Genomic DNA, 228,121 nt, shown 5'->3' on the forward strand with positions numbered 1-228,121 from the left:
CCTTGCGAAGGCCTGTCTGATAGGTGAGTAGTCCGATTGCAGCCACGATACCCAGAACGACGAAGGCTGCGCCATAGCCGAAATGTTGCGCGACCCAACCGGCAAGTGCGTGGCTCATGGCCGCGCCTATCCCCTGGATCGTCATCACTGCACCAAGCCCTGCATTGACGTGCCCAGTGCCGCGCAGGATGCAAGCGACAAGCCCAGGCAAGGCGACCCCCAGTAGACCCGCCCCGATGCCGTCAAGGGCCTGTACCGGAATCAGTGCCCACGGCGACTCCCAGAAACCGGCGATCAGCCCTCGCAAGGGCAAGGCCAACAGGGCGGTAATGATCAGTGCCCGATACCCGTGCCGAGAGGCATACCTCCCGGCCCAAAGTGCCACAGGAATCATCACCAGCTGCGCCACGATGACGGTCGATGCCGTGAAGACGCTGGGGTCGGCCAGCCCACGCGTGACGACCGACTGCGCCAGCAAGGGCAGCATCGCGGCATTGCCCAGGTGGAACAGCAGCATGGTGATCGCGAGCAGGCACAGCTCGCGCGAGTCCGTCAAAACCCGCACCAGGGAAGGCGAGGGGCTGCTACCTTGCGCAGGCAGGTTGCCGGTGAGGCCACCACCGCGGGCCCGCTCATGGTTGATGTCCTGTGGGTTGATCTTGCGCAAGCATGCAAGGGCTGCGCATGCCATCAGGGTCATCAGCACGAAGACGGCTGACAGCCCCCAGCGGTAGCCTGCCAGCCCGGCCAATGCAGCCGCGACCACGTTGCCGGCATGGTTCCAGGCCTCGTTGATGCCGAGCTGCCGAGACAAGTCTCTCTGATCAACGATGCCCAAGGTGATGCCCATGATGCCGGCGCCCATCAATGCGCCCACAGCACCCGTCACCACCTGGGAGGCGATGACGACGCCGAACGATGGCGCCGTCCATAGCGCTGCCGTGGCGAGAATGAGTGCAAGGGTGCCGCTTGCCAGAACAAGTCGCTTGTGGCGCGAAGCGTCGATCCAGGCGCCCATCGGCGTGGTCGCCAGCATGCCTGCGATGCCGCCGGCGGCCATCACGTAGCCGATGTCATCGGCGCGCCAGCCCTGGCTGGCCAGAAACACGCCGAGGAAGGGGCCCAGGCCATCACGGACGTCGGCCAGGAAGAAGTTGAGGCCGGACAGCCAGCGCCGTGAGCTGGCATGCGTCGGGGGTATGGAAGGTGTTGCCGGGTGCATAGCGGCATTCCCTTATGGCGCGCGGTCGTAGAGCGGCTGCAGGGTGGATAACGTGGTGCCCATGCTGACCGCTTCCAAAGCGGTGCCAAACGCATTGCGCGTGCCCAGCCCGGTGGCCGCGAACGGTGCGCCCGCCTGCACGGAAAGACGCAGGCTCTCTGGCGGAAAACGAACGATGCTGCCATCGCTCAGGATGACGCCGTTGGCCTCGCCCCGTGGGCCAGTGAGCACGGTGTCCACATGGCCTTCCACCTGCTGGGGCTGCAGACGCTGGGCGCGCAGGTGTGGCGGCAGCACTCGGCCTTCGCCAACTGGCGGCGGTTGGTCGTACACGGTGCGCCCGCTGTCGGCGTGGATGATGGCGTCGGCCCTGACCGTGCCTTGTGTCTCCGCCCGCCCGATGATGCGAACGGCGTCCCCCACCTTGACCGTGGCCGTGAGCGCATCGGCCATGTGCGGTGGAAACTTGGCAATGGTTCCGTCGCTCAGGCGCAGGCCGTCGACCTCACCGTAGGGATTGATGAGCATCCGCTGCACTTGGCCTTCCACAGTGGACTGGCCCATCAGGCCAGGGGCGTCCACTCCCTGATGCGGTGCCGGAGGGAGGTGGGGGGCGGCGGGCGGCATGGCATGTGCGCTGAGGCTACCCAGGCCGAATGCCAGCGCAACAGCCGTGGCGATGAAATACGTAGACATGGGAAAAGCTCCTTGGGTTGGGGAAACACCCAACCTGTAGGGCAAGCACCATGCCAAAAAATATTTACAATTAAATCAATTAGTTATGATCTTTCTGGCGGATGTGCCGTCCGATTCCGTGACGCCAGGGTGTCACGGAATCGGACACCGGTTTGCGTGCGAAGGGGTTAGTCCAGATTGAACTCGGCCAGCTTGCGGTAGAGCTGCTGGCGAGACAGCCCGAGGCGCCGCGCCGCCTCTGCGCGGTTGCCTGCCGTCGCAGCCAGGGCGCGGACGATCATTTCGCGCTCCAGGCGGGCAACGGCCTGTGCCATGGGGCCTTCCCAGTCGATGTCCAGGCCCGGGGTGAGCGCAGCCGCTGGCTGCAACCCGATGTGTTCGACATCGATGACCGGGCCGTGGCTGAGGATGGCCGCGCGCTCCATGGCGTTGCGCAGTTCGCGCACGTTGCCAGGCCAGGGATGGGCCAGCAGTAAGCGGGCTGCCGCCGCGCTCAAGCGCTTGGGCGAGTCGCCGCCCAGCAGGCGTAGAAAGTGTTCGGCCAGCAGCAACACGTCGCCCAGGCGCTCACGCAGCGGCGGCAGCCACAGGGGCACTACCTGCAGGCGGTACCACAGGTCTTCGCGGAAGCGCCCCTCTTTGACCGCGCTGGGCAGGTCTCGGTGGGTGGCCACGATGATGCGCACGTTCACCGGCTGGACGCGGTTGGCGCCCACGGGGGTGATCTCGCGTTCCTGCAGCACCCGCAGAATCTTCGCCTGCGTGGCCAGCGGCATATCGCCTATTTCGTCGAGGAACAGGGTGCCGCCATCGGCCTCACGAAAGCGCCCGGTGCGGTCATTGACGGCACCGGTGAACGCGCCTTTGACATGCCCGAACAGCTCGCTTTCCATCAGGTCGGCCGGGATCGCGGCGCAGTTCACTGCAACGAAGGGGCCGCTGGCTCTGCCGCTGTTGCGATGCAGGGCGCGCGCCACCAGTTCCTTGCCGGTGCCCGTCTCGCCGAGGATCAAGGCGGTGGCATCGGAGTTCGCGGCCAGCCCGATGCGCTTGAAGACCTGGCGCATGGCCTCGCTGCTGCTGACCAGTTCGGTTTCATCCACGGGTTCTCTTGCGGCAGCTGAGGCCCCGGCCGCCTGGGGCCTGTCCGGGGTGTGGGCTGCTCGCCGCAGGGCCCGTTCGAGCGTTTCGAGCAGGGCGGCCCTGGTCACGGGCTTGGTCAGGTGGTCAAACGCGCCCAGGCTCATCGCCTCGATGGTGTTGCCGCCACTCGCATAGGCGGTGAGCATGATGCAGGGCACCTGCGAGATGCGCGCCGCGCGGCGCAGGAACACCAGGCCATCCTCGCCCGGCAGGCGCAGATCGACGATGGCCGCATCCACGGCCTCGGTGCGCAGTCGGTGCAGGCCTGCATCGGTGGTTTCAGCCTGCAGCACCGCATGCCCCAGGTCTTGCAGCATTTCTGCAAGGCTGTCGCGGAACGCGGCGTCATCGTCGACGATCAGGATTCTGGCCACGGTAGCTCCATCTCTATACGCGTTCCCTTGGCCGACTCGGCGAGACCGACCCGCCCGCCGTGACCCTGCACGATCTCGCGCACCAGCGCCAGTCCCAGGCCGGTACCGCCTGCGCGGGTGGTGGAGAACGGTTCGAACAGTGTATCGCGCAAGTCGGCCGGAATGCCGCAGCCATCGTCCGCCACCCACAACAGCAATGCGCCACGGCGCGTGCGATGCGCACCAAGTTCGATTTCACCGCGTTCTTCCGTGTGCGCCAGCGCATTGAGCAGCAGGTTGTCAAAGACCCGCGCCATTTGTGCTGGGTCGAACAGCGCAACCTCCTTCGCGCTGGCGGTCAGCCCCGGTTCAACCGCCAGTGTGATTCGTACGCCTTTCTTTTGCGCCGCTTCGGCGTGGGCATTGCGCCGTTCCTCCAGCCATGCCTGCAGGTCAACCGCCTGGCGCTCGGCGTGGAACGGTTGGGTCAACGCCAACAGGCTCGACACCAGCGTCTCCAGGCGTGCCGTTTGCGACAGTACCGCCTCCAGGGCGCCAGCCACACGTGCTTCGCGCCGGTCGGCCGGGGCAGCCATCGCGTTCTCCACCTTCATGCGCATCGTGCCCAAAGGGTTGCGGATCTCGTGCGCGAGCCCGGCGGAAACACGCCCCAACGTGGCCAGGCGTTCGGACTGGGCCAGTTGCTTGCGCAGATGGGCGGACTGGCGCTGCCAACGCGAAATCATCCAGCCCAGCCATGCGCCGGAGACCACGACCAGCGCCAGCAGCAGGCTCACCGCGAGGATCAAGGTGTTGACTGTTTCTGTGGCCAAAAGCGGCACGCGCATCAGGGTCCAGGCGATCAGCTGCCGGTCAGCGCTCTCCACAGGGCATGCGGCGAAAGCCACGGCTTCGCGTAAACCTGGTCGCACGTCTGCCACGAGGCTTGCGGAATCCTGCGCGCGTTGGGCCGTGGAGGCAATGCGCTCCAACTCGGCACTCGGCGGATCGCGCTTGATTCCCGTGCCGTCGTAGGTTGGGAACGCGTAGGCCACCACGCCCGCATCCGCTCGCCAGAAGCCGCCCTCCATGCCCGGCTGGTCGCGCAGTGCCAAATCAAGCACCGCCTGTGCGGCAGCGGGGGGCATGAGGGAGGGTTGATCTTGCGCAGACGGAAGTTGCTGGCGAACGCGTGCTGCACCTGCCAGCAGCGCCTGGCAACTGGTCGAGGTAAGTTGGCGCGCCTGCGCAATCTGCGGGCCGGCGCCTTGGCGGCTGATGACCAGCAGCAGCCATCCCAGCACCAGCGCAACGGCGGCAATGGAAAGCCACAGAATCAGCAGATCACGTCGAACGGAGGGTTGCAGCGACAGGTCAGGTTTCCTTTGATGTGAGGCACCGCTGGTCAATCGGTGGGCGTTCTGATGGCAACCTTGCCAGATGGGAAATCGCCGTGCAAGGACACGATCAGTTGAATTAGCGGGGACTCTGTGGGAGCGGCTTTAGCCGCGAACACCGGCGCAGCCGGTGCCAGGCAACGCGTTGGATTCTTCGCGGCTAAAGCCGCTCCCACAGGGTACGCGTACCGCTTCCATTTGCCTTTGTGTGGCCTTTTCGCCTCAGCAGGCGATACTTCTGTGTATTGCAGGCGTGTTCCTGGTGGCGCGCGCCGCTGGGAGGTGTCACGTGAACAAACTGACAATCGTGGGTGCCGGCATGGTCGGCGAGGCGGCGGCGCAGATCATCGCTCGGGAAGAGTTGTGCCGTGAGCTGGTGTTGATGGATGTGCAGGGCGAGATGGCGCAAGGCAAGGCGCTGGACGTGTGGCAGGCGGCAGTCGAGTCGGGTTCCGATACCCGGGTTCACGGCGGGGCCAAGGCCGAAATGCTGCAGGGCTCCGAGCTGGTGGTCATCACCGCAGGGGTGCCGCGCAAGCCTGGGCAGTCGCGGCAGGATGTACTCAGTACCAACCTGCCCATCCTCGACGGCATCATGGCCGACATCAAACACCATGCGCCAACCGCGACGGTGCTGGTGGTGTCCAACCCGGTCGACGTGCTCACCTATCGCGCCTGGAGCCTGAGCGGGCAGGGGCGCAACAAGGTGTTCGGCCAGGCGGGTGTGCTGGATACCGCACGCATGAAGTGCTTCATCGCCGAGCAGACCGGGTTTTCCGCCCGGGATATCACGGCGCTGGTACTGGGCGGGCATGGCGACAGCATGGTGCCGCTGATGCGCTACTGCCAGATCGGTTCGGTGCCGCTGTCACACTTTCTGTCCGGTGAGCAGATCGAGCAGATCGTGGAGCGCACGCGCAAGGGCGGTGGCGAGATTCTGGGGTTGAAGAAGCTGGGCAGCGCCTGCGATGCGCCGGGCGTGGCGATTGCGCAGATGGTCGATGCGATCGCCAACGGGCGAAACCGCATCTTGCCGGCGGTGGCGATTCTGCAGGGCGAGTACGGGCGCACGGATATCGCCATGGGGGTGCCCTGCGTACTGGCAGAAGAGGGGCTGGCGCGGGTAATCGAGTTGCCGCTGGATGCGCAGGAGCAGGCGATGTTCGATCAATCGGCTGATCAGGTGGCGCGGGATATTGCTGAAATGAAGGCGCTGTAACGCTGTGGGAGCAGCTTTAGCCGCGAAGAATCCAGCGCGGTGCATGGCACCGGCTGCGCCGGTGTTCGCGGCTAAAGCCGCTCCCACAGTGTCACTGCCAACTCAGCCTGGCCCCTAGCGCTGATAAGCCTTGCCAAAATGCCGCTCCAGCCGCGCCTGCACCAGCTCCAGCAAGATCGACAGCACCCAGTAGATCACTGCCGCCGTGGTCAGCATCTCCAGGTACCGATAGCTCGACCGCCCGTACGACTGCGCCAGGAACATCACCTCCCACACCCCCATCACCGATATCAGCGATGAGTCCTTCAGCATCGAGATGAACTGGTTGGCGGTAGGCGGAATGATCACCCGCATGGCCTGGGGCAGGACGATATGCCAGAAAATCTGCGGCGTGCGCATGCCCAGCGCCAGCGCTGCTTCACGTTGCCCGCGCGCGACGCCAAGAATGCCGGCCCGGAAGATTTCGCTCAGGTAGGCCCCGTAGTTCAGCGACAGGGCAATGATACCGGCGCTGATGGCGCCCGGTACCAGGCCCAGCTGCGGTAGCCCCAGGTAGATCAGCAGAATCTGGATCAGCAGCGGCGTGCCACGGAAGAACGAGGTGTAGAAGCTGGCGACACCCACCAGCACCGCGCTGTTCGACAACCGCGCCAGCGCTGCGGCAAAGCCGAACAGCACCGACACCACCATCGAGCACAGGCACAGGAACAGGGTCAGCGCTGCGCCTTGCAGAAAGCCGTTGGGCCCCAGCTTGAAACCGGCGAGGTTGGGAAACTTCTCCAGGATGATCGAAAACTTCAGGTCGAAGCTGAGGAAAAACGCGACGAACAGGCCGAACAGCGCCAGCCAGGTCAGCAGCAGTCGGGTGCGAAAGCCGAACAGGCCGGCGCCCGTGGGCTTGACCACGGGCTTGGGGGATGGGGGAAAGGTGCTCATTTGCTGATATCGGCGCCAATCCATTTCTGCGACAGCTTGGCCAGGGTGCCATCGGCCTTCAACTCGGCAAACACCTGACGCACCTTGGCATCCCACTCGGGGTCGCCTTTCTCGATGGCTACCGAGTTCGGCTCTTCATACAGCGGGGCGCCGGCCAGCTTGAAGCGTTTGTCCTGGTTCAGGCGCGGCTGTGCGGTAACCAGGTTGGTGAGGATGGCATCCAGGCGTACACCGGCGCCCAGGCCCAGGTCCTGGAAGGCAACGTTGTCGGTGTCGTAAGGCGCGATCTGCACGAACTCGAAGGGGTATTCGAGCTTCTTGTCTTCGTTGCCTTCGATCACCAGGTTCTTGTTCAGGTAGCTCTCGTAGCTCGATGCACTGGTCAAACCCACCTTGCGGCCTTCCAGGTCCTTGGCGCCATGGATGCGCTCATCTTTGGCGTTGACCACGATCACCGCAGGCGATGCGTAGTACTCCACCGGGAAGTCGAACACTTCGGCGCGGGCCTTGCTCGGGGTCATCGAGCAGATGCAGATGTCGTAGCGGCCGCTCCAGCGGCCAGCGGCGATCACGTCCCACGAAGGGGTTTCCAGGCGCAGCTTGACGCCCAGCTTGTCCGCCACGGCCTTGGCCACATCCACGTCGAAACCGTCCAGCTGGTTCTGGTCATTGAGGAAGGAAAACGGCGGGTAGCTTTCCATCAGGACGTTGACCAGTTCCTTGCGCGATTCAACCCGCTCCAGCGTGGCACCGGCAAAGGCCTGGGAAGCAGTTGCGAGCAGCACAAGGCCCGCACCGAGCACAGTAGAAAATCGCATGGACATACCTGAAATGTTGGCCAATTATAGGAGGCTGTATTTAATAGTTATAAGTGTCACCCACATAGTGAATTTTATTCATAAGTACCTTTAGAGTAGTTATATGAAACAGCGAGCAATGGTAATTCTCGACGGTGGCATGGGCCGTGAACTGCAGCGCAGCGGGGCGCCGTTCCGTCAGCCCGAGTGGTCGGCGCTGGCGCTGAGCGAGGCACCGGAAGCGGTGGTTGGCGTGCATGCAGCGTTCATCGCTGCCGGTGCCCAGGTCATTACCAGCAACAGCTATGCGGTGGTGCCGTTCCACATCGGCGAAGAGCGTTTTGCCAAGGAAGGGCGACAACTGGCCAATATCGCCGGCCAGCTGGCGCGACATGCCGCCGATGCCGGTGCGCACCCGGTCAGGGTGGCAGGTTCGCTGCCGCCACTGTTCGGCTCGTATCGTCCGGACCTGTTCCAGCCCGAGCGTGTCGAGGAGGTGCTGACCCCCTTGCTGCAGGGCCTGGCCCCGCATGTTGACCTGTGGCTGGCGGAAACCCAGAGCTCGGTTGCCGAGGTGCGGGCCATTCACGGCCACTTGCCGGCAGACGGCAGGCCGTTCTGGGTGTCGTTCACCTTGCAGGATGAAGAGGTCGACGAGGTGCCACGCCTGCGTTCCGGCGAGCCGGTGGCCGATGCCATCGAAGCCGTAGTCGGCCTGGGGGTGGCGGCTGTGCTGTTCAACTGCAGCCAGCCCGAGGTCATTGGCGCTGCACTGGAGGTAGCGCGCTCGGTCATCGAGCGACACAACGCCGACATCGCCATCGGCGCCTATGCCAACGCCTTCCCGCCGCAACCGAAGGAAGCCACCGCCAACGACGGCCTGGATGAGCTGCGCGAAGACCTGGACCCGCCGGGGTACCTGGCATGGGCCAACGACTGGCGCGCGCGGGGTGCCAGCATGATCGGCGGCTGCTGTGGCATCGGCCCGGAGCATATTGCCGAGCTGAAACGCAACCTGGCGTGAAGCCGGCAGGGTGCCGGGCGGCTTCCGCGCCCGCTCGGCATCCTGCCATTAAAAAAAACGTTACTCAGACCCGGATTCCATCGTTTTTCAGTCCCCCCGCCATGCCCCTATAGTCCGCTGAAAGCCGATGCTGAATCGGTGTACACAACTCAGCGGTGCGGGAACCGGATATGAACAACAACGAAAAAATCGTGGGCAATGCAGCGGTCGGTATCGGTACACGAGTGGTGTGGAGCGGGGAGCAGGTCCAGCACCCGTACAACGCTACCCAGACCCCGATCGTGGTCAGTGCCGCCTACGGCTACAACGACATCGATGCCTGGTACGACGTGGCGCAGGGCAAGTTGCCGGGCTACATCTACAGCCGCATGAGCAACCCGACAGTCGCCACGCTGGAAGCGAAGCTGTGCGAGCTGGAGCAGTCCGAGTCGGCGGTGGCATTCAGCAGCGGCATGGCTGCCATCAGTGCCGTGCTGCACACGTTCCTCTCAAGCGGCAAGCGAGTGGTATCGACCCGCGACAGTTACGGCGGCACCAACAAGATTTTCGAAGAGTTCCTGCCGCGCATGGGCGTGCAGGTCTGCCTGTGTGACACCCTCGACACCGAGGCGCTGGAGCGCGAGATCGCCGCAGGTTGCGACCTGCTGTATCTGGAAACCCCAACCAACCCCACCCTGAAGGTACTGGATATCCAGCGCCTGAGCGCTGCCGCCCGGCAGGCCGGCGCCGTGGTAGTGGCCGACAACACCTTCGCTACCCCGCTGAACCAGAACCCGCTGGCCCTGGGCGTGGACGTGGTAGTGCACAGCGCGACCAAGTTCCTGTCCGGGCACGGTGACGTGCTGGGCGGGGTGGTGTGCGGTGCCGAGTCGTTGATGGCGCAGGTACGCCACTACCGCGAGATCAACGGTGCGGCGCTGGACCCGTTTTCTGCCTACCTGATTATCCGTGGTATCAAGACCCTGGCCCTGCGCGTGCGTCAGCAACAGGCCAGCGCCCAGGCCCTGGCGCATCACCTGACCACCGAACCGCTGGTTGAAGCGGTCAACTACCCCGGGTTGCCCCAGCACGCCGGCCATGCGATCGCCAAGGCGCAGATGCGTGGCTTCGGCGCCATCGTCAGCTTCGTGCTCAAGGGCGGCATGCCCACCGTAGCGCGGCTGCTGCCGCGCCTGAAGTACGCCCATCGGGCGGGCAACCTGGGCGCGGTAGAAACCATCTACGGCCCGGCGCGCACCACCAGCCATGTGGAAAACACCCTCGAAGAACGGCTGGCCCTGGGCATTTCCGAAGGGCTGGTGCGCATTTCGGTGGGCATCGAGGACACCGAGGACCTGCTGGCAGACCTGGCACAGGCGTGTGCATCGGTGCGTCAGGAGTTGGCCGCAGCAAAGGAGCTGCACGGTGACGAAGACGCCTGCCTGGCCGAAGCACAGGCCTGAGGCAGGCGTGTAGCACCCGCTCCTTGCGGTGGGTGCCACTTCATGAAGTCGAACAAAAACAATATGCAAGGCAATTCGCTTCGCTCTGCCAAGACGAGGTCGTTGCAACGTCCTTGCCCGCCAACTTTCATGAGTAAACCACAATGTCCCTGCAGACAACGACAACGAGAAATGCTTCGGCGCACAGCTTCAAGCAGGATATGCAAACCCGCCATATCGTCATGCTGGCGCTGGGTGGTGTCATCGGTACCGGCCTGTTCCTGACGTCGGGCTACACCGTCAACCAGGCGGGCCCGCTGGGGGCGGTCATCGCCTATATCCTCGGCGCGATCATGGTCTACCTGGTGATGATGTGCCTGGGCGAACTGGCAGTACACATGCCGGAAGTCGGCTCGTTCAGCAGTTACGCCACGCGCTACCTCGGGCCGGGTACAGGCTACATGGTGGCCTGGATGTACTGGCTGACCTGGACCGTGGCCATCGGCTCGGAATTCACCGCCGCCGGTATCCTGATGGTGCGCTGGTTCCCCGATACGCCGGTGTGGATATGGAGTGCGCTGTTCGGGTTTGCGGTGTTCATCAGCAATATCATTTCGGTGCGGTCGTTTGCCGAAACCGAATTCTGGCTGTCACTGATCAAGGTGCTGGCGGTGATTGCCTTCCTGGTGGTGGGCGGTGGCGCGATCCTGGGCGTTTTCGAAATTACCCAGGCGCACAGTGTCGGGCTGGGCAACTTCACCCGCGAAGGGCTGTTCCCTACGGGCTTCTGGTCGATCGCCATGACCCTGCTGGCGGTGGCCTTCGCGTTCTCGGGCACCGAGTTGATCGGCATCGCCGCTGGCGAAACCCGTGACCCGGAAAAGAACGTACCCAAGGCCATCCGCACCACGGTCCTGCGCCTGGCGCTGTTCTTCGTCGGCACCATCTTTGTATTGGCTACCTTGTTGCCGCGTGAACAGGCCGGTGTGGTTGAAAGCCCGTTCGTGATGGTCTTTGCCATGATCGGTATCCCCTATGCGGCGGACATCATGAACTTCGTCATCATCACTGCGCTGCTGTCGGCGGCCAACTCCGGGCTTTATGCTGCGGCGCGCATGCTGTGGACCCTCAGCGACCAAGGCAACATGCCCCGCCGGTATGCGGCACTGTCGCGTCGTGGCACGCCGTTCAATGCCATCGTCCTGAGCATGGCGGGTGGCATGGCTTCGCTGCTCAGCAGTGTGTTTGCCCCCGACACCATCTACCTGGCGCTGGTGTCCATTTCCGGGTTGGCGGTGGTGGTGGTGTGGATCAGCATCGCGGCCAGCCAGATGGCTTTCCGTCGCCATTACATCGCCAATGGCGGCAAGCTCGAAGACCTGAAGTTCCGGGTGCGCGGCTACCCGTTCGTGCCGCTGGCCGCCATCTTCTGCTGCGTACTGGCCTGCGTCGGCATTGCCTTCGACCCCGCCCAGCGCGTTGCCCTGTACTTCGGCTTGCCCTTCATTGCCTGGTGCTACCTGGCCTATTGGCTGACGTGCAAGTTCCGCCGCCGTCAAGCAGGCCCGCTGGAAGTCGTCGCGCCCGGTTCCGAGGCCGCCAGAGCAGGGTGATACTAGGCCACCGGAACGTTGCCACGAGAAACCGCCGATGACCCAGAAAACCCTGCCCCCCTTGAACTGGCTCAGAGCCTTCGAAGTGTCGGCGCGTTACCTGAACTTCACCCATGCAGCCGAGGAACTGCACCTCACCCAGGGGGCGGTGAGCCAGCAGATCCGCCACCTGGAGAGCCAGTTGGGGGTGGCGCTGTTCAAGCGCCTGCCCCGGGGGCTGGGGTTGACTGAAGAGGGCCAGTCCTACCTGCCGGTGGTGCAGGATGCGATAAGCCGCCTGGCGGTAGGCACCAATGAAATTTTCGGGCAACGCCAGCGTCGGCCCCTGAAAGTGCGCGGCAGCCTGTCGTTCCTGCACTTCTGGCTGGCACCCCGACTGGCCGATTTTCGCCGTTCGCACCCGCAGGTGGACATCCGCTACATCAGCAACCTGTGGGTCAAGGAACTGGATGCCGAGGATGACCTGGAAATCCGTTGGGGCAGCGGCCAGTGGGCGGGAGTGGAAGCGCAGCGCCTGACCCGCGACGTGCTGGTGCCGGTCTGCTCGCCTGCGCTGATTGCCGGCTCCCCGCTACGCGAGCCGCGCGACCTGGCCCGCGTCCCGTTGCTGCATGTGCTGGGTTACGAGGAGGGGTGGGGTTATTGGCTGGAGCGGGTTGGCGCCGATCAGGTCGACTCCTCCAGCGGCCTGCAGTTCGACACCCTGGTGGCGACCTTGCGCATGGCGGAACTGGGGCTTGGGGTGGCGCTGGCGCGCTCGTCGCTGGTCGAGGACTTGCTGCAGGAGGGGCGGCTGGTGGCGCCTTTTGCCCAGCGCATCGAGGCGAGCGAGTCGTTTTACCTGGTACGTGGCCTGGGTGAGGCGTTGTCCACGGATGCCCAAGCCTTCAGCCACTGGTTGGTGGCGATGGCCCACCGTTAATCAAATAGTTACCTGGAGCACCGATGCAGTACACATCCACGCGCGGCAACGAGATACGGGTTGATTTTCGCACGGCGCTGCTTTCCGGGCTGGCCGACGATGGCGGGCTATACGTGCCTGCCGCGGTGCCGACCTTCAGCCAGCAAGAGATTGCCAGCTGGTCGTGGTTGCCGTTCGACGAACTGGCCTGGCGGGTGATGGCACCGTTTGTCGGCGACACGCTCGACGAGCCGACCCTGAGGGCGCTGGTCAGCGACAGCTATCGCGGGTTCAAGCACCGTGGCATCGCGCCGTTGCAGCAGATTGGCCACAACGAATGGATCCTGCAGCTGTTTCACGGGCCCACCCGGTCCTCCAAGGATTTCGCCGCGCAGTTGCAGGCTCGGCTCATACGCCATTTCCTGGGGGCCGATTGCGAACGGGTCATGCTGGTCGGTGCCAGCAACGGCGATACGGCGGTGGCCGCTATCGAAGCCTTGCGGCATTGCCCTACGGCACGCTTGCTGGCGCTGTACCCCAGTGCAGGGACACCGGCCGACCGGGCGGCGGTGATGCGCAGTGCCGCTTCCGACAGCGTCAGCTGCGTGGCCGTGGACGGCAGCTTCGATGACTGCCAGTCGCTGGTGTCGGCGCTGCTGCGTGCATGGCCATGCCCCGGGCTGATTCCCGTGAGCTTCAACTCGACCAACTGGGTCGGCGTGCTGGCGCAGATCGTGTTCTATTTCCACGCGGCGCTTCAGCTGGGTGGGGGCAATCGGCCGGTGGGTTTCAGCATCCCCACGGCCAGTTTTGCCGAGATCTACGCAGGGTTCATTGCCCAGAAAATGGGCCTGCCGATCAACCAGATCATTGTCTCCACCAACCGCAACGATGCCTTGCACCGGTTCATCCACTGCAATCGCTACAGCCGTGGCTCAACCAGCCAGACCTTGTCGCCGGTCATGGACTTCTCGCTGTTCTCCAACCTGGAGCGCTTCGTCTGGGAGCTGTATGACCGCAATGGCGAAGCGACCCGGGCGCTGATGGAGCACTTCGAGGATTGTGGCGAGTTGAGCATCGGCAACCGCCAGTGGTTGCATGCGCGCATGCTGTTCGACTCCTATGCCGTGGATGACGCGCTGATCCGCGAAGAAATCGTCACGCTGTTCCACGAAACCGGCAGCGCAGTAGACCCCCACGCCGCCACCGGGGCATTCGCCGGGCGCCTGCACCGGCGCAACATTGGCGCGCCCATCGTCACGCTGGGGCAGTTTGCCCCGGAAAAGTCCGCCGGGTTGCTGGCGGAGTTGGGGGCCTGGCATGGCGAAGTACCGGCCAGTGTCGTGGATGCTGCAGGCGGCGGGCCGCTGCTGGCACCCGACGACCTGGCGGGGGTGCATGAATTACTGGCCCGGTTGCAGGCAGGACGATGAAGCGCATCCTCGACCCCCTGGACGAGCGTATCCTCGCCGAGCTCACCGCCAATGCACGCATTGCCCATGCCGAGCTGGGGCTGAAGGTGAACCTTTCGCGTAATGCGGTACGCCAGCGCATCGAGCGCCTGGAGCGTGACGGGGCGATCCAGGGCTACACCTTGCGCATCGGTGAGGGACGACGACCGACCTCGTTGATCAACGCGGTCATCTTCGTCTACCGCTATGACCGCATGCGCGGAGAAGCTGTGCTCGATGCGTTGCGCCAGATCCCCGAGGTTATCCAGTGTGAAGTGCTCAGCGGCGAATTCGACCTGCTGCTGCGCGTCGAGGCTTCCAGCCCGGAACGGGTGCACCATGTATGGAAGGAGATTGCCGCCATGCCGGGGGTCGAGAACACTGTGACATCGTTCGTTTTGGCCTCGGTGATCTGAGCCGCGCACTCGCGTTTGGTAGCCCTCGCCACAACAACGCCGCCCGGGCTTGCGCCCTGGCGGCGTTGTGCATTCTGGCGGCGCGCGGGCGTGCATCGGGCACTGGTCAGATTGGCCAGTAAATACAGCGGATTGCCATATTCAACTGGCATTGCCCGGCTCTTAGGCTTGTCCTCATCGACCAATCGCCTGGAAAGGACAGCAAACCATGACCGAATACAAGATCGCACTCGTTGGCTTTGGCGGCGTGAACCGTGCCCTGGCCCAACTGATCGCCGAACGCAATGCGCGCTGGCAGAAAGAGCTGGGCTTTGGCCTGAAGATCGTTGGCGTCACCGACCTGTTCCTGGGTTCGGCAATCGACCGCAACGGCCTGGACGCGGCCACGCTGGCTGCTCTGCCCGCTCAGAAGGGGGCGCTGGCGCAGATCCCCCAGGGTTCGGCAGAGGCGTTCAACGAGTCGGTGATCAAGCAGTCCGGTGCCGACATCATCGCCGAAGCCACCTTCACCAACCCCAAGGACGGTGAACCGGCGGCAACCTTCTGCCGCTGGGCGCTGGAAGCGGGCAAGCATGTGGTCACTACCAACAAGGGGCCGATCGCCTTGCATGCCCAGGCGCTGAAGGCCTTGGCCAAGGCCAATGGCGTGTCGTTCGAATACGAAGGCGCTGTGATGAGCGGTACACCGGTGCTGCGCATGGCGCGCCAGACATTGGCCGGCGCAGGCCTGGTGGGGTTCGAGGGCATCCTCAACGGCACTTCGAACTATGTGCTGACGCGTATGGAAGAAGGGCTTGGCTTTGCCGATGCGGTGGCCCAGGCGCAAGCACTTGGCTACGCCGAGGCAGACCCGAGCGCCGATGTGGAGGGGCATGACGTGCGCCTGAAAGTGGTGATTCTCGCCAACGAGCTGCTCGGTGCTTGCTTGCAGGTGAACGATGTCACCTGCAGCGGCATCAGCAGCCTCGACAGCGCGGCTATCCAGCAGGCGCAGGCGGCGGGCCAGCGTTGGAAACTGATCGGCAGTGCCAGCCGTGAAACCGATGGCTCGGTGCGTGCCAGCGTCGAAGCGCGCCTGCTGCCCGGCAACCACCCCCTGGCGGGTATTTCCGGTGCCACCAATGCGGTTGCATTCAACACCGAATTGCTGGGCGCTGTGACCGTGTCCGGCCCAGGTGCGGGACGTGTGGAAACGGCATTCGCCCTGCTGTCGGATATCGTCGCCATCCACAACGCTGGCCGCTCGGCCTGAGGAGCAACCTTCATGAGCCTGACTTCCGTGTCCCGGGTAGCCGCCCAGCAACCCGCCTTGATCGATGTGTACAGCCCCTTCGACGGTAGCCTGGTCGGCAGCGTCGCCAACCTTGCTGCCGATGCCGTGCCAGGTCTGCTTGTCCGTGCCCGCCAGGGCGTGCGCGAAAGTGCCGCGCTGCCCCGGCACCGTCGCGCCAGCATTCTGGAGCAGGCCGCCCGGCTGATCGAACGTGACGCAGCAGACTTTGCCGGCCTGATTGTCGACGAAGCGGGCAAGACCCTGCGTCAGGCCGAGAAGGAGGTGAAACGCTGCATCAACACGCTCAAGCTGTCTGCCGAGGAAGCGCGGCGCAACGCCGGCGAGGTGGTGCCTTTCGATGCCTATGAAGGCTCCGAGTCACGCCAGGGCTGGTTCACCCGCGAGCCGTTGGGGCTGATCCTGGCCATTACCCCGTACAACGACCCGCTCAACCTGGTGGCGCACAAGCTGGGGCCAGCGATTGCTGGAGGCAATGCGGTCATTCTGAAGCCTTCGGAGCTGGCCCCGCTTTCTGCCTTGAAGCTGGTGCAGTACCTGGTTGATGCAGGGCTGCCGGAGGCTGTCGTCACCGTGGCCACTGGCGGTGCCGAACTGGGCAAGGCCCTGGTGGCCGTGCGTGAAGTGCGGATGATTTCCTTCACGGGCGGCTTCGCCACGGGTGAACAGATTGCCCGCGGGGCGGGCCTGAAAAAACTTGCCATGGACCTGGGCGGTAACGCCCCGGTGCTGGTGCTGAAGGACTGCGACCTCGAGGCCACTGTCGAGTCTTGTGTGTCAGGCGCATTCTGGGCGGCCGGGCAGAACTGCATCGGCACCCAGCGCATCCTGGTGGACGCTTCGATCTATGAGGCGTTCCGCCAGCGCTTCGTTGCCTTGACCCAGGCGATGGTGGTGGGTGATCCTGGCCTGCGCGAAACCGACATGGGGCCGATGATCACCGAAGTCTCGGCACGGCAGATTGAAGAGCGCGTGAGCCAAGCCCTTCAGGGCGGCGCTCGCCTGCTTTGCGGCCACAAGCGGCAAGGGGCAACCTATGTGCCGACGGTGCTGGAAGGCGTTGACCATGGCAGCCGGCTGTGGCGTGAAGAGGTATTCGCACCGGTGGTGATGCTGGCGCCTTTCGAGGATATCGAGCAGGCGATTGCATTGGCCAACGCCCCGGAGTACAGCTTGCACGCTGGTGTGTTTACCCGCGATCTGTCCTTGGCGTTGAGCCTGGCGCGGCGTATCGAGGCGGGCGGCGTGATGATCAACGACTCCTCCGACTACCGCTTCGATGCCATGCCATTCGGTGGCTCCAAATATGGGAGCCTTGGGCGCGAGGGGGTGCGGTTCGCCTACGAGGACATGACCCAGCCCAAAGTCGTCTGCCTCAACCAGATGGGCTAAAAGGAGGAATCTTGATGATCGAACGGTATGGACAAGGCGAACGGATGTCGCTGGCGGTGAGCTACAGGGGCCTGTTCGAAACGGCAGGCGTGGTCGCGGACGACCTGCGGCAGGGTGTGCAGGGGCAGTTGCGCCAGGCGTTGAGTACGATCGATGGGCTGATGGCTGAGGCCAACGTCGGCAAGGAACATTTGACCCGGGTTCAGTTATGGATTGCCGACTACAGCCACTTCGACCTGGTCAATGAGGTGTACGACGCCTGGTTGCAGGGTTGTCCGAAACCAGTACGGGCTTGCGTAGGCGCAGACTTGGGAGAGGGTTACCTGGTCGAGGTACAGGTGTTTGCCGTGTGCCCTGAGCGCTCCTGACCGTAAGTGACCGATGCCCCGGGTCAGCGCACGACTCGGGGTACCGCCCTGATATAGACCAGTTCACTTACCAGCTCCACCAATGTCTGTGTAATCACAGCTGCCGCCGCCAATCCGCGCATGTCTTGCGGCAACGCCAGCGCCAGCGGCAGCACTACCAGCGAGTTGCGCGTGGCGGCGCTGAAGGTTACCGAGCGTGCTTCGGTGGCCGGCAAGCGCAGCAGCCTCGCCGATAATAAGCCCAGCGCGGGCGCCAGCAGCATGAAGCCGATGTACACCGGAATCACCGGCAGCAAGCGGTCGAAATCACGCAGCACCACGGCAATCTGCGAGGCGATCACTACCACCAGCACCAAGGCCATGGCCGGTACCGGCATCCACGCCCAGGCGTCGTTCCAGGTCGAGACCGTGCGCGAGCGACGGGCGCCGGCGCTGGTGAGCACGGCGAGGACCATCGGCAGCACGATCAGCAGCACGAAGGCTTCCACGAACGGGGTGACGGAGATGGCCACGTTGCTGCTGTCACCCAGCATCAGGGCCAGGTAAAGCGGCAGCAGCGCCAGTTGCACCAACAGCAGCACGGGGGTGGCGGCCAGGGTCAGGCGGGCGTTGCCTTTGCCGATGTGGGTGAACACCACCACGTAGTCGATGCACGGCGTCAGCAGCACCAGCAGCGCGCCGATGAGGATCGCCGGGTGTTCGAGCAGCCCGCGGGTGATGCCCCAAACCAGCAGCGGCACCAGGATGAAGTTGGCCAGCAGCAGGGCGGCGATGAAGCGGCGGTTGCCCAGGCCCTGGCGCAGGTCGAGGAAGGGGATTTGCAGAAACATCGCGTACATCAGCACGGCGATGGCGGGGGTGACCAGGGCTTCCAGGTGGCGTGCAGTATCGCTGGCCAGCAGGCCGAAGGTAACGGCGGCGAGCACGGCGGCGAAGTAGATCGGGATCTGGTGGGTTTCGAGTTGCTCTCTGGTCAAGGTGGGGCCTGTGCTTGAAGGGAGGAACGCAATCATAACCTGTGGGAGCGGGCGTGCCCGCGAACACCGGCGCAGCCGGTGCCATCCACCGTGTTGTCTTCTTCGCGGGCACGCCCGCTCCCACAGGATTCGCCACCTGAAAACGAAAAAGCCCGGCACGAGGCCGGGCTTTTTCCTGTCAGGCAATTGCCAATCAGTTGCCGTAAACCGGCAGCTTCTTGCAGATAGCCTTGACCTTCTCACGTACAGCGTCGATCACCGCTTCGTTGTTCAGGTCAGCCAGGATGTCGCAGATCCAGCCAGCCAGCTCGCGGCACTCGGCTTCCTTGAAACCACGGGTGGTAACGGCTGGGGTGCCGAAACGCAGGCCCGAGGTGACGAACGGGGAACGTGGGTCGTTCGGTACCGAGTTCTTGTTGACGGTGATGAAAGCTTTGCCCAGGGCGGCGTCAGCGTCCTTACCGGAGATTTCCTGCTTGATCAGCGACAGCAGGAACAGGTGGTTCTGGGTGCCACCGGAAACCACGTCGAAACCACGCTCGATGAACACGCTGGCCATGGCCTGGGCGTTCTTCACCACTTGCTGCTGGTAAGCCTTGAACTCAGGCTGCAGGGCTTCCTTGAAGCAGATGGCCTTGGCAGCGATGACGTGCTCCAGCGGGCCACCCTGGGCGCCCGGGAAGACGGCGGAGTTCAGCTTCTTCTCGATCTCTTCGTTCTTGCGAGCGAGGATCAGGCCACCGCGCGGGCCGCGCAGGGTCTTGTGGGTGGTGGTGGTGACCACGTCGGCGAACGGAACCGGGTTCGGGTACACGCCAGCGGCAACCAGGCCGGCAACGTGGGCCATGTCGACGAACAGGTAGGCACCGACCTTGTCGGCGATGGCGCGGAAGCGGGCGAAGTCCAGCACCTGCGAGTAGGCCGAGAAGCCGGCAACGATCATCTTCGGCTTGTGCTCGACAGCCAGGCGCTCGACTTCGTCGTAGTCGATCAGGCCGTTGCTGTCGATGCCGTACTGGATGGCGTTGTACAGCTTGCCCGAAGAGCTGACGGAAGCACCGTGGGTCAGGTGGCCACCGTGGGCCAGGCTCATGCCCAGGATGGTGTCACCGGCCGACAGCAGGGCCAGGTAGACGGCAGCGTTGGCCTGGGAGCCAGCGTGCGGCTGGACGTTGGCGTAGTCGGCGCCGAACAGCTCCTTGGCACGGTCGATGGCCAATTGCTCGACGACGTCGACGTACTCGCAACCACCGTAGTAGCGCTTGCCCGGGTAGCCTTCGGCGTACTTGTTGGTCAGGACCGAGCCCTGGGCCTCCATGACTGCCGGGCTGGTGTAGTTTTCCGAAGCGATCAGCTCGATATGCTCTTCCTGGCGCAGAGCTTCTTGCTGCATGGCTTCGAAGAGCTCGGCGTCGTACTTGGCAATGGTCAAATCACGGCTGAACATGGCGGTCCTCAAGGATCGGGGTGAATTGGGGGGGCATTCTAACCGATTGATTGGCGGCTGGCATATGAAGTGGCATCAAGTCGCGGACCAATGGGCCTCATGTTGTATCCCGCGCCGTGTCTGGGCTGGGCGGGGATCGGAGTTGACTCGCAGGTCCGTTTTTCTATCCGGCACTCAGCCGTAGCACCTTACCTGTGGGAGCACCGCTGGCCATCGGTCAATGGAACATGAACAAGGTCTCGTTGGCGAACTGCGCCTCGAACTGATTCGCCGGCATTGGCCGCCCGAACAGGTAGCCCTGCACTTCGTCGCAACCATGCTCGCGCAGGAACTCCAGCTGCTCGTGGGTCTCCACCCCTTCGGCGATCACCGCCAGGTTGAGGCTGTGGGCCATGGCGATGATCGCCCGGGCAATCTGTGCATCCTGCTCGCCTTCAGGCAGGCCGTCGACGAAGGTGCGGTCGATCTTCAGCACGTCGATGGGGAACTGCTTGAGGTAGTTCAGCGATGAGTAACCGGTGCCGAAGTCGTCCACCGCGATGCTCAGGCCGAGATTTTTCAGGCTGGCGAGAATCTGCATGGCTTCATCCACTTCGCGCATCAGGATGCTTTCGGTCAGCTCCAGCTCCAGGCACGCCGGTGGCAGGCCGGTTTCTTCCAGGATGGTGGCGATGCGCGTGCCCAACTGGCCGTCGGAGAACTGCCGCGCCGAGATGTTCACCGACACCTTGGGCACGCGCACCTTGGCCTTGTGCCAGGCCTTGAGCTGGCGGCTGGCCTCGCGCAGCACCCAGTCGCCCACGTCCACCACCAGGCCCAGCTCTTCGATCACCGGGATGAAGTCGCCCGGCGGCACCAGGCCGCGGGTCGGGTGGCGCCAGCGCAGCAGGGCTTCGGCACCGGTCAGGCGCTTGCCGTCGCCGCTGAACTGCGGCTGGTAGTAGAGGATGAACTCGTTCTGCTCCATGGCATGGCGCAGGTCGCTTTCCAGCTCAAGGCGTTCCAGGGCACTGGCGTTCATCTCCGCCTGGTAGAACTGGAAGTTGTTCTTGCCGCGTTCCTTGGCATGGTACATGGCGGTGTCGGCGTTTTTCATCAGCTGGCTCAGCTCGCTGCCATCCTGCGGGCTGAGGGCGATGCCGATACTGGCGGTGACGAAGAACTCGCGGTTTTCCAGCACGAACGGCCGCACCAGGCTGCCAAGGATGTTCTCGGCTACATGGATGGCGCGGTTGAGTGCCATCTCGCGGGTCGCGCGCGGTTGCAGCAGCAGGGTGAACTCGTCGCCGCCCATGCGCGCCACGGTGTCGTCGTCATCCACACAGGCCAGCAGGCGCTGGGCCATGTCCTTGAGCATGCGGTCGCCGGCGGCGTGGCCGAGGGAGTCGTTGATCGGCTTGAACCGGTCCAGGTCGAGGAACATCAGCACCACCCAGGCCTTTTGCCGCTCGGCCTGCTGCAGGGCGTTGTACAGTCGGTCCTGGAACAACGTGCGGTTGGGCAGGTGGGTGAGGGCGTCGTAGTAGGCCAGGCGGTGAATGCGCTGTTCGCTGGCCTTGCGCTCGCTGATGTCGGTGAAGAAGCACACGTAGCTGGCCAGGTCGCCTTCGTCGTCCAGCACCGCGGTAATGCCGACCCAGGCCGGGTAGTGGTCGCCGTCGCGGCGCTTGAGCCACACCTCACCCTCCCAGCTGCCGCGCTGGTGCAGCTGCTTGACCACGTAGCGCAGGTGGCCCTCCTGCTGTTCGTCGACGGTGAGCAGGCCCGGCAACTGGTCGAGCACTTCGCTGACGGCGTAACCACTGACGCGGCTGAACGCTTCGTTGGCCTGGACGATATAGCCGGCCGGGTCGGTGATGAGGATCGCCGAGGTGGAGTGCTCGAATACCGTCGCGGCCATGCGCAGGTCTTTTTCGGCACGCCGTTGCTGGCTGATGTCGCGGCCCACCCCGAGCACGCCTTCGAAGCGCTCCTCATCGTCCCACACCAGTACCAGGCGCAGTTCGATGGGGATCTTGCGGCCATCGGCGCGCAGGCAGTCGAACAGGAACAACTGGGTCGGCAGCTGGCTGCGCAGCTGGGCCAGTTGGGCCGGGTCGCCCATGGCCTTGCTGACGCGCTCCATCAGGCTGTAGATGCCGCTGAGCTGGGCCGGGTTGGCGACGATCGACTGCCAGCCGTTGGCGAAGATCCAGTCGGCCTGGTAGCCCAGCACGCCCTGCACCGAGGGGCTGACGTAGTTGAGCTTGAGCAGGCTGTCGGTGGAAAAGATCACGTCGCTGATGCTTTCGGCGAGCATGCGGTAGCGCTGTTCGCTGTCGCGCAGCGACTGGCTGGCCTCGATCTGCACCGTCACGTCCTTGCCCACGCCGATGATGCGCGTCACCAGGCCATCGGCGTCACGGGTCAGCACTTGTTCGCGGATGTCGTAGCAGCGCCAGCCGCCATCACGGTGGCGGAAGCGCAGCTGGCAGTGCAGCGGTTGGTCATGGCCGTTGTCGCGCTGTTGCTGGCGCAGTGCCTGGTAGTGCGCCGCGTCCTCGGGGTGCAGCAGCAGTTCCCAGAAGCGGTCGCCCATTTGCGCCAGCTCGGTACGGTCGTAGCCCAGGGTCTGGCCAAGGTGGCGGTTGCTGAAGATCATCCGCTGGTTGAGCACGTCCTGTACGTACAGCTGGTCGGGCACGGTGCGCACCACGTCCGACCAGAAGCTTTCGCGCTCCAGCAGCGACAGTTCCACCTGCTTGCGGCTGGTGATGTCGCTGATGCTGAGGATGACCGCCTGGTAATCACGGCGCTGCTGCGGCAGGCGGGCCATCAGCCACAGGTGCAGCTCGCCACCCAGCGGCGCCGGCAGGCGCACTTCCAGTTCCAGCAGCGGGCGTTGCTCGATCAGCGCGTCGATCAATTGCATGCCGACGCTGTCGCGGCCATCGCCAGTGCCGTCGATCAGGCGCTGCCAGGCACCTTCGTGGCAGTCGATGTTCAACAATTGGCGGGCTACCTGGTTGATCTCGGTGATCTTCAGCTCCAGCAGCAGCGAGCGGCGCAGGGTCGGGTCCAGGGCCAGGCTGTGCTTGAGCGCGGCAGGGTTGCGCAGGTGGTAGCGGTCGAGTTTGCCGGGCAGGCTGGACAGGTCGAGCACGCACAAGGCCACGCCGGTGCCTTCGAAGATTTCCTGGTAGCGCCGGCGGTCTTCCTGTAGCGCCCGTTGGCGGCGGCGCATGTTGATCAGGGCCAGCACCGGCAGCAGGGCGCAGAACAGCACCAGCAGGCATTTGCCGAGCAACGCCGGCAGCAGCTTCTGCTGGGCCCGCTTGGCGTCGAACAGGCCGCGCAGCTGCCAAGTACTGTTGTCGATGAAGGCCAGCATCACGCTTTGCAGCGGTTCGTTGCTGGTATCGGCCGGCGCATGGCTTTGCAGTACCTCGCCGTTGCGGCTGTTTTCCAGCAGCCACAGCGGGTGGCCGGCATCATTCAGGTGAAGGGTGAGGGTGCGGTAGTAGTCCGGCGATAGGCGTAGCAGCCAGTAGCCGCGGTCCTCTTCGGTGGCCTGACGTAGCAACAGGTAGAGGGTGCGGTTGTCGGCCGAATTGGTGAAGAAGTACGGGCGACCCTGGTTCAACCTGAGTAGTTCGTCAAGCAACTGGCGGTCGGGGCTGCCGGCCAGGCTGTCGACCTGCACCTGCCCGGTAGCGTCCAGCCAGGCCATGCTCTGCAGGTCCGGCAGGCGCTCGCGCAGGGTGCCCAGCAGGCTGGGCAGGGCCTTGGGCGTCGGTGCCTTGACGTAGGGCTGCATCACATTCATGGCCTGCTGTGCCTTGAACGCCATGTTCAGGCTCAGGTGGTCGGCCTGTTCGGCGGCGGCGTCCAGGCTCTGTTTGCGCAGGTCGGCCTGGGTATGGTTGAACTGGGCGAACAATTGCCACAGCAGCAGGCCCAGCAGGATCAGGGCCAGCAGCGCCAGCGCACCCTTGATCGACCCGCGCAGCGAAGCGACGGGCGCCTGTGGCGCGGAACGCAATGACGACGGATGTGTAAGATTGGTCAAGCGTTGATCCTGCGATTGGGCTGGCGATGGCAGGGATGGATCATGCACGGTATGCGCCGGTGTCTGGTTGCCAGACCGCGGTGGTGCACTATAAGGCCGGACACCTGAAACGGGCTAGCATGCCTAGGATTATGGCAAAGTGCCAGTCCGCTGGACCGGTGGTGCCTGCCCGGTGGTTCGGCAAGCCCCTGCAACCTGTGCGAGAATAGCGCCTGCTTCAAATGACAACGCATCGGAGATGTTCGGTTTTGGTTACTCACTTTTCCACCAACGGCCTCGATTCCGCCTGCGGGCGCAGCAGTCAGACCCTTGTCAGCACTGCCGTGACCGAGGACGTATCCTGCAAGTCTTGCCAGCGTTCGCTGAGCAAACCCGAGGCGGCAGTTGTCGCCAAGAGCAAGAGCCCATCGCTGGCTGAACTGCGCAAGACCGCCAAGGCGGCAGCAGAGCCGGCAGTTGCCGTGGCCGAGGTCAAGCCGGCGGCCAAGGTCGTCAGCAGCGTGCCTGCGGCCGCCAAACCGGCCAAAGCTGTCGAGCAGCAGCCTGCTCGTAGCGGTGGCTTCAGCGTGAAGTCCGCCTGGGCCGCGCGCCTGGCCGAGCAGGGCGACCGCTGCCGCTTGCCGCGTGGCAAGGCCAAGCAGCGTCACGTCTGAGCCATCTTTGGCTGCTGTGCCGGCCCTTTCGCGGCTGAAGCCGCTCCCACAGGGATTATCACTGCCTACGAGCGCTGTGCAGTACCTGTGGGAGCGGCTTCAGCCGCGAAGAGGCCGGTCCAGGCAATAGATTCCCCCCGATCCCATCCCCACCATCCGCCCCTCCTATGCAACGCCGCGCGTTGGCGTAGAATGGTCGACTTTGTTCAATGACACCCCGTAAATACATCACCCTGGCCAGCGCGCCGGGGCGATCGTCGATGTCTTTACCTATCTGATTAGAGGGCTTGGTTTTGGCTCAATACGTCTACACCATGCATCGGCTGAGCAAGGTCGTGCCGCCGAAGCGGGAAATTCTCAAGAACATTTCCCTGTCGTTCTTCCCGGGCGCCAAGATCGGCGTGCTCGGCCTGAACGGCGCTGGTAAATCGACCCTGCTGCGGATCATGGCGGGCGTCGACAAGGAATTCGACGGCGAAGCCCGTCCGATGCCCGACATCAACGTTGGCTACCTGCCGCAGGAACCGCAACTGGACCCGAACAAGTCGGTGCGCGAAGTGGTCGAGGAAGCGGTCAGCGTGATCAAGGACGCCCAGGCGCGCCTGGACGAGGTCTACGCGGCCTACGCCGAACCGGATGCCGACTTCGACAAGCTGGCCGCCGAGCAGGCCAAGCTGGAAGCCATCCTGCAGGCCGCCGACGGCCATAACCTGGAGCGCCAGCTGGACGTGGCCGCCGACGCCCTGCGCCTGCCGGCCTGGGACGCGCGCATCGAGCACCTGTCCGGTGGCGAGAAGCGCCGCGTGGCCCTGTGCCGCCTGCTGCTGTCGGCCCCCGACATGCTGCTGCTGGACGAACCGACCAACCACCTGGATGCCGACTCGGTAGCCTGGCTGGAGCGCTTCCTGCACGACTTCCCGGGCACCGTGGTAGCGATTACCCACGACCGTTACTTCCTCGACAACGTCGCCGGCTGGATCCTGGAACTGGACCGCGGCGCCGGCATCCCGTACGAAGGCAACTACTCGGGCTGGCTGGAAGCCAAGTCGGACCGTCTGGCGCAGGAATCCAAGCAGCAGAGCGCCCACGAGAAGGCCATGAAAGAGGAACTGGAGTGGGTGCGCAAAGGCGCCAAGGCCCGCCAGTCCAAGTCCAAGGCCCGTCTGCAGCGCTTTGAAGAAATGCAGTCGCAGGAATTCCAGAAGCGCAGCGAAACCAACGAGATCTACATCCCGGCCGGTCCGCGCCTGGGCGACAAGGTCATCGAGTTCAAGAACGTCACCAAGGGCTACGGCGACCGCGTGCTGATCGACAACCTGTCGTTCTCCATGCCTAAAGGCGCCATCGTCGGTGTGATCGGTGGTAACGGTGCCGGTAAGTCGACCCTGTTCCGCATGCTGATGGGCAAGGAGCAGCCGGACTCGGGCAGCATCGAGATCGGTGAAACCGTGCAGCTGGCCTGCGTCGACCAGAGCCGCGAGGACCTGGACGGTGGCAAGACCGTGTTCCAGCAGGTTTCCGACGGTTCCGACGTGATCCGCATCGGCAACTACGAGATCCCGTCGCGTACCTACGTGGGCCGCTTCAACTTCAAGGGTGGCGACCAGCAGAAGTTCGTCAAGGACCTGTCCGGTGGTGAGCGTGGCCGCCTGCACCTGGCCCTGACCCTGAAGGAGGGCGGTAACGTCCTGCTGCTCGACGAACCGTCCAACGACCTCGACGTCGAAACCCTGCGTTCGCTGGAAGAAGCCCTGCTGGACTTCCCGGGCGCGGCAATCGTGATCTCCCACGACCGTTGGTTCCTGGACCGTGTGGCTACCCACATCCTGGCGTACGAAGACGACTCGAACGTGGTGTTCTTCGAGGGTAACTACACCGAGTACGAAGCCGACCGCAAGAAGCGCCTGGGCGATGCTGCTGCCCAGCCGCACCGTGTACGGCACAAGAAGCTGGCCCAGTAAGCCGGTTTTCTGATGCACAAGAATGGGGCCCTATGCGGCCCCATTTTTGTGCCTGGCTGGAAAGTGGTGCTGGCTTCATTCGCGGGCATGCCCGCTCCCACAGGAACCCCTGGAACTTGAGGCCTGTGGTAAGCCTGTGGGAGCGGGCGAGCCCGCGAATGAAGCCAGAGTCGACCCATGTTTTGTATACAGTTATAGAATACGCACCAAATAATTTCAAAAAAACGACATCGCGCCCTGTTCTAGTGCGATTGCTTCTTGGTACATTCCTGAAAAAAACCAATAAGTCCAATCCTCTTGGTGAGATGTCTACCATGATCGAATCTGTCGACAATTTCCTCGCGCGCCTGAAGCAACGCGACCCGGGCCAACCTGAATTCCACCAGGCGGTGGAAGAAGTGCTGCGCAGCCTGTGGCCGTTCCTCGAGGCCAACCCGCATTACCTGCAGGCCGGCATTCTGGAGCGCATGGTCGAGCCCGAGCGTGCCGTACTGTTCCGTGTGTCCTGGGTCGATGACCAGGGCAAGGTGCAGGTCAACCGCGGCTACCGCATCCAGATGAGCAGCGCCATCGGCCCGTACAAGGGCGGCCTGCGCTTCCATCCGTCGGTCAACCTGGGCGTGCTCAAGTTCCTGGCCTTCGAGCAGGTGTTCAAGAACTCCCTCACCTCGCTGCCCATGGGCGGCGGCAAAGGCGGCTCGGACTTCGACCCCAAAGGCAAGAGCGATGCCGAAGTCATGCGCTTCTGCCAGGCTTTCATGAGCGAGCTGTACCGCCACATTGGCGCTGACCTGGACGTCCCGGCCGGTGACATCGGCGTGGGTGCCCGCGAAATCGGCTTCATGTTCGGCCAGTACAAGCGCCTGGCCAACCAGTTCACCTCGGTGCTGACCGGCAAGGGCATGACCTACGGCGGCAGCCTGATCCGCCCGGAGGCCACCGGCTACGGCTGCGTGTACTTCGCCGAAGAAATGCTCAAGCGCCAGGACAAGCGTATCGATGGCTGCCGCGTGGCGATTTCTGGTTCGGGTAACGTGGCCCAGTATGCCGCGCGCAAGGTCATGGACCTGGGTGGCAAGGTGATTTCGCTGTCCGACTCCGAAGGCACCCTGTACGCCGAAGCCGGCCTGACCGATGCCCAGTGGGATGCGGTGATGGCGCTGAAGAACGTCAAGCGTGGCCGCATCAGCGAACTGGCCGCGCAGTTCGGCCTGGAGTTCCGCAAGGGCCAGACCCCGTGGAGCCTGCCGTGCGACATCGCCCTGCCGTGTGCCACGCAGAACGAGCTAGGCGCCGAAGACGCCCGCACCTTGCTGCGTAATGGCTGCATCTGCGTGGCTGAAGGCGCCAACATGCCGACCACCCTGGAGGCTGTGGACATCTTCCTGGAAGCCGGCATCCTGTATGCCCCGGGCAAGGCCTCCAACGCCGGCGGCGTGGCCGTGTCGGGCCTGGAGATGTCGCAGAACGCCATGCGCCTGCTGTGGACTGCCGGTGAGGTGGACAGCAAGCTGCACAACATCATGCAGTCGATTCACCATGCTTGCGTGCATTACGGTGAAGAGGCGGATGGCAGCATCAACTACGTCAAAGGGGCGAACATCGCGGGCTTCGTGAAAGTGGCTGATGCGATGCTGGCTCAAGGCGTCGTTTGATCTGAGGCCGTTGGGGCCGCTTTGCGGCCCTTTCGCGACACAAGGCCGCTCCCACAGGGAATTGCGTACTCCTGTGGGAGCGGCCTTGTGTCGCGATGGGCTGCAAAGCAGCCCCCAGGTCCCTCAATCTTCACCAAAAACCTCAACCACTTCGATTACCTGCTCCCCCACCGGCCGCCGCCAGACCACCTCATCCCCAGGCCCCGCCCCGAGCAAAGCCCGCCCCAGCGGCGAACCCCAGTTGATCAACCCCCGCCCGGCATCTGCCTCATCCTCGCCCACCAGCCGCACCACATGTTCCTGCTCCTGCGCATCGACAAACCGCACCCGGCTACCAATCTGCACCTTGCTCCGCGACGTCGCTGCCGGCACCACCTGGGCGCTCTGCACCCGCGCGCTGAAGTAACGCAGGTCCCGTTCGGTATCCGCCAGCCGTTGCTTGTCGCCACGTTCGCCCTGTGCCTGCAGTTCGCCGCGCAGGGCATTCAGCTCGGCCACGCGTGCCTGCAGCTGGCGCAGGCCACTGGTGGTGACGTAGTTGGGTTGTTCGCTGACCCGTCGCTCAACCGGCTGATCAGCCTGGGCGGCGGCCTGGTCTTCGTTGACGAATGCTCGGCTCATGCGTGGCCTCCTTGTGCAGGAGACCATCATCGCAGGCCGCCAGTTTCAAGAGATGTCCGTTTACGACTCAGTTGTGGCGATAGGCGCGTGCGGCGTCGCGGTCCTTTTCCTGCTCCCAGTCGCGCTCGCGCTGGTCCCAGAAGCGCTCGTGGTACTGGCGCTGTTCTTCGCTGTTCTGCATGGCGTGGCACTGGCGAAAGCCGTCGTCCCAGCCGCTTTCGTACTGGCGCTCGTGCAGGTAGCGCGGCACGTCCTTGCGAAAGCCGCCGACCATCAGCCCGGCCGCCTGGCGGCCACTGCTGCAGCCGTCCTGGAAGCCATCGGCGTAGGCGGGGGGATAACCCTGGTTGACCATCTGCTCGTGGGTGGTTTCGCAACCCGACAGCAACAACGCCATGCACACGCCGAACCAGTACCGCGACATAACCACAAAACCCTCCGGTTGATAATGGAAAGTCTAGGTGGCGATTTGTCGGGGAGCCGTCAAAACAGTGTCAAAGAGTTGGTTGGTTCACATTGCTCTGCTGACCTCACTGGCCCATTCGCGGGCGCGCCCGCTCCCACAGGGTCACCACAGGATTCGAGGCCTGTGCAGTACCTGTGGGAGCGGGCATGCCCGCGAAAGGCCGCAAATCGGCCTCAGTAGTGGTACCACTTCAACTCCAGCATCACCTCGTTCTGCGCCGTAGCCAGGTGGCTGAATTCCCGCGAAGCACTCAGCCGCACTCCCAGGTTCTGGCTGATCTCCCACTGCTGGTTCAAGCTCACACTGCGCCGCACTTCGCCATTGGTGAAATAATCGCCCTTGGCCTCCAGTGTCATGTTGCCCAGCCCGTTGCGCCACAGCAGCCCGCCATTGAAGCCTGCCGCCGGGGCGATGAACTGGGCAAAATCATTGTGGTGCTCGACCCGCACCGTGCCCAGGGCAAAGCCCAGCAATCCGTCGGCCAGTTGCCAGGTGCCGCCGGCCCCGCCGTTCACATGGCTCACCAGCACTTCGTCATCATGCTTGCCCGGCACCCGCTCCAGCCCGCCGGCCACCTGCCACGACCAGGGCTTGAGCAGCTCGTTGCGCGGCGTCAGCGAGCGGATGGTGGCCAGGTCCAGGCGTTGTACCTGCCAGTCGTTACCCTCGTACTGGCGCAGCTTCAGCTGCAAGATCTCGATCTGCGCCCCCAGCGGGAAGCCATAGGCGTTGTCGTTCAGGTCGTGATAGGCCATGCGCAGGCCGTACTCGGCGTAGGCGCGGTCTTCGCGGGTGCCCACGCCCAGCTGCCAGGTGCGCGAGTCGTGGCCGTCCTCGGGCAGGCCCGGGCGCTCGATCTGCAGGGGCGGTGGCGGGTTGCTGTTGATCGCCCGCAGCAGTTCGAAGCTGCGCTTGGCCTGCCCAGGGTCGCGCGCCTGGCCATTGGCGCGGTAACGCTCCAGGCGGTACGCGGCATCCTGCACCAGCGCCTGGCGCTCGCGGGGGAGGGCCTTGAATTCTGGGCTCCGCAGTTGTGCGATGTCGGCGCTTACCGCCAGCACCTGGCGCTTTTCGCCGTGATCGAGTGGCTCGGCCCGGGCCAGCAGTTCACGTTCGCGCGAGGGGCGGTACGTCTCGCTGGCGACCATGCCGGACTGTTTCACGGCCTTCACCGTGTCGGTCGGGATGGCGGTCAGCGGGAACTGCGAGGTCAGGTCCAGGCTCGGCCGGGCCACCTGCAGCAGCTCCAGCAGGCGATACGAGCAGTTTTCGTCGAAGAAGAAGTAGTCGAACTGGATCTGTTTCAACTCCCACACATGCTCGACCATGCGCCCGGTTTCTTCCGGGGTCAGGTCCAGCTGGTACTCCCACAGGTCGCGGTTTTCCAGGCTGCGGTATTCGGACAGTTTTTCCTGGTAGGGCATCAGCGCGAACAGGCCCGGGTAGCCACCCATCAGGCCCTTCCAGGCGTACAGGATGCTGTTGTCGCTGCCTTCGATATAGGCGCCGAAGTTGATCGCGTAGCTCAGCAGCGTGGTGTCGTCGCTGCGGGTATTGGACTGGTCGATGCGCAGCAGGGTGTGGCCGAACATCGATGACGGGCTGTTCAGGTAGGCCGCCGGGAAGATCAGCGCCGCACTGTGCGGATCGATCGACTGGTACCAGGTGGCGAACTCCTGGCAGTCCGGTTGCGGCAAATCGCGCAGGTCGAGCTGTTCGCGCAGCCAGCGGGTGCGCGCCGGGAACACGCACTGGGCGTGCTTGTCGCCGAGGTTGGCCGGGGCGTACAGCGCTTCGACCGTGGCTTGCAGCTCCTGGTCGGGGTGGTGCGCGCCGTCCTTGGCGAGGAAGAACGCATCATCGTCCACATAGCTGCGCCAGCCGCCCAGCTTGGCGGTTTCGTAATGGCCCAGGGCAATCCAGTAAGGGGTGTTGGCCAGTTGCTGGACACGGCCTTGGTCCAGCGCGGGCGCGGCATGAACAGGGGCGCAGGCACACAGCGCCAGGGATATGAAGCGTTTGAGCATATCGGGCAACTACTTCTTGACGATGCCGAAAAAAAGGCGAAACCCGCCCCGGAGCCGGGGCGGGAGCAACCGCACTTAGGCCTCGGTAGCGTATTTGGCCAGGCGTGGGTCGTTCTTCAGAACGGCCAGGGTGTTGCTGTGGACCGTTTCGGCAGTGACGTCGGCACTGCTGAAGATCTGGTTGAAGTGCTGGTGGGTGACCGATGCGAAGTAGCCGCGGTCTTCCGGGGCCACGCCGAGGACCACGGCATAGGTGGTCAGTGCTTCGCCCTGGCCCATGGCCATGTCTTCGGACAGTTCATTCATCATGCCGTTCATGGCGAACCAGGACTTGCCGCCATAGGTCAGCGACGCCTTGGTCGAGCAGCCGTTGGTGCCGGAGGTCATGCCGAAGGTGGCGTTACCGGAGGTGCCGTTGGTGGTGGAAGCCAGGAAGTGTGCCGGCGTGCCGCGCTGGCCTTCGAACAGCATGTTGCCCCAGCCGCAGTTCGGGCCGCCTGGCGCTTCGGCCATGGCGTTGAGTGAGGCCACGGTGAACAGAGTACCCAGAAGAATCCGTTTCATAGCATTTGTTCTCTATTTGACTTAACCAAGGGTCAGGGTTTCTGGCAACTCGGTTGCCAGGTCGGGAAAGCGTTTCACCCACCCGCGCAGCTTGGAGTTTAGGCACGATCTAACGGTTGCGTTGTTGATTGCGAAAAATTTGCTGTTACATGTCCCGCTCCGGCTGCGACATAAAGTCTTGTGGAGCCTTGCAACGCGCGCGCGGGCAGCGCCAGAATGCTGCGTATCTGCCCCGCCGAAGTAAGGAAACCCAATGCCCGATCCTGTCGCTGCGCGCCTGCGTCTCGCGCCTGAAGCCCTGACCCGGCGTTTCTCCCCCGAGCAGTTTGCTTTTACCCATACCGACGATCTGGAGCCGTTTCGCGGAGTCCTGGGCCAGGAGCGTGCTGTCGAGGCCCTACAGTTTGGCGTGGCCATGCCGCGCCCCGGTTACAACGTGTACGTGATGGGCGAGCCTGGCACCGGCCGCTTCTCGTTCGTCAAGCGCTACCTCAAGGCCGAGGGCAAGCGCCAGCAAACCCCGGCCGACTGGCTCTACGTCAACCACTTCGATGACACCCGCGAACCCCGCGCACTGGAATTGCCGTCCGGCAGCGCCGGGGCCTTCATCGCCGACATGAACGGGCTGATCGACAACCTGTTGTCGACCTTCCCGGCGGTGTTCGAGCACCCGTCGTACCAGCAGAAGAAAGGCGCCATCGACCGCGCTTTCAACCAGCGTTACGACCGCGCCCTGGATGTGATCGAGCGCGCCTCGCTGGAAAAGGACGTGGCCCTGTACCGCGACGCCAGCAACGTCGCCTTCACCCCGATGGCCGACGGCAAGGCGCTGGATGAGGCCGAGTTCGCCCAGTTACCGGAAGAGGTGCGCGAGCAGTTCCACGAGGATATCGCCCTGCTCGAGGAGCGCCTGAACGAAGAGCTGGCCAGCCTGCCGCAATGGAAACGCGAGTCGAACAACCAGCTGCGCCAACTCAACGAAGAAACCATCACCCTGGCCCTGCAGCCTTTGCTGGCGCCGCTGTCGGAAAAGTACGCCGAGAACGCTGCGGTCTGTGCCTACCTGCAGTCGGTGCAGCTGAACCTGCTGCGTACCGTGGTCGAGCAACTGGTCGATGACAGCAAGACCGACGCGGCCGCGCGCAAGCTGCTGGAAGAGCAGTACGCTCCAAGCCTTGTGGTCGGCCACCACGCCGACGGTGGTGCGCCGGTGGTGTTCGAGCCGCACCCGACCTACGACAACCTGTTTGGCCGTATCGAATACAGCACCGACCAGGGCGCGCTGTACACCTCGTACCGCCAGCTGCGCCCGGGTGCGCTGCACCGGGCCAATGGCGGCTTCCTGATTCTGGAAGCCGAGAAGATGCTGGGCGAGCCGTTCGTCTGGGACGCGCTCAAGCGTGCGCTGCAGTCGCGCAAGTTGAAGATGGAATCGCCACTGGGCGAGCTGGGCCGGGTGGCCACCGTCAGCCTGACGCCGCAGATGATCCCGCTGAACATCAAGCTGGTCATCATCGGTTCGCGCCAGCTGTACTACGCGCTGCAGGACCACGACCCGGACTTCCAGGAGATGTTCCGGGTACTGGTGGACTTCGACGAAGACATGCCCATGGTCGACGAGAACCTGGAGCAGTTCGCCCAGCTGTTGCGCACCCGTACCAACGAAGAGGGCATGGCGCCACTGACCAGTGACGCGGTGGCGCGCCTGGCCACCTACAGCGCCCGTCTGGCAGAAAACCAGTCGCGCCTGTCGGCCCGTATCGGCGACCTGTTCCAACTGGTCAGCGAAGCCGATTTCATCCGCCAGCTGGCCAGTGACGAAATGACCGACGCCGGGCACATCGAGCGTGCGCTCAAGGCCAAGGCCACCCGCACCGGGCGTGTTTCGCAGCGGGTGCTGGACGACATGCTCGCCGGCATCATCCTGATCGACACCGAAGGCGCGGCCATCGGCAAGTGCAACGGCCTGACCGTGCTGGAAGTGGGGGATTCTGCGTTCGGCATGCCGGCGCGTATCTCCGCCACCGTGTACCCGGGCGGCAGCGGTATCGTCGACATCGAGCGTGAGGTCAACCTCGGCCAGCCGATCCACTCCAAGGGCGTGATGATCCTCACCGGTTACCTGGGCAGCCGCTATGCCCAGGAGTTCCCGCTGGCGATCTCGGCGAGCATCGCTCTGGAGCAATCCTACGGCTATGTGGATGGTGACAGCGCCTCGCTGGGCGAGGCCTGCACGCTGATCTCGGCCTTGTCGCGCACGCCGCTCAAGCAGTGCTTCGCCATTACCGGTTCGATCAACCAGTTTGGTGAAGTGCAGGCAGTGGGCGGGGTCAACGAGAAGATCGAGGGCTTCTTCCGTCTGTGCGAGGCGCGTGGCCTGACCGGTGAGCAGGGGGTGATCATCCCGCGTGCCAACGTTGCCACGCTGATGCTCGACGAGCGCGTGCTGCAGGCGGTGGAGAACGGCATGTTCCACGTGTATGCGGTCAGCCAGGCCGACGAGGCGTTGAGCCTGCTGGTGGGCGAGGAGGCCGGGGTGCTGGATGACAAGGGCCAGTTCACTGAAGGCAGCGTCAACGCTAGGGTGGTGGAGCGCCTGCGTGAGATCGCCGAGATGATCAGTGAGGAAGAAGTCGAGAAGGCGGAGAAGGAACGCCTGGAAGAGGTGATTGCCCAGGCCAAGCCGGCCTGAGTCAAGAAACCGGCGCTGGCGGCGATGTGCTACCGTTCAGCGCCGGTTTTCCATCTTTCGGTACTGTTCTTCTATGCTGGAACTTAAGGACGGTATTAGCGTTCAGGATGGAAACAGCCTGAGGTCCAGGCTGAACAAGGCTTATTGGAGGGGGCGCGGCCATGCGCAATCTCAGCCTCACACGCCAGTGCCTGGGCCTGGTGACCCGCATCGAATGCAGCATCCGTCCGCTGGCCGGGGACAACGGCATGTGGACGTTGCTGTTCGCCGCCGGCATGGCCGGTGAACAACCCTCCGCAATCAAGGCCCAAGGGCCGTTCCATGGGCCGCTGGTGGCCGAATCCGTGCTCAATGCGATTGTCGACAGCCTGACCTTGCATGGGTATCAGGTGGCCGAGGATCCGCAGATCTGGTGTTTGCATCTGCAGGCGCAGTTGCGGCGGATCAATGGCGAGCGGTGCCGGAACCTGGGGGATTACCAGTTTCATCCTGAGACCTGATTGATGCTGGGGGCCGCTTTGCGGCCCATTCGCAGCATACAGGTAACCGCGTCCCCTGTAGGAGCAGCCTTGTGCTGCGAATGGGCTGCATGGCAGCCCCGGGCTTTTGCTGTAACAGGTGGCTGGCTATACTCCGCGTCGCTTTTTTAGTCACCTGATGAGTCCCAATCCTCCATGGAACGTATCCTCGAAAACGCGATGTATGCCTCGCGCTGGCTGCTCGCACCTATCTACTTCGGCCTGTCCCTCGGCCTGCTGGCCCTGGCGCTGAAATTCTTCCAGGAAGTGGTCCACGTCCTGCCCAACGTCTTCGCCCTGAGCGAGGCCGACCTGATCCTGGTAATCCTGTCGCTGATCGACATGTCGCTGGTGGGTGGCCTGCTGGTGATGGTGATGATCTCGGGCTACGAGAACTTCGTCTCGCAACTGGACATCGACGAGAGCAAGGAAAAGCTCAACTGGCTGGGCAAGATGGACTCTTCGTCGCTGAAGATGAAGGTTGCAGCGTCGATCGTGGCCATTTCGTCCATCCACCTGCTGCGGGTGTTCATGGACGCGCAGAATATCTCCACCGATTACCTGATGTGGTACGTGATCATCCACATGACCTTCGTGGTCTCGGCATTCTGCATGGGCTACCTGGACAAGCTGACCAAGCACTGAGCCTTTCAGGCCTCTTCGCAATCCCCGTGGGAGCGGGCAAGCCCGCGAAGAGGCCGGCACGGTCCAACTGACGAGCGGCGTCAGTCATGCCTTGTGCATTCTCCCTTTCTGTACAAAAAATGAGCTCTCATGCGTGGTTCCCATCGCGAGGTGCTCTCATGAACCTGCATCAGCTCAACACCGAGGCCAGGGCTGGCCATGTCGACGAACTGAACCTGATCGCCATCGAAGGCGGTGACTACCTGCTCGAGGCCCGGGTAAAAGGCCACGCCCACCCCCTGTCCGACACCCGTGGTGAACGCTTGCGCGTGCATTCGGTGGAGGATGCGCGCAAGTTGCTGCAAACCATCCCCATGGTCTCGATGAACCTGGTGCACTGGTCGGTGCAGGACGAAATGTGCGGCATGGGCACGCACCCGGAAGAAGACTTGAAGGTGCCGATTTCCCAGCGCTCGGCCTGGTAGCTGCTCGCAGCGCCCCAGTGTGCTAGGCTGCTCGCCCTTTTCATCAAGGGCGCGGCTTCACTGCGCCCTGCAGTGGAGCACGACAATGTCCGAACTCAACCTGTCCACCGACGAAACTCGCGTCAGCTACGGCATCGGCCGTCAGCTGGGCGGCCAGCTGCGCGACAACCCGCCACCAGGTGTCAGCCTGGAAGCCATCCTGGCCGGCCTGACCGACGCCTTCAACGGCGCCGAAAGCCGCGTCAGCGAAGCCGACCTGTCGGCCAGCTTCAAGGTCATCCGCGACGTGATGCAAGCCGAAGCGGCTGCCAAGGCTGAAGCAGCAGCTGCTGCTGGCAAGGCATTCCTGGTCGAGAACGCCAAGCGTGATGGCATCACCACCCTGGCCTCGGGCCTGCAGTTCGAAGTGCTGACCGCCGGCGAAGGCGCCAAGCCGACCCGCGAAGACAACGTGCGCACGCACTACCACGGCACCCTGATCGACGGCACTGTGTTCGACAGCTCCTACGACCGTGGTCAGCCGGCTGAATTCCCGGTGGGCGGTGTGATCGCTGGCTGGACCGAAGCCCTGCAGCTGATGAACGCTGGCAGCAAATGGCGCCTGTACGTGCCGAGCGAGCTGGCCTACGGCGCCCAAGGCGTTGGCAGCATTCCGCCGCACAGCGTGCTGGTGTTCGACGTCGAGCTGCTCGACGTTCTGTAATACCGCTTGGGCCGCTTTGCGGCCCATTCGCGGGTGAACCCGCTCCCACAGGGACCTCACAATGCTTCAGCGCTGTGGGGCCCCTGTGGGAGCGGGTTCATCGTGGCGACGAACCGCCGCGAAGAGGCCGGCCCTGCCAGCCTCAGTTCCAGTCCGTTCCCCCGGGGCGCAACGCCCGCGCATAGCAGAACAGAAACAGATTCCGCACCAGCTCCTTGAGCACCCCCGGTTCACTCGAATTCAACCCGCTCATGTCCAGGTCACCCTGGTCACGCAGCTCGTCGAGCGCTTCTTCTTCAAGCACCGCGCACACTTCGCCGGTTTCCCGATGAAGGATGCGCAGGTAGGGGTGAGGGCGGTCCAGCCAGGCGTCGATCAGATAAGTCATGGCTATTCTCCTTGGATAGCGACTCCAATGAGAATAATTCTTATTAGCTAAATAGCAAGCGCCAATTGGCGTATTTCTGGAAAATCAGACCTTGCGTACGAACTCGGACTTCAGCTTCATGGCGCCGATGCCGTCGATCTTGCAGTCGATGTCGTGGTCGCCGTCGCACAGGCGGATGTTCTTGACCTTGGTGCCGACCTTGACCACCAGGGACGAGCCCTTGACCTTGAGGTCCTTGATCACGGTGACGGTGTCGCCGTCCTGCAGGATGTTGCCAACCGAGTCCTTCTTCACCACCTCGTCGCTGGCCGCTTCGGCATCGCCGCTGGCCGACCACTCGTGGGCGCATTCAGGGCAGATCAGCTGAGTGCCATCCTCATAGGTGTATTCGGAGTTGCATTTTGGGCAGGGTGGCAGAGTGCTCACTTCGGTTCCTCAAACAAACAGACGGGCGGTTAAAAACCCGAATTGTAAAAGGTATTTCTGCGAAAGTGATTATGTCCGGACAAAAGCATTCGCGGGCTTGCCCGCTCCCACAGGGATAGTGCCAGCCTCAAGGGCTGTGCTTGTCCTGTGGGAGCGGGCAAGCCCGCGAATGGAATTGATGCGATCTGTCAGTGAGTACGCGCGACAGCAAACTCGCTCAGCTCGACCAGTGCATCACGATATTCGCTGGCTGGCAGCACTTCCAGGCACTGGATGGCACGCTTCACATAGTCACGCGCAAGCTCCGCCGTGTAGTTCAGTGCACCCGACTCCTCAACCGCCACGCGAATCTGCTCCAGGTTCTCCAGGCCACCCTTCTGGATTGCCTGGCGCACCAGCGCAACCTGTTCGGCGGTGCCTTCGCGCATGGTGTAGATCAGCGGCAGGGTAGGCTTGCCTTCGGCCAGGTCGTCACCGACGTTCTTGCCCAGGGTCTGCGAGTCGCCTTTATAGTCCAGCAGGTCGTCGACCAGCTGGAACGCCACGCCCAGGTGGTCACCGAAGGTACGCAGGGCCTCGCGCTGTTCGTCGCTGGCTTCGGCCAGCGCGGCGGCGCTGTGGGTCGAGGCTTCGAACAGCATCGCGGTCTTGCCGCGGATGACCTCCATGTAGACTTCCTCGGTGGTGCTGGCGTCGCGTACCCGCGACAGCTGCAGCACTTCACCCTCGGCAATCACACGGGTGGCCTTGGACAGGATCTGCATGACCGGCATCGAGCCCAGTTCGACCATCATCTCGAACGAGCGCGAATAGAGGAAGTCGCCCACCAGCACGCTCGGCGCGTTGCCCCACAGGGCATTGGCGGTGGAGCGGCCACGGCGCATGCCGGACATGTCGACCACGTCGTCGTGCAGCAGGGTAGCGGTGTGCAGGAATTCGATGGTGGCAGCCAGCAGGCGCAGGTCGTCGCCTTCGCGGCCCAGGGCCTTGCCACACAGCAGCACCAGCAGGGGGCGCAGGCGCTTGCCACCGGCGGACGTGATATAGTCGCCGATCTTCGATACCAGCGGCACGCGCGAGGTCAGCTGCTTCTTGATGATCTCGTCGACGGCGCTGAAATCATCAGCCACCGCACGGTAGAAGGTTTGGGGTTGCATCGGCTGCTCCAGTGAGGTTGCGCGGCATGCTAGGTCGCGGGTCCCGGTGTGTCAAGGCGCGGTACCAGCGCACCGGGGGCGGCACTTGCAAGCAAAACCGCGGTTGCGTACAATCGCGCACCCTAACTTCCTGGGCAGCACCTGCCTTACGCAATTGCGCCGGGCCGTTCCAGCCCTGTGCAGCCATGCCAGCCAATACTCATCATATAAAGCGCTGGGTGAGCAGGATTATCGGAGAAATACCATGTCTTACGCAGTAATCGTTACCGGCGGCAAGCAGTACAAAGTCGCTGAAGGTGAATTCCTCAAGATCGAAAAACTGGAAGTCGCCACTGGCGAATCCGTGACCTTCGATCGCGTCCTGCTGGTCGCCAACGGTGAAGAAGTCACCATCGGTGCTCCAGTTGTTGCTGGCGCTAAAGTAGTGGCCGAAGTCGTTTCGCAAGGCCGCCACGACAAGGTTCGCATCATCAAGTTCCGTCGTCGTAAGCACCACATGAAGCGTATGGGCCACCGCCAGTGGTTCACCGAGATCAAAATCACCGGTATCCAGGCTTAATCCCCTAGATCCCCTGAATTTATTTGGAGAATTGAACCATGGCTCACAAGAAGGCTGGTGGTAGTACTCGTAACGGTCGCGACTCAGAATCGAAACGCCTTGGCGTGAAGATGTATGGCGGCCAGGCTATCAAGCCAGGCAACATCATCGTCCGTCAGCGCGGCACCGAATTCCACGCTGGCTACGGCGTTGGCATGGGCAAGGATCACACCTTGTTCGCCAAGATCGAAGGCGTGATCAAGTTCGAGAAAAAAGGCGAGTTCATGCGCCGTTACGTGAGCATCGTCGCCGCTTAATCGCGACGTCGCTCCAGAAGCCCCGTCATGCGACGGGGCTTTTTCGTTTGTGGTGAGCCTCTTGCAAAGCTGTTTGTATGGGCTGCCGGCGTGGGTTTCTACGGTCGTACGGGGCCGCCGCGCTCATTTTTGCAAGAGCCTCAGGTTTTTCAGGTATTCAACTCGCCAGCAGGCGAGAGGCGGTTTTGAATGAAGTTTGTTGACGAAGTATCCATTCGGGTCAAGGCCGGTGATGGTGGCAACGGTTGCATGAGCTTCCGTCGCGAGAAGTTCATCGAGAACGGTGGCCCTAACGGTGGTGACGGTGGCGATGGTGGCTCGGTGTACATGGTCGCCGACGAAAACCTCAACACCCTGGTCGACTATCGCTACACCCGTCACCACGAGGCCCAGCGTGGCGCCAACGGTGGCAGCACCGATTGCACCGGCAAGAAAGGCGACGACCTGTTCCTGCGCGTACCGGTCGGCACCACCGTGATCGACGCCTCCACCCAGGAAGTGATCGGTGACCTGGTCACCCCGGGCCAGAAGCTGATGGTCGCCCAAGGCGGCTGGCACGGTCTGGGCAACACCCGTTTCAAGTCCAGCACCAACCGTGCGCCACGCCAGACCACCCCTGGCAAGCCGGGTGAGCAGCGCGACCTGAAGATGGAAATGAAAGTGCTGGCCGACGTCGGCCTGCTGGGCTTGCCGAACGCCGGCAAGAGCACCTTCATTCGCTCGGTTTCGGCCGCCAAGCCGAAAGTGGCCGACTACCCGTTCACCACCCTGGTGCCGAACCTGGGCGTGGTCAGCGTCGACCGCTGGAAGAGCTTCGTCATCGCCGACATCCCTGGCCTGATCGAAGGTGCTTCCGAAGGTGCCGGCCTGGGTATCCGCTTCCTCAAGCACCTGGCGCGTACCCGCGTGCTGCTGCACCTGGTGGACATGGCGCCGCTGGACGAAAGCAGCCCGGCCGATGCCGCCGAAGTCATCGTCAATGAGCTGACCCGCTTCAGCCCGTCGCTGGCCGAGCGTGAGCGCTGGCTGGTGCTGAACAAGGCCGACATGGTCATGGAAGACGAGCGCGACGAGCGGGTCAAGGAAGTGGTTGAGCGCCTGCAGTGGGAGGGCCCGGTGTACGTGATCTCGGCCATCTCCAAACAGGGTACCGAAAAGCTCAGCCACGACCTGATGCGCTACCTCGAAGACCGCGCCGACCGCCTGGCCAACGACCCGGCCTATGCCGAAGAGCTGGCTGACCTCGACCAGCGCATCGAAGACGAAGCCCGTGCCCAGCTGCAGGCCCTGGACGACGCCCGTACCCTGCGTCGCACCGGCGTCAAGAGCGTGCACGACATCGGCGATGATGATGGTTGGGACGATGATTTCGAGGACGACGAAGACGGCCCGGAAATCATTTACGTGCGCGACTGACCGGTTGCAGTACACTAAACGCCGCTCCTTGGAGCGGCGTTTTTGTATCCACGGTATCTACAGATTCGACATAGGTTGGAAGAAGATGCGAAGCAAGGTGACGGGCGCCAAGCGCTGGGTCGTGAAGATTGGCAGTGCTCTGCTGACCGCCGATGGCAAAGGCCTCGACCGCGGTGCCATGGCCGTTTGGGTCGAGCAGATGGTCGCGCTGCGTGAGGCAGGCGTGGAGTTGGTACTGGTCTCCTCCGGGGCCGTGGCTGCCGGCATGAGCCAGCTTGGCTGGACCTCGCGACCGAGTGCGATGAACGAGCTGCAGGCCGCTGCCTCGATCGGCCAGATGCGCCTGGTGCAGGCCTGGGAGTCGAGCTTCGGCGAGCACGGCAAGCACACCGCGCAGATCCTGCTGACCCATGACGACCTGTCCGACCGCAAGCGTTACCTGAACGCCCGCAGCACCCTGCGCACGCTGGTCGACCTGGGCGTGGTGCCGGTGATCAACGAGAACGATACCGTGGTCACCGACGAGATCCGCTTCGGCGACAACGACACCCTGGCGGCGCTGGTGGCCAACCTGGTCGAGGCTGACTTGCTGGTGATCCTCACCGACCGCGATGGCATGTTCGATGCCGACCCGCGCAACAACCCCGACGCCCAGCTGATCTACGAGGCCCGCGCCGACGACCCGGCACTGGATGCCGTGGCCGGCGGTACCGGTGGCGCCCTGGGTCGTGGCGGCATGCAGACCAAGCTGCGCGCCGCGCGCCTGGCCGCCCGTTCCGGTGCCCACACCATCATCATCGGTGGCCGCATCGAGCGCGTGCTGGATCGCCTCAAGGCTGGCGAACGTCTGGGTACCTTGCTGTCGCCCGAGCGCGGCATGCTTGCCGCGCGCAAGCAGTGGCTGGCTGGCCACCTGCAGACCCGTGGCACCCTGGTGCTGGATGCCGGTGCCGTGCAGGCGCTGCGCCAGGCCAACAAGAGCCTGTTGCCGGTTGGCGTGAAGACCGTACAGGGCAGCTTCCGTCGTGGCGAGATGGTGGTGTGCGTCGGCCCGGACGGTGTTGAAGTGGCCCGCGGCCTGGCCAACTACAGCGCGCTGGAAGCGCAAAAGATCATCGGCCAACCATCCGATGTCATCGAAAGCGTGCTGGGCTATATCGCCGAGCCTGAGCTGGTGCACCGCGACAATCTGGTGTTGGTATGAGCCTGTTCAAGCGCGTGATCGGCGTGGCAGCGCTGGTGCTGCCAATGCTGGCCGGGGCTGAGGAAATCGGCCAGGTGTCCACCGTGTTCAAGTTCCTTGGGCCGAATGACCGTATTGTGGTCGAGGCGTTCGACGACCCCAAGGTCGAGGGCGTGACCTGCTACCTGTCGCGGGCCAAGACCGGCGGCGTGAAGGGTGGGTTGGGGCTGGCGGAGGACCGGGCGGAGGCATCGATTGCCTGTCGTCAGGTCGGGCCGATCAACTTCAAGGGTGAGCTGAAGGATGGCGAGGAAGTGTTCAAGGAGCGCACCTCGCTGGTGTTCAAGACCATGCAGGTGGTGCGCTTCCTCGACAAGAAACGCAATACGCTGGTGTACCTGGTGTACAGCGACCGCATGATCGAAGGCAGCCCGCAGAATGCGGTGACCGCTATTCCGATTCTGCCTTGGGCTCATTGATAGCCTGACAGATTGCCGGGAGGCCTTTGGCCTCCATTCGCAGCACAAGGCTGCTCCTACTTGATCGGCGTACGCCAGGCCTTTGTAGGAGCAGCCTTGTGCTGCGAAAGGGCCGCAACGCGGCCCCGATGCACCGATATCAGGCCAATTCCTCGGCCTGATGATCCTCACGCACAACCGCCTTCACCTCATCCCGACGGCTGATGAACTTCCAGTCCGCCTCGTCGATGTAGATGCCATTCGGCCCGCTACCACCTTCCAGGTCGATCGCCACCCGCGCCGACACCTGCGGCTTCACGCTCGCCAGGATCGGCACGAAGCCCAGCTGCAGGCTGGTTTCCAGCAGCGCAGCCTGGTTGCGTTCGTCGATGTCCGCCGCTTCGTCCAGGTAGTACGGCAGGCGGATGCGCCCGGCCAGGTCGCGGTCCATCAGGTGCAGCAACAGGTACATGTTGGTCAGCGCCTTGATGGTCATGGTGGTGCCGTTGGATGCCGCACCGTCGATGTCGGCATGGATCACCGGCTGGCCGTTGACCTTGGTGATCTCGAACGCCAGCTCGAACAGGTCCTTCAGGCCCAGCTGGTTGTGGTTGGCCGCCACCAGCCGTGCCAGGTATTCCTTGGCCTCTTCGTTCTTGTTGTCCTGCTCGGCGCTCTGGGTCAGGTCGAATACCGACAGGGTTTCGCCTTCTTCGTACTGGCCGGCGCTGTGGATGATCTGGTCGATATGCTTGAGCGCTTCCTTGTTCGGCGCCAGCACCACGCGGAAGCTCTCCAGGTTGGATACCTGGCGCCTGTTGATCTCGCGGTTGAACAGGGCCAGCTGGTGCTCGAGGCTGTCGTAGTCGCTGCGGATGTTGCGCAAGGTCCGGGCGATGTCGGTGACCGCGGCGCGGCGGGCCTTGGCCAAGGTCAGGGCTTCGTCGGTGCGGTGCGCGTAGGCGTTCACCAGCAGCTGCAGGCGGCGCTCCATGTCGTCTTCGCTGTCGAACTTGGCCACGCCTTTCAGGCGCACCTGGGCGTACAGCGCCTCGATCTGGTTGTCCACCCGCTGCAGGCTCTGCCAGCTGTCCTGGTAGTCGTTGAGCAGTGGCAGCAGGTTGTCCATCGAGTCGTCGATGGCTTCCATGTACGGTGTGCCGTAGGGCAGGTCGGCCGGCAGCAGCTGGCGACGGCGCAGGGCGTCCTCCAGTGTGCGCTGCTTGGCCTCGAGGTCGCCGATCTGCCGGCCGACCAGCTGCAGCTTGGCCGACAGTTGCTGGACGCGTTCAGTGAAGGCGTCGCTGGAGCGCTTGAGTTCGTCCTGGGCGGCTTCCAGCTGCGACAGCTGTTCCAGCTTCTCGGGCTCTTCGGCGGCCAGGGTTTCGCTGCGGCGGAAGTCTTCCAGCGCTTTCTGCGCGTCCAGTACTTCCTGGTACAGGGCTTCGGTCTGCGCCTTGGAGGCGGAGCGGTCGGCGGCCACGGCTTGCTGGGTCTTGAGCTGCTTCAGCTCTTTTTCCAGGCGCTCTTTCTGATCGCGCAGGGCGGCACGGTCGGCCAGTGCCTGCAGCGCCGGTGGGTCGATGTGCGACAGGTCGATGGACAGGCCTGGGGCTTCGAAGCGTTCGCCCTTGAAGCCGTCGAGCACCGCTTCCAGCGATTTTACCCACAGGTCGCTGTCGTCCAGTTCGATACCGCGGTCACCCAGCGGCAGGCTGAACAGCGCGCCGTTGAACAGGCGCATCAGGCGGTCGACGTCCTGCTGCGAGAACTCTTCGCGCAGGCGGGCGTAGCTGTTGTTGTCGGCGTGGTCGAGCTGCTGCTTGACCTGCTTCAGGCGCTTTTCCAGGTCGCGCACGCGTTCGTCCAGGTCTTCGGCGCTGAACTGCCGCGACTGGGCCAGGGCACCGGCCAGTTCGTCGTGGGCGTCCTTGGCCGCCAGCAGTTGCTGCTCCAGCACCTTGACGTCATCGACCAGGGCGAAGCGGTGCTTGAGCACCGACAGCTCGCCCAGCCAGCGCTGGATACCGGTGATTTCACGCTCCAGGCGCATCAGCTCCTGGGTGCCGCCGCGCTGGTCGTTCTGCAGGCGGTCCTGCTCGCCACGGTAGTGCTCGGCCTGGATCACCAGCTCTTCCTTGCGCGCCATGGCGTATTCCTGCCAGGTGCCCAGCAGGGTGTCGAGCACTGGCGAAATGCGGTGCAGCTTGCCGCGCAGGATGTCGCGCTGGGCCACGCCACCGGCCAGGGCCTCGACCAGCGGGCCGGCGGCGACCAGGGCGTTGTAGTCCTGCTCCATGCGGCGCACGTCGCGGAAGGCTTCCTCGCAGGCGGCGATGTAGTCGACGCTGCCGGAGCGCAGGCTGTGCTCGAAGGCATCGAGGAACAGTTGCTTGAGCTTGGCGGCGGTGATTTCGCGCATGTGCAGCAGGTTGATGAACAGTGCGCGGAAGGTTTTCAGGCTTTGCTCGCTGGTCGAGCGCAGCGGGATCATGGTCAGGTCCAGCGGCACCGAGGTGTGGCCACCGACCAGCAGACGACGCAGTTCATCCGGCTTCAGCTCGTAGGCCTTGATGCCGAGGCGCTCAAGGTTGGTGAACAGCTCTTTCTGGCGCAGGCAGGTGTCGTTCTTCTGGTAGTGGGCCAGGTCCAGTTCGCCCTTGTAGGCAAAGAACTGGTGGCCGAAACCGCCGCCCGGGCCGCGGCCAACCACGCCGATCACGTGCGGGCCGTGGGGCAGGCTCAGCTCGCAGAGAATGTACGAGGTGTCGCTGGCGAAGTAGAAGCGGCGCGACTGCTCGAGGCTGTACTTGCCGAAGCTCATGTCCGACATGCGCGCCAGGATAGGGAATTGCAGGGCGTTGATCGACGCCGATTTACCCAGGTTGTTGGCACCGTATACCGACAGCGGGTGTTCCAGCGGGAACAGGCCGAGGCTGTAGCCGGCGGTGTTGAGCAGTGCGAAGCGGCGGATGCCGTAGCGTTCCTGGCTCATGCGTCAATCTCCTGTTGCTCTTCGCGGATGGCCCGGGCCAGGGCTTGCTCTTCGCTTTCCTCGCCCTCGAACGGGCTGAGGTCGAGCGGGTCGTCGGTGCGGTTGAGTTCTTCGGGGCTTTCTTCCTCGACCAGTACCGGGGTCGGCAGCGGCAGGTCGCTGTGCAGGGTGGCCGCCAGGTCGCGGTCCTGCTGCACGGCCAGGCACACGTCGAGGAAGCGGTGCATCGGTGGCAGGAAGCGGTAGATGCCGCCTTCCTCGAAGGCGAAGCCGAGTTGGGTCATGCGGCGCAGGATTTTTTCTTCCAGCTCGTCCACGGTCTGCACTTCGGCCTGCAGGAACAGGTCGCGGTACTTGTCCAGCAGCGAGGGCAGTTCGTCACGGCCGATGCTGCCGCCATCGAGCACGGCCATCGGGTCGCGGCCCTGGTCGGCCAGGTGTTCGACCAGGATGAAGGTGAACAGCGACAGGCGCTGCGCGGTCTTGTTGACCTGCGCGGCGGTCATGTCCGGCACGAAGTAGTAGAAGCCACGGGTGTCGCACACCAGTTCGAAGCCCAAGGCCTTGAACAGGGTGCGGTACTGGTCCTGGAAGTTCGACAGCTGGGCGTACAGCTCGGGGTCGCGGCGGCTGACGTGGAAGCCTTTGAACAGCTCGCGGAAGATCGGCGCGAGCTGGGACAGTTCGGAAAGATCAAGATGCATGGGCTGGGCTCGCGTTGGATTCGGTAGGCGCGCTGGCGGCGTCTTCGCGGCTGGAAGTCAGGGCGAACGAGCGCAGGCTGACCAGGTGTTCCTGGGTGATGTACTCGCGGCGGTCGAGGCGTTCGCGCTTGAAGCGCTTTTCCCGCGACAGGCGCGAGAACCAGTACAGCAGCTCGTCGGTGGCGCCTTCGGGTTCCTGCTCCAGCAGCCAGACCATCAGGTCGGGCAGCGGCAGGGCCTGTTCGCAGCGTTCGGCCATTTCCTTGACCGTGCGCGGTGCACGGGGCAGGGCGCCGGACTGGGTCTTGTGGGCCTTGGGGAAGCGCGCCGGCTTGGGCTCGAAGCGGGCCAGGGCGTAGACATAGGCCTCGACCTGGCTGGCGCTGCCGAGGAAGGTGCTTTGCGGGCGGGTGAACATCGGCATGGCCGCTTGCGGCACGGCGTCGATGCCCTTGCGCCGGATCACCGACAGGGCCAGTGCGGCGCCACGGGTCACGGCGTTGTGCCGGCGGGCCTCTTCGCGCAGCGGCAGCAGCAGTTCGCGGGCGTGGCGCAGGGTCAGCTGAGCGCTGGTCTGCATTTCCAGGATGCGCGCGTGGGTGCGCAGCAGCATGTCGTCGTCGACCAGGTGGCCCAGGCGCGCCTGTTCACCCAGTAGCTTCAGCAATACGGTTTCGACCTTGCGTACGCCCTGTTCGAAGGCGCCGTCGGCGTTGACCAGCTGGATCATCGGTTCGACATACTCGTCCCAGGTCGCCAGTACTTCGGCATAGCGCTGGCGCAGCGGGATCTGGCGGTTGCTGGTCTTGGCCCGCTCGGCCACGGCCACCAGTGCCTGCTCGTCGTTGTCGAGTTTCTTCAGTACATCGCGCACGCGCATGTCGAGCAGGCGCAGCTGGCGCGCCAGGTCGTCGCTGTCGCGGTTGTCGAAGGCGTCCTGGATATGCCCGGCCAGGCGTTCCAGGTGGCGCAGGTAGGCTTCGATCTCCAGGCACAGGCCCAGCCGGTGTTCGCGGCGCAGGTAGGCGAGGAAGTCGTGGATTTGCGCGTTGAGCTCGAAACGGTTCGGGCTCTTGGCCACCGGGACCAGGATATCCAGACGGATCCACACGTCGAGCAGCTGGGTGATGTCCTGCGGGGTGCTTTCGACCTGCTGGCGGGCCACATGCTGACGCAATTCGACCAGGCTCAGGGTGCCCTGGTCGAAACGCTCGCACAGTGGCTCGATCAGGGCCCAGTGTTCGGCTAGGGCGCGCAGGACGCGCTTGGGTTCGATCATTGGCTTCGACTCGTTGCCAAGAAAAAGGGGGCGATTGTACTGCATCCGGGGGGGAGGTTTTCACCCCTTGGTCTGTAATGGGGGATAACCCTTGCTTTGATGAGGGTTTCACTGGCCCTTTCGCGGGCACGCCCGCTCCCACAGGTACTGCACACACTTCAGGCTGTGTGCAGTACCTGTGGGAGCGGGCGTGCCCGCGAAGTGGCCGGTACAGGCAATAAAAATCCGCCGACCAGTTGCGGCACTCGAATGCCAACGGCGTTAGAATGGCCAATTGTCTCCACCCCTCGGAAACCCGCCCCTTGCTCACCGAACCCCGTCGCCGCGCCTACCTTTCCGCCATGCAAGTGGTGCACTGGCTGCCGCGCGCCGAACTGCCGTTCGCTGCACCGTCGCGCCCCGAGCTGCTGCTGCCGGTGGCGCCGGTCGAGGACCTCGATTTCGACGTCAGGCCGGTACCGGCTGCCAACGAGGCGCCCGCCGCCCCTCAGGCCCGCTCCGGCGAGCGGCCGAAAATCGAGGTTCCGCGCCCGGGCAGTGTGCCCAAGCCGGCCGCCAAGCCCGCCAAGCCCGCCGAGGCCGAGGAGCAGGCCGCACCACCGCGCGCGGCCCCGGTGCCGCCCCCGCGCTTCTCACTGCAGTTGCTGCGCGCTGGCAGTTGCTTGCTGCTGGTAGAACTGGCCACCGGCCAGCCGTTCCAGAGCCGCGACCCGTCCTATCTGCTGCTCAAGGACATGCTGCGAGCCGCCGGCCTGCCCGATGCCCCGCAGATCATCGGCGAGCCGGTGCGCTGGCCGCTGCTGGTGCGCGGCAACATGGACCAGGGCCCGGAGGCTGCGCGCGATTTCGTCCAGGGCTTTGTCCAGGCGCGCCTGGAGGACACCCCGTGCACCTGCCTGTGGCTGATCGGCCTGCCGGCGCTGCGCTTTGCCGCCAATGCCGATGGCGATGCCTATTACCAAACCCTGAAGCTCGAGGGCCTGGGCGAAGCCTGGGCCTTGCCGGGCCTTGAACTGTTGATGGACGAGCCGCAGCGCAAGGCGGACGTCTGGAAAGCCATGCGCCAGCTGATGGCGCGCTGGAAGAGCGTTGAATGAGTGACTCGATCAGCTTCCGCCCGATGACCGAGGCGGATCTGGATGCCGTACTTAAGATCGAATATGCCGCGTTCAGTCATCCCTGGACCCGTGGGATCTTTCAGGATGCGCTCAAATCGTACGAAATCTGGCTGATGTTCGACGGCCAGCAGCAGGTGGGCCATGGCGTGATCAACGTGATCATCGACGAGGCGCACCTGCTCAATATCACCGTCAAGCCGGAAAACCAGGGCCGTGGCCTGGGCCTGCGCCTGCTCGAACACCTGATGGCTCGGGCCTACCAGCTCAATGGCCGCGAGTGCTTCCTGGAAGTGCGCGCCAGCAACCAGTCGGCCTATCGTTTGTACGAGCGCTACGGTTTCAACGAAATCGGCCGCCGCCGCGACTATTACCCGGTTGCCGGCGGCCGTGAGGATGCGCTGGTGATGGCCTGCACCCTGCTCGAAGACTGAGCAGGCCTGCACCGGCCTCTTCGCGGGCACGCCCGCTCCCACAGGTACTCTACAGGCCTCATGCCTTGCACATCACGGGTGGGAGCGGGCGTGCCCGCGAAGAAACGGTATGCCGGTCACAGGTCCTGCGGCTGAGCCTCTATCGGCTTGGCCAGGTCGCGCAGGCTTCTGGTCACGCTGCCGGTATTGCATTTGGCTGCCGCCTGCTCTGGCGTGTACTTGCGCACGGTGCGGAAGAACAGCTCGCAGGTCTGTTTCTTCTGCGTCACCTGCCACTTGGTCGAGCAGGCGTCCAGCGTCAGCTTGGCATCGGCCCGTTGATTGCGCCCCATCCCCGCCTGCCAGCATGCCGCGGTCAGGTCCTGCCCCATCATTTTCAAGCCGGCGGCATTGGCTGCATCCTCGTTGCCACCGTGGCTGTCCTTGTTCGCCGCATACCAGATGGCGCTGGGGTGGTTGGCGCCCAGCACCGGCACCTTGGCCCCTGGCTGCGGGCTGATGCTGACCAGGCCCAGCACATCCACCTGCGGCCCGTACTGTTGCTGGATCCAGCTGCGTACCGGCGCGCCGAAGGCCACCATCGGCAGGGGCCTGGCGGGGTTCTGCAGGGTCATCTCGCTGACCATGCGCACCTGGTAGTCCTTGAAGTAGCTGTAGGTGTCCTTGAGCGCTTCGCCCGCGCTGGCCGGTGCGGCGATGGGGGCGATATCGATGATGGTCTGGTAGGCCGGGGTCTGGCTGGCGTCGACGCCGTTGAATGTCAGCAGCTCGGCCCAGCGGTCGGTGGTGTTGGAGCGCAGGTAGTCCTGGGCCTGGGTCAGCGAGTAGTCCGGCGGGAAGTGCAGCAGTTCGATGCTGCGGCGGTTCTGCAGGGCCATGCCCAGTGGCAGGAACAGGTACCAGTCGTAGGACCATTTGCCGTCCTTGTTCAGCCGGGTGGCCCCCTGATAGGCCAGTTCACCGCTGTCGAGCAGCTTGCGCAGCGGCTTGGCATAGCTGGCGGGTACACCACTGATGGTTGCGTGCAGGCGGTCATTGTCGCGGCTTACATGCACCTGGGCGGCGGCATGGCCGTCGCGGCGTACGCTCTGGGTCAGGTAGTGTTCGACGGTTTGCTCCAGGGTCCAGTCGCGATAACAGATCACGTGGCAGTTGTTGGGGAAGGCGAAGAGGCGGGTAACGCGCTGGGCGTCGCCCAGGTCGATGCGCGCGTCGGCGGCGGCAAGGCCGCTGAAGGCCAGGGCGGCGAGGCTCGGTAAGGCAATCTTGTGCATGCTTAACTCCTTGTTGGGCGCTGCCGTGTTCGGCAGTGTTGCACATACTGTGGCAGGGGGAGCGGGGATGAAAAGGGCTGGATGGCTGGCGCTGACACTGGGCATGCTGTGTGCTGCAGCGCAGGCCGATGAGCGTGATCTGTGGTTGTTCGCGCAATGGGCCGGGGACCATCAGACCCGGCCGTTTCGCGAGATGCTGGTGGATGCGCGCCTGTATGGCGTGGTACCGATCCATCAGCTGCTGCGTTCGGCCTCGGACTGGAAGCTGTGCCGCGCGTCACCCTTCGCCGTGCCACCTGCCAGCAACTGGCCGGCAGTGCGCTCGACGCTCTCGCTGATCAAGGCGCTCGACGACCAAGGCATCCTGCGCCAGTTCGAGGTGGTTTCGGCCTACCGCGACCCACGCCTGAACGTCTGCGCCGGCGGGGCAGCCAATAGCGCCCACACCCGTGCCTTCGCCGTCGATATCCTGCTACCCGCCTGGGCGGACCCCAACCCGCTGTGCCGTTTCTGGCAGCAGTATGGCCAGGCCTGGAACATGGGCCTGGGGCGCTATCCGTCCGGGCGTATTCATGTAGATACCGCGGGTTACCGTACCTGGGGTGGTGATGGCCGTTCGGGTTCGTCGTTCTGTATCAAGCCCAGATGAGCCAGGCAGCCCCGGCATTCGCCCATCACCCATGCGGCGAAGCGCTGGCGCTTGCCGCCGTCTTCCAAGGGCTGCGGGCTGAGCAGGTGGTAGGCCGAGCCGTCGCGTACAAAGCCGAATGGCGCCTGCAACTGCCCGCTGTCGAGTTCGTCACGCACCATCAGGGCTGAGGCCATGGCCAGGCCCAGGCCGGCGCTGGCAGCCTGAATCGACAGGTAGAAATGCTCGAAGTCGCTGCGCTCGGTGTGCCGAGCCTGCTGGCCGCTCAGGCGCAGCCAGGTGGGCCAGGCCCCGGGGCGGGTGGCGCTGTGCAGCAGGCGTTGGCCTTCAAGCTGGATGGGGGAGGTGGGGTGACACACCGGGCCGATCCATTCGTCGCAGATTTTTTGGTGGTACAGCTGCTTGTCCCAGTGGAAGTCGTCGCGGCGTATTGCCAGGTCGACACCGCTGCGGGCGAAGTCCAGGGGCCCGCCTGCGGCGACCAGGTGCAACTGCAGGTCGGGGTGGGCGGCATGGAAGCGGGGCAGGCGGGGGATCAGCCAGCGCATGGCAATGGTCGGTTCGCACGACAGCACCAGCACGTTGTCGCGGGCCTGTTGCTGCAAACGCTGCACGGCGCCTTCGAGCTGCTCGAAGATCGCCTGGGTGGTGCCCTGCAAAGCGCGACCGGCAGGGGTGAGGAAAATGGCCCGGTTGCGGCGCTCGAACAGCTCCACGCCAAGGCTTTCTTCAAGCAGGCGCACCTGGCGGCTGACCGCGCCGTGGGTGACGTGCAGGTGCTCGGCGGCGCGCACGAAACTCTCGGTTTTGGCGGCGATGTCGAAGTAGCGGAAGGCGTTGAGTGGAGGCAGTTTCATGGCATCCCTGGTTGCCTGTACCGGCCTCTTCGCGGGTAAACCCGCTCCCACAGGAACTTCTCCGAACCTGAGGGCGGCGCATCACCTGTGGGAGCGGGTTTACCCGCGAAGAGGCCGGCACAGGTTCTATATAACTGTGAGGAAAGCTATCAGATTTGCTTCACTATAAATCGATTTTTCCCGGGCTATAAGCTCTCGATAATTGCATGGTCTGTGCATTTCCATCGCCTATCGAGAGCCACCAGCATGACCGAACTCATCGCCGTCGCCCTGTTCACCCTGCTCGCCGTCATCAGCCCTGGTGCCGACTTCGCCATGGTCACCCGCAGCAGTTATGCACAAGGCCGCAAGGCCGGGCTGGCTGCCGCCGTGGGCATTGCATTGGGGGTGCAGGTGCATGTCCTGTACACGGTGCTGGGCATCGCGGTGATCATCAGCCAGAGCCCGGCCTTGTTCCTGGGCATGAAAGTGCTAGGCGCGGGTTACCTGGTTTATCTGGGCTACCAGTCGCTCACCAACACCCGGCGCATCAGCCTCGACGGGGGCGCCGCATCCGCCGCCAGTGTGACGCAGGCCCTGCGCACGGGCTTTCTGACCAACGCCTTCAACCCCAAGACCATGCTGTTCGTCATCAGCGCCTTCACCCAGGTGGTGAAGCCCGGTAGCCCGCTGGTGCTGGATTTTGCCTACGGCGCTTTCATGTCCGTTGCTCACTGGCTGTGGTTCAGCCTGGTGGCGGTGTTCTTCTCCAGCACGGCATTGCGCAAGGCGATGATCGAGCGGCAGATGCTGGTGGATCGGGTGATCGGCCTGGCGCTGATAGGGCTTGGCCTGGCCGTGGCTGTTACCGGCATGCGTTGAGGCGGGAGAAGGAGGGCAGGCCTGTGGTATTTTTCGCAGGCAAAGAAAAAGGGCTTACCTTGCGGTAAGCCCTTCGTCTTGTTTGGTGGCTACACAGGGACTTGAACCCCGGACCCCAGCATTATGAATGCTATGCTCTAACCAACTGAGCTATGTAGCCGATGGCGCGCATTATTCTCTTGAACGGCCCCCCTGTCAACACTCATTTCAAAAAAAATTTGCACGCTTTCAAAAACTTAGCGGCCAGGCCCGGTTTCTGCGTGGCCCAACGGCATGTCGCTGGCTTTCAGGTGCCCGTTGCGCCAGCTGCCGACGGCCTTGAGGTCGGCTTTGCGCACCGGGCCGATACGCGAGCCATCGAAGGTTACCCGCTCGCCCGCCGACACCAGGCGCTGTTCGCCGCCCTGGATAACCATTGCCTGGCCACTGAGCACCACCAGTTCGTCATGGCCTGCATGGCGGGCGACCTGCAGGCGGGTACCGAACACCTGAATGCGCGCATCGCCCACTGTCACCTCCATGGCCCGGCCGTCGAGCATCACTTCCAGGTACACCTGGCCCTGCACCAGTTGTAGTTCGCGTGTACTGCCGCGCAGGTCGGCGTTCATCGCGCTGGCGCTATCCAGGTGCAGAGTGGTGCCATCGGCCAGGCGCAGGCTGCGAAGTTCACCTGCATCGGTGTGCAATTGGCTGCCCAGGCGCTGCATCAGCGGCCAATACAGGTAGGCGGCAGCGCCCAGCCCCAGCAAGAACAGCAGCGCCAGCCATTTGCCCAAGTGGCTGCGGCGCGCATTGATCTGTCGCGGGCGGGGGCGAGTGGTCGGCGGCTGCAATTGCCTGGCGGGCATCGGGCTCATGAATTCGGTCTGCTCGCGATAGGGGCCGTTTCGCCCAACGATGACAGGGGAATGGGCCGAGGATGCTAATTATATTGAGAACCATTTGCAAGTGCGCTGCGACAGATGAATAAAAAGGTAGCTAAGTATCTATTCGTTTCCCGATAATCGGATCCCAAACTACGGATGGAGAGTCAGGCACATGGCTATCAGTAGCGCCTCCACGGCGCCCACCAGTGCGGCGTCGAGCCAAGCCACGCCGCTGGTGATGCGCATCATCGGTTTCTGCGCCCTGGCGCACCTGATCAATGACCTGATCCAGTCGGTGCTGCCGGCGATCTACCCGATGCTCAAGGCCAACTACGACCTGAGTTTCGCCCAGATCGGCATGATCACCCTGACGTTCCAGATCACCGCCTCGCTGCTGCAGCCTTGGGTCGGCTTCTTCACCGATCGCCGACCGGCACCGAACCTGTTGCCGCTGGGTACCCTGTGCACCCTGGTGGGTATCGTGATGCTGGCCTTCGTTGGCAGCTTCCCGACGATTCTGCTGGCCTCGGCGCTGGTGGGGATCGGCTCGTCGACCTTCCACCCGGAGACCTCGCGTATCGCGCGCCTGGCCTCGGGCGGGCGCTTTGGCCTGGCCCAGTCGACCTTTCAGGTCGGCGGCAACACCGGCTCGGCCCTGGGCCCGCTGTTGGCGGCGGCCATTGTCATTCCGTTCGGCCAGACTCACGTGGCCTGGTTCGGCCTGGCTGCGCTGTTCTTCCTCGGCGTCACCCTGATGCTGCGTGGCTGGTACAAGGAGCACCTCAACCAGGCCAAGGCGCGCAAGGCAGTGCAGGCGACCCACGGCATTTCCCGCGGGCGGGTGATCGCAGCGCTGATCGTGCTGGGCCTGCTGGTGTTCTCCAAGTACTTCTACATGGCCAGCTTCACCAGCTACTTCACTTTCTACCTGATCGAGAAGTTCGATGTGTCGGTGGCCAGTTCGCAGCTGCATCTGTTCCTGTTCCTCGGTGCGGTGGCGGCGGGTACCTTCTTTGGCGGGCCGATCGGTGACCGTATCGGGCGCAAGGCGGTGATCTGGTTCTCGATCCTTGGCGTGACGCCGTTCACCCTGGTGTTGCCGTATGCCGACCTGTTCTGGACCACGGTGTTGAGCGTGGTGATCGGCTTTATCCTGGCCTCGGCGTTTTCCGCGATCGTGGTGTATGCGCAGGAGCTGGTGCCGGGCAGTGTGGGCATGATTGCCGGGATCTTCTTCGGGCTGATGTTCGGCTTTGGTGGCATTGGTGCGGCACTGCTGGGGTATGTGGCAGACCTGCGTGGCATCGAGTATGTGTACGAGGTGTGTTCGTTCCTGCCGTTGTTCGGGTTGTTGGCGGTGTTCTTGCCAAGTACCGGCAAGCACTGATGTTGCCGGGGCTGCAAAGCAGCCCCCGACGATTGACGGCCTGACACCCTTGGCCTAGAGTGCCGCCTCTTTTCCTGACCACCTGCGTAGTAGCCAAAGCAATGTGCCGTACCCAGTCCTTGCCAAACACCCGCCAGCCTGCCCTCCAGGCCCTGCGTCGTGCGTGGCCGAGCGACACGGTGCTCAAGCGTCGCCGCAGTGTGCTGTTTGCCTTCACCTTCTCGCCACACCTCGCCTGAACTGATCTGCGCTTTCGCGTCGCTCGCCGCCCTGGCGTGCGCGCCTGTGTCTGCACGTCTTTTCGGTTTGCAAGGAGTGGTACATGAACATGCGTTTGCTGGCGGGCTTGTTGTTCGCCGTTTCGGTTGTGGGTTTCAGTTTGGGGGCCAGCCTGCCGCTGGTGTCGTTGCGCCTGCATGAAGCCGGTGCAAGTACCCTGGAAATCGGCATCATCTCGGCCATACCCGCCGCGGGCATGATGCTCTCGGCGTTCATGGTCGACGCCTGCTGTCGCCACCTCACCCGGCGCACCATCTACCTGCTGTGCTTCAGCCTGTGCACGCTCAGCATTGCCTTGCTCGAGTCGGCGTTCGGCTCGCTGTGGCTGCTGGCGCTGCTGCGCCTGGGCCTGGGGCTGGGGATGGGGATCGCCATCATCCTCGGCGAGTCGTGGGTCAACGAGCTGTGCCCGGAGCACAACCGCGGCAAGATCATGGCCCTGTACGCCACCAGCTTCACTGGCTTCCAGGTGCTCGGCCCGGCCATGCTGGCGGTGCTGGGCGCCAACAGCCCATGGATCACCGCTGTGGTCACCGCCTGCTATGGCCTGGCGCTGCTGTGCATCGTGCTGACCGTGCCCAACGACCATGTGGAACATGAAGAGGGTGAAAAGAGCTTCGGCCTGGCCGGTTTCTTCCGCGTGGCGCCGGCGTTGTGCGTGGCGGTGCTGTTCTTCTCGTTCTTCGATGCCGTGGTGCTGTCGCTGCTGCCGGTATATGCCACCAGCCATGGTTTTGCCGTGGGTGTGGCGGCGCTGATGGTGACCGTGGTGTTTGCCGGCGACATGTTGTTCCAGTTGCCGCTCGGCTGGTTGGCCGACCGGGTGGAGCGCACCGGGTTGCACCTGGTGTGCGGGTTGCTGGCGATGGCGATCGGTATCGGCCTGCCCTGGCTGCTGAACATGACCTGGCTGCTGTGGCCGCTGCTGGTGCTGCTGGGCGCCGTGGCAGGGGGCATCTACACCCTGGCGCTGGTGCTGATCGGGCAGCGCTTCAAGGGCCAGGACCTGGTTACCGCCAATGCCAGCGTGGGTTTGCTGTGGGGCGTGGGTAGCCTGGTCGGGCCGCTGGTGAGCGGTGCGGCGATGGATGTGGCGCCGCATGGTCTGCCCATCGCACTGGCGCTGATGGCCGGGCTGTTCGTGTGCTTTGCCCGGCAGTCCTACCGGCGCGCGGGGCGCTTGCGGGTGATTGCCGACTGACGGTCAGGAATTGGTCGCGCAAGAACCGGCGTTTGCCCGATGAGCGGCTGCGCTAAGCTGGACCTGCAATCGACTTGATGGAGGTGCCATGATCCTGGCCGACCTTTCGCCTGACGCGTACCGCGAGGCCACCGAATACCTGGCGGCACTCGACCCGGACTGGTCGCGGCATATCGCGGCGACCGGGCCTTGCCTGCACCAGGCCACGCCGGGGCGTGAGCCTTATGAGGTGTTGGTGCGGGCGATTGCCTACCAGCAACTGCATGCCCGTGCCGCCGAGGCAATTCTTGGGCGGTTGCTGGCGCAGTTCCCGGAGGCTGCGTTCCCAAAGCCGGAGCAGTTGTTGGCGGTTACACCGGAAACCATGCGTGCCTGTGGTTTCTCCGCAAGCAAGATGGCGACGATCCAGGGCATTGCCCAAGGCCGTCTGGAGGGTGTGGTGCCGACCCGGGAAGAGGCACTGGCCATGCCTGACGAGGCGTTGATCGAACGGCTGGTGACATTGCGCGGGGTAGGGCGGTGGACGGTGGAGATGTTGCTGATCTATAGCCTGGCGCGTTCGGATGTTCTGCCGGCGGACGATTTTGGCGTGCGCGAGGGGTATCGGCGGATGAAGGGGCTGGACAAGGCACCGACGCCGGCGCAGATGCGTTCGCTGGGCGGCGGCTGGCGGCCGTACCGCACCGTGGCGGCCTGGTACCTGTGGCGGGCCTGAGGTTTTTGCATGGTCTGCACCGGCCCTTTCGCGGGCTTGCCCGCTCCCACAGGTACAGCGCAATTTTCAAGGCAGATGCGATCCCTGTGGGAGCGGGCTTGCCCGCGAAGAGGCCGGCACAGGCGACAACTTATCTGGAAGCTGACCAATGAACCCCTACACCACCCCCGACCAACGCTGGCAAGCCGTAGAATCCCGGGACACCGCGGCCACCGGCCACTTCGTCTACGCCGTGCGCACCACCGGCATCTACTGCCACCCCGGCTGCAAATCACGCCTGGCCAAGCGCAGCAACGTCACGTTCTACGACACCCCCGCCGCCGCCGAAGCCGCTGGTTACCGCGCCTGCAAACGTTGCACCGCCACTACCAACGCCAGCGCCAGCCGCCACAGCCAGTTGGTCACCCGCGCCTGCCGCCTGATCGAAGCCAGCGACCCCGCGCCCAGCCTCGACCAACTCAGCGCCCAGCTGGCCGTCAGCCCCTTCCACCTGCACCGCCTGTTCAAGGCCGAAACCGGCCTTACCCCCAAGGCCTACGCCACCGCCTTCCGCGCCAGGCGCCTGCGCGAGCACCTGGAAGATGGCCAGCGCTCGGTCACCGATGCCATTTACGACGCCGGCTACAACTCCAACAGCCGTTTCTACGAAAGCGCCGACCAGCGCCTGGGCATGCGCCCACGGCAGTACCGCGCCGGTGGCGCCGGGGCAACCATCCACTTCGCCCTCGGCCAGTGCTCTCTGGGCGCGATCCTGGTCGCCCAGAGCGAAAAGGGCATTTGCGCGATCTTGCTGGGCGACGACCCCGAGGCCCTGCTGCACGACTTGCAGGACCAGTTCCCCAAGGCACGGCTGATCGGCGGCGACAGCGCCTACGAACGGCTGGTTGCCGAAGTGGTGGGCTTCGTCGAAGCCCCGGCGCTGGGCCTGGCCCTGCCGCTGGACGTGCAAGGCACGGCATTCCAGGAACGGGTGTGGCAGGCCCTGCGCGAGGTGCCGGCCGGCAGCCGGGTCAGCTACACCGAGATAGCCGAGCGCATCGGCGCACCCAAGGCGGTGCGCGCGGTGGCCATGGCCTGCGCGGCCAACCACATCGCCGTGGCCATCCCTTGTCATCGGGTAGTGCGCCGGGACGGCGACATCAGCGGCTACCGCTGGGGCGTCGAGCGCAAACAGCAACTGCTCAAGCGAGAAACGGCACTCTCCTGATCGCGTGAAGCCGAGTAGAATCCGCCGCCAAATCGAATTGTAAAGAGGAATATTCGATGAGGCGTGTCAGCCTTGCCCGTTATTGTCCAGGCCTTATGGTCCTGATGGCCCTGATGCTGGCGCTCGCCAGCCCGGCCTGGTCGGCCCCGGCCACACCCTTGTCCAACCTGGCGGTTGCCGAAGCGCCCGTGCTGGATGAGAACGCCAGCTTCGAGCAACTGAGCGAGCGCCTGGACCAGATCCGTCAGGGGGTCACCAACGAGGCCAACGACGATCTGCTGTCGCAACTGCGCCTGGGCGCCGTGCAGGTTCAGCGCCAGGCCGATGCGTTGACTGCCCTGCGCACCACGGACGTGGAAAAAATCGACGACCAGCTCAAGGTCATCGGCCCGGTCCAGCCGGACGAGGCCGCCACCCTGACCCAGCAGCGTAAAGCGTTGGAAGCCGAGAAGAAGGCTTTGGTAGCCCAGCAGGACCAGGCTGCCAAGCTGACCCAATCGGCCCGCGACCTGTCCACGCAAATCGTCAACCTGCGGCGTAGCCAGTTCAACTCGCAGATCACCAGCCGCGCGGCCTCACCGCTGAGCCCGGCATTCTGGCAGAGCATCATTCGCCCCACCCAGGACGATGTGGGGCGCCTGCGTGACCTGCGTGGCGAGACGGCCGATGCCATCGGCAGTGCCTTCAGCGCCGAACATCGTTGGCTGTTCATTACCAGCCTGGTGGCGGCAATCCTGGTCTGGACCTTGGTACGCCGCGTGCTCGAGCGTTTGCTGGCCAACGCCATGGTCAGCTGGCTACCCGAAGGCCGCCTGCGCCGCAGTGCGTTGGCGCTGGGCGTGAGCCTGGCAACCCTGGGTACCATCGCCGGCTCGGTCTCGCTGCTGCGTTGGGGGCTGGAGAGCAGCGCCGAGCTGGGCTCCGATATCGCCAGCCTGGCCAACCACGTGCTCGCCCTGGTGGTGTTCAGCGCCTTTATCACCGGCCTGGGCCGCGCCATGCTGATGCTGCAACGCCCGTCCTGGCGCTTGCCGCCGATCCACGACGAAGTGGCCAGCGCGCTGGGCTGGTTCCCCAAGGTGCTGGCGTTGGCGCTGATGGTCATGATGACCATGGAGCGCATCAACAGCGTGATCGGTGCCAGCCTGGCGCTGACCGTGGCGGTCAACGGCCTGACCGCGCTGGTAGTGGCGGTCACCTTCGCCTGTGCGCTGCTGCGTTACCGCCGTACCCTGCGCAAGCTTGACCTGGAGCGCCCCACGGGCCTGGCCGGGTTGATCCCGTTCGTGATGGTGATCTGGCTGACGCTGATCCTGCTGGCCCTGCTCACCGGTTACCTGACACTCGCCTACTTCCTTACTGCCAAGCTGCTGTGGGTCAGCCTGGTGGTCACCTGTGCCTACCTGCTGACCACCTTCTTTGGCGACCTGTGCGAAACCCTGCTGTCGCCCCGCCAACCCGGTGGCCTGGCGCTGGCCTCGACCCTGGGCCTGGCGCCGCGTCACCAGGCCCAGGCCAGCACCATCCTGGCCGGCATCGGCCGCACCGTGGTGCTGTTCCTGGCACTGCTGCTGGCACTGATGCCGTCGGGCACCAGCCCCAGCGAGCTGCTGCTGAGCCTGGGCGACTGGGACGGTACCGGCGGCAAGCTGCTCGGCAACATGAACATTGTCCCCCAGGACATCCTGCTGGCGCTGGTGATGCTCCTCGGCGGCCTGTTCGCCATCCGCGTGGTCAAGCGCTGGCTGAGCGATCGCCTGCTGCCGGAAACCGACATGGACGCCGGCATGCGTGCCTCGCTGGTGACCCTGGTGGGTTACCTGGGCTTCATCTTCCTGGCCATGCTGGTGATGTCGACCCTGCGCATCAACCTCACCAGCCTGACCTGGGTGGTCAGTGCCCTGTCGGTGGGTATCGGTTTCGGCTTGCAACAGATCGTGCAGAACTTCATCTCCGGCCTGATCCTGCTGACCGAGCGCCCGGTGAAGGTGGGCGACTGGGTCAGCCTAGCGGGCGTCGAGGGCGACATTCGCCGTATCAACGTGCGTGCCACCGAGATCCAGATGTCCGACCGTTCGACGGTAATCGTGCCCAACTCGCAGTTCATTTCCCAGAACGTGCGCAACGTGACCATGGGCAATGCCTTGGGCGTGGTCGGCATTACGCTGACGCTGCCGCTGGAGACCGATGCCAACCGCGTGCGTGAACTGCTGCTGGCGGCTTACCAGGAGCACGAGGCGATTCTGGATGCGCCGGCCACGTCGGTGTCGTTCAAGGACCTGACCAGCAGCGGGATGGTGATTGGCGTGAGTGGTTACGTGGCGGGGCCGCGGCAGGTGTCTGGGACCCGTAGCGACCTGCTGTTCACCATTCTTGGGCGCCTGCGTGATGAAGGTATTGCCCTGTCGTCGCCGCAGAGCATGGTGTTGGTGCAGGAGGGCGCTCGCTCGGCTGACGAGTCGGTGTGAAGCCAAGCGCCGGCAAGCCGGCTCTCACAGGTACTGCGTATGGCTTGAAGTCGACGCGGTCCTTGTGGAAGTTGGCTTGCCGGCGATTGGGCTGCAAAGCAGCCCCCAACCTCAATGCTGCTTGGCCTGCCTGATCCTCATCAGAATCACCAACAGCACCAGCAGCACAGGCGGCGCCATGGCCAGCAGCCCATCCCGCGCCGTCAGCCCCAGCCCCAGCACATTCAGCCCGCCATACAGCAACTTGAACAGGTTCAGCAGGTAGTAGGTGATGGCAATGATCGACAGCCCCTCCACCGCCCGCTGGATTTTCACCTGGGCATCGGCCCGGGCATTGAGGCTGCGCAGGATCTCGGCGTTCTGTTCTTCCATCTCCACCTGTACCCGCGCCTGCAACAGGTCGCCCAGGTTGGCCACATTCTTCGCCAACTGCTCCAGGCGCTGCTCGGTGGCCGCGCAGTAGCGCACGGTCGGTTTGAACCGCCGTTCGATGAATACCCCCAGGCGCTGGCAGTCGCCCACATGGCTTTCCCGCAGCTCGCCCAGGCGCTCGAACACCAGTTGCGCATAGGCTTGCGTGGCGCCGAAGCGGTGGCGGGTTTTCACCGTGCGGCTGACCACCTGGCGTGACAGATGAGCAATGGCCTCCAGCAGCCCTTTGGAGTCATGGCCATCGCCCCCGGCACTGCGCTCCGAGAGGCTGACCAGGGTCTTGTCGAAGGCATCCAGCTCCTGGCTCAGTTCCTTGGCCGTGGCCAGGGTCAGCGAGGCCATCATGCGGTAGGTTTCGATCTCCAGCAGGCGGCGGATCATGCGGCCCTGGCGGTAGGCATTGAGGCGGCGGTCGATGAACAGGAAGCGGTTGGTGCCGTCCTCGGTCAGGCGGAAATCGCTCCACACCACCGCATCGCCACCGCCGACGCAGGAGCCGCACGGGTCCTTGAAACCGTAGTGGGGCAGGTCCAGTCCCTGTTCGTCGCGGACCAGCACCTGCACGGCGTTGATCACCTGCGCCGCTTGCGGGGCGATAGCCTCGGCCAGCACCGGCGGCAGTGTTTGCCACTCGGTGTCGGCGGCAGTGCAGGGCACCACCAGGGTCAGGGTGAAGAACTCGGTGTGCCGCTCCCACTTGAAGGGATGGCCATCCAGGCGGGTGATGCCTTGGGCGGCTGCGGTGTCCAGGCCATCCGGGCAGCAGCGTTGCAGCAGTGCCGTACAGGCAGCATCGCCGCCGAGCAAGGCCAGGTGGAAGACATGCGCCGGGCCGTCGAAATACAGCGACGGGCGGGCGTGCAGTTCATTGTGCAAGGCAGTGCGTTGAGGGTGCATGGGTGGTCCGGCCTGGTGTTGTGATTGTGGGGGTACCAGGAAGTGGGACTTTGCCGGGGGCCGTGAAAGTCACCTGTTGGTGACACATTTCCAGTGACACATATTGTCGCAGCGCGGCCGGCAGCTACCGCGAGATTGCGCATACAGTAGCTATTCGACGAGCAGGGAGAACCGAATGCAACCCACACTGTATACGCCAGGTTTGCAGCTTCGCCCCCTCGCCCAGCGCGATGCGTCTGCCATCGAGGGCTTGCTGCAGGACCGGGAAATCGCCCAGATGACCTCGCTCATTCCCTTTCCTTACCCGCCAGGCCTGGCGAGTGCCTGGATTGGCCGGCACCCACAGCTCTGGGCGACCAGGGAAGGGGTGGTGTGGGGAATCTGCTGCCGTGATGAGGGGACGCTGATGGGGGTGATCTCGTTGCGGGAGCTGGGCGGTGCAGCACCTGTGCTGGGGTATTGGCTGGGCAAGGCGTTCTGGGGCAATGGCCATGCCACTCAGGCTGCCAGCCGGGTTTGCCGGTATGCCATTGATGAGTTGGGGATCCATACCCTGGCGGCCAGTTGCCTGAAGCGGAACATTGCGTCCGCCAAGGTGTTGAGCCGGGTGGGGTTCCAGGTCGTCGGGCTAGGGTTCGAGTTGCTCGACAACAAGCCGGGCCATGAAGCGGTTGTGTATCACCGCCTGGGGTAGGGGCTTGCCGGCGAATGGGCCGCATGGCATGTGTTGCCTGCACCGGCCTCTTCGTGGGTGAACCCGCTCCCACCGGTACGGCGCAGGCCTTCAGGCCTGCGCTATCCCTGTGGGAGCGACCGCGGAAATCTCAGCCCAGACACCGCGTCACATGCTTGACCGACTGGTAGGCCGACAACCCCCACGGCCCCAGCTCACGCCCGATCCCGCTGCCCTTGGTTCCACCCCACGAGGTCTCGACGAACACCGCTTGCACCGAGTTAATCCACACATGGCCAACCTCCAGCGCATCGGCCACCCGCTCGGCGCGCTCCAGGTCGGCGGAGCACACCGTCGCCACCAGCCCGAAACGGCTGTCGTTGGCCTCGGCAATTGCCTGTTCCTCGGTAGCAAAGCGCCGTGCGCACAGTACCGGGCCAAAGATTTCCTCGGTCCACAGGCGGCTGTCTTTCGGCACATCGGCATACAGCGTCGGGCTGACGAACCAGCCATCCCGGTCCAGCGCCTTGCCACCGGCCAGGCAATGCAGGCCTTCTTCCCGCGCCGTGGCAAAGTAGCTGGCCACCTTCAACCACTGGGCCTGGCTGGTCAGTGGCCCCATATCGACCTCTTCGGTCAGCGGATTACCGACCCGCAGGTTTTCCAGTGCAGCCTGCAAGCGCGTTAGCAGCGCATCGGCAATGCCGTCCTGCACCAGCAGCCGCGAAGTGGCTGAGCACATTTGCCCGGCGTTCCAGGTGATGCCGGCGACGATCCATTCCACTGCCTGGTCGACATCGCAATCATCGAACACCACGATCGCCGACTTGCCACCCAGTTCCAGCGTCACCGGCCGGCACTGCGCCGACGCGCTGCGCATCACCTGGCTGCCGACGCTGTTGCTGCCGGTGAACGACAGTTTGTCCAGGCCGTTGTGGTTGCTCAGTGCGGCGCCAGTCTCGGCCTTGCCGTTGACGATGTTCAACACCCCGGCCGGCAGCCCCAGGGCATCGGCGATCTGGCCGTAGGCCTGTTCGATCAGCGGGGTGACTTCCGAGGGCTTGAGCACCACGGTGCAACCGGCAGCCAGGGCCGGGGCGAGCTTCCAGGCGCTGGTCACCAGCGGGAAGTTCCACGGCACGATCAGGCCGACCACGCCCACTGGCTCCAGGCGAGTGCGCGCAGTGAAACCCGGTGCAGCCAAGGGTACGTCACGGTTCTTCGATGGCAGTTGCTCGGCCAGTTCGGCGTAGTAGCTGAAGGTGGCGATGGCGTCGTCCAGGTCGATTTCCGCTTCGTGACGTGGCTTGCCGTTGTTGCGCATCTGCAAAGTGATCAGCGTTTCGCGGCGCTGCCCGAGCTCTTCGGCAAAGCCGCGCAGGTAGGTGGCGCGTTCGCTGGCGCTAGTGTTTTTCCAGGCGTGCAGGGCACCACGGGCAGCGGTCACGGCCTGGTCGACCTGGGCGACGCTGGCGGCCATCAGTTCGGCGAACGGTTGCCCCAGCGCAGGGTCATTGACGCTGATGCAGTCGCTGCCCTGGCCTTCGACCCAGCGGCCGGCGATGTAGTGGGAAGTGGTCATGGTCGGTTTCCAGTCAGGCCATTTCGGCAGTGGTTACCGGCGTGTGCGCGGTGCTTTTGCAACGCACCCAACGCGGGCCTTGGGGGCCATACACGCCAGCAGGTTCGGGGAACAGGTTGAGCAGCAGCAGGTACAGCACGCCGGCCAGCCCCAGGGTGACCGGCAGGCTCAGGTCGATGCCGCCGGCCAGGTCGCCCAGCGGGCCGACGAACTGCCCTGGCAGGTTGACGAAGCACAGGCCGACCGCCGCGCTTGGGATCCACGCCCCCATGCCGCGCCAGTTCCAGCCATGCAGGAACCAGTAGTGGCCGCCACGCTGGCCGCGGGTGAACACCTGCAGGTCGTCGGCATGGTAGAAGCCGCGGCGGGTGATCAGGCCGAGGATCATGATCACCATCCATGGGCTGGTGCAGGTGATGATCAGCACGGCGAAGGTCGACACGCTCTGCACCAGGTTGAAGGTGAAGCGGCCGATGAAGATGAAGCCGATCGCCAGCACACCGATCAGCAGTGTGGCCCCGGCACGGCTGAGCAGGCGTGGGAACACGCTGGACATGTCCAGGCCGGTGCCATACAGCGCGGTAGTACCGGTGGACATGCCACCGATCACCGCAATCAGGCACACCGGCAGGAAGAACCAGCTTGGCGCCACGGCCAGCAGGCCGCCGACGTAGTTGTTGGCGGCGATGTAGTCCGGTGCCTGGGTGGCCACCAGGGTGGCGGTGCACAGACCGAACAGGAACGGGATCAGCGTCGCGCCCTGGGCCGCGATTACCGCCAGCATGATGCGTGCCTTGGGCGTTTCGCGCGGGATGTAGCGCGACCAGTCGCCCAGGAACGCGCCGAACGACACCGGGTTGCTCATGGCCAGGATCGCCGCGCCGACGAATGCCGCCCAGAAGCCCGCCTGGCCGAGGTTGACGCTGCCCGCGTAGCCGGCATCGAACGGCCCGGCAAAGGCAACGATGCCCAGCAGGAACAGCAGGCTCGAGGCCCACACGGCAACTTTGTTGACCCACAGCATGAAGCGGAAGCCGAAGATGCACACCACCAGCACCAGCACCGCGAACAGGCCGTAGGCAAGGCCCAGGGTCAGGTCGGTTTCCGGCAGGCCAGCCAGGCGCTTGGCGCCGCCGACCAGGGCGTCGCCCGAGCTCCACACCGATAGCGAAAAGAACGCCACCGCGGTGAGCAGCGACAGGAACGAGCCGACGATGCGCCCGTGCACGCCAAAGTGCGCGCCCGACGACACCGCGTTGTTGGTGCCGTTGAGCGCACCGAACAGGCCCATGGGCGCGAGGATCAGCGCGCCCACGCCGACGCCGAGCAGGATCGCCCACACGCCGGCCTGGAACGACAGCCCGAACAGCACCGGGAAACTGCCCAGCACGGCGGTGGCGAAGGTATTGGCGCCGCCGAAGATCAGGCGGAACAGGTCCAGCGGGGAGGCGTCGCGTTGATCGTCGGGGATCTGTTCGACGCCGTTGGTCTCGATACCGGTCGAGTGGCTCATGGTGATGCTCCAGCGCGGTTGTTGTGGGCCGGCGCAGTGCGCGGGCCTTCTTGTGGGTGCGATGGCAGGGCGGCAGGGCCGCGTAAAAAAGCAGATCAGGCCGGCGATACGACTGACAGGTGCTCGTGGCAGGCCAGCCACTGTTCGCCGTGGCGGCGGAAGACGATGGTCTCGCGCTCGCTCAACTGGTGTTCTTCGCCGGCGATGCGGATGTGCGTGGCCACATCGTGCATGAAGATCGCCACGTCACCTTGCAGGCTCACCTGGGCATTGCCTGATTCGCAGGCGAGCACGGCAAAACCGTCGGCCTGCCACTGGGCCCAGAGTTGCTCGTAGGCACGGCGCGACAGCAGCGGGTGCGGCAGGGTGTGGAAAAGGAAGGTGGCGTCTTCGCTGAAGCAGGCGAAATAGCGGGCGGTGTCGTTGCTGGCGAACGCGGCAACGAGGTCGGCGGCGGCTTGCCGTACCTGGAGTGTCTGGTCCACGGGAGTGGCCTCACGGTTCTTGTGATTGTGGTGAAGCGATTCTGGTGGCGGGCAGCGAGGGGAAAAATCGCTGCGGGCAAATAATCAGTTCAGGAATTTGTGAAGTGATGGCTGTGCTTTCTTTACCCTCGCGCGATCCGTGGATTAAGGTGGCAGCTGATCCACACGGGCTGCAGGCAATGAGCAATTACCAACCACCACTGACAGTGACACCCCGTATTCTGGCTCTGGTTGCCGAAATCAGTGAGCAAGTGGGATTGTTGACTGCCTACCGCGATGCCGCGCTGACGCCACAGCTGCGCCGAGGCAACCGTATTCGTACCATCCAGGCATCGCTCGCCATAGAGAACAACACCCTGAGCGTGGAGCAGGTAACCGCCCTGCTGGATGGCAAGCGGGTTTTGGGCTTGCCACGCGAAATCCAGGAAGTCCGTAATGCGTTCGCGACCTATGACGCGATGCCTGGTTGGCGCGCTGAGTCCCAGGGCGATCTGCTCACTGCGCACGGCATGCTGATGCATGGGCTGATAGATGACGCTGGCCGCTACCGGCGCGGGGGTGTGGGCATCTATCGGGGCGCTCGCCTGCTGCACATGGCGCCACCGGCCAGCCGGGTGGCGACGCTGGTGCAGGATTTGTTGCACTGGCTTGCGAACAACGATTGGCATCCGCTGATTACCAGTTGTGTATTCCACTACGAGTTTGAATTCATCCACCCGTTTGCCGACGGTAATGGGCGGATGGGACGGCTGTGGCAGACCCTGCTGCTTAGCCAGTGGCGACCGGTGTTGGCGTACCTGCCGGTGGAAACCGTTATTCGTGAGCAGCAGGACGCTTACTACGGTGCCCTGGCCGCGGCCGACCAGGCGGCTGAAGCAACCCCATTTGTCGAGTACATGCTCGAAGCTTTGCTGCGTGCGCTTATCGAAGCAGAAGAGAGTGACCAAGTAACCGACCAAGTAACCGACCAAGTAGCGAGTCTCTTGAATGTGCTGCCTGCGGGCGTTGCTTTGAAAAGCAGCGAATTGATGCACCAGCTGGGCCTCTCGCATCGCGCCACATTCCGCAAGAGTTACTTGCACCCGGCACTCGCTGCCGGGTTGATCGAAATGACCGATCCCGAATCGCCGCGCAGCCCCAAACAGCAATATCGGCGGGTTGCCAGGTAGTTTTCTGTGGGAGCGGGCGTGCCCGCGAAGCATGTAACGCGGTGCATGGCACCGGCTTCGCCGGTGTTCGCGGGCGTGCCCGCTCCCACAGGGATTGTGCTGGCAGTGCTTGCGGAGTCTGCTGTCATCTGACTGCAACGAACATTCAGCAACATTTCTGCCATCTCCCCTGTGCCTCATTGCGAGTTCGAATGGGCCATCCCGCGCTGCACCTGCCACAGGACCACGACCTGTTCGGCCTGCTCTACGCCTTCGCCTTTCGCCCTGGCCAGCCGGGGCGTGAAATCGACTCGGCGCAGTTGTTGCGCAAGCTTGGCCAGCCGCTGGAGCCTGGCGAGTTCCTCTGGGTGCACCTGAACCTGGCCCACGCCGCCTGCGAGCGCTGGTTGCGCACCCACCTGCAGTTGCCCGAAGCCTTCTTCGAAACCCTGCGCGAAGGTTCGCGCTCGACCCGCATCGAACACGCCGACTCGGCGCTGCTGGCGGTGGTCAACGACGTGGTGTTCAACTTCGGGCTGGTGTCCTCGGACATCTCCACCCTGTGGGCCTGCGCCAGCAGCCAGTTGCTGGTGAGCGCGCGGTTGCAACCGCTGCATTCGGTGGACAAGCTGCGCTCGTCGGTCAAGCATGGCGAGCGCTTTCATTCGCCCATCGAGTTGCTGGTCCATCTGTTGCGCGACCAGGGGGATGTGCTGACCCAGATCGTGCGTGAAACCACCACCAGCGTCGACCGCATCGAAGACCAGTTGCTGTCCCAGCGCCTGAGCGACAACCGCGCCGAACTGGGCAGCATGCGCCGGGTGCTGGTGCGCCTGCAGCGCCTGCTGGCGCTGGAACCGGGGGCGCTGCTGCGCTTGCTCAACCGGCCGCCCGACTGGTTGCAGGAACAGGACATACGCCAGCTGCGCGCGGCCACCGAAGAGTTCACCCTGGTAATCAGCGACCTCACCGCCCTCGGTGAGCGAATCAAGCTGCTGCAGGAAGAAATCGCCGCCAAGCTCAACGAACAGACCAACCGCACCCTGTTCACCCTGACCGTAGTAACCGTGCTGGCGCTGCCCATCAACATCATCGCCGGTTTTTTCGGCATGAACGTCGGTGGTGTGCCGCTGGCGGAAAACCCCCATGGTTTCTGGGTGCTGGCGGCCCTGGTGGCGACCTTCACCGTGCTGGTGGGGCGCTGGGCGTTTCGCAAGCGGCGTGAGTACTGACACAGTGGTTGTGTTGGCTTGCCGGCGATGAGGCCGGTACAGCCAACAACGAGCTAACCGACTGACGGTCCCCCCCAGCCCTCATCCTTGCCTACGCTGATACACCCAACCCGCTGAAGCAAGGAGAACTGTCATGGCCTTCCAATACAAGCGTCTGGACAAGAACAACGCTGCCGTGCTGCTGGTCGACCACCAGACTGGCCTGCTCTCGCTGGTAAGGGACATCGACCCAGACCGCTTCAAGAACAACGTCCTGGCCCTGTCGGACCTGGCCAAGTACTTCAAGCTGCCGACCATTCTCACCACCAGTTTCGAGACCGGCCCCAACGGCCCGCTGGTGCCCGAACTGAAAGAGCAGTTCCCCGACGCCCCGTACATCGCACGCCCTGGCAACATCAACGCCTGGGACAACGAGGACTTCGTCAAGGCCGTCAAAGCCACCGGCAAGAAGCAGCTGCTGATCGCCGGTGTGGTGACTGAAGTGTGTGTGGCCTTCCCGGCACTGTCGGCGCTGGAGGAGGGCTTCGAGGTATTCGTCGTCACCGATGCCTCCGGCACCTTCAACGAGCTGACCCGTGACTCGGCCTGGCGGCGCATGGAGGCGGCCGGGGCGCAGTTGATGACCTGGTTCGGCGTGGCCTGCGAGCTGCACCGGGACTGGCGCAATGACATCGAAGGGCTGGGGACCCTGTTCTCCAACCATATTCCGGACTACCGCAACCTGATGACCAGCTACAACAAGCTGGCCAAGTAATCCGGCCTTGAAGGCACCGCATACCCTGTGGGAGCGGGTTCACCCGCGAATGCGTCATTGAAACTATCGACGTCTTCGCGGGTAAACCCGCTCCCACACCCTCCCCGCAACACTCACCAGCCCCGCAGAATCAATGAGATAGAACCAGGCCTGCGAAATCTGCAAGCGAAGCGGCAAAGCGCCATGGATCGACCATACTGACTCTTCATTCGCCCTCAGGAGAGTGCCATGTCGAAGTCGTCCAGGAAGAAAGACCCCAGGAACCAGCCGGAAAAACTGGGCGGCAAGGCCTATGAGAAGGAACTCAAGCATCTGCATGTGGAATTGGTGAAGCTGCAGGAGTGGGTGGTGGCCAAGGGCCTGAAGGTGTGCATTGTCTTCGAGGGCCGCGATGGTGCCGGCAAGGGTGGCACCATCAAGGCCATTACCGAGCGTGTCAGCCCGCGAGTATTCCGTGTGGTAGCGCTGCCGGCACCGACCGAGCGGGAAAAGACCCAGATGTACGTACAACGCTACCTGGGCCACCTGCCTGCCGCGGGCGAGGTCGTGATCTTCGACCGCAGCTGGTACAACCGCGCCGGTGTCGAGCGGGTGATGGGCTTCTGCAGTGAAGAGCAGAGCAACAAGTTCCTCACCGTGGTGCCGCTGTTCGAAAAGATGATGGTCGAGTCGGGGATCATCCTCATCAAGTACTGGCTGGAGGTCAGCGCCGAAGAGCAGACCCGCCGCCTGCAGGACCGCATCAACGATGGCCGCAAGCTGTGGAAGCTGTCGCCGATGGACCTCAAGTCATACACCCGCTGGGATGAGTACACCCGGGCCCGCGACGACATGTTCGCCGCCTCCGATTCGTCCTGGGCACCGTGGTTCATGGCCCATTCCAACGACAAGCGCCGTGCCCGGCTGAACATCATCAGTCATCTGCTGACGCGCATTCCCTACAAGGACATTACCCGCGACGAGGTAGTGAAGTTGCCCAGGCGTGGCAAGATCGGCAAATACAAGGCCGTGAACTACCCGTTCAAAGTCGTCGAAGAGCGTTTCTGATCCTTCCCTGCGGGGAGCAGCGGAGGGTGCGAGCCTATGCCACATGACGGCAGCCTGTTGCAGGCGACGGTGGTGTTCCTGCTGGCCGTGGTGCTTCTGGTGCCGCTGGCGCAGCGTTTGAAAATGGGGGCAGTGCCCGGCTATCTGCTGGCGGGCATCCTGATAGGGCCGTCGGTGTTTGGCCTGCTGAACAACCCGGATAACGTGGCGCGCCTGTCGGAGATGGGTGTGGTGATGCTGCTGTTCGTCATCGGCCTGGAGCTTTCGCCGAGGCGATTGTGGACCATGCGCCGGGCGCTGTTCGGCATCGGCTCGCTACAAGTGGGCCTGAGCGCCATAGTGCTTGGCCTGCTGGCGTACTGGCTGTTCGACCAGTCGAAGCAGGCTGCCATCGTGCTGGGCCTGGGCCTGGCGCTGTCGTCCACCGCGTTTGGCCTGCAAGTTCTGGCCGAGCGCAAGGACCTGGGCAAGCCGCACGGCCGCCTGGCCGTCGCGATCCTGTTGTTCCAGGACATTGCCGCGATCCCGCTGATTGCCGTGGTGCCGTTACTCGGAGGTGACGTCAGTACCGCCGACGAAGGCGCCTGGCCGGTGCTGGCGGTGGTGGCTGGTATAGGTGTGGTGATTATCTTTGGCCGCTACCTGCTGACCCCTGTCTTCAAATGGACAGTCGGTTCGGGCCTGCCCGAGCTGTCGACCGCTACCGCCTTGCTAGTGGTGCTGGGCACTGCCTGGGTGATGGAGCACGTGGGTGTATCCATGGCGCTGGGGGCATTTCTGGCGGGCGTCTTGATGGCCGATTCGCCTTTCCGCCATGAACTGGAAACCCAGATCGAACCCATCAAGGGGCTGCTGCTGGGGCTGTTCTTCGTTGGCGTGGGGATGAGTGCCGACCTGCGCCTGCTGTTCGGCATGCCGTTGCTGGTACTGGCGCTGACCCTGCTGCTGGTAGTCATCAAGCTGCCGCTGCTGTATGGCCTGGGGCGCATGGCCGGTGGGCTCAACCAGGCCCAGGCGCTGTGCCTGGGCGTGGTGCTGGCGTCTGGCGGCGAGTTTGCCTTCGTGGTGTTCAAGCTGGCACTCGACCATCAGGTGCTGGCGCAGCAGGTGCATGACCTGCTGGTGCTGGCCATCACCTTGTCGATGGCGGTGGTGCCCTTGGTAATGATGGCCCTGGCGCGGCAGTTGCGTGACGACAGCCCAGCCCAGGCAAGCCCTGAAACGGGCCACTGAATCGCGCCACATGGCGCACCTGAGTTCGGAGGTGAAGCATGCAACCGGGTATCAAGCTGGACAGCCGCCTGTCGCGGGGCTTGCTCGATGTGCTCATCAAGGCCGGCCTGGTGGCGGCGCTGGTGATGTTCGCCTTCCAGACGTTCCAGCCGTTCCTGGAGCTGATGCTGTGGTCGGTGATCCTGGCGGTAACCTTGTACCCGTTGCATTGCCGCATCCAGCGCCGCACAGGGCTCAAGGACGGGCTTTCGGCGACGCTGGTCGTTGTACTGGTACTGGTCGTGCTGCTGGTGCCGATCTACCTGGTGGTGATGTCCATCGGCGAATCGGTGGACAGCCTGGTGACGCTGCTCAAGAGCGGTGCCTGGAGCGTGCCGGCACCTCCTGATTCGGTGGCGGCCTGGCCATTGATCGGGCCGAAGGTGCATGCCCTGTGGCTGGCCGCCTCGGAAAACATGGCCGGTGTGCTGAACCAGTGGATGCCCCAGCTCAAGGGCGCCGGGCGCACGGTGCTGGGTGCAGCAGCCAGTGCAGGGGGGGCGTTCCTGTTGTTCATCGCGGCGATCATCGTCTCGGGCATCATCATGGCGTTTGGTGACCGCGGTGAAATCGCGGCGCAGCGCATTGCCATGCGGGTGTCGGGCGAGGAGCGTGGCAAGCCACTGGCCAAGCTGTGCACCGCCACCATTCGCGCGGTGGCCCAGGGCGTGATCGGCATTGCCTTCATCCAGATGCTGCTGATCGGTGTCGGCTTCGTCATCAAAGGGGTACCGGGGGCGGGGATGCTGGCCATCGTCATCCTCATGCTGGGGATTGCCCAGGCGCCGGCCACGTTGATCACGGTGCCGGTGATCATCTACATATTCAACGTCGAAGGCTTTACCGTGGCGACCATCATCTTCGCCATCTACAGCTTTGTCGCCGGGCTTGCCGACAACGTGCTCAAGCCGCTGCTGCTGGGGCGCGGGGTGGACGTGCCGATGCCGGTGGTGTTGATCGGGGCGCTGGGCGGCATGGTGGTCAAAGGCATCATTGGCCTGTTCATCGGCCCGGTGATCCTTGGCGTCACCTACGTGCTGTTCTGGCAGTGGGTGGCGCTGCAGGTGCCGGAAAACCCCGTCGAGCCATCGGCGTAAGCCAAGGCCCGCCATGCCCGGACCCTTCCATGGTTGTGCACTGAGCCTGGCTGCCATGTTGGTGGGCTGTACCCAGGTCGGCCCGGATTTCCAGGCGCCGCAGGACCCGTGGCTGGGCACCTGGAACACCCCGCTGCTGGAGCAGGCCGGGCGGCAGGCCGCAGCGCCCGACCTGCGCCAGTGGTGGGCCGTGTTCGCCGACCCGGCCCTGGATGCCTTGATCGCCGAGGCCGATGCCAACAACAGCAACCTGCGCGTGGCTGGCTTACGTATTGCCGAAGCCCGTGCCCAGCTGGCCATCGTGCAGACCGGGCGTTATCCACAGCTGCAGCAACTGCGCGCCCAGAGCCTGTACCTGAAACAGGATCAGTCCGGTACCGCCACCGCTCGCGACTCGGTGTTCTGGCAATCAAGCGCGGGCTTCGACATCGGCTGGGAAATCGACTTCTGGGGGCGCTTCAGCCGCGCCATCGAAAGCGCCGACGCCGTCTACTTCGCCTCCCAGGCCAACTACGCCGATGTCATGCTGCTGTTGCGTGCGCAGGTGGCCGACACCTACTTTGCCCTGCGCACCGCTGAAGCGCGGCTGGATATCGCCGAGGAAAACGCCCGCCGTCAGGCGCGCAGCCTGGAGATAACCGAGCGGCTGTTCCGGCATGGCGAAAACGACGAACTCGACTGGCAACAGGCGCGCACCCAGTACCTGGCTACCCAGGCTACCATCCCCGAGTTCCAGAACCAGCTCAATGCCCTGCGCAACGTGCTGTGCTCGCTGCTCGGCAGGTCGCCCGGGCCGCTGCCGCAGCTGGATGCAGGCCACGGCCAGCTGCCGTTGCCGGACCGTGCCGTGCTGCAGGACGTGCCTGCCAGCCTGCTGCAGCGCCGCCCGGACATCCGCGCCGCCGAACAGGCGGTGGCGGCGCAGTCGGCGCTGGTCGGGGTGGCCGAGGCCGATCTTTATCCACAGCTGAGCCTGCTGGGCAGCATTGGCTGGAGCTTCGTCACGGCCAATCACCTGCCCGATACCTTCGACCTCGCCGCCGGCCCCAGCCTGCTCTGGAACCCGTTCGACTATGGCCGGCGCAAGAACGCCGTGCGCGTGGAAGATGCCCGCTTGCAGCAACTGATTGAGTTGTATCACCAGGACGTGCGCGAGGCCGCGCGCGAGGCCGACGATGCTGCCAGCGGGCTGGTGCGCTCGCTGCAGAGTGCAAGTATCCGCGACCAGGCCTCGCAAGCCGCGCAGCGCTCGCTGAACCTGGCCAGCTCGCAGTACCGCGAAGGCTTTGCCGACTTCCAGCGCGTGCTCGACGCCCAGCAACTGCTGCTGCAGCAACAGGACGGCTACCTGGTCAGCCGCGGCAATGCCGTTAGCAGCCTGGTGACGCTGTACAAGGCCCTGGGCGGCGGTTGGGACGCCAGCCGCGCACCGATCGACCCGGCCACGCGCCAACAGATGCAGCAACGCACCGACTGGGGCGATCTGCTCGACGAGCCAGCCCCCAGCGCACATGCACAAGGTGAACCGAAATGAGCGACGCCACGCCAACGCCAACCCCGCCAGCCCCCGATCGCGGCATGCGCTGGGTGCTGCTGCTGATTGCCGTGAGCCTGCTGTGGTACCTGCTGGCCGACCGCTTCACGCCCTACACCCAGCAGGCCCGCCTGCAGGCCTACGTGGTGCCGGTGAGTGCCGAGGTGGCCGGGCAGGTGAAGCGTGTGGCGGTGGGCAACAACCAGGAAGTACGCAAGGGCGATGTGCTGTTCGAGCTGGACCAGGAGCAGTACCGCATCGCCCTGGCCCGCGCCGAAGCCGACCTGGACACGGTACGCCGGCAGATCGGCGCCCACACCGCCGGCATCGACTCGGCCCAGGCGGCACTGGTGGCGGCCCAGGCCAACGAGCGCAAGGCGCGGCAGGATGCCGAGCGGCTCAAGCGCCTGATCGATGAAGACCCCGGCACGGTGTCGGTGCGCCGCCTGGAGGGCGCCCAGGCCACCCGCGACCAGGCCATCAGCCAGGTGGCGGCAGCCCGTGCCGAAGTGGAGCGGGCCCGTGAGCAGCAGGGCGGGGCGCAGGACGACAACGCCCAGCTGCGCAGCGCAGCGGCCAATGTCGAAAAAGCCCGCCTGGACCTGGCGCGCACCGTGGTACGCGCCGATGCAAACGGGCTGATCACCGACCTGCGCACCGACGTTGGCCACTATGTCGGCGCCGGCAGCCCGATGATGACCCTGATCGCCATCCATGACGTGTGGATAAGCGCCGACATGACCGAGAACAACCTCGGCCGCCTGCGCCCCGACACCCCGGTGCTGGTGGTGCTCGATGCGCTACCCGGCACGGTGTTGAAGGGGCGCATTCGCAGCATTGGCTACGGCGTGAGCGTGGGCCAGAGTACCCCGCCGGGTACGTTGCCGACCGTGCAGAACAGCCGCGAGTGGCTGCGCTCGGCGCAGCGCTTCCCGGTGATCGTTGAACTGCAGCGTGACCAGTTGCAGGACAAGACCGGTCTGCGGGTCGGTGGCCAGGCCGAAGTCATGGCCCTGCCCATCGAGGGCAACCCATTGAACCTGCTGGGCCGGCTGTTCATGTGGCTGATGAGCTGGCTGTCGTATGCCTATTGAGCTGCGACGCCTGCGCGCCCTGCGCCTGGCCTGGGGCGTGGCGCTGTGCCTGGCGGTGAGTTTTGGCATCGGCCTGCCGGTGCCGATCCTGGCGCCGGTGTTCGCGGTGCTGTTGCTAGCCATGCGCAGCCAGCCATTGCCCCTGCGTGCGGCTCCGGCCCTGGCGGTGCTGGTGCTGCTCAGTTGTGGCAGCGGGCTGCTGCTGATTCCGCTATTGCGCCATGCCCCGCTGAGTGGGGTGTTGCTGGTGGGCGTGGGAGTTTTCCTGACCTTGCGTTATGCACTGAAGGGCGGCAATGGCCTGTTGGCCAATTTGCTGGTCATCGGCCTGACCATGATCGCTGCTGCAGGCACCAGCGACTTCACCCTGGCGCTATCGGTGGTCGAAGCGCTGGCCAAAGGCATGCTGCTGGCGGTGCTGGGCACGGCGGCGGCGCATGTGCTGTTTCCCGAGCCGGCCAATGCGCCGGCGCCACCGGCACCACCGTTGCTCGACAGTGACCAGGTGAGCTGGGTCGCTTTGCGTGCCACGCTGATCGTGATGCCGGCCTTTTTGCTGGCGCTGATCGCCCCGGACCAGTACATGCCGCTGATCATGAAGGCAGTGAGCCTGGGGCAGCAGGCCGGCGAGACTCGCGCGCGGCATGCCAGCCGCGAGCTGATCGGCTCGACCTTGCTTGCCGGGTTGCTGGCGATACTGATGTGGGGCGCGTTGAGCCTGTTCGTGCACCTGTGGATGTTTTTCCTGTGGGTACTGCTGTTCGTCCTTTGGCAGGGGCGCAGGCTCTACCGTGCGGTGGATACCAGGCGAAGCCCGGCGTACTGGGTGAGTTGCCTGACGACCATGCTGATTTTGCTGGGGCAGTCGGTGCAGGACAGCGCGGGCGGGCAGGATGTGTACCGCGCCTTTGCCGTGCGCATGGCGCTGTTTCTGGCGGTGTCGGTGTACGCTAGCGCCATGCTCATATGGATTGATCGGCGTCGGGTTCGGACTGTTTAGCTCTTCTGTACTGGCCTCTTCGCGGGCACGCCCGCTCCCACAGGGATCGCACAAACTTCAAGGTTGTCGTTGTACCTGTGGGAGCGGGCGTGCCCGCGAAGAGGCCAGCAGGGAAAACCTAGGGCTTCCAGTCAACCCCACTCTCTGCCAGGTAGGCATCCACCGCCGCGCCCACAGTGGGATGAAACGCCTTCTCCCCCATATGCTCGAACAACTCGAACTGCCGCATCTTGTCCTTTACCGGGTCCTTCATCTCGGCAAACTGCAACTCCACCCCCCGCGCCTCCAGCGCCCGGTCCAGCTCGGCCAGCATGTCCGCCGAGGTGATATCGATGCTGGTCACCGGCTCCGCCGCAATCACCAGCCGTTGTACCGGGGTAGGCGACGCATCCACCGCCGCCATCACCGTGTTCTGGAACTGCTCGGCATTGGCAAAGAACAGCGGCGCATCCCAACGCAGCAGCACCAGCCCCGGAATGCGTCGGGCCTGTGGATAACGCTGCACGTCATGGTAGCCACGGGTGCCATCCACCCGGCCCAGCACCGCATGGTGCGGCCGCCAGCCGTCCCACAGGAACTCGATCACCGATACCGCCACGGCAATGCCAATACCGGGAATGGCCCCGAATACCGCCACGCCGACGAAGCAGGTGAATGACAGCCAGAACTCCCATTGCTGCATGCGGAAGATGCGCTTGAGGTCGGCAAACTCGAACAGGCCCAACGCTGCGGCAATCACCACCGCCGCCAGGGCGCTGTTGGGCAGGTGTTGCATCAGGTTGGGCGCCACCAGCAGCAACAGGGTTACCGCCAGCGCACCGATGATGCCGGTGAGCTGGGTCTGCGAGCCGGCCGCTTCGGCCACGGGGGTACGTGACGAGCTGCTGCTGATAGGGATGCCCTGGAACAGCCCGGAGGCCAGGTTGGCCACGCCCAGGCCGAACATTTCCTGGTTCGGGTTGACCGGCATCTTCATGCGCGCGGCATAGGAGCGCGACAACACGCTGGTATCGGCGAATGACACCAGCGCCACGGCAACGCCACCCAGTACCACCTCGACCAGATCAATGTCGGTGACCCAGGGAAACACGAAGGTTGGCAGGCCTTGGGGCAACTGGCCGAGCACTTTCACACCTTGCTGGTCGAGCCCTAGCAGGCTCACCGCCAGCGTGGCCAGTACCACCGCAATGAGAATGCCCGGCAAGCGCTTGAACGGCTTGAGCAGCAGGATCAGCGCCAGGCTGCCGCCGCCAACCACGAAGCTTGGCCAGTGCCCTTGGCCGGCAAGCAGTGCTTCGGCCAATTGCCAAAGGTCGCGCAAGGGGCCCTGGCTATCGACTTTGATACCGAATAGCTTGGGCAACTGGCTGATCAGCACCGTGAGGGCGATGCCGTTCATGTAGCCATAGCGGATCGGTTTGGACAGCAACTCGGTAATGAAACCCAGGCGCAGCAAACCGGCGATCACGCAGAACGCCCCGGCAACCAGGGCCATCATGCTGGCGATGGCGATAGCCCGCTGCGGGTCGCTGGCGGCGTACTGCACCACTACCGCCAGGATTGGTGCGGCCAGCGCCGAGTCCGGGCCCAGCACCAGGATGCGGCTGGGGCCGAACAGCGCATAGGCCAGCAGCGGGATGATGGTGGCGTACAGGCCGTAGATGCCGGGTACGCCAGACGCTTCGGCATAGGCGATGCCCACCGGCACCAGCATGGTGGTGAGCACCAGGCCGGCGGCGATGTCCTTGGGTAGCCAGGCGGGTTGGTAGTGGAGCAGGGTGACCAGGCCGGGTAACCAGCGTTGCCAGTCGAAGCGGGGTTTTTCGGGCATGGTGCGCGCTTCCAGCGGAGGGGGCTGAATCACAGCTTAGATGCTGAAATCAGGGGCCGCTTTGCGGCCCTATCGCGACACAAGGCCGCTCCTACAGGTTTGATGCGAGGTCCAGAAAGTGCGCGGTACCTGTGGGAGCGGGCATGCCCGCGAACACCGGCGCAGCCGGTGCCAGGCACCGCGTTGGATTCTTTGCGGCTAAAGCCGCTCCCACAGTGGGCGCGGGCCGCTTGCCAACTGCCAGAAAAAACAAACCCCCTTGAGGCGTTGGCCTCAAGGGGGTTGTGGGTGTTGCAGGCTGCCGCTTAGACGTTGAAGCGGAAGTGCATCACATCGCCGTCTTTGACGATGTAATCCTTGCCTTCCAAGCGCCATTTACCGGCTTCCTTGGCACCGCTCTCACCCTTGAACTGGATGAAGTCGTCATAGGCCACCACTTCAGCGCGGATGAAGCCTTTTTCGAAGTCGGTGTGGATCACGCCAGCGGCTTGTGGTGCGGTGGCACCGACGCGTACGGTCCAGGCACGTACTTCCTGCACGCCGGCAGTGAAGTAGGTTTGCAGGTTCAGCAGTTCGTAACCGGCGCGGATCACGCGGTTCAGGCCAGGCTCTTCCAGGCCCAGGGCCTCAAGGAACATGTCCTTCTCTTCGCCATCTTCCAGCTCGGCGATTTCCGCTTCGATCTTGTTGCACACCGGCACCACCACCGCGCCTTCTTCCTCGGCAATGGCCTTGACCACGTCCAGGTGCGGGTTGTTGTCGAAGCCGTCTTCGGCCACGTTGGCGATATACATCACCGGCTTGCTGGTCAGCAGGTGGAAGCCGCGGATGACCGCCTTGTCTTCGGCGCTCATGTTCTTCATCAGGCTGCGCGCAGGCTTGCCTTCGGTGAAGTGCGGGATCAGTTGTTCGAGGATGGCCTTCTGCGCCAGGGCGTCCTTGTCGCCGCCCTTGGCGTTGCGGGCAACCTTCTGCAGCTGCTTCTCGCAGCTGTCGAGGTCGGCGAAGATCAGTTCGAGGTCGATGATCTCGATGTCACGCTTGGGGTCGACGCTGTTGGAAACGTGGATCACGTTCTCGTCTTCGAAGCAGCGCACCACGTGGGCAATGGCGTCGGTCTCGCGGATGTTGGCGAGGAACTTGTTGCCCAGGCCTTCGCCTTTCGAAGCACCAGCTACCAGGCCGGCGATGTCGACGAATTCCATGGTGGTTGGCAGGATGCGGTTTGGCTTGACGATTTCAGCCAGCGCATTCAGGCGCGCATCGGGCATTGGCACGATGCCGCTGTTTGGCTCGATGGTGCAGAAAGGGAAGTTCTCCGCCGCGATGCCAGACTTGGTCAGGGCGTTGAACAGGGTGGACTTGCCGACGTTTGGCAGGCCGACGATGCCGCAATTGAAACCCATGGGTATTCCCCTCTCTAAAGGAAATCAGGCCTTCTGGCTGTGCAGCTCGCGCATCGCCTTGGCGAAGTCGCCGGCAAGCACGTCCGGCAGCACGCCGAGGGCAAAATCGATGCTGGCGTCGAGCTTCTCCTGCTCGGCGCGCGGCGCGCGGCCCAGGACGAAGTTGGAGACCAGTTTGGCGTCGCCCGGGTGGCCGATGCCAAGCCGCAGGCGGTGGAAGTCGTTCTGGTTGCCCAGCTGCGCGATGATGTCGCGCAGGCCGTTGTGCCCACCATGGCCACCGCCGCGCTTGAGCTTGGCGACGCCCGGGGGCAGGTCGAGTTCGTCATGCGCCACCAGGATCGCTTCCGGCTTGATGCGGAAGAAATTGGCCAAGGCCGCCACGGACTGGCCGCTGCGGTTCATGTAGGTGGTGGGGATGAGCAGACGAACGTCGTTGCCCTGATGGCTGAATTTAGCCGTCAGGCCGAAATATTTGCGGTCAGCGGTCAACGAGACGCGCTGGGCGCTGGCAATGCGTTCAACGAAAAGAGCCCCTGCGTTATGCCGGGTCTGTTCGTATTCGGGGCCGGGGTTACCCAGGCCGACGATCAACTGGATGGCGGTCACGTCAGGGGCTCTTCCTTGGAGTTGGTGGGTTACAGGGCGCGCGGCACTGTAACCCGATCAACGCCGGCGCGCGAGTGGATTACTCGGCAGCGCCTTCTGCTTCTGGAGCAACGCGTGGAGCGTGAACGTTGGCAACAGCTTTGTCATTACCGTGGGCCAGAGCTACGAACTCTACGCCTTTCGGAGCTTTCAGGTCCGACAGGTGAATGATGGTGCCGATTTCAGCGTTGGCCAGGTCGACTTCGATGAACTCAGGCAGGTCTTTGGCTTCGCAGGAAACTTCGATCTCGGCTTCTACGTGGGAGATCTCGCCGCCTTTCTTGACCGGGGCTTCTTCGTTGATGAAGTGAACCGGTACCTTGGCGGTCAGTTTCTGGCCAGCAACGACGCGAACGAAGTCGGCGTGCATGATGAACTGCTTGGCTGGGTGGCGCTGCATGGCCTTGATGATGACGTTCTGCTTGACGCCGTCAACGTTCAGCTCGATCACGTGGCTGAAGGCAGCTTCGTTTTCGAACAGCTTGGTGATTTCCTTGGCCAGGATGGTCAGGGACTGGGCGTCCTGGTTACCACCGTAGACAACGGCTGGGATGTTGGCGGAGTGACGCAGGCGGCGGCTCGCACCTTTCCCCAGGTCAGTACGCGCTTGGGCGTTCAGAGTGAATTCGGTCATTTTGTTTCTCCAAAATAGCCCCCCGAGGGCGTTTGCGACCAGCGCCAACGGGGATGGCAAAAAAGCCCCGCCCCAACAACCAGTGTTGGGGCGGGGCGCTTTTCGTCAGCGTGTGTTCCGCTTAGCGGAACATCGCGCTGATCGATTCTTCGTTGCTGATGCGGCGGACCGCTTCAGCGACAACCGGTGCGATATCCAGCTGGCGGATACGGTCACAGGCTTGAGCAGCGGCGGACAGCGGAACGGTGTTGGTCACTACCAGCTCGTCCAGTACCGACTTCTCGATGTTCTCGATCGCGCGGCCCGACAGGACAGGGTGCGTGCAGTAGGCGTAAACCTTGGCAGCGCCGTGTTCTTTCAGGGCTTTGGCCGCGTGGCACAGGGTGCCGGCGGTGTCGACCATGTCGTCTACCAGGATGCAGGTGCGCCCTTCGACGTCGCCGATGATGTGCATGACCTCGGAGTGGTTAGCCTTCTCGCGGCGCTTGTCGATGATACCCAGGTCGACGCCCAGGGACTTGGCGACGGCACGTGCGCGCACGACACCACCGATGTCCGGGGAGACGATCATCAGGTTCTCGAAACGCTGGTCTTCGATATCATCGACCAGTACGGGCGAGCCGTAGATGTTGTCGACCGGGATATCGAAGAAACCCTGGATCTGGTCAGCGTGCAGGTCGACGGTGAGTACACGGTCGATACCTACGACAGTGAGCATGTCAGCGACGACTTTGGCGCTGATGGCTACACGTGCCGAACGCGGACGGCGGTCCTGGCGGGCGTATCCGAAGTAAGGAATCACGGCGGTGATTCGGGATGCTGAGGAGCGGCGGAAGGCGTCGGCCATCACTACCAGTTCCATCAGGTTATCGTTGGTCGGGGCACAGGTCGGCTGAATAATGAATACGTCTTTACCGCGGACATTTTCATTGATCTCAGTGCTGATCTCGCCGTCGGAGAATTTACCGACAGAGACGTCACCGAGAGGGATATGCAGCTGACGTACGACACGCCGAGCCAGATCGGGGTTGGCATTCCCCGTAAAGACCATCATCTTGGACACGCGCAGTACCTGAAGGCTGAGGGTAACCTGGATGAGTATAAGGAAAATGGCAGGGGCGGCTGGATTCGAACCAACGCATGGCAGGATCAAAACCTGCTGCCTTACCGCTTGGCGACGCCCCTGTATCTGTTGCTGCGAACGCTTATGCGCTCGACTTCTTGACCAGACTTTGCAGCTCGCGATGCAACATCGAAACGTTGCTTCCTTTCGCCACAAACCCTGTTTGGGTCGCTGAAAGAAGGGCCAGAACTTTATCAGCTTCGGCTTTGCTTGGGAAGGCCCCAAACACACAACTTCCAGTACCGGTTAGTCGAGCCTCAGTGAATTTGCCCAGTGAATTCAACGCATTGCGAACTTCCGGGTAACTCTGCTCTACCACCGGTTGGCAGTCATTTCGACTGTTTCCCTCGGGAACGGGGCGCATCTTAAGGGGGAGTGAATCACGTGTCAACTGTGGATGTGAAAAAATTTCTACTGTGCTGACAGACACTTGCGGCACCAGCACGACATACCACGGCTCCTCCGGGTCGACCGGGGTCAGTTGTTCACCCACGCCCTGGGCGAATGCCGCGTGGCCGCGCACGAATACCGGTACGTCGGCGCCCAGGCTCAGGCCCAGTGCGGCCAGGCGGTCTTCGTCCCAGTCCAGTTGCCACAGGTGGGTGAGGGCCAACAGGGTAGTGGCGGCATCCGAGCTGCCGCCGCCGATGCCGCCGCCCATGGGCAGCACCTTGCTCAGCCAGATGTCGGCGCCCAACGTCGTGCCGGATTGTTCCTGCAGCTTGCGCGCGGCACGCACGATCAGGTTGCTGTCGTGCGGCACCGCCTCGATCTCGGTATGCAGGCGGATCACGCCGTCGTCGCGCAAGGCGAAGCTCAGTTCGTCGCCGTGATCGAGAAACTGGAACACGGTTTCCAGCTCGTGATAGCCGTCGGCGCGGCGGCCGATGATGTGCAGCCACAGGTTGAGCTTGGCCGGGGCGGGCAGGGTAAGGGTTTGCATGTATCAGTGCCCCAGCTGGCGCGGCTGCCAGTCCTTGACCACCAGGGTCACATCGATGTCCTTGCCGTGCAGCTTAAGGCGCTCGGGCAGCCAGTAGCCGTTCTGTTCGGTGTAGCTCAGGTACTGCACCTGCCAGCCATCCTGGTCGAGGCTGGCCAGGCGGCTGTCGCCGTCCAGGGTCAGCTTGCTCTTGCTGTCGGGGGCAGGCAGGCCGCGCACCCACCAGACCAGGTGCGAGACTGGCAGCTGCCAGCCCAGCTGTTCTTCCAGCAGGGCTTCGGGGCTGGGGGCCTCGTAGCGGCCCTGGTTGGCCACTTCCAGCACCACGCCGCCGGGGCGGCCGGTCAGGCGAGCGGCGCCACGGCCCAGCGGGCCGGCCAGGCGAATGTCGTAGTAGTCCTGGCGTTGCAGCCAGAACAGCGTGCCGCTGCCGGAGTCGCGCGGGGCACGGATGCCGACCTTGCCGCTGATCTGCCAGCCATCGAGGCTGCTCAGCTGCTCTTTATGGGCGCGCCACTGCTGCGGGTCGCCGTGGCCCTGCAGGGCCTCGCGGCTACCGAAGCCGGCACAGCCGGCCAGCAGGGCGATCAGGGTGAAGGTAATGCAATGGCGCAGGAACATGGCGTTAAAGAGTCTCGGATCCGGTCAGGCGCAGGAGGGTCTTGCGCAGGATGGGGCTGTCGGCCTGGGCTTCGAAGCCCTTGGCCCAGACCTGGCGGGCTTCGCGGCGCTTGCCGTTGGCCCATAGCACTTCGCCCAGGTGGGCGGCCACTTCGTGGTCGGGGAAGCTGGCAAAGGCCTTGCGCAGGTAGGTTTCAGCCTCGTCGAGGTTGCCCAGGCGGTAGTTGACCCAGCCCAGGCTGTCGAGCACCGCCGGGTCGTCCGGGGTCAACTGGTGGGCCTTGTCGATCAGCGCCTTGGCTTCGCTGTAGCGGGTGGTGCGGTCGGCCAGGGTGTAGCCGAGGGCATTCAGGGCCATGGCGTTTTCCGGCTCACGGGCGATGATGGCGCGCAGGTCTTTTTCCATCTGCGGCAGGTCGTCACGCTTTTCGGCCAGCATGGCGCGGGTGTACAGCAGGTTGAGGTCGTCCGGGTAGCGCTGGATGGCTTGCTGCAGCACCTGGCTGGCCTGGGCGTCCTTGTTGTTGTTGCTGTAGCTTTCCGATTCGATCAGGAATAGCTGGATGGCGTAGTCCGGCTGGGCTTCGCGGGCCTCGGCGAGCAGGCGCGAGGCTTCGGTGCCACGGCCGTTGGCAACCAGGATGTCGGCCTGGCGCAGTTGCGCCGGCAGGTAGTCGGGGCCCGGGCCGACCAGGGCGTATTCACGCAGGGCGCCGGCGGGGTCGTGGCGCTCTTCGCGGATGCGGCCCAGGTTCAGGTGCGCGGCGTCGACGTTGCTGTCGCGTTCGATCAGCTCCTGCAGGTAGCCCTCGGCTTCATCCCAGTCTTTGTTTTCCAGGCATACCAGGGCCAGCGAATAACGCAGCTCGTCGTCGTCGGGGTATTGCTGGACCAGGCTGAGGAACTCGCCCTTGGCGTCGGCAATGCGGTCCTGTTCGACCAGAGTACGGGCGTAGGTCAGGCGCAGGCGCTTGTCGTCCGGGTTGTCGCGAATCGCCCCGCGCAGCAGTGGCAGGGCTTCCGGGCCGCGGTCCAGGGCTTGCAGCAGGCGCGCGCGCAGCAGGATCGGGGCTACTTCGCCGTTTTGTGGCGGGTGCGACTCGAGCAGTTCCAAAGCTTCTTCGGCCTTGCCGTCCTGGTTCAGCAGCAGGGCCTTGCCGAACACCAGCTGGCTGTTGTCCGGGTACTTTACCAGCAGGCGTTCGAAGCTTTGCAGCAGGCCGTCGCGGGTGCCCTGGTCGGTTTCGGCGGCGGACAGGGCGAGGAAATCGAAATGGGTGTCGCCTTGGCCCTGAAGCACCTTTTCCATGTACGCCATGGAGTCGTCATAGCGACCGGCGCGGGCCAGCTGGATGGCTGCGGCGCGCTGGGCGTCGAGGTTTTGCGGGTCGTTGCGGGCCCAGACCAGAGCGTTGTCCAGCGCCGGTTCGTCGGCGCCGAGGTATTCGGCAATGCGGTAGGCGCGTTCGGAAACCCCGGGGTCCTGGGTTTTCGCGGCCTGGTCGGTGTAGTTGGTCAGGGCGATGTCGAAACGGTTGCGCTGGCCGGCCAGCTCTGCCACCAGCAGGCTATAGAGCGTGTCCTGCGTGAACGAGCCATACACTACGGGTTTTTCTGCCTCGGGCTTGCCGGCCTCGGCGACGGGAGGCTCGGCCTTTTGCGGGGCCAGGCTCTGGCAGCCCTGGAGCAGGGCGAAGGCAAGCAGCAATGCGTATGGTTTGTTCATAGAAGGCTTATTGGAGGACTCACCGGCGGTCGGAGCATGATGACACAAGCGCGGGGGCAAACCCACCTGTGCTGTGGCTGGTTAACTGCGACCTTGGCGGGGGGGAAGGGTTCCGGAGATGTTGGTTGTGCCGGGTGCCTGCCTTGATGGGTGTGGTGGTGCGGAAATCGAGCGCCGCCCGCGCGGCGCATCGCGAGCGAAGCTCGCTCCTACATCTGTATCGGGCCAGTTATTCCTGAGGCAGAGGCGCGCGGCCCCTTGGCGCCAACCTCGATATCGTGAGGGACAAACAAGGCGGTCGCGCGCGCTGGCACAGGCGATACTGGCCCGAAACAGATGTAGGAGCGAGCTTCGCTCGCGATGCGCCGCGCGGGCGGCGCTCGATTTCCGCGCCGCCGCAACTCCATCGGCATACACCTTCTGGCCCCCCCGAACTCCATCGGCATACACCCCCGGCTCCCCCCAACTCCCAAGACATGCACCTCCCTGCCATCACGACAATAGCGAACGGTGGTTGTCCTGAAACCTGCGAAAGAGGACAATTATCGGCTTCTCGTCACAACCAGCGACCTTGCATGGCCTTTCTTGCACTTGGTATCAACCATAAGACTGCCTCGGTAGACGTACGCGAGCGCGTGGCGTTTACCCCAGAGCAGCTGGTCGACGCCCTGCAGCAGCTCTGCCGACTGACATCCAGCCGCGAAGCGGCGATCCTGTCGACCTGCAACCGTAGCGAGCTCTATATAGAGCAGGACCACCTGTCCGCCGATGCCGTGCTGCAATGGTTGGCCGACTATCACCGCCTCAGCCTGGACGAGCTGCGCGCCAGCGCCTACGTGCACGAAGAGCACGAGGCGGTGAAGCACATGATGCGGGTGGCCTCGGGCCTGGACTCGCTGGTGCTCGGCGAGCCGCAGATCCTCGGCCAGATGAAGTCCGCCTACGCCGTGGCGCGTGAGGCCGGCACCGTCGGCCCGCTGCTCGGGCGCCTGTTCCAGGCCACCTTCAGCGCCGCCAAGCAAGTGCGCACCGACACTGCCATCGGCGAAAACCCGGTGTCGGTGGCGTTTGCCGCAGTCAGCCTGGCCAAGCAGATCTTCAGCGACCTGGGCCGTAGCCAGGCCCTGCTGATCGGCGCCGGCGAAACCATCACCCTGGTCGCCCGCCACCTGCATGAACAGGGCGTGCGCCGCATCGTCGTGGCCAACCGTACCCTGGAGCGGGCCAGCATCCTGGCCGAGCAGTTCGGTGCGCACGCGGTACTGCTGGCCGACATCCCCCAGGAACTGGCCAACAGCGACATCGTCATCAGCTCCACCGCCAGCCAGCTGCCAATCCTCGGCAAGGGCGCGGTCGAGAGCGCGCTGAAGCAGCGCCGGCACAAGCCTATTTTCATGGTCGACATCGCCGTACCGCGCGATATCGAAACCGAAGTCGGCGAGCTGGACGACGTCTACCTGTACACTGTCGATGACCTGCACGACGTGGTGGCGGAAAACCTCAAGAGCCGCCAGGGCGCGGCCCAGGCCGCCGAAGAGCTGGTGTCGGTGGGGGCCGAAGATTTCATGCTGCGCCTGCGCGAGCTGGCCGCGGTGGACGTGCTCAAGGCCTATCGCCAGCAAAGCGAGCGCCTGCGCGACGAAGAACTGCAAAAGGCCCAGCGCCTGCTGGCCAACGGCGGCAACCCCGAAGACGTATTGGCCCAACTGGCCCGGGGGCTGACCAACAAACTCCTGCATGCGCCAAGCGTGCAACTGAAAAGGCTCTCGGCCGAGGGCCGCCTCGATGCGCTGGCCATGGCCCAGGAACTCTTTGCCCTCAACGAGGGCTCGACGGACAAATCCCCGCAATGAAAGCGTCGCTGCTGAACAAACTGGAAATCCTCCAGGACCGCTTCGAAGAACTCACCGCACTGCTCGGTGATGCCGAGGTCATTTCCGACCAGACGCGCTTTCGCGCCTATTCCCGTGAGTACGCCGAAGTCGAGCCGGTCTACGCTGCTTATAAAGAGTGGCGCAAAGTCCAGGACGACCTCGAAGGTGCCCAGGCGCTGCTCAAGGACAGTGACCCGGACCTGCGCGAAATGGCCGTGGAAGAAGTGCGTGAAGCCAAGGAACAACTGCTGACGCTGGAGTCGCAGCTGCAACGTATGCTGTTGCCCAAGGACCCCAACGACGGCCGCAACGTGTTCCTCGAGATCCGTGCCGGCACCGGTGGCGACGAGGCAGCGATCTTCTCCGGCGACCTGTTCCGCATGTATTCGCGCTACGCCGAAAAGCGTGGCTGGCGCCTGGAAATCCTCTCCGAGAACGAAGGCGAACACGGCGGCTACAAGGAAATCATCGCCCGCGTCGAGGGTGAGAGCGTGTACGGCAAGCTCAAGTTCGAGTCCGGCGCGCACCGGGTACAGCGCGTGCCCGAGACCGAATCCCAGGGCCGTATCCACACCTCCGCGTGCACCGTGGCGGTACTGCCCGAGCCGGACGAACAGGCGGCCATCGAGATCAACCCGGCCGACCTGCGCGTGGACACCTACCGCGCATCCGGTGCCGGTGGCCAGCACGTCAACAAGACCGACTCGGCGATCCGTATCACCCACTTGCCAACCGGTATCGTGGTCGAGTGCCAGGAAGAGCGGTCGCAGCACAAGAACCGTGCCCGCGCCATGTCCTGGCTGTCGGCCAAGCTCAACGACATGCAGACCAGCGCGGCACAGAACGCCATCGCCACCGAGCGCAAGCTGCTGGTCGGCTCTGGCGACCGTTCCGAGCGCATCCGCACGTACAATTATCCGCAGGGCCGGGTGACCGACCACCGTATCAACCTGACCCTGTACTCGCTGGACGACATCCTCGCCGGCGGCGTGGAGGCGGTGATCGAACCGCTGCTGGCCGAGTACCAGGCCGATCAACTGGCCGCCCTGGGGGACTGATGACCATCATCGCCAGCCTGCTGCGCAACGCGCAGTTGCCAGAATCGCCCACCGAACGGCTGGATGCCGAGCTGCTGTTGGCCGCGGCCATCGGCAAGTCGCGCAGCTACCTGCACACCTGGCCCGAGCGAATCGTCAGCAGCGAAGACGCCGAGACCTATGCCGGCTACCTGCAGCGCCGCCGTGGCGGCGAGCCGGTCGCCTACATTCTCGGGCTGCAGGGCTTCTGGAAGATCGACCTGGAAGTAGCGCCGCATACCCTGATCCCGCGGCCGGATACCGAGCTGCTGGTCGAAGCCGCCCTTGAGCTGCAACCTGCCACGCCGGCCAAGGTCCTTGATCTGGGCACCGGCACCGGCGCGATTGCCCTGGCCCTGGCCAGTGATCGCCCGGCCTGGCAGGTAACCGCAGTGGACCGGGTGGAGGAGGCCGTCGCCCTGGCCGAGCGCAATCGCCAGCGCCTGGGCCTGGCGAACGCCCAGGTACGGCTCAGCCACTGGTTCGACAGCCTGGCCGGCGAGCGTTTCGACCTGATTGTCAGCAACCCGCCCTACATCGCCGCCGCAGACCCGCACCTGGTTGCCGGTGATGTGCGCTTCGAGCCCAGCAGCGCGCTGGTGGCCGGTGCCGATGGCCTGGACGACCTGCGCGTAATTGCCGCCCAGGCCCCCGCGCACTTGTTGCCGGGTGGCTGGTTGTTGCTGGAACACGGCTACGATCAGGCAGCGGCGGTGCGCGCCTTGCTGGCTGAACAAGGTTTCATCGAGGTCGCCAGCCGCATGGATCTGGGCGGTCATGAACGCATTACCCTGGGGCGCCTGCCATGTTGAGTGATCAGGAACTGCTGCGTTACAGCCGGCAGGTATTGCTGGCCCAGATCGATATTGACGGCCAGTTGCGGCTCAAGCAGAGCAAGGCGCTGATCGTCGGGCTCGGTGGCCTTGGCTCGCCAGTTGCCCTGTACCTGGCCGCCGCCGGGGTGGGGGAGCTGCACCTGGCCGACTTCGACACCGTCGACCTCACCAACCTGCAACGCCAGGTCATCCACGACAGTGCCAGCGTCGGCATGAGCAAGGTCGATTCGGCCTTGCAGCGTTTGCAGGCGATCAACCCGGAAATCAGCCTGGTCGCCCATCGCCAGGCGCTGGACGAGGATTCGCTGGCGGCCGCCGTGGCGGCGGTCGACCTGGTGCTGGACTGCTCCGACAACTTCGGTACCCGTGAGGCGGTCAACGCCGCCTGTGTCGCGGCTGGCAAGCCGCTGGTCAGCGGTGCGGCGATACGCCTGGAAGGGCAGCTGTCGGTGTTCGACCCGCGGCGTGACTACAGCCCTTGCTACCACTGCCTGTACGGCCATGGCAGCGAAGCCGAACTGACCTGCAGCGAAGCCGGCGTGATCGGCCCACTGGTGGGCCTGGTAGGCAGCCTGCAGGCGCTGGAGGCGATGAAGCTGCTGGCCGGGTTCGGTGAGCCGCTGGTCGGCCGCCTGCTGTTGATCGATGCTCTCGGCACCCGTATCCGCGAATTGCGGGTCAAGCGCGACCCGGCTTGTGCGGTCTGCGGCAAGCGCGATGGCTGAGCGTTCGGCGCCGGTCGGCGTGATGGACTCCGGGGTTGGCGGCTTGTCGGTACTCGCCGAGATCCAGCGGCTGTTGCCCAACGAGACGCTGCTGTACGTGGGCGATTGCGGCCACATACCCTACGGCGAGAAGTCGCCAGACTATATCCGTGAGCGTCTCCGGCGCATTGCTGCGTTCTTCCATGAACAGGGCGCCAAGGCCATGGTACTGGCCTGCAATACCGCCACGGTGGCGGCGGTGGCCGACCTGCGCGAGTTGTACCCGAGCTGGCCGCTGGTGGGCATGGAGCCGGCGGTGAAGCCCGCTGCCGCCGCCACGCGCTCTGGCGTGGTCGGTGTGCTGGCCACCACCGGTACTCTGCAGAGCGCCAAGTTCGCCGCCTTGCTCGACCGTTTTGCCAATGACGTACAGGTCATCACCCAACCTTGCCCGGGGCTGGTCGAGTTGATCGAGGCCGGCGACCTGGCCAGCCCGGCGCTGCGCCAGTTGCTGCAAGGTTATGTGCAGCCGTTGCTGGCCGCTGGCTGCGACACGTTGATCCTCGGCTGCACCCATTACCCCTTCCTGCGCCCGTTGCTGGCCGGCATGGTGCCAGCCGACGTGGCCATCATCGACACCGGCGCCGCGGTGGCGCGCCAGCTGCAGCGGCTGCTGGGCGCGAATGACCTGCTGGCCGATGGGCCGGCCCGGGATGCCCGCTTCTGGACCAGTGCCGATCCGCAATCTCTCAGAAAAATCCTACCTTTGCTGTGGCATAAGTCCGGCAGTGTGCAAAGCTTTTCATTGTAAAAAAAAGCGTGAAAAGCAGCTGAACTACTGTGCCGCTGCCGTTTTCTACCGCCTTGCCTGACATGAGGCGGACACTAATAACAGCAAAGAAGGATGTTGCTCATGAAGAAGCTGCTTGGCTTGGCGGCGGCTGCCGTCTTCACCCTGGGGCACTCACTGTCGGTGCAGGCTGCCGACGTTTCGTTTTCGGTGGGGCAGACCGGTGACTCGACCATGGTCTACCGGTTGGGGCTGCAATCGAATTGGGAGGCGAGCTGGTGGCAGACCAGCGTGGGGCGCCTCACCGGGTACTGGGATGGGGCCTATACCTATTGGGATGGCGACAAGACCGCGAGCAACCACAGCCTGTCGTTCGCCCCGGTATTCGTCTATGAGTTTGCCGGGGAGTCGGTGAAGCCTTACATCGAGGCGGGGATCGGTGTGGCGGCATTCTCCAGCACCGAACTGGAAGACAACGAACTGGGCTCGGCGTTCCAGTTCGAGGACCGCATCGGCTTTGGTTTGCGCTTTGCCGGTGGGCATGAGATTGGCGTGCGGGCGATTCACTATTCCAACGCGGGCCTCAAACAGCCCAACGATGGGGTGGAGAGCTACAGCCTGCATTACCGCATGGCGCTCTGAGCGCTCCTTCCACAGGGGGCTCACATTGCTTGAGATCTACGAGGTACCTGGGGAGCAACTGTCTTGCTCCATTACTCAGGCTACCTCATTACCCTGTAGGAGCAGCCTTGTGCTGCGAAGAGGGCGGTAGGGCAGCAGATGTTCTTCTGCCGTAATTGCCTCTTCGCAGCACAAGGCTGCTCCTACAGGTCCTGCGCATGGCTTTAAGTCGATGTGGTCGAGGTGGAAGCCGGTACGGTCACTACATCAATTACTTGTGTGGCAAAGGCCACAGGCTGGTCAGATCCAAAGCCTCCAGCACAAGCTCCGGCTCCCTCTGCGGCCACCGCCGTAGCAACTCTTCTGCCGCACTCTGCGGCGTCCACGCTTCCGGTATCGCCTGCGCCGGTGTCACAGGTGTCTTCAGCGACTGCGGCCCCACCACCGTCAGCTCAACCCCCTGCGCCTTCAGCGCCTGACGCTGCTCGCGCATCCACTGCGGCAGGTTGTTCCAGCCCGCAGTCACCTGCGTCGGCGCATATAACTGCAACGCCGAATACCGGTTGAACACCGCCATCACCTGCGGCGAGTCACCCTTTGCCAGCAAGGGCAGCGCACCGGCCAGGCAATGCTCGCCGGCCAACTGGTTGCCAGTGACGATCGCCTCGAACAGCTCGCTTTCCGCCAGATCGTCCGCCAGGTAATCGCTGGTACCTGCGTTGATGATCAAGCCGTCCAGCGCGCGGAAGGCATGGCAGATCTGCTGGCTTGCCTGGGCCGCCTGCTGTTCTTCCTGCAACTGCCAGGGCAAGCGCAACAGCTGGTTGCCATAGCGTGCGCCCAAGGCATCCAGTGCCTCGCCATGCTTGCCGCTTGCAGCTACCCGGTGTCCTTGCCGGAGCAACCCTTCCACTAACGCCAGGCCTAGTCCATTGCCGGCTCCCGTCACCCAGATACTGCGTGCGTTGTTCACGATACTGCCCTCTGATCCTGCCGGCGCGGGAGGTTCTTGAACGCCTCCAGGGCGCGCTGGCGACTGCTGTCGAGATCGACAATTGGACTGTGATAGGAATGTGTAGCAAAAAGATCGGCCGACTTCACGGGAAGATGAATGGCTTTTTCATCCAGCCCCTGCAATTCCGGTAGCCAGTGCCGAATGAAAAGCCCCTGCGGGTCGAATCGCTGCGACTGCGAAACCGGGTTGAAGATACGGAAATAGGGCACTGCGTCGGTGCCGGTGGACGCGCTCCACTGCCAGCCGCCATTGTTGGCGGCCAGGTCGCCGTCTATCAGGTGGCGCATGAAATGCCGCTCGCCCTTGCGCCAGTCGATCAGCAGGTTCTTGCTGAGGAACATGGCCACGATCATGCGCAGGCGGTTGTGCATCCACCCAGTGTGCAGCAGTTGGCGCATGGCGGCGTCGATGATCGGGAAGCCGGTACGGCCCTGTTCCCAGGCTTCAAGGTCAGCCGGTGCATCGCGCCAGGGCAGGGCTTCGGTCTGGGCGCGGAAGGCGCGGTGGCGCGAGACCTGTGGATAACCGGTCAGGATGTGTTTGTAGAATTCGCGCCAGAGCAGCTCGTTGATCCAGGTTTGCACGCCGCTGCTGCCGCTGTCGAACTCGCCGCGGTTGCTGGTCAGGGCGCCGTGCAGGCACTGGCGCGGCGAGATCACGCCAGCGGCCAGGTAGGTGGAGAGCTGGCTGGTACCGGGCTTGGCAGGCAAGTCGCGCAGCTGTTGGTAGTCGTCGATGTTTTCGTCGAGAAAGCGGGCCAGCCGCGCTTGCGCCTCGGCTTCACCGGCCGGCCAATGGTCGCGCAGTGCATGCGCAGGTTGTTCGAAGCCGTCCACGTGCTGGGGGATAGGGTCGCTGTCGACCTGCAGCGGTGCCTGGCGCTTTACCCGTTGGGCCAGGCTGGGGAGGCCGCGGTGCAGGTGCTCCAGGCAGCTCTTCTTGAACTGGCTGAACACCTGGAAGTAGTCGCCACTGCGGGTAAGGATGGTGCCCGGGCGGAACAACAGCTGGTCGAGGTGGCTGTGGGCCTGGACGGCCGACTTTTCCAGCAGCGCCCGGGTGGCGGCATCGCGACGTTGTTCGTTGATGCCGTACTCCTCGTTCCAGTGCACGCTTTGCACCTGATGTTGGCGGCAGACGTCGAGCACCGCCTGTGGCGCCTGGTCCCAGGTGTCGATCTTGCGGATCAGCAGGGGGATGTTCAGGCGCTCCAGTGACTGGCGCAGGTCGCGCAGGTTGCGCAGCCAGAAGTCGACTTTGCAGGCAGCGTCGTCGTGGGCCTGCCATTGCCCGGGGCTGACCAGCCACAGGGCGAGGGTCGGGCCGCGTTCGCTGGCGGCGCTGAGCGCGGTATTGTCATCGATGCGCAGGTCACTGCGCAGCCAGGTCAGGTGCATGGTGCGGTCATCTCTACGGGCTGGCGGTCATGGGCTTGCAGCAAACGCAATGCTGCTTGTGGGGTATCGAAGAGGGCGAGGTTGGGCAGCCCGAGGGCGCGCAACCGGGCTTCGTGCAGCGCGAGCGTCGGCCCGCCGACCAGGGTTGGCACGGGCAGGTTGGGCAGGGTGCGCTGCAGCGCCTTTTCATCGATGCGTGGCCCCAGGTGCAGGAGCACGGCGCGAGGTTTGAGCGTGCTGATGGCGCATTGCAGGTGCGCGCCGGCGATGGCGTGCTCCAGCACTTCGACCGGTAGGCCGTTGCTGGTGAACAGCCAGGCGCACAACCACAAACCGGGGCTGAAGGCGCGTTCGCTGTCTTCTGCCAGCAAGATGGCAGGGCCTTGCAGCAACTGGTTGTCGTGGTAGACCCGGGCGCCCAGCTTGCTGCGCAGCCAGCTGTGGAAAAACACCTGCTCCAGCCGTGCATTGAAGTAGTTGCGCCAGCGCAGGTCGAGGAGATCGAGCAGCGGCAACAGTAATTGCTCGCACAGAGTGATGGCCGGGTACAAGGCCATGGCCTGGTTGAGCTGCTGGTCAAGGGTGCGCTGCGACAGTGTGGCGACGGCCTCGATCAGTTGGAACTGCCGGGCTTGCCAGTCGCCTTTCGGCGGCGTGCTGGCCGGTTTGTCGAGCAGCTCGCGCACCTGGCCGACGGAGGCGCCGCGCTGCAGCCAGGCGAGGATCGCCTCGACGCGTTCGACCTGCTCCAGCGGGTACAGGCGATGGCCCTTGGCGGTGCGCTGGGGCTTGAGCAGGCCATAGCGCCGTTCCCAGGCGCGCAGGGTGACGGGGTTTACGCCGGTACGGCGGGCCAGTTCACCGATGGGCAACAGGGTTTCAGACGGCATTGCGCAGGCCCAGGCGCTCGGGGTGCGGCTGCAGGTAGGCCTGCTGCTGCAGATACGGGTCGGGGTGCTTGCGCAAATGGTGCTTGAGCAGGGTCAGCGGCACCACCAGCGGCACAACGCCTTGCTGGTATTGGCCGATGACGGTCTGCAGCTCGGCTTTGTCCTGCTGTGTGAGGGCGTCCTTGAAGTAGCCGCTCAGATGCTGCAGCACGTTGCCATGCGTACCACGGCTGGCGCAGCGGCGCAGGGCCTGCATCAGCTGGCTGAAGTAGCGCGGGCCGATGCTTTGCGGGTCATCCTCCTTGCTCATGCTGCCAAGCAGGCGCCCCAGGCTGCGATAGGCTTGGGGGTTGTTGGCCATCAGCAGGTACTTGTAGCGTGAGTGGAAGCGCACCAGGGCGCCCCGGCTCAGGCCCGCGGCCAGCAGGCGCTGCCAGTCGGCGTAGGCGTACACGCGGCTGATGAAATTCTCGCGCAGCACGGGGTCGTGCAGGCGGCCTTCTTCTTCCACCGGCAGGTCTGGGCGCCTTGCGCAGAACGCCTGGGCATACACGCCCCGCCCGCCGTTGAAGGCCGGATGGCCATTGTCCTGGTACACCTTGACCCGCTCCAGGCCACAGGAGGGCGATTTCTGCATGAAGATGTAGCCGCAGATATCGTCGAGTTCGGCGGCCATTTGCTCGCCGTAGCTGCGCAGCGGGCCGGTCAGGTCCATGCCGGGGTTGCGGGTTCCGACCACTTCCGGTTGCTCGGGGTCGCCGACCAGGCGGATCGGGTCGCGCGGTACGCCCAGGCCGATGGCCACCTCCGGGCACACCGGCAACCAGTCGAAGTGTTCCTCGAGCTGCGTGCGGCACAGGTCGGAGGCCTTGTGGCCGCCGTTATAGCGCACGCTGTGCCCGGTCAGACAGGCGCTGATGGCGATACGCGGCTTGCTGTGGGCGGATGAGTCGTGCATGGGCTGTCTCCAGATAACCTGTACGAAACCAAAAACTTGTACAGGTTTATTCCAGCACAGCCCTGAAGTTATGCAAACCAGTTTTTTTGTATAGATCTACATCATTCGAGGTGTTCGAGCAGCCGGCGCGCAGCTTCCTGGCCGCTGAGCCAGGCGCCCTCGACCCGCCCGGACAGGCACCAGTCGCCGCAGGCGTACAAGCCTTGGTCTGCATCGGCCAGCGCGCCCCATTCATGGTTGCTGCTCGGGCGGGCATACAGCCAGCGGTGGGCCAAGGCAAAAGTAGGTGGCGGCACCACGCAGCCGACCAGTTCGGCGAACTCGCCCCTCAGCTGTTCGATCACCTCTTCCTTGGGCAGGTCGATGTGTTGCCGGCTCCAGTTCGAGGTAGCGTGCAGTACCCAGGTGTCGAACTTCTCGTCACGCCCGGGTTTGCTACGGTTGCGCGCCAGCCACTCGAGCGGGTTGTCCTGCACGAAGCAGCCTTGCATCGGCGTGTCCAGCGGGGTCTGGAAGGCCAGGGCGACGGCCCAGGTGGGCTCCATCTGCACGCCGGCGGCCACGGCGGCGAGCTTGGGGGTGGAGGCCAGCAGCGGGGTGGCCTGTGGTGCCGGCACGGCGATCACCACGCGGCTGTAGGGGCCGTGGCTGCAGCCTTCGGTGTCCTGCAGGTGCCAGTATTGCTTGCCGCGGAACACCTCGGCGATGCGGCAGCCGAAGTTGACCGTCACGTCCTTGAGCAGGCCGCGGGTGATTGCACTCATGCGCGGCACACCCACCCAGCGCGTCTGCTCGTCGGGGGAGGGGGTGAGCTCACCATCGCGGTAGTTGTACAGCTGTGGTTTCCATTGTTCGGCCCAACCGGCGGCGACCCACTGCTGCACCTGCTCGACGAAGCGCCGGTCACGAGCGGTGAAGTACTGGGCACCAAGGTCCAGCGCGCCGACTTCGCTGCGCTTGCTGGCCATGCGCCCGCCACTGCCGTGGCCTTTGTCGAACAAATGCACGGATTGCCCGGCCTTTTGCAAAGCCTGGGCGGCTGACAAGCCGGCTATACCGGCCCCGATGATGGCGATAGGTACTGTCATGATGGCCTCTTCAAACCTTGCTGTAAGCAGACTACGCTGTCAGGCAAACCTGTACAATGCGCAAAATTTGTATAATGTTATTCCGCATTGGCAGACAGGTTGACCTATGTTTATCCGAGAGCGTCGGGTCAAAAAAGTGCCTTGATGTTAAAAATAGACCACCGCCGCATTCTGCGAGGACACAGCCATGCATATATTGCTGACAGGTGGCACCGGGTTGATTGGCAAGCACCTGTGCCAGTACTGGCTCGGCCAGGGTCATCGCCTGACGGTGTGGAGCCGGCGACCTGAGCAGGTGCCGAAAATTTGTGGGACCGGCGTGCGTGGCATCGCCCGCCTGGAGCAACTGGAGGCGGATGATCAGTTGGACGCGGTGATCAACCTGGCCGGCGCGCCGATTGCCGACCGGCCCTGGACAGCCGCCCGGCGCAACCTGCTGTGGGCCAGCCGCGTCACCCTCACCGAGCAGTTGCTGGCCTGGCTGGGCACCCGTGAACAGCGCCCGCAAGTGCTGATCTCCGGCTCTGCGGTGGGTTGGTACGGAGACGGTGGCGAACGCGAGTTGACCGAGGCTTCACCACCGGTGCGCGAAGATTTCGCCAGCCAGCTGTGCATTGCCTGGGAAGAGACGGCGCTGCGTTCCCAAGCCCAGGGCATTCGCGTGGTGCTGGTGCGTACCGGGTTGGTGCTGGCCAGTGATGGCGGCTTTTTGTCGCGCCTGCGCGTGCCCTTCAAACTGGGGCTGGGCGGGCCTTTGGGCGACGGGCGGCAGTGGATGCCCTGGGTCCATATAGACGACCAGGTTGCCCTGATTGATTTTCTCTTGCAGCACAAGGATGCCAGCGGTCCTTATAATGCCTGCGCCCCGGAGCCGGTGCGCAACCGCGAGTTTGCCAGGTGCCTGGGCCGCACCCTGCACCGGCCGGCGTTGCTGCCGGTGCCGGCACTGCTGCTCAAGGCCGGGCTGGGTGAGCTGTCGACGCTGCTGCTCGGCGGCCAGCGCGCACGCCCGGTACGTTTGCTGGCGGCAGGCTTCACCTTCCGCTTCAACGATTTGCAATCGGCCCTGGACAACCTGTCCAGCCGCCTCTGACATAGGACGCTGCATGACCGATCACGCCCTGCTGCTGGTCAACCTGGGTTCCCCGGCCTCCACCTCGGTGGCCGATGTGCGCCGCTACCTCAACCAGTTCCTCATGGACCCTTATGTGATCGACCTGCCTTGGCCGGTACGGCGCCTGCTGGTGTCGCTGATCCTGGTCAAGCGCCCGGAGCAGTCGGCGCACGCCTATGGCTCGATCTGGTGGGACGAGGGCTCGCCACTGGTGGTGCTGACCCGTCGCCTGCAGGCGGCGATGGTCGAGCACTGGCCCCATGGCCCGGTGGAGATTGCCATGCGCTATGGCCAGCCAGCCTTGCCCGAGGTACTGGAGCGCCTGGTGGCCCAGGGTGTGCGCAAGGTGACCCTGGCGCCGCTGTACCCACAGTTCGCCGATAGCACGGTGACCACTGTGGTAGAGCTGGCCAGGCAGACGGTCAGTGAACGCCAGTTGCCGTTGCAGATGCGCGTGCTGCAGCCGTTCTACGAGCACCCGGACTACATCGAGGCACTGGGCGCCAGCGCCAGGCCTTACCTGGAGCAGGACTACGATCACCTGTTGCTGAGCTTCCACGGCTTGCCGGAACGGCATCTGAAAAAGCTGGACCCGACTGGCAAACATGACTTCCAGGCGGCCGATTGCTGCAAGGATGCCAGTGCCGATATGCGCGCGGTGTGTTACCGCGGTCAGTGCCTAGCCACGGCCAGGGCCTTTGCGCAGAAAATGGGCATACCCGATGGCAAGTGGTCGGTGTCGTTCCAGTCGCGGCTGGGGCGGGCCAAGTGGATCGAACCCTATACCGAGGCGCGGTTGGACGAACTGGCCAAGGCCGGGGTGAAGAAGCTGCTGGTGATGTGCCCGGCGTTCGTGGCCGATTGCATCGAGACGCTGGAGGAGATCGGCATGCGCGGCAGCGAGCAGTTTGTCGAGGCCGGCGGGCAGGAGCTGGTGTTGGTGCCGTGCCTGAATGATCACCCGCAGTGGGTGAAGGTGCTGGCGGGAATGTGCGAAAAAGCCTGAGTCCAAGGTTGCCTGTTCTGGCCTCTTCGCGGGTAAACCCGCTCCCACAGGTTTTGCACAAGGCCTGAGGGCAGCGGGGTACCTGTGGGAGCGGGTTTACCCGCGAAGTGGCCGGGTCAGGCTAAAGCCGAATCAAGGCAACTGATCATCCAGTTTCTTGTGCTTCCAGCCATCATTGCCCGGCAAGATCAGGTTCAGGGCAATAGCCACGATGGCGCACAGGGCGATGCCCTTCAGGCCCCAGTCATCCGGGCCGTCACCGCTGCCGATCAGCACGCCGCCGATACCGAACACCAGGGTCACCGACACGATTACCAGGTTGCGCGCTTCGGCCAGGTCGATCTTGTGGCGGATCATGGTGTTCATGCCCACCGCCGCGATCGAGCCGAACAGCAGGCACAGGATGCCGCCCATCACCGGTACCGGGATGCTCTGCAGCAGCGCGCCGAACTTGCCGATGAAGGCCAGGGTGATGGCGAAGACCGCCGCCCAGGTCATGATCTTCGGGTTGTAGTTCTTGGTCAGCATCACCGCGCCGGTCACTTCGGCATAGGTGGTGTTGGGCGGGCCACCGAACAGGCCGGCTGCGGTGGTGGCCAGGCCGTCACCCAGCAGGGTGCGGTGCAGGCCGGGCTTCTTCAGGTAGTCACGGCCGGTCACGCTGCCGACCGCGATCACCCCGCCGATGTGTTCGATCGCCGGTGCCAGGGCAACCGGGACGATGAACAGGATGGCCTGCCAGTTGAACGCTGGCGCGGTGAAGTTGGGCAGTTCCAGCCACGGTGCGGCGGCAATCTTGGCAGTGTCGACCACGCCAAAGGCAAACGACAGGGCAAAGCCTACCAGCACGCCGGCAATGATCGGCACCAGACGGAAGATGCCCTTGCCGAACACGGCGACGATCAGCGTGGTCAGCAGGGCCGGCATCGAGATCATCATGGCAGTCTTGTACGGCAGCAGCACGCTGCCGTCACCGGCCTTGCCCATCGCCATGTTGGCGGCGATCGGCGCCATGGCCAGGCCGATGGAGATGATCACCGGGCCGATCACCACCGGTGGCAGCATGCGGTCGATGAAACCGGTGCCTTTGATTTTCACCATCAGGCCCATGAAGGTGTACACGAAGCCTGCGGCCATCACGCCGCCCATGGTCTCGGCCAGGCCGAACTGGCCCTTGGCGAGGATGATCGGGGTGATGAAGGCAAAGCTCGAGGCCAGGAACACCGGTACCTGGCGGCCGGTGACCAGCTGGAACAGCAGGGTGCCGATGCCGGCGGTGAACAGCGCGACGTTCGGGTCGAGGCCGGTGATCAGTGGCATCAGCACCAGCGCGCCGAATGCCACGAAGAGCATCTGCGCGCCCGAAACGACCTGGCGCCAGAGCGGGTCGTTGAAGCCGTCCTGCATGGTCAGGCGTCCTTTTGCTTGGTGCCGAAGATCTTGTCACCGGCGTCGCCCAGGCCCGGCACGATGTAGCCGTGTTCGTTCAGGCGCTGGTCGATCGAGGCGGTGTAGATCTGCACGTCCGGGTGGGCTTTTTCCACCGCTTCGATGCCTTCTGGCGCGGCGACCAGGACCATGGCGCGGATCTCTTTGCAGCCGGCCTTCTTCAGCAGGTCGATGGTGGCGACCATCGAACCGCCGGTGGCCAGCATCGGGTCGATGATCAGGGCCAGGCGCTGGTTGATGTCCGGCGCGAGCTTTTCCAGGTAGGTGTGGGCTTCGAGGGTTTCCTCGTTGCGGGCAACGCCGACGGCGCTGACCTTGGCACCCGGGATCAGGCTGAGCACGCCGTCGAGCATGCCGATACCGGCGCGCAGGATCGGCACCACGGTAATCTTCTTGCCAGCGATTTTTTCAACTTGCACCTTGCCGCACCAGCCGTCGATCTCGTAGGTTTCGAGCGGCAGGTCCTGGGTGGCTTCGTAGGTCAGGAGCGCGCCGACTTCCTGGGCAAGTTCGCGAAAATTCTTGGTGCTGATATCGGCACGGCGCATCAGGCCGAGCTTGTGGCGGATCAGCGGATGGCGGATCTCACGAGTGGGCATAGGGGGCTCCGAAAGGCGGGCAAAAAAACCGCGCTAGATTAATCTATTCAGCCTGTGCTGTCGTCTGGTCATTCTGGACGTTAGTCCATAAATGCTTGATCTGTGACGAGCGGATGCGTACCTTTGCCCGCTTTTCCAAAATGCCCCCCGGAGAGCGCCATGTCCGCCGATCTCGAGCATATCCGTCAAGTCATGCGTGAAGCTGACTGCCTGTACACCGAAGCCGAAGTCGAAGCGGCCATCGCCAAAGTCGGCGAGCAGATCTGCAAAGACCTGCACGACAAGAACCCAGTGGTGTTCTGCGTGATGAACGGCGGCCTGATCTTCTCCGGCAAACTGCTGACCCACCTGCAGTTCCCGCTGGAAGCCAGCTATCTGCACGCCACCCGCTACCGCAACCAGACCAGTGGCGGCGAGCTGTTCTGGAAGGCCAAACCGGAAGTGTCGTTCATCGACCGTGACGTGCTGATCGTCGACGACATCCTCGACGAAGGCCACACCCTCAGCGCCATCATCGAGTTCTGCAAACATGCCGGTGCGCGCTCGGTGCACACGGCGGTACTGATCGACAAGGACCATGACCGCAAGGCCAGCCCGGAGCTCAAGGCCAACTACGTGGGCCTGCCCTGCGTCGACCGCTACATCTTCGGCTACGGCATGGACTACAAAGGCTACTGGCGCAACGCCAACGGCATCTTCGCCGTCAAGGGGTTGTGATCATGCGCCAGCCTGCGTTCATCGACCAATCGCTGTTCGCCGGGCTGGCCGCACAGGCTGCCGCCAACCCTCGCGGGCGGCAGCATCACACCTTCCATGAGATGGAAGAACCCTGCCACCGCATGGCGGTCGGCCTGCAGCCGAGCACCTACATCCCGCCGCACCGCCACCTGAGCGCCGACAAGGCCGAAACGCTGATTGCACTCAAGGGGCGCTTCGGCCTGTTGCTCTTCGACGAGCAGGGGGCGGTGACCGACAAGCGAGTGCTGCAGGCGGGCGGCGATTGCCTGGGTGTGGACCTGGCACCCGGCATTTACCATGGGCTGGTGGTGCTGGAAGCGGACAGCATCCTGTTCGAGTGCAAGGCCGGGCCATATCGGCCGGTGGGCGAGGGCGAGCATGCGCACTGGGCACCGCGCGAAGGTGAAGAGGGCGTGGCCGAGTACCTGGCCTGGATGCGCGCGCAGTTCGATTGATGTTGCCTGCACCGGCTTCGTTGCCCTGTAGGAGCAGCCTTGTGCTGCGAAGGGGTCGGTATGACTAAAGATGTTCTGTGGCACTGCTGGCCTCTTCGCAGCACAAGGCTGCTCCTACAGGGCGATAGGGTCATACGCCCCAGGCACTCCATGCTAGAGTGCTCCTTCATTCAAGGAGCCTCACATGCGTGCGTTTCTTCCCCTCCTGCTGGCGGTCAGCCTGCCACTCGCCGCCGCACCGCTGCACAGCCAGTTCCTGCCACCTGACGACCTGTCCCTGCGCCAGGAAGCGCCGACCGGCCAGCAATTGCTGCAAGTGACCGACTACTCGGTGGTAGTGGGCACCCAGCGCCAGTCCGACCAGCAGCCGATCCCGATCACGTCGTCGTTGCAGGTGCGCCTCAAAGGCAAGCCGCTGAGCAAGGGTGCGACCATCGCCCAGGTGCTGCTGACCTTCGACGGTGAGGCTGCCAAGAGCTTGAAGAAGCCTGTGTACGACGAGAAAACCCGCACCCTGAGCCTGAATTATCCCGTCAGCGACTACCGGGTGATCATGGATCTGCTGCGCAACGAGACCCTGTATGTGCAGTTTCTCACTTACGGCAACGGCCACGTCTGGGCCGACCTGCACACCGGTACCGTACGTACGCGTTGAGGCGCCCGGCCTGCGGGGGGTACACTGCCGGCCTTCGAAATTTCGTGATGGTCCAGTTGGAGTCGGCAATGCGTAAAGACAAGAAACAGGTAATCGGTGACGAGATCAGCGACGACTACATCAAGACGTTCCTTCAGTTCGAGCCTGCCGATGGCGTGACCTCGCCGTCGCTGCACAAGCTGGTCAAGGCCTACCGTGGCCTGCGCATCGACGATTTCGAGCGTTTTGTCGGCTTCTTCGTCGAGGCCGGGCTGGACCTGGATGGCAAGGACGAGCATGGCAAGACTTTTGTCGAGCAGATTGCCGACCAGCGCAATGCGGCGGATTACATCGAGATCATCGCCAAGGCCCGTGGTTGATTTTTAACCTGTGACGGCCCTTTCGCGGGCACGCCCGCTCCCACAGCGATAGTACAGAGCTTTAGGGCGGCGCCGAACCTGTGGGAGCGGGCATGCCCGCGAAGGGGCCGGCACAGGTTAGTGAGCAACCAGGCACAAAAAAACGCCCCGAGGGGCGTTTTTTCGTTACCGGGCAAATCAGGCGTAGTGCTTGGCTGCCGGGCTGCTTTCCACCAGTTCCAGTGCCACGTCGTTGTCGGCACTGATCTTGTGGTACAGGGCGGCATCGGTCGCCAGGGTCTTCTCGCGAGCCGGGAAGATTTCCTTGAGCTTGGCAGCCCAGGCACCTTTGGCCTGCTCGGGGAAGCAGCGCTCAATCAGTTCCAGCATGATCGACACGGTTACCGAAGCACCCGGCGATGCGCCGAGCAGTGCAGCCAGGCTGCCGTCCTGGGCCGAGACCAGCTCGGTACCGAACTGCAGCACGCCGCCTTTCTTCGGGTCTTTCTTGATGATCTGCACACGCTGACCAGCCACTTCCAGGCGCCAGTCTTCGGCCTTGGCCTGTGGGTAGAAGCGACGCAGGGCTTCCAGGCGCTGCTCCATCGACTGCATCACTTCGCTGACCAGGTACTTGGTCAGGTCCATGTTGTCACGGGCCACGGCCAGCATCGGGCCGATGTTGCCCATGCGCACCGACAGCGGCAGGTCCATCAGCGAGCCGTGCTTGAGGAACTTGGTGGTGAAGCCGGCATAGGGGCCGAACAGCAGCGATTTCTTGCCATCGACCACGCGGGTATCCAGGTGCGGTACTGACATCGGCGGGGCGCCGACCGCGGCCTGGCTGTAGACCTTGGCCTGGTGCTGCTTGACGATTTCCGGGTTGTCGCAACGCAGCCACTGGCCGCTGACCGGGAAGCCGCCGAAGCCTTTGCTTTCCGGGATGCCCGACAGCTGCAGCAGCGGCAGGGCCGCGCCACCGGCGCCGAGGAAGACGAAGCGGGCGTCCACTTCACGGCTGCCGCCGCTGTTGACGTCCTTGATGCTCACGGTCCAGCCCTTGCCGTTACGGCGCAGGCCGACGACCTTCTTGCTGTACTTGACCTGGGCGTCCTGCGAGTCGCCCAGCAGCTTCAGCAGCTTGTTGGTCAGGGCGCCGAAGTTGACGTCGGTGCCCTTGAGCACGCGGGTGGCGGCGATGTGCTGGTCGGCCGGGCGGCCTGGCATCATCAGCGGCATCCAGTCGTTCATCACGGCCTTGTCTTCGGTGTATTCCATGTCGGCGAAGGCATGGTGCTGCTTGAGCAGCTCATAGCGCTTCTTGAGGAAGGAAACACCCTTGTCACCCTCGACGTAGCTCAGGTGCGGGACAGGGTTGATGAAGGCACGCGCCGAGCCGAAGTTGCCCTTCTTGCTCAGGTAGGCCCAGAACTGGCGCGAAACCTCGAACTGGGTGTTGATGTGCACGGCCTTCTTGATGTCGATGCTGCCATCGGCGGCCTGGGGCGTGTAGTTAAGCTCGCACAGGCCGGCGTGGCCGGTGCCTGCGTTGTTCCAGGGGTTGGAGCTTTCCGCGGCTCCGGAGTCCATCGCCTCCACGACCTCAAGCTTCAGGGTCGGGTCGAGCTCCTTGAGCAGTACGGCCAGGGTGGCACTCATGATGCCCGCGCCTACCAGTACCACATCAACCGATTCGTTCTGCGCCATTTAACGCGTCTCCACAATCTACAGCTACCTAATTGACAGCATAGGACCTGGGTTTGCCAGGTTCGCCATGTCCGACTTTTCGCAGTTCTTGCAACTTCCGCGGACACCGCCAATCAGTCTTCGGGTTCAGGTATTGAACGCGGCTTGCCACGGGTGCGGCAATTCGACTTATGGTCAAGGTGTCGTGCGTGCGTTATGGAACGGCTCAGACACTCATACGGGATGAGCGCATTTGCCGCCTGTTCAGGGCTGTTCGGGACACATCTGCCGCTTTTGCACATGCCAGACTGTTCATTTGCTCGCCACACTCTTGTGAAGTTGTGAAAACCGTTTTTTCACGCTCTTTTGGAGACGTGAACCTCAAAAGGGGACTGCGCGATGGCAACCCGCAGGTTCATGCAGTGTGAAGGGCCGGAAAAGCAGGCACGACAGCCGATGCAAGACCTGAGTGGAAGGCTCTCTGTGGGCGAAGCGTTGAAGTTGCCGGGGTCAATCGGCGAGTGCGGGGCCCGATCAGGAGACGTCCTTATAATCGGGGGGAGATTATAGCGATGTCGCGGGCAGAAATGTCGCCATTCGTGGTTTTTATTGCAGCGTTTGTCAGGCCGCGAGGATGCGCTGGTGCCAGCGGCGGCTTGCGCGGGCGCAAACCCGGGCGCTGGCGGGCAGTTCGCGACCCAGCCAGGCAAGCTGGATTTCGCCGACCTGGACCCAGCCGCTGCCGCTGGGCGCCTGGCTGCATTGCTTGAAGGCCAGGCATTTGCCGTCGGCGTCGAGGCGGGCATAGGCGTTGTGGCGCGGGCGTTGGAAGAGCAGGGTCCAGAGCGAGGCCATGGCGACGAGTCCTTTGCGTTAGGGCTTGGCGCAAGGATAAGGGCGTGGCGATGAAACGATTGTGACAAGCGGGTCGGACCGATGACTGGTCGATGCGTGGCTAGGTATACTGTGGGCCTTCGCCGCTTTTTCTGGAGTAACGCGCATGTTGCAACGTCTGTTGTTCGGTTTGATCGCCGTGGCCAGCCTCAGCCTGGTCGGTTGTGCCCACAGCCCGCAACAACTCAACCCGCAACCCACGCTCAAGGCCCAGCTCGCGCCGGTCGGCCATGGCCAGCCGGTCGTGGTCCGGGTGGTTGACGGGCGGGCTTCGCAGTCCCTGGGCACTCGCGGTGGCATGTATCCCGAGACCAGCACCATCAGCGTCAGCGGTAACGACATCGTGCCCAAGCTGCAGGCCCAGGCCGAAGCCGCCGTGCGCCTGCTCGGCTTCACCCCGACGCCGAACGCCTACAACGCACCGCAGCTGACCGTGACCCTGGCCGAGCTGAAGTACCAGTCGCCGAAAGACAACCTGTACGTGACCGAGGCTACCATCGGCGCCACCTTCCGTGCCGACGTGTCCAATGGCGGCCGCCGCTACAGTGGTCGCTATGGCGCTTCGCTGGACCAGCGTTTCGGCATGGCGCCAAACCAGGAAACCAACACCCAGCTGGTGGGCGATGTGCTGAGCGATGCCCTGACCCGCATGTTCAAGGACCCGACCATCGGGCAGGTACTGGGGCAGTAAGCCTTTATCAGGTAAAACAAAACCCGCTGCCTGTGTTCCGGGCAGCGGGTTTTTTGTTGTCTGTACCGGCCCTTTCGCTGGCAAATCCTCATGCCATGCCAGATGAAACTTGATGACACTTTGTCGCCCGGTCCGGGCGTCAGGGAACGACTTGGGTAAAATGCCGGCCTTTGCCGTCGCTCATACCGAGGTTGCGTGATGTCCTTGCAAGTACTCTGGGGGTTCCTGGCCGCCCACCCGATCAAGCTGATCAATCTGCTGGCGCTGCTGCTGACCTGCCCGGGCGGGTGGTTGCTGCACAGTGCACGGCGGCGCGAGGCCGAAACCCGCGAATACATGGCAATGGGCGAGGGGGTAGTGGACGCATTCGACCTTCGGGTGCCGCGTTATTTCTACATTCTCGGTTTTTCGTGCCTGGCGATGGCGTTGCTGTTGTCCTGGTTCAGTACCTGGGTCTGAAAGCCTGGGGCTGCAAAGCAGCCCCGGCATTCGTTCAGGCAACCGGCGCCTGCTGCCTGACCTGGTACTGGTTACGCACCGGCGTCGCATACTGCAGCACCAGGTACGGCCGCTGCTCCTCAGGGCAGGCATCCAGGCGGCGTTGCCATTCCTCCTTGGCCCGGGCCAGCTCATCAGCCGGGAACACCTTCTCGGCGCTGGGCACCTGCAGCGCCTCATCCTTGCCATCCCACATCGCATAGGCCAGGTAGTGCACCGGGAACAGCCGGTAGCCACCGAGGATCTGCCGGTCGATTTCCGCTGCCAGCTGTTTGGTGTCCTCGTGGTACTCGGTCACCGGCGGGGCGAAGTTGATGTGCACCCGGCCCTTGTAGCCGGTAATGCCCTTGGCGATGCTGTTGTCGTCCTCGCCCGGCGCCTTCTTGTAGGTGCCGGTGGTGGCGCGGATGTACAGCTCGCGGGCCTTGGCCTGGTCGCACGGGTCGTATTCGTAGCTGATCGACACCGGCGTCAGGTTCAGGCTCTGGATCACCGCGCCGAACGGCTCGTCCTTGCGGCTCATGTGGAACATCTTGAGGATCGCCGAATCGGTGCGGTCGTCACCGTCCTTGGCCCGGCCTTCGGCCTGGGCGATCCAGATCGACGTGGCGTCGTTGCGGATCGAGTGGTTGATGTAGGCCGAGAGCAACTGGTAGGCCGCCAGCTTCTCGCGGCGCCCACTGATCGAGCGGTGCACGATGAAGCTCTTGTTCAGGCGCATCATGTCGCTGACAAACGGCTTTTGCAGCAGGTTGTCGCCAATGGCGATGCGCGGCGTGGGCAGGCCGGCGTGGTACACCGCATAGTTGACGAAGGCCGGGTCCATGACGATGTCACGGTGGTTGGCCAGGAACAGGTAGGCGGTGCCGGCCTTGAGCTGCTCCACGCCCGAATAGGTGACGCCGTCGGTGGCGCGGTCGATGGTCTGGTCGACGTAGTACTCGACTTTGTCCTGCAAGGTCGAGACACAGGTGACGCCGGCGAACTCCTTGCGCAGGCGGCGGGCGATCAGCGGTTTGAGCAACCAGCCGAGAGCACCGGCCGCACGCGGGAAGCGGAAGTGGGTGAGGATATCGAGGAATGCCGGGTCGCTGAGCAGGCGTGCCAGAACGGCAGGGACCTCAGCGTCGTCGTACGGTCGGATGGCATCGAATTCGCCCATCATGCTCTCTTGTTGGAAACGGCTAGGGTAATAAGGTAGGGACGGGTTCCGAAAAACGGCTCGGACACACACAGGCCCTGTAAATAGACCGGCAATTATACGCATAAGTCACTGCGGAGACCTCGATGCTGGAAACCGACTTCTATGATTGCCCTTATTGTGGCGAACGTGTGGAAACCACTGTTGACCTGTCAGGTGGTGACCAGGTCTACACCGAGGACTGCCAGGTGTGCTGCCAGCCTGTGGTGTTCATTCTGCAGGTGCATGGTGACGAATGGATGCTCGAAGTCCGCCGCGAGGACGATACCTGATGCAACGCATCTACGAACCGGAAAGCCTGCTTGAGGCGGAAATGCTGGCGGGCATGCTCGCCAACGAGGGGGTCGAGGCGCACCTGGTCGGCCGTGATCTGGTCGGTGCTGCCGGCGAGCTGCCGCTGCAGGGCCTGCTGGGGCTTGCCGTGGCTGATGAGCAGGCCGAATACGCACGGCAACTGATCGATGCGTACAATGACGCCCAGCCACTGGTTGGCGACGAACCGGAGAGTTTCCCCGGTACCTTGATCTGCTAGGTTCTGAAATCGCCCATGTGTGGACGTTACGCCCTGTTTCGCTGGCCCCAGGCCCTTGCCAGTCTGCCTGGCTTTCCCGCCGGCCAGCCACCTCAATGGAACATCGCGCCAGGGGGCACGGTGCTGATCCAGCGCCAGCTCGACGGCCAGCTGCAACTGGCCAAGGCGCGCTGGGGGCTGACCCCGGCCTGGCTCACCGACCTTTCGCGTACCCCCGCCCATGCCCGCGCCGAGACCCTGGCCGAGCAGCCGATGTTTCGTGACGCGTTTCGCCAGCGCCGCTGCCTGATGCCGGCCAACGGCTTTTACGAATGGCGTGGCAGCGTGCGCAAGCGCCCGTACTGGTTGACCCCGGGGGAGGGCTCAGCGCTGTATTTCGCCGCCGTGTGGGAGGCCTACCCGGTGCAGGACCAGGTGTGGCTGAGTTGCGCGGTGGTGACCCAGGCGGCAATGAACCAGCGTCGGCCGCTGATATTGGACGAGGCAGGGCAGGCGGCCTGGCTTGACCCGGACTCGCCGCTGACCCGCCTGCATGAATTGCTGGCCAGCCCGCCGGCAACGCTGCGCGAGCGGGCCCTTGCGCATTTCGTCAATGACCCGAAGCTGGATGCACCGGAGTGCCTGACCCCGGCTTGATGGGTTGCCTGTACCGGCCTCTTCGCGGGCGCGCCCGCTCCCACAGGTATTACACTGACCTTAGGCTGACGGCATTCCCTGTGGGAGCGGGCATGCCTGCGAAGAGGCCAGTGCAGGCGAAGAAAATCTTCCGTGCGGCTATGGCGGCCCACCGACGAGTCAGCCTACGATACGGCGCATGTAAAAAGGGAGTGTTTTCATGCGTAAGTCTTTTGTCGTCAGTCTGTTGAGTGCCGGCATCCTGCTAGCCGGCTGCCAGGCGGTGAATACCACCAGCGGCGGCGCTGTCGGCGTCGAGCGCCAGCAGTACATGTTCAGCATGCTCTCGACCGATGAGGTCAACCAGATGTACGCCCAGTCATACCAGCAGACCCTGGGTGAGGCATCGAACAAAGGCGTACTCGACAAGTCCAGCGCTGATGCCAAGCGTGTCCAGGTAATTGCCAACCGCCTGATCGCCCAGGCGCCCAAGTTCCGTCCGGATGCCGCGCAATGGAACTGGGAAGTCAACGTGATCAAGAGCGACGAGCTCAACGCCAACTGCGGTCCGGGTGGCAAGATCATCGTCTACACCGGGCTGATCGACCAGCTCAAGCTCACTGATGCGGAAATTGCTGCGGTGGTGGGTCACGAGATCGCCCACGCCCTGCGTGAGCACAGCCGCGAGGCGATGTCCAAGGCGTACGGTGTGGAAATGGCCCGCCAGGGTGCCGGCGCCCTCTTTGGCCTGGGCCAGAGCAGCATGGCCTTGGCCGACACCGTGGTGAACTACGCCATGACCCTGCCCAACAGCCGGGCCAACGAAAACGAAGCCGACCTGATCGGCCTGGAACTCTCGGCGCGTGCCGGTTACGACCCGAATGCCGCGATCACCTTGTGGAACAAGATGAGCCAGGCTTCCGAAGGAGCACCGCCCGAGTTCATGAGCACTCACCCGGCGTCCCAGAGCCGCATTGCTTCGCTGCAGGCGGCGATTCCGAAGGTGATGCCACTGTATCAGGCGGCCAAGAAGTAAGACCGTAAGGGGCCGCAGAGCGGCCCCCGTCAGCAGTCAACCCACCCAGCCACTGGCTTTCATCGCCGAGTACACGGCCACGATCGCCAGCACGAAGAACGCCGTGGCCGCCAGGCGACGGATCAGCGTCAACGGCAGTTTGTCCGCCGCGAAGTTACCCGCCAGTACCACCGGCACGTTGGCAATCAGCATGCCCAGGGTGGTGCCGATAATGACCATGATCAGGTACGGATACTGTGCAGCCAGCATCACCGTGGCGACCTGGGTCTTGTCACCGATTTCAGCCAGGAAGAACGCGATCAGCGTGGTCAGGAACGGCCCGAAGCGGCGTGCCGGGTTCTCGTCGTCATCCATCTTGTCCGGTACCAGGGTCCACAGTGCAGTGGCGGTGAAGCTCGCAGCCAGAATCCAGTGCAGTGCCGAGTCACTGAAGAAACTACCGACCCACGCACCCACGGCACCGGCTGCGGCATGGTTGGCCAGGGTGGCGGCGATGATACCGGCGATGATCGGCCAGGGCTTGCGGAAGCGGGCAGCGAGAATGAGCGCGAGCAATTGCGTCTTGTCGCCGATTTCGGCGAGGGCAACGATGGCGGTGGGGACCAACAGAGATTCCAGCATCAGGATTCCTACGGGGGCGGGTCGACACGGCTATGACACGTACAGCCTTCCCGCCCCGGGTAAGGTGTGCGTGTCATAGGTCTTGTCAAACCCTGGATCCGTCTATGCGGATCTCGCCATGCAGGCTGGCATGGTGGGTCGCACGCGCCATGGTCTGTGGACCAAGTATGTTGACGCGTACCGGGCGAGCTGGGCGCTCGCGGGAGACTACTCCCCTAGGACGGTGCGGATTCTGCCTAGGCAAAACGCTTTCGGCAAGCGCTGTTTTTATCCGTGTGTTGCCTGGTAGATGCGGAAGCCGTCCGCCTCGTCGCGTACCTGGCAGTTGCCCAGCGCCCCTTCGATCAGCGGCTGGTAGCGCAGGAAGCTGTTGGCAACCAGGCGCATTTCGCCACCTTTTCGCAGATGAAGGGCCGATTTTTTCAGCAAGTTTTCCGATGCCTGGTAGTTGGTGTGCACCCCGGTGTGGAACGGCGGGTTGCTCAGGATCAGGCTCAGCTCGGTCGGCGCCGCGTCGATGCCATCGCCGCTGATCACTTCGCCTTCCAGGCCATTGGCGGCCAAGGTCAGGCGGCTGGCGGCCACGGCGAAGGCATCCACGTCCAGCAGGGTCACCCGGTTTTGTGGGTAACGGCGCTTGACTGTGGCACCCAGCACCCCAGCGCCGCAACCGAAGTCCAGTACATGGCCGTTTGGCAGGCCATCGAGGTGCTTGAGCAGCAGGGCGGTGCCGCGATCAAGGCGACCATGGCTGAACACGCCGGGCAGGCTGACCACCTGCAACGGGCCATCTTCCAGGTTGAGTTCGAAGCGTTCGGCCAGGCTTTCCAGGGGTTTGGCTTCTGGCGCGTGTTCGATGGTCACCTGCCACAGCTGGCAATGGCGGGCGCTGTCGAGCTTGCGCGGCTTGCCAAAGGCCTGCAGCTGCTTGGCCGCACCTTCAATGCCACCGCGTTTTTCGCCGACCAGGTACAGCTCGCGGCCGGCCAGGCGCGAGGCCAGGGCGTTGAGCAGGTAGGCTGCCAGTTCGCGGGACTTGGGCAGGAACAGCACGGCGCTGTCGAACGCCACTTCAGGGGGCTCGACCGCATAGTGGCTGCGGCCGGCGAAGCGGCTTTCGAGCATGGCCTGATCGCCCGCATGCCAGGTCCAGGCCTGGACCTGGGGCAACTGAGCGAGCAGGCCGTCGGCGGGGGCACCGGCGAGCAGCAGCGGCCCCTGGAACAGCTCTGCCTGGCGGAGCAACACTTCACTGCGCGGGTCCATGGACGACGCCTCCTGGAAAAAAGTGGCGCAGTGTAGCAGAGCTAGGCGCCGGGCTCAGCTGACCACGCGGCGTGGCTGCCCGGCGAAGAAGGCCTGGGCGTTCTCGCTGAGCTGGCCGACGATGCGCTGGCGCGACTCCACCGCACCCCAGGCGCTGTGCGGGGTGATGATCAGGCGCGGGATGCCGGGTTCGAGCAGCGGGTTGCCGTTGACCGGTGGCTCCACACTCAGCACGTCGGTGGCGGCGCCGCCCAGGTGGCCACTGCGCAGGGCGTCGGCCAGCGCTTGCTCGTCGATCAGGCCGCCACGGGCGGTGTTGACCACCAGCGCGTTGGGCTTGAGCAGGGCCAGCTCGCGGGCGCCGAGCATGTGCCGGGTGTGCTCGTTCAGCGGGCAGTGCAGGGTCAGGGCGTCGACTTGCGGCAGCAGCTCGTCCAGTGGCAGCCGGTCGGCGCGATCCGGGCGGCCGGGGATCTGCCCGCTGAGCACGCGCATGCCGAAGGCTTCGGCCAGCCGCGCCACCGCGCCGCCCAGTTCACCATGGCCGAGCAAGCCAAGGGTCTTGCCTTCCAGTTCGACGATGGGGAAGTCCAGCAGGCAGAACTGGCTGGCCTTGGCCCACTGGCCGTCGGCTACCGCCTGGTTGTAGTCGCACAGGCGGGTGGCCAGGGCCAGCAGCAGGGCGAGGGTGTGCTGGGCGACGGACGGTGTGCCGTAGCCCTGGCAGTTGCACACGGTGATGCCCTGGGCGCGCGCTGCCGCCAGGTCGACATTGTTGGTGCCGGTGGCGGCCACCAGGATCAGCTTCAGTTGCGGGTTGGCGGCCAGGGTCGCGGCGTCGAGCATGACCTTGTTGCTGACCACCGCCACCGCGCCCTGCAGGCGTTCGGCGACCTGCTCCGGGCGGGTGGCGGCGAACAGCTCGAACTCGTCGAACTGCTGCTTCAGGGGCGAGAGGTCGAGATCGCCCAGGTCCAGGGACTGGTGATCGAGAAACACGGCGCGACGCGGGCTGGGCATGAGGTTCTCCGGGGCAGGGCGGGAATTTGGTGTTGTGGCCATTCGCGGGCGTGCCCGCGAAAGGGCCTTCGGCGCTAGTACAAATCCTGAAGCTTCAAGCGCAGTGTCTAGCCCGCGGTTACCGCCCGTCAACGCCCGCCACTCATACCTTCGCCACGCAAATCATTCCTTCGGCTGATTTAGCCGTCACATTGGCGAACTACAGTAGTTCCCAGACTTGTCCGGCCCGCTTTTCAGAAAAGGGATACCCATGTTGCAGACCCGCATCATCAAGCCCGCCGAGGGCGCCTACGCCTACCCGCTGCTGATCAAGCGCCTGCTGATGTCCGGCAGCCGCTATGAAAAGACCCGCGAAATCGTCTACCGCGACCAGTTGCGGTTGACCTACCCACAGCTCAACGAACGCATCGCGCGCCTGGCCAACGTGCTGACCGAAGCCGGGGTAAAGGCCGGTGACACCGTGGCGGTGATGGACTGGGACAGCCACCGCTACCTGGAATGCATGTTCGCCATCCCGATGATTGGCGCGGTGGTGCACACCATCAACGTGCGCCTGTCGCCCGAGCAGATTCTCTACACCATGAACCACGCCGAAGACCGCGTGGTGCTGGTCAACAGCGACTTCGTCGGCCTGTACCAGGCCATCGCCGGGCAACTGACCACCGTCGACAAGACCCTGCTGCTGACCGACGGCCCGGACAAGACCGCCGAGCTGCCCAACCTGGTCGGCGAGTACGAGCAACTGCTGGCCGCTGCCAGCCCGCGCTACGACTTCCCGGACTTCGACGAGAACTCGGTGGCCACCACCTTCTACACCACCGGTACCACCGGCAACCCCAAGGGGGTGTACTTCACCCACCGGCAACTGGTGCTGCATACCCTGGCCGAAGCCTCGGTGACCGGCAGCATCGACAGCGTGCGCCTGCTGGGTAGCAACGATGTGTACATGCCCATTACCCCGATGTTCCACGTGCATGCCTGGGGTATTCCCTACGCCGCCACCATGCTCGGCATGAAGCAGGTGTACCCGGGGCGCTACGAGCCGGACATGCTGGTCAAGCTGTGGCGCGAAGAGAAGGTCACCTTCTCCCATTGCGTGCCAACCATCCTGCAGATGCTGCTCAACTGCCCGAACGCTCAAGGGCAGGACTTCGGCGGCTGGAAGATCATCATCGGCGGCAGCGCGCTCAACCGCTCGCTGTACCAGGCCGCCCTGGCGCGCGGCATCCAGTTGACCGCCGCGTATGGCATGTCCGAGACCTGCCCGCTGATTTCCGCCGCCCACCTGAACGACGAGCTGCAGGCCGGCAGCGAGGATGAGCGCATCACCTACCGCATCAAGGCCGGCGTGCCGGTGCCGCTGGTCGAAGCGGCCATCGTCGACGGCGACGGCAACTTCCTGCCCGCCGATGGTGAAACCCAGGGTGAGCTGGTGTTACGCGCGCCGTGGCTGACCATGGGCTACTTCAAGGAGCCGGAAAAGAGTGAGGAGTTGTGGCAGGGTGGCTGGTTGCACACCGGTGATGTCGCCACGCTCGACGGCATGGGCTACATCGACATCCGTGACCGCATCAAGGATGTGATCAAGACCGGTGGCGAGTGGATTTCCTCGCTCGACCTCGAAGACCTGATCAGCCGCCACCCGGCCGTGCGCGAAGTGGCGGTAGTGGGGGTGGCCGACCCGCAGTGGGGTGAGCGCCCGTTTGCCCTGCTGGTGGTGCGCGAAGGCCAGGTCATCGACGCCAAGGCGCTGAAGGAACACCTCAAGCCATTCGTCGAGCAAGGGCACATCAACAAGTGGGCCATTCCAAGCCAGATCGCCGTTGTTACTGAAATTCCCAAGACCAGTGTCGGCAAGCTCGACAAGAAACGCATCCGCCAGGACATCGTCCAGTGGCAGGCCAGCAACAGTGCGTTCCTTTCCACGCTGTAACCGTCATGCGGGTCGCTTGCCGCAGCACGCGACCCGCATGCTAGAGCGGGTTAGCCTTGCCAAACGGCAGAAATACGCCATCCTTTAGCACTGCCAGCGCGCAACCGGGACAACATTACAGCGAGTTGGCAGCACGGAGCGCAAATCACACTTTAGAGGGATCAAGCGCCTGTGCCTTGCTGGCTATAGTCGGGGCCAGGGGATTTTCAGGAATGGGGGAAGGCGACATGCGCAAGCCGTGTCGCCGCGGGCGCAAGCCTGCAAACCGGTCGCTCGGGCCGTTCTTGAAAGGACTCACTGCCATAACAAAAAAAGTACATGGAGTAGCGTCGATGAAATCTGCAAACCTGTTCTGGCGCCGGGCCAAGTTGCCCCTGGCCGTCAGCCTTGCTTCCACGCTCGCAAGTCCTGCTTTCGCTGTCAGTTTCAACATTGGTGAAATCGAAGGCCAGTTCGACTCGTCGCTCTCCATCGGCGCCAGCTGGTCGACGGCCAACCCCAACAAGAACCTGATCGGGGTGAACAACGGCGGCAAGGGCCTGTCGCAGACATCCGACGACGGCCACCTGAACTTCAAGAAGGGCGAAACCTTCTCCAAGATCTTCAAGGGCATTCATGACCTGGAGCTCAAGTACGGCGACACCGGCGTGTTCGTCCGTGGCAAGTACTGGTACGACTTCGAACTGAAGGACGAAGGCCGCGAGTTCAAGGACATCAGCGACTCCAACCGCAAGGAAGGCGCCAAATCGTCCGGTGCCGAGCTGCTCGACGCCTTCGTCTACCACAACTACTCCATCGGCGATCAGCCTGGCTCGGTGCGCCTGGGCAAGCAGGTGGTGAGCTGGGGTGAAAGTACCTTCATCGGTGGCGGCATCAACTCGATCAACCCGATCGACGTGTCGGCGTTCCGCCGCCCGGGGGCCGAGATCAAGGAAGGCCTGATTCCGGTCAACATGTTCTACGTTTCGCAGAGCCTGACCGACAACCTGTCGGCCGAGGCCTTCTACCAGATCGAATGGGACCAGACGGTCGTCGACAACTGCGGCACCTTCTTCTCCCAGCCGGACATTATTGCCGACGGCTGTACCGATAATCTGCGCGTGCTCAACAGTAGCCGGACACTGCCGGCCCAGGCACTCGCTGGCCTGTCGAGCTTTGGCGTAGACGTCAACGGCGAAGGCGTCAAGGTCCGCCGAGGGGCCGACCGTGATGCCCGTGACAGCGGCCAGTTCGGGGTGGCGTTCCGCTACATGTTCGAGCCGCTGGATACCGAGTTCGGCGCCTACTTCATGAACTACCACAGTCGGGCACCGATCTTCAGTGCTACCGGGGCGCCGCAGGGGCTATTCAACCTTGTTAACAACATAAATACACCCGCTAATGTGCGTGCGCTGGCGCCGTTGATCATCGCGGGCAACTCCGAGTACTTCGTCGAGTATCCGGAAGACATTCGCCTGTATGGCTTGAGCTTCTCCACCACGTTGCCCACCGGCACGGCCTGGAGCGGCGAGCTCAGCTACCGCCCCAACGCTCCGGTGCAGCTCAACACTACGGACATTCTGTTTGCAGGGGTAACGCCGATCGATCGAGCGCCCTTCAATAATGCTTCGGTGTTGACCGGCACGCCCGGGCAGGACCTGCATGGCTACCGGCGCAAGGAAATCACCCAGTTCCAGACCACCTTCACCCACTTCTTCGACCAGGTCATGGGGGCCAGCCGCCTAACTGTGGTCGGTGAAGTCGGTGTCACCCATGTGGGCGGGCTGGAAAGCTCCAGCAAGGCGCGTTACGGGCGTGATCCGGTCTACGGTCCCGGCCCGCTGCCGAGCGGTACCTGCGCCATTCTCAACGGCAACACCATCATCGGCTCGGGGCTTGGTTCGTCGACCGCAAACCTGACCCGCAACTGCGAAAACGACGGTTTCACCACCTCGACCTCCTGGGGTTACCGCGCTCGTGCCATCTGGGACTACAACGACGTCTTCGCCGGGGTCAACCTGAAACCCAGCGTGGCCTGGTCGCATGACGTCTCCGGCTACTCGCCGGGCCCTGGCGCCAACTTCGAGGAAGGCCGCAAGGCCGTCAGCCTGGGCCTCGACGCCGAGTACCAGAACACCTACACGGCAAGCCTGTCGTACACCAACTTCTTCGATGGCAAGTACACCACCGTGGATGACCGCGACTTCGTCGCGCTCAGCTTCGGCGTGAACTTCTAAGCATTCAGATCCAGGACGACACGACATGAACAAGACCAGAAGTCTGCTGCAAGCCGGTGTGCTGGGCCTGTCCCTGCTGGCGACCAGCGTCATGGCTGCAGTATCCGCCGACGAGGCGGCCAAGCTGGGCAGTACCCTGACCCCGATGGGCGCCGAAAAGGCCGGTAACGCCGATGGCTCGATCGGCCCGTGGGAGCCGCTGTCGAAGAGTGCGGGCAGTGCCGACGGCAAGGGCTTCCTGTCCGACCCGTACGGCAGTGAAAAGCCGCTGTTCACCATCACTGCGCAGAACGCCGACCAGTACAAGGACAAGCTTTCGCCGGGCCAGCTGGCCATGCTCAAGCGCTATCCGGAAACCTTCAAGATCCCGGTGTTCAAGACCCATCGCGGTGCCACGGTACCGGCTGATGTATTCGCCGCCATCAAGGAAAACGCCACCAAGACCACCCTGGTGGAAGGCGGCAACGGCTTGAACAACTTCCGCACAGCCGTGCCGTTCCCCATCCCGAAAAGCGGCCTGGAAGTGATCTGGAACCATATCACCCGCTACCGCGGTGGCAGTGTCAGCCGCCTGGTGACCCAGGCCACGCCACAGCAGAACGGCTCCTTCAACCCAGTGTACTTCTCCGACCAGTTCGTCTTCCGCGAGCGCATGAAGGACTACGACCCGAACAACCCAGGCAATATCCTGTTCTACTTCAAGCAGGAAGTGACCGCGCCTGCACGCCTGGCCGGGACCGTGCTGCTGGTGCACGAAACCCTCGACCAGGTGAAGGAACCGCGCAAGGCGTGGATCTACAACGCCGGTCAGCGCCGTGTGCGCCAGGCACCGCAAGTGTCGTACGACGGCCCGGGTACCGCCGCCGACGGTTTGCGCACCTCGGACAACCTGGACATGTTCAACGGTGCACCAGACCGCTATGACTGGAAGCTGGAAGGCAAGAAGGAGCTGTACATCGCCTCCAACGCCTTCAAGCTCGACGACCCCAAGCTCAAGTACACCGACATCATCAAGGCCGGGCACATCAACCAGGACCTGGCCCGTTACGAGCTGCGCCGCGTGTGGCACGTGGTCGCGACCCTCAAGCCGGGCCAGCGGCACATCTATGCCAAGCGTGACTTCTACATCGACGAGGATACCTGGCAGGCTGCGGTGATCGACCAGTACGACGGCCGTGGCCAGCTGTGGCGCGTGTCCGAGGCGCATGCCCAGCCGTACTACAACGTGGAGGTGCCGTGGTACACCCTGGAGGCCATCTACGACCTGCAGTCGGGCCGTTACCTGGCCCTGGGCATGAAGAACGAAGAGAAGCGCGCCTACGACTTCGGCTTCAGCGCCAGCAAGGCTGACTTCCAGCCAGCGGCACTGCGCCAGTCGGGTATTCGCTAAATATCGCACAACCCCCGAGCGCCCCGGCTTGTCCGGGGCGTTTCCATTTCCTGTTTTGGCCTCTTCGCGGGCGCGCCCGCTCCCACAGGTACTGCATTGGCCAGGAAGCCTGCGAAATTCCTGTGGGAGCGGGCGTGCCCGCGAAGAGGCCAAAACAGGCAATAAACCTGCTGAATACCTCACCAAAACCCCCGTCCCAGCCGCTGTCCATCGGCCATGTTGCTTTTTGTCGCAGTCTTTTCCAGGCCAATTGCGCCCATCATCTTCAAATGCGCAGCGTTACCCGCTAGTCTCGCAAGCATCCATACCGCCGTAGTCTTCCAACCAGAACGAGCCGGCCATGACAGATCTGTCCCGTACGCATGGATTCACCAGCCAGGCCCTGGGCCTGCTGGACGGGCGTTTCTTCCGGCCGCCCTTGCCGGACGGCCATGTGCCGCGCCTGCGCCTGTGCCAGCGGCTGCAGGCTGGCCTCGGCGGGCGGCTGTTGCTGGTCAATGCCCCGGCGGGTTTCGGCAAAAGCTCCCTGGCCATCGAATTTTGCGAAGCGCTGCCCGAGCACTGGCGTAGCCTGTGGCTGGGCCTGAGCCAACGGGATGCCGACCCGGGCCGCTTCCTCGAACGCCTGCTCGAAGGCCTGCAGCAGTACTGCCCGGCGCTGGGCGGCCAGGCCATGGGTCTGCTGAAAATGCGCCAGCGCCACCAGCCGTTCGCCTTCGAGGAATGGCTCGACGGCCTGCTCGACGAGCTGGCGCTGTACCTGCAAGCCGATACGCCCTTGTTGCTGGTGCTGGACGACTATCACCTGGCCCAGGGGCCAGTGCTCGACCGTTGCCTGCAGTTCTTCCTCAATCACCTGCCCCCCGGCCTGGTGCTACTGGTCACCAGCCGCCAGCGCCCGGACTGGCACCTGGCGCGCCTGCGCCTGTCGCGGCAACTGGTCGAACTCAACGAACAGGACTTGCGCCTGACCGCCGAAGAGTCGCTGGCGGTGATCGGTCGCCAGCCCACCGGCCTGCGTGGCCAGGCCCTGGACAATCTGATCCAGCGCAGCGACGGTTGGGTGGCCGGGTTGCGTTTCTGGCAACTGGCGGCCAGCGAGTCCGCTGACGAGCATGCCTTGCCCCAGGCCTTGCATGGCGGCGAGGGCCTGATCCGCGATTATCTGCTGGAAGAAGTCATCGACATGCTGCCCGCCGATGTGCAGGCCTTCCTGTACGACACGGCCTGCCAGGAACGGTTCTGTGCCCCGTTGTGCGATGCCATACGCGGCCGCCATGACAGTGCCGCGATCCTGCGTTTCCTGCAGGCGCACCAGGTGTTCCTGGTGCCGCTGGACGAGCATGGCCACTGGTTCCGCTATCACCACCTGTTCTCCGACCTGCTGCGCAGCCGCCAGGCCAGCGAGCCGCTGGCCGGCCTGCAGTTGCGTGCCTGCCGCTGGTTCGAAAGCCAGGGTCTGCTGGACGAAGCGGTGGAGCAGGCACTGCGCGCCGGTCACCTGGATGTCGCCGCCGACCTGGTGCAGAGCCTGTCCGAGGAACAACTGCTGGCTGAACAGAACGTCGGCATGTTGCTGCGCTGGAAGATGGACCTGCCCGACAGCCTGCTGATCAGCACGCCACGGCTGATCGTGCTGTACAGCTGGGCATTGGGCCTGGCGTGCCAGCTGGATGCGGCCGAGGAGCTGGCGGGTTACCTCAGTCGCTTCCTGCCCGCACCTTCGGCAACCGCGCAAAAGTCCATGCTGGCCCAGTGGCTGGCGCTGAGTGGTGTGATCGCCCGTGGCCGTGGCGACCGCGAGCGTACCCTGGCCTATTGCAGCGAAGCGCTGCAGAGCCTGCCGAGCAAGCGTTATGGCCAACGCCTGGTATGCCTGTCGACGCTGTCCAACCTGGCGATTGCCGATGGCGATTTCTGGCGGGCCCGTGGCTGGAACCGCGAGGCCCTGGAGTTGGCCCAGCGTGTCGGCAACCCATTGTTCGAGGCCTTGGCCCATTACGACCGGGCGCGGGTGCTGCATGCCCGTGGCGAGGTGTTGCGCGCGCTGGAGGAAGTGCGCCAGGGGCTGCAGCGCCTGCAAGGGCTGTCGGCACAGCGCCTGTATGCCGTGCGCGCCCGTCTGACGCTTTACGAAGGCTACCTGCTGGTCTCGCGCTTGCAGCCGGCCCAGGGCCGTGCCCGTTTGCGTGCGGGGCTGGGCGAGGCGCGGGCCTGCCGCGATATCAGCGTGCTCATCGGCCACTGCGTGATCGCTACGCTCGATGGCCGGGAGGGGCACTTTGCCGAAGCCTTTGCCGAACTGGCCGAGGCCGAGCGGTTGATGCACATCTGGGATGTGCCGCCGGTCTACTACCTGGCCATGATCACTCTGGTCAAATGCGAGTTGTGGCTGGCCCAGGGGCGCATTGACCTCGCCGAGTCCTGGCTGCTGCGCCTGGGCCAGACCTATGGTGGTGAGCAACCCGCGGCGGCCCCGGAGTTCCACCCGTTGCTGCCGTTGCACATCGCCTTGCAGCAGGCATTGCTCGAACGCATCCAGTCGCGCAGCGACGACGCGGCGCAACGCCTGGCCGGCCTGGTCGAGCGCGGCCAGGCCAGTGGCGGCATGATGCTTTGCGTCAGTGCTCTGTGCCAGTGGCTTGGCTTGTTGCTGGGCGAAGGCCGGGAAGGGCAGGCCGCCCAGTTGTTGCCAAGGTTGCTGGAAGCAGCCCAGGGCGGCGTGTTGCAACCGTTTCAGCCTTTGCTGGAGCAACACCCGCAGTGGCTTCTTGAACAGCTGCAGGTAGCTGCCGCTTGCCCGGTGCAGGCCGAGCTGCTCAAGCGCCTGCCGCAGATGCCAAGCGCCAGCACCGGCGAAGCCCTAAGTGGCCGCGAGCTGGCCGTGCTCGAGCTGATTGCCCAGGGCTGCTCCAACCAGCAGATCAGCGAGCGGCTGTTCATTTCCCTGCACACGGTGAAAACCCACGCCAGCCATATCAACAGCAAGCTGGGGGTGGAGCGGCGTACCCAGGCGGTGGCCAAGGCCAAATCCCTGGGGCTGCTGGCATGATGCTGGCCCTGCAGGGCATTGCTCGCTAAAGTGATGGCCCAAGGCCATGGTTCGTGGCCGCCAACGCTCTACCCTCATCTTTCCCGACCAGCTGCCGATACAGCGATCGGTGGCATCGCCTCGCGCGATTTTTCAATCATTCCAAGGCAGGTCGTGTTGATGCTGCAGTACGGGCAAAAGAGCTTTCTGATCGTCGACGACTTTACCGACTTTCGCACGTCGACCCGTTCCATGCTGCGCGAGCTGGGCGTGCGTGACGTGGACACCGCCGACAGCGGCGAGCAGGCGCTGCGCATGTGTGCGCAAAAGCGCTATGACGTCATCCTGCAGGACTTCCACCTGGGCGACGGCAAGAAGAACGGCCAACAGGTGCTCGAAGACCTGATCCTCGACAAGCACATCAGTCATGAGTGCATATTCATCATGGTCACGGCCGAGAGCAGCCAGGCCATTGTCCTCAGCGCCATCGAGCATGAGCCCGATGCCTACCTGACCAAGCCGTTCAACCGGGTTGGCCTGGCCCAGCGCGTCGAGAAGCTGTACCAGCGCAAGAACCTGCTCAAGCCGATCCTGCAGGCCCTGGACCGCAATCGCCCGGCCGAAGTGTTGGCGGCCTGCGCCGAGCTGTGCAAGCGTGACCCGCGTCTGGCCCCGCTGTGCCTGCGCTATCGGGCCGATGCCTTGCGCAACCTCAACCGCTTCGAGGAGCTGGAGAAGTTCCTCAAGGCCATTCTGGCCAGCCGCCCGCAGCCGTGGGTGTACTCGGCGTTGGGCAGCCTGATGCACAAGCGTGGCCAGAATGCCCAGGCCCAGGGTGTTTACGAGCAGGCGCTCAAGGCCTTCCCGATCATGCCAGGCCTGTACGATGGCATGGCCGAGGTACTGGTGGCCCAAGGCGAAACCAGGCGTGCGCAGAGCATGCTTGAAGAAGCCGTGCGCCTGTCGCCGTTGTCGGTGCGCCGGCAGTCGACGCTGGGCAAGCTGGCGTTGGAAAACGAAGACTTCGAGAGTGCCTCGAAGGCGTTCCGCCATGCGGTGAACCAGGGCCAGAGCTCACGCTACAAGGATCCCGAGAACAACCTGGGTCTGGTGCAGGCGCTGATGAGCAAGAATGCCGGCTTTGGCCTGGATGCGCGCACCCGGGTCGAGATCAACAGTACGCTCAGCGAAGTGGCCAAGGACAACCCCGAGGACCAGGGCCTGCAGGTGCGTGCCCGCATGATGAAGGCCGCCAGCCTGCAGCAGGCCGGCGACCCTGAAACGGCTGCCAAGCTGACCGAACAGGCGATCCAGCGTCTGGACAAGATGAACCAGTTCTTCTCAGTCGATTCGGCCCTGACCGTTGCCGCGCAGTTGCAGGCCATGGGGCAGGAAGCCGCCGCCATCGGCGTGCTGAAGAACTGTGTGGAAAGTTATGGCGATGACCCCAAGGTCATGGAGAGGGTCGGCAAGCTGACGGACGACCCTAGCGTGCTCAACGCCATCACCGAAGCGGTCACGCTCAATCGCCAGGGGGTGCGCAGTTACCAGGGCGGGCAGCTCGGCGAGGCGTTGCAGCTGTTCCGCAAGGCGCTGGGTTTGCAACCGAAGAACATCAGCATCGCCCTCAACACTGCCCAGGCGCTGCTGCGCATCGGCGGTGACAGCCCTCAGCCGGCGATCATGCAGGAGTGTCGCGACGCCCTGAGCAGCGTGGCCGGCATCCCCGCCAGCGACAACCGCTACGACCGCTACCGCAAACTGCACATCCGAGTGTTCGGCGCATGAATCAAGACAATCAGGGGCTGGATTTTTCCACGGTGATCGCCTCCACCGTGCACGACCTGAAGAATTCCCTGTCGGCGCTGATCCAGTCCCACAACCAGTGGGTGCAGCGCTTGCCCGAGGAGCTGCGCGGTGGTGCCGAGCAGGGGGTGATGGAGCATGAGTTTCGCCACCTCAACGGCATGCTGGTGCAGTTGCTGGGGTTGTACAAACTGGGCGTGAACCAGCTGCCGGTGTGCCCGGACTACCACGAACTGGACGACTTCATCGAAGCCCAGCTGGCCGCGCACGAGGAAGTGCTCAAGCACAAGGATATCCTTGCTACCTGGCGCATCGATACCGACAACCCGCTGGGCTTCTTCGACCGCGAGCTGGTGGCCTCGGTGATCGCCAACGTGATCACCAACGCCACCCGCTTTGCCGCGCATGCCTTGCTGATCACCATCGAAGAGGCAGACAACCAGCTGGCCATCTGCGTCAACGATGACGGCCCGGGTTATCCACAGCGCATGCTCGAACGCCAGGAGGAATTCATCCAGGGTATCGACTCGACCAGCGGCAGTACCGGCCTGGGCCTGTATTTTGCGGCGCGGATCGCGGCGTTGCATGAAAGCGGCGGGGTGCGCGGGCGGATCGAGATCTCCAATGGCGGGGCGCTTGGGGGTGGGTTGTTCAGGTTGTTCTTGCCTTAGGATGTGTGGTGCCTGTGAGATCGAGCGCCGCGTGGGCGGCGCTCGATCAGGCGCCACACATCTCAAGACATGAACCTCGTGCACCCACCCCAATTTCCTGTCAGGCTCTCAGCAGAACTCCAGCTTTGCCATCGAGAACACCATGACCCAAGCCCCGCCTGCGCTCATCCGCGAAACCTTCCCCGTAGGCCCCCTGCAATGCAACTGCACCCTGATCGGCGACCCGCTGACCAGGAAGGCCATCGTCGTCGACCCGGGTGGTGACCCGGACAAGATCCTTGCCCGGCTGCAGGCCCACGGGCTGACGCTGGTGAGCATCATCCACACCCACGCGCACTTCGATCACTTCCTCGCCTCGGGCAAGCTCAAGGAGCTGACCGGCGCCACGCTGCACCTGCACAAGGATGACCAGGCGCTGTGGGACAACCTGGAAATGCAGTGCCAGATGTTCGGCGTGCCCTACACCCCGGTGCCTGCACCCGACCGCTGGCTGGGGGATGACGAGGAGCTGGCCTGTGGTTGTGGCGTGGCCCTGCATACGCCAGGCCACACGCCGGGTTCGATGAGCTTCTGGTTTGCCGACGCCAAGCTGCTGATCGCCGGCGATACCCTGTTCCGCCGTGGCATTGGCCGTACCGATTTGTGGGGCGGCGACCAGCGGGCTATCGTGCGTTCCATCAAGGAGCGGCTGTACCGGCTGGACGAGGAGGCCATCGTGGTGACCGGCCACGGGCCTGATACCCGCTTGGGCGACGAAATGCGCGAAAACCCCTTCGTGCGTGCCTGATGGCACATGAAGGCACTTTCATGGAATTTTTCGTTGCCGATGCAATCCAAGGCTGGCATAGATCCCGTTATGATCTGCCGCATTCATGAATTCAGTAGGAGCTTGTCCATGTTCACCATGCGTCGTCTGATTATCGTCGCAACCGCCGCTGCCCTGATGACCGGCTGTGCCGGCCAGAACCCTTATGACAGCCAGGGCCAGGCGCAGGGCTCCACGGGGATGAGCAAGACCGCCAAGTACGGCGGCCTGGGCGCGCTGGCTGGTGCTATCGCCGGTGCCGCCATCGACCACAACAACCGTGGCAAGGGTGCACTGATCGGCGCCGCCGCCGTAGGTGCCGCTGCAGCCGGTTATGGCTACTACGCCGACAAGCAGGAAGCCGAGCTGCGTGCGCAGATGGCCAACACCGGTGTGGAAGTGCAGCGCCAGGGTGACCAGATCAAGCTGATCATGCCGGGCAACATCACCTTCGCCACCGATTCGGCCAACATCGCGCCAAGCTTCTACTCGCCGCTGAACAACCTGGCCGGCTCGTTCAAGCAGTTCAACCAGAACACCATCGAAGTGGTTGGCTTCACCGACAGCACTGGCAGCCGCCAGCACAACATGGACCTGTCCCAGCGCCGTGCGCAGGCAGTCAGCACCTACCTGACTTCGCAGGGTGTGGATGCCTCGCGTATCACCGTACGTGGCATGGGCCCGGATCAGCCGATCGCCAGCAACGCCGATGCCAATGGCCGTGCGCAGAACCGCCGGGTGGAAGTGAACCTGAAGCCGATTCCGGGTCAGCAGTATGACCAGCAAGGTCAGGTTCAGCAGTATCCCTGATTGACCGCCGGGGCCGCTTTGCGGCCCTTCGCGGGCGTGCCCGCTCCCACAGGTTTAGCGCGAGGCTCAGAAAATGCGCGGTTCCTGTGGGAGCGGGCGAGCCCGCGAACACCGGCGAAGCCGGTGCCATGCACCGCGGTGCATGCTTCGCAGGTATCAGCCCGCCACGCTCGCCTGAATCGCCGTCAGGGCAATGGTATGCACGATATCGTCAACCTGCGCCCCGCGCGGCAAGTCGTTCACCGGCTTGCGCAACCCTTGCAGCATCGGCCCCAGGCTGACCCCGTCGGTGCTGCGCTGCACCGCCTTGTGGGTCGTGTTGCCGGTATTCAGGTCAGGGAACACGAACACCGTCGCACGCCCGGCCACCGGGCTGTTCGGCGCCAGGTCCCGTGCAATCGCCGGGTTGGCCGCCGCGTCATACTGCAACGGCCCGTCGATCAGCAACTCCTGCGCCGCACTCTGTGCCAGGCGGGTTGCTTCACGCACTTTCCCGACCTCCTCATCGCTGGCCGAGTCGCTTGAATAACTGATCATCGCCACCCGCGGCGCGATGCCGAAGGCCTGCGCAGATTCGGCACTTTGCCGGGCGATCTCGGCCAGTTCGACAGCGCTCGGGTGCGGGTTCATCACGCAGTCGCCGTACACCAGCACCTGCTCGGGGAACAGCATGAAGAACACCGACGACACCAGGCTCGACCCCGGTGCGGTCTTGATCAGCTGCAGGGCCGGGCGGATGGTGTTGGCAGTGGAGTGCACCAGGCCCGAGACCAGGCCGTCCACTTCGTCCAGGGCCAGCATCATGGTGCCGATCACCACCGGGTCTTCCAGTTGCTGCTCGGCCATTGGCGCATTGAGGTTCTTGCTCTTGCGCAGCTCGACCATTGGCTCCACATAGCGCCCGCGAATCAGCTCGGGGTCGAGAATCTCCAGACCCGGCGGCAAGGTGATGCCTTGGGCGCGGGCCACGGCGTCGACATCCTCGGGCTTGGCCAGTAGCACGCAGCGGGCAATGCCGCGGGCCTGGCAGATGGCCGCAGCCTGCACCAGCAGCGGCTCGGCACCTTCCGGCAGGACGATGCGCTTGTTGGCCTGCTGCGCCCGCTGAATCAGCTGATAGCGGAACACTGCCGGCGACAGGCGCAGTTCGCGCGGGGTGCCGCAACGCTGGTGCAGCCAGGCGGCGTCGAGGTGGCTGGCGACGAAGTCGGTGATGAATTCGGCGCGCTCGCGGTCGTCCACCGGGATTTCGCGGTTCAACGAATTGAGCTGGTTGGCGGTGTCGTACGAGCCGGTACTGACCGACAGGATCGGCAGGCCGGCCTGCAGGGCACCACGGCACAGACCAAGGATGCGTGCGTCAGGTTTGCTGTCGCTGGTCAGCAGCAGGCCGGCCAGTGGGACGCCGTTGATCGCTGCGAGGCTGACAGCGAGGATAATGTCGTCGCGGTCGCCCGGGGTCACCACCAGCGTGCCCGAGGTGAGCAGTGGCACCGTGTTGGCCACGGTGCGCGCGCAGATGATGATCTTGCTCATGCGGCGCTGCTCGTAGTCACCGGCATTGAGCACCTGGGCACCGAGCAGGTCGGCCACGTCGCGGGTGCGCGGGGCGTTCAGTTCGGGCTGGTAAGGGATGCAGCCGAGCAGGCGGAAGTCGTTGCCGCGCAGCAGTGGCGAGTGCTCGCGCAGGCGGGTGGAAAAGTCCGCCATGCTTTCGTCGGTGCGCACTTTGTTGAGGATGACCCCGAGCACCTTCGGGTCGCGTGGGCCGCCGAACAGCTGGGCCTGCAGTTCGACCCGCCCGGACAGTTCACTGAGCACTTCGTTTTCCGGTGCCGACACCAGGATCACCTCGGCATCCAGGCTCTTGGCCAGGTGCAGGTTGACCCGCGCGGCGTAGCTGGCATGGCGCGTGGGCACCATGCCCTCGACCACCACCACGTCGTTGCCGATGCAGGCTTGCTGGTACAGGCGGATGATTTCTTCGAGCAACTCGTCCAGCTGGCCATCGCCGAGCATGCGCTCGACATGGGCCAGGCTCAGCGGCACGGGGGGCTTGATGCCGTGGGTGCGGGCGACCAGCTCGGTGGAGCGCTCGGGGCCAGTGTCACCCGGGTGGGGCTGGGCGATCGGCTTGAAGAAGCCGACCTTAAGGCCGGCGCGCTCCAGGGTGCGCACCAGGCCCAGGCTGATGGAGGTCAGGCCGACACCGAAGTCGGTCGGCGCAATGAAAAATGTCTGCATGCGTGCTTCTCGAAATAAGCGGTGCAAGAAATTAACGGCCAAGGGTAGCGCTATCGGCCCCTTGTGCGCACCAGCCGCAAGCGAAAGGCTGGCCGATGCGCTGCGCGCGCTGGGCCGGGTCGAGCACCCAGGGGCGTGCCTGCCACGGCGGTTGGTGGCGCAGGTGCTGGGTGTGGCCGCAGGACAGCTCGACCACCCAGTGGCCTTCTTCGTCCTGGTGGAAGCCGGTGATCCGACTGATGGGCCGTTGCTCGTCCGCAGTGCGTTCGCAATCGGACGATGGCTTGGTTACACTTGTGCGCTCTACATACTTTTGCAAAAGGTCTTGCCCCATGCTGATCGCCGCCAACAAGGCTGTCTCCATCGACTATACCCTGACCAACGACGCCGGGGAGACCATCGACAGCTCCGCTGGCGGTGCACCGCTGGTTTACCTGCACGGTGCCGGAAACATCATCCCGGGCCTGGAAAAAGCCCTGGAAGGCAAGCAGGCCGGTGACGAGCTGAACGTTTCCATCGAGCCGGAAGATGCCTACGGCGAATACCTGGCCGAGCTGGTCAGCACCCTGAACCGCAGCCTGTTCGAAGGCGTCGACGAGCTGGAAGTGGGCATGCAGTTCCACGCATCGGCGCCGGATGGTCAGATGCAGATCGTCACCATCCGCGACATCGATGGCGACGACGTGACTGTTGACGGCAACCACCCGCTGGCCGGTCAGCGCCTGACCTTCCAGGTCAAGGTAGTCAACGTGCGTGACGCCAGCGACGAAGAAATCGCTCACCGCCACATCCACGGTGAAGGTGGCCATCACCACTGATTTTCTGCGCTAAGCTCAGAAAGTCGCCAGGCGCTCGGGCAAGCCGATTTGCCTTCCTACGGGAGGTGGACGGTTTGGACGAGCGCCTTTTTAGTGGGCGAAATTTGCCTGCGCGGCAACCGGGAACCTGAGAGGGGATTCATCATGAGTGCATTTCACGACCTGAAACTGGACGCGTTGAACGGCGGGGAGCTGCCCCTCGCACCGTTCAAGGGCCAAGTGGTGCTGGTGGTCAACGTTGCCTCCAAGTGTGGTCTCACGCCGCAATACAAGGCCCTGGAGAACCTCTACCAGGACTACAAGGACAAGGGCTTCAACGTGCTTGGCCTGCCGTGCAACCAGTTTGCCGGCCAGGAGCCTGGCAGCGAAAAGGAAATCCGGGAGTTTTGCAGCCTCAACTACGGGGTGAGCTTCCCGCTGGGTGCCAAGCTGGAGGTCAACGGGCCGGGGCGCCATTCGCTGTACCGCCTGCTGGCGGGCGAGGGGGCAGAGTTTCCGGGCGACATTACCTGGAACTTCGAGAAGTTTCTGGTCGGCAAGGATGGGCGGGTACTGGCACGCTTCTCACCGCGTACTGCGCCGGATGACCCGGCTGTGGTGCAGGCTATCGAGAAGGCGCTGGGCTGAATAGCGCCTGACACAATATTTTCGGTGCCTGTGAGATCGAGCGCCGCGTGGGCGGCGCTCGATCTCACAGGCGCTGCACATACTGCGTCGGACCCTCAGCCGCCCCCCCGCTTTGCCGACAGGCACTGTACAGATACCCCTCAAACTGCTCGACAATCCCTGGCCAGCCCTGGCGGCTGGCATGCCGCCGCGCATTCAGGCGCACCCGGCGCAACGTCTCCTCTTCTTCCAGCAGCCAGCAGGCAGATTCGATGAACGCTGCCTGATCCCCCGGCATGGCCAGTGCACCGCTGTGGCCATGGCGAATATGCTGCGCAGCGGCCGCTTCGTCATACGCGACCACCGCCAACCCCGAGGCCATGGCTTCGAGCACTACATTGCCAAAGGTTTCGGTCAGGCTCGGAAACAGGAACAGGTCACCGCTGGCATAGTGTTCGGCCAGCACCTCGCCGCGCTGGGCACCGCAGAACACGGCATCCGGTACCTGCTGTTCCAGGGCGGCACGCTGAGGGCCGTCACCCACCATGATCAGGCGCAGGCGCTTGTGTGGATACATTTTCTTCAGGGCCTCCAGGCATGGGCGCAGCAAGCCCAGGTTCTTTTCTGCCGCCAGCCGACCGACGTGCAGCACGGCGATGTCATCCGCGCCAAGCCCCCAGCTTTCCCGTAATGCAGGGCTGCGCCGGGCCGGGTTGAACAGGCAGGCATCGACCCCCCGGGCCAGCAGTTCCAGGCGCTCGAAGCCGCGGCGTTCAAGCTCCAGGCGCTGGCTGAGGCTGGGCACCAGAGTGATCGCCGTACGCCGATGGAACCAGCGCAGGTAGTGGGTGAGCAGGCGCGTCAGCAGGCCCAGCCCGTATTGGCCGGAGTACTGCGGGAAGTTGGTATGGAAACCACTGACCACAGCCACCCCCAGGCGCCGGGCCGCGCGCAGTGCGCTGAGCCCCAGCGGCCCCTCGGTGGCGATGTACAGCACATCCGGGCGCTGCCGGCGCCAGCGGCGCAACAGCTTGTGCATCGACACCTCGCCCCACTGCAAACCCGGGTAGCCAGGCAGGGGCCAGCCACGGCACAGCATCAGGTTCGGGTCGTTGTGCACCGGGGCTTCACCGGCCTGGCGCGGGCGCACCACCTCGATCTCATGGCCGCGTTGGCGCAACCCTTCGCTGAGGCGGCCAAGGGTATTGGCCACGCCGTTGATTTCGGGTGGGAAGGTTTCGCTGACCAGGGTAATGCGTAGGGCGGGTGTGTTCATGAAAAAAAGTTTCCGCCTGCTGGGTTGCGCCAATGTGACTGCCATGTGACGTACTGATGACGCCTGATTGCCGACGCTTTTCGCTTTGTGAATTTTTCCTTGCAGGCCGCTCAAGAGGGGGCACCGACAGCCGATGCAGATGCATTCGACGATGCGCTCCAGGAGAGCGGTGATGTTCAACAACAAGCTCAAGCAAGAAATCCGGCAGCTGCGCGAAGACCTGATGTCCATCGAACAGGTCAAGAGTAGCCTCGACAGTGAGATGCTGGTACTGCAACTCGACCCTCAGGGGCGGATCGAGATGGTCAACGGCAACTTCGAGAGCGAGATGCTCTACCGTGCCGAACAATTGCTTGGACGCAACATCGAGGACATCGTCCCTGCCCATGTGAAGACGCTGGATTTCTACCAGCGCATGAAGGGCGCCATCAGCCGCGGTGAACACCTGAACGGTGCATTCCGCCTGCTGCGCGGCAATGGCCAGGAAGCCTGGTTACGGTCGATCCTGCAGCCGGTCAAGAACAGCGAGGGGCGCATCAAGTATTTCACGCTGCACTCCAGCGATCTTACCCGCACCATCGAGACATCCCGCGAGCACGAAAGCCTGATCAAGGCCCTGATGCGCTCCACCGCCGTGATCGAATTCGACCTCGACGGCAACATCCTAACCGCCAACGATCGATTCCTGACCACCGTCGGTTACCGCCTGGAACAGATCCGTGGCAAGCATCACCGCATTTTCTGCGAGCCGGAGGAGGCAAATTCGGCCGGCTATCAGGCGTTCTGGGACAAGCTGCGCCGTGGCGAGTACGTTGCCGAGCGCTTCAAGCGTATCGATGCCCACGGCCGGGTGGTCTGGCTGGAAGCTTCGTACAACCCGATCTTCGATGCCCATGACGTGCTGTACAAGGTGGTCAAATTCGCCACCGTCATCACCGAGCAGGTCAATCAGGAGCAGGCGGTGGCCGAGGCGGCAGATGTCGCCTACAGCACCTCGCTGGGTACCGATGCCAGCGCCCGCAAAGCCACCGATGTGGTCACCCAGAGCGTCAGCGTGATGCGTGGGCTGGAAGCTTCGATGCAAGAGGCGGCGGAGGGCATCCAGGCGCTTGATACCCAGTCGCGGGTGATCGGTTCCATCATCAAGACCATTAGCGACATTGCCGGGCAGACCAACCTGCTGGCGCTGAACGCGGCCATCGAAGCGGCCCGCGCCGGCGAGCAGGGGCGGGGGTTTGCCGTGGTTGCCGATGAAGTGCGCCAGCTGGCCTCACGCACCAGCACCGCCACCGAGGAAATCGCCCGGGTGGTGCAGCAGAACGAGCAACTGGCCCAGGCGGCAGTGGCGATCATCGACACCAGCAAGCGCCAGGCCGAGCAGGGGCTGGCGCTGGCGGACGAGACGGGGAGCGTGATTGTCGAGATCCAGGACGGGGCGAAACGGGTGGTGGATGTGGTGGGGCAGTTTTCCAGCCGGTTGGGGCAGTAAGGGCGTCACCACCATGCCCAGTTTTTCAATGCCTGCGCGTTTCCTGTGGGAGCGGGCAAGCCCGCGAAACAGGCGCCGCGCTGGATGGCACGGGCTACGCCCGTGTTCGCGGGCACGCCCGCTCCCACAGGGATCAGTTCCGCTCCCGCACCCAGAACAACGTAGCGCCGGCCACCGCCGCCGGCATCATCAGCACGTTGACCAGCGGAATCATCAGCGCCAGATAGGTGATGCCGCCAAAGCCTAGCGACTGCCAGCGCTTCTGGCGCAGCCAGGCGAGCATGTCCTGCCAGCTCATCTTGTTGTTGTCCGCCGGGTAGTCGATGTACTGGATCGCCATCATCCACACCCCGAAGATCAGCCAAAGCGGCGCCGCCACCACGTTGACCACCGGGATCAGCGACAGGATGAACAGGCCTATGGCCCGCGGCAGGAAGTAGCCCAGCTTGCGCATTTCACGGCCGAAGGTACGCGGTACCATGGCTACCAGTTCGCCCCAGCTGAACGCCGGGAAGTTGTCCTGGCCACGCACCACCACCTCGACCTTTTCCGCCAGAAAGCCATTGAACGGCGCGGCAATGATGTTGGCCACCAGGGTGAAGGTGAAGAACACCATCAGCACCACCAGGGCGACGAACAGCGGCCAGAGGATGTAGGTCAGGAAGCTCAGCCAGCTCGGCAAGCTCGGCATCAGGGCGTCCACCCACAGGCTGAACTGGTGGCCGGCGAAGTAGATCAGGCCGCCAAACAGCAGCAGGTTGACCGCCAGCGGCAGCAGCACGAACAACCGCAGATTGGGGCTCAGCACCAGTTTCAGGCCTTCGCGCAGGTATTGGGGGCCAGAGAGTACAGGGGCTTGCATCGAGAGACTCCGCAGAGAAGGAAAACGCGCTGACCTTACCGAGTTTGCGGCGCCGACGAAAGGCGGGCAGCAGGCGGGAAACGGGCTGTAACAAAAGCAGCAGGGCTTGGCTATCGATGAATTCGCTGAATAGACGATGGCTATGAGGTGGATTGTCGAAGGATATTTCCTTAATCTTTGCGACCTCGCTACAGTGCGCTCAACTTTCCGCTTTATGGGCCTGCGCGTTGTAGCCTTCCCCAAGTGCTGCGTGGGTCCTTTTTAATTTTCCAGCTGGCGCAGCCGGTATACCGAAGCCGGCCCCTGCGGCCCGCTCGACAGGAGTTCGACATGTCTGAAGTACGTCATTCGCGCGTCATCATTCTCGGTTCCGGCCCTGCCGGTTACAGCGCCGCGGTGTATGCCGCCCGTGCCAACCTCAAGCCGCTGCTGATCACCGGCATGCAGGCCGGCGGCCAGCTGACCACCACCACCGAAGTCGACAACTGGCCGGGCGACCCCCACGGCCTGACCGGCCCGGCCCTGATGCAGCGCATGCAGGAGCACGCCGAGCGTTTCGAAACCGAAATCGTCTTCGACCACATCAACGCCGTCGACCTGGCCAACAAGCCGTTCACCCTGCAGGGTGACAGCGGCAAGTACACCTGCGACGCGCTGATCATCGCCACTGGCGCCAGCGCCCGCTACCTGGGCCTGCCGTCGGAAGAAACCTTCATGGGCAAGGGCGTTTCGGCCTGCGCTACCTGCGACGGTTTCTTCTACCGCAACAAGCCGGTTGCCGTGGTTGGCGGCGGCAACACTGCCGTGGAAGAGGCGCTGTACCTGGCCAACATCGCCAGCAAGGTGACCCTGGTGCACCGTCGCGATACCTTCCGCGCCGAGAAGATCCTGGTCGACAAGCTGCACGCCCGTGTGGCCGAAGGCAAGATCGAGCTCAAGCTCAACGCCACCCTGGACGAAGTGCTGGGTGACAACATGGGTGTGACCGGTGCGCGCCTGAAGAACAACGACGGTAGCAGCGACGAAATCAAGGTTGACGGCGTGTTCATCGCAATTGGCCACACCCCGAACACCTCGCTGTTCGAAGGCCAGCTGACCCTCAAGGACGGCTACCTGGTGGTCAACGGCGGCCGTGAAGGCAATGCCACCGCCACCAACGTCGAGGGCGTGTTCGCCGCCGGTGACGTGGCTGACCACGTTTACCGCCAGGCCATTACCTCGGCCGGTGCCGGCTGCATGGCGGCGCTGGATGTCGAGCGCTACCTGGATGGTTTGGCCAACGCCTCGTTCTGATGCGAGAGCGTCGGGGGCCGCTTTGCGGCCCATTCGCAGCACAAGGCTGCTCCTACAAGGGATAACATACTTCCTGTAGGAGCAGCCTTGTGCTGCGAATGGGGCGCAAAGCGCCCCCCTAAAAAAACCGGCTCGATGGCCGGTTTTTTTGTGTCCGCAATCAGCTCACAGGCTCAAGCGCATCGACAGATCCACTGCCTTCACATCCTTGGTCATCGCACCAATCGAGATGTAGTCCACCCCAGTCTCGGCAATCACTCGCAAGGTTGTCTCGTTGACCCCGCCACTGGCTTCCAGCTTGGCTTTGCCCGCGGTAATGCGCACGGCTTCGCGCATCTCTTCCAGGTTCAGTTCGTCGAGCATGATGATGTCGGCGCCGGCGGCCAGCGCCTGGCGCAGTTCATCCAGGCTTTCCACTTCGATTTCCACCGGCTTGCCCGGCGCAATGCGGTGCGCCGCCGCCACGGCCTCGGCCACGCCGCCGCTGGCGGCGATGTGGTTTTCCTTGATCAGGAAGGCGTCGTACAGGCCGATGCGGTGGTTGTCGCAACCGCCGCAAGTCACTGCATACTTCTGCGCCAGGCGCAGGCCCGGCAGGGTCTTGCGGGTGTCCAGCAGGCGCACCTGGGTGCCTTCCACCAGGTCGGCCAGGAAGCGCGCACGGGTGGCCACACCCGACAGCATCTGCAGGAAGTTCAGCGCACTGCGCTCACCACTGAGCAGCGAACGCGCGGGGCCCTCCAGATGAAACAGCGGCTGGTTGGCCGTGGCGCGCTCGCCATCGGCCACCTGCCAGTGCACGGCCACGCGCGGGTCGAGTTGGCGGAACACGGCATCGACCCAGGCGGTGCCGGCGATCACGCAGTCTTCGCGGGTGATGATGGTCGCCTTGGCCAGGCGCTCGGCCGGGATCAGCTGCGCAGTGATATCGCCACTGCCGATGTCCTCCAACAGCGCGCGGCGCACGTTGGCTTCGATTTCAGCGGTCAGGTCGGCAAGGCGTAGGTTCGGCATGGTCGGCTCCACAAGCTAGATGCCCGCGATTATAGGGCAGGGGGCCAGCGTGTACAGCCGCCTTGGCGATGACCTTTGGTCGGCCGGTGTGAGCAACCGGGGTAAACCCGGGTCACTCGCCAGCCTGTGAAACGGCGCTGGCAGCGGTGCGGATTTTTACCGATAATGTGACCAGTATTTGGCGTCATGAGTTTGACGATCTTCAGCCCCTTCGGGCGAGACACCCTGCAAGGAGTCCAGGATGCAAAAAGAAGGCAAGGTGGTGCCCTTGGCGGCAGCCATCGACCGAGGCGGGCGTACGCCTCTGCCTTGCCTTCCGGTATTGCTCCTGCAGGTACGCGACAAGGCCGCCTTGCAGTTGCGTCAGGGTTTGCAGGACTTGTTCGACAACGCCGACGACACCCTCTTCGAGATGGCCGACAAGGCGTTCGATCGCAGTGACCAGAACCTGTACTTCGAGGCCATGCGCGACCTGCGCCTGAAGCGCAAGAGCATCGAGCGCGGTTTTCTCGACACGTTCCATGATGCCTTTGCCCGTATCGGCCAGATTGACCTGCTGGCGCACCTGCTCGAGCCGGGCAACCTGCGCAGCAAAGCCCAGGTGGAGCGGGCCGCCGCGATCGAAGGCATGGTCGCGCAGGTGCTGTCACGCGACGGCGTTGCCCTGCAGCAACTGGGCCTGCGCTTGCAAGCACTGCTCAACCGCCCCCTGCACGAGCAGCACAACCCGCTGGGGCCCGCTGCGCTGTGCGGTTACTTCCTCGACGCTGGCCGCAACCTGGGGGTTGGCCTGCGGGTCAAACTGGTCCTGCTCAAACTGTTCGAGCGCTATGTGCTGCGCGATGCCGAAGTGATCTATGGTGAAGCCAACCAGTTGCTGGCTGCCGCTGGTGTGCTGCCCGAGTTGCCGCCGGCACCGCGCCGGCGCGCCGAAGATCGGCGCATGAGCGCACGACGTGGGCCGGCGAACCTGGGACATGAGGTGGGCGCGGACGCAGCAGGGCAGGTTTTCTTTGCCTCGTTGCAAACACTGCTGGCCCCGGCGCGTGGGCAGTTCGCGCCTCGTTTGCAGGCGATGGCCGCCGCCCAGCCAATCAGTACCGCCGACCTGCTGCGCCTGCTTTCGCATTTGCAGCACTACGTGCCTGCCACCCACGAGGCTGACGATTTCGAGCTTGGCCAACAGCTTGAACAATTGCTGCTGCGGGTCAGCGTGCGCAGCGGCACACGCCGGCGCATCGATGTGGCCGACGAGGACATGATCAACCTGATCGGCCTGCTGTTCGCCTTCATCCAGAACGACGACAACTTGCCGGCCAGCCTGCGCGCGCTGATCGCACGTCTGCATATTCCGCTGCTGAAAGTGGCCCTGCTGGACAAGGGGCTGTTCAGTCGGGCCAGCCACCCGGCCCGCCGGCTGCTCAACGAGATCGCCGGCGCGGCCATCGGCTGGGAATGCGGCGGCGATGGCCTGCGTGACAGCCTGCACCTGCGGGTGGAGCGTATCGTCCAGCGCCTGCTCAATGATTTTGCCGAAGATATCAGCCTGTTCGCCGAACTGCTCGAAGACTTCCTCGTTTTCAACCAGGACGAACGGCGGCGCAACGAGCTGCTTGAACAACGCACCCGCGACGCCGAAGAAGGGCGTGCCCGGGCCCAGCAGGCCAGGCAGCAGGTGCAGCACGCACTTAACCAGCGTCTGCGTGGCCGAGTATTGCCGCAGGTGGTGGTACAGATGCTGGTGCAGGCCTGGAGCCAGGTGCTGCTGCTGGCATGGCTCAAGCAGGGCGAGGCATCCCAGGCCTGGCGGGATGCATTGCAGACGATGGACATGTTGCTGGCCAGCATCACCCCGCCACATGAGCCGCAAGCCTTGCTGCAGCAGGTGCCGGGCCTGCTCAAGGCACTGCGCGATGGCCTGGCCAGCGTGGCCCTGGACTCGGCCGCGACCCGCGAATTCTTCCTGCAGCTGGAGCAGTTGCACCTGCGTGCCTGTGCAGGTGGCGCGGGCCAGCCCCAGGGCGACGTACTGGTGGCCGAGGACATCGTGCTGGCGATTGCCGAAGAGCCCGCTTGCGCACCGTTGCAGGTTGCCGACGGGCAGGCTGTGGCGCTGCGCCAGGTGCAGCGCTTGCGTATCGGTACCTGGGTCGAGGTGCTGGACGAGGACGAACCGCTGCGCTGCAAACTGGTGGCGCGCATCGACAGCAGCGACCGGTTGGTGTTCGCCAACCGCACCGGCATGAAAGTGCGCGAATGGAACGGTGCCAGCCTGGCCCAGGCACTGCACCGGGGCGACGTGCGGGTGCTGGATGACGGGCTGTTGTTCGAGCGGGCGCTGGAGGCGGTGCTCGACGGGCTGCGGCGGTAGGCGCAACTGTGTGGGAGCGGGCGTGCCCGCGAAACAAGCGCCGCGGTGGATGGCACCGGCTGCGCCGGTGTTCGCGGGCACGCCCGCTCCTACAGCATTACAATGATTCACATGCAAACGCCGTTGGCCGCAGGGCATACTGTTAACCTGTTCACGGCGTTTTCAGGATCTGCCCCATGCAATTGGACCGTGCCACTGGCTGGTTCCACGGAATCGGAATCACCCACTGCCCCTCGCCGAACTTCAATGCCCGCCCCGAAGGCGAATCGATTTCCCTGCTGGTGATCCACAACATCAGCCTGCCGCCGGCCTGTTTCGGCACCGGCAAGGTCCAGCAGTTCTTCCAGAACCGCCTGGACCCCGACGAACACCCGTACTTCGCCAGCATCAACCACCTGACCGTGTCGGCGCACCTGTTCGTCGAGCGTGACGGTGCGGTGACCCAGTTCGTGTCGTTGCTCGACCGCGCCTGGCACGCCGGTGTGTCGTGCTTCGACGGGCGTGAAGGCTGTAACGATTTCTCCATCGGCATCGAACTCGAAGGCACCGACGACCTGCCCTATACCGATGCCCAGTACGCGGTGCTGGAGCAGCTTACCCGGCACATTCGCGGTGCCTGGCCGGCCATCGGCCTGGACCGCATCCAGGGCCATAGCGACATTGCCCCGCAGCGCAAGACCGACCCAGGCCCGGCCTTCGACTGGCCGCGCTACCGCGAAGCGCTGCAGCAAAACGAGGACAAGGCATGAGTTTTCTGGTGTTGTTGCTGGCGCTGTGGGTCGAGAAGTTCTCGGCCCTGCGCCAACAGGTGCAGCGCGACGGGTTCTTCCTTGGCGAACTGGTACGCCTGGAGCGCAGTGGCAAGGTGCATCCGTGGTGGACGCTGGCGATCCTGGTGTTGGCACCGGTAGCGCTGCTGGTATTGCTGCTGCATGTGCTGGACCCGGTGGCGTACGGCTTGCTGGCGTTGCCGGTGCACCTGCTGGTGCTGATCTACAGCCTGGGCCGCGGCGATGCCAAGGCATCGCTGGGGCCGTTCCGCGATGCCTGGCGGCGCGGTGATGACCAGGCCGCGTTGCACGTGGCCGAGCGCGACCTGGGGCTGGCGGCCGACGAGCCGCACAGCCTGTTGGTGCGGGTGCAGGGCAACCTGCTGTGGCAGGTGTACCAGGGCTTTTTCGCGGTGATTTTCTGGTACTTCGTGCTGGGCCCGGGCGCAGCGCTGGCCTATCGCCTGCTGGCGCTGTGTGGCGAGCACAGCAAGCAACCGATGTTGAAGGCCCGTGCCGAGCAGTTGCGGCATATCATGGACTGGCTGCCGGTGCGGGTGCTGGCCTTGAGTTTTGCCCTGGTTGGCAACTTCCTCGCGGTCACGCGGGTGATGCTGCACGAGGTACTCAACTGGCACATCAGCGCCGCACACCTGGTGGCGCGGGTCGGGCGCATTGCCGATGACATTCCCGAGGAAGAAGACAGCCAGCGCGGGCTGGGGCGGCTGGACAGCCTGTGGGAGCTGCTGCTGCGCTGTGCGGTGCTGTGGTATGCCGGGTTTGCGCTGTGGACGGTGCTTGTCTGAACTGGCTCACTGGCTGCTTCGCGGGCTTGCCCGCTCCCACAGGTACTGCGCCGGTCTCAAGATTTGCGCGGTCCCTGTGGGAGCGGGCAAGCCCGCGAAGAGGCCCGCGCAGGCAATAACCCTCTCAGCTACCAGCCAAACAACTCGCAAGCATTGCGGGTGCTGGCTTCAGCCAGCTCCGCGACATCCACACCCATCACCTGCGCCAGCGCCCCGGCAATCTCCGGCAGGTGCTCCGGGCTGTTCCTCATCCCTGGGTACATGACCGGCGCCATGTCTGGTGCATCGGTCTCCAGCACCACGCTGTCCAGCGGCAACTGCGTCAGGGTCTTGCGCAGCCGCAGCGCCTGTGGCCAGGTAGCCGCACCGCCAAGCCCAAGCCGGAAGCCCTGCTTGATGTACTCGCGGGCCTCTTCATAACTGCCGGCAAACGCATGTATCACCCCCGCCCGCGCCGGCTTGTAGCGCTTGAGCGTGGCGATCACCTGGGCATGGCTGCGGCGCACGTGCAGCAGGGCGGGCAGTTCGAAGTCGCAGGCCATCTGCAGTTGCGCTTCGAACAGGTCCTGCTGGCGGGCCTTGTCCAGGTCTTCGAGGTAGTAGTCCAGGCCAAACTCGCCCACGGCACATAGCCGTGGGTTGCCATGCAGGCGCTCCAGCCATTCGCGCAACTGCACCAGGTGCTCCGGGCGATGCTGGTCAAGGTAGATCGGGTGCAGGCCGAGTGCGGCGAACAGGTGCTGGTCGGCGCAGGCCAGGTCCCACACCCGCTGGAAATTCGCCTGGTACACCCCCAGCACCACCATCCGCTCCACCCCGCGCTCCGCCGCGTTGGCCAGCAGGCGCGGGCGGTCGGCGTCGAAGTCGGGGAAGTCCAGGTGAGTGTGGGTGTCGATCAGGCGCATGTTCAGGCCACTGTAATGCGTTGCTTGAACGTTCGACCGACGGCATGTACACCAGGTTCGTAGCGTTTGTCCTCGATCGCGGCCAGTGCCAGTTCCAGCGCGGTGGCGGCAATCAGGCCATGCTGCTGGGCCATGGCATTCACCGGCAGCGGCAGGAAGTCGAGCAACTGGTTGTCGCCAAAGGTACCCAGCTGCAGCTGGCGCGAGTCGGCAGGGCGGGCCTGCAGGGTGTCGAACACTCCTTGCAGCAGCACATAGGAGGTGGTAACCAGGGCATCCGGCAGGCCGCCGAAGTCTTCGATCAGCTGCTGCATCAAGCGCTGGCCGCACTCACGGCTGAACGCTTCGCCCTGATAGCGGCGAACTTCGCCGGCATAGCCTTGCAGGGCTTCGTCGAAGCCGCCGGCACGTGCCTGGCTGACCGACAGCTCGGGGCGTGCGCCGATCAGCGCGATGCTGCGCGGGGCGGCGTTCAGCAAGCTGGCGGCCAGTTGGCGGCTGGCGTCGCGGTCGTCGCTGATCACCGAGCAGAAGTGCGCAGGGTCCAGGCGGCGGTCGATGGCAATCACCGGCAGGCCTTTGTCCTGCAGTTCGCGGTAGCTGTCATCTTCCGGCGGCAGGCAGCTGGCGACGAACAGCGCGTCGCAACGGCGGGCGCGGAACAGCTGCTGCAACTGGCGTTCGCTGTCGGGCTGGTCGTCGCTGCTGGCAATCAGCAGCTGGTAGCCGCGGGCGCGGGCACCTTGCTCAAGCTGCTTGGCGATGCGGGCGTAGCTGGGGTTCTCCAGATCCGGGAGAATGAAGCCCAGGGTGCGGGTATGCCGGCTGCGCAGGCCAGCGGCCTGCGGGTTGGGGGTGAAGCCGTGGGCCTCGACCACCGCGCGTACCCGCTCGACAGTGCTGTTGCTGATGCGCTGCTGTTCGGCCTTGCCATTGATGACGTAGCTGGCGGTGGTCACGGACACACCGGCCAGACGGGCGATATCGCTGAGTTTCACCGAATTTTCCTTGTTATTACCGGGGCTGGCTGTGAGGCCTGACCGAGTAGTTTGACCCGGCGGGGGCGCCACGCGCAGACGACCATTGTCGCAATTGTCCGACAGGATGGGGCTTTTTCCTCGGCAGATTATCGAGTAACGTGGCCGTCTGGTCAGATTAATCGTTTCAGCTGCCGAATTTTCTGCCTCGGCTGCCATCCGTGCAAGGCTGTTGAACTGGCCGTTCATGTGAATTTCACAACAATACTCCAGTACCCGATCGGGAACTGCAAAAGGAGAAGGTCATGCTCGAGCTCGCCAAGGAGCAGATAGCCATGGGCCAGAAGGCCGCCGACAAGGCCGAGGCATTGCGCCTGCTGGCCGACCGGCTGGTCACTGACGGCCTGGTCGCCGAGGGTTACCTGCAAGGGCTGCAGGCCCGAGAGGCACAAGGCTCCACCTTCCTTGGGCAGGGCATTGCCATCCCCCATGGCACGCCGCAGACCCGAGACCTGGTGTACGCCACCGGCGTGCGCCTGTTGCAGTTCCCCGAGGGCGTTGACTGGGGCGATGGCCAGATGGTCTACCTTGCCATTGGCATCGCCGCCCGTTCCGACGAGCACCTGCGCCTGCTGCAACTGCTGACCCGCGCCCTGGGCGAGACCGACCTGGCCGAAGCATTGCGCCGCGCCGGCTCCGCCGAGGCGTTGCTGAAGCTGTTGCAGGGCGCGCCACAGGAACTGGCGCTGGATGCACAACTGGTCGGCCTGAACCTGCCGGCCGAAGACTTCGATGAACTGGCCTGGCGCGGCGCCCGCCTGTTGCAGCGCGCCGACTGCGTCGACAGCGGTTTTGCCGCCGTGCTGCAGCAGGCCGAGCCGCTGCCGTTGGGCGAGGGCCTGTGGTGGCTGCACAGCGAGCGTCAGGTGCGCCAACCGGGCCTGGCCTTCATTACCCCGCAGCAGCCGTTGCGTTACCGCGACCAGCCGCTCAACGGCCTGTTCTGCCTGGCCAGCCTTGGTGCTGCCCACCAGGCCTTGCTCGAGCGCCTGTGCGAAGTGTTGATCGAAGGCCGCGGGCAAATGCTCTACCAGGCCACCAGCAGCCGCGCGGTACTGGAAGTGCTGGGCGGTGAGGCGCCGGCAGACTGGCCCAGCGCGCGTGTCGTGCTGGCCAACCCGCACGGTTTGCATGCCCGCCCGGCAAAGGTATTGGCGCAACTGGCCAAAAGTTTCGAGGGGGAAATCCGTGTACGTCTGGTCGACAGCGCGCAGCCGGCGGTGTCGGTAAAGAGCCTGAGCAAGCTGCTCAGCCTCGGCGCCCGACGGGGCCAGGCGCTGGAACTGGTGGCTGAGCCAGGCATCGCCGCCGATGCCTTGCCGGTGCTGCTGGCCGCCATCGAACAAGGCCTGGGCGAGGAGGTGGAGCCATTGCCGCAGAGCGCGGCGCCCGTCGCCAGCGCAGCGGCCGAAGTGCTGCAAGCGCCCGAAGCCGGTAGCCGCATCCACGGCGTGGGTGCTGCGCCCGGTATTGCCAGTGGCCCGGCGCATGTGTGTGTCGAGCGTGAATTCGACTACCCTCTGCGCGGCGAGTCGTGCGCCCAGGAGCGGCAGAAGCTGCGTGAAGCCGTGGCGACCGTGAATGGCGAGCTGCAGGCCTTGGTCCAGCGCAGCGACAAGGCCATTGGTGAAATCTTCGTCACCCATCAGGAAATGCTCGCCGACCCGGCCCTGACCGACGATGTCGAGCAGCGCCTGGGCCAGGGCGAAAGCGCCGCAGCCGCCTGGATGGCGGTGATCGAGGCGGCGGCGCGCCAGCAGGAGTCGCTGCACGATGCCTTGCTCGCCGAACGTGCTGCCGACCTGCGTGACATCGGCCGCCGCGTGTTGGCGCAGTTGTGTGGCGTGCAGGCCCAGGCTGAACCCGAGCAACCCTACGTGCTGGTGATGACCGAAGTCGGCCCGTCCGATGTCGCCCGGCTGGACCCAAGCCGCGTCGCCGGTATTGTCACCGCCCAGGGCGGCGCCACCGCTCACAGCGCGATCGTCGCCCGTGCCCTGGGCATCCCGGCGGTAGTGGGCGCGGGGGCGTCGATACTGCTGTTGGACAGTGGCACGCCGTTGCTGCTCGATGGCCAGCGTGGCGTGGTCAGCGTGGCGCCGCCGGCGGATGAACTGCAACGGGCCCTGGCCGAGCGCGACCTGCGCGAGCAACGCTTGCAGGCCGCCTGGGCCAACCGCTTCGAGCCGGCGGTCACCCGCGATGGCCACGCCGTCGAGGTGTTCGCCAACATCGGCGAGAGCAACGGCATCGCCAAGGTGGTGGAGCAGGGGGCCGAAGGCGTGGGCCTGCTGCGCACCGAGCTGATTTTCATGGCCCACCCCCAGGCCCCGGACGTGGCTACCCAGGAAGCCGAGTACCGCCGCGTGCTCGATGGCCTCGACGGGCGCCCGCTGGTAGTGCGTACCCTCGATGTCGGCGGCGACAAACCGCTGCCGTACTGGCCGATCGCTGCCGAGGAAAACCCGTTCCTCGGCGTGCGCGGCGTACGCCTGACCCTGCAGCGCCCGCAGGTGATGGAAGACCAGTTGCGCGCCTTGCTGCGGGCGGCCGACCAGCGCCCGCTGCGCATCATGTTCCCGATGGTCGGCCAGGTGCACGAATGGCGCGAGGCGCGGGCCATGGTCGAGCGCCTGCGTGCCGAGATCCCGGTAGCCGACCTGCAACTGGGCATCATGGTCGAAGTGCCCTCGGCAGCGCTGCTGGCACCACAATTGGCGCGCGAAGTGGACTTCTTCAGCATCGGTACCAACGACCTGACCCAGTACACCCTGGCCATCGACCGTGGCCACCCCAGCCTCTCGGCCCAGGCCGACGGCCTGCACCCGGCGGTGCTCAACCTGATCGACATGACCGTGCGCGCTGCCCATGACCATGGCAAGTGGGTGGGCGTGTGCGGCGAGCTGGCGGCCGACCCGCAGGCGGTGGCTGTGCTGCTGGGCCTGGACGTGGACGAACTCAGCGTCGCCGCGCGCAGCATTGCCGAAGTCAAGGCCCTGGTCCGCCAGGCCGATTACCAGACGGCCCGTGCCCTGGCGCGCGAGGCCCTGCAACAGGACAGCGCCGCAGCGGTTCGCGCGCTGGTGGAGCGTTACTGAATGGCCAAGATCCTCACCCTCACCCTGAACCCGGCGCTGGATATCACCATCGGCCTGGATACCTTGCGCCCGGGGCAGGTCAACCGCAGTCAGGTACAGCACAGCCACGCCGCGGGCAAAGGGCTGAACGTTGCCCAGGTACTGGCCGACCTGGGGCACAGCGTCACGGTTGGCGGCTTCCTCGGGCGCGACAACCTGCAGCCGTTCGAGGCGCTGATCGGCTGGCGCGGCTTCGCCGACTGCTTTGTCCGCGTGCCGGGCGAAACCCGCAGCAACATCAAGCTGGTCGAGGCCGATGGCCGTGTCACCGACATCAATGGCCAAGGTCCGGAAGTTGACGAAGCGGCACGAAGTGCATTACTGCGCCGCCTGGCGCAGATCGCCCCGGGCCACGATGCGGTGGTGGTGGCTGGCAGCCTGCCGCGCGGGATCAGCCCCGACTGGTTCCGCCAGTTGCTCGAACAGCTCAAGGCGCAAGGCCTCAAGGTGGCCCTGGACAGCAGCGGCGAAGCCCTGCGTGCCGGCCTGCAGAGCTCGCCCTGGCTGGTCAAGCCCAATACCGATGAGCTGGGCGAGGTACTCGGCCTGGCTGTGGATAACCCAGCGCAGCAGCGCGCCGCTGCCGAGCAGCTGCTGGCCAGTGGCGTCGAACACGTGGTGGTGTCGGCGGGGGAGCAGGGCGTCAGCTGGTTCGCCCGCGACCTGGCCGTGCATGCTTGCCCGCCCAAGGTGCAGGTCGCCAGCACGGTGGGCGCAGGTGATTCGCTGGTGGCCGGCATGGTCCACGGCCTGCTGCTGGGCGAAGCGCCAGCACAAACCTTGACCCGTGCCACCGCGATCGCCGCCCAGGCTGTTACCCAGGTTGGTTTCGGCATCCGTGACCGCGAGCAACTGGCGCGCCTGGAAGCCGGTGTGCAACTGACAGAACAACAAGAGGGTTGCCGATGAACATTGCCATTGTCACTGCCTGCCCCAGCGGCCAGGTGTCGAGCGTGTTGAGCGCGCGCTTGCTATCCGCCGCAGCCCAGCGGCGCGGCTGGAGTACCAGCATCGAAGTGCAGGATGCCGGCCACCCCGAGCGGCAACTGAGTACCACGCAGATTGCCGAGGCCGACTGGGTGCTGGTGGTCAGCACCGGCCCGGTGGACCTGGCCCGTTTCGTCGGCAAGCGCGTGTACCAGAGCACGCCGTCCCAGGCTTTGGCCGACCGCGAAGGCTTTCTTGATGAAGCGGCGGCCAACGCCCAGCTGCTGGCCACAGTGCCAGGCAGACCGGCCGAAGCCGGCAGCGCTGGCGCACGCATCGTCGCCGTTACCGCTTGCCCGACGGGTGTCGCGCATACATTCATGGCCGCGGAAGCCTTGCAGCAGGCCGCACAGCAACTGGGCTACCAGCTCACCGTCGAGACCCAGGGCTCGGTCGGTGCGCGCAACCCCTTGCCTGCCGAAGCCATCGCCGCAGCCGATGTAGTGCTGCTGGCCGCTGACATCGAAGTGCCCACCGCGCGTTTCGCAGGTAAGCGCATCTACCGTTGTGGCACCGGTATCGCCCTCAAGCAGGCCCGTGCCACCTTGGACAAGGCCCTGGCCGAAGCCAGGGTGGAAAACAGCAGCGATGCCGCAGCGGCAACCACGCCAGCGAAGGGCGAGAAGACCGGGGTATACAAGCACCTGCTCACTGGCGTGTCGTTCATGCTGCCGATGGTGGTGGCTGGCGGCCTGCTGATTGCCCTGTCGTTCGTGTTCGGTATCGAGGCCTATAAAGAAGCGGGCACCTTGCCGGCCGCGTTGATGCAGATCGGCGGCGAGGCTGCGTTCAAGTTGATGGTACCGCTGCTGGCGGGCTATATCGCCTGGTCCATCGCCGACCGCCCGGGGCTGGCACCCGGCATGATCGGCGGCCTGTTGGCCAGTACCCTTGGCGCCGGTTTCATCGGTGGTATCGTCGCCGGCTTCCTCGCCGGTTACAGCGCCAAGGCCATTGCCCGCTGGGCGCGCCTGCCCAGCAGTCTGGAGGCACTCAAGCCGATCCTGATCATTCCGCTGCTGGCCAGCCTGTTCACCGGCCTGGTGATGATCTACGTGGTCGGCCAGCCGGTGGCGGCGATGCTGGAAGGTCTCACCCACTTTCTCGACAGCATGGGCACCACCAATGCCATCCTGTTGGGCCTGTTGCTGGGCGGCATGATGTGCGTCGACCTGGGCGGGCCGATCAACAAGGCCGCCTATGCCTTTTCGGTGGGGCTGTTGGCCTCGTCGAGCTATGCGCCGATGGCGGCGACCATGGCCGCCGGCATGGTGCCACCGATTGGCCTGGGTATCGCCAGCTTCCTGGCCCGGCGCAAGTTCGCCCAGAGCGAGCGCGAGGCGGGCAAGGCGGCCTTGGCGCTGGGGCTGTGCTTCATCTCCGAAGGGGCGATCCCGTTTGCTGCCAAGGACCCGCTGCGGGTAATCCCGGCCAGCGTGGCCGGTGGGGCATTGACCGGGGCTTTGTCGATGTACTTCGGCTGCAAGCTGATGGCGCCGCATGGCGGGCTGTTCGTGCTGCTGATCCCCAATGCGATCAACCATGCGCTGTTGTACTTGTTGGCGATCGTGGCGGGTAGCCTGCTGACGGCAGTGGTGTATGCGGTGATCAAGAAGAGCGAGCGGGTGGAGTTGGCGGTGGCGCCGGTGAAGGGTTAGAGATTTCAGCTGGCCTTACTGGCCTCTTCGCGGGCACGCCCTCTCCCACAGGTACTGCATGATCTTGAAGCTTGCAGTGAGCCTGTGGGAGCGGGCGCGCCCGCGAAGAGGCCGGAACAGATCAACGCCCGTGCTTCTGCCGCAACGGCACAAGCAGATCGCCCAGCCCGTTGTGGTCGATCTCATGCATCAACGCCAATAGCCCACCCAGTTCCCCCGCCGGGAAACCCTTGCGTGCAAACCAGGCCAGGTAATCCCCCGGCAGGTCGGCAATGATCCGTCCCTGGTACTTGCCAAACGGCATGGTGCGGGTCACCAGCAGTTCGAGTGTTTCCGGCTTCATCATCGGCGCACCTGGCTGTTGAAAAGCGCCGACCATACTGCAATCTGCACGAAGGCCCAAGCGGCAATCATGCAGAACGCCGGTTTCAGCATTTACTCTTGTCATCATATCTATTTGATTTAAAAGTATTTTATTGAGAGCACAAGGTTGGCACGAACGCTGCTCCCTTACAGATGACTATCACCTGCCAAGGAGTTCGTACCATGAGCAATCCCAACAAAGACGTGATCGATGTGCTCAACGACCTGATCGAGTACAGCAAGGATGGCGAGAAAGGCTTCAAAGCCTCGGCCGATGATGTGAAGAACCCCGAACTGAAAGCGTTCTTCGTTCAACGTGCCGGTGAGTGTGCCAATGCTGCCGGTGAACTGCAGAGCGAGGTGCGCCGCCTGGGGGGCGACCCGGAAACCTCCACCAGCATCAGCGGTGACCTGCATCGGGGTTGGGTCAACCTCAAGGCGATGGTGACCGGCAAGGATGAGGAAGCGGTGCTGAACGAGGTGGAGCGGGGCGAGGACCATGCCCTCAAGGCCTACAAGGAAGCCCGTGAGAAACTGGTGAAGCTGGGCCGCGGCGCCAGCGACCAGACCTACACCCTGGTGGAAAAACAGCTGCAAGGCGTGCAGCGCAACCATGACCAGGTCAGGGCCCTGCGCAACGCCGCCCGCGCCTAGTCGGCAGGCCCCTCTACCCGGTTGCGGCCTTTGGCCTTGGCCCGGTAGAGCGCTTCGTCCGCAGCACCCAGCACCCTCGCCAGGTCGTGCTGGGTGCCCGACAGTCCGATACCGATGCTCACGGTGACCGAGTGGGCATCGTCGGCAAACGGCGCCAGCGCCTCGACGCTGGCGCGGATGCGCTCGGCCAGCAGTCTCGCACCGGCCAGGTCGGTTTCCGGCAGCACTACCTGGAACTCCTCACCGCCATAGCGCGCCGCCAGATCGGCCGGGCGACGGATGCACGCCTCGATGGCCTTGGCCACTTCGCGCAAGGCATGGTCGCCACCCGCGTGGCCATGGCGCTGGTTGAAGGCCTTGAAGTGGTCAACATCCACCATCAGCACCGCCAACGGCGTGCGGTTGCGCTGGGCGCGGGCCCATTCCTGGCGTAGTACCTGATCCAGGTGGCGGCGGTTGGCCAGGCCGGTCAGGCTGTCGGTAGCGGCAAGGGTCGCCAGGCACTGTTCGGCCTCCTGGCGGCGGCGCAATTCGCGCCCCAGCAACAGTGTCAGCCAGAGAATTCCTACGCACAGTACGCCGGTGGCGACGCTGACGACGATCGCCGTGCGGCGCCAGGACTGGAACACCTCGTCGGCGGAGTGAGCCACCAGCACGATCAGCGGCAGCTGCGGGACTCGGGCAAAGGTATACATGCGCAGCTTGGCACTACTGCCAGAGCGGGCGGTGAAACTACCGCTCTGTTCGTTGAGTATGCGCTTGAAATTGGCGCGATTGGCGTAGTTGGTGCCTATAAGCGGATCCTGTGGCCGTGATGGCTGGCGGGCGAGCAGCTGTCCGTCGGCGTTGAACAGGCTGATGTTGCTGTCATCACCGATATCCAGGCGCCGGAACAGGTCGCTGAAGTAAGACAGGCGCAGCGCACCCGCTGCCAGACCAGCGAACTCGCCATTGGGGCCGGAGATGCGCCTGCTGAAACTGATGCACCAGTCCTGGTCGCCGAGCGTGGCCTTGAACGGTGGGCCCACCAGCAGTCCGAGGTTGGCATTGTGCAGGTGCGCCTGGAATACCCCGGTGTCGCCGAAGTTGGCTTTGCGTGGCACGCTGCTGGTGGAATCGCCCACCACGTTGCCTTGCTTGTCCAGCCACAGCACGTCACCGCGCTTGCGGTCGACGAAGGCTTCATTGAAGAGCAGGCGTTGGCGTACCGGGCCGGGAATTTCCGGCAGTTCCTTGCGCCCTACCGCCCAGATCAGGCCCTGCAGCGACTGGTCATAGAGTTCGACGTTGCGCAGGATGTCGCTTTCGATCAGTTGGACGATATTGTTGGACGAGCGGATCGCCGACAGTTCGACGTTGTCGCGCTCACGCGCCAGCAGGTAGCTGACGATGGCTACAATGGCGAGCACGGCAAGGCAACTGCCCAGGTTGAGGATCAGTTCAGGGTGTGACTTGTAGAGTGCGAAACGTGGAGATCGGGGGGTCATGCTCGCTACTGCGTGGGCAGGGCCATTCGCGGCGGCGACATTCTAGGGAAGCGGGGATTGTCGAACAACATTTGTCCGACGGAATCACGGTATACCTTGTTTTGGACTGACCACAAGCCCTGTGGGAGCGGGCATGCCCGCGAAGCAAGCACCGCGGTGCATGGCCCCGGCTACGCCGGTGTTCGCGGGCACGCCCGCTCCCACAGGTTGGATTTCTAGCTTGCGGTCCTGGATCAGAACACGTTCAACGGGTAATCCACGATCACGCGCAGTTCATCGTTGTCGCTGTTGCTGTCGATCGAAGCATAACCCTGGCTGCCACGGTGGGTGGCATAGCGCACCAGCACCGACAGGTCCTTCAGGTCTCCCTCCTGGAACACGTACTTCACGTCCAGGTCGCGTTCCCAGTGCATGGCGTTCTTGCCATCGGCACGGTAGTAGTCGTAGTGGGTGGTGTCCTGGGTAGCCTTGGTCAGGTCCGCTTCACCGCGCGAGTACGACAGCGCCGTGGTCAGGCCAGTGATACCGACACCGGTGAAGTCATAGTTGTACTGCAGTTTCCACGAACGCTCGTTCGGCGCGTTGAAGTCCGAGTACATGCGCGAGTTGTCCAGGTAGATGCTGTCGCCCAGGTTGATGTAGTCGAACGGCGTGTTGCCATTGACCCGCTGGTAGGCGGCAGTGACGCTGTGGAACCCGGCGTTGACGGTGAAGTGCACGCTGTAGGTGTTGTTGTCGATCTTGCCCAGCAGGGCCTGGCCGGTGTCCTGGGTGTGATAGAAGTGCACGCCCGGATTCAGGCTGACCAGTTCGTTGACCACGTAGGTGTAGTCGAAGTCGGCGTAGTACTGGTTCCAGATGTCCTTCAGCTCGGCTGCATACAGGTTGGCGGTAACGTTCGGGGTACCGCTCCACGACGCGCCGGCCCAGTTCAGGTGCTTGCTCTTGTCATGCTCGTCCAGCGAGCCGTAGTAGGTGTCGATGCGGCGGTGGCCGCTCTGGTTGTACGGCTTGGTGAAGCTGACCTGGCCGCCTTCGAGCAGCAGGCCGTCGATGCTGGTGTTGGTCAGGCTAACACCACGGAAGGTCTGCGGCAGCATGCGGGATTCGCCGCCGGCGATCACCGGGTTGGTCAGGAACAGGTCACCGGCTTTCAGCTCGGTGCCGAAGGCCTTGAGCTTGACTGCGGCACCGGCAGTGGAGAACGAGTGCGGGGCAGCACCCAGTTCGTCTTCGTTCTTCTGGTGGGTTGGCAGGATGCTGGTGCCAGCATGGCCGCCACCGCCGTCCAGTTTCAGGCCCAGCATGGCATGGGCATCCAGACCAAAGCCGATCACGCCCGGGGTGTAGCCCGACTCGAAGCGTGCAACCGCGCCCTGGCCCCACTCGCGGGTGTCGCGCACGCCGGCGTTGCGGTTGTCGCGGTTGAAGTAGGCATTACGCAAATGCAGGTTGAAGGACGAGCCTTCGATGAAGCCATCAGCCTTGTCTTCATCTGCCTGGGCGGCGAAAGGGATCGTTGCAGTCAACGCAATGAACAGCGGGGTAAAACGAAACGCGGAAGGCACCGGTACTAGCTCCTTTGGTCTGACGGTGGGGCAGTTTTTATTTTCGAATGTGCGTCTTTTTTATAGGTGAACGTTACAGCTGGGCTGATAGTTAAAGCACATAAAAAAAGCCGCTGATCGGCAGCGGCTTTAAAAGGCTAACATATCGGCACCGGTGGTGCCCATGGCGTAGCCAAGGGAAAACGGGAGCAGCGACAGCGCTTGATCAGCTGTCGGCATTGGCATCGATAGAAACCTTGGAAGCGGTCTGTTTTGCGTCTTTGACTGCGTCGGCCTGCTGTGCGGCTACGGCTTCGCGGAACTCTTGGTGGACTGCGGCAAACTCAGCGTTACGGGTGACGAACGCCTGGGATTCTTCGGCCATGGCCAGGGGCGACAACAACAGGGAAGACAGGACGAAGACGCTGGCAATACCCATACTGTTGGACATTTGAAACTACCTTCTTGCGGTGCAAGTGCTAATGAGGACGGGGGTAAAGTTAGTCCTTTCAATGCACTTGAAACAGAGCGAAGTGCGATAAGCACTGTTGCGCAAAAGGTAATTATCGCAGGAAAAGCAATTGGACTTTGGCCGCAAACCAGCATGCTAGACGCGCTACGCGTTCATTGTGGGAGCGGGCGAGCCCGCGAAGCAGGCACCGCGGTGGATGGCACGGGCTTGCCCGCTCCCACAAGGATTGCGGCTGTTTTCAGATTTTGAGCAAGGCAAATGTTCCCACAAGGACGGCGTTGGGTGCTCAGATATGGGCCGGCAGCCTGATACCAAAGGTATTGGCCCCAGCCGCACTACGCACAAACACCTCCCCACCATGCATCAGCGCAATCGCCTTGACGATCGCCAGACCCAACCCGTGGTTTCCCCCGCCGCTGTTGCTGCGTGCTGCATCCACCCGGTAGAAGCGTTCGAACAGCAACGGCAGGTGCTCATCGTCGATCGCCGGCCCCGGGTTGCTCACGGCGATGCTGACCTGCTCCGGCCCGGCAGCGATCTGCACCTCGATCACCTGGTGCGGTGCAGTGTGCTGCACGGCGTTGTTCAGCAGGTTGATCAGCGCCCGGCGCAGCTGCGCCTTTTCGATGGGCACCTGGGCATCGCCGCTCACGCTCACGCTGACCTGCGCGTCTTCAAGGATGTAGTCCAGGTAGTCGAGGGTGGTCGCCACTTCCTCGGCCAGCGAGGCCTGGGTCAGGGCGGTGGCCTTGCTGCCTTGGTCGGCGCTGGCCAGGAACAGCATGTCGTTGATGATGCTGCGCAGGCGCTCCAGTTCCTCAAGGTTCGATTGCAGCACTTCGAAGTAGTGCTCGGCGCTGCGCCCGCGAGTCAGTGCCACCTGGGTCTGGCCAATCAGGTTGGTCAGCGGCGAGCGCAATTCGTGGGCGACGTCGGCATTGAACGCCTCCAGCCGCGAATAGGCCTGGCTTACCCGGTCGAGCGCAGCGTTGAAGGCGCCGGCGAACTGCGCCAGTTCCGGGGCCAGGGCGTGGGTCTGCAGGCGACCGTCCAGGCGCGGTGGGGCCAGCGCCTGGGCCTCAACGGACAATGCCAGCAGCGGGCGCAGGCCGATGCGCGCCACCCAGTAGCCCAGCAGCGAGGCCAGCAGCACGCCAAGCACCGCCAGCCCGACAATCGCCACCAGCAGGCTGTGCTGGGCCTGCCAGAAGGTTTCGGTATCGATGCCGATCAGAAAGCGCAGCGGCGGTCGCTCACCCAGGGCCGGGAGCTCGCTGACCAGCACCTTGTAAGGGTAGGGCCGGTCGGGCAGGCGCAGGTCGCGCATGCCCTGTGCCCCTTCGGCGAAGGCGCGGACCAGCTCGCTGGGGTGGCCGTATTCGTAGGCCGGGTTGCTGCTGACCACCCAGAAGCGAATGCGCTTGTCCTCTTCACTGAGCAGGTTGAGCTTGTTGTTGATCTTGACCCAGTGCTCCGGGGTGCCGAAGCGGTTGAGGGTGGATTCGAGCACGCTGAAACGTGCATCCAGCTCCGCCTGCGGCAGCAGGTCGAGGCTGCGGTCGACCTGGCGGTACAGCGCCGAGCCGATCAGCAGGAACACGCCCAGCGCCACCAGGATGAACAGTGCCGACAGGCGCAGTGCGATGGAATTACCCGGCACGGTTTTCCAGGACATAGCCCATGCCTCGGATGGTGTGCAGCAACTTGTTGTCAAAAGGCCCGTCGAGCTTGGCACGCAGGCGCTTGATCGCCACTTCGACGACGTTGGCATCGCTGTCGAAATTGATGTCCCAGACCAGCTCGGCAATCGCCGTCTTCGACAGGATTTCGCCTTGCCGGCGGGCTAGCACGCTGAGCAGCGAGAACTCCTTGGCCGTCAGCTCCAGGCGCTGGCCGGCGCGCGTGACCTTGCGCGCCATCAGGTCGATCCACAGGTCACCCACCTGCACCTGCAGGGGTTCATGGTTGCTGCTACGGCGGGTCAGGGCTTGCAGGCGGGCGACCAGTTCGAGGAAGGAGAACGGCTTGCCCAGGTAGTCGTCGGCACCCTCGCGCAGGCCATGGATACGGTCTTCGACCCGTTCGCGGGCGGTCAGCATGATCACCGGCGTCTGCTTGCGCGCGCGCAAGGCGCGCAGCACGCCATAACCGTCCAGGCCCGGCAGCATCACATCCAGCACGATCACCGCATAGTCACCTTCCAGGGCCAGGTGCAGGCCGTCGATGCCGTCCCGCGCCAGGTCGACGGTAAACCCCTGCTCGCTGAGGCCGCGATGCAGGTAGTCGGCGGTTTTTTCTTCGTCTTCGATGATCAGTACACGCATGGTCTTGTCCTAACTGGCACTGGGCGCCGCCGCACGGGCGGCCTGGCGGCGGTGGAACAGGCGCTCCAGGGCCAAGTATATGACCGGGGTGGTGAACAGCGTCAGCGCCTGGCTCACCAGCAGGCCGCCAACCACGGCGATGCCCAGTGGCTGGCGCAGCTCGGCACCGGTGCCGAAGCCGAACATCAGCGGCACCGCACCCAGCAGGGCGGCAAGGGTGGTCATGATGATCGGCCGGAAGCGCGTCAGGCAGGCCTGGTGGATCGCCTGCTCCGGCGTCAGGCCATGGCGGCGTTGGGCTTCGAGGGCGAAGTCGATCAGCAGGATGCCGTTTTTCTTGACGATGCCGATCAGCAGCACCACGCCGATCAGCCCCATGATGCTGAAGTCCTGGCCCATGGCCCACAGCAGGATCAGCGCGCCGAGGCCGGCCGACGGCAGGGTGGAGATGATCGTCAGCGGGTGGACGAAGCTTTCGTACAGCACGCCGAGAATGATGTACACCGCCACCAGCGCTGCAAGGATCAGCCACGGCTGGCTCGACAGCGAGCTCTGGAAGGCCTGGGCCGCGCCCTGGAAGTTGCCGCTGATGGCGTCGGGCATGCCCAGCTCACGCTGGGTGCGCTCGAGGATGGCCACCGCATCGCCCAAGGCAACGCCGGGGGCCAGGTTGAACGACAGGTTGGCCGCCGGGAACAGGCCGTCGTGGCTGATCGACAGCGGCCCGGTACTGGGCGGCGCCACATGGGCTACTGCCGACAGCGGCACCATCTCGTTGGTCAGCGGCGAGCGCAGGTAGAAGTAGTTGAGGCTTTCGGCCTTGCCACGCTGGCGGGCATCCAGTTCGAGGATCACCTTGTACTGGTTGGTCTCGGTCTGGAACTCACTGATCTGCCGCTGGCCGAAGGCGTCGTACAACGCCTGGTCGACATCGGTGGTGGTCAGGCCGAAACGTGCCGCGGCCTGGCGGTCGATATCGATGCGGGTGACGCTGGCGCCCAGTTGCAGGTCGTTGGACAGGTCGCGCAACGCCGGGTTTTCCCGCAGGCGCTCGGTCAGGCGCTGGGTCCACAGGTTCAGCGCCATGCCGTCGTTGCTCTTGAGCACGTACTGGTACTGGGTGCGCGACGGGCCGGAGCTGAGGTTGATGTCCTGGCCGGCGCGCATGTACAGGACGATGCCCGGCACCTGGGCCAGCTTGGGCCGCAGCCGGTCGATCAGTGCGCTGGCCGACACATCGCGCTCGCCACGCGGCTTGAGGGCGATCCAGAAGCGGCCGTTGGCGATGGTCTGGTTGCTGCCGGTAACGCCCACCGAGTGGGAGAACGCGCGCACCGCCGGGTCGGCCTCGATGATCTTGGCCAGCGCCTGGTGCTTCTCGATCATCGACGGGTACGACACATCCGCCGCCGCCTCGCTGGTGCCGAGGATGAAGCCGGTGTCCTGCAGCGGGAAAAAGCCCTTGGGGATACCCACGTAACCGGCCACCGCCAGGGCCAGGGTCAGGCCGAACACGCCGAGGGTAAGGCGCTGGTGGGCGAGGGCGTGGTCCAGGCCCTTTTCGTACCACCTGACCAGGCGCTCGCCGAAGCCGCCCTTGTGCTCGCCGGGCGGGCGGCGCATGAACAGCGCACACAGGGTTGGCGCCAGGGTCAGCGAAACCACCACCGAAATCAGGATGGTGGCGGTGGCGGTAAGGGCGAACTCCTTGAACAGCCTGCCGACCACACCGCCCATGAACAGCAGCGGGATGAACGCGGCAATCAGCGAGAAACTGATCGACACCACGGTAAAGCCGATTTCCCCCGCGCCCTTGAGCGCCGCCGTGCGGCTGTCGTCGCCGGCTTCCAGGTGGCGGTGGATGTTCTCCACCACGACGATGGCATCGTCGACCACGAAGCCCACCGAGATGACGATGGCCACCAGGGTCAGGTTGTTCAGGCTGAAGCCGAAGATGTACATCAGCGCGCAACTGGCAATCAGCGACACGCCGAGCACGCTGGACACCACCAGGGTCGCAGACCACTGGCGCAGGAACAGCGCCATCACCCCGATCACCAGGGCCACGGCGATCATCAGGGTCAGCTCCACTTCGTGCAGCGAGGCGCGGATGGTCTGGGTGCGGTCCTGCAGCACCGACACCTCGACCGAGGCCGGCAGCATCTCCTGCAGCTTGGGCAGCGCGGCCATTACCCGGTCCACGGTATCGACAATGTTGGCGCCGGGCTGGCGGAAGATCACCAGGTTCAGCCCCGGCTGGTCGCCGGACCAGGCTTTGACGTAGGCGTTCTCGGCGCCGTTGATCACTTTGGCCACGTCCTTCAGGTGCACCGGTGCACCGTCACGGTACGAGACGATCAGCTGGGCGTAGTCGTCGGGGTGGAACAACTGGTCGTTGGCGGCGATGGTCGACACGCTGTGCTCGCCGTACAGCGCACCCTTGGCCAGGTTCAGGCTGGTCTGCTGGATGGCCTGGCGCAGGTCGGCCAGGGTCAGGCCGATGGCCGCCAGCTTCTCGGGTTGCGCCTGCACGCGGATCGCCGGGCGCAGTTGCCCGGTGATGTTGATCAGGCCCACCCCTTCGATCTGGCTCAGCTGGCGCGCCAGCAGGGTTTCGGCGTAGTCGCTGAGTTCGTTGCCGGGCATCTGGCTGGAGCTGACGGTCATCACCAGCACCGGGCTGTCGGCCGGGTTGACCTTGCGCCAGGTCGGCGGGTTGGGCAGGTCTTGTGGCAGGCGCGCGGTGGCGGTGTTGATCGCCGCCTGCACTTCCTGGGCGGCAGTGTCGATGTTCTTGTCGAGCGTGAACTGCAGGATCAGGGTGGTCGAGCCCAGCGCGCTGCTGCTGGTCATCTGGGTCATGCCGGGGATGGCGCTGAACTGCACTTCCAGCGGCGTGGCCACCGACGAGGCCATGGTTTCCGGGCTGGCGCCGGGCAGCTGGGCGGTCACCTGAATGGTCGGGAAGTCTGCCTCAGGCAGCGGCGCTACCGGCAGGCGCGGGAAGGCGATGGCCCCCAGCAGCACCAGGGCGAAGGTCAGCAGCAAGGTGGCGATGGGGTGGTCGATGCACCAGGCCGAAACACCGTTGCGCATGTTCATGGCTGGCTCCGGCGGTCAGCCATTTCCGATGGTGCGGGGGCGTCGGGTGCCACTTCGACCCGCGAACCGGGCTTGAGCCGTGACTGGCCGTCGAGCACCAGACGCTCGCCCGGCTTGACCCCGGCAATGATGTTCAGCCCGCTGTCCTGGTACAGCACCTTGACCGGCACACTGGTGACCCTGTCACCGTCCAGGCGGTAGACGAAGTGCCCGTCGACGCCGCGTTGTACCACCGGCGGCGGCACCACCAGGGCGTTTTCCTCCACTGCGGTGCGCAGGCGAATGGTGACCAGTTGGCCCGGCCACAGGCGACCGTCCTTGTTGTCGAATTCGGCTTTTACCCGCACGGTGCCGGTGGTGGAGGATATCTGGTTGTCGATCAGTGCCAGGTGGCCTTCACCGAGCAGGCTGCGTTCGCCGTCGGCGTCCATATAGGCCTGCACCAGCGCCGGAGTAGGCGCCTTCAGCAGGCTCTGCAGGGTCGGCAGCATTTGCTGTGGCAGGGCGAACTCGACGGCGATCGGGTCGATCTGGGTGACGCTGAACAGGCTGCGGGTATCGCTGGTGCGCACCAGGTTGCCGGGGTCGACGTTACGAATACCCACCCGGCCGGTCACCGGCGAGCGGATCTGCGTGTACGAGAGCTGCACCTCGGTATTGGCGATGGCCGCCTGGTTGCCCTTGACCGTGGCCTGCAAGCGGTTGACCAGGGCCTGCTGCTGGTCGAGGGTCTGCTTCGACACGCCGTTGTCGGCACTTAGCAGGCGGTAGCGCTGCAGGTCGACATTGGCGACCTGGATCTGCGCCTGGCTCTGGCCGAGTTCGGCACGGGCCTGGTCGAGGCTGGCGCGGATGGCACGGTCGTCGAGGGTGGCCAGCAGGTCGCCTTCCTTCACCCACTGGCCTTCCTTGACCAGCACTTGGGTCAGTACCCCCTCCACTTGCGGGCGCACCTCGACGCTGTGCAGCGACAGCACCGAACCGATGGCGCTGGCATAGCGCGGCACGTTCTGCTGGACGACATTGACCACGCGCACCGGCACGGCGGTTTGCGCGCGGGTGGCAGGTGCTGGCTGGCGCTGGCCGAACCAGAGACCCGCTACCGCCAGGACGAGGAGCGCCAGGGCGGCGAGGAGGACAGGGCGGGACGGACGTCGCATCGGTGCGGGCACCTTGGCCGGAGGGGAGGGAAGGGAGCTGTATTCAATCTTATAGCCCCCGAACCGGGTCGGCAGCGTGACCGCTGGCTGACAGCGCTGTCAGTTTCGCGCCCTTCACCATTACGCGCCTGGCATTGGAACTGCGACCCCTGTGGGAGCGGGCGTGCCCGCGAAGAATACAACGCGGTGGATGGCACCGGCTGTGCCGGTGTTCGCGGGCACGCCCGCTCCCACAGGGGCCGTGGCAGGCTTTAGTTTTTGAGCAAGGCGATAGTCAGAAGCCGATGAAGGCGTAATACACCGGGGGCTCGCTGGTGGTGCGCAAACCATACCCCTGCAAGCTCGTCACCAGCGCCGCGTCCTCCACATGCAGGGTCCACTGTGCCCGGTCATCCTCCGGCAGCTGCGCCAGGGCCGCAGCAAACGCCCCCATGTCTGGCAGATAGGCAGTAAAGCCATTGCCCTTGAGCGCACTGGTGGTCATGCCCAGCGCCTGGCACACCGCCACCTTGGCGGCGATGTCATCGCGGTCTGCCTGACGCGAGGCCTGTACCAGCGCCTCCAGTTCGGCATCGACCAGTTGCGTGCCGTGAATCAGCTCCGGCCCCTGCTGCCAGGCTTCCGGCGGGCAGTCCTTGCTGTCCGGCCGCAGCGGGATATGCGGGTTGATTTCCACCGGGTAGATGCGACAGACCAGCGGGCGCTGGTCATAGATGGTGCACAGGTCGTTGTCGTCAAGGTTGCGGCAGCGCCCGGGGTTGAATGCGGCAAAGGTCACCGATACGCGCGCCTCGCTGTCGCCGCAGGGCACGGAATGGGAACGACGCAGCACATGATCACGCTGTTCTACCGGCATGCCAGGGCCGTCCGCCACGAAGGCTTCGATCAGCACCACCACCTGGCCGGCGTTGTCCGCCCAGCGGCGTGCTTCGGCCAGGGTCAAGGGCACGTGGTGGCCGGTGCAGCACTTGCCGCAGCCGGTACAGGCGAAACGCAGGTTGTCGGTCACTTGGCTTCCGGGCTCCATTCGCTGACGAAGGCACGCTGGTGCTGGCGGTCGTACAGGCACAGCTCGGTACCGGTGCGCTGCTGCATGTGTTTCTGTGGGTAGACGCCTTCGATCAGCAGGGCACTCATGCCCACCTGGTCATCGAACTCGGCGGGCTTGCTGCGGGCGTGGGCGTCCTTGAACTGGCTGGCGGCCAGGCAGGCCTTGAGCATCTGCTGGCGCTGCTCGTTCCAGGCCTGGCTGCTGGAGGCCTGGGCGATACCGCTGAAGAGGGCGCAACTGATCAGGATAGAGCTGAGAAACTTCATACGCGATTCCGGCAAGTTACTTGCGAGGGGCGCGAATTATGCCCGACTCGACCCCGGCGGCAAGCCGGGGAGTTTGTCGCCGAATATATCAGCGCTCGGCGAACACCACGGCGCGCGCCGCCACCACCAGACAATCGGTCAGCTCCGGCGAGGAGAACTTGGTGAGGATGGCATTGGCCCCGGCCTGGGTCGCCTTTTCGCTGCTCATGGCGCTGTCCAGCGAGGTGTGCAGCAGTATGTACAGGTGCTGGAAGTCGGGGGTTTCGCGCAGGGTTCGGGTGAAGGCATAGCCGTCCATTTCGCTCATTTCGATGTCGGAGACGATCACGTTGATTTCCTGGGCGGTGCCTTGCAGGTCCAGCAACACGTTGATGGCGTCCTTGGCGCTGCGCGCGGTGTGGCATTCGACGCCGAGGTTGCGCAGGGTGTGCACCGACTGCTGCAGGGCCACCTGGCTGTCATCCACTACCAGGATGTTGGCGGCGGCCAGCAGGCTGGCGTCTTCCTCGTTCAAGGTGCGCTGAGGCGGCTCGGGCACCGGCGGAGCGATGGCATGGATGACTTTTTCGATGTCCAGCACCTGCACCAGGGTGTTGTCGACCCGGGTCACGCCGGTGATGAACGACCGGCTGCCCGAGCCGTAGGGTGGTGGTTTGATGTCGGTGCTCAGGCAATGCACGATGCGGCTGACCGCCTGCACATGCAGGCCCTGGCGCGAGCGGCTGATCTCGGTGACGATCAGGCAGCCACCGTCCGGGTCGGCCAGCGGCCGTTCGCCAATGGCGCGGGACAGGTCGATGACCGACAGCGAGTTGCCGCGCAGGGTCGCCACGCCTTTCACGTGGGGGTGCGACTCGGGCAGCTTGGTCAGCGGCGGGCAGGGGATGATCTCGCTGACCTTGAGCAGGTTGATTGCCATCAACTTGCCGCTGCGCAGGGTGAACAGCAGCAGGGACAGCGAGTCCGCGCGGGCATTTTGCGTGGCCATGGTGACCTTCGTGGGGAACAGGGAGTAACCGGTTATCGGCCTGTTCGGGTTTGGCTTTAGTCATTTTGCACAGAGCCAAGGAATGCGTGGGACCCTGTGGGAGCGGCTTTAGCCGCGAACACCGGCGCAGCCGGTGCCATACACCGCGTTGGATTTTTCGCGGCTAAAGCCGCTCCCACAGGTACCGCGCTGGTTTCAATCAGCGCAGCCCCAGGCGACGGGCGAGGCGGCTAAGGTTGGCGCGGTCCAGGCCGAGTTCCCGGGCAGCCGCTGCCCAGTTTCCTTCGTGCCGCTGCAGACAGGCTTCGATCACCTGGCGCTGGTAGGCGTCGACGGCTTCGCGCAGGCCCCCCTCGGGTAGCGGTGCTGCCTGCAAGGGCGCGGCAGGGGAGGGCAGGATGCCGGGCGTTGCCGTTGCGCGCAGGTCCAGGTCGATGGCTTCCAGGGTGAGGATGCGTGGCCTGTCGGGGTGTTGGCCCAGCGCCTTGAGCGCCGAGCGACCGATCAGGTGTTCCAGTTCACGCACGTTGCCTGGCCAGTCGTAGGCCAGCAACGCGGCCTGGGCTTCGCTGCTCAGGCGCAGGCTGTTAAGGCCCAGGCGCGAACGGTTCTGTTCGAGGAAGTAGCCCGCCAGTAGCAGCACATCACGCCCACGTTCGCGCAACGGCGGCACGTGCAGCGGGTACACGCTGAGGCGATGATAGAAGTCGGCGCGGAAGTTGCCAGTGCGTACTTCTGCTGCCAGGTCGCGGTTGGTGGCTGCGATCAGGCGCACATCCACCCGATGCTCGCGGTCCGAGCCCAGGCGCTGCAACTGGCCGCTCTGCAGCACGCGCAGCAGCTTGGCTTGCACCGTCAGCGGCAGTTCACCGACTTCGTCGAGGAACAGTGTGCCGCCGTTGGCCAGCTCGAACTTGCCGCGGCGCTCGCCATGGGCGCCGGTGAAGGCACCGCGCACATGGCCGAACAGTTCGCTTTCCACCAGGGTGTCGGGCAGGGCGGCACAGTTGAGGCTAACCAGCGGTTTGTCGGCGCGGTTGCTGGCCTGGTGCAGGGCCTGGGCCACCAATTCCTTGCCGACGCCGGTCTCACCGGTGATCAGCACGGTCAGGTCGCTGCCACCGACCAGGCGGACTTCCTCCACCAGGCGCTTGTACGCAGGGCTCTGGCCAATCAGCTCTTTATCCTGGCCGCTGGCCTGGCGGTAGATCTCCGCGCGGTGGTGTTCGTCTTCCGCGCGCAGGGCCAGGTGCTCGATGCGCTCGGCCACGGTGACCGTGGCGGCGGCCAGGCTGGCGAAGGCCTGCAGGGCGCCCAGTTCCAGGCTCTGGAACTGCCCCGGGGTGAGGGCGTCGAGGGTAACCAGGCCCCAAGGGCGTTCGTCAACCATCAACGGGCAGCCCATGCAGTCATGTACTTCCAGGTTGGCATCGGGGGCGTTGACCAGGCCGTCGTAAGGGTCGGGCAGCTCGGAGTCACTGGCAAAGCGAGTGGGTTCCGGACTGCTGAGCAGGACCTGGAAGCGTGGGTGCTCGCTGACCCGGAAGCGCCGGCCCAGTGTATCGGGGCTCAGGCCGTCCACTGCCAGCGGCACCAGCCACTCGCCGTCCAGGCGCAGCAGCGCGGCGGCATCGCAGGGCAGCAACCCACGCATGGCCTGCAGCAGGCGGCGATAGCGTTCCTGGTCGGGCAGGTCGCGGGACAGGTCGCTGACCAGGGGCAGCAGGGTGGTGAGCAACGGCTTTGTAGTCATATGGACTCCTGTAAGTCGATATGACTATACGCTCGGGTGAGTCGTTTTGACATGTCTGGCGTCAACCCCCTGATTTTGCTGGAGATAAGAGTTGGCACGATTGATGTAATAACCGGGGCAGTCATTTGAAGCCACAGGCTCAGGAGTTGTTGCAATGCTCAATGCCGAACAACGTGCAATCATCAAGGCCACTGTCCCCCTGCTGGAAAGCGGCGGCGAAGCGCTGACCACCCACTTCTACAAGATGATGCTCAGCGAGTACCCAGAAGTACGTCCGCTGTTCAACCAGGCCCACCAGGCCAGCGGTGACCAGCCGCGCGCCCTGGCCAACGGCGTGCTGATGTATGCCCGCAACATCGACCAACTGGAGCAGCTTGGCGGCCTGGTCGGCCAGATCATCAACAAGCACGTTGCCCTGCAGATTTTGCCGGAGCACTACCCGATCGTTGGCAGCTGCCTGCTGCGCGCCATCGAAGAAGTGCTGGGCAAGGAAATCGCCACCCCCGCCGTGATCGATGCCTGGGGCGCGGCCTATGGCCAGCTGGCCGACATCCTGATCGGCGCCGAAGAAAACCTCTATAAACAGAAGGAAGAAGCCGAAGGCGGCTGGCGCGGTACCCGCGAATTCCGCCTGGTACGCCGTGAGCAGGAAAGCAGCGAAATCGTTTCGTTCTACTTTGCCCCGGTGGATGGCAAGCCGGTGCTCAAGGCCGAGCCTGGCCAGTACATCGGCCTGAAGCTGGACATCGACGGTGCCGAGCAGCGCCGTAACTATTCCCTGTCGGCATTGTGCGACGGCAAGGAATACCGCATCAGCGTCAAGCGTGAGGCGGGCGGCAAGGTCTCCAACTACCTGCACGACGTACTGGCGGTGGGCGATACCCTGCAGCTGTTCCCGCCGGCTGGCGATTTCACCCTGGTTGCCAGCGACAAGCCGCTGGTGCTGATCAGCGGTGGCGTGGGGATTACCCCGACCCTGCCAATGCTGCAGGCGGCACTGCAAACCCAGCGTGAGGTGCATTTCATTCACTGCGCGCGTAACGGTGCCGTGCATGCCTTCCGCGACTGGATCGACGAGCTGGCCGAACGTCACCCGCAACTCAAGCGTTTTTACTGCTACGCCGAACCGCAGGGTGGCGCCGCTGCCGATGCCGTGGGCCTGCTGAGCGAGGACCTACTGGCCGAGTGGCTGCCGCAGGAGCGTGACGTGGATGCCTACTTCCTCGGGCCCAAGGGCTTCATGGCGGCGGTCAAGCGCCAGCTGAAGGGCCTGGGTGTGCCAGAGCAACAGAGCCGCTACGAGTTCTTCGGGCCGGCGGCTGCGCTGGAGTGATGTAGCGACTGTACCGGCCCTTTCGCGGGTGAACCCGCTCCCACAGTGATCGCACAGGTTTTGAACCTTGTGGGGGCCCTGTGGGAGCGGGTTTACCCGCGAAGAGGCCGGTACAGGCTTACAGAATATTTATCCCGGCCGCTGGGCCGCACCTCACCTTCCTGTCTATATAAAGGAGAGATGAAAGCGCCAGTGCAGCTTTCATCGTTAATCCTCCTTTAATCACGGTATCCTTCACTCGCGGGTGTCGAGGGGCTTGCCCCTGCGCGGCACCCGGGCAGCTGCTTTTTTTTGCCGCTCGGCGTTGAACCGACGTCGTTGCGGCCGGTCTCAGCCACACCGGATAGCCCTGCGCAGCGCTATCACGCCGCTTCCTCGGCACGCTCAAAGGCCCTGCCCAACGTGTAGACTTGCGCCCAGGCAGGCGGACCACGCTGCCACTATCCATCGAAGGAACCGGCAATGAACGAACAAACATCGCGCCTGAATCGGGAACGGCGCTTTCTGGTGCTGTTGGGCCTGATCTGCATTTCGCTGATCGGTGGCGCCCTCTACATGCAGATTGTCTTGGGCGAGGCACCCTGCCCGTTGTGCATCCTGCAGCGTTATGCGCTGCTGTTCATCGCCGTGTTCGCCTTCATCGCCGCGGCGATGCCCGGGCGCCGCAGCCTTACCTTCTTCGAGGCACTGGTGGTGCTCAGCGCCATTGGCGGAATCGTTGCGGCCGGCAACCATGTGTATATACTCGCCAACCCCATGGTCAGTTGCGGCATCGACACCCTGCAGCCGATCGTGGACGACCTGCCGCTGGCCAAGCTCTGGCCGCTGGTGTTCCAGGTCGACGGCTTCTGCAGCACGCCGTACCCGCCGATCCTCGGTTTGTCTCTGGCGCAATGGGCGCTGGTTGCGTTCGTCCTGACGGCCGTGCTGGTTCCGCTCGGGATCTATCGCAACCGACGCCGGGCTTAGACAAAAGTCCCGAATTGCATGGGGTCTTTTGCGCCGCATGAGAAGAGGGGAAATTCGCTCCCCGCTTGATCCAGATCAACCCGGAGGCCTTGCAGAATGCGGCTTTGGGGCCTAGCAAGCGGGGTGCGACAAACTGTCGCGAAGTTGAGTTTTTGAGCAGCATTGTTGCAGATTCTGTAAAAGACTGTTGCTCAATAAGTCATAGTCAAGGGTTGGCGACCTATCTACAATCGCCCCCAATTTCCGTTCGGCACTGCTTGCAAGTCGCAGGATTGAAGGAAGCCCCAGCGCTCCTTTTTGCTGACTTCGTCAAGTTTCGCCCAACGGCGATACCGGGCGGACCCCCCTCCGCGTTTTCCCGCACCAAATGGACTTGGTCTGAAGTACAGGCCTGTTGCCTACGAAACCATAAGCACCGCTAACTCGCTTCACGCCTAGGTCCTGCAGTCGGACCCCGGGCAGGAGCGAGTACGGGCGCGAAATGCCGCACTTGGCAGGACGAAGTGTTGGCTACCAAAACACAAATTGCATTGAAGCAAGCTGATCTAGAGGTCGTGAGATGAGTAAAAAGCGTTACCCCAGACTGTTTGGCATATTGCCCTTTTTAGGCATGCTTTTACTCAGTGGGTGCAACTGGACCCTGCTCGACCCGAAGGGCCAGGTCGGCATTGAGCAAAAGAACCTGATCCTGATCGCTACCGGCCTGATGCTGCTGGTGGTGATTCCTGTCATTATCATGACCGTGGTTTTCGCCTGGAAGTACCGTGCTTCCAACAAGGCCGCCACCTACACCCCCGACTGGTCGCACTCGACCAAGATCGAAGCCGCGGTGTGGATCATCCCGATCCTGATCATCATCGCCCTGGGCTACTTCACCTACCACTCCACCCACAAGCTGGACCCGTACCGTCCGCTGGATTCCGACGTGAAGCCGGTGCAGATCGACGTGGTCGCGCTGGACTGGAAGTGGCTGTTCATCTACCCGGAGCAGGGCATTGCCACGGTCAACAAGATCGTCTTCCCGGCTAACACCCCGGTCAACTTCCGCGTCACTTCCGATGCCGTGATGAACTCGTTCTTCATCCCGGGCCTGGGCGGCCAGATCTACGCCATGGCCGGCATGACCACCAAGCTGCACCTGATCGCCAACGAAAACGGCGAGTTCGACGGTATCAGCGCCAACTACAGCGGTGCTGGCTTCACCGGCATGAAATTCAAGGCTACTGCCACCTCTCAGGAAGACTTCGACAAGTGGGTCGCCGAGGTCAAGCAGTCGCCGAAGAAGCTGGACAAGGCTGAATACGACGCCTTGGCCAAACCAAGCGAAAACAACCCAGTCGCGCTGTATAGCGAGGCTTCGCCTGACCAGTTCCAGCTGATCGTCGACAAGTACGAAGGCATGAACCGCGGTCGTCCGAGCCACGAAGAAGCAGGCAGCAAAGATCTGGCCACTACCAAGGGTGTGGAATCGAGTATGCAACCAGCTGCCGGTGCAGAGGAGTAAGAGATGTTCGGTAAACTAAGCCTGGAGGCGATACCCTATCACGAGCCGATAGTCATGGTGACGCTTGCCATGATCGCGCTCGGTGGTATCGCTGTCGTCGGTGCTATCACCTACTTCCGCAAGTGGACCTACTTGTGGACCGAGTGGTTGACGACTGTCGACCACAAAAAGATCGGGGTGATGTACATCATCGTCGCGATGGTCATGCTGCTGCGCGGCTTTGCCGACGCCATCATGATGCGTACCCAGCTGGCTGCCGCTACCGGTGGCTCTGAAGGCTACCTGCCGCCTGAACACTATGACCAGATCTTCACCGCTCACGGTGTGATCATGATCATCTTCATGGCGATGCCGTTCTTCACCGGCCTGATGAACCTGGCGGTTCCTCTGCAGATCGGTGCACGTGACGTTGCCTTCCCGTTCCTGAACTCCCTGAGCTTCTACCTGCTGCTGGCAGGCGTGCTGCTGGTCAACATCTCGCTGGGCGTTGGTGAATTCGCCAAGACCGGCTGGGTTGCCTATCCGCCGCTCGCGGGTATTCAGTACAGCCCTGGGGTAGGTGTCGACTACTACATCTGGGCGCTACAGCTCTCAGGCCTGGGTACGACGCTTACCGGCGTGAACTTCCTCGTCACCGTGATGAAGATGCGCGCACCTGGCATGAAGCTGATGGACATGCCGATCTTCACCTGGACCTGCACCTGGGCCAACGTGCTGATCGTGGCTTCCTTCCCGATCCTGACCGCTGCACTCGCTCTGCTGACTGTTGACCGTTATCTGGACTTCCACATCTTCACCAACGAGCTTGGTGGGAACCCGATGATGTACGTCAACCTGTTCTGGGCGTGGGGTCACCCTGAGGTCTACATCCTGATCCTGCCGGCCTTCGGCGTGTTCTCGGAAGTGACTTCGACCTTCTCCGGCAAGCGTCTGTTCGGCCACCACTCGATGATCTACGCATCGGGCGCCATCGCCGTGCTGGGCTTCGCTGTATGGCTGCACCACTTCTTCACCATGGGTGCCGGCGCCAGCGTCAACACCTTCTTCGGCCTGGCGACGATGCTGATCTCCATTCCGACCGGTGTGAAGCTGTTCAACTGGCTGTTCACCATCTACCAGGGCCGTCTGCGCTTCACCGCGCCGATCATGTGGACCCTGGGCTTCATGATCACCTTCTCCATCGGTGGCATGACTGGCGTTCTGCTGGCTGTTCCAGGTGCTGACTTCGTGCTGCACAACAGCCTGTTCGTAATCGCTCACTTCCACAACGTGATCATCGGTGGTGCGGTATTCGGCTACATCGCCGGCTTCGCCTACTGGTTCCCGAAAGCCTTCGGTTTCACCCTGAACGAGAAGTGGGGCAAAGCTGCCTTCTGGTTCTGGATCTCGGGCTTCTACGTAGCGTTCATGCCGCTGTACGCCCTGGGCTTCATGGGCATGACCCGTCGCCTGAACCACTCCGACAACCCACTGTGGGAACCCTACCTGTACGTAGCCGTTGTCGGCGCCGTGCTGATCCTGTTCGGTATCGCCTGCCAGCTGATCCAGCTGTACGTATCGGTTCGCGACCGCAACCAGAACCTGGACGTGACCGGCGACCCATGGGGCGGCCGTACCCTGGAATGGTCGACTTCGTCGCCACCTCCGTTCTACAACTTCGCCCACATGCCTGAGAAGGTTGGCCTGGACGCCTGGCACGAAGCCAAGGAAGCCGGTGTCGCCTACAAGCCTGCGGCCAAGTACGAAGCGATCCACATGCCGAGCAACACCTCCACCGGTTTGTTCATGGGCCTGTTCCTGACCGTCTTCGGCTTCGCCTTCATCTGGCACATCTGGTGGCTGGTTGGCGCGAGCCTGGTTGCAACCATCGCTGTCTTCGTTCGCCACGCTGCGCGTGACGACCAGGGCTACATGGTTCCGGCCGAAGAAGTGGCGCGCATCGAAGGCGAGCGCATGAAAGCGCTGGCCAAAGCAGGTGCTCTGCCTGCCGGCGCACGTGTCGAATCGTTTGAGCGGGTGTAATCAATGTCCAGTCAAGTAATGCACGGTGCTGCTCATGGTCACGACCATGGGCATGACGACCACCACCACGACTCGGGCCAGATGACCGTACTCGGTTTCTGGCTGTACCTGATGACCGACTGCATCCTGTTTGCGTCGCTCTTCGCCACCTACGCGGTGCTGTCCGGCAGTTTTGCCGGCGGCCCGTCGGGTCATGACATCTTCCAGCTCGATTTCGTAGCTGTTGAAACGCTGTTCCTGCTGCTGTCCTCGATCACCTTCGGCTTCGCCATGCTGAAGATGTTCGATGGCAAGAAAGCTGGCGTACTGGGCTGGTTGGCTGTGACCTTCCTGTTCGGTGCAGGCTTCATCGCGATGGAAATCTATGAATTCCATCACCTGATCGGCGAAGGCTTCGGCCCGAACCGCAGTGGCTTCCTGTCGGGCTTCTTCGCCCTGGTAGGTACCCACGGCCTGCACGTGACCGCCGGCCTGATCTGGATGGCAGTCATGATGTACCAGATCAACAAGCACGGCATCACGCCGACCGCCAAGACCCGCATGAGCTGCCTGAGCCTGTTCTGGCACTTCCTGGACGTGGTCTGGATCTGCGTATTCACCGTCGTCTACCTGCTGGGAGTTCTGTAATGGCTAACGCACACGACACTCATCACGAAGGTAACCACGGCAGCGTCAAGTCGTACATGATCGGCTTCATCCTGTCGATCATCCTGACTGCGATCCCGTTCGGCCTGGCCATGTCGCCAAGCCTGCCGAAGAACCTGACCGTTCTGATCATTGTTGCCATGGCCGTGATCCAGGTAGTCGTACACCTCGTGTACTTCCTGCACATGGACCGCTCGAAAGAGCAACGTAGCAACGTGTCGACGTTCCTGTTCACCGCTCTGGTGATCGCTCTGCTTGTCGGCCTGTCGCTGTGGATCATGTTCAGCATCCACTTCGAAATGTTGGCCAAGTGAGGTAAGACTGCATGTCCGTTAAGCACTTTATCCAAATCACCAAACCGGGGATCATTTTCGGTAACGTGCTTTCCGTGGCAGGCGGTTTCTTCCTTGCCTCGAAGGGCCATGTGGATTTCGCCCTGTTCCTGGCGGTGGTGATCGGTACTTCGCTGGTGGTTGCGTCCGGATGCGTGTTCAACAACTGCATCGACCGTGACATCGACCACAAGATGGAGCGCACCAAGAACCGCGTCATGGTCCAGGGCGGCATGTCGCTGCCCCTCGCGCTGATCTACGCCACCCTGCTCGGGGTGGCGGGTTTCAGCCTGCTGTATGTTCAGGCCAACCCGCTGTCGGCGTTCTGCGCTGCTGTAGGCTTCATCGTCTACGTCGGTTTCTACAGCCTGTGGCTGAAGCGTAAATCGGTGCACGGCACCTTGGTCGGCAGCCTGTCTGGTGCCATGCCTCCGGTGATCGGCTATTGCGCCGTGAGCAACAGCTTCGACCTGGCTGCGGTCACCCTGCTGGTGATGTTCAGCCTGTGGCAGATGCCGCACAGCTTCGCCATCGCGATCTTCCGCTTCAAGGATTACAGCGCTGCCAACATTCCGGTTCTGCCGGTGGCACGTGGTGTCCTCGCGGCGAAGAAGCAGATCGTGCTGTACGTGCTGGCCTTCGTGCTCGCGACCCTGATGCTTACCCTCGGCGGTTACGCCGGCCTCGGCTACCTGGCCGTGGCAGCAGCCATGGGCCTGTACTGGCTGTACATGGCCTGGGGTGGCTACAAGGCCGAGGACGACAGCAAGTGGGCCCGCAAGGTGTTCGGCTTCTCCATCCTCACCGTCACTGCCCTGAGCGTGATGATGGGTGTGGACAGCCAGACCGCTGCGGACGTGCTGATGACCTACGCACGCTGATACTGCTGCCTGTTACACGAAAGCCCCGGCCATTGTGCCGGGGTTTTTTTATGGGTGTTTTTTCTGTGCCGGCCTCTTCGCGGGCAAGCCCGCGAAGAGGCCGGCACAGCAGAATATAAATTTCTGATTTTCAAAAATTAAATCTGAAAAGATCTAACAAAACAGGAAATTGTCCTTTACAGGTATCCTCTTTCGGCACTATCTTCTGATCCAGGCCGCCACGTCGGCCAACGTCGCTCGGACGGTTCCGGGCGCTTACGTACTCAGAGGAAGCCATGGCAAACCCAGGTTCGCCGCGCCGCTTTGCGCGCATCGATCGTCTCCCCCCTTACGTCTTCAACATCACTGCCGAGCTCAAGATGGCTGCCCGCCGCCGTGGCGAGGACATCATCGACTTGAGCATGGGCAACCCCGATGGCGCCACCCCGCCGCACATCGTCGAGAAGCTGGTGCAGGTCGCCCAGCGTGAAGACACCCACGGCTATTCCACCTCTCGCGGTATCCCACGCCTGCGTCGGGCCATATCCAACTGGTACAAGGAACGCTACGAGGTCGACATCGACCCGGAAAGCGAAGCCATCGTCACCATTGGCTCGAAGGAAGGGCTGGCGCACCTGATGCTGGCCACCCTTGACCAGGGCGACACGGTGCTGGTGCCCAACCCCAGCTACCCGATCCATATCTACGGGGCAGTGATCGCCGGTGCCCAGGTGCGTTCGGTGCCGCTGGTGCCTGGTGTGGACTTCTTCAACGAACTCGAGCGGGCCATCCGCGAGTCGATTCCCAAACCGAAGATGATGATCCTCGGCTTCCCTTCCAACCCCACCGCCCAGTGCGTGGAACTGGACTTCTTCGAGCGCGTGGTGGCTTTGGCCAAGCAATACAACGTGCTGGTGGTGCATGACCTGGCCTATGCCGACATCGTCTACGACGGCTGGAAAGCCCCGTCGATCATGCAGGTGCCAGGGGCCAAGGACATTGCGGTGGAGTTCTTCACCCTGTCCAAGAGCTACAACATGGCCGGCTGGCGGATCGGCTTCATGGTCGGCAACCCCGAGCTGGTCAGCGCCCTGGCGCGGATCAAGAGTTACCACGACTACGGCACCTTCACCCCGCTGCAGGTGGCCGCCATCGCCGCACTGGAAGGTGATCAGCAGTGCGTGCGCGACATTGCCGAGCAATACCGCCAGCGCCGCAACCTGCTGGTGAAAGGGCTGCACGAGCTGGGCTGGATGGTCGAGAACCCCAAGGCCTCGATGTACGTATGGGCGAAGATCCCGCCGGAGTATGCGCACCTGGGCTCGCTGGAGTTTTCCAAGAAGCTGCTGGCCGAGGCCAAGGTATGCGTGTCGCCGGGGATCGGCTTTGGTGATTATGGTGATGACCATGTGCGCTTTGCCCTGATCGAGAACCAGGACCGTATTCGCCAGGCGATTCGCGGGGTCCGGCAGATGTTCCGGGCTGATGGTTTGACCCGCAAGTAAGTTATTGGGGCCGCTTTGCCGCCCATCGCGACACAAGGCCGCTCCCACAGGTACAGCGCAGCATTTGAAAATTGCGGCGTAGCTGTGGGAGCGGCCTTGTGTCGCGAAAGGGCTGCAAAGCAGCCCCGACTGATACTAAGGCGAGTTTTCCACCTGCATCCCACTGATTTATCTACCTACCTTCAGCACTCATTTCTCACCACAGAGAACCACAAATGAGTGCATTCACCGCCTATTTCTGCGGCACCGGCTCCCACCGCTTCGACGACGCCAACCCCAACTTCTGGAACGGCGAGCTGGTCTCTACCCTGGCCAGCAATGACCAGGGCCGCGAGTTCGCCCACTGGATCGCCGTTGACGGCCCCGGCAGCGGCAACCTCCAGGATGACAACCTGTTCGTCGAGCCCGGTGGCTACTTCAACTGGACCGGCCAGTTGTTCGGCCGCGGCTGGGAAGAGAACGTCAACCATGTGCTGCAGGTGATCAAGGGTGAAAGCAGTTGGCAGCGCACCAAGCTGAGCGAAGAGGAGTACCAGCGCCTGAAGGACGCCGGCGTACCCATTCCGGATGTGTCTTCCACTGCCTCCTGGTTCTGGCGTACCTACGACTACGGCGAGCGCCATCCAACACCGCAGGAGTTGCAGGAGCGCATCATCAGCATGTTCCGCAAGCCACGCTTGCCGACCCAGGTGAACCTGGTGGGCTGGAGCAGGGGAGGGATCAGTTGCCACATGCTGGCTAACGCCATGGCGCAGGACCCTGTGTTGCGGGACATACCCGTCAATATCTTCGCCATCGACCCGGTGCCGGGCATCGGCAACCTGCAAAGCCAGCGGGTAACCCTGGCGGGCAATGTTCGCGAGTACGTGGGTTTCTATTCGCGGGACGAGCGATCCAAAGGCTTTGCCTGTGTGATCCCGTCGGTCGAGCCGGATACGCGGATCTGCATCTACCCCATGCCAGGCCGCCATGCCACGCTGGTGGGCAATGCCTCGGTCGATGGTGCAGGTGACGGCGAGGTGCTGGTGGAGCCGGGGTTGATCGTTCGCCACTTTGCCGAGGTCTGCCTGACCCGCTGGGGTGTGCAGCTGGACAAGCGCCTGGCCCTGAGCGACAACCAGTTGATGCAGCATCACAGGGTCATGGCTGCTGCCGAAGGGCAGTACAAGGCCATGCGCAGCGAGTCGTATACCGTACTGACCGAGGGCGAAAAGGACGACCGGCTGGTGCATTGCGGTGAGGCTCGCACTCACTTCAGCAAGGTGTGTGGTGATGGCTATGACCCGACCGAAGGCCTTGGCTTGCAGCGCTGGGATGTCACTTCCTACGAGGCATTACGCTAACTTGAACGGGCGGCCGGCGAAGGCGCTGGCCGTCCATGCTCAATTGCCGGATCAGCGGCAAATATTTTTGCATTCCCCCTCTATCCAGCCACCCCGGCTTGGATTGAAAATGGCGCCGCGGGCCAGTCCCGATAACAACAACCTTCCCTCCGTGCCATCATGTCCGAATACAACCCTTGCCTTGACTGCGGCGCGTGCTGCGGGTACTTCCGTGTGTCCTTTTTCTGGGGCGAATGCCAGTCTGCCGGGGGCCTTGTGCCGGACGACCTGGTGGTACAGATCAACCCCACCCGTGTTGCCATGATCGGCACCGATGCCAAACCCTGCCGCTGCATCAGCCTGCAGGGCGAGATCGGCCAGGAGGTGGCTTGCACCATCTACGCCAACCGTTCCAGCCCCTGCCGCGAGTTCGAGGCGTCGTGGGTGGGTGGGGTGCATAACCCCAGCTGCGACGATGCGCGGGCGGCGTATGGCCTGCCACCGCTGACCCCGCCGGGGGCCAATGAGCCGCATTGGCCGGATGATGGGGCTGAGGTGGCCTGATTCTTCCAAGGTTGTCTGTGCCGGCCTCTTCGCGGGCATGCCCGCTCCCACAGGAGTGCACAGGACTCAAATACTGTGCGGTCCCTGTGGGAGCGGGCGTGCCCGCGAAGAGGCCATAAGCTGTAAGAAGATTCTGAACCTGGAACCAAATGCTTCAGGTGGCCGGGCATTGGGAATTATCCTACGAGCTCAGTCGGATGCCGTCTGATAGGCAGGGAAATACCACAGCGTTAACTTCGCCGTTCGCCCAGAAGGCGAGCGAGTGTGAGAACTCGTCGTTGGTAGTCCCTTGTCAGCTTATGGCAGCTGTGCGCGTGCAGGCTTCGGCCTGACCGTGGTGACTCCAACACGGGCTTCTCACCTCGCGTACGGCTGCCGCCCAAATCTGTGAGAAGGATCGAGGTGGTTGCCTCCAGCACACATTTGGAGTTCATCATGAGTAATTACCTCAAATCCCGCACCACCGCAGGCGTGGAGAAATTCCTCGAGCTGTACCGGGTAGAGCCGGGCGTCCCGCTGGACCTGGCATTCGATGAATTGTCGGTGCTGATCGGCTGCATCAAGCACCTGAACGAAGAGGCCGAGATGGAGGGCGACAAGATCGCCGGCAGCGCGGCGCGGATTCTCAGTGCGATGGCCAAGGCGCTGATCAATGATATGGAAGTAGGGTTGAGTCGTGGAGATTGAGCAATGGCCTGGTGTGCATGTCGGGCGGGCCAGTAGCGGCTGACAGGTGCATGCCGGAAGGATTGCGGTGGTTTTGAAATCGAGCGCCGCGCGGGCGGCGCTCGATCTTCGCATCACCACAAAACTCAAGACAAACACCCCTCAAACACACACCGACCCCAAGACCTGCCCCACCCCACCCCACATGAAGTTAAACTGTCATCTCCCCAGCAATGGACAGGAGATCCGGCGTGACCCCACCCCGCAGTTTCCCCAGTGACCTCTGCCTCGACAGCCCGCGTCTGCAATTGCGCCCCATGCGCCATGCCGATGCCGCGCAATGGCTGGCGATCATGGCCGACCCCGAGGTCATGCGCTATTGGCATCATGCCCCCTGGCAAGACCTGGCCGAAGCCGAAAGCGCCCTGGCCGCCGACCGCGAAGCCTATGCCAATGGCGACCAGCTCAAGCTTGGCATGTATCGCCGTGACAACGGCGAACTGATCGGCATGGTCCAGTTGTTCAACATCGACGATGTATCCCGCCGCGGTGAAATCGGCTACTGCCTGGCCAGCGCGGTGCAGGGCAGGGGATACATGGACGAAGCATTGACCTGCTTCATCGACTACCTCGCCCACACCCTGCACATGCGCCGTCTGGAAGGCGAGATCGACCCGCGTAACCAAGGGTCGGCACGCACCCTGGAGCGCCAGGGTTTTGTGCTGGAAGGTACCCTGCGTGCGCGTTGGTGCGTTGCCGGCGAGTTGTCCGATTCTGGTATTTATGGCCTTCTGCTAGAGCCCCCGGTTGCCTAGGAAATAAATCTTTTGCCAGTTTTCTACCTGAGCGTCAGCCTGCTGCTTTACCTGCTCGCACTGTTCTTCGATGGCGCGCTGATGAGCGGCGACCGCCACATGCCGGCCCTGCAAATGCTGTTGTACGGTCCCTGGGGCGTGCCCTTCGGGTTGTACCAATGGTTTGCCAACCCGCTACTGGCCTTGGCGACCCTTGCCCATCGACGCTTTCGCCGGCTGGCATTGCTGCTCGGGCTGGTGGCTGCGTACCTGGCGGCCAGCAGTTTCGGCATTGACCGCTTGCCGGACAACCAGAGCTATGAGTTTCATGACCTGACCGGTTTTGGTGTCGGTTTCTACCTGTGGCTGGCGGCGATGGTGGTGTTTTGCGTGGGGCAGGCCTGGCATTGCTGGAGGGCACGCAGCGCCGACGACATGCCGGGCTGGAGCTGGCTGGATGTGCTGTTGATCGCGGCGCTTGGTGTGGCGCTGTATGCGGCGACGCAGATGCCGTCGCTGCGCTTCGAGCCGGGCAAGGTGCTGATGCCGCCGGAACCGCCGCAGACGCTTTGAAGTCCACAAGGAGGGGTTGCATGAGCAAGCATTACCTGACGGGCCTGGCATTGGCCTGTGTGCTGCCGTTGGCCATGGCGGAGGACTACACGCCGGGATACGGGCAGTGCATGGACAAGGCATCCACTACCGTGGCCATGAGCGAGTGTATTCAGGCCGAGACGCAGTTGCAGGACCAGCGTTTGAACCGAGTGTTCAAGCAATTGATGGGTAAGCTGGATGCCGGGCAGCAGAAGAGCCTGCGTGATGTACAGCGCAAGTGGCTTGCCTATCGCGATGGCAATTGTCAGTTCCATGTACAAGCCAGTGGCGGGACCATGGCGCAGCTGGAAGGTGGGGCCTGTGTGATGGACATGACCCGCGACCGTGCGGCGGAGCTGGAGCGGGTGCTTAGTCCGGGGCAGTAGGGCTGTCTATACGGGCCTCTTCGCGGGTAAACCCGCTCCCACAGGTATTTCGCAAGCTTTGAGATCACGCTGTACCTGTGGGAGCGGGTTTACCCGCGAACACCGGCAACGCCGGTGCCATCCACCGCACGTTTCTACTTGCGCGGCTCGCGTAGCGCCCGGGCCTTGAGGTACTCGCGCACTTCCACGGCATCCCCGGCAAACTCGATACGTTCAGCCTTGGCCGCGCGCTGGTAGGCATACATCGGGTCGTAATATTCGCTCAGCAAGCCTTCGATGAAGACCCGGTGCAACTCCACCGAACCGCTGCGCTGCTGTTCTTCCAGCGCCTGGCGCAAGATTTCCGACAGCCGCTGATAGCGCTCGCCGCCGAGGCGCTTGTGGATCCTGCCCATGCTCTGCAGCAGCCCATCGGCAAACAGTCGGCGACCCTCTTCTTCTCCATGCAGGTTGACGAACTCTGCGCTCAGGTTGATCACGTAATCGCGCAGGATACGCTCCACGCGGTTGGCCAAACTGTCTTCCAGCCACACCAGCGGGTATTGCTGCATGCCTTGGTACAGCTCCAGCGGTACGGTGCAGCTGCCCACGATACGGCCTTCGTCTTCCAGTACGAACCGCTCGATACCCCGGGCGCGTTTTTTCAATACGTCTATGGCCAGCCGGTTCTCGAAGTCGATCTGCGCTGGCTGCGCTGTGGCGCGCTTGCCAAAGCTGGAACCCCGATGGTTGGCGTAGCCCTCCAGGTCCAGCTCATTGTCCAGCTGGTGCAGCACATCGGTCTTGCCGGTGCCGGTCAGGCCGCCCACCAGCACGAAATCACATTGCGCGACTGCCTGCTGGGTGGTCTCCAGCAGGAAGTTACGCATGGCCTTGTAGCCGCCTTCGACAAGCGGGTAACGGATGCCCGCCTCATCGCGCAGCAAGGCCTGCACGAGATGCGAGCGCAGGCCGCCACGGAAGCAGTACAGGTAGCCTTCAGGATGCGCCTTGGCGAACGCGACCCAAGCCTCCAGCCGAGCCTGCTTGGTCGCACCGCTGACCAACTGATGGCCCAAGGTGATGGCTGCAGCCTGGCCTTTCTGCTTATAGCAGGTGCCGACCTTTTGCCGCTCCTGGTCGTTCATCAGCGGCAGGTTGACGGCACCGGGGAAGGCGCCTTTGGCGAATTCGACAGGTGCACGCATGTCCATCATCGGCACATCGTCGAGGAACAGCTGGCGGAAATCGGTGCAGTCGGGGCGCATCAGATCACCTCGACCGCGTGGCTCTGTCGCTCGACCAGCTTGCCGATCGGCGACAGTTGCAGGCCCAGCCCGGCGGCCACCGCCAGGAACTCGGCTTCACCTTCCGGGGCCACCGCCACCAGCAGGCCGCCGCTGGTTTGCGGGTCGCACAGCAGGTGCTTCTGGTCGTCGCTCAGGGCACCGATCTTGTGCCCGTAGCTGTCGAAGTTGCGCAGGGTGCCGCCGGGGATGCAGCCTTCGGCCAGGTAGTGGTCGACGCTGGGCAGGCGCGGTACGGCGGCGTAGTCCAGGTGCGCGGTAAGGCCGCTGCCTTCGGCCAGTTCCACCAGGTGGCCGAGCAGGCCGAAACCGGTGACGTCGGTCATGGCCTTGACCCCGTCCAGCTTGCCAAAGCGGCTGCCGGGGGTGTTGAGGGTGCACATCCAGTCGCGGGCCAGGCCCTGGTCCTGCGCGCGCAGCTTGGCCTTTTTCTCGGCGGTGGTCAGGATGCCGATGCCCAGCGGCTTGGTCAGGTACAGGCGGCAGCCTGCGCTGGCGGTGTCGTTGCGTTTGAGGTGGCGTTTGCTGACCACACCGGTGACGGCCAGGCCGAAGATCGGCTCGGGGGCGTCGATGGAGTGGCCGCCAGCCAGTGGGATGCCGGCTTCGGCGCACACCGCACGGCCACCGCGGATCACTTCGCGGGCCACTTCCGGCGGCAGCACGTTGACCGGCCAGCCGAGGATGGCAATGGCCATCAGCGGGTCGCCGCCCATGGCGTAGATGTCGCTGATGGCGTTGGTGGCGGCGATGCGGCCGAAGTCGTACGGGTCATCGACGATCGGCATGAAGAAGTCGGTGGTCGAGACCACGCCGCGCTCGTCGTCCAGCGCGTACACGGCAGCATCGTCGCGCGAGGCATTGCCCACCCACAGTTTCGGGTCCAGGGCCTGGGCGCCACTTTCGGCGAGGATCACATCCAGCACCTTGGGGGAGATCTTGCAGCCACAGCCGGCACCATGGCTGTACTGGGTCAGGCGAATCGGCTCGCTCATGCGTACCTCGGCAGGTCAATTTATTGCGCGATTGTAGCAAAGCTGGCCTTTGAGCCAGCGCCTCTTATAATTCCTGAATTCCCGTTGTCGGCGCATAGGCCGGCCTTTCCCCGCTATTGAACCGGAGAACTCCCATGCTCAAACGCCCTCTGGCGCTCGCCGCCGGCCTCGTGCTGTCCTGCTGTGCCGTTGTCGCCCAGGCTGCTGACACCCTGCGGGTCAGCGCCATCCCTGACGAGGCACCGACCGAACTGCAGCGCAAGTTCAAGCCGCTGGGCGAGTACCTATCCAAGCAGTTGGGCATGGAGGTGAAGTTCGTACCGGTTGCAGACTATCCGGCAGTGGTCGAGTCGCTGGCCTCCGATCGTCTCGACCTGGCCTGGCTGGGCGGCTTCACCTTCGTCCAGGTGCACCTGAAGGACCCAACCGCAACGCCGCTGGTGCAGCGTGAACAGGATGCGCAGTTCACCTCCAAGTTCATCACCGCCAACCCCGATGTGAAGAGCCTGGCCGACCTCAAGGGCAAGTCGTTCGCCTTCGGTTCCATCTCGTCCACTTCGGGCAGCCTGATGCCGCGTTACTTCATGCTCAAGCAGGACAACATCAAACCTGAAGACTACTTCGGCCGTGTTGCCTACTCCGGCGCCCACGACGCCACCGTGGCCTGGGTGCAGGCCGGCAAGGTCGATGGCGGCGTGCTCAACGCCAGCGTCTGGCAGAAGCTGGTGGATGCCGGCAAGGTCGATACCACCAAGGTGAAGGTGTTCGCTACCACCCCGCCCTACTTCGACTACAACTGGACCGTGCGCGGCAACATGGACCCGGCGCTGAAAGCGAAGATCAAGAAAGCCTTCCTCGACCTCGACCCGGCCAACCCGGAGCACAAGGCGATCCTCGACCTGCAGGCCGCCAGCCGCTTCATCGAGACCAAGCCTGAGAACTACGTAGGCACCGAGCAGGCTGCACGCGAGGCCGGCCTGCTCAAGTGACATCTTCAGTGGCTTCCAACGTGGCTATTCATCTGCACGGGGCCGGGCTGCGCCATGGCCAGGTGCGTGCGCTTGACGCAGTGAGCCTGCGCATCGGTGAAGGCGAGCGCGTCGCCATCATCGGGCCTTCGGGGGCGGGCAAGTCCAGCTTGCTGCACCTGATGGCGACCGCCATCCAGCCCAGCAGCGGGCGCCTGGAGCTGCTCGGCGAGCAGCCCTGGGCATTGTCTGCCAGGGCCCGCCAGCGCCTGCGTGCGCGGGTCGGCCTGGTGCACCAGGCGCCGCCTTTGCCGCCGCGCCAGCGGGTGGTGACGGCGGTGCTGGCCGGCCGCCTGGGGCAGTGGGGCATGCTGCGAGGCTTGCTCAACCTGCTGTACCCCAGCGATGTGCCGGGGGCGCGCCAGGTACTGGCCGAGCTGGGCCTGGCCGACAAACTGTTCGTGCAGTGCGGGCAATTGTCCGGTGGCCAGTTGCAGCGGGTGGGTATTGCCCGGGCGCTCTACCAGCGGCCGCAGGTGCTGTTGACCGACGAGCCGGTGTCGGCCATGGACCCGGTGCTGGCCGACCATAGCCTGGCCTTGCTCAACCGCCACGCCCAGGCCAATGGCGTGACCCTGGTGGCGAGCCTGCATGCCGTGGACCTGGCGCTGGCGCACTTCCCGCGGGTAATTGGTATCCGCGAAGGGCAAGTGGTGTTCGACTGCCCGGCGCAAGCGGTGACCGAACAGTTGCTGGATGCGCTGTACGCCAACGAACAACTGGCTTCACCGCCAAGCCAGGGGCCGACCCTGACCGTGCAGATTCCGCGATGCTGAAGCGTGATACCCGCGACCCGGCGCTGCTGCCGCGGTTGCTGCTGACCCTGCTGGCGGTGGCAGTGCTGTGGCCTGGCGTCCGGTTGAGCGAACTGAACCCCGGGGTACTGCTGCAGGCGCAGAACCGCCAGCAGATCGCCAGTTTCACCAGTGCCTTCTGGCCGCCAGCACACGATGCCGACTTCCTTTCGCTGCTGTATGACGCCACCTTGCAGACCCTGGCCGTGGCCACGGCCGGCATGGCGTTGGCGTTGCTGCTGGCGGTTCCTGCCGGCCTGCTGGCCAGCCGTGCCCTGTCATTGCGCGCCGCCTCCCATGGTGGTCGCGCAGGGGTGTGGTCGCGCCTGCTGCGCCTGCCGGTGCGCTGGTTGCTGATTTTCCTGCGCAGTGTGCCGGAAATCGTCTGGGCGTTGCTGTTCGTGCGGGCCGTGGGGCTGGGGCCGACGGCGGGCGTGCTGGCCATCGCCATCACCTACAGCGGCATGCTCGGCAAGGTCTATGCCGAGATCTTCGAGTCGGTCGACCAGCGCCCGGCCCATGCCTTGCTGCAGGCGGGTAGTGGCCGCCTGGCTGCGTTTCTCTACGGCATCCTGCCCAGTGCGGTGTCCGAGGTGGTGTCCTACACCGTGTACCGCTGGGAGTGCGCAGTACGCGCCTCGGTGGTGATGGGCTTTGTCGGTGCTGGCGGGCTGGGGCAGCAGATCGACCTGTCGATGCGCATGTTCGCGGGTGCGGAAGTGGCGAGCATGCTGCTGACGTTCCTGGTCCTGGTGATGCTGGCCGACCTGCTCAGCCGCTTCCTGCGCTGGAGGCTGGCATGAACCGGGTGATCAACTTGCTGGTGCTAGGCGCCATCGTTGGTGCTGTGATGGCCTCGTTCGCCTACCTGGAGCTGGACTTGCAGGCGCTGGTCGGCAACGGCGGGCTGGGGCAGATGGGGGAATATGCCGGGCGTTTCCTGCACCCGGACCTGTCTGCCGGGCACCTGCGCGCGGTTGCGCGCGGGGCGCTGGAAACCCTGGCCATGTCAGGCCTGGGCACCCTGTTGGCCATGGTGCTGGGCATGCTGTTGGCGCTGCCGGCTGCTGGCCGGTTCGGTTGGCCGTTGCAGGCCTGCGCGCGGCTGCTGCTGAATGCCCTGCGGGCCATCCCGGAACTGGTGTGGGCCGCGCTGACGGTGCTGGCAGCCGGGCTTGGGCCGAATGCCGGTACCCTGGCCTTGGCGCTGCATACCGCTGGCGTGCTGGGGCGGTTGTTTGCCGAAGCGCTGGAGAACGCACCGCCGGAGCCGGCGGCGGCCATCCGCTTGCAGGGCGGCAGCCAGGTAGCGGCATTCTGCTTTGGCACCTTGCCCAATCTGTGGCCGCAGCTGTTGGCTTACAGCCTGTATCGCTGGGAGAACAACATCCGCATGGCCAGCGTGCTGGGGTTTGTCGGGGCTGGCGGGTTGGGGCAGATGCTGTACACCACCTTGAGCCTGTTCCAGGAGGCCCAGGCCAGCACGGTGATCATGGGGATGCTGGTGCTGGTGTTGTTGGTGGATGCATTGAGTGATGTGTTGCGCCAGCGCTATGTGCGGGCCTGATCGATAGCCGGGGCCGCAACGCAGCCCCAAAATCGATCAGGCACCACCAACTTCGGCACACTGCGCCTCCCGCTGCATCGACTCCAGGTTCCGCTCGATCGTCTCGCAAATGCTGTCCATCTGGATCTGGTGCTCACTGAACTTGAACGGGCTCTGCAAATCTGTCCCGATCCGCTCGATGGCCAGCAGCATGAAGCCCACCACCGTCGAAGCCAGCGGCGTGAACCAGCCCAGCGACTCCACCAGCCCCACCGGCACGATCAGGCAGAACAGGGTGATGAACAGCCGCGGAAAGTACACATAAGGGTAGGGCAGCGGCGTATTGGCGATCCGCTCCATGCCACCCTGGGCATTGGACAGGTCTACCAGCGTCGATTCCAGCCTTGCCAGACGAATGCTGTCCAGCCGCCCGGCCTGGTACTCCCGCGCCAGCAACGCCGCCGAACCACTCAGAATGTCGTTGGCGAAGTTGTTCGAGCGGTTGCGCCGCTCGAATTCCGCCGGCGGAATGAACGCCATCAGTTCATCCGGGCAGCGCTCACCCTTCAAGTGCGCCGCCAGGCAGTTCACATAGGCAATATGCCGGCGCAACAGGGTAGCCTTGACCGGGTTGAGGCCATCATCCGGGTCATCGATCAGGGTCAGTGCCTGCCGCGCGAAGCTGCGCGAACTGTTGACCAGCGCCCCCCACAAGGTGCGCGCCTCCCACCAGCGGTTGTAGGCGCTGCTGTTGCGAAAGCTCACCAGCACCACCAGCGCCGAGCCCAGCAAGGTCAACGGGATCAGCGGCAGGGTGAACTTGCTGTTGAAGAACAGCATGAAATCGATGGTGACCAGCACATCCCAGATCAGCAGCCAGAACAGCGACCAGCCTATATAGCCGATGGTTTTCACGGCCAGGCGGTATTTGCGGACAATGATGTCTTTCACGCGGGCTACCTCGAAAATTGGCAGATGCAGGATCCGACGTCGAGGCAGGGCGAAGGTTCGGTGTGTGATTGTTGCAAGGGATTTTGGATCTTCTCGTCCAGCCCCATGCAGTGCCTCGCTGACTCAGCCGGGTTGGATCAACACCTGTTTCATCTGCACCAATGCCACCCGCGAGCCATCCCACGCTTGCCGTTCCTCGATGCCGAACGGCATGAAGCCCAGCTGTGGATAGAGCAGCAGGCCCGCTGTGTTGTGGTTGAAGCACGACACCCATACCTCCCGGGCTGCGAACTGTTGGCGGGCCAGTTCGATCATGGCAGTGACCAGGTAGCGCGCTACGCCTTGGCCGCGTGCGGCCTGGGCCACGATCACGTTGCCCAGGGCGCACACGCCGCCGTGTTCGGCCTTGTAGAAGTTGGCGAATGCCAGCACCGTGCCGTTGCCTTCCACCACCGTGGAGCTGCTGCGCTGGGCGATGGCATCGTTCAGCTGGGCGGGGGAGAGGGGGTAGCTGGCTTTGGGGAACATGTAGAACAGTTCGGCCGGGCTTTGCGGGAAGCTGCAGATTCCAGGGATATCGTCGGGCCGTACGGGGCGGTGGGTCAGGTGCATGGCAAGTCCTTTTGTGCTGCTGGTCGGGCCACTTCGCGGGCAAGCCCGCTCCCACAAGGGGCGTGGCAGTATCGGTGTGGGCGGGCGTGCCCGCGAAGTCATATTCTGCCCCGCCACGGGTCAATGCTCACTGTTTATGAAACCACTTCCCCCTTGGTCGGGGTCGCGTTTCGCATCAGCTCTTTGCGCAATTTACCGGGGGACATGCCGAACAGGTTCTGGAAATGCCGAATGAAATGGGGAGCATCGGCAAAACCGCATTCGAAAGCGATTTCTCCGATATGTCGATCCGAGCTGATGAGCAGCCAGCGGCCAAACCTGAGTCGAACCTGGCGATAGAACTGGGCCGGGGTGCTACTGGTTTCGGCGACAAACAGCCGCTCCAGTTGCCGTTTACTGGTACCGACAAGGTTCGCGATCGCATCGATATCCAAAGGCTCGGTCATGTGCTTTTCCATCAGCATCACGGCTTCATGCAGGCGCCTGTTCGAAGAGCTGGCGTAGCCAAGTGCCTTGCGCCGATCGACGAAACTGCCAGAGCTGCTTTTCGCGACGGTCATCTGGTGCACGACCTTGCCGGCGCGATCCGGGCCGCAATGCATCCCGATAAGATGGATGGCCAACTCAATCACCGAGATGCCACCTGCGCAGGTGATCCGATCCTTGTCGATCAGGAAGTCACTGTTGCTGACAAAGCGCAATCGCGGGTACAGGCGTTTCCAGTCATCGCAATGGTAGGCATGCACACAGGCAGTACGCCCCTCCATCATGCCATGTCGCGCGAGCACGAAGCTGCCTGTGCATAGGCCGATCAATGGAACGTCAGCGGCGGCTGCCTGATGCAGGAATGCCGGATAAGTCTTCGGCGCTGCCTCCAGGTAATCCAGTAGCCCACCAATCACCACGATGTAATCAAATTGATGAGGGTCGGTGAGTTCACTGTCGATGGGTACATCCAGCCCGCAACTGGAAATGACTCTTTGCCCGGGGGTACCGAGGACTTTCCATTGGCATCGTATCGGGCGGCTCTGATCGCCCGTATCGGCAGCATGTCGCAACGCATCGGTCAGCCCCGAGAGTGACAGCAAGGGGAAGCGCGGCCATAGCACGATACCTATAGACAACTCGGTGGCGCCGCGTCGGCTTGGCGGATGTCGTGCCTGACCCTGGTCAAGCGCTTCCACGAGGCTTGCGCTGGAGGCGTTGGGCAGTGCATCTCCGAAATGTCGCAAATATTCAATCATTCCTGCAAACCATCCAACAAGTTATGCCGCTGATCACCATACGATGAGCGCCTGCCCAACACCATGCTGTTCATAGAAAAACAATCAGGGAGCACGTGATGAAGAAGCCCAACGTTCAACGGTTTGCCGGTATCTATGCGGGTTTGCTGGTATCCATGATGGCTTCGCTACCGGCATTCGCACTGGAAACGGTAGAGCCGGGAAGCCTGACCGTCGCGTTCACCGGGGACATGCCGGGGACCGGTTATCAGGACAGCCGGATGGTCGGCTACGATGGTGAAATCCTTCAACAAATCGCTGAGAAGCTGGGTTTGAAGGTCAAGCCGGCCTTGATGGACTGGGCCAGCACCATTGCCTCGGTACAAGCCAACCGCGTGGATGTCATGGCCGGCACCATGGGCTGGACCGAGCAGCGCGCGAAGATCATGACCGTGAGCGACCCGATTCACTATTTCAAGAACGGCATCACCCAGACCGACAAGACCAACTGGAGCAGCCTCAAGGATTTGCAGGGTAAAAAGGTCGGCACTATCACGGGTTTCTCGTTCATTCCCGAGATGCGCAAGATCGAAGGCTTGCAAGTCGCGCTGTACGACACCTCCGATGCCGCGGTGCGCGATCTGCTCGCCGGGCGTATCGATGCAGTGATTGGCGATCCGCCGGTCATGCAATACGCCATTTTCCGCAATCAGCAATGGCACCTGCGTTTCAACGCCTTCACCGACAACGACCCTGATTTTCCGCTGCTGACGGGCCTGGGGCAGGTGGTGTACGGCTTCAATAAAGAGGCAAGCCCGCAGCTTGTGGCTGCCGTGAACGAGCAGATCCAGACCCTCTGGAAAAGCTGCGAAATGCGCAAGATCGGTGCCCGCTACGGCTTGTCCCAGGATGTCTGGTATGTGCCGGAAGGCAAGAACCTGAGGCTGAGTGTCGACCGCCCGGCGGACTGGCAACTGCCTGGCTGCAAGTAAGCGCTTGAGCGGATGAATCGGCCTTTGCCGGTTCATCGCCGTACCTATAACAATAAAGAGGTTAACCAAGATGTCGACCCCGTCCGAACCTGCGCTGCTGCGCGTGCATGACCTGCATAAAAGCTATGGTGAGCTGGAGGTGCTCAAGGGCATCAACCTGGAGTTGAAAGCCGGTGAAACCCTGTCGTTGATCGGCCCCAGCGGGTCGGGAAAGTCGACTTGCCTGCGTTGCATCAATTACCTGGAAAAACCCACCCGAGGCGATATCTGGCTGGGTGACGAGTTGATCGGGCAGGTCAAGGATGGCAAACGCATACGCCTGATGAGTGATCGGGAAATGGCCCCACAGCGACGCGAGATCGCCATGGTGTTCCAGCTTTTCTACCTCTGGCCACATCTGAATGTGCGCGACAACGTCGCGCTGGGGCCGATAAAGGCACAAGGCATGCCGCGCAAGCAGGCCTACGAGCTGGCTGATGCCATGCTGGAAAAGGTCCACCTGCGACACAAGGCCGAGGTCTATCCCGAGCAGTTGTCCGGCGGACAACAACAGCGGGTGGCTATCGCCCGCGCGTTGGCCCAACAACCAAAAGTCATCCTGTTCGACGAGCCGACCTCGGCACTGGACCCCGAACTGGTGGGGGAAGTACTGGCCGTGATTCGCGAGCTGGCGCAAGAGGGCCGCACCATGATCATGGTCACCCATGAAGTGCGCTTCGCTCGGGATGTGGCGGATCGGGTGATCTTCATGGACGGCGGGCACATTGTCGAGCAAGGGCCTTCGGCGCAGGTTATCGACAGCCCACGTCATGAGCGTACCCGCAGTTTTCTCGGGCGCATGGCCATGGAGGGCGCTTGATGGCGAACTTCGAGGTCTTTCTCGGGCTATTGCCCCTGTTGTTGAAAGGCGCGCTCACCGCCCTGGAAATCGCGCTGTGTACCTTGCTGCTGGCGAGTGCCGGTGGCGTGGTACTGGCCGTGTTGCTGACGTTCAGCCGCTCACGGCTGCTGCATGGCGTGGTCGGCTGTTTCATTGAGTGGATGCGCAATGTTCCCGCGCTGGCGCATCTGTTCCTGATCTATTTTGGTCTCTCCTACCTTGGTATCAACTTGCCCGCGTGGCTGGCCGCCATCGTTGGCTTGAGCCTGGTAGGCAGTGCGGTGTTGGCCGACATTTTCCGCAGTGGCTTGCAGTCGCTGCATGTCGGTCAGCATGAAGCCGGGTTGGCTGTCGGCCTGAGTCGGATGCAGATTCTGCGCTGCATTCTCTTGCCCCAGGCCCTGCGCCTGACGTTGCCAGCGTTCGCCAACTACGTCACGCAACTGATCAAGGACACCTCCATTGCCTCAGCCATTGCCGTGCCGGAGATCATGTTCCTGGCGCGCAATCTGGTGACGTCCACCTTCCAGACGTCGCTGATCTACCTGGCAGTGATGTGCATCTACGCCGTGATGATTCTGCCGATCGGTGTGGGATTCATCAGGCTCGAACGTCATCTGGGGAGTGCGCGATGATCAGTTTCTTTCAGCAATACCCGGAGTACTGGAGCGACTGGAGTGTCCGCCTGATGCTTGGTGCCCGGGTCACCGCCGAACTGTCCCTGTTAGGGTTCGCCCTGGCGGTCGTGCTGGGCGCGTTGCTGGTCTGGGCGATGCGAAGCCCGAGCGCGATCCTGAGGCGGTTGGCAGCGTTCTTTATCCAGAGCATGCGTGCAGTACCGCTTCTGGCGTTGCTGCTGGCCCTGTATTTCGCGCTGCCCAGCCTGGGGTTGACCTTGTCCGGCTATTGGGCCGGGGCCATCGGCCTGGGTTTGCAGGGGGCCGCGTACGTTGCGGAAATTCTGCGTGGCGGCCTGGATTCTTTGCATCGCGGCCAGCGCGAAGCGGCAATCGCGATCGGATTGACGCCGTTCAAAGCGTTTACCACCGTCATCCTGCCGCAAGTGTTTCGCGTCATTTTGCCGCCACTGCTCAACGCCTACGTGTCGATCCTCAAGGACAGCTCGTTGTGTGCCCTGATCGCCACCGACGAGTTGATGCTGGCAGCGCGGGCCATCGCTTCGGAAACCTTCCTGCCAATGCATGTCTTCCTGCTGGTAGGGCTGTTCTATTTCGTTATCGCCTTCCCTCTTTCAATGCTGTCGCGTGTGCTGGAAAAGCATGTTTCACGCGGACGCAAAACCGTGCGAGGTTGAACATATGAACACCATGGATCAGGTAACTTCCCACAGCATTGCCCAGTTGCAACAGGCGCTGCAGGCCGGCTCGCTGACCAGCGAAGCGCTGGTACGTGCGCAACTGGCGCGCATCGAGCGTTTTGACGAGCAGCTGAATGCTTATGTCGAGGCCTATCCCTCGCGAGCCTTGAGTGCAGCCATTGCTGCGGATCGCCAACGTGCGGCCGGCATACACCTGGGGCCGCTGCATGGCATTCCTCTGGCGATCAAGGATTTGTTCGAGATCGAAGGGCAGGCCATCACGGGTGGCTCGTTGGCGCAGGAACCGCGTGTTTCGAGGCTGACCGCCACGGCAGTGCAACGCCTGGAGCGTGCCGGCGCGATCATTCTTGGCAAGGCCCAAACGGTCGAATTCGCTTTCGGTGGCTGGGGCACCAACGCGGTGATGGGCACGCCGTGGAACCCGTGGGACCGTAATGTCCATCGCGCTCCGGGTGGTTCAAGCAGCGGTTCGGCAGTGGCCGTGGCCAGCGGGTTGGCGAGCGCTGCGTTGGGGACCGATACCGGCGGTTCGGTGCGGATTCCGGCGGGTATGTGCGGCTTGGTCGGGTTGAAAACCACGCGTGGGCTCGTCAGCCGCCATGGCTTGATCGAGCTGTGCCCTTCGCTGGATTCGGTAGGGCCTATCACGCACACGGTTGAAGATGCAGCGTGGATGCTGGATGCCCTGCTGGGCCCAGACCCGCTGGATCCGGTTTCGGCCCAGGCACCGGTATTCAGCGCCGCTGCCGGTCTCGATCGGCCAGTAGCCGGTTTGCGCATCTGGGTGTTGCCGGAGGCCGAGCGAGCGCATGTGGCGCCCGGAGTACTGAAGGCTTACGACCTGGGGCTCAAGCAGTTGGCCGCGTTGGGTATGCAATTGATCGAACAACCGCTACCCACATCGTTGGAGCAGTGCATGCGCATCGCTGGTGGCCTGATGAGCGCTGAGGGTTATGCCAGCCTGGGTCGCTTGTTCGAGCGTGACGACCTGCGTTTCGACCCCCATGTCCAACGGCGCATACTTGGTGGTCGCGCCATCGACGCGGCGTCGTATATCCAGTTGCACAATCAGCGCCGTGCCGCTCGGCAAGCCATGCACGAGGCCATGATCAACATAGACGCCTGTGTTTTCCCGACCAACGCTATTGGCAGTGTGCCGTTGGAGGAGGTCGACGAATATGGCACGCCACTGGCCTTGCTGGGGCGGTTCGCCAACTTGATGAACCTGTGTTCGGTGGCGCTGCCCATCGGGTTCGATGAAAAGGGTATGCCTGTCTCGATGCAGGTTGTCGGGCAAGCCTTCGCCGAGCCACTGATCCTGCGCATCGGCCATGCCTATCAACAGGTCAGCGACTGGCACACGCGACGGCCTGAGGGCTGGGAACTGGCAGACAAAGCGGTTGCATGAACAAACCTGTCATGCAGGCCAAGTCATACGTGGCGTCTGTTAACCAATACCCTGAAGGCAATACCGTGGGGTATGACCGGACAGTGACACTGAGTCGTGATTCAAAACTTGCGAATATTCCAGTGAGGTTCTCGGTTGGCTACCGTCGCGCGTTTACCAATAAGGGCGTTGTCCTGGTTAATGGGCAGCGTGCGCCAGTGGTAGGGAAAGTTGCCATGAATACCGTCATGGTGGACGTGACAGATATCCCGGCTGTGCGGGCTGGCGATCAGGTTGTGCTCTTGGGTAAACAAGGGGAGAGCAAGATCACCCAGGGTGAAATTGAAGCGCTCAGCGGAACCTTGCTGGTTGACCTTGCTACTGTTTGGGGGAGGAGCAATCCTCAAACCCTGGTGACGGATAAAACCTCTGATTAACTCGTAAGAGGGCGAGTCGCTACTGCGGTAATAACGCTCCACAGTAGCGACGTTTGGCAGTGATGCTTGCGGGTCACTGCCGCTCCTTGATCCCTGCGGGGATGGACACCGGGCCCAAGCTACTGCACCGGATCACTCACCGGCTTGGCAAAGATGGCCTTGAGTTCGCTGGTCATCGGGAACTCCAGGTTCAAGCCTTTAGGCGGAATCGGCTGTTGGAACCAGCGTTGGTAGATCCCGTTGATTTCCCCTGAACTGTAAAGTTCGCCCAGCGACGCGTTCACCAGCGCGAGGAACTGCGGGTCATCCTTGCGCACCATGCAGCTGTAGATTTCCCGCGACTGCTCTTCCCCGACCACCACCCAGTTGTGCGGGTCGCGGGCCTTGGCGCGTTCGCCGTAGAGCAGTGCATCATCCATGTAGAACGCCGCCGCCCGGCCGGACTGCAACATCTGGAAAGCTTCGCCATGGTCCTTGGCGCTGATCACGGACATGTCCATCTTGTTATCGACGTTGTAGCTCTTCAGGAAGCGTTCGTTGGTGGTGCCGGCGGTGGTCACCACATTCTTGCCGCGCAGGTCGGCGAAGTGCTTGATCCCGCTGTCCTTGGCCGTCAGCAACTGGCCTTTGACATAGATGAACCCATAGGAAAACGCCACCTGCTTCTGTCGCTCTGCGGTGACGCCGGTCGAGCCGCACTCCAGGTCGACGGTACCGTTCTGTACCAGCGGAATGCGGGTTTGCGATGTCACCAGGTTGTACTTCACCTGGAGCTGGGGCAAGGCCAGCTTCTGCTGCACCCGCTCGACGATCTTGCTCGCCAGTTCTACCGAGTAACCCATCGGGCGGCCCGAGTGATCGCCCACGTAGGAGAACGGCACTGAAGCATCGCGATAACCCAGGGTGATGCTGTTGGTTTTGGCAATCTTGCTCAAGGTAGGCCCCAGCGCTGCTTCGTCAGCATGGGCCTGAGTGCCCAGCAACAGGGCGAGGGTGCAGCCGATCAACGTGATTTTTTGCATTGTTGTTCTCCGTTGCAGGTGAGGGGGTTAGCGACGTGCCGCGATGACGGTTATTTCCACCAGCACTTGCGGGCGCGCGAGTTCGGCCTGCAAGGTGGTGCGACTGGGTGCCTGGCCGGGCGACAGCCAGGCAGACCAGACGTCATTCATCGCCGCGAAATCTTTGCCGATGTCCTTCAGGTAAATGGTCGCGCTGAGCAGATGATCCTTGTCGCTGCCCGCCTCGGCCAACAATGCGTCGATCTTTTCCAGTACTTGGCGGGTCTGGCCGCCGACATCGGTGGCGTCGTTCGGCACCTGGCCGGAGAGAAACACCAGGTCGCCAAAGGTCACGGCGCCGGACAAGCGAGGATTGGGCTGGATACGGTGGATGGTCATCGGGTGGTCCTTTCAAGGAGTGAGCGTTCAAGCCGCACGGGGCGTAAAGCCCTGCAGGTCGATGGAGGGGCGGCGCTGGCCGATCAATTCACTGAGTAATCGTGCACTGGCGCAGGCCAGGGTAAAGCCCAGCGCACCATGGCCAAGGTTCAGCCACAGGTTGCGATACGCCGTTGCGCCCAGCAGCGGCACGCCGCTAGGGGTGGCCGGACGCATGCCGGCCCATTCGATGGCGTAGTCATAATTACCGGCATTGGCGAAGGTCTCGCGGGCCTGGCGCTTGAGCAAGGCCAGGCGTTTGGGGTCCAGCGACGGGTCGAAACCGACAATGTCGACCATCGCCGCCACCCGCAACTGTTCGCCGATCCGGGCGTAGACGATCTTGCGGTCGTAGTCGGTGATGCTCAGGTCTGGCGCCCGGTGCTGGGCACCGATCGGAACTGTCAGGCTATAACCCTTGAGCGGGTACAGCGGCAGGTCGACACCCGGCAGTGCCAGCAACGCACTGCGATGGCCGGCCGCGACGACCAGATGCTCCACTGGCAGTACCTCGTCGCCCAGTTCGATCGCACTCACCACGCCATGTGCATGGCGAATTCCAGACACCGCCTGGCCCAGGCGGAATTTGCAGCGTCCCGACGCCTTCAAGCGCGCCGCCAGTTGCTGGCAAAAGCCGTGGCAATCGCCGACCTCTTCATCCGGGGTATAGATGGCGCCGACAAAGGGCGCCTCTGCCAGTGCCGGGTCCAGACGGGTGCAGTCGGCGTGCGACAGCACCTGTTGTTGTTGGGGCGCGGCAAGGTTCTTGCGCGCATGTTCGAAGCTGCCGGCCTGGCGGAAGGTGACCAGCTTGCCGTTGCGCCGCCAGTGGAAACCACCCAGGCCATCTTCTTCACGCCAGGCTTGCAAGGTCGACTGGCTCAACAGCGCGAGGCGCAAAAGGTGGCCTGCGTTGGCGCGGTTGACCGAGGAGCGGCAAGCCCCGAGGAATGAGGCCATCCAACGCCACTGTGCAGGATCGAAGCGCGGGCGCAATCTGAGCGGTGAGTCGCCACGCAGCATCCAGCCAATGGCCTGCAAGGGCACACCGGCGTCGGCAAGGGGCGCCACGTAGCGATAGGACAGCTGGCCGCCGTTGGCGAAGCTGGTTTCACTGCCCAGCGAATCGCGCGCCTCGATCAGCGTCACGTCAAAGCCGTCGCGTACCAGTGCGTAAGCGGTTGACAGGCCAATGACGCCACCGCCGATGATGCATACATGCTGAGCCATGTCAGTCCTTGGTCGTTGTTGAAACGAGTCTGAGGTTAGGGCCAGGTGACAGCAGGCGAAAAATGAATAAAGATCGCTGAGCCATAAACAAAGGTTATGGACTTGCCATGCGCCTTCGCCATATCGAGATTTTCCAGGCCATCCGCCAGACCGGTTCGGTCAGCGGTGCCGCACAGTTGCTGCACGTTTCCCAACCTGCCGTGACCAAGGTTCTGCAGCACGCCGAGCAGCAACTGGGCTTTCCGTTGTTCCTGCGGGTGCGTGGCAAACTGCAGCCCACGCCCGAAGCGCTGGAGCTGGAGCGTGAGGTCGACAAAGTCACGGAGAGCCTGCAAGGGGTGCGACGCCTGGCGCAAAGCCTGCGTCGCGCGCCGGGCCACAGCCTGCGGGTCGGTGCGACCCCGGCACTGGCCCTGTCGCTGCTGCCGCCGGCCATTCATGAGTGGACCCAGCGTTATCCGGACATCGCTTGCGAGCTGTCCAGCGCCCACAGTCGCGAACTGGTGCAGAACCTGTTGATGCGGGAGATCGATGTCGCCCTGACCCTGCAACAGCCAGATCACCCTGCGCTCAAGGCTCAGGCGCTGGCCAGCGGGGTTCTGGTGGCATTGGCACCGGCCGGTTATTGGCCGCTGGAAGATGAAGGCAAGCCGCTGCCGTTGACGGCACTGGCCGGTGCGCCCTTGATCGGTCTGTCCAGCGCCGACCCGCTGTCGGTTCGCCTCGACAGCTACCTCAAGGCGGTGGAGCCGCCGCCACGGGTGAGCATTGCGGTACAGACCTATTCACTGGCCAGGGCGATGGTCGAATCCGGTGCTGGGCTGGCGGTCATCGACCCCTTCACAGCCCTCGGCGCGGCGCCTGGGGCGACCGCGATTCGTCCGCTGGCCCCGGCATTGCCGATCACCTTGTATGCGGTGACCCGCACTGCCGAACCACCACCACACACACTGAGCGAGCTGCTGACGATTTTCAGCAGCCGTGCGCAGGGGCAACTGGATCGTTGGCGCTGATTGCAACTAAGCCAGGAAACGTTATTGGCATTCATGGAGGATTGTGATGGCACGTGTGGGTTTGATACTGACACCCGGTTTTGCGGACTGGGAATATGCTTTCATTGCTGGAACTGCGTCCCCGTTTTACGGGATCGATGTCAGGTTTTTCGCCTCTGCTACGGGGCAGTTCTGCTCGCAGGGCGGATTGGCTGTAACTGTCGATAGCGGTTTGCAGCAATGTCTGGACTGGCAACCGGACGTTGTCGTCATCATTGGAGGGATGGTCTGGGAGCGTGCAGAAGCCCCGGACATCCGAGACTTTCTTCATGCCTGTCGTTCAAGTGGGGCGACAATTGCCGGTATCTGTGGGGGAACGCTGGCACTTGCCAGGGCCGGGCTCCTCGACACGGTTCCTCATACTTCGAATAGCGCGGATTTCCTGCAACGGAATGCCGCAGGTTATGAAGGGAGCTCGCTTTATCGAAGCAGTCCGGTAGCTGTGGTTGCAGACCGTATCATTACTGCTCCAGGCCCTGCGCCCGTTAGCTTCACTTGTGCAGTGTTCGAAGGTGCCGGGTTACCTGCAGAGATCGTTTCTCAGTTCAGGTCAATGTTGGCAGCGGAACATGGGTGACCGCATTAACCTGAAAAGTAGCCGAGCAGATGATGTGTTCGAGTCCTTGCAAGGTAGCGGATGGGCACGATCAGCTGTATCCAGAAAGCACATCAGTGTCCGAGTTGAAAGGAATCAGAGCCTTGTTGAAGCTGAACCCATTGGTGCCCGAGCTGATCGTTTCCGATCTGTCTCGCAGCCTGGCATTTTACTGCGGCGTACTTGGCTTCAAGGTTGAGTACGAGCGGCCAGAAGAGCATTTCGCCTTTCTGTCTTTCGGTGGCAGCCAGCTGATGCTGGAGCAGGACTGGCAGAGTGAGTCACCCTGGCGGGTTGGCCCGTTGGAGGCGCCCTATGGTCGGGGGATCAACCTGTCGATCGAATGCGCTGACGCAAGCGCAATGGTGGCGGCGCTGGAGGATTCGGGCCATGCCCTCAGAAACCCGATTGAAGAGCGCTGGTACCGCAAAGGGGACATGCTGGTGGGGCAGCGCAATTTCCTGGTGCAGGACCCGGACGGGTACCTGCTTCGGTTTGCTGAAGATCTTGGCTTGAAGAACGCCTGAGCGCTGAGCGGCAGCGCGGCGCCGGGGCGGCGGGCGGACTCTCATGGAGCTGCACATAACTGATTGAATTAGCAGGGACACTGTGGGAGCGGGCATGTCGAGGCGTCGAACCGCCGCGAACACCGGCGAAGCCGGTGCCATACACCGCGTCGTCTGCTTCGCGGCGGTTCGACGCCTCGACATGCCCGCTCCCACAAGGGAAGGTGACACGCTCTCGAACATTGTTCCCTGTGCGACAGCGCGGCTCAAAGGACTGGGCGATTTCCCACAGAGATCGCGTCGGCGCGCCTAATCGCAGGCAAAAAAAACCGACCATAAGGTCGGTTTTTTCCGGATCTTGGTGCCCCGATGAGGACTCGAAAAAAACATTAATTACTTGATTAGTATAGATTAAATTGGATGTACATTTTTTTGTGTACATGAATTTATACTTGGCTGAGTCGTCCTTGATTTACCCGGCGTATCTAACTGTCTCTCACTGGCCGATTGCTGCCTGCCAAAATACAGCCAACTTCCAATTGACATGTCGTGCCTATCGCTCGTCATCCGATTCCCGGTGCATGGTTTGCAATAAACCGTTGTGAGAGTCCGTTCCCCGCCGATGGGACGGAAGCAGTGCATCCCTGCGTGGTCCTGTGCGGGAGATGGATGGCGTAGATCTGGCGTGTTGCCGCAGCTCTCAGTCGCCTGTGGAAAGCCCATGCTTGTGTGCGTAGGCGTAGAGATCCACGCGGTTCGTCAGGCCCAGCTTGCTGTAAATCGATGTCAAATGGTTGCGCAGCGTGTGCTCGCTGATGTGCAGCTTCTCGGCCACCAACTTGCCAGGGGCAGAGGGGTCTCTGGCCAACGATGCAATGGTTTGCTGTTCGCGGCGCGTCAGCTTGGCGATTTTGTGTTGCTCCGGATCAAAATCGCGCTCGGTTTTCTTGCGCGCCAGTTCAAGGAAGATACGGCTGGTCGCATTGCGGTCAATCCACAGTTCGCCTTCATGCACTTTTTCTATGGCTTTGAGCAATATTGAGGCCGATGCCGATTCCCGCTTATCCACCACGCCACGTGCGCCCGCCAGCACCGCACTGTCATGCAGTGCCGAGTCACTCGACCCTGTCACTACCAGAATCCTGGCTTTGGTCCGGCTGTGCAGGTCGGCCAGCGACTCGATACCGTCCTCGCTGTCCAGGTCCAATACCACCACATCCGCTGCGTATTGGTGCAGCGAAAGCAGGTATTGCGCCACCGACGCTGTCGAACCCGCCAGCGCCAACCTCGGTTGAGCGCTTTCGACCAGACGCTCAAGGCCCCAGGCCACGAGCGGTAGAGCGACCAACAGGACTTGAATTGGCATGCGGCTCGCTGCCTCTTTAAGCGGGTTGTGTTAGCTGATCATGATAGCAATCGTTGCTGGCTGTCGCCTTTTTCCATAACGCATCAGGCAACCCCTCCCATGACATTTGTCCTATGAAAGCACGGTTTTACAGCGGATTGACTCCTGGAAAAAAGGGATAGCGCGCTCATGTAGAAAACAGCAGTCGTTCTTAGACTGCCGTCATGAAAGACACATACCGAATTGAGCCCCGTGAACAAGTCACCCTGTCGCTGCAACTAATCGGCGGGGGTAGCGGTGTCACCCGTGACATCAGCGCCTCCGGTTTGTATTTCGAAACCGATTACGAGCAGCAGGTGGGTAGCGTGATTGACTTTGAGATCGAACTCGACACTCCCGGCGGCCCCATGAAGTTCAAGGCGCAAGGACAAATCGTGCGCATTGAACCGCAGGGCGGCAGGACTGGGGTGGGCGTGAAGTTGCTGGCCAGCCGGCTGGTACCGATGGATTGATGTGTTCGTGGTTGGAGGAAGAATCGGCTTGTGGCTGATAGCGGCCCACAGCGGTTTTTCACTCAGGGTGACACTCTAGGGAGAAAGACATGGCTAGCACTACAACTACCAGTGGCGGGACCGTTACGTCGTTTTCCAACACGCCGCAGGCGAAGGACGACGTCTTCATAACCACTGAAAATCTGCTGGGGATCATGTATTGGGACGTCATGTCCAATGACCTCGGCGGTAACGCGAAGACACTCTGGTCGATCGACAACGCGGACAGTCTTTCTACTACCACCAAGACTTATGCTCCGGCCGATCTCCTGAACCAGGATTCGGCGAGGGCTGAGGCGACGAGTTCTGACACCAGTTTGAATGGTGCAAAGATCTGGATCACCTCGGACGGTAAGGTCGGCTACGACGCCGCTACCTTCACCTCTGCTTTCAAGGCACAACTCCAGGCACTTGCTACTGGCGAGTTGCTGACGGACAGCTTTACCTATGCGATACGTCTCGGCAATGGAACGCTCAGTTGGGCCACCGCGACAGTGCAGTTTTCGGGTGTGAATGATGGTGTGACAATCAGCCTTGGCGCGCAGGCCGGCACAGTGACCGAAGACGCCGATATCACTGCGAACACGACCGACTCGCTGACGACCAGCGGCACGATTGTCTTTAACGACGTCGACCTGAGTGACACGCACTTGGCGACTTTCGCGGCGGCGCAGGGCAACACTACTCATCTTGGTACGTTCGTACTCTCGCCGGTAAGCGAAGCCGCGAATGCGGCCAACGGATCAGTGCAATGGACTTACAACCTGAGCAATGCGGCGGCGCAGTACCTGGCCCAGGGACAGACAGTCACCGAAACCTACCTGGTCACTATCAGTGATGGTCATGGTTCGTCGGTAACGCAGAATGTGACTATCACTATCACCGGCACCAATGACGGGCCAACGGTGTCGGCGGCGGAAATCGAAAACGGTGCGGTGACCGAAGACGGCACCACGGTGGCCAGCGGCAGTTTCGCCTTCGGCGATGTGGACCTGGCCGATGACGCCCATGTGACCAGCGTGAGCGCGCCATCCGGTGCGCTGGGTACGCTGGTGGCCAATGTCAGCGACGAGAGCACCGGCGACGCGGCGGGCACCGTGGGCTGGACCTATACGCTGAACAACAGTGCGGCGCAGTACCTGGCAGAGGGCCAGACCAAGACCGAAGTGTTCACGGTGACGCTGACTGACGATTTCGGGGCGACAGTGACCAAGTCCGTGACGATCACCGTCGCCGGCAGCAACGATGCACCGGTGCTCAGCTTCGCCACCGGCAATGATGCTGGCGCCGTGCAGGAAGACACCGCGCTCAGCGTCAGCGGCCAGTTCGGCTCGACCGACATCGATCACGATGCCACGGCGACCTGGAGCATTGCCGGGTCAAATACCGGCACCTACGGTTCGATCGCCGTGAACAACAGTGGCCAATGGACCTACACCCTGGCCAACGGCAGCGATGGCGTCGCCAGTGCCGTGCAATCGCTGAAGGCCGGCGAGAGTCATAACGAGGTGTTCACGGTGCAGGTCCGCGACGGCCTCGGTGGCGTCGACAGCCAGCTGGTGACCGTCACCGTCACCGGCAGCAACGACGCGCCGGTGCTCAGTTTCGCCACCGGCAACGATGCCGGCGCCGTGCAGGAAGACACCGCGCTTAGCGTCAGCGGCCAGTTCAGCTCGACCGACATCGATCACGATGCCACGGCGACCTGGAGCATCAATGGCTCGCCAACGGGCGCTTACGGCTCGATCGCCGTGGACACCAGCGGCCAATGGACCTACACCCTGGCCAACGGCAGCGATGGGGTCGCCAGTGCGGTGCAGTCGCTGAAGGCCGGCGAGAGTCACAACGAAGTGTTCACGGTGCAGGTCAGCGACGGCCTCGGTGGCGTCGACACCCAACTGGTGACCGTCACCGTCACCGGCAGCAACGACGCACCGGTGCTCAGCTTCGCCATCGGCAATGATGCTGGCGCCGTGCAGGAAGACACCGCGCTCAGCGTCAGCGGCCAGTTCGGCTCGACCGACATCGATCACGATGCCACCGCGACCTGGAGCATTGCCGGTACGAATACCGGCACCTACGGCTCAATCGCCGTCGACACCAGCGGCCAGTGGACCTACACGCTGGCCAACGGCAGCGACGGCGTTGCCAGTGCCGTGCAATCGCTGAAGGCCGGCGAGAGTCACAACGAGGTGTTCAGCGTCCAGGTCAGCGACGGCCTCGGTGGCGTCGACAGCCAACTGGTGACCGTCACCGTCACCGGCAGCAACGACGCGCCGGTGCTCAGCTTCGCCACCGGCAACGATGCCGGTGCCGTGCAGGAGGACACCGCGCTTAGCGTCAGCGGCCAGTTCAGCTCGACCGACATCGATCACGATGCTACGGCGACCTGGTGCATCAATGGCTCGCCAACGGGCGCTTACGGCTCGATCGCCGTGGACACCAGCGGCCAGTGGACCTACACGCTGGCCAACGGCAGCGACGGCGTTGCCAGTGCGGTGCAGTCGCTGAAGGCCGGCGAGAGTCACGATGAGGTGTTCAGCGTGCAGGTTAGCGACGGCCTCGGTGGCGTCGATACCCAGCTGGTGACCATCACCGTCACCGGCAGCAACGACGCGCCGGTGCTCAGCTTCGCCACCGGCAACGATGCCGGTGCCGTGCAGGAGGACACCGCGCTTAGCGTCAGCGGCCAGTTCGGCTCGACCGACATCGATCACGATGCCACCGCGACCTGGAGCATTGCCGGGTCAAATACCGGCACCTACGGCTCAATCGCCGTCGACACCAGCGGCCAGTGGACCTACACGCTGGCCAACGGCAGCGATGGCGTTGCCAGTGCGGTGCAGTCGCTGAAGGCCGGCGAGAGTCACAACGAGGTGTTTACGGTGCAGGTCAGCGACGGCCTCGGTGGCGTCGACAGCCAACTGGTGACCGTCACCGTCACCGGCAGCAACGACGCGCCCGTGCTCAGCTTCGCCACCGGCAACGATGCCGGCGCCGTGCAGGAAGACACCGCGCTTAGTGTCAGCGGCCAGTTCGGCTCGACCGACATCGATCACGATGCCATCGCGACCTGGAGCATTGCCGGTACGAGCACGGGCATCTACGGCTCGATCGCCGTCGACACCAGCGGCCAATGGACTTACACCCTGGCCAACGGCAGCGATGGCGTTGCCAGTGCCGTGCAATCGCTGAAGGCCGGCGAGAGTCACAACGAGGTGTTTACGGTGCAGGTCAGCGACGGCCTCGGTGGCGTCGACAGCCAACTGGTGACCGTCACCGTCACCGGCAGCAACGACGCGCCCGTGCTCAGCTTCGCCACCGGCAACGATGCCGGCGCCGTGCAGGAGGACACCACCCTCAGCGTCAGCGGCCAGTTCAGCTCGACCGACATCGATCACGATGCTACGGCGACCTGGAGCATCAATGGCTCGCCAACGGGCACCTACGGTTCGATCGCCGTGAACACCAGCGGCCAATGGACCTACACCCTGGCCAACGGCAGCGACGGCGTTGCCAGTGCCGTGCAATCGCTGAAGGCCGGCGAGAGTCACAACGAGGTGTTCAGCGTCCAGGTCAGCGACGGCCTGGGCGGTGTCGACAGCCAACTGGTGACGATCACCGTTACCGGCAGCAACGACGCACCGGTGCTCAGCTTCGCCACCGGCAACGATGCCGGTGCCGTGCAGGAAGACACCGCGCTTAGTGTCAGCGGCCAGTTCGGCTCGACCGACATCGATCACGATGCCACCGCGACCTGGAGCATTGCCGGGGCAAATACCGGCATCTACGGCTCGATCGCCGTCGACACCAGCGGCCAGTGGACTTACACCCTGGCCAACGGCAGCGACGGCGTTGCCAGTGCCGTGCAATCGCTGAAGGCCGGCGAGAGTCACAATGAGGTGTTTACGGTGCAGGTCAGCGACAGCCTCGGTGGCGTCGACACCCAGTTGGTGACCATCACCGTCACCGGCAGCAACGACGCACCGGTGCTCAGCTTTGCCACCGGCAACGATGTTGGCACTGTGAAGGAGGACACCACCCTCAGCGTCAGCGGCCAGTTCAGCTCGACCGACATCGATCACGATGCTACGGCGACCTGGAGCATCAATGGCTCGCCAACGGGCACCTACGGTTCGATCGCCGTGGACACCAGCGGCCAGTGGACCTACACCCTGGCCAACGGCAGCGATGGCGTTGCCAGTGCCGTGCAATCGCTGAAGGCCGGCGAGAGTCACAACGAAGTGTTCAGCGTCCAGGTCAGCGACGGCCTGGGCGGCGTCGATACCCAACTGGTGACCATCACCGTCACCGGCAGCAACGACGCACCGACGATCACTTCCAACGGTGGCGGTGCGACGGCTTCGATCAATGTGGTGGAGAACACCACGGCGGTCTCGACAGTGGCGGCGACCGATATTGATCTTCCGGCACAAACGCTGAGCTACAGCATCGTCGGCGGAGCGGATGCTGCGAAGTTCTCGATCGTTTCGGGCACAGGCGTGCTGAGCTTTGTTTCTGCACCCAACTTTGAAGCACCGACTGATTCGGGAACGAACAACGTTTATGACCTGATTGTACGGGCGTCGGACGGCACGCTGTTTGACGACCAGGCAATCGCGGTAACAGTGACGGGCGTCAACGACAACTCCCCGGTGATCACCTCCAACGGCGGTGGTGCGACGGCTTCGGTCAATGTGGCGGAGAACACCACCGCGGTTACCACGGTGGTGGCGACCGATGCCGATCTGCCGGCGCAGACGCTGAGCTACTCGCTGCTGAACACGGCCGGGACGGACTTCAGCAAGTTCTCGATCAGTTCGAGCGGGGTGCTGACGTTCAACTCGGCACCCGATTACGAGAATCCCCAGGATGTCGGTGGCACCGACGGCGACAACGCCTACGTTGTGGACGTTCAGGTGTCAGACGGCAATGGCGGAATCGACACGCAGTCGATTACGGTGAACGTGCAGAACGTCGTTGAGACGCCCGTTGATACCGTGGCGCCAACGGTGATAGTGACAGGGACTGCGTTGGGCAATTCGGTGGGGGCAACGTCGACGGTCACATTCCAGTTTAGTGAGACGGTGAGCGGTTTCAGCCTGTCTGATGTAGCGATGACGACAACGAGCGGAACGCCACGCGGCACCTTCAGTAACTTTACCAAGGTTGACGGCGATACCTACACGGCAACGCTGACCAGAACGCTGGGCGGTAGCATAAAAGTCGACGTTGCCGCGAACAGCTACACCGATCTGGCGGGTAATCCTGGTGCGGCCGGGAGCAGTGCAAACCTTCCGGCAGGCGTTGCCGGCGAACCCATCAATCTGGCCCTCAACGTTCCACGGGGCGATATCAGCGGCCCCGTGACGGTGACCATCAGCGGTGCTCCTTCGGGGTGGGTATTCAATGCAGGAACCGACAATGGCGATGGCACCTGGACCGTGCAGACCAGCGATCCCGGCGCATTGACTGTGACAACTCCAAGCGAATTCGCCGGTGCGTTGGTGCTCGATGTCAACATGTACTGGAACAACAGCGACGGCAGCAGCGCCAGCGCCTATGTGTTCAACAACGTCGAAATCTATGCCCCAGGCGCCCCGATCTTCGCCTTGTCCGCCGACGACAACCTGACCGGCTCGTCCGGTGCCGACACCTTCGTGTTTGCCCAGCCGATCGGCGACAACGTCATTTACAGTTTCGACGCGGCGGCGGACAAGATCGATTTGATCGGCTTCACAGGCGTCAACGATTTTGCGGATGTGACTATCGCCAACGACGCGAGCGGCAATGCCGTGCTCGGCATCAGCGATCACCAGACGATTACGGTCAACGGCGTGGATGCGGCGGCGTTGAACGCGGCCAACTTAATGTTCGATGTGGACCCGGTCACAACCAATACGGGCACCATCACCATTGCCGACGGCGCGATCATGCCGTTCGGTGGCCGCATCGACAACAGCGGCACCATAGCGCTCGGCTCCACCGGCAGCGGGACCGATCTCGAGATTCTGTTCCGTGGCGCGACGTTGAGCGGTGGCGGCAAAGTGGTGCTGTCCGACAGCGCGCAGAACATGATCTTTGGTGGCAGCGCGGACACGGTGCTCACCAATGCCGACAACACCATCTCGGGTGCCGGCCAATTGGGCGCGGGGCAGATGATGCTGGTCAATTCGAGCCAGATCCTGGCCAGCGGCGTCAATGCGCTGGTGATCGATACCGGTAGTAGCGCCGTCATCAACACCGGTGTGCTGCAAGCCAACGGCAGCGGCGGATTGGTGATTGAAAGTGCGCTTGTCAACAGCGGCAGCCTGTGGGCGAACGATGGCAACATCACTGTCCACGCCGATGCCAGTGGCGCGGGAAGGGCGACGATCAGCGGTTCGGCGATCCTCGAGTTCGGTGCTGCCTCCGATCAGCATGTGACATTCGACAGCGGCGCGGCCGGCACGCTCAAGCTTGAGAAGTCGACGGCGTTCAGCGGCAGCGTCAGCGGTTTTGCCGCGGGTGACAAGCTGGACTTCGGCGATGTTGCGTTCGGCGCCAATACGCAGATCACCTATGCGGCGAATGACACTGGCACCGGCGGCATGCTGACCCTGAGCGACGGTGCTCATTTGACGCAGGTCGCGATGAATGGCCAATACGCGGCGGCGGGTTTGCAGGCGAACGCCGAGGGCAGCGGCAGTGAGCTGGCCTACGATGCTGCGGCGGCAAATCACACGATGTTGGGTGGCTTGGCCAACGACACTCTGGTTGGCGGTGCGGGTGACGATCTGTTCGTCGGTGGGCTGGGCAACGACATGCTCATCGGCGGCCTTGGTAACGATACCTTCGCGTTTGCTGCGGCAGACTTCGGCAACGACTCGATCCAGGGCTTCGATATCAATCCGGCCGGAGGGCAGGACTTGCTCAATATCGCGGGGCTGGGGATCAGCAGCGAGACGTTCGCTGCCAATGTGAGCATTGCGGCTGACGGAGCGGACACAGTGATCGGGATTGGAGTGGACACGATTCGCCTTGTCGGTGTTGACAGTGCAGGTATCGATCAGACGGACTTTATCCTGGCGACATGATGCTTTTGCTGCTGGCCGCGCGTTGCTGCGCGGTTGCAGAGCCCATCGCGAACACATTCGCGATGGGCTCTGTTGGCGGTAAATTTCCTGGTGCAGGAGCCGGTCGGGTACCTGCTTCGGTTTGCTGAAGAGCTCGGCATGAAGAACGCCTGAGCGCTGAGCGTCAGCGCGGCGCCGGGCGGACTCTCATGGAACTGCACATAACTGATTGAATTAGCAGGGACACTGTGGGAGCGGGCATGTCGAGGCGTCGAACCGCCGAGAACACCGGTGGAGCCGGTGCCATACACCGCGTCGTCTGCTTCGCGGCGGTTCGACGCCTCGACACGCCCGCTCCCACAAGGGAAGGTGACACGCTCTCGAACATTGCTCCCTGTACGACAGCGCGGCTCAAAGGGCTGGGCGATTTCCCACAGAGATCGCGTCGGCGCGCCTAATCGCAGGCAAAAAAAAACCGACCATAAGGTCGGTTTTTTCCGGATCTTGGTGCCCCGAGGGAGACTCGAACTCCCACTCCTTTCGAAAACGGATTTTGAATCCGCCGCGTCTACCAATTCCGCCATCAGGGCATGTGGCGGGCAGTATAGAGAGCCACCGCTGGTCGGTCAATCGGCTTTCATGGTCAATTTTCACACATTGGGCTAAACTTCCCGGCCCTGCCGAACCGAACATTATCATGCGCGTCGCCGATTTTTCCTTCGAACTCCCTGATTCCCTGATCGCCCGCCACCCGTTGGCCGAGCGCCATGGCAGCCGTCTGCTGGTGCTCGATGGGCCAACCGGCGCGCTGGCGCACCGGCAATTCCCCGACCTGCTCGAGTACCTGCGCCCGGGCGACCTGATGGTGTTCAACAACACCCGGGTGATCCCGGCGCGCCTGTTCGGCCAGAAAGCTTCCGGCGGCAAGCTGGAAGTGCTGGTCGAGCGCGTGCTCGACAGCCACCGGGTGCTGGCGCATGTCCGTGCCAGCAAGGCGCCGAAGGAAGGCGCGGTGATCCTCATCGATGGCGGCGGCGAGGCCGAAATGGTCGCGCGCCATGACACGCTGTTCGAGTTGCGCTTCACCGAAGAGGTGCTGCCATTGCTCGACCGCGTCGGCCATATGCCGCTGCCGCCCTACATCGACCGCCCGGACGAAGGCGCCGACCGTGAGCGCTACCAGACCGTGTACGCCGAACGTGCCGGTGCGGTCGCCGCGCCCACTGCAGGCCTGCACTTCGACGAGGCGCTGCTGGAAAAGATCGCCGCCAAGGGCGTCGAGCGGGCGTTCGTCACCTTGCACGTGGGCGCGGGCACCTTCCAGCCGGTGCGGGTCGACAGGATCGAAGACCACCACATGCATAAAGAGTGGCTCGAAGTGGGCCAGGATGTGGTCGATGCCATCGAGGCCTGCCGTGCCCGTGGCGGCCGGGTGATCGCGGTCGGCACCACCAGCGTGCGTTCACTGGAGAGCGCGGCGCGCGACGGCGTGCTCAAGGCCTTCAGCGGCGACACCGACATCTTCATCTACCCGGGCCGGCCGTTCCATGTGGTCGACGCGCTGGTCACCAATTTCCACCTGCCGGAGTCCACGCTGCTGATGCTGGTCTCGGCCTTCGCCGGCTACCCCGAGACCATGGCCGCCTACGCGGCGGCGGTCGAGCAGGGGTACCGCTTCTTCAGTTACGGTGATGCCATGTTCATCACCCGCAATCCGGCGCCACGCGGGCCCGAGGATCAAGCATGAGTCGCACCTGTCGAATGTCCTTCGAACTGCTGGCCACCGACGGCAAGGCCCGTCGTGGCCGCATCACCTTCCCACGGGGCACCGTGGAAACCCCGGCGTTCATGCCGGTGGGCACCTATGGCACGGTCAAGGGCATGCTGCCGCGCGACATCGAGGCCATCGGCGCCGAGATGATCCTCGGCAACACCTTCCACCTGTGGCTGCGCCCGGGTACCGAGGTGATCAAGAAGCACAACGGCCTGCACGACTTCATGCAGTGGAAAGGCCCGATCCTCACCGACTCCGGTGGCTTCCAGGTGTTCAGCCTGGGCGCCATGCGCAAGATCAAGGAGGAGGGCGTGACCTTCGCCTCGCCGGTCGATGGCGCCAAGGTGTTCATGGGCCCGGAAGAGTCGATGCAGGTGCAGCGTGACCTGGGCTCGGACGTGGTGATGATCTTCGACGAGTGCACCCCGTACCCGGCCGAGCACGATGTGGCGCGCGCCTCCATGGAGCTGTCGCTGCGCTGGGCCCAGCGCTCGAAGAACGCTCACGCCGACAACACCGCGGCGCTGTTCGGTATCGTCCAGGGTGGCATGTACCAGGACCTGCGCATGCGCTCGCTGGAAGGCCTGGAAAACATCGGCTTCGACGGCCTGGCCATCGGCGGCCTGTCGGTGGGCGAGCCCAAGCACGAAATGATCAAGGTGCTGGATTACCTGCCGGGCCAGATGCCTGCTGACAAACCTCGTTACCTTATGGGGGTAGGCAAACCGGAAGATCTCGTTGAGGGTGTGCGCCGCGGCGTCGACATGTTCGACTGCGTGATGCCGACGCGTAACGCGCGCAACGGTCATCTGTTCGTCGATACAGGGGTGATCAAGATCCGCAACGCGTTCCATCGCCACGATGAATCGCCGCTGGATCCGACCTGTGACTGCTACACCTGCACCAACTTCTCGCGCGCCTATTTGCATCACCTGGACAAGTGCGGCGAAATGCTGAGCAGCATGCTGAATACCATCCACAACTTGCGCCATTACCAGCGCTTGATGGCCGGTTTACGCGAGGCTATTCAACAAGGTAAATTGGCCGCCTTTGTCGACGCCTTCTACGCCAAGCGCGGGCTTCCCGTACCGCCTTTGGACTGACTGTCTGCATCCATTATTAGAAAATTACATTAGGAGTGCCCAATGAGCTTCTTGATCCCCGCCGCATACGCGGACGCTGCAGCACCTGCCGCCGGCCCAGCCGGTACCGGCTTCGAGTGGATTTTCCTGGTCGGTTTCCTGGTCATCTTCTACCTGATGATCTGGCGCCCGCAGGCCAAGCGTGCAAAAGAGCAGAAGAACCTGCTGAGCAACTTGCAGAAGGGTGACGAAGTTGTCACCAACGGCGGCATCGCCGGCAAGATCGTCAAGGTTTCCGATGATTTCGTGGTCCTGGAAGTTTCCGACAACGTCGAGCTGAAGTTCCAGAAGGGTGCCATCGCGGCCACCCTGCCAAAAGGTACGCTCAAGGCTATCTGAGTTACCGGTTTTTCTTTCCAGTCGGGGCGCGCAACGCGCCCCGCGTCTTGAACGGGCGGCGTGATGCTGAACAAATACCCTCTGTGGAAATATGCACTGATCGTGCTGGTACTGGTGGTCGGTTTCATTTATTCCGCTCCCAACCTCTACCCGGATGATCCGGCGGTACAGATCAGTGGTGCCAGCTCGGCGCTGCAGGTGAGCCAGGCCGACCTCGACCGCGTCAGCAAGGCGCTGGTCGATGCCAAGATCGCCGTCAAGGGCGCGAGCCTGGGTGAGAAGGGCAGCGGGCTGATCCGCCTGACCAGTCAGGAAGACCAGCTGCCAGCCAAGGATGTCGTGCGCAAGGCACTGGGCGATGATTACGTCGTGGCCCTGAACCTGGCCCAGACTACCCCGCAATGGCTGCGCAACCTGGGCGCAAGCCCGATGAAGCTGGGCCTGGACCTGTCCGGTGGTGTGCACTTCCTGCTGGAAGTGGACATGGACAAGGCCATGAGCGCCCGCATGAAAGTCTACGAAGGCGAGGTCAAGACCTTGCTGCGCAAAGAGCGCATCCGCTACCGCAGCCTGCCTCAGCAGGATGGCGGCATCATGCTGGGCTTCGCTGACGATGCCACCCGCGAACAGGCACGTGCCCTGATCCGCAAGAATTTCAATGACTTCGACCTGACCACCACCGAGCGCAACGAGCTTGCGGTGCTGCGTCTGGCGCTGACCCAGGCGAAAGTCGCCGAGATCCGCGAATACTCGATCAAGCAGAACCTCACCACCGTCCGCAACCGGGTCAACGAACTGGGCGTGGCCGAGCCGCTGGTACAGCGCCAGGGCGCCAACCGCATCGTGGTCGAGCTGCCAGGCGTGCAAGACACTGCCGAAGCCAAGCGCATCCTGGGTAAAACCGCCAACCTGGAGTTCCGCTTCGGTGCCGAGCCGGGTGCGTCCAAGGCCACTACCGAAGTGTTCGAGTTCCGTGAAGGTGGCCGTTCCGCCGCGGTCGAGCGCGGCCTGATCATCACCGGTGACCAGGTGACCGACGCCCAGGCCAGCTTCGACGAGCAAGGTCGCCCGCAGGTGAACATCCGCCTGGATGGCCACGGTGGCGAGCTGATGACCCGTGCTACCCGCAGCAACGTCGGCCGCAGCATGGCGGTGATCTTCATCGAGCAGAAGCCGGTCACCCGCTACGTCAAGCAGACCGTCGACGGCGTCGAGAAGGACGTTGCCGTGCAGAGCTTCCAGGAAGAGAAGAAGATCATCAGCCTGGCGACCATCCAGTCGCCGCTGGGCAGCCAGTTCCGCATCACCGGCCTGAACGGCCAGGGCGAATCGTCCGAACTGGCCCTGCTGCTGCGTGCCGGTGGCCTGGCCGCGCCGATGTACTTCGCTGAAGAACGCACCATCGGCCCAAGCCTGGGTGCCGACAACATCACCAAGGGTATCGATGCGTCGCTGTGGGGCATGCTGTTCGTCTCGCTGTTCATCATCGCCATCTACCGTGCCTTCGGTGTGATCGCCACCATCGCCCTGGCGGGCAACATGGTCCTGCTGCTGGCGCTGATGTCGCTGCTGGGCGCCACCCTGACCCTGCCGGGTATTGCCGGTATCGTGTTGACCATGGGTATGGCGGTGGACGCCAACGTGCTGATCTTCTCGCGTATCCGCGAAGAGCTGAACGCCGGCATGTCGGTGCAACGCGCCATTCATGAAGGCTTCAACCGCGCCTACACCGCGATCATCGACGCCAACCTGACCAGCCTGCTGGTCGGCGGCATCCTGTTCGCCATGGGTACCGGCCCGGTCAAGGGCTTTGCGGTCACCATGTCCCTCGGGATTTTCACCTCGATGTTCACCGCCGTCATGGTGACCCGTGCAATGGTCAACCTGACCTGCGGCGGGCGTGACATCAAGAAGCTGTGGGTTTGAGGGAGCTGCGATGAAAACCATCAACTTCATGGGCGTGCGCAATGTTGCGTTCGCCGTTACCGTGCTCCTCACCGTGCTGGCGCTGTTCAGCTGGTGGCAGAAGGGCCTGAACTTCGGGCTGGACTTCACCGGCGGTACGCTGATCGAGCTGACCTACGAGCGCCCGGCCGACCTCAAGGCGGTGCGTGCCGAGCTGGTCAACTCCGGCTTCCACGAGGCCGTGGTGCAGAGCTTCGGCGCCACCACCGACCTGCTGGTGCGCATGCCGGGCGATGACCCGCAGCTGGGCAACAAGGTGGCTGAAGCTCTGCAGAAGGCCGGCGGCGACAACCCGGCCAAGGTCAAGCGTGTCGAGTTCGTTGGCCCGCAGGTGGGTGAAGAGCTGCGCGACCAGGGTGGCATGGGCATGCTCCTGGCCCTGGGCGGCATCCTCATCTACCTGGCCTTCCGCTTCCAGTGGAAGTTCGCGGTGGGCGCGATCGTCTCGCTGATCCACGACGTGGTGGTGACCCTGGGTATCCTGTCGTTCTTCCAGATCACCTTCGATCTGACAGTGCTGGCGGCGGTGCTGGCGATCATCGGCTACTCGCTGAACGACACCATCGTCGTGTTCGACCGGGTGCGCGAGAACTTCCGCGTCATGCGCAAGGCCTCGCTGATCGAGAACATCAACGTTTCCACCACCCAGACCCTGCTGCGGACCATCGCCACCTCGGTTTCGACCTTGCTGGCCATTGCCGCGCTGCTGTTCTTCGGTGGCGACAACCTGTTCGGCTTCTCGCTGGCTCTGTTCATCGGCGTCATGGCCGGTACCTATTCGTCGATCTATATCGCCAACGTGGTACTGATCTGGCTGAACCTGAGCAGTGAAGACCTGATCCCGCCGGCCAAGACCGACGGTGTGGACGACCGCCCGTAAGGCGTGTTCCACGCCGTTTGGCGGCCAAAAAGGCGCGAGTGTTGAACTCGCGCCTTTTTTTTTACTCCAAGGCTGGGAGAAGGCGGGTTGGACCCGCGGGTTATGATCAGGAGGTTCATGTGAACAAATCAATGCTTGTGGGTGCGGTACTGGGTGCTGTCGGTGTGACTGCCGGAGGTGCTGTCGCGACCTACAGCTTGGTCAACAAGGGGCCTGAGTATGCGCAGGTCACCGACGTGCAACCGATCAAACAACAGGTGAAAACCCCCCGTGAGGTCTGCAAGGACGTCGCCGTGACGCGTCAGGCACCGGTCAAGGACCAGCACCAGATCGCCGGTACCGTGGTGGGCGCCATTGCCGGTGGCCTGCTGGGTAACCAGATCGGTGGTGGTAGCGGTAAGAAGATCGCCACCGTGGCCGGTGCGGTCGGTGGTGGTTATGCCGGTAACAAGGTGCAGGAAGGCATGCAGGAGCGTGACACCTACACCACCACGCAAACCCGCTGCAACACGGTCAACGACATCAGTGAGAAGGTGGTGGGCTACAACGTGAAGTACACCATTGGTGACAAGGTAGGGCAGGTGAAGATGGACCACGAGCCCGGGTCGACCATTCCGCTGGACAAGAATGGCAAGCTGATCCTCAGTGAAGCTGGCCAGTGATTGATGTTGCCTGAACTGGCCTCTTCGCGGGCTTGCCCGCTCCCACAGGTATAGCGCTGCTCTCGAGGCTGGTGCCATCTCTGTGGGAGCGGGCAAGCCCGCGAAGAGGCCTGCACAGGTAATGCAAAGCCACAGGCATAAAAAAAGCACCCCGAGGGGTGCTTTTTTGTGCCGGCAATCCGCGCTTAGCGCTTCATGTTCTCTGGCAGGTGCGGCTGGATAGCAGTCAGCACGGCCTTGAAGCACTTGATGTTGCCCGCAACGATATGGCCCTTCTCGAGGAAGTCATGGCCACCGTTGAAGTCGCTCACCAGGCCGCCCGCTTCCTGGATCAGCAGCACGCCAGCTGCCATGTCCCATTCGGACAGGCCCGACTCCCAGAAGGCGTCGAAACGGCCAGCAGCCACGTAGGCCAGGTCCAGGCTGGCGGAGCCGGCGCGGCGGATGCCGGCGGTCTGGCCAGTCAGGGCACGGAACATGCCCAGGTAGTTGTCCAGGTCGGCCATCTGGCTGTCGCGGAACGGGAAGCCGGTGCCCAGCAGGGCGCCTTCAAGGCTGGTGCGCGAGCTGACACGCAGGCGGCGGCCATTGAGCTGGGCGCCACGGCCACGGCTGGCGGTGAATTCTTCCTGGCGCACCGGGTCGACGATCACTGCGTGCTCAAGGCGGCCACGGTATTTGCAGGCGATGCTGACCGCGAAGTGTGGGATGCCACGCAGGAAGTTGGTGGTGCCGTCCAGCGGGTCGATGATCCACAGGTAATCCTTGCCTTCTTCGCCGCTACCCGCGTGCAGGCCGGTTTCCTCGCCCTGGATGGAGTGGTTCGGGTAGGCCTTGCGCAGGGCGTTGACGATGCTCTGCTCGGCGGCGCGATCGACTTCGGAAACGTAGTCCTTGGCCTCTTTCTCATCGACCTTGATGCTATCCAGGCGTTCGATGGAGCGGAAAATCAGTTCACTGGCGCTGCGAGCGGCGCGCAGGGCGATATTCAGCATAGGCTGCATGGGCGGGTCACCTGGAGATGTTAAAGAAGAAAGCCGATCATTCTAGCAGAAAACTTTGGCGGCAGAAGTGTCACATTTGCTTTCGTGGCGTTACGTCTGTCGGTTCTGTAAGATCGAGGGCCCTGATTCCTGCATCTGTGAGCACAACACCTTGCTGCAAAATATTCGTGTTGTTCTGGTCAATACCAGCCACCCCGGCAACATCGGCGGCGCTGCGCGAGCCATGAAAAACATGGGCTTGTCGCGTCTGGTGCTGGTGCAGCCGAAAGCGTTCCCCGCCGAGGATGCCAGTGCCCGAGCCTCGGGTGCCGACGATGTGCTGGCCAATGCCCAGGTGGTCGACAGCCTCGAGCAGGCGCTGGTCGGCTGCAACCTGGTGATGGGCACCAGCGCCCGCGAGCGGAGCATCCCCTGGCCGCTGATTGGCCCGCGCGAGTGCGGGGCCAAGGCGGTGGAGCATGCCAAGGGTGGCGAGGAAATCGCCCTGGTGTTCGGGCGTGAGCACGCCGGCCTGACCAACGAAGAACTGCAGCGATGTCACTTCCACGTGCACATTCCCTCCAACCCCGACTTCAGCTCGTTGAACCTGGCCGCCGCTGTCCAGGTGCTCTCGTACGAGGTGCGCATGGCCTGGCTGGCCGCCGGTGCAGCGCCGGGCAAGGTCGAGAAGGTTGACGCCAGCGAGCTGGCGACCATGGACGAAATGGAGCTGTTCTACGACCACCTGGAAAAGACCCTGGTCGGCATCGGCTTCCTTGACCCCGAAAAGCCCAAGCACCTGATGCCGCGCCTGCGCCGGCTGTATGGGCGGGTCGCGGTCGAACGTTCGGAAATGAGCATTTTGCGCGGCATCCTCACCGAGACTCAGAAAGTGGTCCGGGGCGAGCCGCATAAACGGAAGGACTGACAGATGTTCGAACGCCTGCGTGAAGATATTCAAAGCGTATTCCATCGTGACCCGGCTGCGCGCAACGCCTTCGAGGTGCTGACCTGCTACCCGGGCATGCATGCCATCTGGCTGCACCGTCTGGGCAATGCCCTGTGGAAGCGTGATTTCAAGTGGCTGGCCCGCCTGGTTTCGAACTTTGGCCGCTGGCTGACCGGCATCGAGATCCATCCCGGCGCCACCATCGGCCGACGCTTCTTCATCGACCATGGCATGGGCATCGTCATCGGCGAAACCGCCGAGATCGGCGACGATGTCACCCTTTACCAGGGCGTGACCCTGGGCGGCACCAGCTGGAACAAAGGCAAGCGCCATCCCACCCTGGAAAACGGCGTGGTGGTGGGGGCGGGGGCCAAGGTGCTGGGCCCGTTCACCGTTGGTGCCGGGGCCAAGATCGGTTCCAATGCGGTGGTGACCAAGGCAGTGCCGGCCGGTGCCACGGCGGTCGGTATCCCCGGGCGAATCATCGTCAAGAGCGAAGACAACGAGGTCGAGGCCAAGCGCAAGGCCATGGCCGAGAAGATCGGCTTCGATGCCTATGGTGTCAGTGGCGACATGCCGGACCCGGTGGCCCGTGCCATCGGCCAGATGCTCGACCACCTGCAGGCAGTCGACGAGCGGTTGGAGGGTATGTGTGGTGCCCTGACCAAGATGGGTAGCGACTACTGCGCCAAGGAACTGCCAGCCCTGCCGGAAGATGACTTCAAGGAAGTTGCCCAGGTGGCCCGGCGCGACACTCAGTCGCATTGATTGCGTCGTGGTGAAATCATGGTGACATACGGGGCGTGTGCTCACGCCCCCTGTCTGCTACAATCGCGCCCGCCTCCCCGATGCAAACCCGACTAAAGCACTAGGTCTAATAGTTGACTTAAATGCTCGGGAATCGCATACTCGCTCACATCCTGTAACTCCCGTGGTACCCAATAGCCATGCGACTGACTACCAAAGGCCGATACGCCGTGACCGCCATGCTCGACCTGGCGTTGCACGCGCAGCATGGGCCGGTGTCTTTGGCCGACATTTCCGAGCGCCAGGGCATTTCCCTCTCTTATCTGGAACAGCTGTTCGCCAAGCTGCGCCGCAGCAGCCTGGTATCCAGCGTGCGTGGTCCAGGCGGTGGCTACCAGCTGTCGCGGGGCATGGAAACCATCCAGGTGGCCCAGGTCATCGATGCGGTCAACGAATCGGTCGATGCCACCCGCTGCCAGGGCCTCGGGGATTGCCATGCCGGTGACACCTGCCTGACCCACCACCTGTGGTGCGACCTCAGCCAGCAAATCCATGAATTCCTCAGCGGCATCAGCCTGGCCGACCTCGTCATGCGCCGTGAAGTGCAGGAAGTCGCCCAGCGCCAGGACCTGCGTCGTGTCGCAGGCCGAACCGCCCAGCTGGACAAGATTGAGACGTCCGCCGTCGATTGATCCCACCGGGACGACGAGCGACGCCACCGCCTGATAGGAGAGACAAATGAAGTTGCCGATCTACCTCGATTACTCCGCGACCACCCCGGTCGACCCACGCGTGGCCCAGAAGATGGCCGATTGCCTGCTGGTCGACGGGAACTTCGGTAACCCGGCTTCGCGCTCCCACGTCTTTGGCTGGAAAGCCGAGGAAGCGGTCGAGAACGGTCGCCGCCAGGTTGCCGAGCTGATCAATGCCGATCCGCGCGAAATCGTCTGGACCAGCGGTGCCACCGAGTCCGACAACCTCGCACTCAAGGGCGTCGCGCACTTCTATCAGACCAAGGGCAAGCACATCATCACCTCCAAGATCGAGCACAAGGCGGTCCTGGATACCGCTCGCCAGCTGGAGCGTGAAGGTTTCGAAGTCACCTACCTCGAGCCAGGCGAAGACGGCATCGTCACCCCGGCCATGGTCGAGGCGGCGCTGCGCGACGACACCATCCTGGTTTCGCTGATGCACGTGAACAACGAAGTCGGCTCGATCAACGATATCGCCGCCATCGGTGAACTGACCCGCTCGCGCGGCGTGCTGTTCCACGTTGACGCCGCGCAGTCGGCCGGCAAGGTCGAAATCGACCTGCAGAAGCTGAAGGTCGACCTGATGTCGTTCTCGGCGCACAAGGTCTACGGCCCGAAAGGCATCGGCGCGCTGTACGTCAGCCGCAAGCCGCGTGTACGCCTGGAAGCCATCATTCACGGCGGTGGCCATGAGCGTGGCATGCGTTCGGGCACCCTGCCGACCCACCAGATCGTCGGCATGGGCGAAGCCTTCGCCATCGCCAAGCAGGAAATGGCCGCGGAAAACGTGCGCATCAAGGCCCTGAGCGACCGCTTCTTCAAGCAGGTCTCGGACCTTGAAGAGCTGTACGTCAACGGCAGCAAGACTGCCCGCGTACCACACAACCTGAACCTGAGCTTCAACTACGTCGAAGGCGAATCGCTGCTGATGTCGCTGAAGGACATCGCCGTATCGTCCGGTTCGGCCTGCACCTCCGCGTCGCTCGAGCCGTCCTACGTACTGCGCGCCCTGGGCCGCAACGACGAGCTGGCGCACAGCTCGATCCGCTTCTCCTTCGGCCGCTTCACCACCGAAGAAGAAGTCGATTACGCCGCGCAGAAAGTCTGCGAGGCCGTGAACAAACTGCGTGAGCTGTCGCCGCTGTGGGACATGTACAAAGACGGCGTTGACATCTCCAAGATCGAGTGGGCCGCCCACTAAGCAGTCGCCGGCAAGAGCGGCTCCCTGATGAGGAAGGAATTGCACCATGGCATACAGTGAAAAGGTCATCGACCACTACGAAAACCCGCGCAACGTCGGCAAGATGAATGCCGAAGACCCGGACGTCGGTACCGGCATGGTCGGCGCCCCGGCCTGTGGTGACGTCATGCGCCTGCAGATCAAGGTCAACGAGCAGGGCGTGATCGAAGACGCCAAGTTCAAGACCTACGGCTGCGGTTCGGCCATCGCTTCCAGCTCCCTCGCCACCGAGTGGATGAAGGGCAAGACCCTGGACGAAGCCGAAACCATCAAGAACACCCAGCTCGCCGAAGAACTGGCGTTGCCGCCGGTCAAGATCCACTGCTCGGTACTCGCCGAGGATGCCATCAAGGCAGCCGTACGCGATTACAAGCAGAAGAAAGGCTTGATCTAAGTCGCCTGTTGCGAGGTAAGGAGTCCAGATGGCTATCAGCATGACAGAAGCCGCCGCCAACCATGTGCGGCGTTCCCTGGAAGGGCGCGGCAAGGGCGAAGGCATTCGCCTGGGCGTGCGCACCACCGGTTGCTCGGGCCTGGCCTACGTGCTGGAGTTCGTCGACGAGCTGGCGGACGAAGACCAGGTGTTCGAGAACCATGGCGTCAAGGTGATCATCGATCCCAAGAGCCTGGTGTACCTCGACGGCACCGAACTGGACTTCGTCAAGGAAGGGTTGAACGAAGGCTTCAAGTTCAACAACCCTAACGTGCGCGGTGAGTGTGGCTGCGGCGAAAGCTTCAACGTTTGAGGCTGGCTGTGGGTACTCCTTGTCATTTCGCATTGTTTGACCTCCAGCCAAGCTTCCGCCTGGATCTCGACAAGCTGGCCACTCGCTATCGCGAGCTGGCCCGCGAAGTCCATCCCGACCGCTTTGCCGACGCCTCCGAGCGCGAGCAGCGCGTGGCGCTGGAAAAGTCCGCGGCCCTCAACGACGCCTACCAGACCCTGCGCAGTGCGCCGCGTCGTGCCCGCTACCTGCTGGCCATCGGCGGCCACGAAGTGCCCCAGGAGGTCACGGTCCACGACCCGGACTTCCTGTTGCAGCAGATGCAGTGGCGTGAAGAGCTCGAAGAGCTGCAGGACGAAGCCGACCTCGATGGCGTGGCCGTGTTCAAGAAGCGCCTGAAGGTCGCCCAGGACACGCTGAACGAGGACTTTGCCGCCTGCTGGGACGCCCCAGGCGAGCGCGACAAGGCCGAACGCCTGATGCGCCGCATGCAGTTCCTCGACAAGCTCGCCCAAGAAGTGCGCCAACTGGAAGAGCGCCTCGACGATTAACCCGGTGCTGCCCGTGATGGCACCTAAGGTATTCAGATAAGCATGGCCCTACTGCAGATTGCCGAACCCGGTCAAAGCCCTCAGCCGCACCAGCGCCGCCTGGCGGTGGGGATCGACCTGGGTACCACCAACTCTCTGGTCGCCGCACTGCGCAGCGGCCGTAGCGAGCCCCTGCCCGATGCGCAGGGCAACGTCATTCTGCCGTCCGCGGTGCGCTACCTCGAAGGGCGCAACGAAGTGGGGCAGGCTGCACGCGATGCCGCTTCCAGCGACCCGCTGAACACCGTGCTGTCGGTCAAGCGCCTGATGGGGCGCGGCCTGGCCGACGTCAAGCAACTGGGCGAGCAGCTGCCTTACCGCTTCGTTGGCGGTGAGTCGCACATGCCGTTCATCGACACCGTGCAGGGGCCGAAAAGCCCGGTGGAAGTGTCCGCCGATATCCTCAAGGTACTGCGCGAGCGTGCCGAAGCCACCCTCGGCGGTGAGCTGGTGGGGGCGGTGATCACCGTGCCGGCCTATTTCGACGATGCCCAGCGTCAGGCCACCAAGGACGCTGCGCGCCTGGCTGGCCTGAACGTGCTGCGCCTGCTCAACGAGCCGACTGCCGCTGCCGTGGCCTATGGCCTGGACCAGAACGCCGAAGGCGTGGTGGCCATCTATGACCTGGGCGGCGGTACCTTCGACATTTCCATCCTGCGCCTGACTGCCGGCGTATTCGAAGTGCTGGCCACCGGTGGCGATACTGCCCTGGGCGGTGACGACTTCGACCATGCCATTGCCGGCTGGATCATCGAACAGGCCGGGCTGTCGTCCGACCTGGACCCGGCTACCCAGCGTGCGCTGTTGCAAACTGCCTGCGCCGCCAAGGAAGCCCTGACCGATGCCGATGTGGTCAGCGTCAGCCATGGCGCCTGGCAGGGCGAGCTGAGCCGCTCCGGCTTCGAAGCCATGATCGAGCCCATGGTCGCCCGCAGCCTCAAGGCCTGCCGCCGCGCCGTGCGTGACAGCGGTATCGAGCTGGAAGAAGTCAGCGCCGTGGTCATGGTTGGTGGTTCGACCCGTGTACCGCGTGTGCGTGAAGCCGTCGGTGCATTGTTCGGGCGCACCCCGCTGACTTCGATCGACCCCGACCAGGTGGTGGCCATTGGTGCTGCCATCCAGGCCGATACCTTGGCCGGCAACCGCCGCGAAGGTGGCGAACTGCTGCTGTTGGATGTCATCCCGCTGTCGCTTGGCCTTGAGACCATGGGCGGGCTGATGGAAAAGGTGATCCCGCGCAACACCACCATCCCGGTGGCGCGTGCCCAGGAGTTCACCACCTATAAAGATGGCCAGACGGCCATGATGATCCACGTGCTGCAGGGCGAGCGCGAGCTGATCAGCGACTGCCGCTCGCTGGCGCGCTTCGAGCTGCGTGGCATCCCGGCCATGGTCGCCGGTGCGGCGAAAATCCGCGTCACCTTCCAGGTCGACGCCGACGGCCTGCTCAGCGTCGCCGCCCGCGAGCTGGGCTCGGGCGTGGAGGCCAGCATCCAGGTCAAGCCGTCCTACGGCCTGACCGACGGCGAAATCGCCCGCATGCTCAAGGATTCCTTCGAACACGCAGGTTCCGACAAGCAGGCCCGCCAGCTGCGCGAGCACCAGGTGGACGGCGAGCGCCTGCTCGAAGCGGTACAGGGCGCCCTGGACGCCGACGGTGAGCGCCTGCTCAGCAGTGACGAGCGCGACGCCATCGAATTCCAGATGCAAGAACTACGTGATTTGCTGGCCGGCACCGATGGCGCAGCCATCGAGCAACAGACCAAGCGTCTGTCGCAGGTGACCGACGCATTTGCCGCCCGTCGCCTTGATTCGACGGTCAAAGCCGCACTGGCCGGGCGCAACCTGAATGAGATCGAGGAGTAACCGATGCCGCTGGTGACATTCCTGCCGCACGAGAAGTTCTGCCCCGAAGGGCTGACCGTGGAAGTCGAACCCGGGACCAACATCCTGGAACTGGCCCACGACCATCACATCGAGATGGAAAGCGCCTGCGGCGGCGTCAAGGCCTGTACCACCTGCCACTGCATCATCCGCAAGGGTTTCGACTCGCTGGAAGAAGCCGACGAGCTGGAAGAAGACATGCTGGACAAGGCCTGGGGCCTGGAGGCTCAATCGCGCCTCGGCTGCCAGGTGGTTGTCGCTGACCAGGACCTGGTCATCGAGATCCCCAAGTATTCGCTCAACCACGCCGCCGAAGCGCCGCACTGAGGTTTGCCCCATGAGCCTGAAATGGATTGATGTACTTGAGATCGCCATCCAGCTTGCAGAAAGCAAGCCGGACGTCGATCCTCGTTATGTGAATTTCGTCGATCTGCACCGCTGGGTGCTGGCCTTGCCAGAATTCAGCGACGATCCGTCACGCGGCGGTGAGAAAGTGCTCGAGGCCATCCAGGCGGCCTGGATCGAAGAAGCCGACTGAACGCATCCGGCAGGTTAGGCAATCCCCTGGAACCCGCGTATAATTCGCGGGTTTAATTTTTCGCAACACTCATTTTTCTGGAGTTTTCCATGGCTGTTCAACGTACTTTCTCCATCATCAAGCCTGACGCCGTTGCCAAGAACGTCATCGGCGAGATCACCACTCGTTTCGAGAAAGCCGGCCTGCGCGTCGTTGCTTCGAAAATGAAGCAACTGTCCAAAGCCGAAGCCGAAGGCTTCTACGCCGAGCACAAAGAGCGCGGCTTCTTCGCTGACCTGGTTGCCTTCATGACTTCCGGTCCGGTCATCGTTCAGGTTCTGGAAGGCGAAAACGCCGTTCTGGCCAACCGCGAGCTGATGGGCGCCACCAACCCGAAAGAAGCTGCTGCCGGCACCATCCGTGCTGACTTCGCTGTTTCCATCGACGAAAACGCTGTTCACGGTTCCGACTCGGAAGCTTCGGCTGCCCGCGAAATCGCTTACTTCTTCTCCGCTACCGAGCTGTGCGACCGCATTCGCTAAGCGAAGCAGGTCTTGGGTGATTCCATGAGTGACATGACTGGCAAGATCAACCTGTTGGGCCTGACCCTGCAGGAAATGGAAAAATTCTTCGAGTCGATCGGAGAGAAGCGTTTTCGTGCCGGTCAGGTCATGAAATGGATTCACCACTTTGGCGTCGACGATTTCGCCGCCATGACCAATGTCGGCAAGGCCTTGCGCGAAAAGCTCGAGGCCGTTGCCGAGATTCGGGGCCCGGAAGTGGTCAGTGAAGACATTTCCGCCGACGGTACCCGCAAGTGGGTGGTCCGCGTTGCCTCCGGCAGCTGCGTCGAAACCGTCTACATCCCCACCGACGATCGCGGCACCCTGTGCGTGTCGTCGCAAGCCGGCTGTGCCCTGGACTGCAGCTTCTGCTCCACCGGCAAGCAAGGCTTCAACAGCAACCTCACCGCCGCCGAAGTGATCGGCCAGGTGTGGCTTGCCAATAAATCCTTTGGGACCGTTCCGGCCAAGATCGACCGCGCCATTACCAACGTGGTCATGATGGGCATGGGCGAGCCCCTGCTGAATTTCGACAATGTCATCGCCGCGATGAAGATCATGATGGAAGATCTGGGCTATGGCATTTCCAAGCGTCGCGTCACCCTGTCCACCTCGGGCGTGGTGCCGATGATCGACGAGCTGGCCAAACACATCGACGTGTCGCTGGCCCTGTCGCTGCACGCACCGAACGACGAACTGCGCAACAAGCTGGTACCGATCAACAAGAAGTACCCGCTGAAGATGCTGCTGGAGTCGTGCATGGGCTACATGTCCACCCTGGGTGGCAAGCGCGTGCTGACCATCGAGTACACCCTGCTCAAGGACGTCAACGACCAGCCTGAGCATGCTGCGCAAATGATCGAGCTGCTGCGCGACGTGCCGTGCAAGATCAACCTGATCCCGTTCAACCCGTTCCCGCACTCGGGCTACGAGCGGCCGAGCAACAACGCCATTCGCCGCTTCCAGGACCTGTTGCACCACGGTGGCTTCAACGTCACCACCCGTACCACCCGTGGTGATGACATCGACGCCGCCTGTGGCCAGCTGGTCGGGCAGGTCAACGACCGCACCCGCCGCAGCGAGCGCTACATCGCCGTGCGCCAGCTGTCCGCGGACGCCGAGCTGCAAGACAGCCCCGCCAGCCACTGACCGGGACCTTGCCCATGAGCCTGCGCGCCGCGCTGTCGATCCTTGCGCTTTCGCTGCTGGCCGGCTGCGTGTCGGGCGGCGCGGGCGACCCTCTGGCCAGCCGCCAGGGCAGGGTAGAGGCGGGGCGGGCCTATGTGCAGCTTGGGCTGGGTTATTTGCAACAGGGTTTGACCGAGCAGGCCAAGGCGCCGCTGGGCAAGGCCCTGGCCCTGGATGGCGATGATGCCGACGCGCACGCCGCCCTGGCGCTGGTGTTCCAGGCCGAAGGCGAGCCGGCGCTGGCCGAAGCGCACTTTCGCAAGGCGCTGCAGGCACGCACGGGCGACACGCGAATTCGCAACAATTACGGCAGTTTCCTTTATGCTCAGGGGCGATTTGCCGAGGCCGAGCAGATGTTTCGCCTGGCCAGCGCCGATACCCTGTATCCTGAACGCTCACGCGTTTACGAGAACCTGGGCCTGACCGCCCTGAAGCTCGAGCGCCGCGACCAGGCGCAGGCGTATCTGCTGAAAGCTTTGCAACTCAACCAGCGGCAACCGAAAGCGTTGCTGGAAATGGCTGAGTTGTCCTACGAAAACAGGCATTATGTGCCGGCCCGGGACTACTACGATCGTTTCAGCCAGTTGAGCGACCATGATGCCCGTAGCCTGCTGCTGGGCAGCCGCCTTGCCCGGGTATTCGACGAGCAGGGCACACTGGCCGAGCTGGGCCAGCAATTACAACGACTTTATCCCGGTACGCCGGAATATCAGCAATACCTGTCGGAGCAACGATGAAAGCCGCGCATCCCGAAGTAGCAGTAGCGCCTGGCCAGAACCCCGGTGAGCTTTTGCGTCAGGCCCGTGAGAACCGGGACTGGTCACAAGCCGAGGTGGCCCGCAAGCTCAACCTCACTGTCAGTTCGTTGAACCACGTGGAAACCGGCGCCTTCGACAAGCTGCCGGGGCATACCTTCGCCCGTGGTTATATCCGCGCCTATGCCAAGCTGATGGACCTGGACCAGGCAGCCCTGGTGGACGCCTTCGACCGTTACACCGGCACCCACGCCAAAGGCAGCGACGTGCATTCGCTGGGCCGTATCGAAGAGCCGGTGCGCCTGTCGCACAACATCCTGCGCGGCGTCAGCCTGCTGCTGCTGGTGGCGGTGGTCGGCGGCGGCTTCGTCTGGTGGCAGGACCAGGGCAGCCTGCGTGGCAAGGACCTGGCCAAGATTGCCCTGGAGCACGTCGAAGTCGAAAGCGCCGACGGTACCACCCAGATTCACCCGCTTGATGAGCCTGAGGACCAGGCTGTTTCCGCTGGCCAGCAACCCGAGAGCGCGCCGCTGCCGCTGGAGCAGGGCGCTGCCGAGCAGCCTGCCGCCGCCGAACAGGCACCGGCAAGCCCGGCACCTGCTGCTACCACTACCGCAGTGCCAGCACCGGCCCAGCAGGCACCTGTGGCACCTGCCGCCAGCGCCCCTGCTGTCGCGCCTGCGCCGGTAGCACCGGTTACCCCGGCCCCGGCGGCCGTTGCCCCCGCTGCGCCTGTAGCGGCCGTGGCTGCCGCCGAGCCTGTCGTGCCAGCCGCAGTACCGGCTGGCAGCGCCAAGGTCGCCATCCAGTTCGTCGCCGATTGCTGGACCCAGGTCACCGACGGCAATGGCAAGGTGCTGTTCAGCGCCATCAAGCGCAAGGGGGACAACCTCGAGCTGACCGGCAAGCCGCCGTTCTCGGTACGCCTGGGCTTTGCCCGTGGCGCCCAGGTCAGCTACAACGGCCAGGCCGTCGATGTTGCCCCGTTCACCAGTGGCGAGACCGCTCGCCTGAAGTTGGGACAGTAAGTCATGCACGGCGAATCTCCGATCAAACGTCGCGAATCCCGCAAAATCTGGGTCGGCAATGTGCCGGTGGGTGGTGATGCCCCCATCGCGGTGCAGAGCATGACCAACACCGACACCAACGATGTGGCCGCCACCGTGGCGCAAATCCAGCGCCTGGTCGATGCCGGCGTGGACATCGTGCGCGTCTCGGTGCCGGACATGGACGCCGCCGAGGCGTTCGGCCGCATCAAGCAGCAGGTCAGCGTGCCGCTGGTGGCCGACATCCACTTCGACTACAAGATCGCCCTGCGCGTGGCCGAACTGGGCGTCGACTGCCTGCGTATCAACCCGGGCAACATCGGCCGTGAAGACCGTGTGCGCGCGGTTGTAGATGCCGCCCGCGACCGGGGTATCCCGATCCGTATCGGCGTCAACGCCGGTTCCCTGGAAAAGGACCTGCAGAAGAAGTACGGCGAGCCGACCCCGGCGGCGCTGGTCGAGTCGGCCCTGCGCCACGTCGAGCACCTCGACCGCCTGGACTTCCAGGACTTCAAGGTCAGCGTCAAGGCTTCCGATGTGTTCATGGCCGTCGAAGCCTACCGCCTGCTGGCCAAGCAGATCGTGCAGCCGCTGCACCTGGGCATCACCGAAGCCGGTGGCCTGCGTTCGGGGACGGTGAAATCCGCTGTCGGCCTCGGTATGCTGCTGGCCGAAGGCATTGGCGATACCATTCGTATTTCGCTGGCGGCCGACCCGGTCGAAGAAGTGAAAGTCGGCTACGACATCCTCAAGTCGCTGCACCTGCGCTCGCGCGGCATCAACTTCATCGCCTGCCCGAGCTGCTCGCGGCAGAACTTCGATGTGGTCAAGACCATGAACGAGCTGGAAGGGCGCCTGGAAGACCTGCTGGTACCGCTGGACGTGGCGGTGATCGGTTGCGTGGTCAACGGCCCGGGCGAAGCCAAGGAGGCCCATGTGGGGCTGACCGGCGGCACGCCGAACCTGATCTACATCGACGGCAAGCCGGCGCAGAAACTGACCAACGACAACCTGGTCGATGAGCTGGAAAAACTCATCCGCCAGAAAGCGGCCGAAAAGGCCGAAGCCGACGCGGCGCTGATCGTCCGTGGCTGACACACAGAATTCGTAAGGACTTTTCGTGAGCAAATCGCTGCAAGCCATCCGTGGCATGAACGACATCCTGCCAGAACAGTCGCCGCTGTGGCGCTACTTCGAAGGCACCGTGGCCGGTCTGCTGGACACCTACGGGTACAGCCAGATCCGCACGCCGATCGTCGAGTTCACCGAGCTGTTCAAGCGCTCCATCGGTGAAGTGACCGACATCGTCGAAAAAGAGATGTACACCTTCGAGGACCGCAACGGCGATTCGCTGACCCTGCGCCCCGAAGGCACCGCCGCCTGCGTGCGTGCCGTGCTCGAGCATGGCATCACCGGCAACGGCCAGGTGCAGAAACTGTGGTACATCGGCCAGATGTTCCGCCACGAGCGCCCGCAAAAGGGTCGCTACCGCCAGTTCCACCAGATTGGCGTGGAAGTATTCAACCTGGACGGTCCGGACATCGACGCCGAGCTGATCATGCTGACCTGGCGCCTGTGGGGCCAGCTGGGCATCCGGGACGCGGTCAAGCTGGAGCTCAACAGCCTGGGCACCAGCGAAGCCCGTGCACGCTACCGTGACGCGCTGGTCGAGTTCCTCTCGGCGCGCCTGGAGCAACTGGACGAAGACAGCCAGCGCCGCCTGAAGAGCAACCCGCTGCGCATCCTCGACAGCAAGGACCAGAACACCCAGGCGGTGCTGGTCGGCGCGCCGAAGCTGGAAGACTACCTGGACGAAGAGTCGCGCGTGCACTTCGAGGGCCTCAAGGCCCGCCTGGATGCTGCCGGCATCCCGTTCGTGATCAACACCAAGCTGGTGCGTGGCCTGGACTATTACAGCAAGACCGTGTTCGAGTGGGTTACCGACAAGCTCGGCGCCCAGGGCACTGTCTGCGCCGGTGGCCGCTACGACGGCCTGGTCGAGCAGATGGGCGGCAAGCCGACCCCGGGCGTCGGTTTCGCCATGGGCATCGAGCGCCTGATCCTGCTGCTGGAAACCCTGGGCAAGGTGCCCGAGTCCATCAGCCGCCAGATCGACGTTTACCTGTGCGCCTTTGGCGAACAGGCGGAGCTGGCCGGTCTGCGCCTGTCCGAAGGCCTGCGCGACCGCCTGCCGGGCCTGCGCCTGGCGGTCAACGCCGGCGGTGGCAGCTTCAAGAGCCAGTTCAAGAAAGCCGACAAGAGCGGCGCGCTGTTCGCCCTGATCCTCGGCGACGACGAACTGGCCAAGCAAGAGATCGGCTTCAAGCCCCTGCGTGGTCAGGGCGAACAACAGAACATTGCCTGGGATGCTCTGGCTGAGCACCTGGAAACCGCGATCGCGCAGGCGTAACGCGGTTCAACAAGCGAATAGGCGAAAAGGAGTATTGGGGTGTCGAGTACCGATGATGAACTGGCAGGGGTCAAGGACTGGTGGAACCGCAACGGCAAGCCGCTGCTGACCGGTGCCCTGCTGGCTGGCGTGGTGGTGTTGGGCTGGAATACCTGGCACAAGTACCAGAACAATCAGTCGCAAGGTGCCTCGCAGCTGTACCAGGCCTTGCTGGAGACCAGCCTGACGCCGACTGGCCAGCCTGACGCGACCAAGGTCGCGGAACTGGCCGGCAAGCTCAAGAGCGAGTTCGGCGGTACCGCCTACGCCCAGTACGGCAGCCTGTTCGTGGCCAAGGTCGCGGTCGAGAGCGGCAAGCTCGACGACGCTGCTGCCGAGCTGAAGGGCGTGCTGGACAAGCCGGCCGATGCCACCCTGGGCGAAATTTCGCGTCAGCGCCTGGCACGTGTTCTGGCCGCCCAGAACAAGGCCGAGGACGCCCTCAAGCTGCTCGAAGGCGACGCTGACAAAGCCTTCCTGGCCAGCCGTGAAGAGTTGAAAGGTGACCTGCTGGTGCAACTGGGTCGCGCCGACGACGCGCACAGCGCTTACGAGAAAGCCAAGGCTGCGCTGTCCGATGAGGCGGCGGTCGGTGGCCTGCAATTGAAGCTGGATGACTTGGCCAAAGGGGACGCGTAAGTGATCGGTTGGAAACATGCAGCAGTGCTGACCCTGGCCGTACTGGCCGCAGGTTGCAGCAGCAACAGCAAGAAGGAACTGCCCCCGGCCGAGCTGACCAAGTTCACCGAGGAAGTGGTGCTGAAGAAGCAGTGGAGCCGTTCGATCGGTGACGGCCAGGGCGAGACCTACAACACCCTGGTACCCGCCATCGAGAACGACCGTATCTACGCTTCCGACGTCAACGGCGAAGTCTTCGCCCTCGACCGCATCACCGGCGACGTGGTGTGGAAGAAGGACCTCGAGCTGCCGGTATCCGGCGCTGTCGGCGTGGGCTACGGCCTGGTCATGATCGGCACCCTCAAGGGTGAAGTCATCGCCCTGGATTCCAGCACCGGCGAGGAGCGCTGGCGTTCCCGCGTGACCAGCGAAGTGCTGGCCCCGCCTGCCAACAACGGTGACGTGGTGGTGGTGCAGACCCAGGACGACCGCCTGATCGGCCTGGATGCCACTACTGGCGACCGCCGCTGGATCTATGAAAACACCCCGGCCGTGCTGACCCTGCGTGGTACCGGCGCACCGATCGCCACCAACCGTCTGGCCGTCGCCGGCCTGTCCACCGGCAAGGTGGTGGCGGTGGATATCAACAACGGCGTGCCTGTGTGGGAAAGCCGTGTGGCGATTCCGCAGGGCCGTTCCGAGCTGGACCGTGTGGTCGATATCGACGGCGGCCTGCTACTGTCTGGTGGTACTCTGTACGTCAGCACCTACCAGGGCCGCGTCGCGGGCCTGGACCTGGAAAGCGGCCGCGTGCTGTGGCAGCGCGATGCCTCCAGCTATGTGGGTGTCGCCCAGGGCTTCGGCAACGTCTACGTCAGCGAAGCTTCGGGTACTGTCGAAAGCGTCGACGAGCGCTCGTCCAGCGCCCTGTGGACCAACGACACCATGGCTCGCCGCCAGCTGACGGCGCCTGAGGTGTTCTCCAGCTACGTGGCGGTGGGTGACTTCGAGGGTTACCTGCACCTGCTGAGCCAGGTCGATGGCCGTTTCGTTGGCCGTGAACGTATCGACAGCGATGGCCTGCGTGCCCGCCCACTTGTGGTCGGCGACACCATCTACGTCTTCGGCAACAGCGGCAAGCTCGAGGCACTGACCATCCGCTGAAGCTATGCTTGAAGCCTTGGCGGGCTTCAAGCCGCGGCGTAGGACACGCCGCCCGAACTCCGGCCGCTGCCTTGCAGCGGCCTTTGCATTTTCAAGAATTCAAGAGTGGAGAGCCGAATGGTTCCCGTAATCGCCCTGGTGGGCCGCCCGAACGTCGGCAAATCCACCATGTTCAACCGCCTGACCAAGACCCGCGATGCCATCGTCGGTGACCTGTCGGGCCTGACCCGTGACCGCCAGTATGGTGATGCCACCTGGCAGGGTCGTTCCTTCATCCTGATCGACACCGGCGGTATCACCGGTGACGAAGTGGGCATGGACGAGAAAATGGCCGAGCAGTCGCTCATGGCCATCGAAGAAGCCGACTATGTACTGTTCCTGGTCGATGCCCGCGCCGGCATGACCGCCGCCGACCAGATGATCGCCGAGCACCTGCGCAAGCGGAACAAGGAAGCGATCCTGGTTGCCAACAAGATCGACAACATCGACGCCGACGTCGCCCGCGCCGAGTTCTCGCCGCTGGGCATGGGCAACGCCATCCCGGTGGCCGGCTCCCAGGGCCGTGGCATCAACGCGCTGATGGAGGCCGTGCTCGGCCACCTGCCGCGCGACCAGGTCGAGGAAGCGCTGGACGCCGAAGTCGCCGAAGGCGAAGAAGCGGTGCGCATCCCGGGTCCGAGCGAAAAGGATGGCATCAAGATCGCCATCATCGGCCGCCCCAACGTCGGCAAGTCGACCCTGGTCAACCGCATGCTCGGCGAAGAGCGCGTGGTGGTGTACGACCAGCCGGGCACTACCCGCGACAGTATCTACATCCCGTTCGAGCGCGATGACGAGAAGTACACCTTCATCGACACCGCTGGCGTGCGCAAGCGCGGCAAGATCCACGAGGAAGTCGAGAAGTTCTCGGTGGTGAAGACGCTGCAGGCGATCAAGGACGCCAACGTGGTGATCTTCGTCATGGACGCCCGCGAAGGTGTGGTGGACCACGACCTGAACCTGCTGGGCTTCGCCCTGGAAGCCGGCCGCGCCATCGTCATCGCCCTGAACAAGTGGGACGGCATGGAGCCGGGCGAACGCGATTACGTGAAGACCGAGTTGGAGCGCCGGTTGTTCTTCGTCGACTTTGCCGACATCCACTTCATCTCCGCCCTGCATGGCACCGGCGTGGGCCACCTGTACAAGTCGGTGCAGGCCGCGTTCAAGTCGGCGGTAACCCGCTGGCCAACCAGCCGCCTGACGCAAATCCTCGAAGATGCCGTGAGTGAGCACCAGCCGCCGCTGGTCAACGGCCGCCGTATCAAGCTGCGCTATGCCCACCTCGGCGGTGCCAACCCGCCGCTGATCGTGATCCACGGCAACCAGACCGACAAGATTCCGAAGTCGTACTCGCGTTACCTGGAGAACACCTACCGCCGCGTGCTCAAGCTGGTCGGTACGCCGATCCGCATCGAGTACAAGGGCGGTGAGAACCCGTACGAGGGCAAGAAGAACACCCTCACCGACCGCCAGGTCAACAAGAAGCGCCGCCTGATGTCGCACCACAAGAAGGCCGAGAAGAAGCGCCGCGACAAGCGCTGATTCCGCGTCAGCTTCTTCGCGGGCCTGCCCGCTCCCACAGGTACAGCGCTGTGCTCAAGCAATGTGCGATCTCTGTGGGAGCGGGCGAGCCTGCGAATGGTCCGTTGATCCAAAGCAATCCCCCCATTGTTTCAACCTTTTTCCTGACCGCTCGATC

General features: G+C 63.6%; 206 protein-coding genes, 3 tRNA genes, 4 pseudogenes and 1 riboswitch (1 of these 214 cut by a window edge). Of the genes and pseudogenes, 134 read left to right on the plus strand and 79 right to left on the minus strand.

Annotated features, from left to right (window positions below; all coding sequences use genetic code 11):
• The 4 genes from A4C63_RS01165 to A4C63_RS01180 all read right to left on the minus strand — a co-directional run.
• Positions 1-1,222 carry the 5' portion of an MFS transporter gene (locus A4C63_RS01165; RefSeq protein ID WP_063911164.1) on the minus strand. Its footprint begins 53 nt before the window's first position, so the window shows 1,222 of its 1,275 coding nt (coding positions 1-1,222); its start codon is at positions 1,220-1,222; its stop codon lies off the left edge, out of view.
• 12 nt (positions 1,223-1,234) lie between these two features.
• Positions 1,235-1,918, minus strand: a complete 684-nt coding sequence (locus A4C63_RS01170; protein WP_063911165.1) for a hypothetical protein — start codon at positions 1,916-1,918, stop codon at positions 1,235-1,237.
• Between the two features lie 167 nt (positions 1,919-2,085).
• Positions 2,086-3,435 carry a sigma-54 dependent transcriptional regulator gene (locus A4C63_RS01175; RefSeq protein WP_063911166.1) on the minus strand — a complete coding sequence of 450 codons (1,350 nt, stop codon included), beginning with the start codon at positions 3,433-3,435 and terminating at the stop codon, positions 2,086-2,088.
• Entirely contained in the window at positions 3,420-4,823 is a 1,404-nt protein-coding gene (locus tag A4C63_RS01180; RefSeq protein ID WP_256202880.1) for a PAS domain-containing sensor histidine kinase, read from the minus strand. Before A4C63_RS01180 ends, A4C63_RS01175 begins: the two co-directional genes overlap by 16 nt.
• A 277-nt stretch (positions 4,824-5,100) precedes the next feature.
• Here A4C63_RS01180 and A4C63_RS01185 point away from each other — a divergent pair, with 277 nt between their 5' ends.
• Positions 5,101-6,030 carry a malate dehydrogenase gene (locus A4C63_RS01185; protein ID WP_063911167.1) on the plus strand — a complete coding sequence of 310 codons (930 nt, stop codon included), beginning with the start codon at positions 5,101-5,103 and terminating at the stop codon, positions 6,028-6,030.
• A gap of 114 nt (positions 6,031-6,144) precedes the next feature.
• Here A4C63_RS01185 and A4C63_RS01190 read toward each other — a convergent pair whose 3' ends face one another.
• Together A4C63_RS01190 and A4C63_RS01195 are read right to left on the minus strand one after the other, a co-directional pair.
• The gene (locus tag A4C63_RS01190; protein ID WP_063911168.1) at positions 6,145-6,966 is read right to left on the minus strand and encodes an amino acid ABC transporter permease; all 822 of its coding nucleotides are present in this window, start codon (positions 6,964-6,966) and stop codon (positions 6,145-6,147) included.
• Entirely contained in the window at positions 6,963-7,784 is an 822-nt protein-coding gene (locus tag A4C63_RS01195; RefSeq protein ID WP_063911169.1) for an ABC transporter substrate-binding protein, read from the minus strand. Before A4C63_RS01195 ends, A4C63_RS01190 begins: the two co-directional genes overlap by 4 nt.
• Positions 7,785-7,902: 118 nt before the next feature.
• Between A4C63_RS01195 and A4C63_RS01200 the strand changes: the two genes are divergently transcribed.
• From A4C63_RS01200 to A4C63_RS01240, 9 genes are all read left to right on the plus strand, one after another.
• The gene (locus tag A4C63_RS01200) at positions 7,903-8,787 is read left to right on the plus strand and encodes a homocysteine S-methyltransferase family protein (protein WP_172827477.1); all 885 of its coding nucleotides are present in this window, start codon (positions 7,903-7,905) and stop codon (positions 8,785-8,787) included.
• Positions 8,788-8,957: 170 nt separating this feature from the next.
• Positions 8,958-10,229 carry a cystathionine gamma-synthase family protein gene (locus tag A4C63_RS01205; protein WP_063911171.1) on the plus strand — a complete coding sequence of 424 codons (1,272 nt, stop codon included), beginning with the start codon at positions 8,958-8,960 and terminating at the stop codon, positions 10,227-10,229.
• Positions 10,230-10,372: 143 nt separating this feature from the next.
• On the plus strand, positions 10,373-11,821 hold the full coding sequence (locus A4C63_RS01210) for an amino acid permease (protein ID WP_063911172.1): 1,449 nt from the start codon (positions 10,373-10,375) through the stop codon (positions 11,819-11,821).
• A gap of 37 nt (positions 11,822-11,858) precedes the next feature.
• Positions 11,859-12,743, plus strand: coding sequence for a LysR substrate-binding domain-containing protein (locus A4C63_RS01215; RefSeq protein WP_063911173.1), 885 nt, complete (start codon positions 11,859-11,861; stop codon positions 12,741-12,743).
• Between the two features lie 23 nt (positions 12,744-12,766).
• Positions 12,767-14,155, plus strand: a complete 1,389-nt coding sequence (locus tag A4C63_RS01220) for a threonine synthase (protein ID WP_063911174.1) — start codon at positions 12,767-12,769, stop codon at positions 14,153-14,155.
• Positions 14,152-14,589, plus strand: a complete 438-nt coding sequence (locus A4C63_RS01225; RefSeq protein WP_013970805.1) for an Lrp/AsnC family transcriptional regulator — start codon at positions 14,152-14,154, stop codon at positions 14,587-14,589. Before A4C63_RS01220 ends, A4C63_RS01225 begins: the two co-directional genes overlap by 4 nt.
• Before the next feature lie 208 nt (positions 14,590-14,797).
• On the plus strand, positions 14,798-15,841 hold the full coding sequence (locus tag A4C63_RS01230) for a homoserine dehydrogenase (protein ID WP_063911175.1): 1,044 nt from the start codon (positions 14,798-14,800) through the stop codon (positions 15,839-15,841).
• 12 nt (positions 15,842-15,853) lie between these two features.
• Positions 15,854-17,272, plus strand: coding sequence for an aldehyde dehydrogenase family protein (locus tag A4C63_RS01235; RefSeq protein WP_063911176.1), 1,419 nt, complete (start codon positions 15,854-15,856; stop codon positions 17,270-17,272).
• 44 nt (positions 17,273-17,316) lie between these two features.
• Positions 17,317-17,640 carry a RidA family protein gene (locus A4C63_RS01240; protein ID WP_082888264.1) on the plus strand — a complete coding sequence of 108 codons (324 nt, stop codon included), beginning with the start codon at positions 17,317-17,319 and terminating at the stop codon, positions 17,638-17,640.
• Between the two features lie 23 nt (positions 17,641-17,663).
• Here A4C63_RS01240 and A4C63_RS01245 read toward each other — a convergent pair whose 3' ends face one another.
• The 3 genes from A4C63_RS01245 to A4C63_RS01255 form a co-directional block, all read right to left on the minus strand.
• Complete coding sequence (locus A4C63_RS01245; RefSeq protein ID WP_063911178.1) at positions 17,664-18,617, minus strand: arsenic resistance protein; 954 nt, start codon at positions 18,615-18,617, stop codon at positions 17,664-17,666.
• A gap of 193 nt (positions 18,618-18,810) precedes the next feature.
• Positions 18,811-20,064, minus strand: a complete 1,254-nt coding sequence (glyA, locus tag A4C63_RS01250) for a serine hydroxymethyltransferase (protein WP_003256308.1) — start codon at positions 20,062-20,064, stop codon at positions 18,811-18,813.
• 217 nt (positions 20,065-20,281) lie between these two features.
• Positions 20,282-24,112, minus strand: coding sequence for a GGDEF and EAL domain-containing protein (locus A4C63_RS01255; RefSeq protein WP_063911179.1), 3,831 nt, complete (start codon positions 24,110-24,112; stop codon positions 20,282-20,284).
• Positions 24,113-24,360: 248 nt separating this feature from the next.
• On the opposite strand from A4C63_RS01255, the gene A4C63_RS01260 reads away from it, so the two are divergent.
• The 3 genes from A4C63_RS01260 to gdhA all read left to right on the plus strand — a co-directional run bounded on the left by A4C63_RS01260 (position 24,361) and on the right by gdhA (position 28,381).
• Positions 24,361-24,765 (plus strand): hypothetical protein, encoded by a 405-nt coding sequence (locus tag A4C63_RS01260; RefSeq protein ID WP_063911180.1) that lies wholly within the window; start codon positions 24,361-24,363, stop codon positions 24,763-24,765.
• A gap of 293 nt (positions 24,766-25,058) precedes the next feature.
• Entirely contained in the window at positions 25,059-26,726 is a 1,668-nt protein-coding gene (gene ettA, locus A4C63_RS01265; protein ID WP_063911181.1) for an energy-dependent translational throttle protein EttA, read from the plus strand.
• A 314-nt stretch (positions 26,727-27,040) separates the two neighbouring features.
• Complete coding sequence (gdhA, locus tag A4C63_RS01270; protein ID WP_063911744.1) at positions 27,041-28,381, plus strand: NADP-specific glutamate dehydrogenase; 1,341 nt, start codon at positions 27,041-27,043, stop codon at positions 28,379-28,381.
• Between the two features lie 123 nt (positions 28,382-28,504).
• Here the strand turns inward: gdhA and A4C63_RS01275 are convergent, their stop codons facing one another.
• From A4C63_RS01275 to A4C63_RS01290, 4 genes are all read right to left on the minus strand, one after another.
• Complete coding sequence (locus tag A4C63_RS01275; RefSeq protein ID WP_063911182.1) at positions 28,505-29,002, minus strand: GreA/GreB family elongation factor; 498 nt, start codon at positions 29,000-29,002, stop codon at positions 28,505-28,507.
• A 67-nt stretch (positions 29,003-29,069) separates the two neighbouring features.
• Positions 29,070-29,426: a hypothetical protein gene (locus tag A4C63_RS01280; protein WP_025337630.1), complete on the minus strand. Its 357-nt coding sequence runs from the start codon at positions 29,424-29,426 to the stop codon at positions 29,070-29,072.
• Positions 29,427-29,641: 215 nt separating this feature from the next.
• The gene (locus A4C63_RS01285) at positions 29,642-31,495 is read right to left on the minus strand and encodes a DUF4105 domain-containing protein (protein WP_063911183.1); all 1,854 of its coding nucleotides are present in this window, start codon (positions 31,493-31,495) and stop codon (positions 29,642-29,644) included.
• Between the two features lie 75 nt (positions 31,496-31,570).
• On the minus strand, positions 31,571-32,059 hold the full coding sequence (locus A4C63_RS01290; RefSeq protein WP_063911184.1) for a DUF3015 domain-containing protein: 489 nt from the start codon (positions 32,057-32,059) through the stop codon (positions 31,571-31,573).
• Between the two features lie 253 nt (positions 32,060-32,312).
• Between A4C63_RS01290 and A4C63_RS01295 the strand changes: the two genes are divergently transcribed.
• From A4C63_RS01295 to A4C63_RS01315, 5 genes are all read left to right on the plus strand, one after another.
• A complete protein-coding gene (locus A4C63_RS01295; protein ID WP_063911185.1) occupies positions 32,313-34,751 on the plus strand; it encodes a Lon protease family protein in 2,439 nt (812 codons plus the stop codon).
• A gap of 161 nt (positions 34,752-34,912) precedes the next feature.
• Complete coding sequence (locus A4C63_RS01300) at positions 34,913-35,251, plus strand: hypothetical protein (protein ID WP_003247487.1); 339 nt, start codon at positions 34,913-34,915, stop codon at positions 35,249-35,251.
• Positions 35,252-35,425: 174 nt separating this feature from the next.
• Positions 35,426-35,914: a TIGR00645 family protein gene (locus A4C63_RS01305; RefSeq protein WP_003247486.1), complete on the plus strand. Its 489-nt coding sequence runs from the start codon at positions 35,426-35,428 to the stop codon at positions 35,912-35,914.
• A gap of 158 nt (positions 35,915-36,072) precedes the next feature.
• Positions 36,073-36,378 carry a DUF6482 family protein gene (locus A4C63_RS01310; RefSeq protein ID WP_012270429.1) on the plus strand — a complete coding sequence of 102 codons (306 nt, stop codon included), beginning with the start codon at positions 36,073-36,075 and terminating at the stop codon, positions 36,376-36,378.
• A gap of 85 nt (positions 36,379-36,463) precedes the next feature.
• Positions 36,464-37,081: an FKBP-type peptidyl-prolyl cis-trans isomerase gene (locus A4C63_RS01315; RefSeq protein WP_063911186.1), complete on the plus strand. Its 618-nt coding sequence runs from the start codon at positions 36,464-36,466 to the stop codon at positions 37,079-37,081.
• A 142-nt stretch (positions 37,082-37,223) separates the two neighbouring features.
• Here A4C63_RS01315 and A4C63_RS01320 read toward each other — a convergent pair whose 3' ends face one another.
• From A4C63_RS01320 to A4C63_RS01330, 3 genes are all read right to left on the minus strand, one after another.
• The gene (locus A4C63_RS01320) at positions 37,224-37,469 is read right to left on the minus strand and encodes a hypothetical protein (RefSeq protein WP_003256316.1); all 246 of its coding nucleotides are present in this window, start codon (positions 37,467-37,469) and stop codon (positions 37,224-37,226) included.
• Between the two features lie 84 nt (positions 37,470-37,553).
• Positions 37,554-37,895 carry a zinc ribbon domain-containing protein YjdM gene (locus tag A4C63_RS01325; RefSeq protein ID WP_009686103.1) on the minus strand — a complete coding sequence of 114 codons (342 nt, stop codon included), beginning with the start codon at positions 37,893-37,895 and terminating at the stop codon, positions 37,554-37,556.
• Positions 37,896-38,083: 188 nt separating this feature from the next.
• On the minus strand, positions 38,084-39,052 hold the full coding sequence (locus A4C63_RS01330; protein ID WP_063911187.1) for a polyprenyl synthetase family protein: 969 nt from the start codon (positions 39,050-39,052) through the stop codon (positions 38,084-38,086).
• A 244-nt stretch (positions 39,053-39,296) separates the two neighbouring features.
• On the opposite strand from A4C63_RS01330, the gene rplU reads away from it, so the two are divergent.
• The 5 genes from rplU to A4C63_RS01355 all read left to right on the plus strand — a co-directional run bounded on the left by rplU (position 39,297) and on the right by A4C63_RS01355 (position 42,985).
• Positions 39,297-39,611: a 50S ribosomal protein L21 gene (rplU, locus tag A4C63_RS01335; RefSeq protein WP_003247466.1), complete on the plus strand. Its 315-nt coding sequence runs from the start codon at positions 39,297-39,299 to the stop codon at positions 39,609-39,611.
• A gap of 38 nt (positions 39,612-39,649) precedes the next feature.
• Positions 39,650-39,907, plus strand: a complete 258-nt coding sequence (gene rpmA, locus A4C63_RS01340; protein WP_046616804.1) for a 50S ribosomal protein L27 — start codon at positions 39,650-39,652, stop codon at positions 39,905-39,907.
• 189 nt (positions 39,908-40,096) lie between these two features.
• The gene (gene cgtA, locus A4C63_RS01345; protein ID WP_063911188.1) at positions 40,097-41,323 is read left to right on the plus strand and encodes an Obg family GTPase CgtA; all 1,227 of its coding nucleotides are present in this window, start codon (positions 40,097-40,099) and stop codon (positions 41,321-41,323) included.
• Positions 41,324-41,408: 85 nt separating this feature from the next.
• Positions 41,409-42,527 (plus strand): glutamate 5-kinase, encoded by a 1,119-nt coding sequence (gene proB, locus A4C63_RS01350; RefSeq protein WP_063911189.1) that lies wholly within the window; start codon positions 41,409-41,411, stop codon positions 42,525-42,527.
• Positions 42,524-42,985: a CreA family protein gene (locus A4C63_RS01355; protein WP_019096697.1), complete on the plus strand. Its 462-nt coding sequence runs from the start codon at positions 42,524-42,526 to the stop codon at positions 42,983-42,985. Before proB ends, A4C63_RS01355 begins: the two co-directional genes overlap by 4 nt.
• Positions 42,986-43,124: 139 nt before the next feature.
• On the opposite strand, the gene mksF is transcribed toward A4C63_RS01355, so the two are convergent.
• The 3 genes from mksF to mksB are packed head-to-tail and all read right to left on the minus strand — an operon-like array spanning position 43,125 to position 47,942.
• A complete protein-coding gene (gene mksF, locus A4C63_RS01360; protein ID WP_063911190.1) occupies positions 43,125-45,959 on the minus strand; it encodes an Mks condensin complex protein MksF in 2,835 nt (944 codons plus the stop codon).
• Positions 45,956-46,663, minus strand: a complete 708-nt coding sequence (gene mksE / locus A4C63_RS01365) for an Mks condensin complex protein MksE (RefSeq protein ID WP_063911191.1) — start codon at positions 46,661-46,663, stop codon at positions 45,956-45,958. The genes mksF and mksE overlap by 4 nt, the downstream gene beginning before the upstream one ends.
• Positions 46,653-47,942 (minus strand): Mks condensin complex protein MksB, encoded by a 1,290-nt coding sequence (mksB, locus tag A4C63_RS01370; protein WP_024086237.1) that lies wholly within the window; start codon positions 47,940-47,942, stop codon positions 46,653-46,655. Before mksB ends, mksE begins: the two co-directional genes overlap by 11 nt.
• Before the next feature lie 302 nt (positions 47,943-48,244).
• On the opposite strand from mksB, the gene A4C63_RS01375 reads away from it, so the two are divergent.
• Complete coding sequence (locus A4C63_RS01375) at positions 48,245-49,039, plus strand: hypothetical protein (RefSeq protein ID WP_063911192.1); 795 nt, start codon at positions 48,245-48,247, stop codon at positions 49,037-49,039.
• Positions 49,036-49,491, plus strand: a complete 456-nt coding sequence (gene rimI, locus A4C63_RS01380; RefSeq protein WP_063911193.1) for a ribosomal protein S18-alanine N-acetyltransferase — start codon at positions 49,036-49,038, stop codon at positions 49,489-49,491. The genes A4C63_RS01375 and rimI overlap by 4 nt, the downstream gene beginning before the upstream one ends.
• A gap of 116 nt (positions 49,492-49,607) precedes the next feature.
• On the opposite strand, the gene A4C63_RS01385 is transcribed toward rimI, so the two are convergent.
• Positions 49,608-50,765, minus strand: coding sequence for a hypothetical protein (locus tag A4C63_RS01385; protein WP_063911194.1), 1,158 nt, complete (start codon positions 50,763-50,765; stop codon positions 49,608-49,610).
• A 67-nt stretch (positions 50,766-50,832) separates the two neighbouring features.
• Between A4C63_RS01385 and A4C63_RS01390 the strand changes: the two genes are divergently transcribed.
• Positions 50,833-51,414 carry a D-Ala-D-Ala carboxypeptidase family metallohydrolase gene (locus A4C63_RS01390; protein ID WP_063911195.1) on the plus strand — a complete coding sequence of 194 codons (582 nt, stop codon included), beginning with the start codon at positions 50,833-50,835 and terminating at the stop codon, positions 51,412-51,414.
• On the opposite strand, the gene A4C63_RS01395 is transcribed toward A4C63_RS01390, so the two are convergent.
• Complete coding sequence (locus A4C63_RS01395; protein ID WP_063911196.1) at positions 51,354-52,271, minus strand: LysR substrate-binding domain-containing protein; 918 nt, start codon at positions 52,269-52,271, stop codon at positions 51,354-51,356. The genes A4C63_RS01390 and A4C63_RS01395 overlap by 61 nt on opposite strands.
• A gap of 246 nt (positions 52,272-52,517) precedes the next feature.
• On the opposite strand from A4C63_RS01395, the gene A4C63_RS01400 reads away from it, so the two are divergent.
• On the plus strand, positions 52,518-53,132 hold the full coding sequence (locus A4C63_RS01400) for a LysE family translocator (protein ID WP_063911197.1): 615 nt from the start codon (positions 52,518-52,520) through the stop codon (positions 53,130-53,132).
• A gap of 83 nt (positions 53,133-53,215) precedes the next feature.
• Here A4C63_RS01400 and A4C63_RS01405 read toward each other — a convergent pair.
• Positions 53,216-53,292: transfer RNA gene (locus tag A4C63_RS01405), tRNA-Met, on the minus strand.
• Between the two features lie 103 nt (positions 53,293-53,395).
• A pseudogene (locus A4C63_RS01410) lies at positions 53,396-53,989 on the minus strand (FecR family protein); the annotation flags it as partial.
• 181 nt (positions 53,990-54,170) lie between these two features.
• On the opposite strand from A4C63_RS01410, the gene A4C63_RS01415 reads away from it, so the two are divergent.
• From A4C63_RS01415 to A4C63_RS01435, 5 genes are all read left to right on the plus strand, one after another.
• Positions 54,171-55,385, plus strand: coding sequence for an MFS transporter (locus A4C63_RS01415; RefSeq protein WP_063911199.1), 1,215 nt, complete (start codon positions 54,171-54,173; stop codon positions 55,383-55,385).
• Between the two features lie 322 nt (positions 55,386-55,707).
• Positions 55,708-56,865, plus strand: a complete 1,158-nt coding sequence (locus tag A4C63_RS01420; RefSeq protein ID WP_063911200.1) for an MFS transporter — start codon at positions 55,708-55,710, stop codon at positions 56,863-56,865.
• 88 nt (positions 56,866-56,953) lie between these two features.
• Entirely contained in the window at positions 56,954-57,580 is a 627-nt protein-coding gene (locus tag A4C63_RS01425; protein ID WP_063911201.1) for a DNA-3-methyladenine glycosylase, read from the plus strand.
• 148 nt (positions 57,581-57,728) lie between these two features.
• A complete protein-coding gene (gene ada / locus A4C63_RS01430; protein WP_063911202.1) occupies positions 57,729-58,787 on the plus strand; it encodes a bifunctional DNA-binding transcriptional regulator/O6-methylguanine-DNA methyltransferase Ada in 1,059 nt (352 codons plus the stop codon).
• Positions 58,788-58,843: 56 nt separating this feature from the next.
• On the plus strand, positions 58,844-61,255 hold the full coding sequence (locus tag A4C63_RS01435) for a DUF3772 domain-containing protein (protein ID WP_063911203.1): 2,412 nt from the start codon (positions 58,844-58,846) through the stop codon (positions 61,253-61,255).
• Between the two features lie 111 nt (positions 61,256-61,366).
• On the opposite strand, the gene A4C63_RS01440 is transcribed toward A4C63_RS01435, so the two are convergent.
• Entirely contained in the window at positions 61,367-62,584 is a 1,218-nt protein-coding gene (locus A4C63_RS01440) for a DUF3422 domain-containing protein (protein ID WP_063911204.1), read from the minus strand.
• Between the two features lie 175 nt (positions 62,585-62,759).
• On the opposite strand from A4C63_RS01440, the gene A4C63_RS01445 reads away from it, so the two are divergent.
• Entirely contained in the window at positions 62,760-63,278 is a 519-nt protein-coding gene (locus tag A4C63_RS01445; protein WP_063911205.1) for a GNAT family N-acetyltransferase, read from the plus strand.
• A gap of 130 nt (positions 63,279-63,408) precedes the next feature.
• Here the strand turns inward: A4C63_RS01445 and A4C63_RS01450 are convergent, their stop codons facing one another.
• The 3 genes from A4C63_RS01450 to A4C63_RS01460 form a co-directional block, all read right to left on the minus strand.
• The gene (locus tag A4C63_RS01450; RefSeq protein ID WP_063911206.1) at positions 63,409-64,839 is read right to left on the minus strand and encodes an aldehyde dehydrogenase family protein; all 1,431 of its coding nucleotides are present in this window, start codon (positions 64,837-64,839) and stop codon (positions 63,409-63,411) included.
• 13 nt (positions 64,840-64,852) lie between these two features.
• Positions 64,853-66,352 carry a cytosine permease gene (locus A4C63_RS01455; protein WP_063911207.1) on the minus strand — a complete coding sequence of 500 codons (1,500 nt, stop codon included), beginning with the start codon at positions 66,350-66,352 and terminating at the stop codon, positions 64,853-64,855.
• A 95-nt stretch (positions 66,353-66,447) separates the two neighbouring features.
• Positions 66,448-66,837, minus strand: a complete 390-nt coding sequence (locus A4C63_RS01460) for a nuclear transport factor 2 family protein (protein ID WP_063911208.1) — start codon at positions 66,835-66,837, stop codon at positions 66,448-66,450.
• Between the two features lie 179 nt (positions 66,838-67,016).
• On the opposite strand from A4C63_RS01460, the gene A4C63_RS01465 reads away from it, so the two are divergent.
• The 9 genes from A4C63_RS01465 to A4C63_RS01505 all read left to right on the plus strand — a co-directional run bounded on the left by A4C63_RS01465 (position 67,017) and on the right by A4C63_RS01505 (position 77,015).
• Positions 67,017-68,006: a Fic family protein gene (locus tag A4C63_RS01465; RefSeq protein WP_063911209.1), complete on the plus strand. Its 990-nt coding sequence runs from the start codon at positions 67,017-67,019 to the stop codon at positions 68,004-68,006.
• A gap of 191 nt (positions 68,007-68,197) precedes the next feature.
• Positions 68,198-69,217, plus strand: coding sequence for a transporter (locus A4C63_RS01470; protein ID WP_063911210.1), 1,020 nt, complete (start codon positions 68,198-68,200; stop codon positions 69,215-69,217).
• Between the two features lie 133 nt (positions 69,218-69,350).
• The gene (ycaC, locus tag A4C63_RS01475; protein ID WP_010951959.1) at positions 69,351-69,971 is read left to right on the plus strand and encodes an isochorismate family cysteine hydrolase YcaC; all 621 of its coding nucleotides are present in this window, start codon (positions 69,351-69,353) and stop codon (positions 69,969-69,971) included.
• Positions 69,972-70,199: 228 nt separating this feature from the next.
• Positions 70,200-71,018 (plus strand): polyphosphate kinase 2, encoded by an 819-nt coding sequence (gene ppk2 / locus A4C63_RS01480; RefSeq protein WP_063911211.1) that lies wholly within the window; start codon positions 70,200-70,202, stop codon positions 71,016-71,018.
• 36 nt (positions 71,019-71,054) lie between these two features.
• Positions 71,055-72,251, plus strand: a complete 1,197-nt coding sequence (locus tag A4C63_RS01485) for a monovalent cation:proton antiporter-2 (CPA2) family protein (protein WP_063911212.1) — start codon at positions 71,055-71,057, stop codon at positions 72,249-72,251.
• Positions 72,252-72,289: 38 nt separating this feature from the next.
• A complete protein-coding gene (locus A4C63_RS01490; protein WP_063911213.1) occupies positions 72,290-73,387 on the plus strand; it encodes an AI-2E family transporter in 1,098 nt (365 codons plus the stop codon).
• 13 nt (positions 73,388-73,400) lie between these two features.
• On the plus strand, positions 73,401-74,921 hold the full coding sequence (locus A4C63_RS01495; RefSeq protein WP_063911214.1) for an efflux transporter outer membrane subunit: 1,521 nt from the start codon (positions 73,401-73,403) through the stop codon (positions 74,919-74,921).
• Positions 74,918-76,015: an HlyD family secretion protein gene (locus A4C63_RS01500; RefSeq protein WP_063911215.1), complete on the plus strand. Its 1,098-nt coding sequence runs from the start codon at positions 74,918-74,920 to the stop codon at positions 76,013-76,015. Before A4C63_RS01495 ends, A4C63_RS01500 begins: the two co-directional genes overlap by 4 nt.
• Positions 76,005-77,015: a DUF2955 domain-containing protein gene (locus tag A4C63_RS01505; RefSeq protein ID WP_063911216.1), complete on the plus strand. Its 1,011-nt coding sequence runs from the start codon at positions 76,005-76,007 to the stop codon at positions 77,013-77,015. Before A4C63_RS01500 ends, A4C63_RS01505 begins: the two co-directional genes overlap by 11 nt.
• A 118-nt stretch (positions 77,016-77,133) precedes the next feature.
• Here A4C63_RS01505 and A4C63_RS01510 read toward each other — a convergent pair whose 3' ends face one another.
• From A4C63_RS01510 to A4C63_RS01550, 9 genes are all read right to left on the minus strand, one after another.
• Complete coding sequence (locus A4C63_RS01510) at positions 77,134-78,846, minus strand: SulP family inorganic anion transporter (protein WP_063911217.1); 1,713 nt, start codon at positions 78,844-78,846, stop codon at positions 77,134-77,136.
• 305 nt (positions 78,847-79,151) lie between these two features.
• Positions 79,152-80,252 (minus strand): redox-regulated ATPase YchF, encoded by a 1,101-nt coding sequence (gene ychF, locus A4C63_RS01515; protein WP_063911218.1) that lies wholly within the window; start codon positions 80,250-80,252, stop codon positions 79,152-79,154.
• A gap of 24 nt (positions 80,253-80,276) precedes the next feature.
• The gene (pth, locus tag A4C63_RS01520) at positions 80,277-80,861 is read right to left on the minus strand and encodes an aminoacyl-tRNA hydrolase (protein ID WP_008099045.1); all 585 of its coding nucleotides are present in this window, start codon (positions 80,859-80,861) and stop codon (positions 80,277-80,279) included.
• A 79-nt stretch (positions 80,862-80,940) separates the two neighbouring features.
• Positions 80,941-81,534, minus strand: a complete 594-nt coding sequence (locus tag A4C63_RS01525) for a 50S ribosomal protein L25/general stress protein Ctc (protein ID WP_063911219.1) — start codon at positions 81,532-81,534, stop codon at positions 80,941-80,943.
• Positions 81,535-81,655: 121 nt separating this feature from the next.
• Positions 81,656-82,597 carry a ribose-phosphate pyrophosphokinase gene (locus A4C63_RS01530; RefSeq protein WP_003247410.1) on the minus strand — a complete coding sequence of 314 codons (942 nt, stop codon included), beginning with the start codon at positions 82,595-82,597 and terminating at the stop codon, positions 81,656-81,658.
• Positions 82,598-82,644: 47 nt separating this feature from the next.
• A tRNA-Gln gene (locus tag A4C63_RS01535) sits at positions 82,645-82,719 on the minus strand.
• 20 nt (positions 82,720-82,739) lie between these two features.
• The gene (gene ispE / locus A4C63_RS01540; RefSeq protein WP_063911220.1) at positions 82,740-83,600 is read right to left on the minus strand and encodes a 4-(cytidine 5'-diphospho)-2-C-methyl-D-erythritol kinase; all 861 of its coding nucleotides are present in this window, start codon (positions 83,598-83,600) and stop codon (positions 82,740-82,742) included.
• A 3-nt stretch (positions 83,601-83,603) separates the two neighbouring features.
• Positions 83,604-84,221, minus strand: coding sequence for a lipoprotein insertase outer membrane protein LolB (gene lolB, locus A4C63_RS01545; protein WP_063911221.1), 618 nt, complete (start codon positions 84,219-84,221; stop codon positions 83,604-83,606).
• A gap of 4 nt (positions 84,222-84,225) precedes the next feature.
• Positions 84,226-85,947 carry a tetratricopeptide repeat protein gene (locus A4C63_RS01550; protein ID WP_063911222.1) on the minus strand — a complete coding sequence of 574 codons (1,722 nt, stop codon included), beginning with the start codon at positions 85,945-85,947 and terminating at the stop codon, positions 84,226-84,228.
• A gap of 575 nt (positions 85,948-86,522) precedes the next feature.
• On the opposite strand from A4C63_RS01550, the gene hemA reads away from it, so the two are divergent.
• From hemA to A4C63_RS01580, 6 genes are all read left to right on the plus strand, one after another.
• On the plus strand, positions 86,523-87,800 hold the full coding sequence (gene hemA, locus A4C63_RS01555; protein WP_063911223.1) for a glutamyl-tRNA reductase: 1,278 nt from the start codon (positions 86,523-86,525) through the stop codon (positions 87,798-87,800).
• On the plus strand, positions 87,797-88,879 hold the full coding sequence (prfA, locus tag A4C63_RS01560) for a peptide chain release factor 1 (RefSeq protein WP_013970909.1): 1,083 nt from the start codon (positions 87,797-87,799) through the stop codon (positions 88,877-88,879). Before hemA ends, prfA begins: the two co-directional genes overlap by 4 nt.
• The gene (prmC, locus tag A4C63_RS01565) at positions 88,879-89,709 is read left to right on the plus strand and encodes a peptide chain release factor N(5)-glutamine methyltransferase (RefSeq protein WP_063911224.1); all 831 of its coding nucleotides are present in this window, start codon (positions 88,879-88,881) and stop codon (positions 89,707-89,709) included. Before prfA ends, prmC begins: the two co-directional genes overlap by 1 nt.
• Entirely contained in the window at positions 89,703-90,458 is a 756-nt protein-coding gene (locus tag A4C63_RS01570; protein WP_013970911.1) for a molybdopterin-synthase adenylyltransferase MoeB, read from the plus strand. The genes prmC and A4C63_RS01570 overlap by 7 nt, the downstream gene beginning before the upstream one ends.
• Positions 90,451-91,248, plus strand: coding sequence for a glutamate racemase (murI, locus tag A4C63_RS01575; RefSeq protein ID WP_063911225.1), 798 nt, complete (start codon positions 90,451-90,453; stop codon positions 91,246-91,248). Before A4C63_RS01570 ends, murI begins: the two co-directional genes overlap by 8 nt.
• A gap of 102 nt (positions 91,249-91,350) precedes the next feature.
• Positions 91,351-91,869: an acyloxyacyl hydrolase gene (locus A4C63_RS01580; RefSeq protein ID WP_063911226.1), complete on the plus strand. Its 519-nt coding sequence runs from the start codon at positions 91,351-91,353 to the stop codon at positions 91,867-91,869.
• Between the two features lie 250 nt (positions 91,870-92,119).
• Here A4C63_RS01580 and A4C63_RS01585 read toward each other — a convergent pair whose 3' ends face one another.
• The 5 genes from A4C63_RS01585 to A4C63_RS01605 all read right to left on the minus strand — a co-directional run bounded on the left by A4C63_RS01585 (position 92,120) and on the right by A4C63_RS01605 (position 97,196).
• Positions 92,120-92,821, minus strand: coding sequence for an SDR family oxidoreductase (locus A4C63_RS01585; RefSeq protein WP_063911227.1), 702 nt, complete (start codon positions 92,819-92,821; stop codon positions 92,120-92,122).
• Complete coding sequence (gene phrB / locus A4C63_RS01590; protein ID WP_063911228.1) at positions 92,818-94,260, minus strand: deoxyribodipyrimidine photo-lyase; 1,443 nt, start codon at positions 94,258-94,260, stop codon at positions 92,818-92,820. The genes A4C63_RS01585 and phrB overlap by 4 nt, the downstream gene beginning before the upstream one ends.
• Positions 94,251-95,150, minus strand: coding sequence for a MerR family transcriptional regulator (locus A4C63_RS01595; protein WP_063911229.1), 900 nt, complete (start codon positions 95,148-95,150; stop codon positions 94,251-94,253). Before A4C63_RS01595 ends, phrB begins: the two co-directional genes overlap by 10 nt.
• Positions 95,140-96,108, minus strand: coding sequence for a DUF523 and DUF1722 domain-containing protein (locus A4C63_RS01600; protein ID WP_063911230.1), 969 nt, complete (start codon positions 96,106-96,108; stop codon positions 95,140-95,142). Before A4C63_RS01600 ends, A4C63_RS01595 begins: the two co-directional genes overlap by 11 nt.
• A 101-nt stretch (positions 96,109-96,209) precedes the next feature.
• The gene (locus A4C63_RS01605) at positions 96,210-97,196 is read right to left on the minus strand and encodes an NAD(P)/FAD-dependent oxidoreductase (protein WP_063911231.1); all 987 of its coding nucleotides are present in this window, start codon (positions 97,194-97,196) and stop codon (positions 96,210-96,212) included.
• Between the two features lie 187 nt (positions 97,197-97,383).
• On the opposite strand from A4C63_RS01605, the gene A4C63_RS01610 reads away from it, so the two are divergent.
• Together A4C63_RS01610 and hemH are read left to right on the plus strand one after the other, a co-directional pair.
• The gene (locus tag A4C63_RS01610; protein WP_063911232.1) at positions 97,384-98,289 is read left to right on the plus strand and encodes a TIGR01777 family oxidoreductase; all 906 of its coding nucleotides are present in this window, start codon (positions 97,384-97,386) and stop codon (positions 98,287-98,289) included.
• 13 nt (positions 98,290-98,302) lie between these two features.
• Positions 98,303-99,316, plus strand: coding sequence for a ferrochelatase (hemH, locus tag A4C63_RS01615; protein WP_063911233.1), 1,014 nt, complete (start codon positions 98,303-98,305; stop codon positions 99,314-99,316).
• 132 nt (positions 99,317-99,448) lie between these two features.
• On the opposite strand, the gene A4C63_RS01620 is transcribed toward hemH, so the two are convergent.
• A complete protein-coding gene (locus A4C63_RS01620; protein WP_025337694.1) occupies positions 99,449-100,723 on the minus strand; it encodes a uracil-xanthine permease family protein in 1,275 nt (424 codons plus the stop codon).
• 2 nt (positions 100,724-100,725) lie between these two features.
• Entirely contained in the window at positions 100,726-101,364 is a 639-nt protein-coding gene (gene upp / locus A4C63_RS01625) for a uracil phosphoribosyltransferase (protein WP_063911234.1), read from the minus strand.
• 159 nt (positions 101,365-101,523) lie between these two features.
• Here upp and A4C63_RS01630 point away from each other — a divergent pair, with 159 nt between their 5' ends.
• The 4 genes from A4C63_RS01630 (at position 101,524) to A4C63_RS01645 (ending at position 103,571) form a co-directional block, all read left to right on the plus strand.
• Complete coding sequence (locus tag A4C63_RS01630; RefSeq protein ID WP_003256346.1) at positions 101,524-102,081, plus strand: hypoxanthine-guanine phosphoribosyltransferase; 558 nt, start codon at positions 101,524-101,526, stop codon at positions 102,079-102,081.
• Positions 102,082-102,083: 2 nt separating this feature from the next.
• Entirely contained in the window at positions 102,084-102,557 is a 474-nt protein-coding gene (locus tag A4C63_RS01635) for a WbuC family cupin fold metalloprotein (RefSeq protein WP_063911235.1), read from the plus strand.
• A gap of 184 nt (positions 102,558-102,741) precedes the next feature.
• Entirely contained in the window at positions 102,742-103,212 is a 471-nt protein-coding gene (locus A4C63_RS01640; RefSeq protein ID WP_063911236.1) for a hypothetical protein, read from the plus strand.
• Positions 103,213-103,280: 68 nt separating this feature from the next.
• Positions 103,281-103,571, plus strand: a complete 291-nt coding sequence (locus tag A4C63_RS01645) for a PA4642 family protein (protein ID WP_063911237.1) — start codon at positions 103,281-103,283, stop codon at positions 103,569-103,571.
• A 177-nt stretch (positions 103,572-103,748) separates the two neighbouring features.
• On the opposite strand, the gene mqo is transcribed toward A4C63_RS01645, so the two are convergent.
• Positions 103,749-105,257, minus strand: a complete 1,509-nt coding sequence (gene mqo / locus A4C63_RS01650; RefSeq protein ID WP_063911238.1) for a malate dehydrogenase (quinone) — start codon at positions 105,255-105,257, stop codon at positions 103,749-103,751.
• Positions 105,258-105,857: 600 nt separating this feature from the next.
• On the minus strand, positions 105,858-106,091 hold the full coding sequence (locus A4C63_RS01655) for a hypothetical protein (RefSeq protein ID WP_063911239.1): 234 nt from the start codon (positions 106,089-106,091) through the stop codon (positions 105,858-105,860).
• Between the two features lie 145 nt (positions 106,092-106,236).
• On the opposite strand from A4C63_RS01655, the gene A4C63_RS01660 reads away from it, so the two are divergent.
• Entirely contained in the window at positions 106,237-106,821 is a 585-nt protein-coding gene (locus A4C63_RS01660; protein WP_013970929.1) for a YajG family lipoprotein, read from the plus strand.
• A 198-nt stretch (positions 106,822-107,019) separates the two neighbouring features.
• The gene (locus A4C63_RS01665; protein WP_063911240.1) at positions 107,020-107,280 is read left to right on the plus strand and encodes a hypothetical protein; all 261 of its coding nucleotides are present in this window, start codon (positions 107,020-107,022) and stop codon (positions 107,278-107,280) included.
• 34 nt (positions 107,281-107,314) lie between these two features.
• On the opposite strand, the gene A4C63_RS01670 is transcribed toward A4C63_RS01665, so the two are convergent.
• Entirely contained in the window at positions 107,315-108,481 is a 1,167-nt protein-coding gene (locus A4C63_RS01670; protein WP_024086266.1) for a 1-acyl-sn-glycerol-3-phosphate acyltransferase, read from the minus strand.
• Between the two features lie 125 nt (positions 108,482-108,606).
• Here A4C63_RS01670 and A4C63_RS01675 point away from each other — a divergent pair, with 125 nt between their 5' ends.
• The 4 genes from A4C63_RS01675 to A4C63_RS01690 all read left to right on the plus strand — a co-directional run bounded on the left by A4C63_RS01675 (position 108,607) and on the right by A4C63_RS01690 (position 110,703).
• Entirely contained in the window at positions 108,607-108,792 is a 186-nt protein-coding gene (locus tag A4C63_RS01675; protein ID WP_063911241.1) for a CPXCG motif-containing cysteine-rich protein, read from the plus strand.
• On the plus strand, positions 108,792-109,052 hold the full coding sequence (locus A4C63_RS01680) for a putative signal transducing protein (protein WP_063911242.1): 261 nt from the start codon (positions 108,792-108,794) through the stop codon (positions 109,050-109,052). The genes A4C63_RS01675 and A4C63_RS01680 overlap by 1 nt, the downstream gene beginning before the upstream one ends.
• 15 nt (positions 109,053-109,067) lie before the next feature.
• Entirely contained in the window at positions 109,068-109,688 is a 621-nt protein-coding gene (locus A4C63_RS01685) for an SOS response-associated peptidase (RefSeq protein ID WP_063911243.1), read from the plus strand.
• 199 nt (positions 109,689-109,887) lie between these two features.
• Positions 109,888-110,703 (plus strand): M48 family metallopeptidase, encoded by an 816-nt coding sequence (locus tag A4C63_RS01690; RefSeq protein ID WP_063911244.1) that lies wholly within the window; start codon positions 109,888-109,890, stop codon positions 110,701-110,703.
• A 36-nt stretch (positions 110,704-110,739) separates the two neighbouring features.
• On the opposite strand, the gene A4C63_RS01695 is transcribed toward A4C63_RS01690, so the two are convergent.
• The 3 genes from A4C63_RS01695 to A4C63_RS01705 all read right to left on the minus strand — a co-directional run bounded on the left by A4C63_RS01695 (position 110,740) and on the right by A4C63_RS01705 (position 113,610).
• Positions 110,740-111,324, minus strand: coding sequence for a TMEM165/GDT1 family protein (locus tag A4C63_RS01695; RefSeq protein WP_013970934.1), 585 nt, complete (start codon positions 111,322-111,324; stop codon positions 110,740-110,742).
• 88 nt (positions 111,325-111,412) lie between these two features.
• Positions 111,413-111,552: riboswitch (yybP-ykoY riboswitch) on the minus strand.
• A 39-nt stretch (positions 111,553-111,591) separates the two neighbouring features.
• Positions 111,592-112,590, minus strand: coding sequence for a class I SAM-dependent methyltransferase (locus A4C63_RS01700; RefSeq protein WP_063911245.1), 999 nt, complete (start codon positions 112,588-112,590; stop codon positions 111,592-111,594).
• 54 nt (positions 112,591-112,644) lie between these two features.
• The gene (locus tag A4C63_RS01705) at positions 112,645-113,610 is read right to left on the minus strand and encodes a 2-hydroxyacid dehydrogenase (protein WP_063911246.1); all 966 of its coding nucleotides are present in this window, start codon (positions 113,608-113,610) and stop codon (positions 112,645-112,647) included.
• A gap of 250 nt (positions 113,611-113,860) precedes the next feature.
• Between A4C63_RS01705 and A4C63_RS01710 the strand changes: the two genes are divergently transcribed.
• From A4C63_RS01710 to A4C63_RS01745, 8 genes are all read left to right on the plus strand, one after another.
• Positions 113,861-115,543 (plus strand): fatty acid--CoA ligase, encoded by a 1,683-nt coding sequence (locus A4C63_RS01710; RefSeq protein WP_063911247.1) that lies wholly within the window; start codon positions 113,861-113,863, stop codon positions 115,541-115,543.
• A 332-nt stretch (positions 115,544-115,875) separates the two neighbouring features.
• Positions 115,876-117,759, plus strand: a complete 1,884-nt coding sequence (locus A4C63_RS01715; RefSeq protein WP_063911248.1) for a DUF1302 domain-containing protein — start codon at positions 115,876-115,878, stop codon at positions 117,757-117,759.
• Between the two features lie 25 nt (positions 117,760-117,784).
• Positions 117,785-119,149 carry a DUF1329 domain-containing protein gene (locus A4C63_RS01720; protein WP_063911249.1) on the plus strand — a complete coding sequence of 455 codons (1,365 nt, stop codon included), beginning with the start codon at positions 117,785-117,787 and terminating at the stop codon, positions 119,147-119,149.
• A 340-nt stretch (positions 119,150-119,489) separates the two neighbouring features.
• Positions 119,490-122,201 carry a LuxR C-terminal-related transcriptional regulator gene (locus A4C63_RS01725; RefSeq protein WP_063911250.1) on the plus strand — a complete coding sequence of 904 codons (2,712 nt, stop codon included), beginning with the start codon at positions 119,490-119,492 and terminating at the stop codon, positions 122,199-122,201.
• A 159-nt stretch (positions 122,202-122,360) separates the two neighbouring features.
• Entirely contained in the window at positions 122,361-123,968 is a 1,608-nt protein-coding gene (locus tag A4C63_RS01730) for a response regulator (protein WP_063911251.1), read from the plus strand.
• A complete protein-coding gene (locus A4C63_RS01735; protein ID WP_063911252.1) occupies positions 123,965-124,657 on the plus strand; it encodes a sensor histidine kinase KdpD in 693 nt (230 codons plus the stop codon). The genes A4C63_RS01730 and A4C63_RS01735 overlap by 4 nt, the downstream gene beginning before the upstream one ends.
• Before the next feature lie 142 nt (positions 124,658-124,799).
• The gene (locus A4C63_RS01740; RefSeq protein WP_063911253.1) at positions 124,800-125,444 is read left to right on the plus strand and encodes an MBL fold metallo-hydrolase; all 645 of its coding nucleotides are present in this window, start codon (positions 124,800-124,802) and stop codon (positions 125,442-125,444) included.
• Between the two features lie 108 nt (positions 125,445-125,552).
• Positions 125,553-126,272 (plus strand): OmpA family protein, encoded by a 720-nt coding sequence (locus A4C63_RS01745; protein WP_013970946.1) that lies wholly within the window; start codon positions 125,553-125,555, stop codon positions 126,270-126,272.
• Positions 126,273-126,428: 156 nt separating this feature from the next.
• On the opposite strand, the gene pta is transcribed toward A4C63_RS01745, so the two are convergent.
• Together pta and A4C63_RS01755 are read right to left on the minus strand one after the other, a co-directional pair.
• Entirely contained in the window at positions 126,429-128,516 is a 2,088-nt protein-coding gene (gene pta / locus A4C63_RS01750) for a phosphate acetyltransferase (protein WP_063911254.1), read from the minus strand.
• A gap of 31 nt (positions 128,517-128,547) precedes the next feature.
• Complete coding sequence (locus A4C63_RS01755; RefSeq protein ID WP_063911255.1) at positions 128,548-128,850, minus strand: DUF3565 domain-containing protein; 303 nt, start codon at positions 128,848-128,850, stop codon at positions 128,548-128,550.
• Between A4C63_RS01755 and A4C63_RS01760 the strand changes: the two genes are divergently transcribed.
• Both A4C63_RS01760 and A4C63_RS01765 read left to right on the plus strand, forming a co-directional pair.
• Positions 128,849-129,334 (plus strand): peptidylprolyl isomerase, encoded by a 486-nt coding sequence (locus A4C63_RS01760; protein ID WP_003259610.1) that lies wholly within the window; start codon positions 128,849-128,851, stop codon positions 129,332-129,334. The genes A4C63_RS01755 and A4C63_RS01760 overlap by 2 nt on opposite strands.
• Positions 129,335-129,478: 144 nt before the next feature.
• Positions 129,479-129,961: a glutathione peroxidase gene (locus A4C63_RS01765; RefSeq protein WP_063911256.1), complete on the plus strand. Its 483-nt coding sequence runs from the start codon at positions 129,479-129,481 to the stop codon at positions 129,959-129,961.
• A 64-nt stretch (positions 129,962-130,025) separates the two neighbouring features.
• Here A4C63_RS01765 and A4C63_RS01770 read toward each other — a convergent pair whose 3' ends face one another.
• Positions 130,026-131,216, minus strand: a complete 1,191-nt coding sequence (locus A4C63_RS01770; protein WP_063911257.1) for a glycosyltransferase family 1 protein — start codon at positions 131,214-131,216, stop codon at positions 130,026-130,028.
• Between the two features lie 301 nt (positions 131,217-131,517).
• On the opposite strand from A4C63_RS01770, the pseudogene A4C63_RS26970 reads away from it, so the two are divergent.
• Positions 131,518-132,117: pseudogene (locus tag A4C63_RS26970) on the plus strand (PAS domain S-box protein); the annotation flags it as partial.
• A gap of 228 nt (positions 132,118-132,345) precedes the next feature.
• Positions 132,346-132,705: pseudogene (locus A4C63_RS26975) on the plus strand (methyl-accepting chemotaxis protein); the annotation flags it as partial.
• Positions 132,706-132,838: 133 nt separating this feature from the next.
• Here A4C63_RS26975 and cysZ read toward each other — a convergent pair.
• Complete coding sequence (gene cysZ, locus A4C63_RS01780) at positions 132,839-133,567, minus strand: sulfate transporter CysZ (RefSeq protein WP_025337719.1); 729 nt, start codon at positions 133,565-133,567, stop codon at positions 132,839-132,841.
• A 330-nt stretch (positions 133,568-133,897) separates the two neighbouring features.
• Between cysZ and trxB the strand changes: the two genes are divergently transcribed.
• Complete coding sequence (trxB, locus tag A4C63_RS01785; RefSeq protein WP_025337720.1) at positions 133,898-134,860, plus strand: thioredoxin-disulfide reductase; 963 nt, start codon at positions 133,898-133,900, stop codon at positions 134,858-134,860.
• Positions 134,861-135,025: 165 nt separating this feature from the next.
• On the opposite strand, the gene nadC is transcribed toward trxB, so the two are convergent.
• Positions 135,026-135,874 (minus strand): carboxylating nicotinate-nucleotide diphosphorylase, encoded by an 849-nt coding sequence (gene nadC / locus A4C63_RS01790; protein ID WP_025337721.1) that lies wholly within the window; start codon positions 135,872-135,874, stop codon positions 135,026-135,028.
• Between the two features lie 241 nt (positions 135,875-136,115).
• Here nadC and A4C63_RS01795 point away from each other — a divergent pair, with 241 nt between their 5' ends.
• The 3 genes from A4C63_RS01795 (at position 136,116) to ampE (ending at position 139,821) form a co-directional block, all read left to right on the plus strand.
• Positions 136,116-138,245 (plus strand): DUF1631 domain-containing protein, encoded by a 2,130-nt coding sequence (locus A4C63_RS01795; protein WP_063911259.1) that lies wholly within the window; start codon positions 136,116-136,118, stop codon positions 138,243-138,245.
• A gap of 176 nt (positions 138,246-138,421) precedes the next feature.
• Positions 138,422-138,994: a 1,6-anhydro-N-acetylmuramyl-L-alanine amidase AmpD gene (ampD, locus tag A4C63_RS01800; protein WP_063911260.1), complete on the plus strand. Its 573-nt coding sequence runs from the start codon at positions 138,422-138,424 to the stop codon at positions 138,992-138,994.
• Positions 138,991-139,821, plus strand: a complete 831-nt coding sequence (gene ampE, locus A4C63_RS01805) for a regulatory signaling modulator protein AmpE (RefSeq protein WP_063911261.1) — start codon at positions 138,991-138,993, stop codon at positions 139,819-139,821. Before ampD ends, ampE begins: the two co-directional genes overlap by 4 nt.
• 128 nt (positions 139,822-139,949) lie before the next feature.
• On the opposite strand, the gene A4C63_RS01810 is transcribed toward ampE, so the two are convergent.
• Both A4C63_RS01810 and cra read right to left on the minus strand, forming a co-directional pair.
• Positions 139,950-140,726, minus strand: a complete 777-nt coding sequence (locus A4C63_RS01810) for a TatD family hydrolase (protein WP_063911262.1) — start codon at positions 140,724-140,726, stop codon at positions 139,950-139,952.
• Positions 140,727-140,728: 2 nt separating this feature from the next.
• Positions 140,729-141,724 carry a catabolite repressor/activator gene (cra, locus tag A4C63_RS01815; protein ID WP_063911263.1) on the minus strand — a complete coding sequence of 332 codons (996 nt, stop codon included), beginning with the start codon at positions 141,722-141,724 and terminating at the stop codon, positions 140,729-140,731.
• Between the two features lie 284 nt (positions 141,725-142,008).
• Here cra and ptsP point away from each other — a divergent pair, with 284 nt between their 5' ends.
• Genes ptsP through A4C63_RS01830 form a run of 3 tightly spaced genes read left to right on the plus strand, consistent with a single transcriptional unit; the run spans position 142,009 to position 147,545 of the window.
• The gene (gene ptsP, locus A4C63_RS01820; protein WP_063911264.1) at positions 142,009-144,861 is read left to right on the plus strand and encodes a phosphoenolpyruvate--protein phosphotransferase; all 2,853 of its coding nucleotides are present in this window, start codon (positions 142,009-142,011) and stop codon (positions 144,859-144,861) included.
• Positions 144,862-145,809, plus strand: a complete 948-nt coding sequence (pfkB, locus tag A4C63_RS01825) for a 1-phosphofructokinase (RefSeq protein ID WP_063911265.1) — start codon at positions 144,862-144,864, stop codon at positions 145,807-145,809.
• Positions 145,806-147,545, plus strand: coding sequence for a PTS fructose-like transporter subunit IIB (locus A4C63_RS01830; protein ID WP_063911266.1), 1,740 nt, complete (start codon positions 145,806-145,808; stop codon positions 147,543-147,545). Before pfkB ends, A4C63_RS01830 begins: the two co-directional genes overlap by 4 nt.
• 121 nt (positions 147,546-147,666) lie before the next feature.
• Here the strand turns inward: A4C63_RS01830 and A4C63_RS01835 are convergent, their stop codons facing one another.
• Positions 147,667-147,888, minus strand: coding sequence for a DUF3820 family protein (locus A4C63_RS01835; RefSeq protein WP_015268980.1), 222 nt, complete (start codon positions 147,886-147,888; stop codon positions 147,667-147,669).
• Positions 147,889-148,091: 203 nt separating this feature from the next.
• Here A4C63_RS01835 and A4C63_RS01840 point away from each other — a divergent pair, with 203 nt between their 5' ends.
• Complete coding sequence (locus tag A4C63_RS01840) at positions 148,092-148,562, plus strand: PA2169 family four-helix-bundle protein (protein WP_063911267.1); 471 nt, start codon at positions 148,092-148,094, stop codon at positions 148,560-148,562.
• Here A4C63_RS01840 and A4C63_RS01845 read toward each other — a convergent pair.
• The 11 genes from A4C63_RS01845 to norR all read right to left on the minus strand — a co-directional run bounded on the left by A4C63_RS01845 (position 148,559) and on the right by norR (position 162,712).
• Positions 148,559-150,049: a sensor domain-containing diguanylate cyclase gene (locus A4C63_RS01845; RefSeq protein WP_063911268.1), complete on the minus strand. Its 1,491-nt coding sequence runs from the start codon at positions 150,047-150,049 to the stop codon at positions 148,559-148,561. The two genes, A4C63_RS01840 and A4C63_RS01845, sit on opposite strands and share 4 nt — an antisense overlap.
• A gap of 233 nt (positions 150,050-150,282) precedes the next feature.
• Positions 150,283-151,617 carry an OprD family porin gene (locus tag A4C63_RS01850; RefSeq protein WP_063911269.1) on the minus strand — a complete coding sequence of 445 codons (1,335 nt, stop codon included), beginning with the start codon at positions 151,615-151,617 and terminating at the stop codon, positions 150,283-150,285.
• 205 nt (positions 151,618-151,822) lie between these two features.
• Positions 151,823-152,047 (minus strand): hypothetical protein, encoded by a 225-nt coding sequence (locus tag A4C63_RS01855; protein ID WP_063911270.1) that lies wholly within the window; start codon positions 152,045-152,047, stop codon positions 151,823-151,825.
• Positions 152,048-152,354: 307 nt separating this feature from the next.
• Positions 152,355-153,743, minus strand: a complete 1,389-nt coding sequence (locus A4C63_RS01860) for a heavy metal sensor histidine kinase (protein ID WP_063911271.1) — start codon at positions 153,741-153,743, stop codon at positions 152,355-152,357.
• Positions 153,718-154,392: a heavy metal response regulator transcription factor gene (locus tag A4C63_RS01865; RefSeq protein WP_063911272.1), complete on the minus strand. Its 675-nt coding sequence runs from the start codon at positions 154,390-154,392 to the stop codon at positions 153,718-153,720. Before A4C63_RS01865 ends, A4C63_RS01860 begins: the two co-directional genes overlap by 26 nt.
• A gap of 9 nt (positions 154,393-154,401) precedes the next feature.
• Positions 154,402-157,494 (minus strand): multidrug efflux RND transporter permease subunit, encoded by a 3,093-nt coding sequence (locus A4C63_RS01870; RefSeq protein WP_063911273.1) that lies wholly within the window; start codon positions 157,492-157,494, stop codon positions 154,402-154,404.
• Positions 157,491-158,654: an efflux RND transporter periplasmic adaptor subunit gene (locus tag A4C63_RS01875; RefSeq protein ID WP_063911274.1), complete on the minus strand. Its 1,164-nt coding sequence runs from the start codon at positions 158,652-158,654 to the stop codon at positions 157,491-157,493. Before A4C63_RS01875 ends, A4C63_RS01870 begins: the two co-directional genes overlap by 4 nt.
• Before the next feature lie 274 nt (positions 158,655-158,928).
• Positions 158,929-159,663, minus strand: coding sequence for a YkgJ family cysteine cluster protein (locus A4C63_RS01880; protein WP_063911275.1), 735 nt, complete (start codon positions 159,661-159,663; stop codon positions 158,929-158,931).
• The gene (locus tag A4C63_RS01885) at positions 159,660-159,971 is read right to left on the minus strand and encodes a hypothetical protein (protein WP_025337739.1); all 312 of its coding nucleotides are present in this window, start codon (positions 159,969-159,971) and stop codon (positions 159,660-159,662) included. Before A4C63_RS01885 ends, A4C63_RS01880 begins: the two co-directional genes overlap by 4 nt.
• 88 nt (positions 159,972-160,059) lie before the next feature.
• Positions 160,060-160,959, minus strand: coding sequence for a chemotaxis protein (locus tag A4C63_RS01890; RefSeq protein ID WP_063911276.1), 900 nt, complete (start codon positions 160,957-160,959; stop codon positions 160,060-160,062).
• A gap of 199 nt (positions 160,960-161,158) precedes the next feature.
• A complete protein-coding gene (gene norR, locus A4C63_RS01895) occupies positions 161,159-162,712 on the minus strand; it encodes a nitric oxide reductase transcriptional regulator NorR (protein WP_063911277.1) in 1,554 nt (517 codons plus the stop codon).
• Positions 162,713-162,866: 154 nt separating this feature from the next.
• Here norR and hmpA point away from each other — a divergent pair, with 154 nt between their 5' ends.
• From hmpA to A4C63_RS01965, 14 genes are all read left to right on the plus strand, one after another.
• The gene (hmpA, locus tag A4C63_RS01900) at positions 162,867-164,045 is read left to right on the plus strand and encodes an NO-inducible flavohemoprotein (protein WP_063911278.1); all 1,179 of its coding nucleotides are present in this window, start codon (positions 162,867-162,869) and stop codon (positions 164,043-164,045) included.
• A 462-nt stretch (positions 164,046-164,507) separates the two neighbouring features.
• A complete protein-coding gene (locus A4C63_RS01905; RefSeq protein ID WP_063911279.1) occupies positions 164,508-165,014 on the plus strand; it encodes a disulfide bond formation protein B in 507 nt (168 codons plus the stop codon).
• A 559-nt stretch (positions 165,015-165,573) separates the two neighbouring features.
• A complete protein-coding gene (gene cyoA / locus A4C63_RS01910) occupies positions 165,574-166,518 on the plus strand; it encodes a ubiquinol oxidase subunit II (RefSeq protein WP_015268993.1) in 945 nt (314 codons plus the stop codon).
• 3 nt (positions 166,519-166,521) lie between these two features.
• Positions 166,522-168,540 (plus strand): cytochrome o ubiquinol oxidase subunit I, encoded by a 2,019-nt coding sequence (gene cyoB, locus A4C63_RS01915; RefSeq protein WP_063911280.1) that lies wholly within the window; start codon positions 166,522-166,524, stop codon positions 168,538-168,540.
• 3 nt (positions 168,541-168,543) lie between these two features.
• Positions 168,544-169,167, plus strand: a complete 624-nt coding sequence (cyoC, locus tag A4C63_RS01920) for a cytochrome o ubiquinol oxidase subunit III (RefSeq protein WP_063911281.1) — start codon at positions 168,544-168,546, stop codon at positions 169,165-169,167.
• Positions 169,167-169,499, plus strand: coding sequence for a cytochrome o ubiquinol oxidase subunit IV (gene cyoD / locus A4C63_RS01925; protein WP_025337746.1), 333 nt, complete (start codon positions 169,167-169,169; stop codon positions 169,497-169,499). The genes cyoC and cyoD overlap by 1 nt, the downstream gene beginning before the upstream one ends.
• 11 nt (positions 169,500-169,510) lie before the next feature.
• On the plus strand, positions 169,511-170,398 hold the full coding sequence (gene cyoE, locus A4C63_RS01930; protein WP_063911282.1) for a heme o synthase: 888 nt from the start codon (positions 169,511-169,513) through the stop codon (positions 170,396-170,398).
• Positions 170,399-170,673: 275 nt separating this feature from the next.
• Positions 170,674-171,882, plus strand: coding sequence for an alanine transaminase (gene alaC, locus A4C63_RS01935; protein WP_063911283.1), 1,209 nt, complete (start codon positions 170,674-170,676; stop codon positions 171,880-171,882).
• A 215-nt stretch (positions 171,883-172,097) separates the two neighbouring features.
• Entirely contained in the window at positions 172,098-173,225 is a 1,128-nt protein-coding gene (locus tag A4C63_RS01940; protein WP_063911284.1) for a hypothetical protein, read from the plus strand.
• Between the two features lie 159 nt (positions 173,226-173,384).
• Entirely contained in the window at positions 173,385-173,768 is a 384-nt protein-coding gene (locus tag A4C63_RS01945) for a YkgJ family cysteine cluster protein (protein ID WP_063911285.1), read from the plus strand.
• A gap of 435 nt (positions 173,769-174,203) precedes the next feature.
• Positions 174,204-174,455: a DUF3077 domain-containing protein gene (locus A4C63_RS01950; RefSeq protein ID WP_063911745.1), complete on the plus strand. Its 252-nt coding sequence runs from the start codon at positions 174,204-174,206 to the stop codon at positions 174,453-174,455.
• Between the two features lie 230 nt (positions 174,456-174,685).
• Positions 174,686-175,249, plus strand: a complete 564-nt coding sequence (locus A4C63_RS01955) for a GNAT family N-acetyltransferase (RefSeq protein WP_012270565.1) — start codon at positions 174,686-174,688, stop codon at positions 175,247-175,249.
• A gap of 12 nt (positions 175,250-175,261) precedes the next feature.
• On the plus strand, positions 175,262-175,801 hold the full coding sequence (locus tag A4C63_RS01960; RefSeq protein ID WP_063911286.1) for a hypothetical protein: 540 nt from the start codon (positions 175,262-175,264) through the stop codon (positions 175,799-175,801).
• Positions 175,802-175,821: 20 nt separating this feature from the next.
• Entirely contained in the window at positions 175,822-176,208 is a 387-nt protein-coding gene (locus A4C63_RS01965) for a lysozyme inhibitor LprI family protein (RefSeq protein WP_063911287.1), read from the plus strand.
• Between the two features lie 134 nt (positions 176,209-176,342).
• On the opposite strand, the gene mnmH is transcribed toward A4C63_RS01965, so the two are convergent.
• Together mnmH and selD are read right to left on the minus strand one after the other, a co-directional pair.
• Entirely contained in the window at positions 176,343-177,455 is a 1,113-nt protein-coding gene (gene mnmH / locus A4C63_RS01970; protein WP_063911288.1) for a tRNA 2-selenouridine(34) synthase MnmH, read from the minus strand.
• Positions 177,455-178,489: a selenide, water dikinase SelD gene (gene selD / locus A4C63_RS01975; RefSeq protein ID WP_063911289.1), complete on the minus strand. Its 1,035-nt coding sequence runs from the start codon at positions 178,487-178,489 to the stop codon at positions 177,455-177,457. The genes mnmH and selD overlap by 1 nt, the downstream gene beginning before the upstream one ends.
• A gap of 134 nt (positions 178,490-178,623) precedes the next feature.
• Between selD and A4C63_RS01980 the strand changes: the two genes are divergently transcribed.
• Genes A4C63_RS01980 through phnE form a run of 4 tightly spaced genes read left to right on the plus strand, consistent with a single transcriptional unit; the run spans position 178,624 to position 181,878 of the window.
• The gene (locus tag A4C63_RS01980) at positions 178,624-179,478 is read left to right on the plus strand and encodes a putative selenate ABC transporter substrate-binding protein (protein WP_063911290.1); all 855 of its coding nucleotides are present in this window, start codon (positions 178,624-178,626) and stop codon (positions 179,476-179,478) included.
• A gap of 20 nt (positions 179,479-179,498) precedes the next feature.
• The gene (locus tag A4C63_RS01985; RefSeq protein ID WP_063911746.1) at positions 179,499-180,293 is read left to right on the plus strand and encodes a phosphonate ABC transporter ATP-binding protein; all 795 of its coding nucleotides are present in this window, start codon (positions 179,499-179,501) and stop codon (positions 180,291-180,293) included.
• A complete protein-coding gene (locus A4C63_RS01990; protein ID WP_063911291.1) occupies positions 180,287-181,114 on the plus strand; it encodes an ABC transporter permease in 828 nt (275 codons plus the stop codon). The genes A4C63_RS01985 and A4C63_RS01990 overlap by 7 nt, the downstream gene beginning before the upstream one ends.
• On the plus strand, positions 181,111-181,878 hold the full coding sequence (gene phnE / locus A4C63_RS01995; RefSeq protein WP_063911292.1) for a phosphonate ABC transporter, permease protein PhnE: 768 nt from the start codon (positions 181,111-181,113) through the stop codon (positions 181,876-181,878). The genes A4C63_RS01990 and phnE overlap by 4 nt, the downstream gene beginning before the upstream one ends.
• A 36-nt stretch (positions 181,879-181,914) precedes the next feature.
• Here phnE and A4C63_RS02000 read toward each other — a convergent pair whose 3' ends face one another.
• The 3 genes from A4C63_RS02000 to A4C63_RS02010 all read right to left on the minus strand — a co-directional run bounded on the left by A4C63_RS02000 (position 181,915) and on the right by A4C63_RS02010 (position 184,664).
• Positions 181,915-182,808 carry a bestrophin family protein gene (locus tag A4C63_RS02000; protein ID WP_063911293.1) on the minus strand — a complete coding sequence of 298 codons (894 nt, stop codon included), beginning with the start codon at positions 182,806-182,808 and terminating at the stop codon, positions 181,915-181,917.
• 123 nt (positions 182,809-182,931) lie between these two features.
• Positions 182,932-183,420, minus strand: a complete 489-nt coding sequence (locus A4C63_RS02005) for a GNAT family N-acetyltransferase (protein ID WP_063911294.1) — start codon at positions 183,418-183,420, stop codon at positions 182,932-182,934.
• A 134-nt stretch (positions 183,421-183,554) separates the two neighbouring features.
• Positions 183,555-184,664: a GlxA family transcriptional regulator gene (locus A4C63_RS02010; RefSeq protein WP_063911295.1), complete on the minus strand. Its 1,110-nt coding sequence runs from the start codon at positions 184,662-184,664 to the stop codon at positions 183,555-183,557.
• A 98-nt stretch (positions 184,665-184,762) separates the two neighbouring features.
• On the opposite strand from A4C63_RS02010, the gene A4C63_RS02015 reads away from it, so the two are divergent.
• The 6 genes and pseudogenes from A4C63_RS02015 to A4C63_RS02040 all read left to right on the plus strand — a co-directional run.
• Positions 184,763-185,635, plus strand: a complete 873-nt coding sequence (locus A4C63_RS02015; RefSeq protein ID WP_063911296.1) for an ABC transporter substrate-binding protein — start codon at positions 184,763-184,765, stop codon at positions 185,633-185,635.
• A 70-nt stretch (positions 185,636-185,705) separates the two neighbouring features.
• A complete protein-coding gene (locus A4C63_RS02020) occupies positions 185,706-186,494 on the plus strand; it encodes an amino acid ABC transporter ATP-binding protein (RefSeq protein ID WP_063911297.1) in 789 nt (262 codons plus the stop codon).
• A complete protein-coding gene (locus A4C63_RS02025; RefSeq protein ID WP_063911298.1) occupies positions 186,494-187,150 on the plus strand; it encodes an amino acid ABC transporter permease in 657 nt (218 codons plus the stop codon). Before A4C63_RS02020 ends, A4C63_RS02025 begins: the two co-directional genes overlap by 1 nt.
• Entirely contained in the window at positions 187,147-187,830 is a 684-nt protein-coding gene (locus A4C63_RS02030; RefSeq protein ID WP_063911299.1) for an amino acid ABC transporter permease, read from the plus strand. The genes A4C63_RS02025 and A4C63_RS02030 overlap by 4 nt, the downstream gene beginning before the upstream one ends.
• 4 nt (positions 187,831-187,834) lie before the next feature.
• Entirely contained in the window at positions 187,835-189,262 is a 1,428-nt protein-coding gene (locus tag A4C63_RS02035) for an amidase (protein WP_063911300.1), read from the plus strand.
• 2 nt (positions 189,263-189,264) lie between these two features.
• Positions 189,265-189,678: pseudogene (locus A4C63_RS02040) on the plus strand (alanine racemase C-terminal domain-containing protein); the annotation flags it as partial.
• Between the two features lie 119 nt (positions 189,679-189,797).
• Here A4C63_RS02040 and A4C63_RS02045 read toward each other — a convergent pair.
• The 3 genes from A4C63_RS02045 to A4C63_RS02055 are packed head-to-tail and all read right to left on the minus strand — an operon-like array spanning position 189,798 to position 192,347.
• On the minus strand, positions 189,798-190,700 hold the full coding sequence (locus A4C63_RS02045; protein WP_063911302.1) for a transporter substrate-binding domain-containing protein: 903 nt from the start codon (positions 190,698-190,700) through the stop codon (positions 189,798-189,800).
• A 27-nt stretch (positions 190,701-190,727) separates the two neighbouring features.
• Positions 190,728-191,078: a RidA family protein gene (locus A4C63_RS02050; protein ID WP_063911303.1), complete on the minus strand. Its 351-nt coding sequence runs from the start codon at positions 191,076-191,078 to the stop codon at positions 190,728-190,730.
• A 27-nt stretch (positions 191,079-191,105) separates the two neighbouring features.
• Complete coding sequence (locus A4C63_RS02055) at positions 191,106-192,347, minus strand: D-amino acid dehydrogenase (RefSeq protein ID WP_063911304.1); 1,242 nt, start codon at positions 192,345-192,347, stop codon at positions 191,106-191,108.
• 107 nt (positions 192,348-192,454) lie between these two features.
• Here A4C63_RS02055 and A4C63_RS02060 point away from each other — a divergent pair, with 107 nt between their 5' ends.
• From A4C63_RS02060 to A4C63_RS02065, 3 genes are all read left to right on the plus strand, one after another.
• On the plus strand, positions 192,455-193,360 hold the full coding sequence (locus A4C63_RS02060; protein WP_063911305.1) for a LysR family transcriptional regulator: 906 nt from the start codon (positions 192,455-192,457) through the stop codon (positions 193,358-193,360).
• 46 nt (positions 193,361-193,406) lie between these two features.
• Positions 193,407-193,976: a DJ-1/PfpI family protein gene (locus A4C63_RS25180; RefSeq protein ID WP_082888232.1), complete on the plus strand. Its 570-nt coding sequence runs from the start codon at positions 193,407-193,409 to the stop codon at positions 193,974-193,976.
• Positions 193,977-194,098: 122 nt separating this feature from the next.
• A complete protein-coding gene (locus A4C63_RS02065) occupies positions 194,099-194,521 on the plus strand; it encodes a VOC family protein (RefSeq protein WP_063911306.1) in 423 nt (140 codons plus the stop codon).
• Positions 194,522-195,200: 679 nt separating this feature from the next.
• Here A4C63_RS02065 and A4C63_RS02070 read toward each other — a convergent pair.
• Positions 195,201-195,866, minus strand: a complete 666-nt coding sequence (locus tag A4C63_RS02070) for a response regulator transcription factor (protein WP_063911307.1) — start codon at positions 195,864-195,866, stop codon at positions 195,201-195,203.
• A 203-nt stretch (positions 195,867-196,069) separates the two neighbouring features.
• Here A4C63_RS02070 and A4C63_RS02075 point away from each other — a divergent pair, with 203 nt between their 5' ends.
• Together A4C63_RS02075 and A4C63_RS02080 are read left to right on the plus strand one after the other, a co-directional pair.
• On the plus strand, positions 196,070-196,357 hold the full coding sequence (locus A4C63_RS02075; protein WP_063911308.1) for a PilZ domain-containing protein: 288 nt from the start codon (positions 196,070-196,072) through the stop codon (positions 196,355-196,357).
• Between the two features lie 89 nt (positions 196,358-196,446).
• Positions 196,447-203,472 (plus strand): VCBS domain-containing protein, encoded by a 7,026-nt coding sequence (locus A4C63_RS02080; protein ID WP_082888233.1) that lies wholly within the window; start codon positions 196,447-196,449, stop codon positions 203,470-203,472.
• A gap of 484 nt (positions 203,473-203,956) precedes the next feature.
• On the opposite strand, the gene A4C63_RS02085 is transcribed toward A4C63_RS02080, so the two are convergent.
• Positions 203,957-204,041 (minus strand) — tRNA-Leu (locus A4C63_RS02085).
• 107 nt (positions 204,042-204,148) lie between these two features.
• Here A4C63_RS02085 and queA point away from each other — a divergent pair.
• From queA to A4C63_RS02115, 6 genes are all read left to right on the plus strand, one after another.
• Positions 204,149-205,198, plus strand: coding sequence for a tRNA preQ1(34) S-adenosylmethionine ribosyltransferase-isomerase QueA (gene queA, locus A4C63_RS02090; RefSeq protein ID WP_063911310.1), 1,050 nt, complete (start codon positions 204,149-204,151; stop codon positions 205,196-205,198).
• A gap of 14 nt (positions 205,199-205,212) precedes the next feature.
• Complete coding sequence (gene tgt / locus A4C63_RS02095) at positions 205,213-206,328, plus strand: tRNA guanosine(34) transglycosylase Tgt (protein ID WP_172827479.1); 1,116 nt, start codon at positions 205,213-205,215, stop codon at positions 206,326-206,328.
• A 42-nt stretch (positions 206,329-206,370) separates the two neighbouring features.
• Positions 206,371-206,706 carry a preprotein translocase subunit YajC gene (yajC, locus tag A4C63_RS02100; protein WP_003259111.1) on the plus strand — a complete coding sequence of 112 codons (336 nt, stop codon included), beginning with the start codon at positions 206,371-206,373 and terminating at the stop codon, positions 206,704-206,706.
• A gap of 63 nt (positions 206,707-206,769) precedes the next feature.
• Positions 206,770-208,632, plus strand: a complete 1,863-nt coding sequence (secD, locus tag A4C63_RS02105; protein ID WP_063911312.1) for a protein translocase subunit SecD — start codon at positions 206,770-206,772, stop codon at positions 208,630-208,632.
• A gap of 10 nt (positions 208,633-208,642) precedes the next feature.
• Complete coding sequence (gene secF, locus A4C63_RS02110; protein WP_013971011.1) at positions 208,643-209,551, plus strand: protein translocase subunit SecF; 909 nt, start codon at positions 208,643-208,645, stop codon at positions 209,549-209,551.
• Positions 209,552-209,670: 119 nt separating this feature from the next.
• Complete coding sequence (locus A4C63_RS02115) at positions 209,671-210,213, plus strand: glycine zipper 2TM domain-containing protein (protein ID WP_013971012.1); 543 nt, start codon at positions 209,671-209,673, stop codon at positions 210,211-210,213.
• Between the two features lie 185 nt (positions 210,214-210,398).
• Here A4C63_RS02115 and suhB read toward each other — a convergent pair whose 3' ends face one another.
• A complete protein-coding gene (gene suhB, locus A4C63_RS02120; protein ID WP_003257850.1) occupies positions 210,399-211,217 on the minus strand; it encodes an inositol-phosphate phosphatase in 819 nt (272 codons plus the stop codon).
• Between the two features lie 151 nt (positions 211,218-211,368).
• On the opposite strand from suhB, the gene trmJ reads away from it, so the two are divergent.
• The 19 genes from trmJ to der all read left to right on the plus strand — a co-directional run bounded on the left by trmJ (position 211,369) and on the right by der (position 227,964).
• On the plus strand, positions 211,369-212,124 hold the full coding sequence (gene trmJ / locus A4C63_RS02125; RefSeq protein ID WP_063911313.1) for a tRNA (cytosine(32)/uridine(32)-2'-O)-methyltransferase TrmJ: 756 nt from the start codon (positions 211,369-211,371) through the stop codon (positions 212,122-212,124).
• A 3-nt stretch (positions 212,125-212,127) separates the two neighbouring features.
• The gene (gene cysE / locus A4C63_RS02130) at positions 212,128-212,913 is read left to right on the plus strand and encodes a serine O-acetyltransferase (protein ID WP_063911314.1); all 786 of its coding nucleotides are present in this window, start codon (positions 212,128-212,130) and stop codon (positions 212,911-212,913) included.
• 179 nt (positions 212,914-213,092) lie between these two features.
• On the plus strand, positions 213,093-213,584 hold the full coding sequence (iscR, locus tag A4C63_RS02135; RefSeq protein WP_008092572.1) for a Fe-S cluster assembly transcriptional regulator IscR: 492 nt from the start codon (positions 213,093-213,095) through the stop codon (positions 213,582-213,584).
• A 46-nt stretch (positions 213,585-213,630) separates the two neighbouring features.
• Complete coding sequence (locus tag A4C63_RS02140) at positions 213,631-214,845, plus strand: IscS subfamily cysteine desulfurase (RefSeq protein ID WP_013971017.1); 1,215 nt, start codon at positions 213,631-213,633, stop codon at positions 214,843-214,845.
• A gap of 46 nt (positions 214,846-214,891) precedes the next feature.
• Positions 214,892-215,278, plus strand: coding sequence for a Fe-S cluster assembly scaffold IscU (iscU, locus tag A4C63_RS02145; RefSeq protein ID WP_003248539.1), 387 nt, complete (start codon positions 214,892-214,894; stop codon positions 215,276-215,278).
• A 28-nt stretch (positions 215,279-215,306) separates the two neighbouring features.
• On the plus strand, positions 215,307-215,630 hold the full coding sequence (gene iscA / locus A4C63_RS02150; protein WP_003257854.1) for an iron-sulfur cluster assembly protein IscA: 324 nt from the start codon (positions 215,307-215,309) through the stop codon (positions 215,628-215,630).
• 8 nt (positions 215,631-215,638) lie between these two features.
• Entirely contained in the window at positions 215,639-216,160 is a 522-nt protein-coding gene (gene hscB, locus A4C63_RS02155) for a co-chaperone HscB (RefSeq protein ID WP_015269012.1), read from the plus strand.
• 42 nt (positions 216,161-216,202) lie between these two features.
• Entirely contained in the window at positions 216,203-218,065 is a 1,863-nt protein-coding gene (gene hscA, locus A4C63_RS02160) for a Fe-S protein assembly chaperone HscA (protein ID WP_063911315.1), read from the plus strand.
• Positions 218,066-218,068: 3 nt separating this feature from the next.
• Complete coding sequence (gene fdx, locus A4C63_RS02165) at positions 218,069-218,410, plus strand: ISC system 2Fe-2S type ferredoxin (protein ID WP_063911316.1); 342 nt, start codon at positions 218,069-218,071, stop codon at positions 218,408-218,410.
• Between the two features lie 10 nt (positions 218,411-218,420).
• Entirely contained in the window at positions 218,421-218,621 is a 201-nt protein-coding gene (gene iscX, locus A4C63_RS02170) for a Fe-S cluster assembly protein IscX (RefSeq protein WP_023382209.1), read from the plus strand.
• Between the two features lie 89 nt (positions 218,622-218,710).
• Positions 218,711-219,142, plus strand: coding sequence for a nucleoside-diphosphate kinase (ndk, locus tag A4C63_RS02175; RefSeq protein ID WP_023382208.1), 432 nt, complete (start codon positions 218,711-218,713; stop codon positions 219,140-219,142).
• Positions 219,143-219,166: 24 nt separating this feature from the next.
• A complete protein-coding gene (gene rlmN, locus A4C63_RS02180; RefSeq protein ID WP_046615810.1) occupies positions 219,167-220,312 on the plus strand; it encodes a 23S rRNA (adenine(2503)-C(2))-methyltransferase RlmN in 1,146 nt (381 codons plus the stop codon).
• Between the two features lie 14 nt (positions 220,313-220,326).
• On the plus strand, positions 220,327-221,088 hold the full coding sequence (gene pilW, locus A4C63_RS02185) for a type IV pilus biogenesis/stability protein PilW (RefSeq protein ID WP_063911317.1): 762 nt from the start codon (positions 220,327-220,329) through the stop codon (positions 221,086-221,088).
• Positions 221,085-222,134, plus strand: a complete 1,050-nt coding sequence (locus A4C63_RS02190) for a RodZ domain-containing protein (protein WP_063911318.1) — start codon at positions 221,085-221,087, stop codon at positions 222,132-222,134. Before pilW ends, A4C63_RS02190 begins: the two co-directional genes overlap by 4 nt.
• 3 nt (positions 222,135-222,137) lie before the next feature.
• On the plus strand, positions 222,138-223,247 hold the full coding sequence (ispG, locus tag A4C63_RS02195) for a flavodoxin-dependent (E)-4-hydroxy-3-methylbut-2-enyl-diphosphate synthase (protein WP_003257869.1): 1,110 nt from the start codon (positions 222,138-222,140) through the stop codon (positions 223,245-223,247).
• Between the two features lie 25 nt (positions 223,248-223,272).
• Positions 223,273-224,562: a histidine--tRNA ligase gene (gene hisS / locus A4C63_RS02200; RefSeq protein ID WP_063911319.1), complete on the plus strand. Its 1,290-nt coding sequence runs from the start codon at positions 223,273-223,275 to the stop codon at positions 224,560-224,562.
• Positions 224,563-224,601: 39 nt separating this feature from the next.
• The gene (locus A4C63_RS02205) at positions 224,602-225,240 is read left to right on the plus strand and encodes a tetratricopeptide repeat protein (RefSeq protein ID WP_063911320.1); all 639 of its coding nucleotides are present in this window, start codon (positions 224,602-224,604) and stop codon (positions 225,238-225,240) included.
• On the plus strand, positions 225,241-226,383 hold the full coding sequence (bamB, locus tag A4C63_RS02210) for an outer membrane protein assembly factor BamB (protein WP_063911321.1): 1,143 nt from the start codon (positions 225,241-225,243) through the stop codon (positions 226,381-226,383).
• Between the two features lie 117 nt (positions 226,384-226,500).
• Complete coding sequence (der, locus tag A4C63_RS02215; RefSeq protein ID WP_013971029.1) at positions 226,501-227,964, plus strand: ribosome biogenesis GTPase Der; 1,464 nt, start codon at positions 226,501-226,503, stop codon at positions 227,962-227,964.
• Positions 227,965-228,121: the final 157 nt, after the last annotated feature.

The sequence above is a fragment of the Pseudomonas sp. p21 genome (genome assembly GCF_001642705.1).
GTDB lineage: Bacteria > Pseudomonadota > Gammaproteobacteria > Pseudomonadales > Pseudomonadaceae > Aquipseudomonas.

Bases quoted from the DNA above. Each gene is read 5' to 3' on its own strand.
- A4C63_RS01500 (WP_063911215.1), top strand. From the start codon at position 74,918: ATGAGCGACGCCACGCCAACGCCAACCCCGCCAGCCCCCGATCGCGGC.
- A4C63_RS01665 (WP_063911240.1), top strand. From the start codon at position 107,020: ATGTCCTTGCAAGTACTCTGGGGGTTCCTGGCCGCCCACCCGATCAAG.
- A4C63_RS01620 (WP_025337694.1), bottom strand. From the start codon at position 100,723: ATGCAGGACGGCTTCAACGACCCGCTCTGGCGCCAGGTCGTTTCGGGC.
- A4C63_RS01870 (WP_063911273.1), bottom strand. From the start codon at position 157,494: ATGAACATGCGCAACGGTGTTTCGGCCTGGTGCATCGACCACCCCATC.
- gdhA (WP_063911744.1), top strand. From the start codon at position 27,041: ATGATCGAATCTGTCGACAATTTCCTCGCGCGCCTGAAGCAACGCGAC.
- A4C63_RS01400 (WP_063911197.1), top strand. From the start codon at position 52,518: ATGACCGAACTCATCGCCGTCGCCCTGTTCACCCTGCTCGCCGTCATC.
- rpmA (WP_046616804.1), top strand. From the start codon at position 39,650: ATGGCTCACAAGAAGGCTGGTGGTAGTACTCGTAACGGTCGCGACTCA.
- ycaC (WP_010951959.1), top strand. From the start codon at position 69,351: ATGGCCTTCCAATACAAGCGTCTGGACAAGAACAACGCTGCCGTGCTG.
- hemA (WP_063911223.1), top strand. From the start codon at position 86,523: ATGGCCTTTCTTGCACTTGGTATCAACCATAAGACTGCCTCGGTAGAC.
- A4C63_RS01440 (WP_063911204.1), bottom strand. From the start codon at position 62,584: ATGCACCCTCAACGCACTGCCTTGCACAATGAACTGCACGCCCGCCCG.
- A4C63_RS01490 (WP_063911213.1), top strand. From the start codon at position 72,290: ATGCAACCGGGTATCAAGCTGGACAGCCGCCTGTCGCGGGGCTTGCTC.
- A4C63_RS01195 (WP_063911169.1), bottom strand. From the start codon at position 7,784: ATGCGATTTTCTACTGTGCTCGGTGCGGGCCTTGTGCTGCTCGCAACT.
- A4C63_RS02055 (WP_063911304.1), bottom strand. From the start codon at position 192,347: ATGGCTCAGCATGTATGCATCATCGGCGGTGGCGTCATTGGCCTGTCA.
- A4C63_RS01305 (WP_003247486.1), top strand. From the start codon at position 35,426: ATGGAACGTATCCTCGAAAACGCGATGTATGCCTCGCGCTGGCTGCTC.
- A4C63_RS01835 (WP_015268980.1), bottom strand. From the start codon at position 147,888: ATGAAGCCGGAAACACTCGAACTGCTGGTGACCCGCACCATGCCGTTT.
- A4C63_RS01285 (WP_063911183.1), bottom strand. From the start codon at position 31,495: ATGCTCAAACGCTTCATATCCCTGGCGCTGTGTGCCTGCGCCCCTGTT.
- A4C63_RS01225 (WP_013970805.1), top strand. From the start codon at position 14,152: ATGAAGCGCATCCTCGACCCCCTGGACGAGCGTATCCTCGCCGAGCTC.
- A4C63_RS01580 (WP_063911226.1), top strand. From the start codon at position 91,351: ATGAAGAAGCTGCTTGGCTTGGCGGCGGCTGCCGTCTTCACCCTGGGG.
- A4C63_RS01275 (WP_063911182.1), bottom strand. From the start codon at position 29,002: ATGAGCCGAGCATTCGTCAACGAAGACCAGGCCGCCGCCCAGGCTGAT.
- A4C63_RS01940 (WP_063911284.1), top strand. From the start codon at position 172,098: ATGAGTGCATTCACCGCCTATTTCTGCGGCACCGGCTCCCACCGCTTC.
- A4C63_RS01610 (WP_063911232.1), top strand. From the start codon at position 97,384: ATGCATATATTGCTGACAGGTGGCACCGGGTTGATTGGCAAGCACCTG.
- A4C63_RS01230 (WP_063911175.1), top strand. From the start codon at position 14,798: ATGACCGAATACAAGATCGCACTCGTTGGCTTTGGCGGCGTGAACCGT.
- A4C63_RS01720 (WP_063911249.1), top strand. From the start codon at position 117,785: ATGAACAAGACCAGAAGTCTGCTGCAAGCCGGTGTGCTGGGCCTGTCC.
- iscR (WP_008092572.1), top strand. From the start codon at position 213,093: ATGCGACTGACTACCAAAGGCCGATACGCCGTGACCGCCATGCTCGAC.
- mksE (WP_063911191.1), bottom strand. From the start codon at position 46,663: ATGCATCTTGATCTTTCCGAACTGTCCCAGCTCGCGCCGATCTTCCGC.
- ampE (WP_063911261.1), top strand. From the start codon at position 138,991: ATGAGTTTTCTGGTGTTGTTGCTGGCGCTGTGGGTCGAGAAGTTCTCG.
- A4C63_RS01760 (WP_003259610.1), top strand. From the start codon at position 128,849: ATGCTGATCGCCGCCAACAAGGCTGTCTCCATCGACTATACCCTGACC.
- A4C63_RS01855 (WP_063911270.1), bottom strand. From the start codon at position 152,047: ATGTCCAACAGTATGGGTATTGCCAGCGTCTTCGTCCTGTCTTCCCTG.
- A4C63_RS01840 (WP_063911267.1), top strand. From the start codon at position 148,092: ATGAGCAATCCCAACAAAGACGTGATCGATGTGCTCAACGACCTGATC.
- A4C63_RS01715 (WP_063911248.1), top strand. From the start codon at position 115,876: ATGAAATCTGCAAACCTGTTCTGGCGCCGGGCCAAGTTGCCCCTGGCC.
- A4C63_RS01890 (WP_063911276.1), bottom strand. From the start codon at position 160,959: ATGGCCACGCAAAATGCCCGCGCGGACTCGCTGTCCCTGCTGCTGTTC.
- pfkB (WP_063911265.1), top strand. From the start codon at position 144,862: ATGGCCAAGATCCTCACCCTCACCCTGAACCCGGCGCTGGATATCACC.
- rplU (WP_003247466.1), top strand. From the start codon at position 39,297: ATGTCTTACGCAGTAATCGTTACCGGCGGCAAGCAGTACAAAGTCGCT.
- A4C63_RS01845 (WP_063911268.1), bottom strand. From the start codon at position 150,049: ATGACCCCCCGATCTCCACGTTTCGCACTCTACAAGTCACACCCTGAA.
- A4C63_RS01385 (WP_063911194.1), bottom strand. From the start codon at position 50,765: ATGCACAAGATTGCCTTACCGAGCCTCGCCGCCCTGGCCTTCAGCGGC.
- A4C63_RS01770 (WP_063911257.1), bottom strand. From the start codon at position 131,216: ATGAACACACCCGCCCTACGCATTACCCTGGTCAGCGAAACCTTCCCA.
- pta (WP_063911254.1), bottom strand. From the start codon at position 128,516: ATGCAGACATTTTTCATTGCGCCGACCGACTTCGGTGTCGGCCTGACC.
- ptsP (WP_063911264.1), top strand. From the start codon at position 142,009: ATGCTCGAGCTCGCCAAGGAGCAGATAGCCATGGGCCAGAAGGCCGCC.
- A4C63_RS01395 (WP_063911196.1), bottom strand. From the start codon at position 52,271: ATGAAACTGCCTCCACTCAACGCCTTCCGCTACTTCGACATCGCCGCC.
- A4C63_RS02080 (WP_082888233.1), top strand. From the start codon at position 196,447: ATGGCTAGCACTACAACTACCAGTGGCGGGACCGTTACGTCGTTTTCC.
- A4C63_RS02020 (WP_063911297.1), top strand. From the start codon at position 185,706: ATGTCGACCCCGTCCGAACCTGCGCTGCTGCGCGTGCATGACCTGCAT.
- A4C63_RS01570 (WP_013970911.1), top strand. From the start codon at position 89,703: ATGTTGAGTGATCAGGAACTGCTGCGTTACAGCCGGCAGGTATTGCTG.
- A4C63_RS01745 (WP_013970946.1), top strand. From the start codon at position 125,553: ATGTTCACCATGCGTCGTCTGATTATCGTCGCAACCGCCGCTGCCCTG.
- iscA (WP_003257854.1), top strand. From the start codon at position 215,307: ATGGCTATCAGCATGACAGAAGCCGCCGCCAACCATGTGCGGCGTTCC.
- A4C63_RS01310 (WP_012270429.1), top strand. From the start codon at position 36,073: ATGAACCTGCATCAGCTCAACACCGAGGCCAGGGCTGGCCATGTCGAC.
- A4C63_RS02140 (WP_013971017.1), top strand. From the start codon at position 213,631: ATGAAGTTGCCGATCTACCTCGATTACTCCGCGACCACCCCGGTCGAC.
- A4C63_RS01295 (WP_063911185.1), top strand. From the start codon at position 32,313: ATGCCCGATCCTGTCGCTGCGCGCCTGCGTCTCGCGCCTGAAGCCCTG.
- A4C63_RS02025 (WP_063911298.1), top strand. From the start codon at position 186,494: ATGGCGAACTTCGAGGTCTTTCTCGGGCTATTGCCCCTGTTGTTGAAA.
- A4C63_RS01495 (WP_063911214.1), top strand. From the start codon at position 73,401: ATGCCCGGACCCTTCCATGGTTGTGCACTGAGCCTGGCTGCCATGTTG.
- norR (WP_063911277.1), bottom strand. From the start codon at position 162,712: ATGACTACAAAGCCGTTGCTCACCACCCTGCTGCCCCTGGTCAGCGAC.
- A4C63_RS01735 (WP_063911252.1), top strand. From the start codon at position 123,965: ATGAATCAAGACAATCAGGGGCTGGATTTTTCCACGGTGATCGCCTCC.
- A4C63_RS02050 (WP_063911303.1), bottom strand. From the start codon at position 191,078: ATGACCATCCACCGTATCCAGCCCAATCCTCGCTTGTCCGGCGCCGTG.
- ispE (WP_063911220.1), bottom strand. From the start codon at position 83,600: ATGCAAACCCTTACCCTGCCCGCCCCGGCCAAGCTCAACCTGTGGCTG.
- A4C63_RS01390 (WP_063911195.1), top strand. From the start codon at position 50,833: ATGAAAAGGGCTGGATGGCTGGCGCTGACACTGGGCATGCTGTGTGCT.
- hmpA (WP_063911278.1), top strand. From the start codon at position 162,867: ATGCTCAATGCCGAACAACGTGCAATCATCAAGGCCACTGTCCCCCTG.
- proB (WP_063911189.1), top strand. From the start codon at position 41,409: ATGCGAAGCAAGGTGACGGGCGCCAAGCGCTGGGTCGTGAAGATTGGC.
- hscA (WP_063911315.1), top strand. From the start codon at position 216,203: ATGGCCCTACTGCAGATTGCCGAACCCGGTCAAAGCCCTCAGCCGCAC.
- A4C63_RS01885 (WP_025337739.1), bottom strand. From the start codon at position 159,971: ATGAAGTTTCTCAGCTCTATCCTGATCAGTTGCGCCCTCTTCAGCGGT.
- nadC (WP_025337721.1), bottom strand. From the start codon at position 135,874: ATGCCGAACCTACGCCTTGCCGACCTGACCGCTGAAATCGAAGCCAAC.
- cyoD (WP_025337746.1), top strand. From the start codon at position 169,167: ATGGCTAACGCACACGACACTCATCACGAAGGTAACCACGGCAGCGTC.
- prfA (WP_013970909.1), top strand. From the start codon at position 87,797: ATGAAAGCGTCGCTGCTGAACAAACTGGAAATCCTCCAGGACCGCTTC.
- A4C63_RS01730 (WP_063911251.1), top strand. From the start codon at position 122,361: ATGCTGCAGTACGGGCAAAAGAGCTTTCTGATCGTCGACGACTTTACC.
- murI (WP_063911225.1), top strand. From the start codon at position 90,451: ATGGCTGAGCGTTCGGCGCCGGTCGGCGTGATGGACTCCGGGGTTGGC.
- A4C63_RS02045 (WP_063911302.1), bottom strand. From the start codon at position 190,700: ATGCAAAAAATCACGTTGATCGGCTGCACCCTCGCCCTGTTGCTGGGC.
- ndk (WP_023382208.1), top strand. From the start codon at position 218,711: ATGGCTGTTCAACGTACTTTCTCCATCATCAAGCCTGACGCCGTTGCC.
- A4C63_RS01645 (WP_063911237.1), top strand. From the start codon at position 103,281: ATGCGTAAAGACAAGAAACAGGTAATCGGTGACGAGATCAGCGACGAC.
- cyoB (WP_063911280.1), top strand. From the start codon at position 166,522: ATGTTCGGTAAACTAAGCCTGGAGGCGATACCCTATCACGAGCCGATA.
- queA (WP_063911310.1), top strand. From the start codon at position 204,149: ATGCGCGTCGCCGATTTTTCCTTCGAACTCCCTGATTCCCTGATCGCC.
- ada (WP_063911202.1), top strand. From the start codon at position 57,729: ATGAACCCCTACACCACCCCCGACCAACGCTGGCAAGCCGTAGAATCC.
- yajC (WP_003259111.1), top strand. From the start codon at position 206,371: ATGAGCTTCTTGATCCCCGCCGCATACGCGGACGCTGCAGCACCTGCC.
- cysZ (WP_025337719.1), bottom strand. From the start codon at position 133,567: ATGCAAGCCCCTGTACTCTCTGGCCCCCAATACCTGCGCGAAGGCCTG.
- alaC (WP_063911283.1), top strand. From the start codon at position 170,674: ATGGCAAACCCAGGTTCGCCGCGCCGCTTTGCGCGCATCGATCGTCTC.
- iscU (WP_003248539.1), top strand. From the start codon at position 214,892: ATGGCATACAGTGAAAAGGTCATCGACCACTACGAAAACCCGCGCAAC.
- iscX (WP_023382209.1), top strand. From the start codon at position 218,421: ATGAGCCTGAAATGGATTGATGTACTTGAGATCGCCATCCAGCTTGCA.
- mksB (WP_024086237.1), bottom strand. From the start codon at position 47,942: ATGATCGAACCCAAGCGCGTCCTGCGCGCCCTAGCCGAACACTGGGCC.
- A4C63_RS01355 (WP_019096697.1), top strand. From the start codon at position 42,524: ATGAGCCTGTTCAAGCGCGTGATCGGCGTGGCAGCGCTGGTGCTGCCA.
- A4C63_RS01690 (WP_063911244.1), top strand. From the start codon at position 109,888: ATGCGTAAGTCTTTTGTCGTCAGTCTGTTGAGTGCCGGCATCCTGCTA.
- cysE (WP_063911314.1), top strand. From the start codon at position 212,128: ATGTTCGAACGCCTGCGTGAAGATATTCAAAGCGTATTCCATCGTGAC.
- A4C63_RS02030 (WP_063911299.1), top strand. From the start codon at position 187,147: ATGATCAGTTTCTTTCAGCAATACCCGGAGTACTGGAGCGACTGGAGT.
- A4C63_RS01465 (WP_063911209.1), top strand. From the start codon at position 67,017: ATGAGCAATTACCAACCACCACTGACAGTGACACCCCGTATTCTGGCT.
- A4C63_RS02190 (WP_063911318.1), top strand. From the start codon at position 221,085: ATGAAAGCCGCGCATCCCGAAGTAGCAGTAGCGCCTGGCCAGAACCCC.
- A4C63_RS01685 (WP_063911243.1), top strand. From the start codon at position 109,068: ATGTGTGGACGTTACGCCCTGTTTCGCTGGCCCCAGGCCCTTGCCAGT.
- der (WP_013971029.1), top strand. From the start codon at position 226,501: ATGGTTCCCGTAATCGCCCTGGTGGGCCGCCCGAACGTCGGCAAATCC.
- A4C63_RS01330 (WP_063911187.1), bottom strand. From the start codon at position 39,052: ATGCAACCCCAAACCTTCTACCGTGCGGTGGCTGATGATTTCAGCGCC.
- A4C63_RS01980 (WP_063911290.1), top strand. From the start codon at position 178,624: ATGCTCAAACGCCCTCTGGCGCTCGCCGCCGGCCTCGTGCTGTCCTGC.
- hemH (WP_063911233.1), top strand. From the start codon at position 98,303: ATGACCGATCACGCCCTGCTGCTGGTCAACCTGGGTTCCCCGGCCTCC.
- ampD (WP_063911260.1), top strand. From the start codon at position 138,422: ATGCAATTGGACCGTGCCACTGGCTGGTTCCACGGAATCGGAATCACC.
- A4C63_RS01725 (WP_063911250.1), top strand. From the start codon at position 119,490: ATGACAGATCTGTCCCGTACGCATGGATTCACCAGCCAGGCCCTGGGC.
- A4C63_RS01710 (WP_063911247.1), top strand. From the start codon at position 113,861: ATGTTGCAGACCCGCATCATCAAGCCCGCCGAGGGCGCCTACGCCTAC.
- A4C63_RS01755 (WP_063911255.1), bottom strand. From the start codon at position 128,850: ATGGGGCAAGACCTTTTGCAAAAGTATGTAGAGCGCACAAGTGTAACC.
- A4C63_RS01420 (WP_063911200.1), top strand. From the start codon at position 55,708: ATGAACATGCGTTTGCTGGCGGGCTTGTTGTTCGCCGTTTCGGTTGTG.
- A4C63_RS01210 (WP_063911172.1), top strand. From the start codon at position 10,373: ATGTCCCTGCAGACAACGACAACGAGAAATGCTTCGGCGCACAGCTTC.
- A4C63_RS01945 (WP_063911285.1), top strand. From the start codon at position 173,385: ATGTCCGAATACAACCCTTGCCTTGACTGCGGCGCGTGCTGCGGGTAC.
- A4C63_RS01765 (WP_063911256.1), top strand. From the start codon at position 129,479: ATGAGTGCATTTCACGACCTGAAACTGGACGCGTTGAACGGCGGGGAG.
- A4C63_RS01830 (WP_063911266.1), top strand. From the start codon at position 145,806: ATGAACATTGCCATTGTCACTGCCTGCCCCAGCGGCCAGGTGTCGAGC.
- A4C63_RS01740 (WP_063911253.1), top strand. From the start codon at position 124,800: ATGACCCAAGCCCCGCCTGCGCTCATCCGCGAAACCTTCCCCGTAGGC.
- A4C63_RS01695 (WP_013970934.1), bottom strand. From the start codon at position 111,324: ATGCTGGAATCTCTGTTGGTCCCCACCGCCATCGTTGCCCTCGCCGAA.
- lolB (WP_063911221.1), bottom strand. From the start codon at position 84,221: ATGTTCCTGCGCCATTGCATTACCTTCACCCTGATCGCCCTGCTGGCC.
- A4C63_RS01860 (WP_063911271.1), bottom strand. From the start codon at position 153,743: ATGTCCTGGAAAACCGTGCCGGGTAATTCCATCGCACTGCGCCTGTCG.
- A4C63_RS01450 (WP_063911206.1), bottom strand. From the start codon at position 64,839: ATGACCACTTCCCACTACATCGCCGGCCGCTGGGTCGAAGGCCAGGGC.
- A4C63_RS01435 (WP_063911203.1), top strand. From the start codon at position 58,844: ATGAGGCGTGTCAGCCTTGCCCGTTATTGTCCAGGCCTTATGGTCCTG.
- secF (WP_013971011.1), top strand. From the start codon at position 208,643: ATGAAAACCATCAACTTCATGGGCGTGCGCAATGTTGCGTTCGCCGTT.
- A4C63_RS01655 (WP_063911239.1), bottom strand. From the start codon at position 106,091: ATGGCCTCGCTCTGGACCCTGCTCTTCCAACGCCCGCGCCACAACGCC.
- A4C63_RS02010 (WP_063911295.1), bottom strand. From the start codon at position 184,664: ATGATTGAATATTTGCGACATTTCGGAGATGCACTGCCCAACGCCTCC.
- A4C63_RS02035 (WP_063911300.1), top strand. From the start codon at position 187,835: ATGAACACCATGGATCAGGTAACTTCCCACAGCATTGCCCAGTTGCAA.
- A4C63_RS01485 (WP_063911212.1), top strand. From the start codon at position 71,055: ATGCCACATGACGGCAGCCTGTTGCAGGCGACGGTGGTGTTCCTGCTG.
- A4C63_RS01680 (WP_063911242.1), top strand. From the start codon at position 108,792: ATGCAACGCATCTACGAACCGGAAAGCCTGCTTGAGGCGGAAATGCTG.
- A4C63_RS25180 (WP_082888232.1), top strand. From the start codon at position 193,407: ATGGCACGTGTGGGTTTGATACTGACACCCGGTTTTGCGGACTGGGAA.
- A4C63_RS02075 (WP_063911308.1), top strand. From the start codon at position 196,070: ATGAAAGACACATACCGAATTGAGCCCCGTGAACAAGTCACCCTGTCG.
- A4C63_RS01505 (WP_063911216.1), top strand. From the start codon at position 76,005: ATGCCTATTGAGCTGCGACGCCTGCGCGCCCTGCGCCTGGCCTGGGGC.
- ychF (WP_063911218.1), bottom strand. From the start codon at position 80,252: ATGGGTTTCAATTGCGGCATCGTCGGCCTGCCAAACGTCGGCAAGTCC.
- A4C63_RS01865 (WP_063911272.1), bottom strand. From the start codon at position 154,392: ATGCGTGTACTGATCATCGAAGACGAAGAAAAAACCGCCGACTACCTG.
- rlmN (WP_046615810.1), top strand. From the start codon at position 219,167: ATGAGTGACATGACTGGCAAGATCAACCTGTTGGGCCTGACCCTGCAG.
- mksF (WP_063911190.1), bottom strand. From the start codon at position 45,959: ATGAGCCAGGAACGCTACGGCATCCGCCGCTTCGCACTGCTCAACACC.
- ispG (WP_003257869.1), top strand. From the start codon at position 222,138: ATGCACGGCGAATCTCCGATCAAACGTCGCGAATCCCGCAAAATCTGG.
- upp (WP_063911234.1), bottom strand. From the start codon at position 101,364: ATGCCCACTCGTGAGATCCGCCATCCGCTGATCCGCCACAAGCTCGGC.
- mqo (WP_063911238.1), bottom strand. From the start codon at position 105,257: ATGGCGCAGAACGAATCGGTTGATGTGGTACTGGTAGGCGCGGGCATC.
- A4C63_RS01190 (WP_063911168.1), bottom strand. From the start codon at position 6,966: ATGAGCACCTTTCCCCCATCCCCCAAGCCCGTGGTCAAGCCCACGGGC.
- A4C63_RS01670 (WP_024086266.1), bottom strand. From the start codon at position 108,481: ATGGGCGAATTCGATGCCATCCGACCGTACGACGACGCTGAGGTCCCT.
- A4C63_RS01795 (WP_063911259.1), top strand. From the start codon at position 136,116: ATGCAAAAAGAAGGCAAGGTGGTGCCCTTGGCGGCAGCCATCGACCGA.
- A4C63_RS01990 (WP_063911291.1), top strand. From the start codon at position 180,287: ATGCTGAAGCGTGATACCCGCGACCCGGCGCTGCTGCCGCGGTTGCTG.
- fdx (WP_063911316.1), top strand. From the start codon at position 218,069: ATGCCGCTGGTGACATTCCTGCCGCACGAGAAGTTCTGCCCCGAAGGG.
- A4C63_RS01290 (WP_063911184.1), bottom strand. From the start codon at position 32,059: ATGAAACGGATTCTTCTGGGTACTCTGTTCACCGTGGCCTCACTCAAC.
- A4C63_RS01220 (WP_063911174.1), top strand. From the start codon at position 12,767: ATGCAGTACACATCCACGCGCGGCAACGAGATACGGGTTGATTTTCGC.
- A4C63_RS01200 (WP_172827477.1), top strand. From the start codon at position 7,903: ATGGTAATTCTCGACGGTGGCATGGGCCGTGAACTGCAGCGCAGCGGG.
- A4C63_RS01415 (WP_063911199.1), top strand. From the start codon at position 54,171: ATGGCTATCAGTAGCGCCTCCACGGCGCCCACCAGTGCGGCGTCGAGC.
- trxB (WP_025337720.1), top strand. From the start codon at position 133,898: ATGTCTGAAGTACGTCATTCGCGCGTCATCATTCTCGGTTCCGGCCCT.
- A4C63_RS01965 (WP_063911287.1), top strand. From the start codon at position 175,822: ATGAGCAAGCATTACCTGACGGGCCTGGCATTGGCCTGTGTGCTGCCG.
- A4C63_RS01635 (WP_063911235.1), top strand. From the start codon at position 102,084: ATGCGCCAGCCTGCGTTCATCGACCAATCGCTGTTCGCCGGGCTGGCC.
- A4C63_RS01660 (WP_013970929.1), top strand. From the start codon at position 106,237: ATGTTGCAACGTCTGTTGTTCGGTTTGATCGCCGTGGCCAGCCTCAGC.
- A4C63_RS01445 (WP_063911205.1), top strand. From the start codon at position 62,760: ATGCAACCCACACTGTATACGCCAGGTTTGCAGCTTCGCCCCCTCGCC.
- A4C63_RS01705 (WP_063911246.1), bottom strand. From the start codon at position 113,610: ATGCCCAGCCCGCGTCGCGCCGTGTTTCTCGATCACCAGTCCCTGGAC.
- glyA (WP_003256308.1), bottom strand. From the start codon at position 20,064: ATGTTCAGCCGTGATTTGACCATTGCCAAGTACGACGCCGAGCTCTTC.
- A4C63_RS01455 (WP_063911207.1), bottom strand. From the start codon at position 66,352: ATGAGCCACTCGACCGGTATCGAGACCAACGGCGTCGAACAGATCCCC.
- phnE (WP_063911292.1), top strand. From the start codon at position 181,111: ATGAACCGGGTGATCAACTTGCTGGTGCTAGGCGCCATCGTTGGTGCT.
- A4C63_RS01675 (WP_063911241.1), top strand. From the start codon at position 108,607: ATGCTGGAAACCGACTTCTATGATTGCCCTTATTGTGGCGAACGTGTG.
- A4C63_RS01240 (WP_082888264.1), top strand. From the start codon at position 17,317: ATGTCGCTGGCGGTGAGCTACAGGGGCCTGTTCGAAACGGCAGGCGTG.
- A4C63_RS01630 (WP_003256346.1), top strand. From the start codon at position 101,524: ATGTCCGCCGATCTCGAGCATATCCGTCAAGTCATGCGTGAAGCTGAC.
- cyoC (WP_063911281.1), top strand. From the start codon at position 168,544: ATGTCCAGTCAAGTAATGCACGGTGCTGCTCATGGTCACGACCATGGG.
- phrB (WP_063911228.1), bottom strand. From the start codon at position 94,260: ATGCACCTGACCTGGCTGCGCAGTGACCTGCGCATCGATGACAATACC.
- A4C63_RS01595 (WP_063911229.1), bottom strand. From the start codon at position 95,150: ATGCCGTCTGAAACCCTGTTGCCCATCGGTGAACTGGCCCGCCGTACC.
- A4C63_RS01320 (WP_003256316.1), bottom strand. From the start codon at position 37,469: ATGACTTATCTGATCGACGCCTGGCTGGACCGCCCTCACCCCTACCTG.
- A4C63_RS01700 (WP_063911245.1), bottom strand. From the start codon at position 112,590: ATGGACCCGCGCAGTGAAGTGTTGCTCCGCCAGGCAGAGCTGTTCCAG.
- cgtA (WP_063911188.1), top strand. From the start codon at position 40,097: ATGAAGTTTGTTGACGAAGTATCCATTCGGGTCAAGGCCGGTGATGGT.
- A4C63_RS01170 (WP_063911165.1), bottom strand. From the start codon at position 1,918: ATGTCTACGTATTTCATCGCCACGGCTGTTGCGCTGGCATTCGGCCTG.
- cyoE (WP_063911282.1), top strand. From the start codon at position 169,511: ATGTCCGTTAAGCACTTTATCCAAATCACCAAACCGGGGATCATTTTC.
- A4C63_RS01215 (WP_063911173.1), top strand. From the start codon at position 11,859: ATGACCCAGAAAACCCTGCCCCCCTTGAACTGGCTCAGAGCCTTCGAA.
- A4C63_RS02005 (WP_063911294.1), bottom strand. From the start codon at position 183,420: ATGCACCTGACCCACCGCCCCGTACGGCCCGACGATATCCCTGGAATC.
- A4C63_RS01905 (WP_063911279.1), top strand. From the start codon at position 164,508: ATGAACGAACAAACATCGCGCCTGAATCGGGAACGGCGCTTTCTGGTG.
- A4C63_RS01810 (WP_063911262.1), bottom strand. From the start codon at position 140,726: ATGCGCCTGATCGACACCCACACTCACCTGGACTTCCCCGACTTCGAC.
- A4C63_RS01605 (WP_063911231.1), bottom strand. From the start codon at position 97,196: ATGACAGTACCTATCGCCATCATCGGGGCCGGTATAGCCGGCTTGTCA.
- prmC (WP_063911224.1), top strand. From the start codon at position 88,879: ATGACCATCATCGCCAGCCTGCTGCGCAACGCGCAGTTGCCAGAATCG.
- A4C63_RS01425 (WP_063911201.1), top strand. From the start codon at position 56,954: ATGATCCTGGCCGACCTTTCGCCTGACGCGTACCGCGAGGCCACCGAA.
- A4C63_RS02015 (WP_063911296.1), top strand. From the start codon at position 184,763: ATGAAGAAGCCCAACGTTCAACGGTTTGCCGGTATCTATGCGGGTTTG.
- A4C63_RS01470 (WP_063911210.1), top strand. From the start codon at position 68,198: ATGGGCCATCCCGCGCTGCACCTGCCACAGGACCACGACCTGTTCGGC.
- cyoA (WP_015268993.1), top strand. From the start codon at position 165,574: ATGAGTAAAAAGCGTTACCCCAGACTGTTTGGCATATTGCCCTTTTTA.
- pilW (WP_063911317.1), top strand. From the start codon at position 220,327: ATGAGCCTGCGCGCCGCGCTGTCGATCCTTGCGCTTTCGCTGCTGGCC.
- A4C63_RS01550 (WP_063911222.1), bottom strand. From the start codon at position 85,947: ATGAACAAACCATACGCATTGCTGCTTGCCTTCGCCCTGCTCCAGGGC.
- rimI (WP_063911193.1), top strand. From the start codon at position 49,036: ATGAGTGACTCGATCAGCTTCCGCCCGATGACCGAGGCGGATCTGGAT.
- A4C63_RS01510 (WP_063911217.1), bottom strand. From the start codon at position 78,846: ATGCCCGAAAAACCCCGCTTCGACTGGCAACGCTGGTTACCCGGCCTG.
- A4C63_RS01205 (WP_063911171.1), top strand. From the start codon at position 8,958: ATGAACAACAACGAAAAAATCGTGGGCAATGCAGCGGTCGGTATCGGT.
- A4C63_RS01280 (WP_025337630.1), bottom strand. From the start codon at position 29,426: ATGTCGCGGTACTGGTTCGGCGTGTGCATGGCGTTGTTGCTGTCGGGT.
- A4C63_RS01875 (WP_063911274.1), bottom strand. From the start codon at position 158,654: ATGCGACGTCCGTCCCGCCCTGTCCTCCTCGCCGCCCTGGCGCTCCTC.
- A4C63_RS01300 (WP_003247487.1), top strand. From the start codon at position 34,913: ATGCGCAATCTCAGCCTCACACGCCAGTGCCTGGGCCTGGTGACCCGC.
- A4C63_RS01235 (WP_063911176.1), top strand. From the start codon at position 15,854: ATGAGCCTGACTTCCGTGTCCCGGGTAGCCGCCCAGCAACCCGCCTTG.
- secD (WP_063911312.1), top strand. From the start codon at position 206,770: ATGCTGAACAAATACCCTCTGTGGAAATATGCACTGATCGTGCTGGTA.
- suhB (WP_003257850.1), bottom strand. From the start codon at position 211,217: ATGCAGCCTATGCTGAATATCGCCCTGCGCGCCGCTCGCAGCGCCAGT.
- ppk2 (WP_063911211.1), top strand. From the start codon at position 70,200: ATGTCGAAGTCGTCCAGGAAGAAAGACCCCAGGAACCAGCCGGAAAAA.
- A4C63_RS01525 (WP_063911219.1), bottom strand. From the start codon at position 81,534: ATGACCGAATTCACTCTGAACGCCCAAGCGCGTACTGACCTGGGGAAA.
- A4C63_RS01950 (WP_063911745.1), top strand. From the start codon at position 174,204: ATGAGTAATTACCTCAAATCCCGCACCACCGCAGGCGTGGAGAAATTC.
- selD (WP_063911289.1), bottom strand. From the start codon at position 178,489: ATGAGCGAGCCGATTCGCCTGACCCAGTACAGCCATGGTGCCGGCTGT.
- A4C63_RS02070 (WP_063911307.1), bottom strand. From the start codon at position 195,866: ATGCCAATTCAAGTCCTGTTGGTCGCTCTACCGCTCGTGGCCTGGGGC.
- mnmH (WP_063911288.1), bottom strand. From the start codon at position 177,455: ATGCGCCCCGACTGCACCGATTTCCGCCAGCTGTTCCTCGACGATGTG.
- tgt (WP_172827479.1), top strand. From the start codon at position 205,213: ATGTCCTTCGAACTGCTGGCCACCGACGGCAAGGCCCGTCGTGGCCGC.
- A4C63_RS01600 (WP_063911230.1), bottom strand. From the start codon at position 96,108: ATGCACGACTCATCCGCCCACAGCAAGCCGCGTATCGCCATCAGCGCC.
- A4C63_RS02060 (WP_063911305.1), top strand. From the start codon at position 192,455: ATGCGCCTTCGCCATATCGAGATTTTCCAGGCCATCCGCCAGACCGGT.
- A4C63_RS01640 (WP_063911236.1), top strand. From the start codon at position 102,742: ATGCGTGCGTTTCTTCCCCTCCTGCTGGCGGTCAGCCTGCCACTCGCC.
- A4C63_RS01315 (WP_063911186.1), top strand. From the start codon at position 36,464: ATGTCCGAACTCAACCTGTCCACCGACGAAACTCGCGTCAGCTACGGC.